Below are 230,686 nucleotides of genomic sequence, written 5' to 3'. Positions count from 1 at the left end.
ACTGAGATTATTCCAACCTCTAACAAAGAAATATCTCTCAAGAGGATAAGCACCTTAGCAGCAGGTTAAATTATGCAACGTTGCATAATTTGACCTGCCTTTTAATTTCCTTTTTCCCATAGTCAAAGTACTGTGCATAAGGCATGGCACTTTTCCACGGCAACAGAACACCCGTCAGGAAATTGCCGGCAGACCGGGGAGCAGGTTCCGTATACTTACTCAGGAGTATCCCCATAATACTCTTTATTAACTTTCCATTTTTTACTCATTATCCTTTCGAGTCTCTTAGTACCCTGCCAGAAAGCAAAGAATGTGTGTTATCGGCTTTTATTGTATATAACTGGAGGGCAACGAAAACAGAACGAGGAGGAGCTAACCGACTACCCAGCTAATACAATTTTTATATTTCCATAACTTTTAGATCATTACCAATTATTAATTCTGCTTCAGTTGCTATTTGAACTTCCTCTGTTGTTAGCCCGGGCGCAATTTCTTTCAGAACTAATCCACTCTTTGTCACCTCGATTACAGCCATATTGGTAATAATAAGATCTACTTGATTGCATGCAGTGAGAGGTAAATCACATTCCTTCAGAATTTTAGGGCTCCCATCCTTTGTTGTATGTTCCATAGCAATAATTACTTTTTTGGCACCTACAACAAGGTCCATGGCACCTCCCATCCCCGGTAAGAGTTTTCCGGGAATCATCCAATTCGCAAGATTACCGTACTGGTCTACCTGTAATGCACCTAAGACGGTTTTGTCAATATGCCCCCCCCGAATCATGGTAAAGGACATTGCACTGTCAAAAAAGGCTCCTCCCGAGATGATACTTGCCGGTTGGCCACCAGCATCTACCAAATTCCAGTTCTCTTCACCCGCTTTAGGTTTTGGCCCCATACCTAGTAAGCCATGTTCCGACTGAATGGTAACATTAACTCCTTCCGGTATATAATTTGTAGTCATAGTCGGCATGCCAATTCCCAAATTTACTATGTCGTTATTTTTGAACTCTTTAGCCACTCTCCGCGCAATTAATTCTTTAGACGTCATTAGCTCACACTCCTTGTACCACAGCATCTATGAAAATCCCTGGGAGCATGACTTCTTCAGGATCAATTTTTCCGACTTCCCTGCATTCCTCTACTTCGGCAATAACATAGTCTGCTGCTGTAGCCATGACTAAATTAAAATTCCTGCCTGATCCTCTGAACACAAGGTTTCCTGATATATCCCCTTTGTAAGCCTTCACTAACGCGAAATCCGCTCTTAATGGTGTCTCAAGCAAATAAGTTTTTTCGCAAACTATTATTTTTTGTTTACCATTTTCAATAATAGTTCCTATTCCAGTCGGTGTGAGAACACCACCTAACCCTGCACCGCCTGCTCGAATACGCTCTACCAAAGTACCTTGAGGATTGAGCTCTGCTTTTAACTCTCCAGTATTAATTCTTTTTCCAGTCTGCGGATTGGTTCCGATATGCGAAGCGATTAGCTTTGCAATTTGCCCCGTTGCAATTAGTTTCCCGACCCCAACTCCTTCGAAATCTGTATCATTGCTAATAACCAGAAGGTTTTGAACCCCGCTTTTTACTACTTCGTCTATAAGACTCTTTGGGCTTCCACATCCCATAAATCCACCAATCATAATGGAACTGTTATCTTTAATACCACTTATCGCTTCCGAGAGACTTTTCAGCTTATTCTCCTTCATTTTTTCCTCACCATTTTCCACATTTATAATTGCCAAGATTAAAGTGACACTTTGAATATTCTCTTATAGTTATTATTCTCAGACACACTGCACTTGTCTGGAGCTATGTCATAAAAACAGTAGCCTCTTAATTAACAAGATAGGACTGTCTTCTCCCCCATTTCAGTTCATTAAAGGGACGCCTTCTTATCTCTTAAGCCTTCCGAGATCACCATGCTTTTTCATAAATGTCCTTTGCATCTTCAATGGAAAGAATTCTAGGATTGGTCTGCAAAAGCCGGCTTCCCGACTTTACTGCTAATTCGGCCATATCGGATAATGATTCTCTGGAAACATTATAGTCACGTAACCTTGTTGAAACTCCAAGATCCGCTAGTATTTCCCTCATTGCACTTACTGCCTTTTTTGATGCCTCTACTAATGTTAGAGTGTCAACTTTTTCGCCCATTGCCTCAGCAATGACGCTAAATTTCGTCATAGTAGATGTTCTGTTAAACTCCAGTACGTGAGGAGCAATTACGGCGTTGGCTCTGCCATGCGTTAGCTGAAACAAAGATTCAAGGGGATAACATAGGCAATGTATCCCACCCAGACCAGCTGAACTGGATGCACCTGCAAAAAAGCTCCCCAACAACATGTCATAACGTGCCTTTATATTCCTGCCGTAGGCAAATGCTGTCCTTAAATTGCCAGCTATCAAACGAATAGATTCCAGGGCTGCTATATCTGTTGGAGGATTTGAGCCGAGTGAGATATAATGCTCAATCGAAGTAATTAAAGCGTCTAGACCACTGTCCACAGTAACTGTTCTTGGCATGGAAAGTGTTAGCAACGGGTCAAGAATTACTGTATCCGCCATTAAATATCTGCTATATGCTACCTTTTTAACCCCGTCAACCTCATCTTTCAACACGACAGCCTGGCTTGCTTCACTCCCCGATCCCGCCGTTGTAGGAATCAATATCTTAGGCAAACCGCGTTTAGGTATATTGTGAAGCCCCAAATAGTCATTAAAGTTTCCTGAATTCGTTCCAAGTATAGCAGTCGATTTGGTAACATCGATTGAACTGCCGCCACCCACCCCAACTAGGAGGTCAATCTTCTTTTCCCTGGCTTGTGCCGCACAAGTATTAACATCTTCTAAGCTCGGACTTTGTTTAAATTCGCTGTATAAATATACCTCAAGCCCACTTTCTTTTAATTGATCTTGAACTGTTTCAGCGATACCCACTGCAACAATGCCCTTGTCAGCTATCACCATGACCCGGTGGCCACCCAGCTCCACAGCCTCCTGTCCAAGTTTGCGGAGAGAATCAGATCCCATGTGTACCACCTGTGGATAGCGAACAGACGAAACCTCAAATGTGTTATTATTCTCCATTGTAATTACTCCTTGTTCCTTTGAATCTTACTTTTTTCGCTGCAATCTCTTCTACATTCAACTTGAATGCATCCTTGATGACGCCTACAGCAGAAACAGTGAAATACCGGACACCTAATTCGATTAAACAATCTAACCAGGACCAATCGGTTATGTGCACACCCACGACTTTACCTGCCCCCTGAATCTTTGGTACAACTTTGCGTATCAGATCCAGCACTCTAGTATCATTGGCTTTGTCATAACCTAGGTTGAGGGACAAATCTCCGGTTCCTATAAATATTACATCTATACCCGGAGTATCCAGAATTTCTGCCAAGTTCTCCATTCCATTTACAGATTCAATTTGGATTATAACCACCTTTTCCTGGGCAGCTTTTTCTATTGCCTCACTCCTGGACAAAAATCCATATTTAGCGTCACGGGTATTCGAACCATATCCTCTTACCCCTCTTGGTGGAAAATTACTATACTCTACGACTGCCTTTGCCTGGAGAGCATTATCAACTTGGGGTACCTGTATACCATCAGCCCCCATATCCAAGGCGGCCTGAACCATCTGAGAATCAAGCTTGGCAATACGTACTATACAAGGAATTCCTGCCGATGTTGCCGCCCTCAGACAATCTTCAATTCGTTCACTGTTAAATTCTCCATGTTCTGAATCAATGATACAGTAGTCATAACCAGCAATGCCAATAATCTCAACCAAGCTTGTTGACGGAATATTCAAAAAAGCGCCGAATAGAGGTTCATCACCAAAAAGCAGCCGTTGCTTAAAATTCATCTGTGCTCTCCTTTCTACTAAGAACTACGTCTGAATAAATTTTTTGCAATTTAAACTCGAAATTTCTCCATATTTCCTTAACTGGAGTAGTCTTTCAATCTGGTCAGCCGAAGCAATCCACTGGATCTTTCATGTCTAGTAGCCTCGGCATGACTCTCCACCGGAGAGTCATGCCTTTACTTTACCTTGTGCAACCCAACAGCTGTTTTAGGAGAATGCTATTCGAAGTCTCAAATATTTCCACCAAATGCATAGGTCATGTCCTTTATTTAAAGTTATCATATGTTGGAAGATTCACCTGCAGCAAGCAGTGAAATTCCGCGAGTTTCCCGGGTAAAGCACAGTCCTATAAGACCTAATACGGAGCCCAGTATGACAATAGCGCTGATGGACCAGGCAAAGCCAATAGTATTGTGAAGGAATGCTGCCAGCACCGTTCCAACAGGCCCACCCAGCGCAGCAAGATTGTGCACAAAGCCATGTCCTGCGGCCCGTAGTTCTGTTGGATAGTGTTCATTTTCATAGGCCGTCATTAGTCCGCCAAGTCCTCCTTGAATAAGCCCTTCGCAAGCCCCGGCAACGACAATAACGTTGATAGAATTAGTAAACATTGCAAAGATTACCGGAAATAGACCGACAATGTAAGCGATGCGGTATGTCCGTTTTCGACCGATATGATCAGATACCCATCCGGAAAGAACAGTACCTACCATATTGCCAATACCCATAACTGTCCCTGCCAAAGCGACACTTTCTATCGGAAAATGACGGACTGTTTTAAGATAGGTAGGCAATAGATTACCAAAGGGATATGAATTGAAAAATTCACCCAATTCAATTGCTATAAGCGCTAACGTAATCCCTAAAAATCCAGGCGCGAATAATTTCCATAACGGATTTGAATTCTTTTTTTCAATTTTTGGAGCATTTTTCGTCTTTTCCTTTTGAGCCAACCAGACAGATGATTCAGAACTTGTGAAATAGATATAAGGGATAAGCAAGAGGGAAAGACCTCCAAAAAGGAAGAGTCCTCTCCAACCCACACTGTTGTACAAAAGGTAATAAGTTAATGGAGCTACAGTAATTCCCAGACCAAAACCCAGCATAAATATTCCACTGACTAATCCCCGGCGACGACTAGATACGCTTTCGCTTACAAACGGCCCGGCCGCGGAATAAACTCCGCCCATTCCGATGCCAAAACATAATCGAATTAGAATTAACATCTGAAATGACTGTGCCTGCCCTGTCAGTATCGTAAAAATGCCTACAATACCGATAGCGACCATAAGACTGTTCTTGCGACCGATTCGATTTGCCAAACCTCCGATAAGAAGAGCGCCAAACCATCGTGTTAGGTAGGTAAACAGAAGAGTTGATGCCGCTACGGCAAGCGTTACATTAAAAGCCTTCGAAATATCGACTAAAACATAAGATAATAAATACATATCCCATGAATCAACAAACAATGACAGGGTACCAATAACCACAATATTCCAGGAAATCCTTTCTTGGACGGTCACCTCGTTCGTCATAATTAACCCCCTTTTCAATTTAAGAATAATCCGGATTAATTACCTATTGAATTTTCTTGAGTCGTTGTTTTATGCAAAGTGAAAAATCACGGACGGTGGTGATTGGCCAGCCATCACCGCCAATGTCACATCCTTCAATTGGAGCTCTTCCGGGGCCGCGGCTCTACGATATCTTTTTCCCAAGCGAGCCCTATCCCTTGATTCTGGGTATCACCCATCACCTCCCTTTCACGTCTCTTGCTTAAAAGTTAGCCAGCTATATTCACTCGGTGAAGTCGCGGTATCACCCCTTCAAGGGATCATAATAGTCGCTGCACCTAAAGGCGCTGTTTCGCCAGCCTTTTCACTGGCTACCCCTATTCCCCGACTTCTTTCCTGATTTTATTAAAAAATTTTTTTACAATATTTTGAGATAAATATGGTATAATAACTACAGTCCCAACTAGTATGGGATAACTGTCTGTATCTATGGGGGCCATCCTCCTTTGCTTGAGATTTGCTAGCGAAACCAATTCTCATTTTATAGCAAAGGAGGATTTTTAGATCATATCTCACGGAACTTTATGTTCAGTTCTCCCACGCATAGCATGGGCTTAATATTGAGCTACTGGTTGTTGCTTTCAGCTTTCGAAGATAGGACTGTGATATGGATTCCAGCAGATTACTTTCTTCGACATTCACTTATCAACATTACACTTGACATTTACTCTTCAGGGACTACATATCCTTCGGGCGCAATATAGGTTCCATTTCTCACCAATCTGTGAATGACCTTATACTGCTCATCAATTCTTTCTTTATAATCAAGCGGTCCCTTATCTAGAAAGAGGTTTTTCGGATACATGTCCCTGTTGTATATTTCTTTAAATGCATCCATTCTCATTTGGCTTACCCAGTGATGCTTCTGGTCCATTCTGCGATTTCTTAAACTTTCAACATCAATAACTCCGTAAGTGACTGTTTCGCCAGGATAGTTAGCATGAACTATAATTTCGCCATGGGGACCTACGATCATTGAGTTTCCAGGATAAGCATTAAGGGGGAAACGAGGAGCGGTAAGAGGTCCTGGTGCTGCTGCAACTACATACATAAGGTTATTCCAGGCTCCGACCTTGTTGGCGCTCATCCACATGTCCTGCGGCGGTGTACCTTCCGGTTCCTGCATACCGCTGGAACGGAGCATAACTTCGCAACCCTGAACGCCTACGGCCCGGAATGATTCAAAGGTGTAGCCATCGTTGCAAATAATATAGCCAAGTTTACCTATCTCTGTTTCAACTACCGGGTAGAAACAACTGAGGATGTCGCCCTTCTTACGTCCGTAGGTCCCATCCATTACTTCGATGTATTTGTCCCAGATATCTTGCGGACTAGCATCGTCACGACCGGATCTTACCAGGTAATTATGATGTTTGTGGTATTTTAAGATAACATCACCTTTAGGATCAATAATGAATCCGCAATTCAAGCCGAATTCCTCGCTGATTTCAGGTATTACTTCATGGGCTGTACCGGCAATGAAGATACCATATTCTCTTGCTTTTTGAGATAACATTTCGGTTTCCGGTCCAGGAATTCTGATTGCGATATCTTTGGCAACTTTTTCATTAACAGTTTTGTATTTTTCAGGATTCGGATACCAGCCCTGCATAAAAACTTCAGGAAATACGACCAGTTTGGTAGGTGCATAGTGGTCGTTGAAACCCATTCTAAATACGGAATAGTCAATAAGCTCAATAGCACGTTTGAGGTTTGTTTCGTAAATCTGATCTCTGTGTGATACGGTCGAGCGAGCACTTTGTGCTAGACATGCTGAAAAACGAATACCCATCTTTTTTATCCCCCTTAATAAATTTTTATTTTATAATATTAGTGTTTGTCCATCCGCAAAAAGTTGTGACACAATAACAAGTTCAGTAGATTGAAGACTATCTCAATCAGTAAATATGTCCTCTTATTAAGGGCAACCCTTATAATAAAATTCTACCCTGCCGCCATTTACCTCAATGTTGGCCCCGTTGATATATTCAGCTTGATTAGATGCCAAGAAAGCTACGGCATTCCCGATATCTTCAGCTGTGGCAAAGCGTCCGATTGGAATCTGTTCCTTGATGAAATCGAGATATTCATTTTTAATAGGTAATGCTGTAGTTACAACATAACCAGGAGCGACAGAATTTACGGTTATACCTTCCGGCCCAAATTCCTTTGCCGCCACCCTAGTAAACTGCGTAATCCCCGCCTTAGCGGCTCCGTAGGATGAAAAGCCATGCCTAGCCCCGGTTCTTGCATGTAATGAAGAGGTGTTTATGATCCTTCCCCAATTTTGTTTAATCATATATGGGGCTGCGAACTTAGTGCAAAGAAAGGTGCCTTTCAGGTGAACATCAATCATGGCATCCCAGCTCTCTTCAGGCATGTTCACAATATCATAGGTCACATGGCGCCCAACAATACCGGCATTGTTAACCAGAATATCAATACTGCCGAGTTCATTGTAAACAGTATTTACCATCTCTTTGACGGAATTCGAATTACTTACATCTACGGATACGGAAATTGCTTGACAGCCTTCTGCGCGAATCTCTTCTGCAGTTTTCTCTGCAGCCGTAACATCAATATCGGCAACTACTACAGCCAATCCCTGGCGCGCCAAAACCATCGCTTCACCCTTACCAATTCCCTTAGCACTACCAGTGACAATAGCCACTCTTCCATATGGGCCATAATCCATTTTCTTTTACCCCACTTCTTAGTTGATTTTTTGACACCATTATCAAGGATAAGCTATTATTACTAATAAATTTTATCGCCAAATTTAGTTAAGAGACTTAACCGGTATTTAAGGAATTAAACCTCCTAAAACATCTAAGAAAACTCAGGTTTTAAGGAAAAATTCAGGTTTAGTTGTTCCTATCTCTTCCAAGTAGTTTTTGTTTTGGTTTTTCACCACAAAAACTGGTTTCGCCTTCTCGAAACTGAGAGGGGGGAGCTATTTCCTGGCAAGGACGCTGTTTATCGTTTTTTTAAACAATTCGGGCTATGCTTGGCGTCGTTTCCTTACCGCCTTAAGTACGGAAGCGGTTAAAAAGTTTTGTTCATTAGCGTCCAGTCATCGAGTTACTATGGTTGGTTGGTTTATTAATTATTTTTTTAGTAAGTAATCTTCTCGTATTGGGCTGAAAATATCAATATTTAGCACTGTTTCATCCCCAATTACCTTTAGTCTATGAGGCACATTCGGTGGGATAAGAAGCAAATCTCCCTCTTCGAGATTCAACACTTCGTCACCCAGAACAAATTCTGCCTTACCTTTCATAATATAGCTGATCTGCTCATGGGGGTGGGAATGTAAAGCCGGGACAGCCCCTGGCATAATCTCGTTCAAGGTCATCATGCTGTTGTTACCACCAAATACCCGACGTGTAACCCCTTCGCGAGCCATAACCCTCTCTAGGTTTTCCCAATTTCCTCTTAATGCCATAAACTTACCTTCCTCTTCCTTTTGCTATATTTTTGATTGATACACTTATATCACGTGTAACCTGATTAGCTCTCCCCAAGTCATAATTACCTGTGCAATTTAATTCTCACTGTGAGCCACATGCTTCCAATCATGGCTGACCAGTTCCCACTTTCGCCGTAAAACGTCAGCAAGCACATTGGCCAATTGATTTTTATCCCATTCTTTTTTTAATCCCTCAAGTAATACTGGTAAAGCAATCTCAACTTCATCATGAGGACCCGGTAGGGCCACGAAAGTAGTCCAGTCCAGTTGACCAACGGCAATTCTGACACCATCTTTCCGGTGCCTTCCTTGCCCCTGATGATAATGTACTAAATACGGAGTAGCTGCCTCTTGATCCAGTTTCAATATAGCCTCCACCGTATGGTCCTTATCCTCAGCACCTACTCCCCCGGTTGTAATTACCAAACCAAACCCATTATCAACAGCTTCCTTTAAAGCCCCTGAGACTAAAATCAAATCATCTTCGAGAACCGGACCAGCGGTAGCTTTATAACCCGCTTCATTAAACTTCTTCACGAGGAAAGGTGTATTAGTGTCTTCAATATAATTCTTTATAATCTCCGTGCCAGTAGGAAAAACTTTCACCCGTTTACTGACTGAAAGTGCAATTTGTTTACCAATCTTCTCTACCCGGGAGACTAACTTTTCACTTTCATTCATTTCAAAACAGACCATACCAAGAATACCTTCGGAATGAATAAAGGTAGTCTGGTTAATGCGAATACCAGGTAACTGCCGCAAAGCTTCGAGAATGGCTCCTTCCTTTCCAATTATCTGTTCCAACTCCACATAAGGTCTAAGTATATCAAGGGTGAGAATCCCTTCGCGCACATCAACTACATTTACCTCATTACATTCTAAGCGAAGCACTTCAGCTACACACTTTGCCACACTGCCTAAATGAACATGTTCCAGTTCTATATTGTTGATAAAAAGTTCAGTTTTTTCTAATAAGTCAAGCTTCATTAGTTCACCCTTTCGTTCCTTAAATCACATCGTACCGGAAATCTAACATGGGAGCATCCAATATCGCCCGGCCAATATCTACAAATTCCAGATCCTCTGCTTGAAAATGAGGCAATTCTTCTAATTTGACCCCGCCACCGAATGCCAATTTTACCTTTTCCCTTAATCCTTCAGCTCTAAGAGCCATTGCACATTTTCTTAGGTCTTCAATGGATCCTGTATCTATCATTACAACCTTTGCGCCTAATTGTGCTGCATGGCAAGCCTCGTCATCTATAGCAGCAGTCTCACCTCGTAATTGGACAACAATACTTCTCCCAGGCAGAGTATGCCCAATATTTATTTCGGTCTCCAAAGAACCTAAAATACGCAAGTAATTCTTATCTAAATAGACGAATGGTTCAGGTAGCATACGTATAAAAACCCCACCGGCTATTAAGCCCTTCCTTACATATTCCTTCATTCCCGGCGGTACCTTCTTCCACCCGCCACTAACGACTTGTACTTTTCCGGCCGATGTAATTGCTTGCCTAGCTGCGGTTGCAATTCCTGATACTTTCGAGATAATCCCTAGTAAAGAGTCTTCCCCCCGTATAATTTGCATAGGATCTCCCAAGAATGAAGCGATCTGCTCTCCGGGGAAAACTTCATCTCCCGTCTTACTATTGATGTTAACTTCTAGGCCAAGAGCTAACGCTTGGTTCTCCATATCCTCTATTCCGGCCAAGATACCTCGACTGTTGCTAATAATACCGGCCCTGATTTTTCGGTTTAAACTATCCTTTAGAAGAAAACGTGGTACGTCTAATGTAATATCTCCTGGTTTAGTCATTTCCTGTTCCCACCTTTTATTCCGTTACCCAATTTTTAAAAACTTTTACCCTTTCAAACATCCTTTAGACATAATTCAAACCCTTTGCCCCATCCACGATATAAAAACCAGTTTCTTTAAACGTCAGATCTCGTTTTTTCTTCTTTTAGATTTCTTTGTGTTAACCAAGTATACATTAGCTCTTGATCCACTTGCTCAGTTATACTCGGCGCCAATTTTCTCAACTGATTAGCTAATGGCTCACTTACATTAAAACCACCTATCGCTCCATCGAAGGCTAGTATATGATCTGTTTGAGCAAAACGTTTGGAAAAGCCCAATGCTTTGGTCAGGTCTGGAACCTCAAGTGCATAATCCATAAAGGTAGTATTTTGTTCACACCCCCGAAGAAGGTCTGCCTGTGCACCTACTACTAAAGTTGGTAATTGCTGAGCAAAAAATGTGCCAGGATAGCCTTTAGAAGAATAATTGACGATTAAAGCCTTGATCGCAGGGTTAGGTGGTGGCAATTTTCCATTGTGGAGTGGACCTTCACTGGGATACAACATATCTGTGTAACGAGTAAAAGGCGTAAACGGAACATTTAAATTAAATTCATCCACATTTGCATTTAAAAAATTCCCAAACAATATACCTCCAGCTGTTGTATAAGGAATTGGACCAGGATAGTCAATAATCAAAATTACATCCTTAATATGACTTAGAAGTGTTACAATTTTTCCATACCACTTCAGATTTAAACGGGCAAATAGTTTGTCTTGTTCTACAAGATCATTATTAGCATCAACACCTATTACACCTGTTGGTGCGACTTGAAGTATAACGGAACATACAAACTTTTCTTGGACAAATTTTGACTCATAAATCATCCTAGCCAAAAAGTTTGCCGAACGCGGCCCCATACTTTGGTGAAAAGCCGATCTGGTTTCAATAGTGGCATAGGACATAGCAAATGGTTTAAACAACCTGCCAAGTTGCCTGTGATAGTGCAACTCCCGCACATCGTTGTTATGCGCATGGATAATCCACTTTGCTGAATAGGCGCGTTTAATTCCGAAAAGTACTCCAATCTCGGTCTCTATCGGGATTCCTTCATCAACCGGAGTTATACCCGCTGCTTTACCATTAAAATATTTGTCGAGTTCGAAACGTCTTATATATTCTTCTGTTTCTCGGAAACGTAATCCTACTCCTGCGAGGAGACGGATATCCTTTGTCTGGCATTGGCGTTCCACTTCATCCCGAATTGTTCTAATCATTTCGGCATAAGCTTCACCTCCATAAATACTGAAACCATGATGTGATGTTAATATATTGACTGAATCTCCAGGTTGAATTTTACTCAGATCTGTTTTTTTTAGTTCTTTTATTGTAAGTTCACGAATTTCTTTACGTATCCCTTCCGGCGAATCAGCTTTTATCGGTCCCGGAGCGTCGGGGAACAGATCTTCAATACGAAGTCCGGTCATCTCCGCTAAATCTGCAGCCCTCTGCCCCAATTTTTCCGGTGGAATATTATATGACGAAATTCGCGGCTTTGTTGGACTTAATGTCGATGCCACCATTATTCCGGTTCACCTCCTGGAAAAATCTTTTCGATGGCTTCTTTGTCCTCTTGAAGATAATATTCTGGATATTTGCTCATAACTTCCGGTGAGATATCCCAGATGGAAGCCCTTACTCCATACCACTGGTAACCTGGAGCTTTGCCCAACTGAATACCTGCTCCTCGTAATAAACGGATCACCCCTGTTATACAGAGAACTCCGCAACCTGTTCGTGCACCGGTTTTTTGTGCGACCTCTTCTGGCGACTTAGCTCCTTCCAGGATTGCTGCTACTATCTCCTTCGCTTGAACTCGATGACAATAGCATACTACCTGGTCCGGATACATATGGGCCAAACGACAAATTTCCACAACTTTTTCAGTTAGCTTCTGCTGAATTCCACCCCCTATCTCAAGGGGTATACTTCGCTGTATCATTTGTACAGCATGTTTAGGACAACGGGTGGCGCAAATCGTACAAGCTTGACACCCTTGCTCACTTACAAACGCCTTTTTTTGACCCTCTATTCTCTCTACTCTGATCGCCAAAACCGGGCAGACGTTACTACAAATACCGCACCCATTGCACCTATCAATGTCTACAAAAGCCATTTGATACACTGTTCTCACATTATCACCCCCTTTCATCTGACAGTTTAGATTTGATTGTGAATTATAATTGTTTAAATTTTTCTCAACAAAGATTTTACTTCCAGCCTAAACGAATGGAAATCTCCCTTGCTGTATCCACCGTTTTCTCTATTAAAATTTCCAACCCTTTATCCATAAACCGATGCTCTGGACCATGAGTACTGAGTGAGGCAATTACATGCTGCTCGTAATTGTAAATGGGAGCAGCAACTGCGGAAGTACCAGCGCTAACCTCACTATGGCTTAAGGCATAACCCCGTTGAGCAATTAATCGTAATTCATTTCGAAATGAATCAACATCAATTGATTTACCTAAGGCAGACTCTTGCAACCGCTTCGAAGAAATAATCCGCTCAAGATCACCCTCAGCATAAAAGGCTAAAAGTGCTTTGCCCGCAGCGGTAAAGTAAATCGGGTTGCGATATCCTATCGGAATAACATTTCTAATGGATTCCGGACTTTCCACTTTTTCAATGCAAACCCGCTCATCATTATCAGCAACATTAAGTGCGATTGTCTCTCTTGTTTCAGCGCATAATCTCTGCATATATGGTAATGCCACATCCCGTACTTCCAGTTTTGAAATAACTACTGTTCCTAAATCAAAAAACTTAAACCCGAGACGATATCTCTGGTTCTGTGAATTCTGAATTACATAACCATATTGTTCAAGTGTTTTTAAAACCCGGTAAACCGTGCTCCTGTAAATTCCCAATTGAGTGGCTATTTCAGAGATACCCAACTCCGGTTGGTTAATAGAAAAACAAGAAAGAATTTCGAGTGCTCGTGCTATGTTTTGAATCACAGTAACTGGTTTCTCTTTTGTCATACTTGATTTACCTCTCTCACTTTGAAATATCATCTTTGCATTATCGTTGTATTAAATTTACCCCAAGATTATTAAAATACATTTATTTACTAGATTATAGCTCCAAACTGTACTAGCTGTCAGCAAACCTAAGACTCCGTTAAAGTGTAATGTTGCTTTTTGTCAGTTAAACTCAGCTCATTATATTGAAATAAATAGAGGGCAATGATGTTACAAACTTTCTCCCGAACAATGCTCAGTCGGCATTACATTAATCTTCGTTGTTCCCACTGTGGGAACAACGTTGCAATTTTTGATTATAAAAATAGAAATACTGTTATTATTAAAATTTATTAATCTTTACATTTTTGTTCCTGTAGCAGGAACATTGTTGCAAAATAAATTATGTTATTTATATAATACTTCTGTCAATTATAAAAATCAATAGATTATTTAAAGTTTCTACCCCGAAAAATATATGAACTTAAAAAACTAACCTAATGGACAAAAACGCCCTCCTAAGCCCTTAAAATATTCTTTAGGTACCCCATTTGAGACACCTAGGATTTTTAAGAAACTACTTGAACATTTACCCCTAGATTTTCTGGCGATTTAAGATATCTTCTAATGGCTGCTTGCTTTTTGGAATAATCGATATAGTTGGCACCTAAATCTTTATACATTTGGCGTGTCTTTAGTAAATAGTAAATGGAAACCAAAATGGAATGTCCAACAGCTACGGCGGCACAGTTCTTACCTCTTCGGGCAGCAAGGCAGGTGTTTGGCAGCTAATAGGTATCTTTCGTATGCGATGCAGCATTGGCAGCTTCTACTAAAGCAGTTCGTAAAGCTTTGTTCCCTTTGTTTGCCTCTCCTGACTTTCATTTTCCTGCACTTCCATGATTACCTGGAGACATTCCTGGCACTAAAATTCCATCTATGCATTTAGACCTTCCCATAATGTACCAAACACAAGAATATTAAGCCGTTAAATAATACTGGAACAATATCTTAAGTTTCGAAATGCAGTTTATTCGTTCTATTCGGGTTCACCCTGCAAAAGTCCCGGTAATCAACGGCAAGGCTGACTGTCTTACCAGTACCCACTAATCCCTCAGACTCAGCGAGCAAAGATTTCCCTTTAAGCCACGGTTATCCCAATAATACCATTAACACCTTTATCAAGAGGGAGAACCGTATTTTTCAACCAAATCGGTTCAAACTAAAACATATATCGAACCTTGAAAATTAGCCATACGCCTAAGGCATGAAAGCAGGTCTCAGATTTCCAAACTCTTATTCTTCAAAGTTTCGATGTATTCATTGCCCCAAATTGCCAATTCGGCCAAGACCTTTTTAAACTTTATCCCGATATCGCTTAACGAGTATTCGACCTTGGGCGGGACCTGCGGATAAACCTTTCTTTCAATTAATCCGTTCTCCTCCAAAGCGCGTAACTGTTTGGTCAGGGTTGACTGGGTCAAATCAGGCAACTGCCGCTGCAATTCACCAAAGCGCATGGTCTTTTTCCCGAGATGGTAAAGAATAAGGATTGACCATTTACCGGAAAGAACCTTCTGAGCGGTTGTATAAGGACATTTCCCAAATAAATCGTTCTCCGCCTCCATAATTGCCTCCTTATAGTATCTATCTAGATACTATGTATAATAAATAATCGTACTTGTTATTTCAAGGCTTTTATTATAAATTTAGTGTATAAAATTTAAGGAGGTTTCCCATGCAAGAAGTTTTTGATTTTTTAAAAAAGTGCCAGACATATTACCTAGCAACCGTTGACGGAGATCAGCCGCGTGTTCGCCCTTTCGGAACCGTCAATATCTTTGAAGGTAAACTTTACATTCAGACCGGTAAATCAAAAAACGTTGCTCAACAAATGAAAGCAAATCCCAAAATTGAAATTTGCGCTTTCAATGGGCAAGAGTGGATTCGTGTTCAGGCCGTTGCCGTAGAAGATGACCGTGTTGAAGCAAAGCAAAGCTTGCTTGACAGTTATCCTTCCCTTCAGTCCCACTATTCCGCAACCGATGCCAACACTCTGGTCCTGTATTTGAAAGACGCAACAGCTACGATATCTTCCTTTGCCGGTGAACCTAAAATAATCAAGTTCTGATTGACGATTTAAGAGATCCGGGACATGACAAGCCGCCGTTTCGCAGCAGTCAGCTTTACGCTGGGCACTGCCGCTAACGGCGGCTTATTTTTTATTTTTAATCAATGGTTAAATCCGAACTGGATTCCGGTTATCTCTCAGCCCAATAACGGTGGCGGCAGGATTCAAAAGTCTTTTATATCGCAAACTAAATATGGTAACATAAGTAGCAAAAAGAAACTAACGAGCCGAAGGGAAATTCAAGATGACCAATCAAAATTCAGCGGACATTATTGCTCAATTTGACCAGGTTTACCCGGTATATTCCGACTTTACCAATGTCATCGAAAACTTGTTAAAAGGAATACTTCAGCTTAAGGGTGTCAACGTTCACTCCATTACTTCCCGCGTAAAGAGCCGGGAAAGCTTAAAGCGCAAGGTCAACCGGGAAGACGATAAATACACCAAACTGGAGGATATCACTGATTTAGCCGGAATTCGGATTATCACCTATTTTGCCGACCAAGTGGATCTTATCGCAGGTTTCGTGGAGGAGGAATTCGAGGTAGACCGGTCAAATTCCGTGGACAAGCGGGAATTGATTGACCCTGAGAAATTTGGCTACCTATCTCTGCATTACGTCGTCAAGCTCCCCTCCTTTAGACTTCAGCTTATTGAGTATCAACGCTTTAAGGATTGCAAAGTGGAAATTCAAATCCGCTCCATTTTGCAACATACCTGGGCTGAAATTGAACATGACTTAGGTTATAAAAATGAACACGCCGTTCCCCGCGAAATCCGGAGAAGCTTTTCGCGCTTAGCCGGATTACTGGAATTGGCGGATGAAGAATTTATCAAAATCCGTTCCAACCTGGCTAATTATGAAACTGAAGTTGAAGCTCAGATCGAAAAGACCCCCACTACGGTGCTGATCAATCAGGCCTCGCTGAAATCTTACGTTTTAAAATCCCCGCATATCCGCGGACTCGATCAGAAAATCAGTCATATCGTCAAGGCTGATTTGGAGTTGAAGGATCGTTTTTTTGGCTATCTCACCACAGTCTTTAGTTACCTGGGAGTGAAAACCATCGGGGAACTCGATGAAATCGTTCAGAACATCGGCGATGATCTCCTGAATTTTCCGCAAAACGGGCTCAAAAACAAGCAGGGTGAAAAAGTCAATTGGGGTACCTCTTTATTCTACTTAGCTTATGCCATCGTCGGCCGAAGCGGTTCCCCAAAGCAAGTATCCGATTATCTGGAGCACTTCAAAATCGAGACACCTGAAAGCCGGCAAGAGCTTATCCAGCAGATCCTTGCGGCTTATTCCGCCAAATCTTAAAGAAAGGTCATAGCAAACTCTGCTTGGCTAAAATCCTAAAGCTTGCCGTTCTGTTTTTATGTCCATGCTAATAGCCTCTTTGAGAAAGCAAAAGAAGGCCATTTGTGGTAAGCACTAATATGTCAATAAAAAGCCCACTCCCGCTTCAGTAAATCAGTACAGCCCGGAGACTTAGATCTCCGGGCTGACCGTTTAACGGGACCAAGACTATTAAGCTTTGTTGGGTTTAAATAAACAAATTAACGTTTGAATCCTCGGCTTCTCCCAAATAATAGCCAACTCCGCCAATTTTCACACCGTCCAGCAGTTCCTCCTGCTTTAAGCCCATGACATCCATGGACATTTGACAGGCCACTACCTCCACTCCATTTGCCATGGCGGCCGCGATGAGTTCTTCCAGGGAAGAAACATTTTTGTCCTTCATAACCTTTCGGATCATTTTTCCGCCTATACCGAGCATATTCATGTTCGATAATTTAAGGCGCTTGCTTCCCCTCGGCATCATCAGGCTGAACATCTTATCCATTAAGCCCTTTTGAGTCCTGACCTTTTCGTGTTTACGCAGGATGTTCAGGCCCCAAAAGGTGAAAAACATCGTAACTTTTTTTCCCATGGCCACTGCCCCATTAGCGATAATGAAGGAGGCTATGGCTTTGTCTAAATCCCCGCTAAAGACAACCATTGTTTTATTATCCTTTAAGACCGCTGCCGGTGGCTGCTGAATTGAGTTATTATGAGCTCCTTTTTGGATAAACGCCGTAATAATGCCTCCGGCTCTGGCAACGTCCAGCAGTTGATTATCGGTCCGTTTGCTCCAGGCTTTAATATCTTCATAAAAACCCGGGTCCGATGCCGAAATCCTGAGTATTTGTCCTTGCTTCAAAGTATCCATAGCGGCCTTAACCTGCATTAAGGGCCCGGGACAGCACAACCCGCAAGCATCAATACTTTTAGCAAAACTCCCCTGCGGAGCATTCGTCCCGCTTAATTCCGGAGCGGAAGACCGGCTTTCTGAACCGTGGTTTTGAGGCTGGAATTCCTGCAGGGAGATCGTTTTATAGCCGCCGGTAATGTTTAAGACACTATAGCCGTTTTGGGTCAGAATCCTGTCGGCTATATACCCTCTTAAACCAACCTGGCAATAGGCTATTACCGGTTTATTCCTGTCCAACTCGCCCATTCTGTCTCTTAAACTATCCAGAGGAATGTTCAGAGAGCCGGGTACATGGCCATTGTTGTATTCCTCTTCCGTCCGTACATCGAGAAGGGTTGAATCGCTCAGTTTGGCAGGCTCCATATCCTTCCAGGACGCCACATGAGTTCGGCCGGCCAGCACGTTTTGGGCTGTGAATCCGGCCATATTTACCGGGTCTTTAGCCGCTGAGAACGGCGGTGCATAGGCTAATTCCAATTCGGCTAAATCATCTACCGTGCCTTTTAAACGAATGACCGCGGCAATAACATCAATTCGTTTGTCAACACCATCGTACCCGATTCCCTGGGCTCCCAATACCTGGCCTTGATCATTAAAAATCAGTTTCAAGGTCAACGGTAAGGCGGCCGGGTAATAGGAGGCGTGAGCCACCGGATGGACGTAGATGGCCTGATAAGGCAGACGGGCTTTTTGCAGAGTGCGCTCATTAGCTCCCGTACTGGCGGCCGTTAAGCTGAAAACTTTGAGGATCGAGGTTCCTTGCGTCCCCTTATACCTGGAATCCAAGCCTGCAATATTATCGGCGGCGATTCTTCCCTGCTTATTTGCCGGCCCCGCCAAAGGAACGGCCGTCTTTTCTCCGGTAATAAAGTCGACAACCTCCACGGCATCCCCTACGGCGTAAATATCCATTATATTGGTTCGCATTCTTTCATCAACGATGATATGGCCTTTGGGCCCTAACTCTATTCCCGAGCCGTTTAAAAAAGCAGTTTCAGGTACTACCCCAATGGCCAGAATGACGAGATCAGCCGTCACAATCGTTTCACTGCCCAAGGTTACTTCGATTTGGCTGCCAGCCTCTTTAAAGGCTTTGACGCCGTCACCTAACATTAAATCCACGCCATTTTCAACTAACTCTTTTTCAGCCATTACCACCATGTCTGAGTCAAACGGCGCTAAAATATGCGGGGCGGCTTCGACTAAAGTAACCTTTAGACCTCTCTCAACCAGGTTTTCGGCCATTTCAACCCCGATAAAACCTCCGCCAATCACTATGGCGCTCTTAACACTCTTTTGATCAACATAGGCCTTGACTCTATCCGTGTCCGGAATGTTTCTCAAGGTAAAAATCCTGGAACTGTCTATCCCCGGGATATTGGGCCGCAGAGCTTTAGCTCCCGGCGATAACACCAGAGCGTCATAGGATTCTTCATACATTCCCTGATCCTTGCTTCTGACCGTCACTTTTTTCTTGTCCGTGTCGATGCCAATGACTTCACTGTTGGTCCTCACATCCATCTTAAACCTGGCTTTCATGTTCTCAGGAGTTTGGACGAGAAGTTTATCTCTTTCTTTGATCGTTTCACCGATATAATAGGGCAGGCCGCAGTTGGCGAAAGAAATATAGTCATCTCTTTCAAACAATAGGATTCGGGCTTCTTCATCAAGTCTTCTGAGGCGTGCGGCAGCAGAGGCTCCTCCGGCCACACCGCCAACTATGATTACCTTTTTGGTCATAGAAATATTCCTCCGTTAAATCTCAGTAAATTAAAGTTTGATGTTTAAATACAACTTAATTTCAACTTAAGTTTTGCTTACCATCCTTGATATCCTGGGTCATTATAATTATACCCCCCTAGGATATGGGGGTCAATATGAGGCAAGCCTTAAATTTTCGCCCACAAAAAAACTACCTCATTAGCTGAGATAGTCCAATACCGGCTGTAAAATATTATTATTTTGTTAAGGTACCTCTTTGCAAACCCGGGGCCATCCTGATGCCGACTTATTTGCTCCGGTAGCTCCTGAACTTCAATATTGTCTTACTAATCATAAAGGCCGCGATATAAGGAAAACACCCCGCCATAACAACAAAGTGAGCCAATTGGTATGGCGGCCGGCTCCATATATCATAGGTGTTGCCTTTGGAGATTAAGGTTCCAAAGAGAGACCTGATTTTATCCTCCGGCAGCACCTCTGCCATTGCAAAAAGAGCCAAAGAAAGTAATAGTACCATGGTGATCACGATGTACATCGACAATTCAACGCTTTTACACTCGCCATTCTTGGCCGGAAAAGCCCAAACACTTAAAAATGCAACCCCCGTCAACGCCATGACGGCTATATAACCCCAAAAATCAAGCAGACTGTAATTTATCTCGGCAACCATGATCATCATGCTTGCCAAAGGAAGTATTGTGAGCATCAAAACATAGCTCAAAATACTCAGACGGTTTTTCGATAAATACCCGGAAATAAATAGGATTACACCATCCAAGAAAAGCATTCCCCATACCCTCCCCGAGCACTCTTTAATCCAAATCATTCCCTAATAACAGGTGAATTCCTTCCTCCAGAACACAAAGATTCTTGTGTCAGTATCCGTTTTTCTTCATTCTCTGCCAAAGGCTTTCAAAGAAGCCTACAAAATCCAAACCAACAAAATCTATTGTATTCATAAGAATTTTCATAATCATGGTGCTTACTAATATAACAATAACAATCTTAAAACTATCATTCATACTCAGACCCCCCTAGCCTATACGCGCTAGATTGTACACAGCTTTTACTTTGTATTTCCCCGATTGTCCTTTTCGTTATTTTCAGATCATTCTTCAGCACTGAAAGTTCGCGCTTGAGTCCCAAAAGTCAACGGCCCCTTACACGTTCTAACTAAAATAACTTATTAACAAGCCAAGGGCTGCGAGTAACCCAAAAAACGTATTTGTTTGCGCCGTTGATTTCATGGCAGGCATCATGGCAATCGGTTCAGCTTTGCCCTTAAATCCTTTTGTCGCCTGAATGGCCTTGGGCAGACTGAGGAAGGCCAGAAGAATCCAGGGGGTTACGGTTCCGGCTGCGACAAGCCCCAGCAGCCACAGGTAGCTGAAGGCAAACATCATTCCCAGCAAACAAACAGCTTTCCGTGGACCGAGTACAATGGGCAGAGTCTTGCGGCCATTGGCTTTATCTCCGTCATGATCACGAAGATTATTGCCCAGATTAATCAAACCGACCAAAATACCGCTCGGTATGGCGACAAGAATTGCTGTCTCCGAAACATAGCCGGCTTGAATAAAGAAAGCAATCAAGATGATTAAGAAACCCATAAAAAACCCGGAAAAAAGCTCTCCGAAGGGCGTTGAGGAAATCGGCAGCGGACCGCCCGTATAAAGATAGCCAATGGCCATACAAAGTAACCCCACTAAAGCAAGCCACCAGGAGGACGAAGCACAGATATAGACTCCTAAGAACAGCGAGATTCCGTACAGAGAAAGGGCAAGTTTTATTATTAATCCCGGGGTCATGCCATGGCGGACAATCCCGCCGCCAATTCCAATCGATTTTTCCGTATCCAGGCCCCGTTTAAAATCATAGTATTCGTTAAAAAGATTGGTAGCGGCTTGAATGAGAATACTGGCAGCCATCATGGCGGCAAACAGCCCAAAGTTCATTTTTCCTTGCAAAAGAGCTAAAACCGTTCCCAGAAGAACAGGGACAAAAGCGGCCGTTAATGTATGCGGCCGTATTAATTCCCACCAAACCTTCCAGGCCCGTTTCTCATACGAAAGGGATTGTGAATTATATTGTATTTGCACGTTGTTTCTCCCCTGACCATTGACAATTAAGGAGCAGCTCAATTTAGCGGGCAATCTCCTTATTCCATTATACCATGCCATGATCCATTTTTTGCATTAGTACTGAGCTTCCGTCTCTTTAATCCGCCGGTAAAGCTCTGCATTGACAGGCGTTGAAACAGCGTGTTTTTTCCCAGCTCCAAGACCGTACCCGCAAACAAATCCACCTCACTGCGGCGCCGGACCTCCATATCCTGACGCATAGAGGGTTTGCCTTCGGGACTCAGGGTATCTAAAACAGCCGGCCAGTAGGCTAGATCCTCCTCCGCTAAACTGATGCCTTCCTTTTCGGACAGAGCCATAACCTCTCTCATGGCTGCGATCATCGTCTCTCTGGCCGCGCCCTTTTCTTGAATTCCGCCATAGTTGCTCCCGTAAACCGCTACCGTCTGGTTCACCCCTACAGTCTATTTTTCGCCTTCCCCGGGAGAGGGCACCATACTCTTCTTAACGTTGCGGACCCCGCCGCGTGGGTCAGGGACATCCCCCTGATAGCGGGGAATAACATGAACGTGAGCGTGAAAAACCGTTTGTCCCGCCGCAGCCCCTACATTGGCCCCGATATTGTAAGCGACGGGCTGAAAGCGGCGGTCTAACATTTCTTTAACTTCCTGAACCAAATTCCAGACACCCATCACTTCTTCTTCAGTGAGATCAAAAAGGCTTGAGACGTGCCTTTTCGGGACAAGGAGAACGTGCCCTTCGTTAACCGGAAATTTATCAAAAAAAGCTACAGCGATCTCATTCTCGACAAGGACATCCGACTTAGGCAATGAACAAAAAATACAGGCCTTCATATCCTTTAACCCTCTCTCCATCCGCTTCACAGCAAATAAGTTTTAATTGCTATTCTCCATGTTGCCTATAATCCCTGCCACGGTCAAAATTTTTTTGTTGCTTCAGATAACCAAGGGATTCCTTGACTGCAAACAAGTCATTCTGTTCCCGGACATAAACTCTGCCCCGAAACGGAGAAGAAAGGCCAGTTGCCGGTCCTCTGTCAGACAGAGGAAAATGCTGGTATAATAATCCCAGAGGGGTGAGCACTGAGCGTTACCTCTCTGCGGCTCTTTTACAGCCAACGAAAAGCTTCGTTAAGTATGTTGATCAAAGGAGGGTTTATCTTGAGCACAGTGGAAATTATCAATGCCAGCTATGAAGACTGTCATCAGGCTGTGGAAAAAGTATTCCGGCAATTCCCTTTGGATCTGGCAGGGAAAAAGGTCGTGATCAAGCCCAATGTCCTGCGCAGTGCAACTCCTGAAGAAGGGATAACCACCCACCCCTCGGTTTTAAAGGCGGTGATCCGGGAAGTCGTCAAACGCCGCCCCGCATCCCTGATTGTGGGAGATAATCCCGGGGTATTTTCTTACGGGATGAACGAACAAGCCTTCAAGGTCACAGGCTTAATGGAAGCAGCCGGTACCTATTACCGCAACCTAGGGGCTGAAACGATTCAGATGGAGATTAATTCTCCCTTCATAGAGTCCGCTTTGGTATCCCGGGCCATTATGGAGGCCGACGTCTACATCAGTCTGCCAAAGTTTAAGACCCACGGCCTTACGGGTCTGTCCTGCGCCATCAAAAACAATTTCGGGCTTTTAGCGGGCGGCTTGAAGGCCCAAACCCATAAAAAAGCGGGCAACCCTTTCAACTTTGCCGAGGCTTTAGTCGAAGTTTTTGCCCTTAAAGTTCCTGATTTAGTTATTGTTGACGGTATTTTAGCGATGGAAGGCAACGGGCCTGCCTCTAAAGACCTGGTCAATCTCGGGAAGATTCTGGCCGGTGATGACCCTGTAGCCATAGATACTGTTGTCGCCCATATGATGGGTTTTGCCGAACAGCCCCGCACGATTAAGCTGGCGGCGGCGAAAGGGTACGGAACTAACGAACTCTCCGACATCACTATTCACGGGCAACTTGAAGTTATTCCCGGCTTCAAGCTTCCGCAAGCGGAACCCCACGGCGGCGGTTCAATCATGGATTCAGTGACGGCACTGAGGCCAAAGGTAAATCATGACTTATGTACGCTTTGCGGGACCTGTGTCGAACATTGCCCCAATGAAGCCTTAACCATGGATGAATACCCTACCGTAGCCACAGAAAAGTGTATTACTTGTTATTGCTGTCAAGAGCTCTGCCCGCAAAAGGCGATTGAATTAAAAGGTTCAGGGAGCAAAAACTAACGGTTATTATATTTAAAAAAATCTGCTCATAATTGCTTGAATAAAATGTCTTTAAGGTTTTCCATGCAGATATTCCTCCTTAAGGGCTTGCTCGTAATCGCGGGTGAACACAGGAGAGTCTATTAGGATATTTCTCCTGAGCAGTCTATAATATTACCATGGAAATCTTAAAAAACTAAGGAGGTATTGCCCCATGTCACTGCCAATCTTTTTAAAATCTCTGGAAAACAATGATCCGGACTTTGCGCAAGCCATCGAAGGTGTCTTTTCCGCCGCTATGACTCCGGGCGCTCTGGACCGGAAGACTAAGCTTTTAATTGCTTTAGCTTTGGATGCGGCTCAGGGAGCCTGTCAGGGCGTGGCATCCATTGCCGGCCAGCTGAGAGCTCAGGGAACCAGCGACGCCGAAATTGCCGAGGCCTTACGGATCGCCTATTTTGCCTTTGGCAACTCCATTTTAGCGGCCTCGTCCTCTGCCTTCGCCCCTAAGGAACAGCCCTGAACATTAAGCAGACCGGCCTGAAAAATTCCCAGCGGCAGCCCTGATCCGCAGGCATCAGGGGCTGCCGCTGGGAATTTCTATTTGCATAAAGAGCTGACTTTAGGTTAGTATGAAGGGTATTGAACCAATGAGTGACGTACTCCCACCACCTAAGAGGTGGGGGCTTCTTGCCGCACGTAGGTAAATTTGAAAAGGAGGTTCAAAACGCTTGAAGAACTTTCTCAACACCATCCGGCAAAGGGTTTTATTATACGACGGCTCTAAAGGAGTTATGCTGCAGCGGAGAGGCCTGCAGGGACATGAAGCCTCCGAATCATGGAACCTGTCCCACCCGGAGGAAGTAAAAAACCTCTATGCCGCCTACCTGCAAGCCGGCTCAGACATGATTCAAACGAATACCTTCCCGGGCAACAGGCTTACCCTGAATCATCACGGCCTGGGAGACAAAACCTACGCTCTGAACTATGCCGGCGTAAAACTGGCGCAGGAAACGGCTCCGGAAAACACCTACATTGCCGCTTCCCTGGGGCCGACCGGCGCAATTCTGGAACCCTCCGGCGCTTTAAGTTTTGACGAAGCCTACGGCATTTTCCAGGAACCCTTAAAGGCCATTGCCGAGGCCGGTGCGGATTGCGTTCATTTTGAAACCTTCATTAATCTGGCCGAACTAAGAGCGGCTATATTAGCCGCCAAAGAAACGACGAATCTTCCTATTATCGCCTCGCTATCCTTTGACGCCAACTGCAGGACTACCTTTGGCAACTCAGCCGAAGCCTGTGCCATCGTCTGTCAGGCACTGGGCGCATCCATCGTGGGGGCCAATTGCTCCGGGGGCCCGGATAGTTTAATCGAGCCTATTAAAAGAATGTATTCCGTAGCCTCCGTTCCTCTCTGCGTTAAAGCCAACGCCGGTACACCCGAACTGGCGCAGGGAGAGGTGATTTATCACCAGACACCGGAGCAATTCAGTTTGTATACCCAGGAATTTGTCGGGAATGGCGTACGGCTTATCGGCGGATGTTGCGGAACTACTCCGGACTTTATCCGGGAACTTAAAAAGTCCCTGGCCCAAACAGCAACTCCGGAGCTGGAATTAAAATCCGTCCCTACCATTGCTTCTGCTTTTAATCATCTGGTTCTTTCCCCGGAGCAAGACTACTCTGTTAAGAAACCGGCGCCTGATGCTCTGGAGCAATTAATAAACGGTAATTTTTCCGGCTTAATGCGGGAGTGCCGCTCCGGTGCAATCGATTACCTTTTCCTGGATTTCGGCACGACCGCCCCATCCTTTGATGTCAAAAGCTTTGCCGGCCAGCTGGGGTTATTGATAAAAAAACCGCTAATGATTAAAGCGGACTCCCCGGAAATGCTCTCTGAATTCTTAAGATATTATCCCGGAAAAGCCGGTGTGGTTTTAACGGACAGGACCGGGCTCTCTCTTTCTCAAATCCGGCACTATGGAGCTTTGCCAGTCGATGAAACCTTAAAACCGCTAACCTAAAGCAAGAACAAAAATGCACCCAACTACGTATCATAAGAAAGTTGCGTTGTTTTTTACAAATAATTTACAATCAAGCGCCTTATCCCTTAACATTCCCTTGCTAAGATTAGAGAGGAAAAAAGCAAACTTTTTTGCTCAATATTTTTTATGATTATACTAAGGAGGGCCCTATGAGTTTTCATTTTAGTACGGAGCTGTCACAGCTGAGCCGTGAAATCAAACATTTTCCCTTTTACGATCTGAGTAGTACCAAGGACGAGGTAAAATTTAAGGACAGCAAAGAAAAAGTCTTAAGTATTCTCAAAGAAATGTACGGCGAAACGTCACGAGAATTCCGGGTTGTAGAATTAACCGCTTCCCCGGCTACCGTTGTCAAAGTGGTAGACCATATTCTTGGCAGAACCCACATGATTCCAGCCAACGCGAAGGTAGTTAATCTCTAAATCGGATCAAAACTTCCGGGTTCTTTTACTGAGCGAACCATTTTTACCCGGACTTTGCAGAAAAACCCAAAGACAAAACAAGATGGAAGATGAGAGATATTTAAGCCTCTCATCTTTCATCTTGTTTTTCATTTTAGTTAACCCTGAGGAACCCCCTCCTTTTGCCGCCCGTTTTGAAGATTGCGGAAATAATGAGCCGCCTCAGCCCAATAGATTGCCGGGGGACCCTCCGGCTATTCGCCGCCTCTTCTAAAATACTTATGAATTTTCCCCTGATAAAACAGCAGCACGGCGGGAACCAGTAGAAACAGCAGCCTGCCCACAATGGTGTTGGCAAAAAGAATCAAAGCCCCCAGCCAGCGGTTCCTGCCCCGGTACAAGCCGTGCACATCCTGTCGTGACACGGTTTTTTTCATGGCGCCGATTTGAGACATGGGGGGATAATTGTCAATATCCACCGTCAGCTGATTTCCGGTTTTGGCAATGATCCGCTCGACAAAAAGCACATTATTTTCTTCAAAAAGAATGATTTGCCCCTTCTCCAGAGGGTATTGAACATCAACTTTTTGAAAATAGGCCAGATCATTGTTCATAATCTCCGGCTCCATGGTACCGGTGCTGAAGACAAAGGGAATCACCCCGCGGATGGTGACCTCTTGACCCGGCGTGGAAGCGTTGATCAAGATAATAAAGACATTGAACGCTAAGGCGGCGCAGATAAAGGCAATCAGAAGTATCGTGGTCACCGTATCGACAATTCGGCCGCGCCAGCCCTCCTTGGCCCGGCCGATCAAGGTCCGTTTGCCTGTTTTGGAGTCAATTTCCATCAGCTCCACACCCGCCGGGGTGCTGATGGAATCGAACGGAAGGTTGTAGTATTTGGCCAGGTTCTTGCTCCGCCAAAAACAGATCAGGCAGCAGACGATCATGATGGCCGCCCCTACCGCCCAATATAAGGAAAGCTTTAGGTCGAACAGGATCAGGATGTTTTGCATGAGTACCCGGTTGGAAATAATTGCGTATTGTCCCAAGGTTATTTTGAGCACGAAAATAGCGGCGGCGGAAAAAAAGGTCCAGTACCGGCCGTTAATTACCGTCCTGGCGTAAAGGGAAAAGGTCATGGAAAGGATCGCCAGGAGGAGGAGGTCCGCCAGACCAACAAGATAGAGAGTCGGCAGATAGGAAACAATGAAGGTATATTTTAAAAAGAAGGTCAGGATAATCGTAGCCGCAAAGCCAACGGTATAAATCAGCAGCACAGAATACATAAGCGCGAAAAACTTAGCCAAAAACATAATCATCGGCTGGTAGCCCATTTGAATTAAAAGATACCAGGAGTTTTTCCGTATCTCCGAAAAAAAAAGATAGTCATAATAGACGATAAAATAGAGGATGTTAAATACGACGGCGATATGAATATAAAGGTAAACCGTAGAAAAATAGCTGGCCTGCATGATTTGGGGAGCAACGTCGGCGAGCACGCTCTTTTGCAGAGTCTGAAAAACAAAGTAAAGCGCAAAGGAAACCAGGCCCAGAAACAAAGCTGAAGCCAGTTTGCGGTTCGTGCTGATTTTATTTCCCATGTAGGCTTGACGAAGTTCCTTCTTAAAGTAACTATTTTTGTAGATCATGCTGCCCTATAAGCTCCTCATAGGCATTTTGCACTGTTTTGGGATTGATCGCGATGGACTCCGGCGCAAAACCTGCATCGACGATTGTTTTATAAATATGACCATAATCAATGACTTCGGAATCCTGGTGGCTGATCAGCAGACTATCGTTTTTCCGGACTAACCGGCAGCCGGGAAGCAACCCAGTGAGCTTCTCCAGCATAGCCTGGACGGCTCTGTCCCGAATAATCACTTCTATTTTGTCAAAAGTGCAGCGGAAATCGTCCACAGTACCGCTGTAAATAACCTGTCCATCCTTAATGATTGCCGTATGGGAACAGGCTTTCTCGATCAAAAGAGGATTCTGAGTCGCCAGAATCAGGGCTTTGCCCCGTTCTCTTATCAATCCGGCAATCTTAGCCACAGCATTGACGAGCACTTCATCCCACAGGTATTCGGGAAAATTGAAAACAATGATCGGACTTTCTGAGTAAGCGGCCGCAATTAAGGTAATGACCGCTTTTTCCTCTTTCGTCAGCATATAATTAGGGGTCAAAGACAGATGGCCCAGGCCCGCCTCGATAATTAATTCAAAAATCTGCTCCTGCAGCACGACTTTATTGATTTTGAATTTAGCCGTTGCAAACATTAAAAATTCCAGAACATTCATGTTGTTGTAAAGCATTGTGGAACTTCCTATATAAAATACGTGTTTGAGGATCACCCGCTTGCGCCTCATCATCCCTCGCTCAATCAAAACACATTTGCCTTTGTCATAAGGTCTGATGTTGGCCATGATTTCCAGCAGCAGCCTGATCTCCAGCCGTGAGGTCCCATTAATCCCCCAGGCTTCCGCCTTTCTGATCAACAAGCTGATATCATCCAGCACCCGCCGGAACATTTTTCCGCCAAACAGAAAATATTCGCTTGAAGCGACGCCCTCCATCAGCACAACCTGTTCCGGAACATGCTCCATGTCATTTCTCCCATTTAAATCTGCTTTATGTCCACGGTATTTTGACAAAAAATACTCCGATCACCCTATCCGGTGTGAGCAGATCCTGATCCGGTGAATTGATCGGGTTATCCCCTTTGGTGCGATAGGCTTTGCTGCCATTCTCATCAATAACCTCAATAATCCGGTGGGTGACGATAGCATTGGATAACGTTCGGAAGGTAACAATCTCGTTTACTTTAAGATGGGCGGGGTCTTTAGTTTTACGGCTGACAATCACCGCCCCGACCTTCAGCGTAGGTTCCATACTGCCGGACTCCACGGTAAAAACCTGAAAGCCCAGGATGTTGGGAATTTCCCCCTTGCCTTTGGTAATCTGAATAGAAATGATCGTCCACACAAGAAGCAGGCAGAGAGCTGCAAAGGCAACCCCGCTCACAAGCTTCCTGACTTTTCTTCCCCGGGACAGCCGATTTGCAGCCGGGCTTTTTCCCGGGGATACGCCTGCCAGCTTTTCTTTTTCCCGCAGGATTTCCTGACGCATCGCTTCGATCTGTTCCGGGGTCGTGTACCTCGTTGGCGCCATCAATTCAACCTTCTTTGGGAAATCAAATAGAGCTTAAACCATCGACATTCTTATTATGTCCTATGGCTATGTAAAAAATCAGCGCATTGCGGGATGCAGCCTATGCACGAAGTGAAACTTTCTGACTGTAAAACTAAAGCAGGGCGCCAGTCTCTGCTGCGCGCCCTGCTTTGCTATTGCTTCTTAAGTTTCCTACATTTGAGTACCGGTTACGGATACTTTGACATCTGTGCCAAAGTTCGCTCCCGCGTAGTTGATATCCGAACTGCTGTCGCCAGGCCAGTTCACGGATACCGTATAGGTTTTCTCTTGTCCTGTCGGACTTAGGGCAAACTGGTCGTTAAAAACTATCTTGCCGCTGGAGTTGACTGTACCGACAACATCGCCATTGGAGTTTTTAACCGTCACAACCAGCGGAGCGATAACGCTTTTGCCGTTTTCGGCTGCCACATCGACGGAGAAATTCAGACCCATTGCCGTTTCACTGACGACACTGCCGTCATAGTTTTTGACACTGAACTGCCAGCTCGTCGTTTCCGAGGGAGCGATTTTTACATCCTTCGTAAACGTATCGGTACCGCCTTTTACTAAGGTGAATTCTTTGGCAACCACACTGCCTTCGGCAACATTGTCAATCGTTGTCGTATACATGGCCAAGGTTCCTGCGATCACAGACGTAGAAAGAACCAGGACAAGGGCAATAATCGTCAGTATTTTTTTCATTATTTTTCCTCCAATTTCTAAATTCAATATTCAATGACTTGTTCCATGGATTATTTGTTAAGGCCTGATTCCGGTTCAATTCGTTTTCATCTTGTGCAAATCGGGGTAAATACTTGTACTGAAACTGGACGTACTTGTATAACTGGAAAGAGTGCCCACAGTTAAAGAAGCAAATACTATGGCGCTCAAAGCAAGAAGCAAGAGAAGCTTTTTTCTCATTTTCCCCCCTCCTCATCTCATCCTTATAATCCAGCCAGACCTTTAATTTAAGGAGGCCTCGCCAAATTTACAGCTTAAATCCACATTCGTGATATCGCTGGTATTGCTTCCGCCAACACTGATGCTTTGAATCGCCGTCGTGCCCATGCCCAAAGCCGGACCTCCGAAGGAGACGCTTTGCCCCGGCAAGATATTATCTGTCGTCTGATTGTTATAAGCAGGGTTCAGGAATTTGTAGTATCCCGGCGGCGAGGTGGAAACCAGTTTGGCGTTGCTCCAGACACCGCTCAGCGTATCTGTGGGAAGATAAAAGCCAAGGCTCCAATTGTTGATGGGCTGAGAGGTGTTATTGGTAATTGTCACTTTGTAATTATACTGATAAATGCCGCTTTGCCCATTCTGCCAGGGAGTTGTTGTTTCATAACGGACACTGACCTGTTTTCCCTGGGAAGGGGAGGTACTAAAAGGAAGCTGGGAAGCGACAGCATTGACATTGATCATCGTTCCATAATTGCCGCCGGCATAGTTGGCGTCGGAGGAACCATTATCCGGCCAATATATCTGCACAAAATAGTCCTGCTCCTGCCCGTTAACGGCCAGGGGAAATGAGCCCAGGACATCAAAGGTGCCTACTCCCGTCACACTGTTAAGCACATTGCCTTGCGCATCTTTGACAGTAACCTGTAAAGGATCTATGGCCTTTTTCCCTGCCAGAGCCTGCACATTAAAGGTAAGCTTGTAGTACATATCGGTCTCCGATACGGTATTGTTCTCATAGTTTTTAACCTTAAACTGCCACTGAGTGGTCTCAGAGGGCGCTATTTTCAAACCTTGCTGAAAGGAATCCGTGCCTTCCCCTACAAAGACAAATTCCTTGGCCACGACACTGCCCTCAGCAACGTTGTCAATAGAGACAGTATACATAGCCAGTGTTCCCGCCACTAACGAACTTAACATAACTAAAACCAAGGCTAAGACAAAGACAGCTTTTTTCATAGTTCACCTCAATACTTTAAGAATGATTAAGGTATGGAAAATTTTATTTAAAATTCAATTAGATTTTAGATTATTTTCTATTGCCAAGCTATAATAACATAGTAGATTACAACTGACAATTTGTATATTAAACCAATTTTAGCAATTGGCATTTAGTCATGGTTATTTTTCACAATTAATATTATCCATTAAGCTGATAAAGTATTTTAATTTAATAAAAAGAGGCCTTGAAGAGCATTTTGTTAAATTCATCTCAAAAATTTAGCAAAAAATGCTTATCAACCTTTATAACTTTTTACCTAGAAATGAATAAAACCCTTATAATACTTTGGTCAGTGTTCTCAAAAGCAGTTAAGAAAACTTAGCCGGTTCTCCAAAACACCGGTTTCACAGGGAAAGCACAGCGGAGAAGCCTCCGGCGGAACGGTCGGCTGCCTTTATGCAGTCAGAAAGTATTAAAGAAAGTGTACTTTTCTCCCTGAAAAATCTAAAGCCCCATAAGGAGGGCAGCTTCGGCCACAAAAGTAAACTCATTTCATGGAGAGGCGGTAACGCTCACAAAGGTTGGGAAGGGAGGCAAAGCCAGCGAGTGGGCGAGCCTCGGAATGTTGAGTGACGAAGAGATTGTCTGCGCACGAATTAGCTTTCTTGCAGGATGTGGGTGAAACTGCCCGAACCTAAGGTTCTATTTTTCATTGATCAGTGGTGCCGCTTCGCGGCAGGTATGTCTGACTGTCAAAAAAAGCACCTGCCTAAACAGATGCTTTTTTCGAACGTATTCAGTCTTCGCTGCCAGATCCGCCAGGGTTTTGCTTTAGCTTCTCAAGAGCAAATCAATCTTCTCTTTGATCTTTTCAGCCTCCCGAACAAATGACGCACTCAGGTCAAAAAGATTTTTACCATAGAAATCAGCCTCCACTACAAGCGGATCGTAAGGAAAATATCCTAAAAGCGGCAGGAAGTTAATCTCTTGTTCAAGGACTGCCAATTGCCCTGGATGCACTTTGTTGGCCACGGCCAAAACCTTTTGAACTCCCAGATCACGGGCCAGCTTTACGACCGACTGGGCTGTTTCAATACTGCGCCGCCCCGGTTCGACCACAACTATAAAAGCGTCAACCCCTCTGGCCGTCCCGCGTCCTAAATGCTCAAGCCCGGCTTCCATATCCACAATAACGATTTCATTTCGTTCCATCACAATGTGGTCCAGCAGGCTTTTAAGGAGGGTACTTTCCGGACAGGCGCAGCCGCTTCCTCCCTGGGTGACCGATCCCATCCGCAAAAGCTTTATTCCCCGATAGTCAGCCACATAGGTATCGGGTATATCCTCCACTCGCGGATTGAGACTGTAAATTGCTCCAATCGTCCCGGGTTCAGCCCCGGTACGTTCTTTGATGAGCTTGCGTTCTGCCGAAATCGGGGTTAGTTGAGCCAAGATTTCCCGAGGAAATCCAAGAGCCGTTCCCAAATTGGCATCAGGATCAGCATCTACAGCCAAAACTCTCTGTCCATCCCGGGCATAAAGATAGCACAATAGCGATGATAAAGTCGTCTTACCCACGCCACCTTTACCGGAGACGGCAATTTTAATGCTTCTGCTCATAATACTCACCCTGTTCTCCCTGTTCTTTAATTTGCGTTATTTTCAGGCTTCCGGACAGACAAGCCCCAAAGCCCTGCGTTTTTGGATAATCCGGTCAATAAGGGTCCGGGCGGCTCGGATCGGGTCTGCTTCGTAAATTAATTTTCCCCCAAAAAGTTCATCGGTAGTCACGGGAAACTCGCCTTTATTGGCCGTCAGCGCTTGTTCAACCAGCGGTGAACCGGTGATCGGGGCATTGACCCCAATGTGGACATCCACTCCCTGGGCAATAAAGAAGGTACCGATCGACAAGGCTTTGGGGCTATGATTTTCAGGGCTTGAGCCCGCCACGGGCAGGTCTCTCACGGCCACGCCCAGGCGGTCGGCCAAAGCAACCAGCAAATCGTCAATTCTGGAATTATCGACACAGCTGCCCATATGGAGGGCCGGCGGCAAGGCGGGTAAGCCATTTGCCTGTCCGACAGCTCTCAGGACATTAGCCAGCTTTTCACCGCAATATTGCAGTCCCTCAGGCGAGAGCAAGCCGTTTTTCCCCAGAGAATGGGCCGAACATCCCGACGCAACCACTAAAACATTATTCCGCATCAGTTCTTTAGCTACTTCCGTATTGGCCCAGTCTTGCTTCACTTTAGGATTTGTGCAGCCGACAATCGCCACGACGCCCAGGATATCGCCTTGGGCGATGGCATCAAGCAATGGAAGCAGGGGATCTTCCTTATTTAAAGCTGACAAAAGCTCGACAATCTGTTCGACGGAAAAACCGGCGTAAGCTTCTACCGTGCCCGACGGAATCCGGACCTTGACCCGGTCTCTTTCCGGATAACGGGCAAGAGCGCGCCGGACAATATCCTCTCCCATTTTATCCGCTTCTTCCGGAGTCCAATCAACATGACTTGCTCCTTCAAGCTTAATATTCGGCAAGGTGGATACAAGTTCTGTGTGATAGCATGCCGCCACCTGGGCTAAACCCGGCATAATGCATTGAGCGTCCGCCACCATGACCTCTAAAGCTCCCGTAATTATCGCCAATTCCTGGCTGGCATAGTTCGTGGCCACGGAGACCCCCTGGCGCATTAACAGTTCATTGGCGCTGCAGCAGATCCCTACGACGTTGATCCCCTCCGCCCCGAGTGCCTTAGCTTCATCATTCAGCCTCCGGCTCCACTCCAGCACTTTTTCAGACACCATAGGAATGTGGCCATGAACGGCAATGTTTACATAATCCTCTTTAATGACGCCCATTCTGTACTGTGTTTTGACAAGACGCGGCGTACCGAATAAAACATCCTGAAGGTCTGTCGAAAGATGCAGCCCGTCATACCCTTCAACCAGACCCATTTTCATAATTTCCAGCAACAGGCTGACCGGGTCGCTTTCGCAGCCCATTGCCGCTTTATTGATGGCATTGGCTATTTCCAGGTGAGCATTGGCAGGCAAAAGGTTTAATTTCTCCCAGGTTTCAACTGTTTTACCTTGGGCCCGCAAACGCAGCCAGTGGGATACGCCGCTTTGCTGCCGAAAATCCTGCAGAGCCTTTAAGGCAACCTCATGAGCTATCTGATTCAATTCCAGACCATCCACAGTCAAGCCCAGTTTTTTAGCAAGACTAAGCAGTTTTTCTTGGCCCTTTATTTCATAAGGGGCCTTTCCTTCAGCCGTTTCCAATAGGGTGTGCAGTACCTCCCGGGCGTGTTCTACATGGGGAGTTGTGCCTTCTACAATGAGCGACAGCAAATTGCGCGCTACAATCTGATCTGCCGTGGCTCCGCAAACTCCCCTTCTGGCGCCTTTATTGCCGTTAAAGGTAATACGGCAGGGACCTTGCAGGCAACGGCGGCAGCAAACTCCGGTCAGGCCAAACTTACAATGGGGTTCCTGCTCCTTCGCCCTGGCAAAGGCCGTAGTAATCCCTTCCTCTTCCGCCTTCACTAATAATTCCTGTACTCCGGTATCCAGTGTAAAATCCGTCACGACTAGTTGACTTGGCATCTTTAAGCCCCTCCCTGTCTTAATCATCTCCCTTTTCTGATAATTATCATAAGTCTGGGCCACTAAAAAAACCATCAGATATCTGACGGTTTTCTCACTTTTTCGACAACTACTGATTTATTCTGTTTTTCCTGCCAACTCTTGTAACTTGAGCATATCCGGCAAGAGCACCGATTTGCGGGTGCGTCTGATGACCCCGTCCCGCTCCCAGCGATTCAGAAGCATGGACGCAGTCTGCCGGGAACTCCCGACAGCCAGGGCAATGTCCTCAACCGTTAAACCCAAATTAACAAAAGTCCCCTCTTGCCTGACAATTCCTTTGTCCTTGGCAGCTTCCAGGAAAAAGCGGGCAAGGCGTTTATCAATATCAAGAAACGCCAGATTTTCAATGATGCGGAGAGTATTCCCCAGACTGTCGCCTAAAACCTTAACCATATTCAGGAGTATGGTTGGATTATTAAGCATCAAAAGATAAAAGCTCTCAGTTTGTACCGTCAGGATTTTGGCCGCTTCTCTCGCTTCGGCGAAGGTTCCGGAATGACTGCTGTAAATATCCCCCTGCTCCAGAAAGGCAATCGTAAATTCCTTTCCATCGGGATAAGCGAGATAAATACGCACTTTACCTTCCAGTAAAATCATGATGTAGTTGTCTTGATTATTAGGTTCAAAAATGCCGGCATGCTTTTTGAACTCCCTCAGCTGAGCAACCGGTTGCAGAATTTCCAGCTGCTCCTCGCTTAAAGCCCGCAAAAGCGGGACTTTTTTCAGTTCCTTTAAATTCATGATCACCAGAACTCCTAACAAACTTAGTCTTTTAGTCAACTCCTGCAGATGATATTGAATAAGACTTTTTTTACCCTTGATTATAGCATGACTTTTGATTATAGCATGTTAATCGTTCAGAAAATTAATACGGAATTTATTTTTACAGGCAAAGAATTTGCCGGTCCTGCCGTTCTGCTAAAAATACTATTCCAAGGGACCTCATCCGTACCTCAGGCCTCAGCTCAAACTTTGTCCTTTCAAGGACTGAACTAATAATCAATCGGCTTGGGAAATATCGAAGCCCCGCTCAGCTAAAGTTCTCTTAGCCCTGTACCGGGAAATGTTGAAAGACTGCCAGTCATTCTCCTTTGCCAGAGCTTGCTTTTTAGCGGCAAGCTCCTTCTCCAGCTGGCCGGCCAGCATTTGATCCGGCGTATTTTGGGCGAAATCCGCCAGCATAGGGACGACGTCGTAGGAAAGCCTTGTCAAATAGAGAATATCAATAGGATTTCCCTTATTGTAACGGTCAATATTATTTTTAACAATAATGCTGTCTACATTAACATAATTAAGCAGCGTATAGGCGGCTAAGGAGATGACGATGTAGAATTTAAGCAAAGGAACGGTTGGGCGCCATATTTTGCCCAAAGTAACCAGAAGCAGCAGAAACAGGTAGCCCATGAAAGCATGGGTTAACACTCTCAGATAGGTGAAACCGTATACCGCTTCGTACAAGGACATTCTGACATGAGCGGATAACAGGATGACGAAAGTGCTGACCACCAAAGCGCTGTTTAAAACGTTTACGACCTTATTCAGCCTGCTCCCCGACACTTTAACATACCTCATAGTTCCCAGCACAACGATCAGATTGATTAAGGTGATGACAACCAATTCGAAGAAACCTTTCCTGGCATATTGTGCATAGGTGAAATTTTGTGGAAGACCGTATTTCAAGCTGCCAAAGAGATAGGAAAACTGAATGGCTATAAAAAAGGCATAAAGCAAGTCAAGCAATACCAGCATGGTGGAGACAGTCAGCGGATCTAAAAAAGCCCTCCCGGCCGTCAGGCTGCCGGAGTTTGAAACCGCCTCCTTGGACTTTGTCCCGGCATTAAACAGGCTCCAAAGGTAGCTGAAGATCAGGCAGGTAACTGCAGCCACAATCAGCAGCCTTGGCACAAATTCCCCCAGGCTGATGCCCCTGAAAAGGTTCGGTATTCCCTCAACAAGCCGGCGAAAGATATCGTCTGCGGAGGCTAAGAGGGGAACGATGACAATAAGCAAAACTGCCGCAAACAGCAAACCTGCCAGCACCTTGCCCACCGCTCCCAACTTGCGCAGATTTAATCTGCTTTGGGCAAATTCGGCTATCACAGCAAAAGGCTTGAGGCAGTTCGCTAAAGGGCGGGCAACGACACCATGAATTATCTCCGCCAGAAATTGGGATTTGAACCACTCATGCCGATTATTGGCGGTCAGAAGCAGGGTATGGGCCACAAAGAGTATGGGAATGACCAGGAAATTCAAAACACTAAAAATCCAGTTGGAGTAAATCAGATAGGAAAAAGCCAGAGCGATAATCGGGATGCCCGGCAGCAGATTCCTCTTAAAGTGCCCTCGGTGATGATTGCGCATGTTCCAAAATAAAACGCCGTATAGGGCTATTATGTATAAGGGATAGGATAACCCCAGGGTTTTGCCATAGAACAAAACATTAAACAGGAGACCAAGCATTAAGGCGGAAACCAAGAGATAGCCCTGCTTCTTCCTGGCAAAACCCTCACCCTGGCCCTCCGCTGCCTGACTATTCATTTGATCCATCTTCCATCTCTCCTCCCTGCCCTTCCGGCATAAATTCTAAAATATCCCCAGGCTGACAATCTAAAGCGCGGCAAATCGCCTCCAAGGTCGTAAAGCGAATAGCTTTGGCCTTATTGTTTTTTAAAATCGAAAGATTCGCCAAAGTAATATCAACTTTGACTGCTAATTCCGAGAGACTAATTTTTCGTTTTGCCATCATGACATCCAGGTTGACAACTATAGCCATCTCCAGCATCCTTTCCTCATACTGTCAAATCATTTTCTTCCTTGACCGCTATAGCCTGTTGGAAAACTTCCGCCAGAACGATGGCAAAAAGCCCGGCAATGATGAAGACCATAGCAATGATCGCCGTTAACACCGAATTATAGAAAAAAATCTTAAGTATATAGGCGGCGGCAATCACAAGGCAAGACCCTCCGACGCGGTTCAGACTTTTAACATTGTCCGCCATAAATGGGTTTTTTCTGTTGAGAGTTTTAAATATCTTCCTCATCTCGTTAACCAGTCCCAGGCACACCAAGCCGGTTATGTAGAGGAATCCTAGCAAAAAGTAATAGTTTTCCGTGCTGGTGCGATAAATAGTATGCATATACCACTTCAATGCCAGCGGAAGAGCGAGATAGATTCCCAGTCCGCCCAGGAAAATAAAGTCCAAAATCCGTTTAACAACACCCGACAAACCTCTTTCTCCCAAGATAACCATGATACACGCTTCCTCCTTAATGACTCTCTTCTTCTTTCCTTTTAAACCAGTATAAAAGAAAACTCCATGCTTTTCAATAAATATTTATCAATAAACGATAAATATTTATTGAATTTAGTAACCACAAAAATACTCCCCTTTAAGATCAACAGATTTTCAGCAGTTAATCTGTCGCCTAAAGGGGAGCATATTAAAACGGTCTGACAGTTGTATGTCCAATTCAATCCAACACAAAACGAAAAAAGAAAGAGAGAACATCAACAAATCTATAGCCTTCAGGCTCTCAGCCCAATAACTACAAAATTGATTTTTGCCGGGCCTCCTTCAGCCAGTTTGGATACTCGCCCATCAATAAGTCATATAACTGATCGTCCGCTATTTGCGAAGGATCTTCGACGCTAAAGAAATTGGCATTATCAATATATCTTCCGCTCATAGTGTCCAATTCCTCCAGGAATCGAAAATCTCCGGCAGCGAGCTTGGCAAAAAATCCCCCGCCTTTCGCTATGACATCTTTTTTGGACTTTCCAATAGCCATGAACTGCCAGAATATCGGTTCGCTTGATGCTTCGATAAGCTGCTTTTTGGTATAGTCCTGATCAAAAGTTGCCCCATCGGTGACAAACATAACATAGACGGGAAGATTATTTTTTTTAAATCCGGGAGAGTAAAAATCCCGGATCATTTTTATGGCTTTCCCATAATAAGTTGATCCTTCTAAAGGAAATTTTTTTAAAGTTCTGCCTACAAATCCGCTAAAATTGTCGATTGACATGTCTCCTGCTTTATGGGCCTGCTTGCCGAAGAGGAACAAATCGATAGCGCCGTCATCGTCAAATCTGCAGCCTAAAGCAAGTATTTTCTCAGCAAAGGCCTGCATTTTACCACTGCTATATAGAGGACTCATAGAACCGGAAATATCCAGGCACAGAGCAACCTTAGCACAGTGGCTTTCCAGTCCGACCTTTTTGAGGGATATCGTTGCCTTTTTCGCCAAGGACAAAATAGTGGGGGCTTTTTGCTCCATTTTTTTCTCTAAGTTGATTTTCTTAGGTGTTGGGGCCACCTCCGCAGCAGGAAGTCCGGGGGCCTGTGTCTGATTCAAGGACGGTTCCTGGCTTTTCGCTTCCTCCCCTCCAAAATGCTTGAGGAGAGCGCTGAGTCCGCCGTCAAATCCACTGCCCACGGCACCGAGACGCCACAAGTCCTTAAAATATAGTTCAGATATAATGACGGCTCGTTCCATCTTAAAATTTGAAGGAGCAAAATCATATCTTAGCCCCTCGCCCTTCTCATCGCCAAAGGAAATAAATCCGCCGGATATTTGGGACATCAGGCCCTCGCCGTCGATCGCAGCCGTAAATACCAGACTTTTAATAAAACTTGGGACCTTATTTAAGTTAACTTTAAACCGCGCCTTGCCATTACCAGTTTCAAGCAATTGCATAGAACCCTCAGGGGCATTCATTTGATTGTAAAAGATCATATACCGATCATCTGCAAGCTGCTTTTTCTCATCAAGGCCAAAGCAGCTAATATCTATAGCCATTGACGAGTTGATTCCGACAACGATCTCGATTTCTTGTTCTGTTATGTAATCCGAAATTTTAACCTTTTGTCCTTGTATAAGACTTTTCATAAAAACCGAGCTTACCTCCGCTTCAAGCGCAAAAGTAATTGCTCTTGCTCCTTTCTACAGGCCAGTTAGCCTTCGTTTTTCCCTTGGATTCAGAAAACATTCGCTTCTTTACTGCAAGTGTTCTTCATGCTCAGCAATATTTCCTCCGGGCTGATACTCATTTCCGTAAAAAGAATAAAAAAGCAGGCCCATTCCGCCTCGATTCAGGCACACAGGAATGTCCTGACCTATTGTCTATTGCTTAAAGAAAAAAGGACAGCTAAGCTGCCCTCCTTGAGGTGCCCCTCCCTTGTTGACCGATCTTTATCTCAAAAGGTGCAGAAGCGGAAAGCTGGCCAGAAGCAATATTTCAAACAGCAAAAGCCTTCTCTCCGACTGTTTGCTGCCAAAACTCAAGTACTCTCCCGTTATGGAGTCCAAAATATCCATTTGATTTAATAAAACGGCATATCGTTCCTTAAGCTCAAAATACTCGCTCATTTTATCAAAGATTTGTCGCGATTCGATGGTCTTTTTAAACTCTGAGGGTCTGCCCAGAAGTCTTACGCTCTCCAGGCTCCTGTATTTAAAGCGGATACTTTGGGCCAGAGTTGCAGCCACCTTTTTGCTGTTTGCCCTCAAATATCCTTTATTCAGCCGAATGATAAACGTACCCGCTTCATCTAAAACCTCGGAAAGCTCGGTTTCAATCTTGTAAAGCTCGGTGGACTTTGCCAAAATCGTTGCCGCTATATCATCTACGTGCTGCCGGTAAGGAAACTTTTCCGCATCACCTTCCCACAGGTTTACATAACCATCCCTCGCAAGGATCATCTCATGGCTCTCATTAAATTTAGAAAGTGATTCATAATCCAAATCAATGAACAGCGTCCCCAAATAGTCACAAAAAATAGAGATCTCGTCTTGAGTGAAGTTCAAGAAGGTAATACAGCCGTATTTATATAGATACACCGCCTTGTCGGCTGAGGCATATTTCAGGATCTTCTCAACGTCCGCTCCTTCAAATTTAAGATACTCCCTCCGGCCTGCGTCCTTCCCGAGGTCAATAAATGAGGCGACCCGCGCCAGAGGCAACCTTGCTGAAACTTTATAGGTATTGAGCATTATTTTTTCCATACTGCCTGCACCCGTCTTTACTTGATTAAGTCAAGCACCATAAGCACCAATTCAATCACAATCAGCAGAACAATCACCCACTCAACAAACAATCCGCGTATGGAATGGCTTATGGATGCAAACCCGTCGATAATACTTTTGAGGATTTCAGTTTTGCTTTTTATCACCTCGTAGCGGTCATTCAGCTCGAAAAACTCTGACATCTTTTCGTAGAACTCTGCGGCATCACTGTTAATCCAGGTAATGTCGGGCTTGTCCAGAATCATGATATAGGCAATGGTATTGTATTCATGCCTGACAATCCTCGAAGTCGTTTTGGCAAGTTCTTTATTGCCGATATTTAATTTGCCTTTTTCCAGGTTGTCAATTTTGCTCTCAATATCATCAAGAATTTTGCCCAGTTGCTCTTCTATTCTTTCAAGGGCTACTGATTTGGCAATCACGATGGAAATAAGCTGCGGGTGAAACAAGGCCATATTAGGAATCTGAACGTAGCGATCAGTAAACTCGACGTCTTCGCCCTCAACCGGATGAAGTACATAGTCTTCCTGAAACCTTTCATAACGTCCGATTTCAATATCGGATTTTATATTTTTCAAATAACGCAGCAAAGCTTCAATATGCTGTTGGGCCGAGTTGATAAAAACAATACTGCCAAAGGAAAATACCAGGATCTTCTCATCGTCTCCCGGTTCTTCTCCGATAATTGTTCTAAGCACCTGCTCCTGAAGAAGAAGAGGCTCCTCCCAGGTATACTTTTTCCTGATGTTGCATTCTACGGCAATCTTATTAAGATCGATTTCATTAGTTACCGCAAAAGCCTTGAACTTTAAATCATTCATAGGGCTCCCTTAACTTTCTCTTTAATCTCAATGGCAATAAGAAGACAATTGTAGTATATACAATTAAGATGTTTTTCTACCGCTTGAATAATATCCTCAACACTTGTCTGTTTATCAAAGATTTCAAGCACTTTAGAAGGACATACCTCCGCACAGAGCAAACATTCTTTACACAATTGACGATCAATTGATATTTTGTTATTTTCAGTTTGATCTTACCTGATTGCTCCCATCATGAACCGAATAGTGTTGAATATTAAACACGTATCTATAGCTTTTTTTATCTAATAGCATTGTTTCTCCCATAGTTGCTTCTAAACTACAATGAATGTAAGTCCTGCTTAGGAAAGCAGGGCTTACATTCATTGTAGTTAGATTGCACTGTGCTCCGTTCTAGCGATGATATCATCTTGTAAATCCGGGGACAATTCGACGAAGTAAGCACTATATCCGGCAATCCGTACGATCAGGCCACGGTATTTTGCAGGGTCCTTTTTAGCGGCAAGCAGTGTTTCTCTGTTAACAATTAAATTGTATATGCTACAATTTTAAATCGCACCAAGCCCGGATAAAATTTAAATGATTAATATCCTATTGCTTGCCTCCTCAAATCATAGCGAACTGCAGGCGAGCAAAACTATCCTAGAACTAATTTACCTAATGGCCACTTTCGAGCTGCCAGTTAACGTTTGTTTCCCTTCTCTTCTTATTTTTGCCAATCCACCAGGCGGAAAGTGCACTGATCACACCTGCAAAAAGAACGTAGGCACACAGATATTTTGGACCCCCATTTCCATATTTCAATAATGCCGTGGCAACGATCGGGGTAATGCCACTCGCGAAGATTCCTGAGAACTGATAAACAAAGGAGACACCCGTATAACGTACTTTGGCTTCAAACAGTTCGGAGAACAGGGCTGCCTCTGGTCCATATACAGCTGCGTAAAAAATCCCAAAGGGAATGATAAGGGATAACCAGAGGATTGTATTACTCCCCCCGCCGTGCCCCATAAGCCAAAACGCTGGAAAGGCTACAATACCACAAAGAAAACTAGCAATCGTATAAACCTTTGTTCTGCCCATTCGATCAGAAATATGGCCGAAAAACGGAATAAAAAAGCACATTACAACAGCAGCTATCGTAACACTCAGCAAGGCCTGAGTGCGGTCGATCTTAATCGTTTGCGTCAGATACGTGATTGAGAAAACGCCAAAGATATTAAAGAAAACTCCATCAATGTACCTGGCACCCATACCTGCAAGAATGTTGCCAGTATGAGTGTGCCACATTTCCAAAAATGGAATCTTGGCCTCGCTTTTCTTCTCTTTTACCATTCGGAACTCCGGAGTCTCGACAATATGTGTACGGACCCACGATCCTACAGCGACCAGCACAATACTGATACCAAAGGCAACTCGCCATCCCCATACCATGAACTGAGCATCAGTCGAGAAAAAGGACAATAAGCCAACAACCCCTGAAGATAAGCAAAGTCCAATCGAGAGGCCGATTTGTGGCAAGCTTGCATAGAACCCCCGCTTGGATTCCGGCGCATACTCATAAACCATGAGCACTGAACCGCCCCATTCTCCACCCAAGCCAATCCCTTGTATTACCCTAAGTAACAACAGGGAAATCGGAGCCCAGAGTCCAATCTGAGCATAGGTTGGAATTATGGCAACCAGTACAGTAGAAAGACCCATAATGATCATTGTTAAGACAAGCATGCTTTTGCGGCCAATTTTATCTCCAAAGTGTCCAAAAAGAATACCCCCAATAGGACGTGCTACAAATCCCACAGCAAAGGTCACATAGGCAAGCATCGTAGAAACCATTAAGTCTCCTGTAGGAAAATACAGCCTGTTGAATACGAGTCCAGCGACAACACCATATAAAAAGAAATCATACCATTCAATGGTTGCACCAATGATACTAGAGAGCGCTACTCGCCTAATTGCAGCATTATTGTCACTCATATACTTACCTCCATTAAATTAACTCTTGTGATCACACGCACATTATCTTGCAAATTCACCCCCTGTTTTCTTGGCCTAACAACACCTGACTAGCTTTTGATCCTCTTGATATAGAAAAAGTTAATCGTATGTTTGTATCTTCCTATGGATGCAAAAACCATGCCAGGCTTGGAGAGGCTCAAATATCAATGAATTTTTCAAGATAGTAGAATATTTCAATTGCTCTCTGTGCAGTACTGCAACAGAGCAATCCAACTGAGTAGCTTAATATTTCTTTAAGGTAAAGTCTTTACAACGTTTACAGACGTTGCGATCACGCAACGCCTGTTGTCTAGCTGCAACGTACTTATAAAAGCGGCCAACACAATTATTAGTGATAAAGTTCTCTATGCCAGCGCCCACCCTTTTGTAGACTTCAAAGCAGCCCTAAAGAATTATGAAAAGCTTCCTTTCAAACCCTGATGTTCTCGAAAAAGTGATGTACAAGAATGCAGCCAAAGTATTGAACTTGCCTGAAGTTACGACTTCTACTGCTGCAAACACGGCAGGGAATCATTAAATCTAAAGCATTATTGCAATGAATTTAAAGAACTTGCTCAAAAGGAAATCAGACAAGCCATTGCCCTTATCCGGATAACCCGTAAGGCCTAGCCCTTCATTCCTTGATTTGCTGCAAGTCCTGTTTTTGGACAAAAAAATTCCCTCACAAGGAGGGGAGTATAGGAAGGACGACAGAAGAACAACGAATATGTTAACCGCCAATCAGCGGATAACTGTTGTTGTGAGAATGCCGATACGCCAAGCTTATCGTATTAAGTTATTGCCTTGTATTCATGATACTTTATATATGTTATCGTTTTATGAATTTAATATAAAGAATGCGTTAAACCTTATAATGGAAATACCAAGAGAGCAGACGAGGGAAGATTATACTTTCCGGCTGGTATAAAAAAATGTCTTGACAGGCATTTTTCCGGATAAAGCCCCTAAAATTATTTAGGGAGTAATTTTTAGATTATAGGGGAAGGTTCTTTTTTCTTAAGGATTTTTTGGACATGGGCAGCATAATTAAACACTAAGACAAAGGTCATGATTGCCAAGTAGCTGAGGAAATATGACATTAATTCTTACCTTACTGTAACTTTCCTACTATTTTCGACAATCCTATCACACTCAAACGGCTATTTCAATATACTCTTTTTCCTAATCTTTCTTGATAGGAAGCTAAGTCCCTGGATAAGTGCGGCTAAGATTCAGATGGAGTTAAAACTCCATCTGAATCAAGCCTTCTTTATAAGGTGAATTTCAGCGCTAGGAGACGAAAAGGAAGTGGGTTCTGTGCTGGGTGCTACACATATGATCGTAGGAGCAACCGTCTCTAAAAAAGTCTCCTACAAGATTGAAGGATATCTGCTGGCGTTCCTGTCCCATTTTTTCCTGGATGCTATCCCCCACTATGAGTTAAGCGTTTGGCTCAATTACGTGTTGGCACTACTGGCCGGAATATTTCTAATTATGCTCGCCTGGCACAGAAGAGATAAAAGAATCCTGATTGCCGCTTTCCTGGGAGCATTCCCGGATATCAACTGGATCTTAACATGGTCCGCCTCATTGGATAGAGTACACTCTATGTTCCATTCAAGCCTAAAGCCCCCGCCAATTTTTCTGGGTATTGAACTATTCATTATTATTGCCTCGGGGGTTTTTCTTCTTCAGGAGTCTCCGCACAAAGTATGAAGAAAACTTGGCGGGCAGCTGCCTAGCTGCCTTATGCCGTCAGAAAGTATTTAATGAAGTTATTCTTTTGACGGCAGAAAAAAGCGCCCCTTTCGGGACGCCTGTGGCGATACATTAACTCTTGGCAAAAATCAACCTTGAATAAAATGGTGCTGGGTATGGACTACAGGCTGAATCAATCCTTTTTCACGCCTTTTCCCAGTAAATCCGTCATCTCCGTCATATTGAAAGAGTTCGTTTTGTCGAGTTCCGGAAAACTAATGTCTACCGGAGCATTTATGCCGGTAACATCCGTGTTGAAATTGATTAACATATCCAAAGTACCCTCGGGCTCAACAGGAGAGCTTTGCTGACCATTTACTTTAAGTGCTTGCATAAATTGGCTCATTTTGGCTAAATCCAAATTAAGATTTATGACTCCGCTTTCTTTGATCAGATAGCCATTGTAGAGGTAATATTGAAGATCAAGGCCCTTATCCCCTAAAATCCTGACTCCTTGCAATTGGTCCATAACATTATTGAATCCTGCTAAAAAGTCCGCCTGTTTATCCTCATCAAATTGGGCAAAGGCTTGATCAAAGGCAGCTAAATTTTTCTCCTTATCCGGAGTTTGACTCATTTGCAGGGAAAAATCCATGAAATCTTTAACAAAAGCCAAAGCCTCTTTATTCTGTACAAAGTTGTTGACGGTATAGCGAATTAAATCTTTGAGTTGCTTGTCATCAAGCCTAATCTCATAACGACTGACTAACTTGCTGCCATCATCCGTTGTCAAATACTCGCTCGAACTGCTTACCGTGTCAAAATTCGGATTGAATTGTTTAGCATAACTCTCTAAGAAGCTGATTTCTTTAGTTCTGAGAGTTTTGCTGAATTCCAGGAATTTTGTCATGTCCAGGGTGTTACCCGTAGGATCCTTCATCGTCAATGGAGTCAACACCATGTAATCCTTGTTCTGAAACTGCTCAGGCAAAGATGCCTTAGCAATTTGCGGAAGTTTTATAATCTCAGTCAATTTCGGAGTGGTCTCCGTTAAATCGGAATCTACCCAAATCGGGACATTTAGGTTCATTTGCGGCGTAGCCACATTCATAATTACCTGGGCCTGAGCAACCGTTTTATCTTCATTGCCTTTAACTTTGGTATCAAAACTGAGAGTTGTGTTATTCAGCAGCATAAGAGCGTTATCCACTTGCTGCTGAGCATCCGAATTAAAACCGGAACCGCTCAAATGAAACGTCAGCTCAGTGTGCGCCTGTTTGGAATTTACATCCTGGGTTTTCAGAGCCGCATTGAAAATTTCCTGCTGATTCAGACTGCACCCCGTGAGAACAAATAACAAAACTACTGCCAAGGTAAGCCAAATAAATACTCTCTTCCTTCTTATAATTTCCCTCTCCTTCCTAAGTAACGGCGTTTTATCATTCTATGATTTATATCGGCAAATATATCTCGGTTCGCCATGGAAAATAGTGCCTTATGATTAAATTTGTGTCATTTTTAATATTTATCGGCGACTGTCTCAACGTCTTTTTCAGATAAGCCTGTTGCTTTGCTTACTTTTGATATCTCAACTCCCATGTCTAAGAGGTTCCTAGCCTTCTTAGTGAAATATAAAGGAATTGATCCCAATTTGTAGAATAGAGTACAAGAAATAAGAGGTTAAAATGAAGCCTAAAGTTGTTAGTTGCATCCTTTTACTAAGCACCGTGCTTTTAGGATGGCTGTATTTTCACGAGACTTCAAAAGCCAACGTGGAAATCGATTGATTATTTAACTTGGCTAATGGAACCAAATAATACCCCGCAAAACTAAGAGAGCCGCCCGAATTAGGAGGCTCTCCTATACGTCTCAACAAAGCCAAGGCCGACAAATTATGTATCAAGCGAATTATGGAACATGCCGTCCCAGCTATCACCGCCGGAGTCTATACCCCTAAAGACATTGGCGACCTACTTGAAGCTATTGACTTAAGCTGATATTTGTATATTGTGTGTTTATTGTTTGTATATTATATGTATATTACCGATTGAAGTAAGAGCATTTCATAGGATTTTAAAATCCATGAAAACCTTGAGAATAGAGTCTTTTCTTAATTTGCGGCTTTAATTTTTTAATCCAATTTTAATATTCGTCAAATTGTCCTTGAAGTTTTTTAGGTTAGAATTCAGTCATACTCAATTGCGGCCAGAGACAAGAAAACGAACTGCGCCAAAAGCATTCTAACAAAAAACAAGGAGGAATTTTTTAATGACCACTTTAGAACAAGTAGAAAAACTATGCGCCATGGCAAACATAAGCTACGAAGAGGCCAAAGCCGCTCTTGACGCTGCCAACGGCGATTTGCTCGAAGCCATTATCTATCTGGAAAAACAAGGAAAAGTAAGCACGCCAACGGGTGGCGGTTATTACAGCAGTGCCAAAACCAGCGACCCCAGTGCCGGAGCCTATCAGGAAAATCCCTGGGAAAAGCACCACCACCATCATCACTGTCATCATGGCAAAGGCTTTTTTTCCGTCTTGAAAAAGATCGGGGAATTTTGCTTGAAAATGCTGCGCAAAGGCAACACCAATGCTTTCGAAGTGCTTAAAAATGATGAAATCAAAGCCTCTTTTCCGGTCACTGTCCTGGGCTTGCTGCTGATCTTCGCTTTCTGGGTCACTATTCCCCTGCTCGTGATCGGAGTATTTTTTGGCTTGCGCTATCGCTTTAACGGACCTGATTTTAGCGGGAACATGGTCAACAACGCTATGAACAGCGCGGCTGAGGCTGCCGAAAACCTTAAAAAATCCGTCGACTTTTAACAAATAGCGGAAATGGTGGTTAGTTTCCATGAGTTCAAAAATTTTAATCATTGAGGATGAAGAAAAGATTGCCCGTTTCATCGAGCTGGAGCTTGGTTATGAGGGCTATTCCACGACAAAGGCCTTTGATGGCAGAACGGGGCTTGAACTCGCCGAAAGCGGCGAGTTCGACCTCGTTTTGCTGGATGTCATGCTGCCTAAATTAAGCGGGATGGAAGTTCTGCGCCGAATTCGCCGCACCTCCTCTGTGCCCGTTATTATGCTGACAGCCCGCGACAGCGTGGTGGATAAGGTCTCCGGACTGGACAGCGGAGCGAGCGATTACATTACGAAACCTTTTGCCATCGAAGAACTTTTAGCGCGCATCCGCACCGCTCTCAGAAAAACCCTGCCGGAAGACGCCGGTGTGCTATCTGCCTCGGGACTGCTTCTGGACACAGGCCGCCGCACGGTCACGATGCTGGGCAGGCCTATTGATTTAACCAAACGTGAATTTGATCTTCTCCATTTTTTACTTAAAAACAAAGGCATGGTCATTTCCCGGGAAGCACTGCTGGAAAATGTTTGGGGCTTTGATTTTACGGGGGAAACTAACGCCGTCGACGTTTACATCCGCTTCCTGCGCGGGAAAATCGACGAAGTGTTTAATATTAAATTAATTCACACCGTCAGAGGAGTGGGATATGTGATTAAAGATGAAAAATGAGCCGGCAAGCACTCCCCCGCGTAGTATCGGCACTAAAATACGCTTTTCTATTGTCTGGAAGCTCAACCTAAAACTTTTTTTCCGCACCCTGGGACTCTTTTTGGTCCTTGACCTGCTTCTGGGATTAGGGGCCGCGGCCGGGCTGATCATCCGGGCGGAACAGACCGTGACAGACGCGGCGGGGCTGCTGGCTCAAACCGGGCCACCCGCCGGAGAAGCGGAAGATTGGCTTGCTCTCAGCGGATGCAGCATTTCTCTGCAGACGGGAGCAGCCCGAGGATTTCATATCCCCACCTCCCTGCAAACTTATTTCTCCGCTCAAACTGCTGCCGATGCCAGAAGTATCGATCTGCCGGATGGAGAGGGTTTAAACGAATGGGGACGTTTAACGGCTCTTACCTATAACGTTACGGTAGAGGCTGCCGGCCATTCTTACCGCATCTCTTTCCGCCCTCAAGAAACCCTGCGGATTTTGGCGGGAATGTTCGCTCTGGTTTTGCTTCTGGAACTTTTATTGCTCTTCCGCAGCATTTTTACAGGCCTGGGCATGATCCGCAGCACCCTCCGGCCTATTCAGGAATTAGCTGAAACGGCACAAAACCTGAGCGCGGACGGCGTCTTTTCCCCGGCACAGCTGGAAGCTCTGGCAGGCAAATTAGATGATATCAATGCCACAAAACTGGATACAAGAATTTCCCTGGGCGACACGCAAAACGAGCTGAAAACTCTGGCTTCAGCCATCAACGGGATGCTGGACCGCATCAACGAATCTTACCGTTCTCAGATACGTTTTGTCTCAGACGCCTCTCATGAATTAAGGACGCCGATTTCCGTCATTCAGGGATATGCCAATCTGCTGGATCGCTGGGGAAAGAACGACGAGAAGACCTTACAGGAATCAATTGACGCTATCAAAGATGAAACAGCCAATATGAAGAGCCTGGTAGAACAGCTCCTCTTTCTGGCACGCGGCGACAACAACAGTATGGCCCTGCAAATAGAGAGCTTTGAGCTGTCCGGCCTGGCCGCCGAAGTCCTGCGTGAAACTCAGATGATCGACGGCGGGCACGAATACACTTCAAATCTGGCGACCGTATTTGTCAAAGCGGACAAAGGCCTCATCAAACAGGCAATGCGCATACTCATTGACAATGCCATGAAATATACGCCCGCAGGTAAAAGGATCACCCTTTCCGTCTCGGGTTCAGGCGGTTTGGCCCGTCTGACTGTCCAAGACGAAGGCATCGGCATCGCTCCCGAAGCCGTCCCCAAAATTTTTGACCGCTTCTTCCGCGCCGACGAATCCCGCGCCCGGACCACGGGCGGAACAGGACTGGGCTTATCCATTGCCAAGTGGATCACGGAACGGCATGGCGGACACATGGAAGTATTAAGCCGGCAGGATATCGGCACCAGAATTTCCATTGTCTTGCCGACTGTGCCCGAGAGCTAAGCCCCGACAGAACAAACAAGGGACAGATTTCTGTACACAGCAGAAAATCTGTCCCTTGTTTGTTCCGGCCTTATATTTAGAAAAGGAACTTAGTATTCCTTCATCATGATCCAATATCAAACAAACCAAAAAATCATTGACTTATAATTATATCAATGATAAACTGAAACTTACAAGTTATTATCTCATTCTTAAACATATCCAACTATATCATATCACATATTATCTTATTTGTCAAGGAGAAACGATTAAAACATTGAGGTGGGAAAATGGTCAATACCTTTACACTGATTCCTTCGCTCATCATTAACAAGCTGGCTATTACAGAGATTGTCGACTGTAATAAGACAACCTCCCGCTACGGACTGATTCTTTCCCGCTCCGAAGCCCAAGAACTTGTGACAACACGCTCAGAAGCCTTAAATAATTACGGACGCATCGAGTTCAGCGGCGGTGTTATCAGCAAACTGATCTTAAAATTCTCGGACTCCCCCTTCCTCACGAAACACAACTATGCTGCCACCTTAAACGAGTTACTAGAGACTTTCTATTACTTCAAAAACGAGACCCTTGACGAAATAAGCGACGATGAATTAATTGCGCTGATGAAACACTATTTTGATCAGCGCTGTCGCGGTTCTCTTGAACTGCTGCAAAACCGCGAATTGGAAATTCTGGCGCGCAATGTGCGATACGGCCTGCGCAATTATGCCGACCTTGAGGAAGACAGCGCGGACACTTCAGATGAGGGAGATTTTTGATGAATAATCTTGAGAAAAAGTCTTTACTGCCCAAAGAAACCCTTGACGAATCAGCTTATTTTCAGGCGATTTTAGAAAAAGCCCGCCGGCTAAGGCTCCTGACAGTTGCCGAATATGAGGCTATCCAAATTCAAAGCATTGAGCTCTTAACCAAACAACTGCGGCGCTACACCTTTGGGGAAAGCAGTTCGGTTAAAGTAGAAACGGCGCAGAGTACCATGCAGTCGATCTTTTATACCCTGGGAATCTGCCTCAAAAGTTTAGCGGACGCAGATATGAGCCTGGCGGCCCTTAAGCAAAAGCCCTTATCCGAGCTATATCAACAGGGCAAAACCTTGATCCGGGAACAAATAGCTCAAGCCAGACAGTTGCTGGCTGCAATTCAGGATGACGATTTCAGCACAGACAATCAAGCTTATAACGACACTATCCGGAGCGCGCTGCCCTCTTTTTTCTCTGACTATGATCCGGATTTTTCTGCCCACGACACTCCCGCCCCAATCGATTACCCTTTAAGCAGCGATAACGGGAATTTAGCCGGCATAGAATATATCCTTAATTATCTCCAAACCCTCCGGCTGGAAAATCAATTCCTGCACCGTTTTGGGCCGCCGGCCCTTAATAGCCTGCTGCGCAGCTTCAACAGCCATTATCAGGACTTGCTGATTAACATTTTTGAACTTACGGCCACAAATGCTCTGGGTTGTATCTTAGCCGGCAAAAATCCCCTGCTTCTGGATATACAACCAACAGACATCGCCTGCCTTAAGGCAAGACTGGACCCTTGGAAAATTGAAGAGAAACCAATACTGCCTGCAGCAGTAAGACACCTTTGCCAGAAACTGAATATCTCCGGCAGCCCCCTCCAAAAACACTTAGAAAAGCTTATCCCGGATTTATCCGTGAGATTAAAAAACGCTCTCCTCAATAACAGCCTGAATTCAATATTTATCAGTTTCCAGGCCAAGCCGTTAAAGCCTGCCTGGCAATTCGCAGAGGGGGTTAAAATGGAGGACGAACGGTTTCGCGCTATCGTCAACGAAATTAAAGACTGCCGCTACGTCTCAGATAAGCTGGCAATTATCCGGGAAGAAGTTCACAGCCTCACCGATTTTATGGACATTCTGGAAAGCTATTGTATCTTTGAGCACGAATTTAATGACCTTTTCCAGTCCCTCGGCGATATGGAACTGGCCATTCTTACGAAAAAATTGCCTGCAGACAAGCTTGCAGACTCCGCTCTCCACTTTACGGAAAACGAAAAAGAATGGCTGGTCAGTTTTATAAACTTCTTAGCCAACATGGATTCATCCCGTTTGAAAACTATTAAGGATCTAGCCGAAAATATCAGCCTTGGAAATAAATCTCCAGCTGTCCCCCCGGCCTAAATCCACTTCCAAGCCAACCGCCTGAATTCTTCGCTCAATACAATAGCGGCAGTCCTCCGGGTGATCGTCGCCGCAAATTTTGTTTTCATAGAGAGCATATTGTTTTCTTACAGATGTCGGAGTAATAATCGGCATCAGGACATTAGCCCCCGCTTTCAAGGCCAGCTCTCTGCCCAGGGGATGCAGGGTGCCCAACGCCGTCGTGGCGGGAATGAGGCTATCGGGAATAAGCAGCCGTGTCAGAGCCACCATCACTAAGGTATCTTCCAGAGTTCCGCCTTTTTCTGAGCCTAAGGGGGTCTGACTGTGGGGAATAAAGGGACCGATTCCAATCATGTCCGGATGGAGCTCTTGCAAAAAACAAAGGTCTTCCGCCAGATCGGCAGGGGTCTGCCCAGGCAGGCCGACCATAAACCCGGCTCCCACCTGATAGCCAATCTCCTGCAAAGTATTGAGACAAGCCCGGCGGTTTTCAAAGCGCATCGTCGGATGAAGGGTTTCATAAAGTTTGGGCACAGCAGTTTCGTGGCGCATCAGAAAGCGGTCCGCCCCGGAGACAAAGAGGCTTTGATACGTTTCCGCACTCCGCTCTCCGATGGATAAGGTAATGGCAACTTCAGGATAATACCGCCGCTTAATCTGGTGAATCAGAGCACTGAGCATTTCTTCCGTATACCAAAGGTCTTCTCCGCTTTGCAGAACAAAGGTGCGGTAGCCCAGTTCGTACCCTTGATCACAGCAAGCCAGAATTTCTCCCGGAGTTAAGCGGTAACGCTTCACCTTGGTGTTGGAAGCCCGGATGCCGCAGTAAAGACAATCCTGCCGGCAGATGTTGGAAAACTCGATCAGCCCCCGCAAATAAACTTTATTCCCGTAATAGGCCTGTTTCGTCTTCAGCGCCTTGCTGTAAAGGATCTCCCGTTCCTCAGGCGTTATGGTTTCCAGAAGAAAGGTAATCTCCGCTTTTGTCAGCTCATTCGTTTTATAAGCTTTCTCTAATAAAGTATGCCTCATTGTTAATCCCCCGTCCTCTCAGTCCCAAGTAACCAACCGGATGCCGCAACTGCTGTTAGCCAAGCTCTTTTTCCAGGATCATCCTGGCTAAAGGAAAGGGTTCCAGGGCTCTCGTCAACAATCCTTGAACGTAAGCAATGAGAATTCCATAATTGACGATGGGAACGTTCCAAGCTTTGGCCTCCGCCACTCTGCTGAGCATACCGCTTCTGTTCATCATGCAAGCCCCGCAGTGAACGATAAGGGCATATTTTTGCACATCCTCCGTAAAGGAAGTCCCGGCCGAGAATTCAAAATCTATCTCTTTACCCGTGCGCTGACGTATCCACCGGGGTATTTTCACACTGCCGATATCATCTGATTGCCGGTGGTGAGTGCACCCTTCGGCAATTAACACTTTATCTCCGTCTTTAAGCTGATCAATCGCTTTGGCCCCGCGGACGAATTCCGTCAAATCCCCTTTTTGTCGGGCAAACAAAATGGAAAAAGAGGTCATTAAGATGTCCTTAGGCGTATCCGCCGCTACTTTCAGAAACACCTGGGAATCCGTAATGACAAGTTTCGGTTTTTTAGCCAGGTTGCTTAAGGTTTCTCTCAATTCGTATTCCTTGGTGACAATGGCCATCGCGTCACTTTCCAGGATATCCCGAATTGTCTGCTGCTGCGGGAGAATCAGCCTTCCCTTGGGAGCCGCTTTATCAATAGGAGTAACCAGGACAACAAAGTCACCCGGGTTGATTAAATCCCCGATAATTTTAAACGTAGCTTCATTTTCCGGGATAGCGGCGATGATGGCGCTCTTTAATTCTTTGATTCCCTGTTTCTGAAGAGCAGAGATGGTCACCACCGGAGCATTCAGCTCTTCCTGGATCTGAGCCGCCATCTTGCCCGGATCACCGCTTTCCAGAGTATCCAGCTTATTTAAAACAATGATCAGCGGTTTTTTGTTATCCTTAAACTTAGCGCAGATGCTGCGGTCCTCTTCACCGATACCGGCCCGAATATCGACGATAAGCAGGGCAACATCTGTTTGCGCGAGAACCTCCAAGGTCTTTTTGACCCTAAGCTCTCCTAATTCGCCGACATCATCAAGTCCGGCCGTATCGATGATCACACAGGGTCCCAGCGGCAAAATCTCCATGGCTTTGAAAACAGGATCGGTCGTTGTCCCCTTGACCTCGGACACTATAGCCGTCTCCTGCCCTGTCAGCGCGTTAATCACGCTGGATTTTCCCGCATTTCTCTTCCCAAAAAGAGCTAAATGGACCCTCACCCCTCTTGGTGCCTCGTTCAGGCTCATCCCGATCCCTCCGCAAGATTATTTTCCCGATTTTCCCGGAATACCCGGTTTGGTGACTTCCAAGGGATTCAGGATCTCCTCGATCCTGGAATCCGCCAAGGTTGTTTCTTCTCTCACAACTTCTTTTATGGATTTCCCCGCGCTTAAAGCTTTAGCAGCCAGTTGGGCGGCTTGGTCATATCCCAGATGGTGAACGAGCGCCGCGGCAAGAACGGCGGACTTCTCCAGGGTTTCCCGGCATTTTTCCTTGCAGGCTTTAATCCCTGTTATACATTTTTCCCGAAAAAGAGTGACTCCCTGATTTAACAGCTCCAGGGATTCCAGGAAACTCTCCGCGATCAGGGGCAGAAAAGAATTCAGCTCCAGCTGCCCTCCGGAGGCTGCCATGGTTATGGCGTAATCGTTGGCCATGACCCGCATGGCGATCTGGCCAATCATCTCCGGGATGACAGGATTCACTTTTCCCGGCATGATTGTCGAACCGGCCTGCATCCGGGGAAGCTCAATTTCCCCCAGGCCCCCCTTGGGACCCGAAGCCAGCAGCCTTAAATCATTGGCTATCTTGAGCAAATTTGTACTGCAGGCTTTTAACAGTCCGGAAACTTCCACAAAGACATCATTATTTTGGGTTATGTCGATAGGATAATCGGACCTCGCCAACCCCAAACCGCTTAATTCCTGAATAGCGTCCGTAATCATAAAAATATATGCGGGAGAAGCATTGATCCCCGTACCGATGGCTGTCCCTCCCAGATTAATCTGTCTCAACCGCTCTTCCCCTTTATAAACTCTCCAGCGGTCTCTTTCTATACTTTTGGCGTAAGCGCCAAACTCCTGTCCCAGCATCATGGGCAAGGCATCCATCAGCTCAGTCCGGCCCAGCTTCAGAACATTGCTGAACTCATTTTCCTTGCTCTGGAGGGCTTCCTGAAGTTCCGCCAGGGAATGGCTTAAGGTTCTGAGCAGACGGATGGCCGCAATTCTTAAAGCCGTAGGATAAACATCATTCGTCGACTGAGACATATTGACATCGTTCAGGGGATGTACAAGGTCATAATTTCCTTTTCTCCCGCCCAAAATTTCAATGGCCCTGTTGGCGACGACTTCGTTGACATTCATATTCGTGGAAGTGCCTGCTCCCCCCTGGAAAGCGCTGACAACAAATTCCCGGTCCAATTTTCCGCCGCTAATTTCTTCGCAGGCTTTAATAATGGCTTGCGCCTTCTCCTCCGCCAGCTGCCCCAGACGGCAATTAACCAGGGCTGCGGCCTTCTTAATCAGGGCCATTTCATAAATCAAGCGCAAATTGACGCTTCTGCTGCCCAGATTAAAGTTTTCCGCAGCCCGCTGCGTGTTAATTCCATAATATTGAATTTCAGGTATCCGCCGCTCACCAAGGGCATCCTTTTCAATTCTCAAGCCCACCTTACACCCTCCACCGAGGCCCCCGGAACTTAAAATCTTAAGTCCCTCTCGCCGGCAACAATTCTTTTCAGCTTTTCTTCCGCCACTCTGCGGGCCGCCTCTTTGGGAATATCCCGCAGGCCTTGGGCAATGACCTTGCGTCCCAGTTCTTTCATCTCGTTATCCGCGTAGTCGATGAGGAATTCCTGAAAGGTGAGCAGGGCATTAGGCAGGCAGACATTATGAATTTGCCCGGCCTTAGCCAGAGCCATGAACCTGTCGCCCGTTCTGCCCTCCCGATAGCAGGCGGTGCAATAGCTCGGCATATAACCGCTTAAACACAAGCTTTTAATCACTTCCATGGGAGAGCGATGATCGGCCACCTCAAACTGAGGTTTTTCCTCGGTTTTATCAATTCCATGTTCTTTGGAATAGGCCCCTACTCCCGTACACGAGCCGGCACTGTACTGTGAGATCCCCAGAGCCAGTACTTCTTCCCGGAAACCCGCTTCTTCCCTGGTGGAGAGGATCATTCCGGTATAAGGCACGGCCAGTCTCAACACGGCAACAATCTTTTTGAAGTCATCGTCGGCCACCAGATACGGGAGATCCTGCAGATTGACTCCTTCGGCCGCTCTGAGCCTGGGGACCGAAATCGTGTGCGGTCCAACTCCAAAAGCCTCTTCCAAATGTTCCGCATGCATCAACATGGCTATGGTCTCGTATTTATAATCATAGAGGCCGTATAAAACGCCGATGCCGACATCCCCGATTCCGGCTGCCATGGCTCTGTCCATAGCCGTCGTATGATAATTGTAGTCATGCTTGGGGCCTGTGGGATGCAGCCTCTCATAAGCTTCCTGATTATAAGTCTCCTGGAACAGGGTATACGTTCCTATTTCAGCATCTTTTAAACGTTTATAATTCTCAACGGTCGTGGCCGCCACATTAATGTTGATTCTGCGGATACTTCCATTGGCAAATTTCAAAGAATAGATTTTTTTAATGACCTCAAGAATATAATCCAGGGAACAATTCACGGGATCTTCGCCGGCTTCGATCACAATCCGCTTATGCCCCAGGGATTCCAGGACCCGTATTTCCTCTTCCAGTTGTTCCATCGTCAATTTGCTTCGTTTCAGGTCTTTATTACAGGCTTGATAGCCGCAGTAGACACAGCCGTTGACGCAATAGCTGCTGATATAGAGCGGGGCAAAGAGAACAATTCTTTTGCCGTAAATCGTCTCCTTGATCTCTTTAGCCGTTTTGAACATTTCAGCCAGAACATTTTCATCCTTAATATTTAACAGCACCGCCGCTTCCTGGTGGGTTAAGCCGTGACAAGCCTTGGCCTTATCTAAAATTGCTCTTACTAAAGCCTTGTCTTCAGCTTTTACCGTCCCCTCGCTCAGCGAACTGCGTATTTCCTGATCTATAATAAACTCTTTGGCCAGATACTCTTTCAATGTTATTCCCCCAGCTTTCTGGTTAATGCCGATTTAACATTAACTCCTCTTATTTTCCCAAGCCTGCCCGTCATTGTGCTAATTTCATCCGTCGTTCCCTCGACAATCAAAGAAATAATGGCTATTCCTCTTTCTCTGCGCGGGATTCCCATTCTGCCGATGATAATGCCCGCCAGTTCATGCAAGGTTTCATTCACTTTGTTGGCGCTTTCAAACTCTTCGATTACAATCCCTACGACTCCAATTCTTTTGTCCATGCTTCATGTTTCCTCCAAAATAAAAAGCTTGGGACGGTGGCTTAGCAGCCAAGGATGAGGAGTATAAAAAAGCCTCCTCCAAAAGTGAGAAGGCTGTTCAACATCAAATTTAACCTTCTCCTCTTGCTCTGAATGATCTTCGCAATCAGATACATGTTTTGGTTTAAATCCGCTGTGCCGGAAACCTCCAGCACAACCGATAATTTTTTAAATATTTATGCAGCATAACTATTAAAAATACCGTCATTTTACGTATAGGCTCCGGCGGCCGTTCAGGCGGCAACGCGCATGGGCCTTAGGTCATCGCTAAATTTTCCGTCGTGCCGTGTAGTGGGTGTGCAGAAGCTGATGGGCTCTTTCTCCGTAAGGTTCGCCCAAGAAGTCTTTATACAGAGCGATAATAGCCAGATTTTCGTGGGATTTGCGCAAAGGTTTGGCCCGGTCTTCGCGGTAAATAGCGGCGGCACGGGATTTTAATATTTCCATGTTGCCATGATGATAAGGCTGTCCGCCGCCGCCAATACAGCCGCCCGGGCAAGCCATAATCTCGATCACATCGTAATTAATCTCTCCGGCCTGTATTTTTTCCAATACGGTGCGGGCATTGCCCAGGCCATTAATTACCGCGATGCGATAATCCCGCCCGGCGATGGGAATAACTGCTTCCTTGATTCCGTTCATTCCCCGCAGAGCCTCAAATTCCACTTTTTCCAGGGTTTCGCCCGTCAGAATTTCATAAGCTGTGCGGAGAGCCGCTTCGAGAACACCGCCGGTTGTTCCGAAAATAACGGCGGCACCTGTCGATTCTCCCAAAGGATGGTCAAACTCCTGCTCCTTAAGATGATCAAAATGTATGCTGGCTTCCCGGATCATACGGGCTAATTCACGAGTCGTGATGACAATGTCCACATCCATAGTCTCCGCGGTTTGAGCAAGCTCAGGCCGGGCCGCTTCGTATTTTTTAGCAACGCAGGGCATCACGGAAACCACGGTAATACATTTAGGGTCAATGCCCAGGGTTTTAGCATAATAGCTTTTAGTCAGAACTCCCAGCATTTGATGAGGAGATTTGCAGGTTGAAGGGATGTCCAAAAGATCCGGGAATTGATGCTCGAAGAATTTAACCCAGGCCGGGCAGCAGCTTGTCAGCAGCGGCAGGCGTCCGCCATGTTGTATGCGGTGAACAAGTTCGCTGGCTTCCTCCATAATGGTCAGGTCGGCCGCAAAATCCGTGTCGAAGACGCGGTTGAAGCCAAGCCGGCGCAGAGCGGCCGTCATCTTGCCGGTGACAACTGTCCCCGGTTCCAGTCCGAATTCCTCCCCTAGGGCAACCCGCACAGCCGGGGCTGTTTGCACAACGACGAACTGGTTAGGATCGTTAAGGGCTTTCCAGACTTTGTCGACCTGGTCCACTTCGGTCAGGGCGCCTGTCGGACATACCGCCAGGCATTGTCCGCAGAAAGTGCAGGCAGTTTGGCTGAGGGGCAAATCAAAGGCTGTCTTCATTACCGTCTCGAAGCCCCGGCCCGTGGCAGAGTAGACTCCCACCGTCTGTACTTCATTGCACATGGTCTCGCAGCGGCGGCAACGTATACACTTGTTGGGATCGCGCACAATGGAAGAGCTTGATTGGTCAATTTCAAATTCAGATTCTACCCCTTCATAGCTGATAGCACGCACGCCCAATTCCGCGGCAAGAGCCCTGAGGTCGCAATCCATATTTTTGGCGCAGGTTAAACACGATTTAGGGTGGTCGGAAAGCAAGAGCTCAACCATGGCCCGCCTGGCCTGAATGGCACGCAAGGAATCGGTCTTAACAACCATGCCGTTCATAACCGGTGTTGAACATGAGGAAGCTAAATTGCGCCGGCCTTCAATCTCAACGACGCAGACCCGGCAGGAAGCTATGCTATTGTTGTAATGCATTTCATGAAGTTTCATGTGACATAGGGTCGGAATGTCTATATTAATCTTGCGGGCTGCTTCTAAAATAGTCGTTCCTTCCGGAACAGTCAGGGATATGTCGTTGATGGTTAGCTGTATATCCATTGGGAGTCCTCCTTCACGGGTACCTTAATGACGGATGATGGCGCCAACAACGCGGCATTGTTCCATACAGGCCCCACACTTTAAGCAACGTTCTTGATCGATGACGTGGCGCTTCTTAGCTGAACCGGTGATACAGCGCGCGGGGCACTGTTTGGCACATCGTGTACATCCCACACACTTCTCGGTAATCTCATATTTCAGCAAGCTTTTGCATACGCCGGCAGGACAGGTTTTATCGACAATATGGGCAATGTATTCGTCACGGAAATACTTTATGGTGGAAAGGATCGGATTCGGAGCGCTTTGTCCCAGTCCGCACAGGGCCGTGTCCTTAATGATCAGGCACAGTTTCTCCAGATTTTCTAAATCCTCTAACGTCCCTCTGCCTTCCGTAATCTTTTCCAGAATCTCATGCAAACGTTTGGTTCCTACACGACAGGCGGTACAGCGGCCACAAGATTCATCCATGGTAAATTCCTGGAAAAACTTAGCGATATCCACCATGCAGTCATCTTCATCCAGAACAATAAGTCCGCCAGAGCCCATCATAGAACCGATGGCTGCCAAAGATTCGTAATCAATAGGAGAGTCCAAGTATTTGGTGGGAATGCAGCCGCCGGAAGGACCTCCGGTTTGAGCCGCTTTAAAGGTTTTATGGTGTTTAATTCCCCCGCCGATCCCGAAAATAATTTCTCGCAGGGTCGTTCCCATAGGGACTTCCACCAAACCGACATTGTTTACCTTTCCGGCTAAAGCAAAAACTTTTGTTCCTTTGCTTTTTTCCGTGCCGATAGAAGAGAACCATTCCGCTCCTTTTAAAATAATCGGGGGAATATTGGCCAAAGTTTCTACATTGTTGACACAAGTGGGTTTACCCCACAACCCTTTTTGAGCAGGGAACGGAGGTTTGACGGTAGGTTCTCCCCTGGACCCCTCTATAGAATGAATCAGGGCGGTTTCTTCGCCACAGACAAAGGCTCCGGCCCCGTATTTAAGTTCAATGTCAAAGCTGAAATCGCTGCCTAAGATGTTCTTGCCCAGCAAACCATACTCCCGGGCCTGCTCTATGGCAATTTTCAAACGGCGAATGGCCGCCGGATACTCTGCCCGAACATAGATATACCCCTCAGAAGCCCCAATTGTGGAACCCGCAATAAGCATGGCCTCCAGAACACTGTGAGGATCTCCTTCCAAGACGGAACGATCCATAAAGGCCCCCGGGTCTCCTTCGTCCGCATTGCAAATAATATAGCGCTGATCCGCTTCACTCTTGCGGGTAAATTCCCATTTTGACCCGGTCGGAAAACCTGCTCCGCCGCGTCCTCTCAGCCCGCTGACTTTAAGGACATCAATGACTTCAAGGGGAGTCATGCGGAAAAGAACTTTCGCTAAGGCCTGATAACCGTCGGCGGCAATATATTCTAAAATATTTTCCGGAGCAATATAGCCAACGTTGCGCAGAGCAATCCGCAGTTGGTTATCGTAAAAGGGAATATTGGTGGCAAAACGTTCTTTGGTATTGGGGTCCATGTAGAGAAGGCGTTCTACCTGCTTGCCTTCAATAAAATGTTCATTGACAATCACGGGAACGTCTTCGGCGGAAACTTCGCAATAGGTAGCGTTATCAGGATGAATCTCTATCATAGGACCTTTTTCACAAAAACCAAAACAACCCGGCTGAAATATTTTAACTTGTTCGGATAATCCCAGACGCTCTATTTCTTCCTCTAAAAGCTGGGCAATACGCGGGCTGCCTGAGGAGTGACAGCCGGGTCCGCCGCAGACCATAACGTGCCTGACCAGCCCCCGGGCATTCTTGGTGCTGACAGATTCGGCAACTCGGCGTGTCTCAATAAGCTTAAGACTTTGGGCCTTGAGGGCATTTAATTCATCGGTGTTCTTAAGTTTCATATGGTTTTCCCTTCCTTCGATGACACTTCTTCCATAGCCATCCACTTTGTATGCGTTGTTTTCCGGTTTAACTTTCCGGGCGATACTTAGCCAGAACCTCGTTAATTTCCTGAGGTTCGTGCATGCGTCCATGAACTTCGCCATCAACGATCATAACCGGGGCAAGTCCGCAAGCCCCGACACAGCGCAGGGTTTCTAAGGTGAAAAGATTATCCGGGGTCGTTTCACCGGCCTTTATTTTAAGCTGATTTTCCAGTTCAGTTTTTAATTTATCGGCACCACGGACAAAACAGGCGGTACCCATACAGACATTGACAACATGTTCCCCTCTGGGCTTCATCGTAAAATATGAATAAAAGCTTACAACTCCGTAGACCTTAGCGGAAGGTATATCTAGTTTCTGCGCGATATGCCACTGAACATTGTCCGGCAGGTATCCGTATATTTCCTGAGCTTGATGCAGGATTGCAATTAGATTTTCCTTTTTGTTAGGTAAACTGTCGATAAAGTTATCTAATTTTTGCACGAACTCATTCGGTGAAGAGCTGTTACACATGGAAATCCTCCTTTATGACTTAAAAATTTAAGTTGACCAGACAAACCTCCTTTTAACAGTTTTATTGGCTCATACCGTTTTCCCCCACTCTCTTGACTTACCAATACAATAAATTGACAATTTATTGAATAGTAGCTCAAGTCTATAAATTAGTTTAACGCCCGGGACGCAACTTGTCGCGGTTATTAACATAAATAAAGCATTTTATGAATAAATAAACTACTCTTAGAAAATACACTTAATTATTAAAATAGTTTTTGAATTATTAAACTATTATTAACTGTTAAAGATAGGAAAGATTTAGTCTTGTCTAAAAATACCATCTTCACAATTTGCCGGAAAGAGTAACACCGCCGGCTGCAGTTAAGCTGCAAAATTATTAAGCCGTCCATTTTGACAGCATAAATAGCCGCGACCTCTTAGTCAAGGGGGAATAAAACTATTCCCGTACTTTTTTGAAAACTTGCTGATGCCAAGTATCAACCTTGATAAAGCGTTTGCACCTCGGAACAGGCCGAAAAGGTATTTCTCCAGAAAAAACTGTCTCATCCTGAAAAGTTAAGGATGAGACAGCTATGATTAACTATTAAACAGCAAGTCCGCGGGACTTGAATTTTTAATATCTGAAACCAATTAAGCGGTCTCTCATAGTTAGACTAAACAAAAAATTGCCAGCCATATTTCTAAACTGCCTTGAGAAATTTCTCTCAAAGAGGGATAAATATTTTGACCGGCCGGCCTACCGTACCGCATTTTTGTTCGGATTTCAGCACCCCACACTGTTCTAGAAATTCGAGGTAGCGGCGTACTGTAACCCGGGTTAACTTGACTCCTTCAGCAACCTCTTCCGTAGAAATTGGCCGGTGGGTTGCCTGTAAATATTGAACAATCTGATCAAGAGTTGCTTTATTTAAACCCTTAGGCAGACTTTCAGCTCTATTCCACCAGGGATTTTCCATCTCCGGCAGCGGCTCGAAAGCGGCGGGAGCAGTATAAGCATAGGTTTGCTCACTCATTTGCTCATTAGCCTTGATTTGTTCGAAAACAGCATTGGCATTGCTTTTCAATAAAGCATTGTCTATATTGTTGTTAGTTGAGCGGCTAATTTCCCAGGTCAAGGCCTGAATTTGTTCAACCATTTGCATAAAAGCGTCTTCAATTTTTTCTGCTTCCCCAGAATCGAAAATACTGACTTTTTGATTGCCGTGTTCTGCCGCAACGTCCCGACTTCCCGCAAAAATCTCCTTGAGAGGATATCCGACCCACTTATATAAGAGAACCAAAGCAATAAGCCCGACTAAAATTGTTAAGGCTGCCACCAGTCCTGCCATAGTCGCCAGGGGTTTATTGACAAATTCCTGCTCGTAAACAGGGGAAATTCCAACATAAAACATGCCAATGATGGTGCCGTTTCCCGTGCGCAACGGAGTGTATGCCGTCTGGTAGCGCTGACCCACCACATCAGCCTCTCCGCTATAAGTCTGACCATTTTTCAATACTATTTGAGCAACATTTGCCGCAGCTTTGGTGCCAATTGCCCGTTCTCCATTTGAACCGCGTACTGTGGTGGCGGCTCTGGTATCGCCGAGAAATAGGGTAACAGTATCTCCGGTAAGCTGGGCTAAATGGTCTACAAGATCATTATTGAGGCTGATCTTAACCTCCCCTTTATACAGCTCTTCATTGCGCACTGACCAGGGGCCAGGGTATTTTGCATCAATAATTTCCTGACATGCCGCCAAGTCTTTTTGCGCTTTCATACTAACGGCAGCCAAATCGCGGTCTTTTATATACCAGTTGAGAAGCATAACAATGCTCGCCGCCAAAATTGCCAGCGAACCCAAAAGCAGGATTAACAGTTTATGTCTGAATGGACGCACGGGTGCACCTCTTTCGTCGAGCCTAAGCAGTCTAAAGCTTTAGATAATTTTATATATATTCACGAATTATGTTGAAAAAACCTCTTTTTTTAAAAAATAATTATCAAACGATTTATAAAAAATTGAATAAACAAGATTTATTATAGTTTATGTGAAAGTTAAAGAAAACTTGGCAATTGCCGGACTCCGGCGCTTTCAACCTCCTGGCTGCCCCTGTGCCGCTGAAATGTTAACAAAATTACACTTTTTCGACGGCATAAACAAAGGGACGGGCAGATTGCTGCAAAACATACAAACAATCTGCCCGTCCCTTGTTTCAAACAGTGGGCAAGTATGAACATTTCCAAATCTATTTAACTCCCTGATCAGGAAGGTTTTGCAGAACTTTTAAAACGTCTTCATCGTCTTCCATTCCAATAATATTTTTCATTATATACTGATATCCTTTGGGTAACTTGGAGTCACCTTCAGCTAAATCCGGCGCTTGATCTTCGGTAAATAGAGCTTCTATTGAAAAATCCGGCAATTCCTGCCCGATCTCTTCAGAACCCGCCGGCTCCGGATTCTTCCGGCTCTCTGAAGTTTCTTCGTCTAAGCCTTGCGACCCTAAGCGAGACAGATACCTTTCTCCTATGTTATAGCTTTGCAGCACCAACCGCAGGGCTTCTTTAATGAAAGCGCCCCTCAGCTCCGGTTCAATCTGCTGTAAAGCCCGCCAAAGCTCGAAATCAGCTTCATTAAATTCCAGGAGAACAGCGGAAGGCAGGGAGGGAATCATACCGGCGTATTTACCTTCTTGGTTATTGAATTGACCAAGGTCGAAGCCATAATTCTAAACCCCGAAGCATTGCCGAACTGCGGGTTTTCAATTAACTGTTTGTTTTCCAATTGAATATAGTCAAATACCTTTTCTCCGACGTTTCCCGCTACAAGAACTGTGTGCAATTTGCTGAGCATTGGCTTTAAGGTCTTCTTGACTTCCCGGGTAATATCCGTTCCCAGCTGGGAAAGCATCGTTTGCATAATCGGATTGAGGTTTAGCGATCCATGATTCCAGGGATATTTTCCGTCATTGACCCGAAAAATCTTATCAAGTTCCTGGTCATCCGTTTCAATGGGATTTCCATGATTGCTTGTCATTTCCTTGAGCTTTTCCGCCACTCCGATATAGGCCCATTTCAACCCCTTTTCCAGGCTGAAGGAGTTCGGCGGGTCAAGCATAACCCCATCATAAAAGGTGGCAATATCCGTCGTCCGAAATCCGACATCGACGACAACAACGTAACCGCCGAAAAGCTTATCATTCGCCGGCAGTCCATACTCATTAAGGGTTTCCTTGATAAACACACCATAACTCTGCGGAAGCACGCGTGAGCGCAAAATATTCAGATGACGCGTCACGCCCTCGAAAGGACCCGATAAAAACGTGACGGAAAACGATCCCTTCAGTTCGGCTTCATACTTTTCTTTTAAGCTGGAATAGTATTTCACGGGCACACCGGTGCCCAAATAAACGTTGACCTTAGGGGTTTTTTGGGCTAAAGCCAAAGCAACCACCAGCAAAGCGGTAGCCTCTTCGTCCGAAGACTTGTCTTCATCCCAGCAATAGTGTGCCTCATTGGGATTTAAACCTTCGGCTAAGCTGCCCATAAAATAATGCCGCTCCGCGCCTGTAGAATTATTTTTCACGATTACATCAAGCGAAGAGATCTGAGTTTCTATGTCTGAACCCTTACTGATTAAAAGATTACCCAAGGTTGAGAAAATCCGCTCGTTGCCTTTACAAATCACGGCGGGAAATAAGATCTTCGTATCCCGGGTCTCAAGTTTAATCGCGCCAAATCCTGGATCAGCTCCGGCTATGAGAATATCACTGTCAAGCACACCCGTTCCTCCTCGTCAAGATTCTCTTAAAATCTACACAAGCTTCAACCCCACTACTAATACTTACCATTATATACGAACAAGCTATGCTTGTAAAAATATGAGCAGCTCTATTCCTCGTAAACATTCCTCAGCAAAGCAATTTCTGTTGCATAACCGGAAAGGTCATTCGGGGTTTCCAGAAAGAAGGGCAGATGACGAAGCTTAGGGTGATTGATAAGGCGGGAGATGGCCGGCAAACCGATTGAACCTTCACCGATCTTGGCATGGCGGTCTTTACGGCTGCCCTTGGGGTTCATGCTGTCATTGAGATGAATCGCCAAAAGTCTGTCCAGACCAATAACTTGTTCAAACTTAGCCAGCACTCCGTCGAGATCGTCAACAATATCATAACCGGCATCATAGACATGGCAGGTATCTAAACAAACGCCTACTTTTTCCGCAAGGGTTACGCCGTCGATAATCCATCTGAGTTCTTCGAAAGTACCGCCAACCTCGGTACCTTTGCCTGCCATGGTTTCCAGCAATACGGTGGTGGTCTGCTCGGGTTTTAAGAGATTATTAAGCTGAGCAATAATTTGCCGGATGCCGATATCTGCGCCTTGACCTCCATGACTGCCGGGGTGGAAATTATAAAGGTTGTGCGGCAGATACTCCATGCGGGCAAGATCATCCAGCATGACCTGGGCGGCAAACTCCCTGGTTTTTTCGTCGGGGGAGCAGGCGTTAAGGGTATAAGGGGCATGAGCTAAAATGGGGGCAAATTGATTTTCCGCCATAATCTTGAGCAAAGCCTCAGTATCCTGAGGATTAATCTCTTTTGCTTTACTCCCTCGGGGATTGCGGGTAAAAAACTGAAACGTATTGGCATGTATTTTCAAGGCGTCAGTGCCAATAGCTTTAAATCCCTTAGAAATGGAGAGATGACAACCAATCTTTAACATCATTGTCCTTCTTTCTGTCTGACTTTCCTGTTTCTCTGGCTACGAAGATCTTTCAGACTTAAAAATTCCCGCGCAACAAATTTACTTGCGGCCTCTATAAACCGCTGTCCTCAACTCATTAATATATTCTTGCTTCTCCGGCATATCCGTCAATTCTGCCTGCTTAACCGCCAAAGCGATGTCATAGGGCAATCTGACAAGAGTTATTGAAAACGACCCTTTGTCTCTGGCATTTATTTTCCCCTCGATAATTCCGTAGGAGGCTTGAGGCATATCCAGCGGGTTGCCGACACTGCCAACATTAAAGATAGTTTTGCCCTGCAAATGATCAATATGGGCACCGTGTATATCCCCATATCCCACCACATCTGCTTCAAGATTGAGGGTTGGGGTTGGTTCAAATAACTTGAGGCGTTCACTTTGTTTGGTTGAGAGATAGACTCTATGAAACAGATCATTGGGAGAAGCATGACATAACCTTAGGAGTTTGCCGCTGATATAAAATTCCTTATAGATCGGCAGCGCTTTCATATAGTTTAGCCGTTCCGCTCCCAGTTTATTTTGATGCCAGATCAGCGTATCTCTTCCTTCCTGGTCTGCGAGATAATAATCCCAATTGCCTTTAATCACAACTTCACAGTGTTTTTGAATCATATCCACCGCTTCTGCCGAGCTCGGTCCTTTTCCCGCCAAATCGCCAAGGCAGAATATCCTTTGGATCTCTCTGCCTCTAATGTCGGCCAACACTGCCTCCAGCGCAGGCATATTTCCATGTATATCGGATATTATCGCTATTCTCCCCATAGTTTCTCCTTGTTTGCCGAGTATTTATTTATTATCAGGTCAGGCATTGTTTGTTCAGACTTCTCCGTGTTTTGAGGAATCCCTGCCGCAGGCTTAGAGTATTTCAATTTTTCAATAATATTTTCCTTTAAGTTCTGCTTTATCCGCTGACTAATCCGCTCTAAGACTCCCGCTTCGGCAAGCGGTGAGTTAAGAGCGGCTAAGTCCCTGGATAAGGCGACTAAGATTCAGATGGAGGTAAAACTCCACCTGAATCAAGTCTTCTTTATAAAGCCTTAGGACATAAAACGTTCTCCCACCTAGGAAGCACGTGACATTTAAAGCCGATTGAGTAGAGCGGATGATATCGGCACAGCAAAATCAGGATAAGATTTTGCAATTACCCCAGCATGTATATTAAAATATCTATAGTTAAAAAATAGTTTCGAGGTGACTAGCCATGAAAAAAATAACCATCTATTGTTTAATCGCCGTTCTGCTCTTAACTCTAACCGCCTGTAACGCCAAAACCCCCTCCGATACCGGTCAAACCACTGCCACTTATACAAAAGAGTTTTCATACCTGCCCGCTTATGGTAGTATGGAATATCAAAGTCTTACTCAAACTCCCCAAAAGCAAAGTACCGCGAGATACCTCATAAAAAATACAACCCCCGAGAAAGTTTTAAACGGCTATGCGGATATTTTAAAGAACGATGGGTGGACGATAAACTGGAGTTACACAAAGGACAAAAAACCTGCCAGCCTCGTTGCTCAAAAAGATAATCACATAGTTGCCATGTTGCCCCAGCAAACCGGAAATAATGTCTTATTAATTATTACCGGTTCGACCTAAGCCGATCCCAGCGATATCTTTCAAGCAACCAGCTTATTATTTTTGCAGTAATTTGCAGTTCCCTTAGCTAAATTCTGCCGGGAGGGGTTCTATGCTGAATAACGGAGACAAAGCGCCTGACTTTACCGCTGAGGCAAGTAATGGCCAAACGATTCGTTTATCCGAATTTCAAGCTAAAGGTCAAAAGGTTATCTTATATTTCTATCCCAAAGATATGACCTCCGGGTGTACCGCAGAGGCCTGTGACTTTGGCCGGCATTACCTTAACTTTACTGACGCCAACGCTATTATCATCGGTGTCAGCAAAGACCCAATGTCCAGCCATCACAAATTCATTGAAAAATTCGGACTCCCCTTTCTTTTAATCAGCGACCAAGACTTAGAAATTATCAAAATGTACGGCGTTTGGAAAGAAAAATCAATGTATGGAAAGAAATTCATGGGGGTTGAACGTACTACATTTCTCATTGACGAACAAGGGATAATCCGTAAGATCTACCCCAAAGTAAAAGTAGCGGGCCACGTTGCCCAGGTTCTTAGCGATCTGGCTGCGCTGTGACCATTTTCCGGAGCCCGCAGCCTGAGCATTGTTTATTATCTGAACCACCGGTTTTTCGCTCAGGCAAAGTCAAGATTTCTCCCCAATAGAATAAGGCCGGCTAAGAGGCAGCAGCATAAAACCTTACGTACTCTTAGGCGGTCTTTTTGCTACTGTCAGAATGCCGCAGAGGCAAGCTCTTCATTTTCCATAAAAATAGTATATAATGAAAAAAAAACCTTGATTTCAACTAATCATTGGTTTAAGTAAGGTGGGATCATTCATGAATCCAATAGACAAGTTAAACGTACAAACAGAACTGGCTAATTTTCTCAACCGCGAAGTTTACCTCCACCTTGAGACGACCAATGGAGCCTATGCCGCTCATAGGCAAGAGAGCCCCATGACTGTCGGTGCTTATATACGCAACGGCCGCATCTCTTTTGGACGAGGAATTATTACCGGAGAAGGCCCGTATCGCGTCGGACTTAAGATGGGAGACGGCTGGGTTTACGCCGAGGGACTGACCGACTTTGAAGTGGATCAAGAGGGCCGGCTTTTGCTTGCCGGCCATGACCATGAAGGACGACTGGCTGTCGCTCTGGAACTCAGCTTATTTCCCTTTGATTTATAACAAGCCTCAATTGCCTTCAAGGGCCATCTTAGGAAGCACCCTGAAAATTTGTATTTTATGTGGGAGGAATATTCTTTGGAACAACATGTTCTGGTAGTTTTACCACATCCGGACGATGAAACCTTTGGCTGCGGGGGAACCATAGCACTTTTTAGCCAAGCAGGGGTTCCGGTCACATATATTTGCGGCACTTTAGGTCAGATGGGACGAAACATGGGCAAACCCTTTTTTGCTACCCGGGAATCATTGCCTAAGGTTCGGGAAGCCGAGTTGGAGGAAGCCTGTAAGGCTATCGGTATTCAGCATCTAATTAAACTGGGTTTACGGGATAAGACCATTGAATTTGAAGACCCGGAACCTTTGATTGAGCGAATTGAGCAGATCGTCCGTGAGATCCGGCCTTCTCTGGTCCTCACCCACTATCCCGGTTTTTCAGTCCATCCTGATCACAATGCTCTGGGAGACTTGACAATTCGTGCCCTTTCACGTCTTTCCCCACAGGAACGCCCCACCGTCTACGCCCACGCTTTTGCGCGCGACTGTCAAAAAGTGATCGGGGCTCCGGACATCATCAACGATATTTCGCCTGTGGCGGAGGTGAAACTGGCGGCAATCCGCGCACACAAGTCGCAATCCCAATTGATTATCGCCGCTAATGCCCAAGGGCAAACCGGCAGCAAGCCGACCGCAAAAAACCAGTTTCGCAGTCAGTTCAGCCATATGCTTATGCGCGAGTCTTTTTGGACCTACCGTTTTTCGTGAGACTATCAAGTTTCCCGTGGATTTTTCAGGAATCTGCCGGAATTTTCAAGACTCAGCCGAATCCAGCGGCTGAGTCTCTCTATGACAAATCATTTTCTAAAATGCTCCTCATCCGTCGATACCCTACAGATAAGGCTTTTAGAGAGGAGACTTGGCCCCTGCATGAATATTCTTAAAAAATTTATTAAATATTATCAACCTCAGCAATTTCTCTTTTACACAGACCTGCTCTGCGCTGTGATCGTTTCTATGATTGATCTGGCTTTTCCACTGATTCTCAATGATCTTGCCAAAACTTTATTTACTAAAGACAAATCATCTATACTGCACGCTCTAGGTTTCATTGGTCTGGCTTTAGTAGCCATGTACCTCATAAAATATTTCTGCCAGTATTTTATTATTTCCTGGGGACATATTATGGGCGCCAGAATGGAAACAGAAATGCGCAACGATCTGTTCGATCATTATCAACGGCTGTCTTTTTCTTATTACGATCAGAACAATACCGGAGAAATGATGTCCAAATTAGTCGCAGATTTGTTCGATATCGCCGAGCTTGCCCATCACGGACCGGAAAACCTCTTTATCTCCGCTCTGAAAATTTTGGGTTCCTTTGTTATTTTGATGATGATCAATGCCCCCATGACCTTAATTTTGTTGTTTGTCACTCTTGTCATGGTATTCTACACGATTCACAAAAATATTAAAATGGCCCCTATATTTACAGACAACCGTGTCAAAATTGCCGACGTAAATTCCAGCGTGCAAGACAGCCTCTCAGGAATCAGAGTCGTTAAATCCTTCGCCAACGAAGATATGGAACGTGAAAAATTCAGCAAAAGCAACCGGGCATTTCTATTGTCAAAAATCGCGGCTTACAAAGCTATGGGAAGTTTCTACGCTTGGAACTCTTTCTTTGAAGGACTGCTCTACATCGTGGTCGTTGTTTCCGGAGGGTTCTTTATCGCTTTAGGCTCACTAAAAATTACTGATTTAGCGATCTATGTCCTCTACATCAACATCTTTATTAATCCCATCGACGTGCTGATCAACTTTACCGAGCAATTCCAGAAAGGGTACGCCGGTTTTAAACGCTTCGTTGAAGTATTGGACACCGAACCCCAAATCGTGGACAAAGCCCACGCCAAGCCGCTGTCAAAGGTTTTAGGAGAAATTGAATACAAGAATGTATCCTTTCGCTATAATGACGACTACAACGTTTTAAATGATGTAAACCTAACAATAGAGGCCGGAAAAACGATCGCTTTAGTCGGGCCCTCCGGCGGAGGGAAAACAACCTTCTGTTCCCTTTTGCCGAGATTTTACGATATTACGGCGGGAAGCATAACCATCGACGGCAAGGATATCCGCAATATTACCCTGAAGTCATTGAGAAATGCCATCGGGATTGTGCAGCAGGATGTCTATCTCTTTGAGGGATCAATCAAAAAAAATATCGCCTACGGCAAAGCGGACGCGACGGACGCTGAAATTATTGAAGCTGCGCAAAATGCCAATATTCATGATTTCATTATGTCTCTCGACGAAGGTTACGATACCTATGTGGGAGAACGCGGTGTCAGACTCTCCGGAGGCCAAAAGCAGCGCTTGTCAATTGCCCGGGTGTTTTTAAAAAATCCTCCGATTTTAATTTTAGACGAAGCTACTTCCGCTCTGGACAACGAAAGTGAACTCTTTATCCAAAAATCCCTGGAGAAACTCTCCCAAAACAGAACCACCATTGTCATTGCTCACAGATTAAGCACCATTAAAAATTCCGACGAGATCGTTGTCGTGACCAGTGAAGGCATTCAGGAAAAAGGGAATCACAAACAATTGCTCGCACAGGACGGAATTTATGCCCATTACTATAACATGCAGTTTGAAGGATTGGAGTAAATCCCCACAAACCACTGGCCTTGATTCTACTCGGAACATTTCAGGATTGACTAGGGGGATCTATAAATAACGTGTTAAATGAACGAAAAGCGAATCAAGTCAGCCGGAAATTAATAAAACCCAAATTAATACCTACTCCTCACCAATGGTCCGACCATAATGTTACAGTAGCCTGGCTAGGCCACGCCAGCTTTTTGCTCAACTTTTTCGGGACCAGAATTCTTATTGATCCCGCTCTGAACTCCCATATCGGCATTACACCCATAGGCAATTTGACCATCGGACCCAGCCGTTATATTGAATCCGCTTTAAAGTTCAGCCAGGTCGGTCCCCTTGATTTAATTCTCGTCTCCCACGCTCACACCGATCACTTTGACTACCCCACCTTGCGCAAGCTGCAATCAGCCCATACTATTGCCGTTACCGCCAAAAATACCCTGCCCCTGTGGAACGGTATGAAATTCCAAACTGTTGAAGAACTTCATTGGCAAGAAAGCAAGTCTTGGGCCGGGGTTACGGTCAGAGCTATCGAAGGCAGGCATTGGGGAGCCCGGATACCCTGGAAAAAAGGTATGGAGGCCAACAGCCTCCTGTTATCCAAAAACGGCATCAATCTCTTTTTCGGCGCCGATACCGGCTACACCGAGCTTATCCGGCAACAACTGAGCGGCATAACGATTGATTTAGCTATCATGGGGATTGGCGCTTACTCTCCTAAGTCTTTCGAGTCCAAACACGCGACACCGGAACAGGCCTGGAAAATGGGTGAGGAGATTTCGGCCAAATGGATTATTCCCATGCATTGGGGAACGTTCAAGTTATCCCAGGAACCCATGGACGAACCGATTGTCCGTTTCCGCCAAGCGGCCTCAGGTCATTTGGAAAAGATCGCTCTTCAGGAAATAGGAGCTACCTGGATACTCCCGCGTTGAATTACCTGAGCCAAAGTTTTCTAAAGCTCAGAAGTAAAGAAAACGTTAGGCTTTTCTCAGCCGGAGAAAAGCTTAACGTTTTTCTTTTTCAGTCCCGGTCCTTTATTATTCTTTTTTGAATTATAGAACATTTCCCGCGCTCAACAATTGAGCTGAGAAAGGGTGTATAATAAAAACGCAATTAATTGTGAAAGTAATTACAAGTTTTAACGAGGTGGCTTTTATGAGTATCTTTGAAATCATAATGTTGGTTTGTTTCGGCGCTGCTTGGCCCCTTTCCATTTACAAATCCTACACGTCCCGCTCCACTAAAGGGAAAAGTCTGTCGTTTCTCATCGTTATCCTTGTAGGGTATGTGGCTGGGATCTTGCATAAGGTTTTCAACCAATATGATGCGGTAGTGTACTTATACTTACTCAATTTCTTTATGGTATTGGCCGATCTCCTGATTTATTTACGCAACAGCCGGATTCACGCCGCCTCTTCCCCAACGTCTCCTTCGGCAGTATCCGCTAAATAAGGTTAAAGTACCAGTCCCAACCTTTTGGCAGCATTAGGGAATATGGTATCAAAAGGCGTGTTGGATATAACTATCCGGCAGGCCTTTTTGCTGCTATCTGGGTATCAGTTTAGTCCCCAGCCTTATTTAGATTATTGCCCTTCTCAGAAATTCAGAGCACTGACCCCTATACTCCTAAGTACCGGGGCCAGTGCTCTGCCGGGTGCCTCGCAAATAGTCTTCCGCCGCGGCTTTAGCGTGACCTTCGGCACCTGTTATTACCTCAATACCCTTTTCCCTGAATATTTCTCTCACGCCACCCATGCTGCCTGAAATCACAACATTTACTTCTAAGGCCTTTAAGACGTTATGTAGGAATCCGGTCTGAGCTCATCCGCAAAAGTCCGGCAAAGCTTTGGAAATTCCCGGATTGATTCAATCTATTGATCGTCTGGTCGAAAACGTCTTTAACCGCCCGTCCTGAAACGCAATCCAGGTCAACTATACTTTGCCCGCTATTGATTGCCTGGACAGCCTTGGGGTCAAAGGGTATCCTGCCAACGAAGGGTATTCCAAAGTCCTGGCAAAATGCTTCAATTTTTCTCGTGATATCAGGATTAGTGTCATATTTGTTGACGCAAACAGCGACTCTGGTTTGAAACTTTTCCGCCGTCTTGATAATGCGTTCCATATCACTGATGCCGGAAACCGATGGTTCGGCCACGATCAGAACAAGGTCAACACCGCTGATCGAAGCGATAACCGGGCACCCTATCCCCGGCGACCCGTCAATGACTGCCAGAGCAACGTCATTAACCGCAGACCTCATTAGCTTTTTTACCTCGGTTACCAACATTCCGGAATTACCGCTTCCCATGATTAGTTGAGCGGTAGCAAAGACCGCTTCACCCGCATACAACATTAGTTCTCCTGCTTGGACAGGTTGGAAAGCTACGGCTCCCGCCGGGCAAATGGCTTGACAAACTCCGCACCCTTCGCAGGCAAAGGGATTAATCACGTATACGGCCCCCGTTTGAATTGCCTCGAAGCGGCAATATTGCCTGCACAAGTCACATTTCAGACAGAGCTCCGGATTAATTACCGCCTTGGGCAGCCCATAGTAGTTTGACCGTTTGACCTCCGATGCCTGATTTATGATCAAGTGCAAGTTAGGGGCATCCACATCACAGTCCGCATAGGCTTTAGCCTCCGCCAGCTTGATAAACGCGCCGGCAATCGTTGTTTTGCCCGTACCGCCCTTGCCGCTAAGGATTAGCAACTGTTTCATGCCGAACCTCCTCAGTCACAATCTGAAGCAGGGAAGAGAACATGTCCCGATAGGCCTCATTCTCCCTGACCGAAATCAAGGCCTTGGAATTCAAGGTTCCCAGCTCGCTATCGAAAGGAATCCTGCCCAGGATGTTTAAACCTTTTTCATGACAAAACTTTTCGACAGGATTTTCTTCTTGCAAACACTTGTTAAGTACGACGCCATGAGGTTTGTTAAATAATTTCACCAGTTCATAAACCATATTAAGATTATGAACTCCAAATAAGGTAGGCTCGGCCACCAGAAGGCAATAATCGGCATCCTTGATGCTTTCCATGACGATACAGGCGCTTCCCGGCGGGCAATCCACAAAAGTCAGGTCCTCTTTTTTAGCCATATTATTTAATAGTTTCTTGATAATCGGAACACCCGATTCTTTCCCGGTATTTAAAATTCCTGTAATGACCGCAACATTTCCGGATATACCTCTTTGCACTTCGCCAAGGATATTCTCCTTTTCCGCCAAGGCCTTCTCCGGGCAAAACAACATACATCCTCCGCAAGAATGGCATACCTCAGCAAAAACCAGCAGCTTGTTGTTGATATAAGCTAAGGCATTAAATTTACAAAAATCAACGCATAGGCGGCAGCCGGTACAAAGGTTTTCATCCACAGCAGGAATGCCAACTGAGACTTTTTCCGAGGCGAAAACCCTTGGCCTAAAAAAAAGATGCCCATTAGGCTCTTCGACATCACAGTCAATATAGCTGGCCTCCTTTGCGGAAGCCGCCAGATTGACCGCCACCAGTGTTTTTCCTGTGCCCCCTTTACCACTTAGTACAGCAATCCTCATCTTATTTTCCTCCATGGCCATGAAACCCGGTATGGATTTCTGCCAATGGTGATAACTTACCTTCATTAAAGGCCTCAAGGTTGTCCTTAATAGAATCGTTAATCGTCTTAAACAGTTTTATATTCGCTGTTTTAAGGACTTCCGCCGCGTTTTCACCGCATCTTGGAGTGAGTAAGGCCTTTACTTTGCTGTCCACAAGAGTCTGGGCAGCCTTAATCCCCGCGCCGCCTTGGCTGGCCAGCGCACTATTGTCGAGAAAAACGCCTTCCCCTGATTCGGTATCATAAATTAAATAATAGGGGGTGCGGCCTAAGGTTTCAGACACACTTGCTTCCGTAGACTTGTCATTGACCGGAAGAGCAATTTTCATCGGGATACCTCCTTGATAAGTATTTCCGTTTGCCTTTTTGCTTCGTAATAGTTATTAATTGCCTTACGCAAGGCGCCTACTCCGAGGTTCGAACAATGCTGCTTCATGGGGGAGAGGCCATCAAGGGCCCTGATAACATCCTCTTCAGTAATCCTCAAGGCATCGTTTAAGTGTTCTCCCATCGCTAAAACAGTTGTCATGCTGGAGACGGCAATTAAGGCGCAGCAGCCAAAAGCCAGATAACTTATCTTTTCAATATAGTTATCCCGGACTTTTATAAACATAGTTAATGAGTCTCCGCAGGAAGGATCTCCCAAACTTCCCTCAGCATCGGCATCGAGCATGCGGTAGGCGTTTTGCGGAGATAGAAAATGTTTCATCACTTTTTCAGAGTACATATAAATCAATCACCTTTACTATTTTCCGGAAGGAGTCCGCCATATCTATGTCCCTGGCAACCACCGCAACGGCAGTATAGCGCCAGGCCGTTACAAAGTTTGAAATCTCCGCCCAGCAGCATCTCCGGATCACCTCTGACAGCACCCAATCCTTTAAGACATCTAATTCCTCCCTTCCCTCTTAGCACTTCAGGGCTAAAATCCTGCTTACGCTTATTGGCATATGCCTTTTTCAACTTTGATTATACCTCATTTTGAACATATGTCAATTACTGACCGCACACTCTTTCAGTACTCCATCCTTGGCAACCCTTGTTCTAATGCTTGTGCTCGTAGCCGGTCTGGTCATTGTGCCAATTATACTTTCATCCCTATTAAATATTAATTTGACAAGACGTTTAAGCACTTTAGCCGGAAAAGCGGTAACCGGCTTGAGGATAGCTTCCTGCCTACAAAAAATTAAAGCTATCCGTATGATTGGCGCTAAAACCAAATCAATCAGATAGCTTAAAGGAAGTCTATTGCATAGAGAGTAATGGTGATATTCAAAATAATCAACTGAGCTTGGAGGCAAGATAGGAACGTTGGGTATTGATTATCCGAGGGTCAAAAACCAACTCAAAGCGGCTGCTCTACAATTTTCCTCGATCCAGAAGGCCCAGATCTATTTAAACGTCCAGATGCTGCAAGTTATTGTATAGGGTAAGCTCCTTTACTATAAAGGTAATTGATAAGGTCCTCACCATGCTGTTCTTCTTCATTTTGAATCCGGACGCACATTTTTTCAGGAACTTTTTGGTCTTCAAATGGCTTAGTATTTTCTTGACTGCGCATCATGATGAACCACCCTTCTTAAGTAAAATTCTTAAAAACTATTTCTGCTTGATATCATTCCCCTCGCTTTTTTGAGCTATGCATGACCTCCAACGTCATTTTAAGCTGGTTCACGTCCCCAATTGAGCCAAAATTTCAGAGACAGCAGTTAAATCCCCCATTTAGGATTAATTGCTGTCCCTGAATTAAATTATTTCTTATTCACTTGCATATAACTTCGACTAGCTGCTCATCTCGTCAAGTTACTTCAGCCAAACTTAAAGCTCTTGCTGGACAGGATAAGCGCCTCTGCTGTGAAGGTAATTAAAAAGGTCCTCGCCATGCTGCTGTTCTTCTTTTTGAATATGGTTTAAGACCTGACGAATATTGTGGTCCTGTCCCTGGCTTTTTTTAAGCTACGCAGGATTTAAGCCGATCTCAGCGCGCTGCCAAAAATAGTCAAGAGTTTGTCCGGCAGATCAAGGCCGGTGCTTGGCCTCTAAACTCTGAAACGATAACCGGCCCCCCACACGGTTTCCACGTATTGCGGGTTTGAGGGATCATTTTCAATTTTTTCCCTTAGTCTGGCGATATGTACAGTGACGGTAGAAGAGTCTCCCAAAGCGTCTAAGCCCCAGACACGTTCAAACAGCTCCTCGCGTCCAAACACTCTGTTGGGATTTTGAGCCAAGTAGAGGAGCAAACCGAACTCCTTCTGAGCCAGGCTTACTTCCTGACCGAGAACAAAGACGCGATGGGATTCCCGGTCTATTTTCAGGCCGCGAATCGTCAGGACATTTTCCTTTCCGGCCCTTTCACGAAAGCGGTGTTTTAGCCGCTCGTAATTTTCCAAATGGGCCTTTACCCTTGCCACCAACTCCCCCGGGCTAAAGGGCTTTGTGATGTAATCATCGGCTCCCAGACTTAAGCCTTTGATCTTGTCAATTTCCTCCTTTTTGGCCGACACTAAAAGAACGGGAATATCCTTGTCTTCTTGCATGCTCCTCAGAATTTCCAAACCATCCATCCCGGGAAGCATGATATCCAAAATCAAGAGATCCATCTCGTTTTCCCGAAGCGTTTTTAAGCCTTCCAAGCCACCGGAGCAGACGATAACCTCAAAACCGGCCACTTCAAGGTAATCTCGCTGCAATTCCGCGATACTTGAGTCATCCTCGATAATTAAAATCTTCTTTCTCATCTAACGCCGCCCCCTATCATGATTTACTCAGAGAAATCATGATACTGGTCCCCTCCTCTCCCTGACTTACGGCCCATATTCTGCCATGATGGCCTGCGATGATTTGCTTGGCTATAGCTAAGCCCAAACCGCTCCCTTTGCTGCGGGCCGCGTCAGAGCGGTAGAAGCGGTCAAAAATATGCGGCAGATCCCCTTTAGGAATGCCGGAACCATTGTCACGCACTTCCACAATGACACTGGTTGGGGTGTCTCTGAGCAGAATCTCAATTTGGCCCTGCTCTTTGTTCATGTATTTGCAGGAATTATCCAGAATATTCATGATCACTCGTTTCATTCTTTCCCGGTCTAAAAAAACAGCCTGCTTCTGAGTCAGCTCATTGTGCAAAGAAACCTTGATCCCCTGACGTTCTAATTCCGCCTCACTCTCCAGCAGGCAGAGCTTCAGATACTCCTCGATATCTGTCCTGGCAAAATCAAAAGGAAGCTGGTTTAAATCAAGTTTAGCATAAAGAAGCAAATCATCAATCATTTGATCCACTTGATGGGCTTTCAGGGCAATAGTTTTTAAATAGCGTTCCGTTTTAGCGGGAGTATTGGCAATTCCGTCTAAAATCCCCTCAACATAGCCTTTGATGGAGGTCACAGGGGTTTTTAAATCATGAGAAATACTGGAAATAAGCATTTTGCGGTTATCTTCATACTTAAGCTGAGTATGAACCGAATCTTTCAGCTTGATGCGCATAAGCTCAAGATCCCGACATAATGCCCGGATCTCCTGGTCCCCTTCTTCAATAATGGTTTGATCGAGGTTTCCCCGGCTAATTTCCGCCGCCGCACTTTGCAGATTATGAAGAGGTTTCAGAATACTGCGGGAAAACTGGTAGGAGACCAGAAAGTTTGTCAGCATAAAGGCCAGGACGAAGGTTACGCCAATGACGATCAGAAATCTGGTCAGCGTCACTGCCGCTTGATCGAGGGGGGCGAGCATCAGAACACTCCCTTGAGTCCCATCCTTAAAATTAAGGGGAATTGTTTGAACACTATAAGAAACATCCCCGACAACAACAGGTTCCGCAGCTCTTGAGAGATTCCCGGCGGCCAGGCATTTGGCCAGATCAATTTTGCTCAGGTTAAGTGACTGAAAAATAACTTTTTCATCCTGGACAATAATCAGCTCGCCATTGATCGCTGCCAGCTGCTCCTGAAGATGCCTCTGAAAAGTCTCTTCCGCCACAATTTCAGGAGTTTGCCGCAAAATGCCCGTCTCAGTCTTGAGCAGTTCAAGCTTAATCTGGGACAGCCTTTGGTAGTTTTCCAAGGAAACATCATTTCCTAAGAGCCTGCCGGAAATAAAAAGAAAAGCCGCAGCAATAAAAACAGTGATCAGGATGGGAATGACAACTGTTGCAGCGTTGGCTAAGATCAGACGTTTTTTAAGGTTCATAAAGGTCACCCTATAATTCTTTTTTGTCAAATAAGTAGAATCCTGCTGTAAATAACATAATACCTGAGCCCAGCATAATCAAGAACTGACGCAGGATTTTCCCCAGCGGAAAAGAGTTTATCAAAAAAAGATTATACCAATCAAGCTGAGTCGTCATAAAAAGACTGGCATACTGGGAAAAGAATACCCCCAGGACTTTCAAACCGATAAACAGCAAAATGGAAACGAAAAAGACGGATATTCCGCTTTTAAAGAGATTGGTCAGCAGAGCTATCCCTAAAGCCAAAACAATCATCGGCAATAAGCTGACGATGTAAGAAAATACCGTCCTGGCCAAGGAACCCAGCGTCGCCGAGTTGGCGTTAAAAATAAAGCCGGCTAACAAGGAAAAAATGAGCAGCAGCAATAACGTCGCTAAAATAAAGACAACAATGGCCGTAATTTTGGCGGTAAAAACCTTAAACCGGCTTACCGGCCGGGTTAAGGTAAGGCGCATACTATTCTGGGAGAACTCCCCGGAGAAGCTGTCAATCGTGACCAAGGCCGTAAACAGCGGCAAAATCGAGTTCACAACCACGGAAAGTACGAGCATGGGAAATTCCATACTGCCCGTTCCTCTCAGGCCAAAGCCGCTTCTCACCCCAACAATCACCAATTGCCCGAAAACAATGACCACAAGCGAAAGAATAGCAGCTACCAGGGCCTTTTTCTTTTTATAGAGCTTCTCGATTTCATTAACAAGAGCTGCCTGAAACACGGCCATTTCGCTCCACCTCGCTTACAAAGTAATTCTCCAGTGTCGCATAGTTTCTCAGAATCGTTTGGGTGCTTTCGACATTAAGGATTTGCCCGTTGTAGATGACCCCAATCCGGTTGCAGGTTAGCTCTACGTCATGGATTAAATGACTGGAGATAAAAAACGTGGTCTGCTCCTGCTCCGCTAAATAATGGATCAGCTTGCGCATGTCAATCATGCCTTCGACATCGAGGCCATTCAAAGGTTCATCCAAAATAACCAGCTTGGGACGGGATAAAATAGCTGCCGCCAGGCCCAGACGCTGCTTCATTCCCAGCGAAAACTTTTTAGGTTTTTCGCGCTTATATTTAAGCATGCCTGTCAGCTCCAGAACCTCATCGATCCGTTGCTCATCCACATCCGGATAAAACCGGGCCGACTGCTTTAAGTTCTCAAAAGCACTCAAATAAGCATAAGCCTCGGCAATTTCAATGAGACAGCCTACTTTAGCCATCGCTTTCTCATACTCTGCCGTAACACTATAGCCAAAAAGTTTAACATCCCCAAACTCCGGCCGAATGAGTCCTGTCATAAGTTTCATGGCCGTTGTTTTCCCGGCTCCGTTCGGGCCCAGAAAGCCAAAAATATCCCCTTGAAAAATATCCAAGCTGATATCTTTGACCCCTCGCCCGTTCTCATATAACTTGGTCAAATTTTTAATCTCAATGATCTTTTCCATACCTGGCCTCCCCCAGGAGCTAAGAGAACTGCCGAGTTAACCCGGCAGTCTTTCTCAGCTCTGTTCATTACTTTCCTGAATGTCTAATCGAGATCCGGGCTGAAGGTTGAATCGTATAGCAAACCGCCCTTAGCCGCTGGGTTAAAAAATATTTTTCCCGCGTGTTCATCCAGGAAAAAGTTCCCCTTCTTCCCGGAATCCGTCGTGTAATCGTAATCCGAAGCGGGCGAATTCTTTCCACCAGACTTTTGGGCGGTAAAGCTAAAGTCTTGTTTTGAGGCGGCGTATTCTTCAAAGCCCGGTTTATAGACCTCGTAATAGTGTCCGGCAGCCGACTCATTGTTTATTTGGGTAATTTCCAGGATTCTCTCTCCGGCCTTGACGAATTTATCGTCTTGTTCAATTAAAATATCATTTTTAAACTTGCCGCTGAATTTTTCCGGATGCAGAATTTCCGGCCCGGAGTTTTCATAAGCCACAACATCTTTTTCTACTTTTTTACCGCTAAGATCCGGTTTCGTTACGCCGGTAGAATTAATATCTGTCAGCTTGCCCAGAACCTCCAGCGTCAAATCGTGAGCCGTTCCGTTCTCATCCTTTCCGGAGAGTACCGCGGAACCTAAGATGCTCTCCATCACGCCGTCTTTATTTATCTGAGCCGTACCCTCTATGCTCTTGACAAAAACATCTTTTGTCAGATGCGGCAAGTTCCCTTGTTGGTTATTATTAAAGTCTTGTTTCAATTTGAACGAAGCAAGAGCATTGATCAAGGACGGGATTTGCACTTCACTTAGTGAGCCGGAAAGCACTTTGGTGCCATCGGAATTTTCCGTGACCACTACATTGTCTTTGAGGTTTCCCACAAGAGCGTCCACAATTTTTTCAGCATCATCGGCACTCTTGTCCTTAAAGGGATCGGAAAAAAATTCTCCTTTTCGTCCCTTGGTATACTCAGTAACATAGTAAGTTGGATCACTATCAGACAAGCGAATCATAGTTGTCGTATCGGAGTAAATTAGGGAGCCGCTCTTATCCCCGTTCAAATTCAGATCCGAGGAAATTCGCTCCATGGCGCCTTTGCTTTTGTCGTACTTTGTAATTTCATTGGTGGTCATCAACGTTTTGCCATTATCCTTTAAGTCAAACGACACATCCATTGTGAAACTATTAAAGGTTTCGCTGCTCTTCTCGGCGGTAACTTTAAGAGCGTCTTTCAGTTGGTCATAGCCGCTTTTAGTCGTGATATCAGCCAGAACGGTAGTCGCCAGCAGCAATGTACCCAAGGTAAAGCTTAAAAGCATGGCCGTTTTTTTCGTTAATTTCATCAATCCAACTCCTCATCTCTTATTAGCGGAAGCTTCCCTTGTTTTATTCTAACAACCCGGTCTTGATTTTCTCTAAACGATTTATTAACAAATTATTAATAGTTATTTTCCGGCCAAAATTCTCAGGGGCAATCATAAAATGGGCAGGCTTGCGGAAAATTATATCATAGGTTGCAGTATATCAGTCTAAATAAATAATACCCGAGCACACTAAGGAGAACGGCATGGAGTCGAGTCCATCATTGAAGTTTCTAACCTCACTAAGAGGTATCAAACTAAAAAAGTCCTCACCAATATCAATCTTTCCCTCAAGCAAAATCAAACCTTAGGTCTCGTGGGCAGAAACGGCGCAGGCAAAACGACCCTGATTAAAATAATTCTGGGTTTTCTGCGGCCCACAGAGGGGGAGGTCAAACTATTCGGCCGCAAGGCCGCGGCTAATCACGGTTCGGTCGGCTATTTACCTGAACAGGCCAGTTATCATTTAGTGTTCAGCGGCCAAGAGTATTTAACCTTATTAGGTAAGATGTCGGGCTTAAGCGCTGTCGAGAACAGGGTATCTGAGGTTCTGGACTTAGTGGGAATGACCCGGGATGCCTCCCGCCGGATGAGCCGCTATTCTAAAGGCATGCTCCAACGGCTTGGAGTGGCCCAGGCCATTTTACTTGACCCGGCGCTGCTTATCCTGGACGAACCCTTAACAGGTCTTGACCCAGCCGGGCAGAAGGATTTAAGAGATATCATTATTGAAATGCAGCGGCAACATAAAAGCATTCTTCTTTGTTCGCACCTCCTCAATGAAGTAGAAAGAGTGTGCAGTCACTTCTCGATTATTCATAACTCTTCCATCATAGCCCAAGGCAGCCTCCAAAAAGAGCTGTTCTCAAGCAACGACTACAAAATCAAAGCTTCGGGCATCAGCGAAGAGATGTTCGCAAAGCTCCGGGAAATCTTTAATCTGAGCAAGTTGTCAGCTGATGACTATCTGTTTAAGGAAGAGACCGGAGGACAAAAAGAATCCTTATTGAGGTCCTTGCTTGACGGAGGGGCTACCATTGCTGAACTAGGCCCCGTCCAGAAATCACTCGAAGACTATTTTCTGCGCGCCACGGGAGGTCAGTATGAAGATCATTAATTTGGCAATCTTCACCTTGACGGATTACTTCCGCCGGACTTGGTTTTATGCGGAAATTATTTTGGTGGCAATTTTACTTTTTCTTTTCCGGGATACTTACCGGCTGCTTGGCAAAAACGATATCTATCCCGCTTTAGGTATGTTCTCCATCGTTTTGTCTGCAGTAACGGTCTGGCGAATTGCTTCCTTAGAGACAAACCCCAGGATTTATATTCTTTTAACCAAAGCTATCAGCAGAACAAGCTATCCGTCCGGCAAAATCTTAGCAGCCTTTAGCCTGAATGCGCTCATAGTGATTTTGCTCTTCATAGCGGGCTTTTTCTGCACCGCAGTCAAAGAACAGCTCTCCTTCCCCAACGGCCTGGCACGCCTCATTCCCCTCGGTTTTATTCTCTTAATGGCTAACCTTATCATGCTTTGCTGCTCGTCTTTGGTCTTCAGCAAGCTGTCCTTCTTCTGGGGGATTTTGCTCCTGATTTTAGGCACAGTCCAGCCTTTCTCAAGTACCGGCTATCTATTTCCTCCTATTCGTCAACTGATTGCCGGCAGCTATGCATCGTTTGACATTCATCTGATTTTCTCCTGTCTTTTGGCTTTAGGCTATATCGTGTTGTTCTATTTCTTAGCTCTCTATTTTTTCAAGAAGCGGGAACTAAATTATGAACAAAAATAATCAACCCTTAGCGGTGGTTTAATAACGGACTAAAGGCAGTTTACCGTGAGATGGGTTGAACTGCTTTGTTTAATTTTGTCCGCTGACTAATCCGCTCTAAGTCTCCCGCTTCGGCAAGCGGTGAGTTAAGAGCGGCTAAGTTCCTGGATAAGTGCGACTAAGATTAAGATGGAGTTAAAACTCTACCTTAATCAAGTCTACTTTATTTGTTTAATTTTACCACTCGCTGAGCAATTACCTTAGCTTGACAATACCATTGTATTAGTGTACTATCTAATTCATACACTGGTTGAGAGTTGGTGATTCCGAAATGAAAGAATTTAATAATAGCATTTCAATTTATGTTCAAATTATGGATGAAGTCAAACGCTGGATTATTTCAGGAAAACTTAAAGGAGGAGACAAATTGCCTGCCGTCAGAGAATTGGCTCTTGACTTTAAAGTAAACCCCAACACTGTTCAAAGAATGTACCAGGAACTTGAAGGCGAAGGAATTGTTTACTCGCAGAGAGGCATCGGGCGGTTTGTTACGGAGGATCAAGGAATGATTCAGGGCTTAAAACTATCAATCTCCCGTTCTCTGATCAAAACCTTTGTGGAGGAAATGCAAGCGCTGGGTTTTCAAGCTACGGAAATAGCCGCAGAGATTATGAACTATCTTCAGGAGGATCAAAACTAATGCACAAGCTATTGGAAGTCAGTCATCTGACTAAAAAATACGGCAAGAAAACTATTTTTGACGACGTCACCTTTTCCCTGGACTGCGGGAAGATCGTGGGCGTTCTGGGCCGCAATGCCAGCGGCAAGACAACCTTATTTAAAATACTGGCCGGGCTCACAAAACCCAGTGGCGGAGATGTTCGTATTCTGGGCCGGGAAATTGGCCTGGAAACCAAAAACCTCGTCTCTTTCATGCCTGACTCCGCAGATTTCGTTAAATGGGCCAGAATAAGCGATGCTAAAGAGTTTTACCGGGATTTTTACGCGGATTACGATGAAACTAAATTTCGGCAACTGCTGGAGTGGATGGAACTCCAGGAAGAGCAAAAAATCGGCAGCCTTTCCAAGGGCACAAAAGAAAGACTGCAGCTGGCCCTGGCCCTTTCCAGAAATGCCAAGCTTTACATCCTGGATGAGCCGGTCACTGGGGTTGACCCTGTCATCAGAGATAAGATTTTGGATGCTATTGTCCGCTTCTACAACGAAGACAGCACTATTCTAATCTCAACCCATTTCATCACGCAAATGGAACGGCTGTTTGACAGTCTTTTGCTTCTCAAGGAGAAAAAAATTATGGTTTATGACAATCCGGATATAATACGTGAGACATCCGGAAACTCCCTCGAAGAATGGGTGAAGGAGGAGATTTAAGAATGAAGCTCTTGAAGCAAGTTATTAAAAACCATTATTTTGATCTGATAGAATTTTACGGAATTATTCTGATCATGGTTGTTCCCTTTATGATCTGGCTTCTGCCCAAATGGAGTATGGGAGGAAGAATGCTCTATCTGGGTGTTCTGCAAATCTCCATTTTTATGGGGCTGCTCACCCGCTTCACAGGGGATTTGACGATCTTTAACACCAACGTTCAGTATTGTCTGGCGCCGATTAAACAAGGAGGAAAAATCCTCGCTCCTGTGGCATTTTTCGTGGTGAATTATCTTATTGCCGATGCCCTGGTCTTATTCTTCCTTAACATCACTCACGCTTTCAGCCTCGGCCCAGTCATTACAGGCTTTACCCAAATTTTTCTCTTGGCTTGTTATATCCTTATTATTGTCATTTTAGGTACGTTGCTCTCTCTGACGCTGTTCCCTAAACCTCACTTAGACATTCCCGCTTTAGCCCGTTATAAGATCAATGCTCAGCAAATCTACTCCTCTACCGGAGGAGCGTTGAATGCCGTCATCTGTATCGCGACCCTGCTCTTTTCTCAGGCCATCAGCAAGATCCTTTTCACGCCTTTTTTTACCGTTACCATTAAGGCCAGCGATTATGTTGCAACCAGTACGCGAGAGATTTCTGTCAATACTTTGCCTTACTTGCTCCTGGGTTTAGTTTACGTTTCTTTGATTTTCTTTTTAAGCGGCAAGAAAGTTTATTCAGAGTAGCCGCCGCCCATGCCGCTGCGCGGCACCGGCAGATGATGAAAATACCGGGGAGCTTCGCCAAAACGTCAATCTTACCCGAAAGGTTGTATCAACTGATGATTGAACTTAAAAACGTCAGAAAAAAATATGGGGACACATTAGCTTTAGATCAGGTAAACGTCACTATTAACGATGGGATTTGCTTTGGCTTAATCGGACCTAACGGTGCCGGCAAGTCAACCTTAATGAAAATCATTGCCGGCATCACGCAAAAATATGAGGGAGAAATCTCCTTTAATGAAAAGCCCCTTGAGAAGAACCGCTACGCAGTAAAACAAACTATCGGCTATGTTCCGCAAGACCTGGTCCTGGAAAATGTCCTTTCAGCCAGAGATAATCTCACGTTTTTCGGAGGGGTCTATGGAATCCCTAAAAACAAACTTGCGGACACGGTCAATAAGACCTTAGAGGATATTGGTTTAAGGGATCGGGCGGATGATCTGATAAAAAATTTCTCCGGCGGAATGAAACGAAGGCTAAATATCGGCTGCGGGATCATGCATAACCCTAAACTCGTGATCATGGATGAGCCTACGGTAGGCATTGATCCCCAATCCCGCAATTACATCTACACCATCATTGACAAGTTGAAGAAGGACGGCAAGACCATTATTTATTCCAGTCACTATATGGAAGAAGTCCAGAACTTATGTGAAGATATCGTGCTCATTGATCACGGCAAAATCCTGGAAGGCGGCAGCGTCAACAGCATCATTAAAAAGTATTCCAAGCCTGCCGTTTACCTGGAGGGGGAAGGAATTAAGCCGCAAGAGCTTAACCTATTCGGGGAGGTTGCAGAGCTGGGCAACGGCTACCGGATAGTCTGTGACAACGTCATGCAAACGATGGAGAAAATAAGCAGCTTTTTACTGGCTAACCGACAACAGGTCAGTCATTTGGAAATCTACCATATGAACTTAGAAGATATCTTTTTCTTGTTGACAGGCAAAAGTTTAAGGGATAAATAAGGAGGACGATCTTATGTGGTCGTTAGTCAGGAAAGAATTTAAACTGCGGCTCAAAGAACGCAAGACCTATATTTTTATGTTTCTGATGCCGATCATTATCATCTTGCTGATCGGCAGCACCGCTAAATCCAATAACTACGTTTTCGATATCCATTATACGGATCTGGACAAATCTCCGGCATCTCAGCAAATCCTGCAATCCTTTCAGGCTGTGAAGGGCTTTAAACTAACATCGGAAAGCGACGTAAACAACGCCCTCGCCCAAGTTAAAAGCAATAAACAGCCCGTTTATTTTGTAATTCCCCAAGGGTTTCAGCAAGACATTCTAGCCGGCAAACAGCCTGTGATCGACGTGCATTACGATCCCAACTCGACGACAAGCCAGGGGTTTCTCTCCGCCCTCGACAGCGTCTCCCAGTCAAGCCAACAGGCTCAGATTGAAAACTATGTGCAGAGCACGGCAGGGAACAATGCCGCTGCAATCTTGAAACGCCCCTTTTTGATCAAGAAAGAGCAAATCAACGTATCTCAGAATACGGGAATAGCCCAGATACTTCCCGGCTACACGGTGATGTTTGCCTTCTTTATCATCACAATTATGGCCCAATCTTTCTTTAAGGACAGAGAATCCGGTATGCTCGCCCGGCTCATGGGCACACCTCTGAGAAAATATGAATATATGATGGGGATGTGGATTCCCAATTTCATTGTTGTGCTTATTCAAGTAGCCGTTCTTTATACCTTCGGACTCACTTACTTCAAGATGTCCTTAGGCAATATTCCGGCCCTCGTTCTCGTCACACTGCTGCTGGCCTTTGTGGCTACGGCATTGGGTTTGCTGCTGACCTTTATCTCGCAAAATCAACAGATGGTTTTGTTCCTTGTCCAACTCACCGTCATGGGAGGAGCGGCCTTGGGCGGCTTGTGGTTCCCCATCGACATCCTGCCTTCGGGTGTGCGAAAAATCTCCGTCCTTTTCCCTCAATACTGGATACAAAAAAGCTACGTCTCCATTTTCGGGCAGGGAGGTACTTTAGGAGACATCGGGTTCAACATCACGATTCTATTGATTATGGGAGCCGTTTTCTCCCTTCTTGCTTATTTCCGCTATAACAGATTCTATGATCAAGCGATTAGTTAGATTTCGGCGTTGTTCATTGGCCCGCTTATTGGTAAACCCTGTTGTTGCATAATTCTATAATGTTACGGTATAATATGGTTAAGAAGAAACGCGAGATACTTCTAATATCCCGCGTTCCCGGCACAACGAACCGCAGTGTCTGCGGCCAGTTAATAGGTTTTAGCAGACTGAAAAAGTAGCTGCTTCTGAGGGCGGGCTACTTTTTCATTATGTCAAGGATGAATTTTAGTACCGCTATGAACAATGTTGCAATGGATACCGCGAATTTTAATGCACTTTGGTACTTATCCATCTTGCCTCACCCCCTTTCACTGGAGGTTTGGCCGCCCACCCTACGCCTATTCCGTTGTACTCGCCACATTATACCATAATTCGCATAATATTTGCATTATAAACGCGGTCTACTCACATTTTTGTGCTGTGGACCGCTTTTCTTTGCTTTTTGGCTGTTTTCTCCGCAACCGAAATAAAGCAACCCAAAGTGATTAAATTGTCATCCGCTTCACTGGCCGAGCCAAGCGGCGATGGTCCGTCTTTTAAGAGCAAATACGGGGATCAAAAGCAGTAAAGCAGCCGCTCCGCAGGCGGGAAATCCTGCGCCGCCGCTGAACCGTTCCATCATTGACCCCGCATAAAGGTTGCCGATGGGGGTTGAACCCGAGTTGAGAAAAGCATAGACGCTCATCACTCTGCCCCGGTACTCGCCGGAGGTGTTCACCTGAAACAGAGAATTGCAGAGGTTGAGAAAAGCCATGTTGATAAAACCTATGACTGCCACCATAAACAAAGCGAGAGCGTAATTCCTGGCCAAAATCATCAGTACCTGCATACAGGCGGTCGCAACGGCGCACAAGACAAACATATTCTTTTTGATCCCATACTTGGCAATGGTGGCCATCACGATGGCCGCAATAAAAGAACCGATGCCGGCCGCGGACATCAGGCCGGTATAGGTACCTGCCCCCTGATTCAGCACCGTTTTAGCAAAAACCGGAATAATGACATCGTTATTGAAAGCAAAGGTGCAGACCACCGCCATGACCAGGGAATTGATGACCAGAGTCTCATTACTTTTAATATATTGAAGGCCTTCTTTGATTTCCTGAACTACCTGTCGGCGCACTCTCTGCGGAGGGACATAGTCCATTCTAATCATGAAGAGCCCGCTTATAACTGCGATATAACTGACCGCATCGACCAGGAAGCAAAAAACAGCGCCAAATTTGACCATGACAATTCCGGAAATGGCCGGGCCTACGATCTTGGCAAGGTTGAAGACCGTTGAATTGAGGGAAATTCCGTTCATGATGTCCTTGGGACCGACCAGCTCGATGAAGAAAGACTGCCGGGCGGGCATGTCGACAGTTTGCGCAAAACCGAAGAGGGTTGTGATCACGAGAACATGCCAGTATTTTACGACACCCAGAAAAACCAAGAGGGTCATGGTGAAACCTAAGGTCATAAACACTGCCTGGGTCATAATCAGGATGTTCCTCTTGGGGAAACGATCGACGAAAACCCCCGCAAAGAGGGTAAACAGGAGCATCGGCATGAACTGACAGACCCCCAGCAGACCAACCAGCAGGGGAGACTTCGTGATTGTATACACAAGCCAGACCTGAGCTGTCCTTTGCATCCAGGTCCCCGTCATCGAGATACACTGTCCAAACCAAAAATAACGGAAGTTTTTATATTTCAGAGAGGCAAAAGTAGTTTTCAGCGCGCCGGAAATTTTAGCATTCATCAGCAATTTACAACACCTGTCTTAGTTTTTATTGGCTTTAAGCGGAGAGATCGATAGCTCCCTTGATTCCCTCCACCACCATGTCTTTATAATAGCCGCCTCTTTCCATTAGTTCCGCGTGACTGCCCGTTTCCGCAATTTCGCCTTTTTTCAGAACGATGATCTTATCGGCGTTGCGAATGGTGGAGAGGCGATGGGCAATAATTAAGGTGGTCCTGTTTTGGGCCATGTTCTCGATCGCTTTTTGCATCAGGACCTCAGTCTGGGTGTCAATATTGGCGGTGGCCTCATCCAAAATAATAACGGAAGGGTTATGGGCCACGGCCCGGGCAAAAGAAAGCAGTTGTCTCTGACCTGCGGAGAGGGTGCTCCCCCTTTCCCTAACCGGCTCGTTGCTTTTCCCCGGCAAGTTCTCAACAAACTCCGCGGCACAGGAGGTTTTCAAGGCCTCCTCGATAACAGCGCTGTCGATGTCGTCATTAAGCGAGACATTTTTGCCGATAGTCTCGGAGAACAAAAAGACATCCTGGAGCACCACGGCAATATTGCGTCTCAGATCACTTTTGCGGATATCCTTGATATTGACGCCGTCAATCAAGATCTCGCCTTTCTGAATCTCATAGAAACCGCTGACCAGGCTAATGATCGTAGTCTTGCCCGCCCCGGTCTGACCGACAAAGGCGGCCATCTGGCCTTTTTCGATGGTAAAGCTGATGCCTTTCAAAACCCAATCCTGATCGTTGTAAGCAAACCAAACGTTTTTAAATTCTATTTTTCCCTCGATCCTCTCCAGGGCACGCCCCGCCTCCAGATCCTCCAGATTGTCTTCCTGGTCCAGCAACTCAAAAATCCTGTCCGCTGAAACAAAGGCCGATTGAATCGAAGTGTAATTGTCAGCCAAGTCCGAGATGGGTGTAAAAAACTGCTTGATATAGGTAGTGAAAGCGTAAAGCACGCCGATTTTAAGGGTCTGGTTGCCGATTTTGTCCATGCCGTACCAGATCAGGATAGCCACGGCCAGGCTCTGAAAAACATCCGACATCGGCTTTAAAAAGCTGTTCATCCAGACCTGAAAGGAGGTGATTTTGTAATACTCTCCGTTTAGTTTCGTAAACTCTTCTTTCTTTTCTTTTTCCCCATGGAAAAGCTGGATCAGCTTCATGCCGGATATATTCTCGGCCATAAAACCGTTGATTTTCCCGATCAGGCTTTTCATGATCCGGAAATTCCGTTTGATTTTGGTCCGCAGGAGAAAAATAACCGTGAACATGACGGGAATCACCGCAAAGGAAACCAAAGCCAGCCGGGCATCCATGAGAAACATGGCGCCGATGATGCCCAGAATCAGAAAGATATCCTGAAAAAGACTGAGAAGCACGTCGGTATACAATTCGCTCAAGGCTTCCACATCATTGGTAGCCCTGGTGATCAAGCTGCCCGAGGATGTCTTGTCCAGATACCAAAGAGGCAGCAGCTGAATCGTCCTGAAGACGCGGCTGCGCAGGTTCCTCAGAATCTCCTGGCCGGCCTTATTGATCAGATTCACCTGGGCAATGGCCAGAAAGCCGCTCAAGGCTACGACCAAAAAATAAAGCAGGCCCATGGAGGTCAGGGAAAATAATCCCCTTTGCGCCAGATGCTTGGTCAGGAAGTCGTCAATCACAATTTTGAGAATATAAGGTTTGGCCAGCAGAGCACCGTTGACCAGTAAGACGCAGATTGACGCCAGCACAATCCTCTTCTTGTGCGGAAGGTTCAGCGACAACAGCCTTATAAAATTATGCTTTTTAGGAAGCTTGGTTTTCCGGCTTGTTTTCGCCTCTGAATTGAAAGTCATAGATTTCACGGTACAGCCCCCCTTTCTCAAGCAGTTCCGCATGGGTCCCTCTCTCGGAAATCCTGCCTTGATGGAGAACGATGATTTCATCGGCCGCCATGACCGCGGAGATTCTGCTGGCGATAATCAGGGTGGTTTTGTTTTTTCTCACTTGGCGGAGATTGAGCAGAATTTCCGCTTCCGTGACGGTATCCACCGCGGAAAGGGCGTCATCCAGCACTAGGATTTCAGGGTCTTTGATCAGCGCCCGGGCAATGGAAACTCTTTGCTTTTGCCCGCCAGAAAGGTTGACCCCCCGTTCTCCCAGAACCGTTGCAAACCCCTTGGGCAGCTCCAGGATGCTTTGAGCGATGCAGCTGTTCCTGGCGGCCCGTTCCACCTCAGCGCCGGAGTAGCTGTCTTTAAAAAAGCGAATGTTCTCGGAGATGGAGGCATTGAACAAAAAATTATCCTGGGGAACGAAGCCAAAGCCGCTTCTCAGGGCTTCCAGCCTGAAATCGTTAATATCCTTGCCGCCGATGAACAGCTTCCCTTCCCCGACGTTATACATTTTCAACAGCAAGCTGACAAGGGTGCTTTTGCCCGAACCTGTTTTCCCGATAATGCCTAAGGTGTGGCCCTGGGGAATTTCCAGACTGATATCGCTCAAGGCTTCTTTTTCAGCTCCGGGATAAGTAAACGCCAGAGAATTAACCGTTATGGAGCATTGCTCCGGGAATTCCGCCAGGGGACCGCCATCCTTTACCTCCGGCTCAACATTGAATATCTCATTCAAGCGGGCGAGAGACGCCATGCCCCTCTGAAAAACTGTAATCACTTGACCAATGGAGATGACAGGCGCCAGTATGATCGTCAGATACCCGTTAAAAGCGACAAAGTCTCCGAGAGAGATGCTGCCCTGCAAAACCATCCTGCCACCCCAAATCAGGTTGAAAACAAAACTGACAGTAAAGCACAATTCGATGGCAGGGGCCAGATAGGCGGAAATCCTCACCATGTCCATATTGGCCTCCACCATCTGATCGTTCAGCTTCTGAAACCTGGCGACCTCTTTCTCTTCCTGGACATAGGCCTTAATCACTCGAATACCGCTGATGTTCTCGTTGACCCGGTCGGAGATAGCGGCAAAGGTCTTCTGCACCTTTCGGAACCGCTTTTTCACGATCCTGCCGATATAAAGCATCATGAAAACAATCAAAGGGATCGGGAGCAGCGACACAAGAGTGAGCTGCCAGTCGATCGTCCCCGCCATGTCATAAACGGAAATCAGGCAGATCACAATGCCATTGATAGCCAGCGAGGCGGCAGGTCCGAAAGTTTGCCGCACGGCATTAATATCGTTAATCGCGTAGGCGATCAAATCGCCGGTTTTTCTCTGGCTGTAAAATTCGGGCGAGAGCCTTTGCAGCTGGTCGAAAAGCTTTTCCCTCAGAAAACATTCCAGGCTGCGCCCATTTCTGATGACAGAATTCCGCCAAACGTAAGTGCAGGCAAAGGTTCCGGCAGCAATAAGCAAAATGTAGACAATATTGACATACACGGCCTGCGGCTGAAATCCGCTCATTTTCAAAATATCCACCGTATTTCCCAGCATCTTGGGGAAAAGGGTTTGAATATAGGACGAAAGAAACATGAAAAGAATGCCGATGATATAGGAAAATTTATGGTCTTTTAAAAAACCGATGATTATATTTTTGCCCATCTGCCGCCTCCTTGATTAGTCCGGGACCGCTTACTCAACAGCCTTTACCGAGTCCCTTTCCACGAGGGTGCTGTTGATCCGAACCGTTTCATAAGGCTTATCTGGCTCCTCAATCCTTTTAAAAAGCAATTCAACGGCGGATTCACAGGCCTGATCAATGTGCAACTCCAAAGTAGTCAGGGCGGGGATGCTCAGGGAAGCCATCTCCGTATTGCCGCTTCCGATTACTGATAAATCCTCCGGTACTCTGATTCCTTTTTCATAGAGATATTTGATCAGCTTGATGGCCGTATAATCCCACTGGCAGATAAGCGCCGTGGGACCCTTGCCCTTACTGTCATGAATCAGTTCGCTGACTTTTTCCTCAAAGCTCCCCTCGGCATAAATGAAGAAATCATCCCTCACCGGCAAAGCATGGTCTTCCAAAGCCAGCTCAATCCCCAGCACCTTTTCTTTATTGGCATAGACGCTGCTGCCGCCTATAAAACCGATTCTTTCGTGCCCTTTTTGAATCAGGTATTCACACTGCTTATACCCGCTGTTATTGAAGTTATACCAGACACTGTCGCAATCCAGGACCGGGGAATAGCCCGTATAAAAGACCTGATTTTTTATTTTCGAGGCCATAAATCTTACATAAGGGTTTTCAAATCCTCCGATAAAAATAATTCCGTCAAAGCCGGAACCCTTCGCCACTTTATGAGGAAGGTACAATTTTTCCTGCCGGCTTTTATCGACAAATTCCACGTCATAGGCGCAGCCCACTGTCTGCAGTGCTTTTTCAATGCCCTGAATCATGTGACTGTAATTACTGCTGTCCTGAATAAAGGGTTTTTGATGAAGCACCAGTATTTTTTTATCGCCTGAGCTCTTGGCTCTTAAATATCCCATTTCACTTGCTTTGATTAAAATTTTGCTTCTCAGTTCTTCGCTGACTCCGTCCTGCCCTGATAGGGCTCTGCTCACTGAAATATTGGAAATGGCCAGGGCTTTGGCGATATCGGACATGGTTGTCTTCTCAGATTTCATAATCAATCCCCCTTAACGTAATATATTATAGCACATAACGTTAATTATATTACTTTTTTACCGTACTTTTTATCGTTTAATTATCGTTTGATTTTGATATGCATAACGTTATCATCTCCCGGTTTTAAAAACTGCTTACATAAAAATTCTTAATTACAAAAATGGTTCACAAAGGCTTGTGAATAATAACTTTTGAAGGGCTAAAAATCTTATGCTATGATTAATTCACTTGGTCTGATGGTCTGACCACTTTTTTGACCCCTTTCTGCCATAAACTTATCTTAGCTTATTTTAAGTCATAAACTTTATGGGAGGTTACGTCATGGAAATTCTCGTCTGTATTAAACAAGTTCCGGGAAGCTCGAAAATAGATGTTGATCCGCTCACCGGCGTCTTAAAACGAGACGGTGTGGATTCCAAAATGAATCCCTACGATCTGTTTGCTCTGGAGACCGCCTTAAGGCTTAAAGAACAAAAAAACGCAACGGTGAAGGTTATCAGCATGGGGCCGCCACAGGCCAAGGAAGTCATCAAGGAAGCTTTTATGATGGGAGTCGACGCGGGCGCTTTAGTCTCAGACCGGAAGTTTGCAGGCGCAGACGTTCTGGCCACGTCTTATACCATTTCTCAGGGAATCCGTCAGCTTGGCAATTTTGACCTCATTCTTTGCGGCAAGCAGACAACCGACGGAGATACTGCCCAGGTCGGCCCGGAAATGGCCGAATATTTGGGTATTCCTCACATTGCCAACGTTTTAAAAATTCTTGAACTTAAAGAAACCTCAATTATTGTGGAAATGGATATGGCTAATACCAGCGAGGTCGCAGAAGTTCAATTTCCCTGTCTTTTAACCGTAGAAAAGGATATCTACCAACCCAGGCTTCCATCCTACAAGAAAAAACTGAGTACAAAAGACCGTGCAATTAAAATAATTTCCTTCCAGGATTTTGAGGACAACGATGAAAACAGATATGGGCTCAGCGGTTCGCCCACCCAGGTCGAACGAATCTTTCCCCCCGCACTGAATATGGACAGGGAAACCTGGAGCGGTACTTCAGCGCAGCTTAGTTCGCAAATTGCCAATAAGCTTAAACAATTAAAGTTTGTTTAGAGGAGGTAGATTCATGAGCAAGTTAATTTGTCACCAGGAAAAGGTGAATGCATCCAACATTCAGGCCTTACTGGATGTTTGTCCATTTGGAGCTCTGCAAGCTGAGGATGGAAAGGTGGAGATCAGCGCAGGATGCAAAATGTGCCGGCTCTGTGTTAAAAAAGGGCCCCAGGGAGTTATGGAATTTATCGCGGAGGCAGCTCCGGCCGTTGATAAGAATTTATGGCAGGGCATCGCGGTCTATGTCGACCATGTCGCAGGTGAAATCCATCCTGTTACCCTGGAGTTGATCGGTAAAGCCAGAGAGCTTGCGGCCGTCGTCAGCTTCCCCATTTATTGCGTGTTTATAGGCCATAACATAAAAGCTAAGGCTCAGGAATTGCTGCATTACGGCGTCGACGAGGTCTTTGTCTATGACTGCGCGGAATTAAACCATTTCCGTATTGAACCTTATACGGCAGCCTGCGAGGACTTCATTCGAAAAATAAAACCTTCTTCTTTACTGGTTGGAGCCACAACCATCGGCCGGTCTTTGGCGCCCCGGGTAGCGGCAAGATTTCGCACCGGCTTAACCGCCGATTGCACAACTCTGGAAATGAAAGAGAATACCGACCTCGTCCAAATCAGACCTGCTTTTGGCGGCAACATTATGGCTCAGATCATTTGTCCCAACACCCGCCCTCAGATGGCAACGGTGCGCTATAAGGTTATGAATGCTCCCGCAAGGCAATCCGAACCCAGCGGCAAAATTACACTCTGCGAATTGGCTCCGGAAAAATTAGTGTCTGCCATCAAAGTCTTACAAGTAACACACAAGGAGATTGAGGAAAACATCTCGGACGCCGAAGTCATTATTGCAGTGGGAAGAGCCTTAAAATCTGAGAAAGACATGGTTATGATTGGAGAGTTAGCTCACTTATTAAAGGCCCGGATAGCGGGCACCCGCCCTCTCGTTGAAGCCGGTTGGCTTAAGGCCAGGCAGCAAATAGGTTTATCGGGTCGAACCGTGAAACCAAAATTAATCATCACCCTCGGAATTTCAGGAGCCGTTCAGTTTACAGCGGGTATGAACAGTTCCGAACAAATCTTTGCCATCAACCAAGACCCTCACGCCGCAATTTTTAATCTTGCCCATTATGGTATTATCGGCGATCTTTATGAAATCGTTCCTCAACTCATTGATAAGCTTAAAAACTCCAACACTCTGGCTTGTGCGCGCTAAACATCAGCGGCGGATTGAAAAACTGAGATAAATCGTGGAGGTAATTTCATGCATCACTATAAAACGCTGGACGCTAAAGACCGGGAGTTTTTAGTTTCACTGCTGGGAGAAGAACGTGTTTATACAGGTGAAGCAATCAGTGACGATTTTAGTCACGATGAATTGGGCGGGATTAGTAAACGACCCGATGTTTTAGTCGATGTTCTGGCAACTGCTGAAGTCTCGAAAATTATGAGCTATGCCTCTGAGAATAATATTCCGGTCGTGGCCCGGGGCTCAGGGACAGGACTTGTCGGAGCCTCCGTACCTATTTTCGGAGGGATCATGCTGAATATGAGCGGCATGAACAAAATCCTCGAACTCGATGAAGACAATCTGACCCTCACTCTGGAACCCGGAGTCCTTTTAATGGAAATCAGCAAATTTGTTGAAGACCATGATCTCTTCTACCCGCCGGACCCCGGCGAAAAATCTGCCACGATAGCTGGTAATATCAATACCAATGCCGGCGGGATGAGAGCCGTTAAATATGGGGTGACCAGAGATTACATTCGCGGACTTGAAATTGTTCTGCCCAACGGCAGTGTCATTAATGTCGGCGGGAAAGTGGTTAAAAATTCCTCCGGCTACAGCATTAAAGACCTGATCTGCGGTTCGGAAGGAACGCTGGGCATTATTACTAAAGCGGTTTTAAAGCTTATCCCTTTGCCCAAAAAGACAGTCTCACTGTTAATACCTTTTCCTGATCTGGATAAAGCGATCAGCACGGTCCCTAAAATTATCAAAGCGAAAGCTATCCCCACGGCCATTGAATTTATGCAAAGAGAGGTTATTCTGGCCGCCGAAGAATTTTTAGGCAAGAAATTTCCGGACAACTCCTCCGATGCCTACCTCTTGTTGACCTTTGACGGCAACAGCGCACAAGAATTGGAAAAAGACTATGAGAAAGTTGCCGACATCTGCCTCGAAGAAGGAGCGCTTGATGCTTTCATTATCGACACGGAGGAGCGCAAAGAAGCGGTTTGGTCTGCCCGAGGCGCTTTCTTGGAAGCAGTAAAAGCCTCAACTACCGACATGGACGAATGCGACGTTGTTGTTCCCCGCAATAAGGTCGCTGAATTTATTAAGTACACTCATCTCCTTCAGGAAGAGTTTAATCTTCGTATCCGAAGCTTCGGTCATGCCGGAGACGGCAATTTACATGTCTATGTGTTAAAGGACAAGCTTAGCGACGAAGCCTGGCAAAAGAAACTCGGCGAAGTATTTGAGGCTATGTATCGCAAATCACGGGAACTCCAAGGACTGGTGTCCGGAGAGCACGGTATCGGCTACGCTAAGAAAAGGTATCTGTTTGATCAGTACGAACCCGAGTATATTGAGCTTATGAAAGGCATCAAACTGGCCTTTGACCCTAAAAATATCCTTAATCCTGGCAAAGTTTGCGAGTAGAGCTGAGTTAATTGCTCAAGCCCGGGTTTATCCCGGGTTTTTTCTTGTACAGGTTTTTTTATTACCCGGGATTAGCTTGCTCGCGATTTGATCTCATTAGGATGCTGTACATAACGGGAACAAGTATTAAGGTTAAGACTGTCGAAAAGACAAGCCCGCCGATAACCACAATCCCTAAGCCCTGGGATATGAGACTTCCGTGGGAAAAACCCAGGGCCAGGGGAATTAAGGCCATGATTGTCGAGATGGCGGTCATAAGAATCGGCCTTATTCTTACGGAACCGGCTTCCAAAAGAGCCTCTCTCACCTTCATGCCTGATATTCTATTCGTCCTGACCCTGTCGAGAAGGACGATGGCATTAGTGACAACGATGCCGATGAGCATCAGCATCCCGATCATCCCCGAAACAGTCAGGGGCTGCCGGGCAATGAACAAAGCCACGATAGCTCCCACGGCCGCAAAAGGCAAGGAGAAGAGAATGGCAAAAGGGGTCAAGGGTTCGCCAAAGGTAATCACCATGACAATATAGACTAACACTATCGCTACAAACATAGCAAACCCCATTTGGGAGAAACCGCTTGTGATATCCTTGTTGCTTCCCTGCAGCTCATAGCTTACTCCCGGAGGAAGAGTGTTCCTGATACTATCAATTTCGGTCTGAGCATCTTTAGTAACCTTCGATGTGTCATTTCCTTTGATATCAGCTACGACGGAAGCATACTGTTTGCCGTCAAGCTCGGAAATTGTCGCCGGCCCGTCCTCTTGCTCAACCGAGGCAATATCCCCTATTTTAATGGGGCCTTCCGCACCCGGAATTTCCAAATTTTTGATACTGTCGATATTATTTAACAGGTTTGCCGGGTATCCGAGCAGGACATCCACTGCGGAACCATTATCCACAGTTGTTATCTTGCTGTAACCCAGATAATTTCTCACGATAGCCGCAACGACAGCCGGGTTCAAGCCCTGATCCGCCGCCTTGGCGGCATCAACGGCGACAGATATTTCCGGCTTCCTTGCCGAGATATTGTTGGTGAGATTATTTAGCTCCTCCATACCTCTTAACTTAGCCGTAATAATCCCCGCTGCCTTGGTGATATCCTCCAGGCTGCTTCCTTTGATAATTACTTCGACGTTTTCCGCTTTATTGCCGGTGATGCTCTGGGGGGTAAGCGTCATCACCTCTCCGCCCTGATTAAATTTCCTGGCTTCGGCAGTCAAATCATCTAAGGCTTGTGTCAAATCCGCCTTCTCTTTAACCACGACAATAAAACTGCCTTCATTGGCACCTTGATTGGACAGGACACTCCCGCCGCTGCTGCTCGTATCGCCAATAATACTAGTCACTTTATCGATATCCTTCCTGCCCTTTAAAAAGGATTCGAACTTCAGGGCTTCGGTATTCGTTTTATCAACCGCAGTTCCCGCCGGCATAGTCAAGGCCACATTAATGACATTGCTCGTTGAGGCAGGCATGAATTGGATGCCTATTTTACGGATCAGCCCCAGAGAAATAAGCAGAATTATTAAACTTGCCCCTATGACCAGCAAACGGTGGTTCAACACGGAGCCCAGTACCTTTTTATAAATCTCGGCCATCTTCCCTTGATTCTTCTCAGGCGCGGCAGATGGCCGGCTTTTTTTCCTGAAAAGCATAAACTTGCTCATAACGGGAACTACGGTCAAAGCTACGAGCAATGAAGCGGAAATACAAATTACAACCGTATAGGCAAAAGGGATGAATACTCTGCCGATAATCCCGGTAATAAAGCTTAAAGGCAAAAATACGCCTACTGTGGTAATGGTCGAGGCTGCAATGGCCGATCCTACTTCCTGACTAGCTTGGCGGATCAGATCAGTCCTGTCCTCTGCCTGATCCCTCGCCTGCTCAAGTCTTCTATAAATGTTTTCTATAACCACAATAGAATCGTCGACGATTCTCCCGACAGCAACGGCAATGCCTCCCAGGGACATAGTGTTCAGCGTAATGTTGAAACGGGGCAGTAAAATCAAGGCAATAAGCACGGACAACGGAATTGACACAACTGCAATCACAGTGGATTTAATATCTCTCAGGAACAAAGCAATGACAATCATAGCGAACAGTGCGCCGGTGATCCCCTCACTGATCATTCCGTTGACGGAATCCTTGACCATGGTTGAGGAGTCATTGATTTTATAAACCTGGATATCGCCGTTACCCTGGGTAACTTCCGAGATCTTCTGGTCTACATCGCGGGCCAGCTGCACCATATTGGCATCATCGGTCTTGTAAATATTAAGAACCATACCCTCCTTAAAGTTGGCCCTGGTAAAAAAACTGGTCGTTTGCGTTCCATAATCGATATTGGCAATATCCTTCAGAAAAACGACATGCAGCGTCGGTGCTGGAGATGCAGCGGAATTTAGGGAATTGGGATTGGGGTTAGGATTGGAATTGGAAACGCCTGGGTTAGACGAGGCTCCCTGACTCAATTCTTTTCCCTTTTGGGTTTGAGCACTCAAAACCTGCTGCAGGGAGGTTGCAGTACTTTGAATCACGGAGTTTGCCTGGGCAATGGCAGCCTGAGCCTGTACCTTATTTTGCGGAGTCGAATTAAAGTTGGCTAAGATTGCCTGCTGAGCGAGAATTATGCCTTCCTGCTGCTGTATGACGCTTAATAAAGCAATGGCTTGGGTATTATTCCCAATCATTTCGCCCATGGTTTTGCTTGTTGTCCCGACTTCCTGGCCCAGCTGCCCCACGGCTTGCCCCAGCTTATTCATACCCTCGCCGATTTGAGTCAGGCTATTTCCCATTAGTTTTGTAGTATTGGGCATTACAACAATTGGCACAGATTTTATGTCATCAAGATTGTTGAACTTTCTCGTCACTCTTATCGTGAGGTCCTTTTGATTAATCTCCGTACTCCCAACGGGGTAGGATATGTTATTAGCCGTAAGGGCGCTCTGAACATCCTGAAGGGTAATATTTTGATCCTTCATTTTTTGGTCATCGAGCTTAATATAAATATCATTAGTTTTCAGTCCGTTAACGTTGACATTGGCTACTCCGGTTACACCGCTCAGTTCCGGCTTCAGGGTTGAATTAACAAATTGGGTAAGCACATCAATGCTTTTACTGCTTTGAAGAGAATAGGTCATGACCGGAAAACTTCCCATAGTAACTTTGGAAATTGTCGGCTTTTGGGCATTGTCCGGAAAAGATACCGTATTGACGGCATCCTGAATATCCCGTTCGCCTTTGTCAATATCCGCCGAATAATCAAATTCCGCCACCACAATCGAAACATTTTCATTAGATATTCCTTTAATATCAGTTATACCCTCTATGCCTGACAAAGACTTCTGAATCGGCCTCGTAATACCGTCGGCAATGTCTTCGGGTGCAGCGCCGGGATACACGGTAAAGACCGTCACGACCGGTATATTTATGTTGGGCATTGCTTCTTCTTTAATGCCCTTTCCCGAATACAAACCGCCAACAAGAATGAGAACGCCTGCTAAGATAACAACAAACGTATTCTTCAGGGAGAATCCGGTAAAAAAATTCATTTCTGCTCCTCTCCTAACTTGAAATTACCTGTGTACTCCGCCAGGAACTTATTAAAAACAAATCACCCCGCTCCGAGCTCCGGCTGCCATTCTGGTCGAAGGTAGGCACCAAAATGTCTTGAGAACGACGGGGGGTGATGTTTTATTCAACAGCAAATCTTAACTTAGGACTGAGATTGGGATTTGCCCGCTGCTCTTTTCTAATCTAGTGTAAGAGAAAACGCCGAACATCTTCGAGGGCCTTTTTCAATTCCTCCAGAGATTGCTCATTCATTCTCCCCGAGCTGCGCATTCTTTGTATTAAATCTTCGGGTGTAATGCCCTGATTTTTCATGACTGTAATAATTTCTTTTTCATCCCTGGTTAAATCTTTCCATTCTCGCACAACCAAGCGCCTCCCTCTAACCTTGAAATTCTCCGCTTTGTTTTATAGGATTTGAAACGCAGTGATTTTCTATGCACCGATCCATGAAACTTAAGACGGAACATTAACAAATTCTTGATAAATTCTTGAAATGTTCTCCCCTTAAATTGGACATTCTAAGAAACGTTCCAGTTAAATAAAACTACAAGGAGGAGTGCAAATGTTAAAAAAGTTTGCAGTGAGTTTTCTGACCGTAGCCTTTCTGGCTTTAGGTGCCGGGACGTGCTTAGCTGCTCCCGATCCTGCTAAACTCGCTGAGCTTAAAGCGTTGAACCAACAAATGTTTACGCTGAAGAAGCAAATGGTGGATAAACAGTTGGAAGCCGGAATCCTGGACCAGGATAAAGCCGCCAAAATTAAAGCCGCCATCGAGAAGCGCCAAAAGCAGATTGAAGAAGATTTTGCTAACGGACAATACACTGGTTTGGGAAAAAAACACGGTCATGGTTTTGGCAAAGGGTGTAACCGCAATGCCCAGGACACCTCCAAAACGAACCCTTCTCCAAGTACTATGTAATCTTAAGCAATCTTAAGGATTCTTAACTGGAACAGCCCTCCAGGCTTAACGCTTTGGAGGGCTCTCTTTTTCATAGCCTTATGCCGATTATAATTTTAGGGAAAACAATTAATTGCTATACTATCCATACTCTCTGTATTATCTGTACATCTGTACTATCTAAACTATTCAGACCTTAAGGAAACTCTTTTGGCCGTAAGATAACCCGCTATGATTCCAAGGGGGAGCATTGCCAAAGTTTCTAACCATGACCCCGTTTGTATGGCCACTGCCACTCCGAGAATCAGCTGGCCCGGTAAGGCCATCAAAAACAGGGCTTTTCTCGCCGCAGCCACCTTGGTTTCCGGGAGCCAGGGAAATAAGCAAACAAAGGGCTCATTAATAACCTCTCTCCAGGACAGCCAAACCAGATTCGTCATCACCAGAGAAAAAACGAGCCAAAGGAGCCATTTATAATAGCTTGGAATAAGCAAAATCAGTCCTAAATCAAATCCCAGGAGCTGGAGGTAAAACATCACGTCCCCGTCATTGCGCAGCAGGGCTTTCAGACACACTTCCGTTAAAGCGTTGACAGGATTGCGTTTCTGAAAAAGCAAATTAGAATTTCTAAACATCAAAGGGCGTTTTCTCAGGGACCTTGGCTTTTTTACATAAGTCCCGGCTCTTTGGAGCATGAATTTAGCTAAACGTAATTTCGCTGTTTCTTCTCTTGAGACATCTTCAAAAAAAATCCCTTCCATAGTCAGCCTTTTATATAAAAGTAAGCCTAAAAGGAATAAAAGCCCCAAGATTAACGGATAAAACAATTCCCGGCGGCTTTGTAAATAAAACACGCTTTGCCGCATATACAAACCTGCTATGACAAAAATGACCGTTCTCACAAAGCGCTGGGACCAACCCTTAAAGCGAAATTCGAAAAGCTGTTTAGCTATCCCCATACAGTTTTTAAAGAGTGCCAGGAAAACCGTTAGCCACATAAGATTCAACCAGGAAAAACCGTAATGCAAAATCAGGAACGGGGCCAGCACCAACAACAATAAGACGGCAGCCACCAAATTATAGATTAGGGAATAACTCAGACTATACTTAAGCAGCCCATTAAACCAAGCGGCACGCTGCAAAAGGAAGAGCTGATCCGCGTCTTCGACAAAAATACGAATTGTTCCGGACCAGGCAAAGACGAGAACAACGAACAATAAGGCATTGAGAGGGACATAGTTCAGCCATCCCGGAGCTTTCCACCACCAAGAGCGATAAAAATTCAGGAAAATGGCGCTGAAAGGAATCACAATATACAGGGCCACAACCCAATCCACAGCCGTTTTCCAGACCTCATATTGATATTTCCACTCAGCAACAAGACGTTGAACAAATAGCCTCGCAACATTCATAATGTCCAGTTCTCCAATATCTGATCAAAACACTCAAACAGGGAACCCTCGGGCAATTGACATTGTTTTCTTATTTCCGTTAAATTGCCGGCGGCAACCACTGTCCCGCTGTTCATTAAAACGAAAGAATCACAGATTTTTTCCGCCGTATCCAGCACATGGGTAGACATTAACACCCCTGCGCCTTTGGCCCTGGCCTGATTTAAATGAGCCAGGAAATCCTTGGTGCCTCTTGGGTCCAACCCCAGAAAAGGCTCGTCCACCACATAAACCGCCGGTTCAAGCAGAAAGCCTAAGATAAGCATAACCTTTTGCTGCATGCCCTTAGAAAAAGTGCCCGGCAAATGATGCCTGACTTCAGAAAGACGAAAGAGTTGCAGCAGACTCTCAGCCCTGGCCAAAAAAGTCTTGCGTTCGATTTCATAGGCCGCGGCAGCCAACTCCAGATGCTCCCAGAGCGTTAATCTTTCGTACAGAACCGGCTGCTCCGGAATATAGGAATAGTTTTTACTCCCTCCGGCAAAGGTGATGCTGCCGTCCATAACCGGCAATAATCCCATAATTGCCTTAATCGTAGTGCTTTTGCCGGCTCCGTTGGGACCAATCAACCCTATAAGCTCCCCGGATTTTACCGAAAGAGCAACCTTCTTTATAACATCCGAGTTGCCGGAATATCCGGCCTGGTTAATAGCTACTCTAAGTAATTCCATCGCTTAATCACCTTTAATCTCAATGTTCTCATATTCTCCTAATTATACTCGCTCCTTTCAGTATTTCCCTAATTCCTTCCTATTAAAAAAAACGGCTGGCGGCCTGAACAGCGTCAGAACGGCCCTTTTTTTAACGTCATTATTTGAAGAAAAACATTAACCTTTGAGGAGATGACCGCATGAAAAAACGGTTTCCCCTGCTGCTTTGCTGCACATTAGCAGCAAGCCTGCTGGCAGGGTGTTCGGCTCAGACTGCTCAATCCGGCCAAAATAGCCCTATACCTAAGAACATGAATGCCGCCGGAGCGGATAGCTTCGCCAAAAATCAAATCAGCAAGGACGTTATAGCGGGAAATACGCGCTTCGCCTTCGCTCTTTTCAAGCAGTTGGACAAGGAAGACGGGAAACGGAATATTTTCATATCGCCCTTAAGCGTATCGACTGCCCTGACGATGACCTACCAGGGGGCCGCCACGTCAACGAAAGAAGCTATGGCCGAGGCTTTAGGGTATACCGGAATTGCCAATGAAAAACTCAGCGACAGCTACAAAAACCTGCTCCCCTATTTAAAAACCTTGGACGACAAGGTCGAGCTGAATATCAGCAATTCAGTCTGGGTAAGAGAAGGAGAGAATATCAAGCCGAATTTTTTAACGGCCAACAAGGATATTTTTCAGGCCGCGGTGACCCCCTTGGACTTTAGTAAAAATAACGCAGCCGCTCAAATCAACCAATGGATCTCTGACGCCACTCATAAAAAGATTGACAAGATGGTGGACGCCCCGATACCGTCCGATGTGATCATGTACCTCATCAATGCTATCTATTTCAAGGGAGATTGGTCCGAGCAATTTAATCCGCAGGCTACCTTTCCGACCCAATTCAAGACGGGGAACGGCGGCACGAACGATGTCATGATGATGAGCAGAACGGGGAAAGTCGAATACGGGCAGGGAGCTGATTTTCAGGCTGTCCGGCTGCCCTACGGAAGCGGCAAGGCGGCTATGTATTGCATCCTGCCGGGAAAAACCGCAAATATTAATGATTTTATCGCCTCGCTGGATGCCAACCGCTGGCAAGCGATCAGGAACAGTATCGCGGAGCGGGAGGAAGTCAGGCTGCAATTGCCGCGTTTTAAGCTGGAATACGGGATCAAGAATTTAAACAGCAGCCTGAGCGCCCTGGGGATGGGGGAAGCCTTTACGCAGAAAGCCAACTTTTCCGGGATCGGCGCTAATATTTACATCAGCCGGGTGCTTCACAAGGCGGTCATTGAAGTTAACGAAGAGGGCAGTGAGGCGGCGGCAGCAACTTCAGTGGAAATAAAGCAGGCGGAGGCCCCGGCCCAAATGCCGGCTTTCATCGCCGACCGGCCGTTTGTGTTCGTCATCGCCGATGATGAAACAGGAACGATTTTATTTATGGGTAAGCTGTACGAGGCGGGACAGGCTTAGCCGGTTCATACAGCAGAGATTGAAACGCAACAACACAGGGAATTCACGCAACGGCTACAATGCAGAAAAAATATTTACCCCAGAGTATAATATTCGCAGATTATACATACCATGTATTGACATTGTAAGTGAATATATGTACGATGTTAGTGCATAAAGGGGGAGATACTATGGCAACGACAAGCATTACTATTCGCATAGATGAAAACCTAAAAAAGCAAGCGGAAATACTTTTCGAGGATATGGGCTTAAATATGACCACAGCATTTACTATCTTTACAAAGGCGGTTGTCCGTCAAGGGAAAATCCCTTTTGAAATCACTGCCGACCCGTTTTACAGCGAAGCAAACCAAGCGCGGTTAATGAAGTCTATCACCCAGCTTGAAGCCGGTAAAGGTACGGTGCACGAGTTGATAGGGACGGACGATGAATAAGGTATGGACCGATGAAGCATGGGAAGATTACCTTTATAGGCAAACGCAGGACAAAAAGACGTTGAAGCGGATTAACCAGCTAATACAGGACATCGACCGCAATGGTAATAACGGTATAGGGAAGCCGGAAACCCTGTTCGGCAATCTTGAAGGTTTTTGGAGCCGGAGGATTGACGAAACAAACCGGCTGGTATATCGCATTAAAGGCGGACAAGTAGAAATAGCTCAATGCCGCAGCCATTACGGTAACAAGTAGCATAAATAAAAAAGCCGGGGCCGCAGTAAGAGCTCCGGTTTTTTTATTAAATAGTATTTGCTCCCTCCGGCAAAGGTGATGCTGCCATCCATAACCGGCAATAATCCATAATTGCCTTAATCGCAGTGCTTTTTCCTAGTCAATAACCGCTAGACTTGGTAAACTATAGGAAAAAGCAGGAAGAGGTGGTATCCATGGCGGAGAATAAACTTATGGCATTACCCCAGGAACTCTTAATCCTAGGCGCAGCAGTCAAAACCGGAATGGTCGAGGCTTTGCGCCGAAACACAACCTCCTCGGCTCTAGCCAAAGAACTAAATCTAAACCCCCGGGCTGTTTGGGTAGTACTCGAAGCTTTGGCCGATCTTGGTTACGTAACCAGACAAGGAGATACGGTGGTTCTCTCGGAAGAAACGCAAAAAATGATTTACGATCCCCAGGCGCCTAATTATTTAGGCTTCGCTTTTATGCACCGCTATAATTTGATACGGTCCTGGGTTCAGCTTCCTGAAGTTTTAAGCAACGGCCAGCTGACACGGGACCAGGACCCGGAAAACACCCGCTATTTTATGGAAGGCATGAGGCATGGGGCAGAAAAAGGTGCTCCGATCATCGCCGAGTTTCTGCTTGGGGATAGTGTCAAGGGAACCCGGGTATTGGATATTGGCGGCGGGCCTTTGATTTATGGAAGTGCTTTTACTGCTCTAGGCGCTAAAGTGACTGTGCTGGATCTTCCTCCGGTAGTGAAGCTGATGCAAGCAAAGGCCGATAAGGCGGGAATCACTTTAATCCCCGGAGATTTTAACCGGAGTTTACCCCCCGACCCCTTTGATCTGGCACATCTGGGGAACATCTGCCACATTTTCGGCGAGGCAGAAAACCGGGAATTGTTCCGCAAAGTCGGGAAGGCGCTGGTCCCCGGCGGGCGCATCGCCATCATCGATATGGTGCGCGGGACGAATTCCTTTGCGGCGGTTTTTGGCGTAAATATGCTGCTTAATACCGCCAACGGCGGCACCTGGACCTTGGAACAATATACGGATTGGCTGACCGGGGCTGATTTTGAGGATGTCAAATTACATGAAGCAGCCGGACGGCAAATAATCACGGCAACCTATAAAGGCGCCGGTCAAACACTCAATTCATAGCCCGGTAGCAGGGGCCTGCTTGGGAAGCTGACGAATTTTCGATATCAATTTCTCATAGAGTTTATGCATATGAAGCTCAGTGCTGTAAACCTTGATTTCCTCCATAGGAATCCATTGGACTCCACTGTTCTCATCTTCTTTAGCTCTAAGCAAATCGCGTTCATCCGCTTCAATTAAATAGGCAACCGATAGATGCAAATGGGGGGCTACATAGCGCCCTCTTTTTCTATGTCCAAAAACCGTTAACACATCCAGAGAAAAAACATCCTCCGATACCGGACGAATACTTTTTACTCCCGTCTCTTCTTTTAGTTCTTTCAGGGCAACCGCCAATAGGTCCTCTTCTCCGTCGGCATGCCCGCCGACCCAGGACCAGGAATTATAAATATTATGGTGAATCATAAGCACTTTATCCTTAGTCTTGTTCACTGTAAAGGCCGAACTTGTAATATGGGCGACCTCGTTGCTTCTCGTTAAGACATCTTGAAATGCCCCGATACAGTAAAGAAAGATTTCTTTATCCTTGGCCTCCTGCTCATTGTAAGGAAGGTAGTTTTTAATCGCCTCAAACATTTACCTACTCCCGCTTTCCTAATATCATTAGGACTATTTTAGCAGAACTTTTGCCGCTTCACTAACTTCAAAAAAACTTGCAGATTACCGCATTATATACTTTGGTTTACGCTGGGAAAATGAGCAAATCCAGCAATTGCTTTTTAAGCGAAATCGCTTCACTGGCCAGAAGAATGTCCGGGTCACGCGGCCTGGCAAAGGGAATAGGGATTTTCTTTAAGATGCGGGCGGGGCGCTGGCTTAGTACAACTACTTCGTCCGATAAGAGAATAGCTTCTTCAATATCATGGGTAATAAAGACAACCGTAGGGCGGCTTTGGCTCCAGACCTTGAGAAGCCATTCCTGCATTTCTCTCCGGGTTAAAGCATCCAGCGCTCCAAAAGGTTCATCTAAAATTAAAGTGTTCCGGCCAAACAGAAACGTACGCAAAAGCGCCGCTCTTTGCCGCATACCCCCGGACAATTGGTGGGGGTAATACTCCGCAAATTTTCCCAGGCCAAAACGTTCAAGCCAGTGACGGGCCGTCTCTCTGGACTCGCGTTTGTCCACGCGACGGATATCATTGCCCAAAACTACATTGTCCAGCAAAGTGCGCCAAGGCAAAAGTAAATCCTTTTGCGGCATATAGCCAACTTTGCCCGGCAAACCAAGAATTGAGCGTCCATCGAGCAGAATATCCCCCTGGAGTGGTTTTTCCACCCCGGCTATCAAATTGCAAATTGAACTCTTGCCGCAGCCGGAGGGACCAATAAACGTGACAAAAGTTCCCGTTTCCACCTCTAAATTGAGATTCGTCAATACCGCCATTGCCGCTGTCCCCTTTCCTTTATAAGACAGAGACAAATCCTTTAGTACCAGTGTCATGATCTTAATCCTTGGGCAAGAAGCTGTTGGTAAAGGCTTTGTCGGTATCGATCATTTTATCCAGCAGCTTATGATCAAACATCCATTGAGCATAGTCATGCCAGACGGAAGCTTTCTGAACGCCCCATTGCGAAGCATCTGCCTGATACTGAGGGCTGATCCAGGCCTGGCTCTTTTTAATAAGCTGCGGGTCAGCTTCAGGAGCATTCTTGATGAGGATATTGGCGGCGTCATCCGGGTTTTTAACAGCATATGCGTATCCCTCACTGACGGCCTGAGTGAAGCGGCGAAGAACATCCGCTTTTTCCTGAATCATTTTTTCACTGGTTATTATTACCGGAGTGTAATCGTCTAAAGCCGGATTGACATCTTTTAACCAGATCATATTGAGAGGAGTCCCGGCCAGTTCGGCTTGAATCCCTTCCCAGCCGTAGAAAATCCAGGTAAGATCGATTGAACCTTTGGACATGCTGGCTATAGGATCAGCGTCCCCAATGTTCGTCATTTTAACTTTATTAAAATCCGCCTGCTCTTTTTCCATGAGTGCCTTGATTGTCGCTGTTTCTGACGGCAGACCCCAGCCGCCGTAAGTCTTGCCTGCAAAATCTTTGGCTGTGTGAATATTCTTGCTTGCCAGCGAAGCAAAACCAGAGGTGTTGTGCTGCAATATCGTGGCGATGGAAACTAACGGTAATCCCTGTACGCGGGCATCTGTTACCTGTTCTTGCGCGCTGATTCCCAAATCCGCTTTACCGGCGGCCACCAATTGTTCAACCGTACCCTGGCTTGAAGGCGGAACAATCTCGACATCCAACCCCGCCTTGCTGAAGTATCCTTTATCTTGGGCCACATAAAGACCCGTATGATTCGTATTGGGTGTCCAATCCAACATAAGCGTCACTTTGTCGGGCTGAGCCGGCGCTGTCGCCTGAGTCGATGACGTGGAATTCTGGGTGCCTGAACAACCGCTCAGAAAAAGAAGAAGGCCTAAACTTGCCACAAGGGCGCCACTCAAGATTCTTTTGCCAAGCCCGGTCTGCTCTCTCCTTGTATGTATGGTTTTTTTCGTTAATAAATTAAACATATTCCAAACTCCTTCTTCAAAATACTTATCAAATAGTTCGAACAGCCTTTTCAATTTACTTTTGTCCGGTATTCAGCCAGGGCAGAGCCAGGCGCCTAAGACCCGCAATCAAGAGAAAATAGCCCAGACTGAGAACCGTGATCGCAAAAATGGCGGCAAATACTTGATCTGTCCGGAATGAATGGGAAGAACGTGTTAAATAAACCCCCAGCCCGGAGCTGGCGCCAAGCCATTCTCCAATTACCGCTCCCATGACACTGTAAGTTGCGGCAATCTTCAAGCCGGCAAAGAAAGACGGCAGGGCGTTCGGCCAGCGAATCATGTATAAAATTTGCCAAGGAGTTGCCCCCATACTCTTAAGAAGATTGAGCAAGTCACCATCGCTGAGTTCCAATCCCTCTATTAAACTCACGGTCACCGGGAAAAAACAGACTAAGATCACTGTAACGATCTTGGGCAGCAGGCCGTATCCCAGCCATAGGATCAAAAGCGGAGCTACGGCAATCAGCGGTATAGTCTGGGACACGATAAGCAGCGGATAGAACAAACGCTTCGCCAGCGGAGAAAGGACCATAACCACTCCCGCCGCCAAACTCAGGATTATTGCAAGCATAAACCCCGCGGTTGTTTCTAAAATGGTAGTCAGGGCATGCGCCCAAATCAGGGCTCTTGTGTGCCAAAAAGCCTTGGCTATGGCTGCGGGAGAAGGAAAAAGCCATAAGGGAACCTGAAAAAAGTCGACGGCAATCTGCCACACCACAAGGCAAACCAAGAGAAAGGTAACTGCCGGAAAATTATCCCGCCATTTCTTAGGGAAGCGCTCCGTCCTTACTGGCATCTCCTTATTTCTCCCGGTACTTTTTAATCTTTTCTTCAATGGTTGTTTTGCCGGGATTGTAATCCATCTTTATATACGTCAACACGCGGGAAGCCCCGGCTTTGATGCAGGCATCCTGAGCCTCGCGGATAATAGCCCACAATTGGTCGGGTTCACCTTCCATTGTCGTTTCCATCGGCCCCACTTCATAGGTTACACCGCTGGCGGCCACGACTGCGATAGCTTCGTCCACCACTTCAAACAGCCGCGAATCCTCAACTTTGGGCAGCACTTGAAATGCCATCATGATTTTTGCCATACTTTAACTCCTCCTTTTCAATTCCGCTAATTTTTTCAGCAAACAGACTGAAGTGTCTGAGACGGATAATCATAACAAGCATAAGTGATGGATGCCTCCAACCTTTGAAACACTTGTCATTTTGGGGGGGAAATTACAAAAACCACGCATAGCCATGCGCGGTTCCTAAGACCTCAATGTTTTTCCTCCGCTGGCATTATCCAGATCAGGTTCGGTCGGCGGTAACTCTAACCACCCTCTCAGCCTAATTTTTTTAAGCTCCCGTTCTATTCAGTTTGTGCTCCTCTTAAACTTAGCACAGGTGGGAAAATTGTGCAACCCCTGTCAAATTATCTTCTTACAGGAAATAAGAGAACCAGTATTCTGCCGATGAAAGGGATTTTTCCGATGTCTGCACGGCGGATTACCCGGAAATAAACCAAGATAAGGAGGTAAATAAGCACGGAAAAGATAATCGCCAGAATCGTTGTCAACCCTAATTGCAAGTCAGTATAATTCAGGTAAGTAACGATCAGTTTGCCGCCATACCCCATGATTATCCCTGCCAAGAGTATCTTGACGATCTCCGCGTAATGAAAATATAATCCAATCAGCTTATAAACGGCGAAAACATGCAAGAGCGTTTCCAGAATAACTCCTATACTTAAGGCTAACATGACTCCATAGATCCCCAACCCGAAATGAGCTGCCAAAGGATAAATAAAAACAAGAGTGGCGCCTTTGGCAATCATATTATTGAACATTGCCGTTTTCGCCCGTCCTAATCCTATTAGAGCGGATTGGAGAGGAGTTTGGAAATAATGCAGCAAAAAGAACGGAGCAATGAATTTCAAAAGTGGAGCGGCTTGAGGGGATTTATAGATCACTGTCATTAATTCAGGGGCAAATAGGTATAAGAGCATGGTACTTGGCACGCCAATGCTGAGAGCAACGCACAGCGCTTGAAATATTCTGCGGTGAATTAAGCGAACATTATCCTTGGCACTCGCTTCGCTTATAGCCGGAACCAGAGTAACCCCCAGGGATTGATTAATAAAACCGGGAAAAAACAACAAGGGCATGACAAAACCCGTTAACATACCATAATCTTTGGCAATCACAGCGGAACTAAGACCTGCCAGAGCTAAGCTTTTGGTGATAATCATTGGCTGAACAGCCTTGGAAAGAGAAAAAATCAATCCATTGCCCATGGTAGGAAGGGCTGTCTGCAATAATTCAAAGAAGATAACCTTGCCTTTGGATACCTTCCTCCAAAGAGAATTGGGAACATGAAATTTCCTGTGGTGGGATAATTTAAAGGCTGCTATTAAATAGGACAGGGAGACGGCTTCTCCAAGCACGGTGCTGAAAACAGCGCCTGCCGCCGCATATTCAATCCCGAGGGGAATCAACCAGCGGACCAGGAGATAAGTAGCGCTGATGCGTACGGTTTGCTCAATCACTTGGGATAAAGCAAGCGGATTCATCGTTTGCATTCCCCGGAAATAACCTTTGAGAATTCCGGAGACAGCAACAATGGGAACAATCGGAATTAAGGCCATAAAGGAATAATAAGAACGCTGATCCGTTAAAAAATAAGCGGAAAAAGCGTTGCCGCAGAAAATAGCCAAGGCAACTACCGCAACACTCAAACTTCCGGTAATGGTTGAGGAGACGATAAGTATCTTTTTAACCTTTGCTCCGTTTCCCTGGGCATCCGCTTCCGCCACCAGCCTGGATATAGCGACGGGAAGCCCCACCGTTGTCAGAGTGACCAGCAACCCCATTAACGGCATCACCATCATTTTTAGACCGATGCCTTCGGAACCAAGAACTCTTGCCTGAACCATCGAATTTACCAGAACTAATATTCTGGTTATAAAAGAGGCCAACGTGAGAACGAAGGCTCCTTTAAGCAAACTTTGTTTCTTCATTCGTAACCTTCCTGATATGGATTAGGTTACATGTATATGCAGATCCTGAATCATTAACACTTGTTCAGGTCTTATTTTTTCATCTCTTACTGCAAAAGGCCGGAGCCGAGTATAAAAAGCACTATGAACCGGCCTCAAGAACCCCTGAAGCAACCAAGAGAGCTTTACAAAAAACTTCGTCCATTTCAGAAGAATAACGTTGTTGCTTCATTTCCTCCCAATCCCTTCTTATAGATTTCCTTCTCTTTTTATCACCTCTCAATGCTCTTTGGTTCCAAATAACTTAAGCTTTTCCCGAACAGTCTGAGCTAATTTCTCCTCACCAACTTTAAAATGGCCTACCAAATCTTCCAGTACCTGATTTGAAGACAGTGAGCTTGACACCCCGCTCATAAAGGCCCGGCGCAGCTCCGTATCAACATTTATTTTTGTCATCCCTGCTTTAATTGCCTGCCTGACAGCACCATCCGGCAGGCCAGAGCCGCCATGCATAACCAACGGTATCCTGCCAGCTTTCCGGATAGCCTCAATACGCGGATAATCAAGCTTTGGAGTCTCACGATACCAACCATGGGCTGTGCCAATGGACACCGCTAACCAATCAGCTCCTGTCAACTCCGCAAATTCTTTTGCTTCTTCCGGTGTTGTCAAATACGCTTCGTTCTCACGAACTTGAACGTCATCCTCTACACCGGCAATCTTTCCTATTTCTGCTTCTACGGCCACATCTTTTGCTTGAGCCATAGCGACAACTTTTTTTGTATTGGCAATATTCTCTTCCCACGATAAGTGAGAGCCATCATACATCACGGAATCAAACCCTAAATTAACAGCCTTTTGGATTTGATCCAAGTTCCGGCTGTGATCAAGATGGAGATAAACCGGAATCTCATAAAGATCTTCATACGTTCTGGCAATGTTGATCAGGACTTCCATGTCGAGATGCTGAAGGGGCTTTTGGCCAAGCATCAAGAGCACCGGATCAGTTAGTTCCTTGGATACCTTGAGAACCGTTTTGATCATTTCGGCATTTTGAACAGTAAATGCTGCCAGCCCGTGACGTTTTTCACGCGCTTCCAGCAACACATTCCGAACATGTTTTTTCACACTAATTCCTCCCTGTTTTTTTAGCCAACAATAATCTGATAAATACATTTGAATTCTTCTTCAGGCTGCAAAAAAAGAATGCCTAGTGATTGTATCCCTGAGCGGAAGTGACAAAGCTTCATTCTATGCTACCGGCTTTATCGGTCCCTTGCGGGAACTTTCCCAGTTCCACCGCTCATGAATTACAACTGTGCCGCCGCAATCGACCATACCTGACGGGCGCTGGCGGCTTCTGCCAGAGGTTCTCCCATTTTATTCTGCAACCAGGCCGTAAAAGAGGGATCAATTCCGCTCTCCGTCAAATAACGAGAGTCGACGGGGCGCTCCAGCCCCGCAATACTTTTTAACTCAACCAATTGTACCTTCGGATCCTCAGCAGAATCGACAGGGTCTGAAGGCAAACCCAGCATGACCTTGCTTTTACCCTGATTTAAGACTTTGACAGCCTGTTTTCCCAGACTTATGGCTTCTTGGCGGTCACGCTCACACAAGGCCCAAGTATTAGCCCGCTGCAGAATACCTAAGACCTCGCTTCGGGAAGGGATTCCCCGACTGCGCAACTCGGAAGATAACAACTGAGCAGCCCCACCCGGCACCTTGCTCCCGCCTATCTCAAATTCGGCAATTGGGTTTCCGGATGCCGAGCGAAGTCCTTCACTGACAATCACCAACAGGCAGGAGTAATTATGCAAATGTTCATTTACTCTAATGAAAAAGTTCTCTAAATCAAAGGAATTCTCCGGCAGATAAAAATGGAATGGCGGGTAATCTGGCAAAGAATTTTGTGCCAGGCTCGCAGCTGCGGCTAACCAGCCAACATTCCGCCCCATTACTTCAACAACCCGTACACGTTCGAAATTACGCATTGCCCAGAGATCCAGAGCTAACGACCTAACGGCCTCCCCAATAAATTTGGCGGCACTCAGATAGCCTGGAGAATGATCTGTTCCCCAGAGATCGTTATCCACTGTTTTAGGGATTCCGACCACTTGAACATCCGGACAAGCGGCTGCAACTTGATCAGCAGCCCACATCGTCCCGTTGCCGCCGACTAAAACTAACTGACTAATACCTCGCAGCTGCAGATTGCTGCGTATCGTTGACAACCCTGAGGGAGTCAGCGGGTATCGCCCCGCTCCCAAAACCGCCCCGGGTTGAGATTTAAGCGCCCTTAATTGAGCTTCACCAAGTCCCTCTAAATGCATCACCCGATTCTTAATCAAACCTTCAAACCCGTTGCAAAAACCCACAACCTGATTATAGTGGTTTGAAGAAGTTGCAGCCTCCACAAAACCAGCCAGGCTTGAATTCAGCACAGAGGTGGGACCACCGGCCTGAACAATAGCTACATTTGCTTTCACTAAAAATAGTCACCTCCAAAAATATTGCCTAGTCCGATCTGTTTTTGGTCTTAGGTTAATAAGCCCGCGAGAGACTTTTGGGCATGAACCCGGCAAATAAGCGCAATTCCACTGCCTACAAGCAACATTCCTCCAATTTGAACAAAACTAATGGTTTCGTGCAGCCACCAAGAGCTGGTGACGATAGCAACAACCGGAGTAAACAGATGAACAACTCGAACCAGCCAGGTTGGCAGCCCCTTTATAGAGCGATAATAGGCCAGATACTGAACCACCTGCAGAAAAATACTTGTCAACACCAACAACCAAGTTTCCCTGTTGACTTCCGGCAAGGCTCTAAACGCTCCCGTCCAAGCAGTCCCGCAGAGGAAAACGGCAAAGCACATCCCGGAATTATAATAAGCCACCAAAATACCCTCGACTTCGCCAAGCCTATGTTTGATAATCTCAGCATTAACCGCTAACAAAAGGGCGCCGCCAAGGATTAAAAAGTCACCCATAGAACCAAAGTTGACTCGACTCCAAGAGATTTGCAGAACCAAGCTGACACCGACAAGCATGGCTCCCATCCCGGCCCACTCCAGACGACACAATTTCTGCTTCCAGATAACATATCCGATGATAAGACTAAAGAACAAATCCCCCCGGAGCAGAATGGCGACATTAGCCGGTGAACTAAGCTTTAACCCCCAGTTCTGCATCAGATTCAGAGCGGAAGCCAGCAAACCTACCAAATACAGTTCAGGATATCGTCTACCCGCCGCCCAAATCAATCCGCCCTTATGCCGTATTAACAACACTACAAGAAAAATAAAATGTGTTCCGCCAAACAGGACCATACTAAAGAAGACAACCGGCAAGTTAACAATACAAATCTTAGTCAGGCTGAGCAGGATTCCGATGAAAGCAGCAGAGAGAATACCATTGATCATCCCAATTTTCATAGCTTAATGACCGCCTTTATCCTTCATACTAGCCCTTTACTGCGCCCCCGGTTAGTCCTTCAACAAGATAGCGTTGTAAAAGAATGAAAATAACCAGTACCGGTAGAGTGGTTATGAAAGAGGCCGCCATCATCCCGCCCCAGTCACTTTTAAATTGGCCGGCGAAGGCCAGCACCATCCCAGCAGGCAGAGTCTTCATGGTAATCTCATTGGTAAGGGTTAAGGGAAAGAGTAGGTTATTCCAAGCATCGAGGAAAGCAAAAATACCTGTCGCCACAATTCCGGGGGTTATCAGGGGCAAGACAACAATCCGCATTGCCTGCATACGGCTGCATCCGTCAACCATGGCTGCTTGTTCAACTTCTACCGGCACAGAATCAATAAATCCTTTAATCATCCAGATTCCAAAAGGCAGGGCAAAGGAAGTGAAAGCGATGACCATGCCAAAGTAGGTGTTTAATAAATGAGCTTTCACATAAAGAAGATAAAGCGGGGCAAGCATGACAACTAAAGGAAACATTTGAGTTACTAGTACACTAATAAGTATTTGATCGCGAAAGCGGAATTTCAGCCGGGATAAAGCATACCCTGCAAAGGTAGCCAAGACAATCGTCAAAACAACCGTTAATAAAGCAGTAAAAAAACTATTAAAGAAGAACTGGGGAATTGGGTTGATACCTGAAGTCAGACCAATATAATTCTGCATGGTCGGATGCATTGGCCATATTTCCGGAGGATTCTTAAAGACATCCAGGTCCGTTTTCAAAGAAGTCGATACCATCCAAAAGATTGGGAATAGAGACCAAACCAAGAGAATGGCCACTGAGGCCCAGACAAATATTGCCCAGCCCGTTGAAAAGCGCCGTCGAAACATTCTTTAACCCCCTCTTAGGTTATTATCGTGTGATTACAAGGAATCCTGCTTAGAGAGCATTTTTACATAAAGGCTGGAAAGCACTAATAACACTAAACACCAGACAACACCAACCGCCGAGGCATAACCAATATTGAACTGTTCAAAAGCCAGGCGATAAATATAGATAACAAAGGTTGTCGTTGAGTAAACCGGACCACCGCCGGTCATGGTGTAAATAAGGGGAAAGTTATTAAAGTTGCGGATGATCATCAATAAGCTGGTGATGATAAGAATTCCGCGGAGGTGCGGCAATGTTATATGAAGGAATTCTTCCCAGCGGCCCGCCCCTTCTACAATAACGGCTTCTTTAATTTCCGCCGGAATTGCCTTGATGCCGGCCGTAAACATCAAAATATAAAACGGAATCTGATTCCAAATATTTGCGACTATTACGGCAATATTGGCTAACTTATCGTCCATCAACCAGGGTAAGAATTCTTTAATAATTCCAAGATGCTCTAAGATCATATTGACCGGTCCAACTTGAACGTCAAAAATCAACATAAACAAAAAGCCCACTATAACGCCAGGGATAAGCCAGGGAACCAATATTACTCCTCTTACCCCAGCCAAGCGTTGCGGCAGCTGATCAATAGTTATTGCTCCAATTAAGCCGACAATCAGGCTGATAACAACCGAAACACCCGTAAAGATGATGGTATTTTTCAGAGACAACCAAAATACGTCATCATGGATCATCTTGGTGTAGTTTTCAAGAACACTCAGCTTCGTCTGATCCGGCCTGGTTAACTCATAATGAAACACCGACAGTACTAAAGAACTAATCAAAGGATAAAGTATTACAATTCCAAGGACAAAAACCGCGGGAAAGATCAATTTCACATGAAGTGGTATCCGTATCCTTCCTATTCCTCGGGGTTTGTCCTGGCTTTCCGGCCAATTCGCCATTGCAGCTCCCCTCCTATGCTTGTCCGCAGATGCTTTTCTATCTAATGTATTTCACCATAAATTACTGTCGATGTGATGACCCTCTGTTCGCTTTGGGCATCAAACAAGTGAATATTCCCCTGGAACGGCTTTACTTTGACAATGGACCCTGCCTCTGGCGCTTCTTCAAACCCGTTTTGCTTGATGACAATTTCCTCTCCGGCCTTCAGCCGGGCATGAATAATTACTTCGGCTCCGATATGCTCCACAACCTCGACCTCACAAGAAATGACATTCTTTGTTTCATTTGAATCGGCTCGGGCAAAACCTTCCGGCCGAAGCCCCAGGATGACCACAGATTTATCGAGAGATGCCGTTACCTTGGGAAGAGGAAAAGCAATGGCAAAATCCGGCGCTTTAAAATAAAGTTTATTCCTGTCTACTTCCACTTCACCCGTGACAAAATTCATCGGGGGAGACCCGACAAAACCAGCAACAAATTTGTTGACTGGATAACCATAGATTTCCTTGGGAGAGCCGACTTGCTGGACTAATCCTTCCTTCATCACCACAAGGCGTGATCCCATAGTCATCGCTTCAATTTGGTCATGAGTTACGTAAATAACCGTAGCTCTAAGGTTTTGATGAAGTTTAATGAGTTCCGCTCTAGTCTGAACACGAAGCTTGGCATCAAGATTACTTAGAGGCTCATCCATTAGAAATACCTGAGGATGCCTGACAATAGCCCGCCCTAAAGCAACTCTTTGCCGCTGCCCCCCGGATAATTCTTTAGGGAAACGATGAAGGTACTTTGATATGCCCAGCATCTCAGCGGTCTCTCTAACTGCGGCGTCAATCTCCTGTTTGGGCCTTTTTCTGATGCGCAAGCCGAAAGCCATGTTGTCGTATACATTCTTGTGGGGATATAAAGCATAGCTCTGAAAAACCATGGCTATATCCCGATCCTTAGGTTCAAGCTTGGTAACATTGCGATCCCCGATAAAAATGTTTCCCTCGGACGGCATCTCCAGCCCGCAAATCATCCGCAACGTTGTCGTTTTTCCGCACCCGGAAGGTCCTACAAGGATCAGAAATTCTCCGTTTTCAATTTCCAGATCAGTCGGGTATACCGCCGTTGTAGTACCGTAAACCTTAGAAACACCTTGCAATTTAACTCCTGCCAATTATTTTCCCTCCCAAGTTAGTCTTCAATTTAAAATTTGGTCAGAAGGTTTGGGTTAATCAATTTGACCTAGAACTTATTGCATAACAAATACAAATTAGGTAATCACTTCTTTCGCGCACAGACAATCTGCTTTTCCTAAATATTGCAATATTGCAATATTTAAACACAGGCAAATTTCTACTTTTCAAGGATGAGAGGGCGCTGAAAATTCTTGTTGTTCACGTTCATCGTTGTAGTCGGCCAGGTGATGGGTACCGTCGTTAACAGCTTTAGTCCGCTTGGAGTAACCAGGCATGTATCCTCGCACTTGGTATTTTCAACCGTAGGATTCCAGGCCAGCATTTGATTCGCTTGAATGATCTCCGGCTTTCCTTCCCCTGCCCGATACTCGCGCGGTGCATACCCAATGGCGCCGCCCTGGTGATGACGCTTCCATTCCTCCCGATACCCCAAATCCGCGTAAGTCCTGATGCCCTGATCAAAGACCTGCTTACTGGCCGCTCCCATAACACTATTCTCCCAAAAAGACTTTTCCACTGCTAAACAGCTCTCGTAATTCTGCCGCAGAACCTCCGGAATCCTGCCGAAATAGACCGATCTCGTCAGAGCTATGTGCAAGCCGCCTTCTTCGCCAACCAAGCCGACAATAACGTACTTATTAACGTTATTTATCGAAGGCACCGGATGCCGGAATTTTGTTCGCTCATCCGCTCCCACCAAGAGCACATTGGCACGCACTCCTTGATTGAGCAGCCGGCTTGACAATTCGGCCTGAATGTTCCATTCCGAGCAGCCGGGAACAATTGCCAGGCAGACGGCAGACAACGCATCCGAACAGACCGCCGCCAGTTTCTCAGCCCGCTCCACCTCATGAACGGTCAGGCTGAAGCGGAGCCTTTTAAGCTCGGGCTCGATCACCGGCCAATTGCCCAGAGGAATATCCGAACCAATCTTTTTGTTCCCGACCAGCCTTTCGATTGCCTTCTGCCGGTCTTCATACCATTCATAAGTCCAAGGCTCAAAACCTGTATCGGCGGCCTGCTCCTGCATCAACCTCTCAATTTCATTTTTGGGAGCAACAAGGAACTTCCGGTTCTCAATAAGCACCAAGGCGGCAGCTCCTGTTTCCTGACTCCAAACAACCCTGTTGTTGCCCCCGGCCGTCAACCAGGCAAAATTAGCCGCTCGGGAGAGACAAATACCTTCAAGCTTATTTTCTTCTATCAGACTTAACAGCCGCTGTTCCTTAAGAGCAATTTCTTCTCGCTTTTTAGACATTTTAAGCCTCCGTTAGAAATTAATCATTCGTAAATTAAGAAGTTCAGCCAGCTCTCTGAATTCACAAGTGAAATCACCGTAAGTGACAATGTAATGATGTTCAACACCTTCGTACAAAATAGTGTCCAAGGTTTGCTGCACTGAGCCGGAAATCTGAACAGGCAAACTATTGCCGCTATAGAGAAGTTTGGTCTCGATACCCATACCCAATCCAAGCAAAAGCCGCAAATCTCCGTTACGATCACTGCTTAAACGGCTTATTGTCACCTGACCGCCTTTTAAGGGGAAATACAGGGCTAAAGGAATCTTCCGGTTCGGGTGGACACCTGCCAGCGGGATTGTATCCGGCGCAATCAGGGAGCGTGGCCCATTGCCGCAATGCCAAAAGATTAATTGGTTCTGTTCTTCCTCGGCACCGACTAAATCAGCAATAAAATTAGCTTGAGAAGACATGTAAGACCCTATAAGCATTGTCACCGCCGCATTAACATCTGCCTCACAGGCAGCCACAATCCCTTCATCATTCAGACGACTGAGGGCATAACATACGGCTCCGCCAAAGTTCGCCATAAATTCCGGCCAGCATTCTACAGCGACCGCATCAAGGGCCTTTCGGGAAACTATTTCTTTGAGCGCCAAATAGGCCTGAACTGATTTCCTGGTCGCGTTCATTTCCAAGTTTTCCGTCCCGCCTAAACCGGCGATAGCGTGTTGGATATCCTCGATTTGAATCTCTAGGGCCAGAGAAAATACTTCATTGAGGGATACGTACTCAACCGAAATTCCGAATTGCTGAAGCAGCAATATTTCATTGAAATTAGAGGGATAGTAACCTGAAGGCCGGTGCCCAAACAGCCCTATACGTTTTCCTCTCAGCCACTTGATTGCTCCGGCGGCCCGCGCAAAGGCCGCTACCTTCTTCACAGTCGAAGGGGAATCGGGGCTGCCATAAACACCTTTGAATTTAATACCGGCATTCACCAGCGCATGGGCCCCTAAATTGAGGCCGCAGAAGGAATTAAGGCGCAGCCTTTCACCGGTAGGTTCTTCCTTGGTCGCCCAGATCAGAAGAGGCAATTTGACGTTACCGGCTAGATTCAGGATTAAAGAAGCATCACAGAAGGTTCCCTGAACAATAATTAAAGCATGTAAATCCGGACGGTTATTGATCGATTCAGCCAAGGATAAGGCTTCGGCCCCCACGGCAATGGGCTGTTCAAAAACTTCCGTAGCAATACCCGCCCGTTCCAGAGCTGATTGGGCGTTGTGAAAAAAATCCTTAGCCAAATTCACATCAAACTGGGGTCTAACAAAAAAAACCAGGCCAACCTTTGAACTACTTTTTGACATATCTTACGCCTTCCATTCTTCTTGTTTTTAAAGTTCGGTGGCAAGTGGGTTGAACCCACTTGCCGTATTGACCCAAATTGTTCATCCAATTACTTATAGTTCTGGAGCTTAGTTTGTAAGGTATTAAGAATATCCGGAATCGGTTTGGTTGTGGTAATGACTTCTTGCATACTTGTCATGACATCCGTGGCATATTTACTATAGTCCGGACCCCAGGGAGCACGAACTTCAGTGGGGGCCACTGTTTCGGCAAAACTTTTAAGCGAGGGGTCGGTAAATTGTTGCGGGAAGCGCTGACTGGCACTCTTAACTACCGGTACGTATCCTGTAGGAAGCACATAATTTTTAAGAGCAAAGTCACTCCCTGCTAAAAACTCAGCAAATTTGGCAACCGCTGCCTGACTTTTCGAAGCTTTAAAAATGACTAGATTATGGTTTCCAGGAATACATTGTGATTTGCTGGTACCGTCGGGCAATTTTGTGACTGCCCATGTTTGATTAAAGGCATCATCCGTTAAACTTTTGTTCATACTTTGGACAATTCCTTTAAAGCATGGTTCATCTATCCCGAACAGCAGGTTGTTTTGAGCGGCCAGAGGCCTGAATTCACCAAATTTTTTCCCGGGCAAGGTATACCCTTTTTGAATAATTCCCCGCAGCCATTCGGCATAGGGGCCCATCTGACCGGCATTGACCTTGCCGTCCTTGATCGCCCCGAAAGACTCCATCAGCGGCCATTCCTGCTCCAGGCCAATAGTACGTATTGTTGTATCAACCTGCAGCATTACAACACTTTTGGGCAATTTTTGCTTAGCAATGTCCATGTCTTTGTTCAATTCATCCATAGTCTTGGGCGGGTTATTGGGATCCAAGCCCGCATCTTGCATCAGCTTTTTGTTATACCATAAACCCATCGGTTGTCCCGCCCAGGGAACGGCATAGTGCTGACTGTTCAGTACACCCAATTCGTAAGAAGCTTTATCCATGTCAGACAGGAATTGCTGCGACAGTAAATTGTCGGTTGGCGACAAAGCTCCCATGGAAGCTAAACTAATCACTGAAGCATTATCAACTTGGGCAATATCCGGGGCATTGCCAGCACTGTTCATAATCGTTAACTGATTTAAAATATCGCTGACAGGAATAGGCACGTTTTTGACTTTGATATTCGGATTTTGTTTCTCGAATTCGGCGATAGTATCCAGGGTCATTTGTTTGGTTGATTCTTCAGCAGTGGCCCAGTTCACAAACGAAATGGTTACAGGTTGACTATCACTTTGACCTGAAGCGGAAGTGGTATTGCTTGTACCGCAAGCAACAGTGCCGAAAACTAATAGCGAGCATATCAAGGGCAAGCTGAGTAACTTTTTCATTAACATACTCTAAACTCCTTCCGATCCCGAGTTTATCACTTCGTTTCCCCAATTCTAAACATTTCGATAATTAGTCACATCTTTTTACCAACTTTTATATACAGCTTCTTTGCTGATGTAGTTCCAATATCTTCCCTTCCAGATCCTTCTGCGCTGCAAATCAGCGCAGAATCCCCCAAGGTTATTTATATGTGATCGTTTTCACCAAGTGGGGTTCACTACGGAATTACTTTGTCGCAAAGAACGCATAGGAAACCCACAATCACCTCCCCCGAAGACAACTCTGTCTATTTGGTTTAAAGTTGAATTAGACTACTGCTCGATCCTCATCAACACCGTATGGCACGTGCAGCAACAGGGATGATTGTGAGGAAAGAGCAGGCAATAAGTGTTATATCCTGATCTAATCAAAATTAGACGATCATTTAACCAAGGGTTATTCACCATTTACATTTATAGGAAAAGACCTTCTATGTTTCTACTCGTGTGCTGCTGAAGTAAGACCTTATACTTGTATCTATCTGCCCGGTACGAGTTGAATGAGAGCTCTACAGGCTGTTCGCCACAATAGGCAATACGATTCATGGTAAGAATCGGAAAACCAATTTTAACTCCCAGATACTGTGCTACTTTTTTATGGGCAATCCCCGCACCGATCGTTTGCTCCGCCTTAGTTAAAACCATCCCCAATTCCTTAGCCGCGATATCGTACAAGCCAATTTTAGTTAAGTCAAAAGCAGCCATCCGAGAGCCATATTCATAAGGCCAATAGCTTTGCAAATAGGCAATGGGCTCATTATTTAGTTTCTGTACCTTTTCGATCAGAAACATCTTTTGATTGTTAAAGACAGATAACTCGGGGACTCTTTCCAATTCTTTAGCGGTTATTTCGACGGGACAAAGATTGATTAACTCGGCACTCGGTGAGAACCCACGGCCGATCATTTCTTGAAAGAAACCCGTCAATAGCCCCAGCGTTTCTTCTACAGGTTTATTCTTGACAAATGTTCCTTTACCCGCTTTGCGCTCGAGCAGTCCTTCCTGAACCAGTTGACCCACGGAGCGCCTTACGGTTGTACTGCTAACGCCATACTTTACCATTAAATCCTTGTCGGTGGGAAAAGCATCTCCCAGATTCCAGATACCGTCTCTAATAGCATCGCGCAGAGTGTTTGTTAATTGATAATGTAAAGGTATCGACTCCATTTTCTTCAATTCCACGTTTCCTTACTCCCTTACCCAACAATATTGCAATATTACACATTTATAATTAGATTATATCAAATAAAGTTTATCGTCAAGGAAGGAAATGAGATACAAATGCTCATGTGAACGCAGGAAATTTTCACTCTAAGTAAAGGTAAAAGAAGATGGTATCGCTCGCAATATTGCAATATTGTTTGTTTTTAAATATTGCAATATTGCATATTTACAAGGTAATTTTAGTATGGTAGTATTCTCTTGTCAAGAGGGAATTTTTAAGGAATTCTCATAATTCATACTAGTTAGGGGGTAATTCCATGCTAGAACCATCTATTCAGATACTCAACAAAGCTAAACAAGGACAATACGCTGTCCCAGCCTTTAATTTTCACAACTTAGAGATATTGCAGGCTATTATCGAAACTGCTGAAAAACGTCGTTCTCCGGTAATTCTCCAAATCACGCCAACCTATCTGGATAAAATCGGAGATGTTGCCGCAGCAGCTATGGCTCGAGGAGTCGCTAAGGCCGCTAAAATACCCGTGGCCCTACACCTGGATCACAGCAACAGCTTAGAGTGGATTCAGTGGGCTCTGGAACATGGTTTTACTTCCGTGATGATTGATGCTTCCGCACTACCCTTAAACGAAAATATTGCCCATGCCAGGAAAACAGTCGAGTTGGCTCGTATCTATGGGGCTACGACCGAGGCTGAATTAGGACATATCGGGGGAATTGAAGATTCACAGGAAACCGGCAATCCCGCCAGGGCCCTGGCCGACCCTTCAGGGGCTCTCAAGCTGGTAACCGAAAGCGGCATCGATACATTTGCTCCTGCTGTAGGTACCGCCCACGGTTTATATAAATTTCCGCCGAAAATCAATTTTTCCCTGATTGAGAAAATTGGCACACTTGTGAAGGTACCATTAGTTCTTCATGGCGGTTCAGGAATTCCTGCTGACATGATCCGCGAGGCCATCAGGAAAGGTATCGCCAAAGTTAATATTGGCACAGAATTAAAAGCCGCTTGGGCCAGGTCCATGGCAGAAACATTGATTACGGAACAAGAACCCTGGAAAGTCGTCCTCAAGGTACGTGAAGCTGTAGGACAAGTTGTTGCACATAAAATCGGCTTATGCGGGTCCGAAGGCAAGGCGTAATGAAAATAGCGGCTTTGCAAAGAGATATAGCTATAGAAATCGTTGCGAGGAAGCTTTCGTCCTTGTAGTTAGTTTGGTTCCCTATCTTTTTTAACTACAAGTTTCATAAATTCTAAATTTAAACCGGAGGGGAATAAACTTGGAACATAGAGTGTTAAACGTAGGATTGATTGGCTACGGAGTGGCAGGTCAGGTATTTCACGCTCCGTCGATTACTGCCGTTCCGGGCCTGCGGCTAACAAAGGTTGTTGAGCGTCACGGTAATAAGGCGAGCAGCCGATACCCGGGGGTTATGTCAGTCCCTTATGTCGAAGATGTTCTGGCTGATCCGGCTATTGATCTAGTGATTGTGGCGACTCCCAACGCTACTCATTTTGACTTAGCCCGTCAGGCTATTTTAGCCGGGAAACACGTGATTGTCGACAAACCTTTTGCCGTGACCTTTAACGAAACCCAGGAACTAATTAAGCTGGCAAAACAGAAACAAAATGTCTTAAGCGTTTACCAGAACAGGAGATGGGATGGCGATTTCCTTACCGTTAAGCGCGTTGCGGAAGCGGATTTTCTGGGAAAAATAGTGGAGTATGAAGCTCATTATGATCGCTTTGTTAACTATATCCGGCCCTCAACCTGGAAAGAAAAAGAGGGGCCGGGTTCTGGTATCCTTTATGACTTAGGATCACATTTGATTGACCAGGCATTGGTTTTATTCGGATTACCTGAGACCATTACTGCTGACATTAGAATTCAGAGAGAACATAGTGCAATAGAGGATAGTTTTGAACTAATTATGGGCTACGATCACTTAAAGGTTACCCTCAAAGGAGGGTTATTAGTCAGAGAGCCCGGGCCGCGCTATACCCTGCATGGTACCCAAGGCTCATTTATCAAGTTTGGCCTAGACCCTCAAGAAGAGGCTCTTAAGCAAGGAGCAACCCCTGGAGCCAGTCCCGCCTGGGGTATGGAGAGCCCGGAAACATGGGGAACCCTGAATGCTGATCTGAACGGTTTACATTTTGTTGGGAAAATCGAGACGATTCCCGGGAACTACCTGGCTTTCTATCAAAACATTTATGATGTTATTGTCAACGGCGCTGAACAAATGGTCGACCCGGAAGAAGCCGGCAATATTATCCGGATTATTGAAGCCGCCATAGACAGTCAAAAACGGAGGATGACCATAGAAATGAAAAGGGACTGCCGCGAATAATTTAATTCGTTAATACAGCAGCCTTACTTGCCTATGTTAATCCCATTCCTCCCCAACCTGAGCCACAGATTGAATAGCTTCTCTAACATTCGCTAAATGACTCAGCATTCTTTGATGGGCTAATTCCGGATCTCTTTGCTTGATTGCGTCAACAATGGAAGCATGATCCAGAACGGATAAACGCTGTCGCCCCGGAACCATCAGAGTTCGGGATCTATTTTCGCCGAGCAGATCCAACATATTGAGCATCAGTCTCATGAGGACAAGATTACCCGCTGCCTCCACAATCTTTAAGTGAAATTCAGCATCAAGTAACGCGAGTTTTGACTCACCCGCATCCCCTAATTCTTTTCCTTTGCAAACAATGTGCTCGAGTTGCTGAAGATCCTGCTCCGTTGCGTTCTGAGTACACCAAATCACCGCCTGGCTTTCCAGAACCTCCCGGACCTGATAGAGCTCTTCCACGGTCCCTCTTGAGATTTGGAGCAGGGAAGCCAGCCGAGAGACATCTTCTTTTTCATCCACCTCATTAATATAAGCCCCCATACCATGCCGGATCGTAACGACACCTAAACCGACCAACATTTTTAGAGCGTCCCGGATCACTGTCCGGCTCACAGAAAACATGGTGCACATTTCGCGTTCAGGAGGCAACTTATCACCCGGTTTAAGTTTGCCATTGTTAATTGCCTGCATAATCTGATTTTCAATGCCTTCGGATAGGTTGCCATAAAGCTTAACAGGCTCAAACATAATCTCCACCGACCTTAATCTTTTACAAAGGAGTATTAATGATAGGTATCATCGAAGATGCATAAGCCAAAACGGCTACCTTCGGAGAGGTATAATCGGGCAAAGCCAGATCCAATGCTTCCTGCAATGAGGACGTCACTTCGATCATCAGAGTTTTAGCCAATGCGGAGGAAATTTGGTCTGAAACAATAATTGTCCTTGCTTTTACTAAAGTCCTAGACCAAAGGTAAGCTTTATGAGGACCGATGACAAACTCTTTGGATACAAATGATTCCATCACTTCGCCAGGGGTCTTATACAACGACATTTCTTGTTCAAAACGTTTTTCCCCTGTCCCTTCTATGCATTGGGCAACTAAAATAATAGTGCCGCCTTCTTTAACAATCTGGGAAGCAGGTGTTAATGCCTTTTGAGCTTGGTAAACATTGATATCCTTGGGATATCCACCCGGCGAAGCAATCACTATTTCGGCGGGAGTCATAGGAACCCCAAAAACTCCCTTAGCAAATTCCACCCCTTGACGGTAGGCCTCCAACGGGTGTCCGGCAACTGCTTTTACCACCTGTTTCTTATCGTTAAGAACAACATTGACAATCATATCAATGCCTATTATTTTCCCGATATCTTCTAAGTCCAGACGAGCCGGATTATCCTCTAAGCGGCCTAATTCTGCCCCAGGGCTAAATAGCCGAGCATGATTTCCTGTGATAGTAGGACGTCCGCCTAAACCAATAACCGCTCCTTTGACTCCGGCTGTAAAACCCATAAACTGATGAGCATCAATCATCCCAGTTACAATACGGTAATCAGCCTGGACAAAATATTTATTAACGTATACGGGAGTTCCCTGAGCAGAAGTTCCTAGAAATACTGACATTCCCTCATCTTCCGCATCGTGAAGAACGACATTTTTAATCCGGTCTAAGATGTTTTCCCCTAATATATACTTTAAATCTTTAGGTGTCGCCGGACGGTGTAATCCTCCACCTACAAGAACAATTATCCGGTCTTCAGTTATACCCAAATGATTTAGCCAAAGGACAAGTTCTTCTAAAATCAATCGACTGGGTACCGGACGTGTAATATCACTGACAGCAATTGCAATTTTTCGAGCCTTTACTAATTTATCTTGCTTTATATCTCCGATCAAATCTTTTAGGGCGAAACGAATCTGTAGTGAAGGGTCCAGCTCAGGTTCAACCTGACGTAGTGTTCCATACATGCATTGTACCGATTCCGGTACATTACAATACTGATTCTCCCGTCCATAAGGAACCTTAATTTGCATATTTTTCTCCCTTCTAAAAACCCTGTGGTTCGGTATATATTTTATTTGTTTTTTAAGAGTATTGGCAGAGTGAACGGGGTTAAAGATTTTAATAATTATTCAATTAAATCTTTAACCCCCCAAGACTCAATCCGAGTATTTAAAGTCTTTAAATTTCCGTTGCCACATACTTGAAATCCATAAATTCTTCAAGCCCTGTTCTCGCGCCCTCCCGGCCTATGCCGCTTTGTTTTACCCCGCCCATCGGCGCATAGGCCACTGATGGCAAGGCATTATTAAGCCCAACAATGCCGAACTTGAGAGATTCTGTAACACGGATAGACCGGGATAAATCATTGGTATATACATAAGCCGCAAGTCCCATATCCGAACTATTTCCCTTTTCAATAACTTCCTTTTCATCTGCAAACTTGAATATCGGGGCAACAGGCGCAAACAATTCTTCACATGCGAGTGCCGCTCTTTCCGGTACATTTTCCATAATAACCGGAGAAACATAATAACCTTCAGCAGGCACTTCAGCTTTAGGCGCTATGGACCTTGCTCCCAGTGCTTCTGCTTCATTGATTAATTTCTCAATTCTATGTTTACTCTTTAAATCTATCATCGGCCCGAGATCAAGGTTCATTTCCTCCGTTGGATTGCCGATCTTCATCTGCGAGATCTTATTAGCAAAAAGAGCTGTAAATTTATCGTATACCTTTTCATGAACATAAAAACGATTGGCTCCTATGCAGGATTGCCCGTTATTCCTGAATTTCGCAATCATTGCACCCTCAACAGCTTTCTCAATATCCGCATCATCAAAGACAATAAAGGGAGCATTTCCACCTAATTCCAAAGCTAAACGTATTATCCCCTCTGCCGCTTGGTGCATTAAACTGCGTCCCACAGGAGTAGATCCTGTAAAACTAACGACACGTACCGCAGGATGTTTCATCATCGCGGCTGTTGTAACAGCGGCCGGCCCTTGAATTAAATTGGCAACTCCTTTCGGAATACCGGCAGCCTGCAAACATTTAAACAGCTCTATGACACTTAACGGAGCTACTTCTGAACCTCTGGCTACAACGGTGCAGCCTGCGGCTAAAGCAGGAGCTAACTTTCGCGCCTGAATAGAGACCGGGAAATTCCAGGGGGAAAGACACAGCGCGACTCCAGCCGGCTGTGTATAAACACTATGCCGCTTGTTAACCGCATCACTCGGAATATATTGCCCATAAGGTCTTCGCACTTCTTCCGCAAACCATTGGAAATATTCCGCAGAAAACCTCACTTCACCAACTGCTTGGGGAAAGGGTTTTCCTGATTCAGCAGCCAGAATTCGGCCGATGTGATCTGCTCTTTGCCGCAAAAGGTCTGCTGTCCGATTTAAACTATCGGCCCTTTCACGTACAGAGGTTGAAGACCATGCCGCAAAAGCACGCTCAGCGGCATCTACGGCGGATAAAGCGTCATCAACTCCGCCGTATCCAATTTCGCAGAAAACTTGGCCGGTTGCAGGGTTAACGACACCTTTGCTTTCCTTATTTATTGCCTCTTTCCATTCTCCAGCGATAAATAGCGACTCTTTGATCTCTGTTTCCATAATTATTAGCTCCTCCCCAAATTTTTTATATACATGCCTGTCGCTAGATGTATGTATAAATGCCGTGCAGTGAAGCTTAATTTTGTTAGTTTTTATCATTATAACCTTTTGCAATCGTTATTTAGAGACTTGTTTCGCCATTTTAGGCTGTAATAAAAATTAGAAAAGGGTTTAAGATTTAATACTTACTCCATTAAATCTTAAACCCCAAAGACTCAAGCAGTGAGCATTCAATCCGCTCAGGATAAATAAACCTCACTTTAAGAAAATTGCTTACGCACTCGGATAGAGGCGAGTCAGGACGAATTCGTGATGCCCTAAAGCCTCAGCATCGGTAAATCTGCCACGGGCTGTCTGGACCATACACTCCATGACTTTATCTGCAGCTGTTTGGAGATTTAATTCCCGTGTCAGCACACCGCTGATATCAACATCGATATGTTCAGCCATATACTTACATGTATTTGGGTTGGCGGAGATCTTGACCGTTGGAACTACAGGATTACCCACGATGTTCCCCTGCCCGGTGATAAACAGGTGCAGTGCCGCACCGGCTGCTCCCATAAGGGTTATAAATTCAGCTGCCGCTGAAGAGGAATCCATATAGTGCAGGCCTTTCCCTTTGGGAGGATACGCCAAACCTAAAACACTTTGAATGGGGCTTGTACCCGCTTTAGAAATGTTACCCAGAGCCTTTTCTTCGATAGTAGTCAGACCACCGGCAATATTGCCTTGTGTCGGTTGGGAACCAAGCAAATCAGCGCCGCTATTTTCAATGTTTTTCAGATAGTTGGCATGGACTCGTAAAAACTCATCCCCCAGCTCTTTGGTAGCAAAATGTCTGGCTAGAATATGTTCACCACCGGTAATTTCGGAAGTTTCACCGAAGATTACAGTACCGCCCATTTTTACCAAGCGATCACCGACTACCCCGGCGGTCGGGTTACCGGCTAAGCCGGACGTTGTATCCGATTCGCCACATTTAAAGCTTATCGTCAGTTCAGAAAGGTCAGCTTCTGCTTTTTGCAAGGAGGTGGCATATTGGACAAACTCTTGTGCTTTCCTGGAGGCCATCTCTACCGTCTTCAGTTCACCGTTTCCTTCAATCCCAAAATATGCCACCGGTTTACCGGTTTCGGCGATACCGTCGGCAATCTTTTTTGCCCAGTTGGGCTCAATACCTATGACGATGACAGCCGCCACATTCGGATTACACCCGGTGCCGATCAAAGTGCGGAAGTGCAAATCCAGGTCTTCGCCGAACTGTAGCCGTCCGTAAGGATGCGGAAGAGCCAACGTTCCTTTGATCGCGTTTTCTACTTTAAGTACAGAAGAATTGGACAAATCGTCAACCGGAATAATCAAAACCAAATTACGAATCCCGACGCTGCCGTTTTCCCGGCGATAACCATAAATCTTTGTATCCATTTTTACCACCTCGCGCTCTTTAGATTATGTGTATGCACCCAGTCCCCAACTTTGATGTCCCTTGTTGCTTTGCCGATCTTTTCACCGTATTTGATAATAAATTCGCCGGTCTTGGCATCTTTAAGCGCTATTTTGTGTCCCAGAGGGATATCGTGGTTGGACTTCACTGTGATTTCATGATCAGGGTCCATAATAATACCAACGACAGTTTCTCCCGCCTTGAAGTCCTCTACTGCTACGCCGACACTATCACCATCGGCATGTACCAAAAACTTGTGGCTGCTCATGATTGCTCCTCCTCGTTTTAAATTTGGCCTTCTAGGGTTTCAAAAGATTCGTGGAATTGCTTCCACCTCTCACGCATCGTTCTAGTCTGAATTTTAGCGATGCATAGGTGGTATGTTGTATGTGGTATGTGGTGTTACCACTTTTGTGATTACATATTAATCCCTTTTTTCACTTTTGTCAATCTGTTAAACAGAAAAAGATTTACTTTTCCCACCAAACCGATCGGATAAGTAAATCCTATTGTTAAATATCGTTTAATCTACTCCCATTCCTCAGGCACCTGGGCCACTGATCGAATCGCTTCTCTGACATCCGCTAAATGACTCAACATTCTCTGACGCGCTAATTCCGGATCTCTTTGTTTAATCGCTTCAACAATTGAAGCATGATCCATAACGGATAAACGCGGCCGTCCTGGAACCATTAGAGTTCTGGTTCTATTTTCACCAAGCAGATCTAACAGGTTAATCATTAATCTCATTAAGACTTTGTTACCTGCCGCTTCCACGATTTTCAAATGGAATTCGGCATCCAGTAAAGCGAGTTTGGACTCACCCGTATCCCCTAATTCTTTTCCTTTGCGAATAATATTCTCAAGTTGCTGAAGATCTTGCTCATTAGCGTTCTGGGTACACCAAACTACTGCTTGGCTTTCTAATACCTCCCGAACCTGAAACAGCTCTTCTACAGTCCCACGGGAGATTTGAAGCAGGGAAGCTAACCGGGAGACATCTTCTGCTTCATCCACTTCATTAATATAAGCCCCCATACCATGCCGAATCGTAACAACACCTAAACCGACCAGCATTTTTAGAGCGTCCCGAATCACTGTCCGACTCACAGAAAACATGGTGCACATTTCACGTTCAGGAGGCAATTTATCCCCTGGTTTAAGCTCCCCCTTTTTAATTACCTGCATAATTTGATTCACAACGCCCTCGGATAGGTTACCATAGAATTTAACTGGTTCAAACATAACACCCACCGACCTCATATGTTTTATAATTGAATTTCAAAGTAAAACTGATTATACGGCGATTGAGCCGACATAATGGTATTATATCATATAAGTTATTTAATGAGCACCTGCGTTCCCCGTTAGAATACACTTTTCTGTCTTCCCGAATTTATCCTTCTATAACAAACAGCATCCAGTTATAAAGTCCCATCAACTTTCAATATCATTGATGGAACTTTACAACTGGATGCTCTAAACTCCTCTGGAAAAGGTCTTTGCCCGCTAAGCATAAAAACTTATTTTAGGCGACCTCGAGAAGTTTACGAACCTTTTCTACCGCGGATGCGGCATCCGGAGCATAAGCGTCGGCACCAATCTGGTCAGCGAAATCCTGAGTAACCGGGGCCCCGCCAACTATTATTTTTAGCTGACCGCGATAATCCGCCAACCCTTCAATAATGTTCTTCATATAGGTTATTGTCGAGGTCAATAAGGCAGAAATTGCCACCACATCCGGCTTGTATTCTTCAACTGCCTCAACAAACTTTTCTACCGAGATATCAATTCCCAAATCTATGACTCTAAAACCGCCACTCTGCAACATTATACTAACCAGGTTTTTCCCAATATCGTGAAGGTCACCTTTTACTGTACCAATTAATATAGTCCCTTTTTCTTGAAGGGCAGCGCCAGTCAAATAGGGTTTAACTGTATCCATTCCAGTATGCATGGCTCTGGCGGCAATCAATACTTCGGGGACATAAACCTCATTGTTTCTAAACTTAACTCCGATAATATTCATAGCCGTTATAAATCCGTCATTGATAATCACAACTGGATCTAAACCTTCTTCAAGTGCTTTAGTGGTTCGTTTCCGAACTTCATTGGCATCGCCGCTCATCAGTGCTTCTTTAATTTGATTAAGGATTGGCATTTCCTCTACTCCCCTCTTTTTAAGCCCCTAACCCCGGCCTATCATCCGACCATATGTGCCATATTCTGCTGCTGTCCTATATAGGCTTGCGATGTTTTCGGGCGGAGTTTCCCCCTGAATGACATTGGCAGGGGCTACGATGTAACCACCGTTCTCCCCTAATTTATCAATGACTTGTTTAACTTCTTTTTGAACATCTTCAACTGTTCCAAATAGAGCATGCTGAATATCTACGCCGCCGTGAAATATGACTTCCGAACCAAATTCCTTCTTAATTTTAAGCGGGTCCATTCCCTTCGCCGTATGCTGGATGGGGTTTAGAATATCGATACCCGCTTCGATAAACAAAGGGATTAGAGGATAAACAGCCCCACAACTATGAAATATTATTTTACTCTGAGGTGCCTTCTTTTTAATAAAGGCAAAAAGCTCTTTATGAAACGGTTGTAACATTTCTTTATATAATGCGGGGGAAATAAATGGTGCATTCTGCATACCATAGTCTTCACAAAATGTTATCGTATGAAGATAAGGACCGGCTGCGTTTAGATACACCTCATGTAATCCCAAAAACAGATCAAGAATTTTTCCTAAGAGATGCCTGGCAAACCGCTTATTAATCATGAGGTCAACCAGAAAATCATCAAATCCCCTTAAAATCCAAGCAGTATCAAAAAAACCATAATTATGCGCAGCATGTGCGGCAACTGCATAATCCGTATTTTGATATAAGTCACGAGCTCGTTCAGCCACGCCCTCAGTACGCCCCGAGGCAAATGGATCAAGCCAGGGATACTTATCAAGGTCACTCTCATCCGCACCCTTTAAAGGATACTTTACGATAGCTCTTTCATTTCCCAATAATTTATAGACTACACCCCATTCATCGGAGAAAGTCCCATCGGGAAAGGTTTTATTTTGGTAACCCTCAGGGGGTTTAAGCCCAACGTGGCGAAAATCAATGTCCAAGGCTTGCAGCACACGCTCGTCATAATAGTTTGCTGTAAAATTCTTGCGAAACTGCTCAATATCACCTTTAATATTGAAATACTTTTTCAAGGCAAAATAGGCTGGGTCATTAATAAAGTTTGCAGAGTTACACAGATCCATTGGTACGCGATCCGGTACTTTCTTGTGCAAAACCGCCAATACCCTTTCACGATGGTTCATAGTTTTTTACTCCCTCCATTAATTTAAAAAGTAATTTATTTATTACAGCTTATAACCATACTCTTATAATTTGCTTTTCTGCTGTTCCTCGTATAAACCTGTCCTATGTGCTGTCAAGTAGTTCATACAATATGAATCTTGTCCCATTAAGGCTTGGGTAGCAAAAATTGTTCCCATCATTCCCCTGTCAGTAGGATTTAAAATATAACCGTCCATGCCCAATGTCATAGTTTGAGTCATGAATATGCGGTTCAATATTTTTCGGTTTGGTAGTCCATAGGATACATTACTCAACCCGCACATAAAGTGCACATCCGGATATTCTTCTTTTATAGCTTTAATAGTATCGAGAACCTCAATTCCGGCTGTCTCAATACTACTTACCGGCTTGACAAGCGGATCAAAATACATGTCATGATCTGGAACTCCGATTGCCCTTAGATTGGCATACAGGCTTTTAAGTACTCTCAGGCGGTCATCAGCTGTTTCCGGAACCCCCGCATCGTCCATGCAGAGTGCAACGATTTTAGCTTTATATTTGGATAACAGTGGACTAATTTTTTGAAAACGTTCCTTCTCATCAGTAATCGAGTTGATCATGGGCTGTCCGTACTTACATAGCGCCAAGCCGGCTTCCAAAACCTCAGGATTAGGGCTATCTATGCATAAGGGGGCTTGAACCGCCCCCTGAATTGTGTTGATGAGCCATTCCATCGTTTCCTTTTCTTGAAAGACCTTGGTCCCACAATTCACATCCAAATAATCCGCACCGGCTTCAACTTGTTCGATGGCTATTTTCTTAATATACTGTGCGTCACCAGCATCCACTGAATCATTGATAGCTTTTCGACTAGTATTAATAAGCTCGCCGACAATCAACATGTTCTTTCCTGCCTTTACTTTGGAGTGTACATCGAGCAGAGTATCTTAAGCTGTCTCAACTTGCATTAAGATAAAAAAACAAATAGAGAATTCTATGTCTTATTCGTTTCATACTTCATCTGCCTGAATTTATATCACAAAGGATAATTACATAATTTCAGCCCCTCTTTTCACATTATTCGGAGCCTTTTGGCACCGGCAAAAGCAATGTTCTAATCTTGCTGGATCTCAATTCATAGTATATACTGATTTTACAGCCCTTTCATTCCCTAAAGTTGCTATGGTATTTCGAAATCTTGCTATTAGTATTAGCCCAAGGAGGTTCAGTATGAAGGTTAAGGAAAGAGGGGTACTTGAAGAATCCGAATATTACTTTTTCACTCCCAGCAACCTGGCAAAATCCCTTTTCTTTCATTTAATGTGTACCGGTAAATTCTTCTGTGATCACAATTACTATGTTGAAAGGGACAAATACAACAGCTACCTTCTTATGTACATAGCAAAAGGTCAGGGAACGATATGTTATAATGACAAAACCTATACTGCCAAAGAAAATGATTTAGTGATTATCAACTGTTATGAACCCCATCGATATTCTACGAATACCGGATGGATGACATTATGGCTCCATTATGACGGTAACACCAGCAGGGAACTGTTTGACCTGATTTATGATCGTTTCGGATGCGTCATCCCTATGAGCAATTGTCCAATAATCCCCAAGTATATGAATATTATTTGGGAAAATGCAAGAAAATGCAGTCCCCTTTCCGAGCCTTTAATATCATGTTATATCCAGAGGATGCTTGTAGAATTGCTTATGCTTTCTAATGATTTCATTTTACAAAAAACTGATGAATTTGATCCGGTTCTGGAAGCTATGGCCTTTATAGAGACAAATTTTAAAGAAAAGCTTAATCTCAAAGTTATTGCCTCTAACGTGAATATTAGCCCTTTCCATTTTGCCAGAACCTTTAAAAAGGATACAGGCTATTCCCCCTATGAGTATGTAATGAAAATTCGGTTAAACCATGCAAAAATGCTGCTTAAAAAAACAAACCTTCAGATTAAGGAAATTGCTGCTGAATGCGGGTTTTCTACCGAATCAAATTTTTTGGTCAATTTTCATAATAATGTTGGAGTTACGCCACGCGAATTCAGAAACACACCATTTTAATCACGTTGCTGTAATTTGGTGAACTATGCGCCATCATTAAAGGATAACCAGGAACCGCTCGGATCGGATAGTTCTCCCATCTCCCTTCACTCAGCCAGATAGCGTAACAAAGGCACCGGTTTGTTAAACCGGTGCCTTTGTTACACTTGTACTTCTTAAATTAAGCTCCTGTATAAATAAGAACGGCATCTCTCAGGAAAGCCGCCGTACCCGGCTGTTTTTCATCGTAATAGACTGTGAAGCGTTCGTCATCGACATACATCTGAGTAACCCCAACATGCGCTTCCTTAGTGTAGCTGTCCCAATAAAAGGACAACCACTGACGATGCAAATCGGCCGCTTTTTGAGCTAATTCCCCGGCAGGATCGCCTGTTTGGAAAGCCGCGTAAAGGGTTTCTTTCAGTTCAGTACCCAGCCTTGTTATCTTATCATAGTCTTCCTGGGACATGCCTTTCACTTTTTGGTTAGACTTATTAACCGCTTCTTCCCCATACTTTTCACGTATTTCCCGGCCGTATTGAGCTTCATTATCAGCAATTAACTTTTGTTTAAAGCCTGCGAATTTCTCTTGGTCCATCATAGTGATCTTCCCCTCTTTTAAAGCAATTGATTTATCGACATTAGAAATCAGCAAATCCAATTGCCCCCGTTTTTCAAGAAGCTTCACACGGTGTTCCCTCAGGGCTTCGGCTCCATCAAAGGAAGGCGATGTCACAATCTCCTTAATTTTATCAAGGCTTAAATCCAACTCACGATAAAAGAGAATCTGTTGCAGCCGATCGACTTCAAACTGCCCGTAAATGCGGTACCCCGACGAGTTGATTCTTGCCGGCTTAAGAATTCCAATCTCATCGTAATACCTCAAAGTCCTGGTACTTACACCCGCGATTTGAGCCAGCCTCTGCACGGTATACTCCATGTTGCTCACCTCCTGACAAGATCACTATATACCTTTACGCAACGTCAATGTAAAGAGTATTGGCGAGGTTAATTTATCCAATGACTAATCCACTCTAAGACTCCCGCTTCTGCAAGCGGTAAGTTAAGAGCGGCTAAGATTCAGGTGGAGTTAAAACTCCACCCGAATCAAGTCTTCTTTATTCAGCTTTAATAACAAGCGTTATGTTCTCTCTGTCAGATTAATATAAGTTTGCCTGGGCGCGACACTTTTATAAGCCGGTCTGATAATTTTTCCGGCATTGACGATTTCCTCAATACGATGAGCACTCCAGCCTGCGATTCGGGCAATGGCAAACATAGGCGTAAACATTTCAACCGGTATATTCAGCATTCTGTAAACAAAACCGGAAAAGAAGTCGATGTTGGCGCTAACACCTTTATACATTTTATTGGACTGCGAAATCACTTGAGGAGCAAGCCTTTCGACTGCTGCGTATAGTTTAAATTCATCCTCAAGTCCCTTTTCCCGGGCCAGCTGAGCAACATAGTCTTTAAGAATAACCGCCCTTGGGTCGGAAATTGAGTAAACGGCATGACCAATTCCGTAAATCAAGCCTGAGCGGTCAAAGGCATCTTTCGTCAGAATCCGGCTCAGATAATTTTCTATTTCTTCGTCATCGTTCCAATCTTTTAATTGCTCTTTGATATCTTCAAACATCTGGACAACCTTAATATTGGCCCCCCCGTGCCGCGGCCCTTTGAGGGCGCCTATAGCCGCGGACATTGCTGAATAAGTGTCCGTGCCCGTCGAAGTCACGACGTGAGTCACGAAGGTCGAATTGTTGCCTCCTCCGTGTTCAGCATGAAGCACTAAGGCCAGATCAAGCAGCCTAGCCTCAAGCTTTGAGTATTTGCTGTCCGGCCTCAACATTGAGAGGATATTTTCCGCCGTACTTAATTCCGGCCGGGGGCTGTGAATATAGAGACTTTGATTTCCATGATAATGGGATAAGGCCTGATAGCCGTAGACCGCCAGCGACGGAAAACACGCTGTTAAACGCAAGCATTGTTTTAAAACGTTATTGATGGAAGTATCGTCCGCATTATCGTCAAAAGAGTATAAGGCCAAAACACTTCTTGCCAAAGTATTCATAATATCTTTGCTGGGAGCCTTAAGAATAACATCACGGGCAAAATCTTCAGGAAGCTTCTGGTAACCTGCCAGTAATTGTTCAAATTCTTTCAGAGCTTTCCCGTTAGGAAGATGTCCAAAGAGCAATAAATAGACACACTCTTCAAAGCCAAAACGGTCATCCTTCATAAAGCCTTTGACCAGATCCACAATATCATAACCCCGATAAATCAAGCGTCCCGGAACTTGGACGATCTCACCCTCATCAAGAATATAGGAATGCACCTCGCCGATTTCAGTTAAACCAACAAGTACGCCTCTCCCGTCTAAATCCCTAAGTCCTCGTTTTACTTGATATTTGCTGTATAATTCAGGGTTAACGTAACTGCTTTTTTTAGCAGCATTGCTTAAGTCGTCAAACATTTTCTCGTCAAACTGTTCAATTTGGTAAGTCTGCATAGTCCATTCCTCCCTCAAAAAAATAAAACCCCAGACAAATGTCTGGGATCAGCTAACGAAAAAGTCAAGAAATAACAAAGCAAGCTAAAGAGCAATGCTTGTTTTCCTCTCTTTCTACGCTTACGAAGTTAGCTGACGGATTCGGGTCGAAAGTAACCCTACTTTCACATAATTGACTGTGAAAGATTCACCCCAGAAAATGGTTCCCCCGCTTCTAAATAGAATTAAGCGATAGCCTATTAAATTAACCTCTTACCAATTCCATCGAAATGTCTATGGTAAATATCAATCATCTTATCACATCTCTTATTTCTGGTCAATTACATTTATTTTATAAGAGCCAATCTTATCTGTAGTAATTATGATTTTGAATGCTCAATTTTAAGAAATGGCCTTCTTTCGAGCGTTTGCTGCTGAAAAATAATATAACTATTTCCCCAAGAGGTATTTAGGCAAAAATGCAGAAAAAGTATACTTGATATTTTTCGAGCATCTTCGATTTTATTTGCAGCTAATCTTTTAAACCTTGAAAAGTTTAGCAAGGGATTGGACTTATAGGAATAATTGATGATTGATATTATCTTAACGGCACTTACAGCAATTGTACCGAGATGAACTTTCAGGATTCAAGCTCTGATCATTAGCGCAACTCACAAAGGTTAACCGGCATCTGTACGCACCAAGGAAATCCTAAAATGCCGCAGCGTTGTCACCCTCCTCGCTCTTTCAAGTTTGCCTCTAAAATTATGAAGCAAGAAAGAGGTTTTTGCAGGAATTTGTAGAAAGAACTCAGATAAATATAAAGCAGGGGCAGTTGATACAATGATGGGTGCCAAAAACGAGATTACATTTGCTAAAAGCATCAGAATTACTTCACAAGAAGAACTTAATATGCTAAAACGCGTTTTTAGCAATTTTGATTATGTATTTAGCATTAATTCTTTAGACGGAAGAATTCAGTACATCAACTCAGTTTTGCCTGCCCTCTTGGGTGATACCCAAGATAGTTTCATAGGTCAAACGGCTCAGGAGATTATCCGGCGCTATGTTCATCCGGATGATCTCGAACTTACCATGCAAGCAGTCAACGCTGTGATTAGCGGTCAGCGTATCCAGGGATTTGAAAATCGTTACCGGCTTCCCGATGGTTCCTATCAACGGTTTTCATGGATGCTGATACCTTTGGTTCAGGAGAATGTATTCTATGCCATTGCCGGTAAAATGGCAAAGAACGGAACAGGAACGCTAAAAGAAGACGACCCGGAAAAGCCGGATATCAAGCTTCACAACGTCTTTCATAATATTTCAGATTACTTTTATGTCTTAGATAACGAATGGAAGTTTATCTATGTTAACGCCTCATCCGCCCAACTTTTCTTTGAAGTTAAGAAACAGGAAACTCTGGGTAAATTCTATTGGGATGTATTCCCGGAGACTGATGACTTTTATTTTTTGAAGTTTTCGGAAGCAAAGTTCAGTCAAAAACACGTTTGCTTTGAGGCGTTCTCACTTCTAACCAGTGGATGGGTAAGGGTTAATGTCTATCCCTCTCCGGAAGGTCTTTCGATTTACTTCAGGGATATTTCAGAACAAAAAAAATTAGAAAAGTCTCTGGAAGATGAACAAAAACGGCTTTATGCTATTTTAAATGGACTTCCCGGTTTAGTTTATCTCCGCACCCATGAAGGAAAAGTCGTTTTTGCCAACCACACCTTTAGGGAAACCCATGGCGAGCCGGACAACCGAAAGTGTTTCGAAATACTCTTTAACAAAGAAGAGCCCTGCAGCTACTGTCAATTAAGCTTAGCTTCCAATATCTCCAATCAATGGCAATGTGTCATTAAAGACACAATTTATGAAGTATTTCAGCATCCTTTTGACGATCTCGATGGAACACCCTTATTTCTTATGCAGCTTCTGGATATAACGAAACGCAAGCTTGCTGAAGAGGAAATAGCCCACTTAGACAGACTAAATCTTGTCGGAGAATTGGCAGCAAGCATCGCCCATGAAGTGCGAAATCCGATGACAACAGTGCGTGGCTTTCTACAGATTTTGAAAAATAAAAACACGATCCCTGAAAATGCTGAGTACTATGATCTAATGATTAGTGAACTGGACCGGGCAAACAGTATCCTTACGGAATTCTTATCCGTCGCTAAAGCGAGCAATAAATTATTTACACAAGTAAAACTCCATAACCTGGTAGATTCTTTATACCCTCTGGTCATGGCAGATGCGACAAACCAAGACAAACAGGTGGTCCTGGAGACAAAAGAGGTTCCCGAATTATCCCTGAACGAACGGGAAATGAGACAACTTGTCCTCAACCTCACCAGAAACGGCCTTGAAGCAATGCAGCCCAAAGGAACATTGACTATAAAGACTTATCGGGATGCCGACAGCGTCGTGCTTGCCGTCCAAGATCAAGGCTCCGGAATCAGCCAAGAAATCCTGGAACGCATAGGCACCCCTTTTCTGACAACTAAGGAAGGGGGTACCGGTCTTGGCCTTTCAACCTGCTTCACTATTGCCGAAAGACACAACGCTAAAATTGAAGTCACCTCCTCGGCTTCCGGCACTAGATTTTTGGTTCGCTTTAAAGGCCCAGCCGCAGAAATCAGAACTTCCGAAAGCATCTAAAACTTTCCTCGTAAATGTTAAAGAATGAGTACTTATTCCTTATAAAGAAGACTCGATTCAGGTGGAGTTTTAACTCCATCCGAATCTTAGTCAGCGGATCAAAGGATAAACACTCATTCTTTTGGTTTTTGGTACACCCCTAAAATGTCCCAGTTAAACGGGTTTAAAGGCTTTCTTGCTGGCCCCGCATAAGGGACATCTCCAGGTATCGGGCAGCTCCTCAAAGGGAACACCTTTCGGTACTTTACTCTTTTTGCAGCCTTTTTCAGGATTGTAGATATATCCGCAGCTTTGCATTTGACATTGATACATCTGACTTTCTTCGCTCATCGTTCAGCCCACCTCCCAATTTGATTTTAGCAGTAAACAGTAAGCCTTTCAAACCTTTTGAGCAGGTTAATTGAAACGGCCCCTCAGCTAGCGGGATTAAGCCTTGGCTTAAACCTGACTGAAAAAGATAAAAGAGCTCGAACATCGCCCGAGCTCTCGTAAGGTCTCTATTAGCAACTGCCTCCGCAGCCACTGCAACAATCTCCGCCACAGCCTCCTCCATTGGCGGCCTTTGGCGTACGTATTTCAAAACCTCCGCCATTAGCAGACTCGATATAATCAATAGTGGCTCCTTCTAAATAGTTTGAGAGTTTTTTGTCTATGAGAATCGAAATACCATATTCCTCCTCAAGGATATCGTCCTCCGTTTTGGCATCATCCAAAGCCATCCCAAAATTCGGTCCCCCGCAACCTACCCCAACAAGATAAAGACGAAGTAGAGAATTCTCCTTATTCTGTTCCGCTAAAACTTCCTTGACTTTCCGGGCTGCGAGTTCAGTAATAGTTACCATCTATGTCTCTCCTTTTAAAACTTATTTCTCATATCATAATATCATAATTATTCTCAAATACACTTTTTGTTTCAGGCAATCTTTGTAAATTATAAAATAAGGCATCTTCTTTCCACTTAACATACGAAAGGAAGACGCTCTACAAGTATTACACCAACTTATGTTTTCTTAAAATTTTCCATTACCTCAACAGTTCTATGGTGCGCCACCCAGGATTCGAACCAGGGACCTGCCGATTAAGAGTCGGATGCTCTACCAGCTGAGCTAGTGGCGCGGAATTTGGTAGCCCCAACGGGATTCGAACCCGTGTTTCCGCCTTGAGAGGGCAGCGTCTTGGGCCTCTTGACTATGGGGCCAGGAATTGGCTCCGGGACTAGGATTCGAACCTAGGCTATGTGATTCAGAGTCACACGTGCTACCACTACACAATCCCGGAACGCGACTGCTTTATGATTCGTTGTCATCACTAAAACAGTATGTGTGACCATTTGATTTGAGTTATGTCACGTCCTCTATTATAGTCTATTTATAACTTATATGCTAGTCACTTTTAAAATTTTTTCTTAACCTATTAAGGGCTATCCATGAGTTCAAGCATCTCTTCGCCGCCGAATAACCGGATGTTCAGGAAAATATCTAAAGCACTACCTCGTTGTAAATAGTACCATGTTCATTTGCCGATACTTCATAGACAGCTGCAACGACTAGGTTATTCTCCTGCAAAAGCGCATTTGAGGCAATATAATCAGCTACTCGAAGCGCGATGCCGCATCCGGCTTTGATGCTGGACGGCAACGGCATTACCCCTACCTGATATCCAGCCTGCAAGAGCGCCTTTTCGGCAAAAATAGCCGCATGTGTGTTGGCAAACGTAAGAATATAAGACACAAAAAGCCCCCTAAATATTGATGAGTCTCTTCGCCTCAGCCATAGCCGTGACAATACCGTACATATTGGTGATCTCTCCAACCCCAAGCTTCTCCGTAATTTCGTAATAATTAGTACAGGTGCCGCAGGTCAGAATAACCGTTCCCGCCGCTTCCAGAGCGCGCAGGTCTTCCAAGCTATTAGAATCACTGCTGGTAAGGAATGAGCCCGAATTAAAAAACAAAACATGCGTGGGCGGCGGAGTAAGCTCTTTCAATGCATAGATGAAACCTTTGATCAGTATTTGACCCAGCTCCTGACTGCCCTCCCCCATGGTATTCCGGCCTATGGCGACGACGAGCCCGGAATCTTCACCTGTCGAGCAGCTGTCCACAGCACAACCTTCACCTGCAGCGATAGTAACCTCGATAATGCCGTTTTCTTTTTGCACATATTCACTTTGATAACCCAAACCTGTCGCCATCTTTTGCAGATTTTGCCGCGCAATGTCGTTATCTACTAAAACAGCCACCACGCCACCTGCTTCCCCCATCCCCTCCAGCGCTTTTTTCGCTCGTATGACCGGTATAGGGCAGACCTGTCCGGTACAATCAATGTTAAGCATAATTATTCCTCCTTATCGTAATAAGATTGGTAAACCTTGCGGCACGATTACTTCTCCCACTATTTTAGCCTGTGGTTCCACTTCCTGAATAGCATTTAACAACTCTTGGGCACAAGACTGCGGAGCACTGAGAAGCAATCCTCCGGAGGTCTGCGGGTCCAGCATCAATTCCTGCAAGGCAAACGGTGTGTCCCCAAACTCCACGAAGCCCTGCATATGATTGCGGTTGCGCTGTGCGGCCGCTGTTAACAGATAATCCCCGGCATAGGTATAAGCCTGAGGAATATACGGCAACTCCGAGCTATATACTACCAGCGATGTGGCATCCCCTGCCATTTCCCTTGCGTGGGCCAGCAGTCCGAAACCGGTGATATCTGTACAAGCGCTGATCGGAAAGCCGTGCATTTTCTCGGCCGCGTATTTATTAAGCCGCTGCATAGAAGAAATTGCTGCCTGAACAGCTTGCTCATCCGCTATTTCTCCGCGCAGCGCAGCCATGACAATACCAACACCAAGTGGTTTTGTAAGAATCAACCGGTCCCCCGGGTCCGGCGTATTATTGCGCCAGATTCGTTTCGGGTCGAGACGTCCGGTGACTGCCAGGCCATATTTTGGCTCTTTGTCATAGATGGAATGGCCGCCGCAAAGTACCGCCCCCGCCTCCTGGATCTTTTCCGCGCCGCCTGATAATATTTCAGCCAAAGCGTCTAATTCCATACTCTCGGGATAGCAAACAAGATTGAGGGCAAAAAGCGGCGCACCTCCCATGGCGTAAACATCGCTCAAGGCATTAGCTGCTGCAATGCGGCCAAATAAGCGGGCATCATTCACCATCGGCGAAAAAAAATCTATTGTTGAAACAATGGCAGTATTCTGATCAATTTGATAAACGGCAGCATCATCCGACGCATCAAAGCCAACCAACAGCTTTGGGTCACAAAAAGCAGGCATACCGGACAATACTTTGGATAACTCGCCCGGACCAATCTTGGCTCCGCAGCCACCCGACGTACAGTTCGACAATAAACTCATCATGAGAATCCCTTCCTTAACATAAGTATTTGCATTATACTTAATAAAACTATTACATGCAGATTGGAGAAAACAATGATTTATCTGGACAACGCCGCTACAACTCTCAAAAAGCCCGATTGCGTTAAAGAGGCTGTTTTGCGGGCTATGGATACGTTTGGCAACGCTTCACGCGGAACACACACGCCGGCACTTGACGCCCTCCGTATGTTGATGGAGGCACGGATAGCCCTGGCTTCGCTTTTTGGGCTTAGTGCCGACCCTATGCGCGTTGTATTCACCCTCAATGCCACTCTCGCCTTAAACATCGCCATTGCCGGAATCAAAGGCCATATCGTCACGACCTCCGTAGAACATAACTCTGTATTGCGGCCCGTATACAGGCATGGGAATTATACCATTGTTCCTTGTGACGCCTTAGGATGTGTTTCGACAGAAGCTATTTCTTCCGCCATCCAACCGGATACCGAGGCTGTGGTACTTACGCATGCTTCCAATGTCACAGGCAACGTATTCGATATACAGTCTGTCGGTAAACTATGTGCAGCTCAGGGCTTGCACTTCATTGTAGACGCCTCACAAAGCGCCGGACTTTTGCCTATCGATATGAAAAACATATCGGCACTATGCTTCACAGGTCATAAATCACTCTTCGGACCGCAAGGCACCGGCGGGCTCTGTTTAGGACCCGATTATATGCCCGAATCTCTCTATGTTGGAGGAAGCGGCCATCATTCTTTCGACCTCAAACATCCTCAGCAATTGCCCGATGCGCTGGAAGCCGGTACGCAAAATGCACACGGGATCGCCGGATTGCTGGCTGGCGTACAATATATACAATCTACCGGATTATCGGCAATCCACAATCAGGCCGATACCTTAGCACGCCTATTTGCACATTCCCTGGCAGATATTCCCGGCGTCACGCTCTATGGCGATTTGGCTGCACCCCTCCGTACACCTGTAGTCTCTCTCAATATCGAGGGGTATGATTCTGCTCAGGCCGCCGGTTTACTTTTTGAGAAGTATGGTATCGCAGTACGCGCGGGAACACATTGTGCACCATTGATCCATGATAGACTCAGCCTATCCGGCTCCATCCGGTTTTCTTTCTCGCATTTCAACACACGGGAAGAAACGCAACTAGCCATCGATGCTGTTTGCACTTTAGCTAATCGATGATGGAACAATTGCAGAATTTCTATGAGCAAACTTGCTTATATTGATTTCACGCACAACCATCACATAATATCCAGTAAAATAATTAGTATCTTACCATTTTTTACATTTCGTTTCAATTAATTTTATCAAGTCGCTAGACCCAGCATAAGTCCAAATCCCCAATTTTGAGCCCAATGCATTTTCTCTTTTGAACTTTCTAATCACTTTTTAATTTTTCATTAATAAATACAATAGCCTTATCTAAACGTTCTAAACATTTTTCTTTCCCTAATAGAGCCATTACCTCAAACAGGCCGGGGCTAACGGTACGACCGGTTAACGCCAACCTTGTAGGATGAATGATAATTCCGCCTTTAATTTTAAGTTCATCCATTAACTGACGATAGGCTCTTTCAACGTTTTCCACATCAAAGCAATCCAAAGCTATTAAGCATTCCCTGCCTTTGGAGAGCAAGGCTCCTACGCCTTCTTGTTTTATAAAGTATTTCTCAATACCCTTTTCTTCATAGTCCGCAACGTCTTGAAAAAAACAGCGGCTCGCTTCGGCCAATTCTTCCAAGGTTCTCACCTTTTCTTTGACCACATTTACCACATCACGAATGTACTCCCGCTTTTCTTTCGCTTCTAAAGCGTTGATTAAACCTGCTTTGATAAAAAACGGTAGAGCTCGTGATGTAAGGCTATCTGCATCAGCGGCTGTCATATATTGCCCATTCAACCAGATCAGCTTTTGAACATCATATACAGCAGCGGTTTTTGAGACCTTTTCGAGCGCAAAGGAAGGAATCGTTTGAACCGGAGAAATTAGTTCACCTTGTTCCCCTGACGGTGACCACCCCAGAAGAGTCAAATAGTTAACTAAGGCTTCAGGAAGACAACCCATTTCCTGGAATTCACCCACTGCGGTTGCACCGTGCCTCTTGCTTAACTTACTGCGGTCTGGTGCTAAAATCATGGATAAATGAGCAAATATTGGGATCTCGTAGCCCAGTGCCTGATAAATAAGCCACTGTTTGGGGGTATTGGATAAATGCTCCTCAGCTCGAATAACATGGCTTATTTCCATTGCCTTGTCATCAACGACACAAGCAAAATTATAGGCCGGAGTTCCATTGGATTTCATGATAATAAAATCATCGAATTGCCCGGCTTCAAAACTTACTGTTCCTCTGATAACATCTTCAATAACAACTTGACCCGCGGTCGGAACCTTCATTCGGATGACTGAGGGGACCCCTTGCTTAAGCCGGCTTTGAACTTCCTCCGGAGATAAGTCCCTGCATTTCCCTTGATAGCGAAAAGGTGTGCCCGCTTGTCGTTGCTTCCGGCGTTCTTGTTCGATTTCCTCGGCACTGCAAAAACAATGATATGCTTTGTTTTCTTGTATTAATCTTTGAGCAGCCTTAGTGTAAAATTCCTGCCGTTGAGACTGAAAATAAGGACCAAAATCACCGCCCTTTTCCGGTCCTTCATCCCAATCAATCCCTAACCATCTCAGGCTACTAAGGATTTGGCTCACAGAATCTTCTTTAAGTCGTTCCGTATCCGTGTCCTCAATACGGAGAATTAGTTTCCCATTTTGGTTCTTAGCAAACAACCAGTTAAACAGCGCTGTCCTTGCTCCTCCAATATGCAAATATCCCGTAGGACTCGGAGCAAATCTGACTCTGACCTTTTCCATTTTGTTAGCTCCTAAGTAGTATTTGGCTTTTGATAAACCATCACATATTATAACCTGATATCTATCCGCACTTAGCTTTTTTAACTACGGAATGCTCAGCCTTCAGACCTTCGAGGTAACGGCACAATTCCAGAAAATCTTCATATCGATTAATTCTAGCTAGATTTCTTAAATCCAGAATAATTCCAGAACACGAGTGTTTGATAAACTCCATATTTGATAATCTGGTTTCTTCAAATAAGCCGCTTTGCCAATTGTAGACACACGGGGTGAAATCCTCCCAATTCTGGTCAAAGTACTTAACCTTGGCATAGCAAAGCTTATAGATGTGAAAGATCATTCCCAAAGGCGATGCCTTTTTGGCAAATTTATGGCTGAAGTATTCCTGCACAGGATGGTGCTCATGGTGATGTTCCCAGTAAAGGTTGGCATTAGATTTTAACTGATACTTGTCCAATATTTCGCACTTATCCACTCCAAGTTCCTGTCTTAAATAGTCATCCCTGGTTTCTTGTGAGGCACTTTTCAATAATTGATAGTTCAATTCGATCCCCCCTCAAGATTAACTGCCTAAGATTATGGAATCGGACAATCACATAATAAATAAATTATGATTATTTATTATCTTATAATTATATATTAGTGCAAATCTATTTTTCAAGTCATTCCGCCCACACCTGGAAATAGAAACTATATCCATATAAACAGGTCCATTAAAACCGCAGCTGCGCCCGAAGTTATGGTCTTCGGTATTGACAGTCAGTGATTAAAGCCACCTTAATAGCACTGATTCCACGAAAGTATGTAACGCACAGTTGCCTTCAGGTCGGTATAGAAAAGCCAGAGCGTTAATTAAAACGTGCTGGCAGGCAATGCTTTCCATCATGTTCCCTCTGATGTTTGTCTATGAGTAATTCGAGTACTAGAATAGCACTTGCTAATGGAGCAAGTGCTATTCCCAACTTTATGCAAGTAAAGCGGCGCCTAAAGCTGCGGTTAATTCCGGTTCCGGAGGAATCACAACCTTCCCCTTTAATTCCTGTTCCAGGAAATGAACTAAAAGAGTATAATGGGCTCCGCCTCCGGTGAAGATTAACGATTCCGGATGTCCCACAGACTCCACAAAATTGGCAAGACGCTTGGCCGTGCTTTTGAATAGACCGGCTATCACTTCGGGCTTGGGAATCCCTTTAGCCAGCATTGTAATCACTTCTGATTCCGCAAACACCGTACACATGGAATTAATAGGCATCGGTTTAGCATCTGCTGCGGAAGCCAGCTCTTCTGCCGTTAGATCTAACCCCTTCAAAATAACATCTAAAAAGCGCCCGGTTCCCGCGGCACACTTGTCATTCATAATAAACTGAACGACCTTGCCGTCAGTATTTTTACGAATCACTTTCGCGTCTTGTCCCCCTAAGTCAAGAATAAAGGCTTGATTCGGGAAAAAAGCATGGCACCCTCTGCCCTGACAAGAGATTTCTGTAATAACCCTTCCTTCAGGAAAGTTCACCCGTCCATACCCGGTAACCACGAGTCTTTCAGGTTTTTCTCCATGTTTTTCGACATAGGACTTAAGCAGAGTAACCCCGGCTTGCACTGAATCAAAGCGAGAAGGTATGACCTGACTGTGTACCCGTTCTCCATTCTCTAAGATGACTAACTTTGTATTCACAGAGCCGAGATCTAGCCCAGCCTGCTTCATGCTCGAATCATCTCAATTAAAGCTTCGATCCGGGTTAAGAGTTGACCTTGATCTTCTTCGGAAAAATCACTTTCTAACCTCAAGAAAGGAATTGATTTCTTCTCCATTTCTTTGCCTACAAAATAGCTCTCTACACCGTAAGGCTGGCAGAACTGAAGGGAAAAATCAATCACGGCGTCGGCTTTCAAATTTTCAGCCATGTAAGTGATATCTTCCAGGCGCCCTTGGTTCGGCGTGAAACAGGCGCAATTCACCTTTAAGGGACGCTTGGCAATATTGGCAAGCATATCTGCTACATTGTCCGCGGGTTCCGTAACATCCTTATAGTAGCGCTCACCTGTACAGGTTTCCTCCCCGACAACAACCGCTCCAGTTTGTTCGATCAAAGCATGAAGCTTCCAAGCCGGAAGAGGCTGCGGGGTTCCCGTGATCAAAATCCTCGGGGCATCGGCAGGTACAACGCCAATTCCTGCTTTCACCCGCTCATCGAGCTCATCGCATAGAGCATTAACCTGAGCAGCAAAGCGGACCGGGTCATCGAAGAATGATAGTTGATTAATTAACAAAACATCCAAGCCGTGAATCGGCGCCGGGGAATGTTTTCTCAAATTTGCTAATCTTTGCAGCGCTTGACGTTTATTGTTGATCGTCTGAATTCCCTGAGCAAGATTCTCGGCAGTCAAATTCACCTGGGTCTCGCGTTCGATAAAGGAAGCAAATTCACGCACTTCATCCTCCCAGAGGCGAGCGTCTTTGACATCTTTCTTTTGGGGGAGCTCCATGACATAAGTCGGGATATATTCATTAAGAATTTCCCAAGCCTTTTTCTTGCCATCGCAAGTCGTCTCGCCGATGACCCAATCAGAAACTTGGAAATAGGGACAAATTCGATCTAATTTAAACCCCATCGTTGATTTAATCAAAGGACATAGGTTTCGGGGCAAGACTTTTTCCCCTGAAGAAACGGTATATTGAGCTCCGGCACATAAGCCGATACTCGCACTTCCTGTAGCAACAACGATTTCCTCCGGAACGTAGACGCAGAAGGTCGAAAACACCTTTGCGCCTGCTTGTTTCTTGGCATAAAGCTCGTGCACACGAATTCCATGAACATCTCCGACGACAGCATCAAAATATCCCATCGCTTTGGGACGATTAGGCCTATCTAAAAACAGACTCGTAAAAATTGCCGGTACAGGGGCTAAAAAATCATCATGTTTCTCCAAATCCATACCTAAAGCCGTCCATAGTTCTCTGTTATCCATTTATTTCTCCTCCTAATTAATGTACTGTATCTATTGAAAGCCCAAATCCAGATATGTATCAACTTTATGACTTGCATGTATAGCGGCGATAATTTCAGGCATCATAAAGCCGCCTCCGAAAGTTTTAGAAGAAACTGTTTATCAATCGTTTCCTCATTCCGAATCCTGATGACCAACAGTATCTATGCTGACAAAGTGGACACAAGGCGTTACATTCCTCCTTCCATCATTATCATCTCCTTATCCTATACTATCATCAAATGCATATGTACGAAAGAGCCATTTTAGAATTTACTGGTATATTAACCAGGGACAAAAGGCTACCCCATCATAACTAAAGCGTGGCCTATGTTTTGAAGTGCACAGAAAAAAGATAGCCCATAAAGCAGGCTTTTAGCTGTCTGCTTTACAGGCTATTTTGGAAAACTATGATTCAGCTTTTCACTGCCGCCTAATCTACGACATTTAATAATCGTTGTTTAATAAGCGCTCTAATCGTATCAACGAACCGAGTTCGGTAGGCAATATCCTCGAAAACCCGTTTTCTGAGGGCAAAGCTAATTTCCAGCTGAACCCCTTTACCCGTACGCCCACAATTGCAAATATTCGTTGTTCGTATGCCCTGATATCTTGGCTCACTTTGTTTAACACTAAATCCCTGCACTTGGAGAGCACTACTTAACTCTAAACCAAATGCCGAATCCAGTCCGCCAATCATGAGGAATTCTTCGCTGGAATCTTTCAGTCCGTGAACGGTCAAAACAATGCCAGCTTCTTTCAAACCGCGCAGCACAACGGGCTCATCAAAATTATGACTGGTAATATGGAGTTTTCGGTTACCTACACCATCTTTCAAACCCTCGAAAGAGTACCAGGCAAACTCTTCACCCGCAATCCATTTGGCGATTTCTGTCGTATAGGGCTCAATTCTCCCGCCATGCGGAGCGATGATTAAAACCGGCCGCCACTCTCCACTGAAGCTTATCCTATAATCTTGTCCTTCTTGTTCATGTGATTGTAACTCCTTGAAATTCGAGTAGCAATCAGGCATTATTGTCCTCCAATGTAATACTACTGAAAAAAGACTATCGCTATATCCTCTCAAAAATGGGTTGCAACACACTGTTACAACCCATTTTATTTCTGCAATGGTTCTCGGCTATAGCGGCATTCGGACATAAGTAGTTACTATTAAATACAAATTTAAATACAAATTTAAATACAAATTAACTTACCTTCGTCGTTTCCTTTGCCTGGCGATAGCTGATAATATCCTCAACCGTAAGCACAGGCATACCATGTTTTTCGGCAAAAGCCACAATTTCAGGCAGCCGCGCCATAGTACCGTCAGGGTTCGTCAATTCACATAATACGCCATAAGGCTTTAAACCCGCCAGCCGCATTAAATCAACATTGGCCTCCGTATGTCCCGGACGTTCCAGCACCCCTAAAGGCTTAGCCCTCAAGGGAAAAATGTGCCCCGGCAGGCGAAGATCTTCAGGGCAGGCCCCCTCAGCGATAGCAGCTTTCACGGTGGTAACGCGGTCAGCCGCCGATACGCCCGTCGTCACACCTCGCGCAGCTTCAATGGACACCGTAAAAGGAGTCTGATAACTGCTGGTATTGTTGGCCACCATCATGGGTAAACCCAAGGCTGAGACCCTTTCCTCCGTTAAGCACAAGCAGACAATCCCACTACATTCCCGGATAAGCATCGCCATTTGCTCCTTGGTCAAGGTTTCAGCGGCAAAAAAAATGTCTCCTTCGTTTTCTCTTTGCTCATCATCGGTGACTAAAACTCCCTGACCGTTGCGCAGCGCGGCAAGCGCATTTTCCACTCTCTCCAGCGGATTTCCAAATCGTGCAAGTAAATTCTGATTCATAAGTAGTATGCCCCCTAAAAAAATTAGTTGACTTACTTGAATCAGGGCAATGAGACAGACAGCCCTTTAATTATTAAAATCTTCAAACTCACCAGAGTTAGTCGCTAATTCTCCTGCTGACTGCCTTATCCTCTTTTATCCGGACTATACCGTCGGCACTGGCCTGGCACCAGTTCTGCTGACCTCTTCGCAACAGCGAAAAGCGCTCGCGGGCTCCCTAGATCAATCTAGGATACCGCCGGTGGGGACTCTCACCCCGCCCTGAGAATAAGTCACTTAAGCTTAAGTATACTCCTGCGTTACAGTTTGTCCAGTACTCTGATTTAACTCCTCAATTGTAATTTTTCCTAGTTCGCATGAAAATGTCAGCCCTGCCGAAAAACCGAATGCCGGTAGTATTGCTAAAGAACCTAGATAAGCATGTTGCTGTCCTTGGGAGGAGCTTTCATATCCAAATGCCTGATAACATCCGCTAAGGTATTAAGCGCAACGATTTCCAGGTTCCTGAACCTGGCGGGGTCCCGCACAGTGTTCTGCGCCACATAGACGCGCTTAAATCCCATGCGGTCGATTTCCCGCACCCTCGACTCTATGGAGGGGACTTTCTTAAGTTCCCCGGTAAGCCCCACGTCAGCCACAAATACGACATCATTAGGGATAGCTTTATCTCTGACAGAAGAAACAATGCACATAATAATGGCTAAGTTGACGGATTGTTCTTTAAGCTGCAGCCCGCCTGTCGTTTTAATGACCACATTTTTATCGTAAAGGCTGATCTTCCCCCGCTGTTCCAGAATCGAAATGAGGGTATTCAATTGATCGCGTTTTAAGCATTCCGCAATTCTGGAGGGATAGGGGGTAAAGGATTTCGAGACAAGGCTCTCCACTTCCACAATAATTGGCCGTGTTCCTTCCTTGATAACAGCCAAGGCGCTGCCGGAAACCGCCTGCCCCTCTCCCCTTTGCGTCATGAAGAACTCTGACGGATTATCTATGGACAACATTCCTTGTTCCGTCATAGAGAAAAAACCAATTTCTCCTGTGCTCCCGAAGCGGTTCTTCGAACACCAAGCCCCCCTCAATTCCTCGCCATTTTCCCCATTTAAAATCAAAACGGCATCCACAAGATGCTCCAAGGCCCGCAGCCCGGCTATCTCATCTTCTTTCGTCATCTGCCCTACCATGATCACTGCCCTGGGGCGGCTGTTGTTCTTGGCAACCTTCAGGAGTTCATTCGCACACCCCATTGTCTGAATAGGGGAACCGGGACGAGAATGATGTTCTTCCAGGGTGAAGGTTTGGATGCTGTCTATGATCATTAAATCCGGGTCCAATTCATTGACCGTCTGCAGGACATGGTCCATGCTCGTATCCGAATAAATCCAGATGTTATTGTGCTTTCCCTTTAGAATCCTGTCCGCTCTGTTCTTGATTTGGGTATCGCTTTCCTCCGCGGAAGCATAGAGGACCTTATAGCCCTGTGCGGCTACATCATCAGCCACCTGCAAAAGTAAGGTTGACTTTCCCGCCCCGGGTCTTGCTGTCAGAATGATCACGGAATCCTTAACAATTCCTCCGCCCAGAACACGGTTAAATTCCAGGATTTTCGTTACAATTCGGTCGCTATTGCCGGATAAAACCTCGGATAATCTCTTAGCCGAAGTCGTCCGTTTCGCGCTTGACGTTTCAGATACAGGCCGATTAACAACTTCCTCGAAGGTATTCCACTCTTCACAAGTCGGACATTTTCCCAGCCACTTTGGACTCTCGCCGCCACAATTCGAACAGCGATAGATGATCTTAACTTTCATACTAAACCCCATTTCTCCTGATCAGATCCGGCTAGGATACCTCCAGCCTGCTTGCTGTGGTCAGCCACTTCAAATTTGGATTTCAGGAATTTAAAAACCCCTAGTCTATTATAAAGCATTTTGCGGACAAAAAGCTTTCGGGAATAAACTTGTGCTACTTAACCACTAAATAATCTTAATATTCCTATGGCGGTAAAAAACACACGTAAAATGAGGCTGTAAGCAACCCTTACAACCTCATCTTGCTCTAGGAATTTTTAATTCCTCTTTCTCTTCAAGGAGTCTGATAATTGCTGATATTGTTGACCAGCATCATAGGTAACCCAAGACCGGGACCTTTTTTCCGTTATGCACAAGCAGACAATCCCACCATTCCCGAATAAGCATCGCCATTGCACCGGTTCCGCTGACCTCTTCACAACAGCGAAAAGCGCTCGCGGGCTCCCTGGACCAGACTAGGATACCGCCGGATTGAATAGCGGATTCTAAATTAATTACGAAGGTCCGCAATCTCCTTAAGCTGATTGAACGTTTCATCATCTAACTTCACGCCATCTAAAGCATAGTCTTTACCTAAGTAGGTGTATTTTTGCTGACCTAAACGATGATAGGGCAAAAGTTCATAGCGAACATTAGGGCGGCCTTTTATGAAATCAACGATAGCCTGTATATCCTCTTTCTTATCGTTGAACCCAGGAATCACAGGTGTGCGAATGAGCTTCGACAAGTTGGGAAATTCCTCACATAGATTTGCGAAGTTTTTCAAAATGAGTTCATTGGAAGCACCCGTAAACGCCTTGTGTTTTTCCGAGTCAATACACTTGATATCCATAATCAATGAATTAAGATGTTGACATACTTTGGCAAATTGCGGCCACTCCGCATAACCGCAAGTCTCTATCGCCGTATTGATCCTTCTGCGCCGAGCTACTTTTAAAACCTCAGTGATAAATTCAGCTTGCATTAGAGGTTCCCCACCACTAAAGGTTAAACCTCCGCCCGAGCGGGAATAAAAAGCACTGTCTTTCTCGACGGCTTGAATAATATCCTCGATACTTGTTTGTTTGCCAAAGACTTCGAGCGCTTTAGAGGGGCAGGCCTCTGTACAAAGCAAACATTCCTTGCAAAGTTGACGATCAATTAAAATTTTTTCATTTTCAGCTTGGTCTTGCTTAACTGCTCCATAGACACACACTTCAGCACATCTCAAGCAATTATTAATTCCTATACACTTGTTGGGGTTATATCCCAATTCCGGATGCGGCAGCTGAGATTCGGGGTTACTACACCACTTACACCTTAAAGGGCATCCCTTTAAGAAAACGATGGTTCTTATCCCCGGACCATCATGGACTGAATAGTGTTGGATATTAAACACATATCCATAGTTCTTCTTATCAAATAAAACTGTTTCCCCCATAGTTGCCTCCTAACTACGATGAATGTAAGTCCTGCTTAGGAAAGCAGGACTTACAAGGATTGAATTAGATCGCACTGTGCTCTGTTCTAGCGATAATATCATCTTGTAAATCAGGGGACAACTCGACAAAGTAGGCACTATATCCGGCGACCCGCACGATCAGGCCGCGGTATTTTGCAGGGTCCTTTTTAGCGGCAAGCAGTGTTTCTCTGTTAACAATGTTGAATTGTATATGCCACAATTTCAAATCGCACCAAGTCCGGATAAAGGAGACTAATTTCTCAGTTCCTTCTTCTCCGGCTACACAGGATGAGCTTAACTTGATGTTCAACAATCTAGCCGCCCGATCTCTGAAGTTATAGTTCTTGGAGTTGAAGTTGGACATGAGAACAGCCGTAGGTCCATTGATATCAGCACCGTGGGATGCGGAAGATCCATCGGAAAGAGGAGTCCACGCTTTTCTGCCATTCGGAGTAGCGCTGACAACTTTGCCGAAAGGAACGTGAGAAGTGAACGGCACAAGCCTTAGATCCAGATGAACTCCTATCTCCTTCGAGTATTTCTTGGTGAATTTTAGGGCTTCTCTGTCGACGTCTTTAGCGATTGTATCAGCGTAAAAATCATTGTTGCCATATTTAGGTGTATTCATGACCATTTCGCGAACTACTTCGTAGCTTTCAAAATTGCTCTTCATGGCTGCAATAAGTTGGGGCATGCTTAATTTTTTCTCCTCAAAGACCAGTTTTTTAATAGCCGCCAGAGAGTCGACTACTGTACCATACCCTATTAATTCGAAGTAACCCAGATCAATTCCGCCCTCAATTACCGGAGTATGCAGGTCTTTACAGTTCTCCATGCAAAGGTCATGCATCAAAGAACCGAGCGGAGTAGCAAAATGATTGGGCCGCATATTGATAATAATATGTTGTTGGATGAAAGCGTGTTTCAGGAAATTCGTTTGCTGAGCAAGATAGGCATTCCAGAACTCATCCCAAGTCTTGAAATTGCAGGGATCTCCAGTTTGAAGCCCAAGGATATCATCCCCAAATTTGAGCATTTTGCCATTGTAAAGAGTTAGCTCTACAGCCGCAGCAAAGTTCACATACGGGTTGCCGCTGGTGTAAGTATCGCGATTCGGCATCCTGCATTCTGCACAACCTGATACCGCATAGTCATAAGCTTCTTCAAAACCGGCGCCCTTAGCAAGTAAGAGCGGTACAACTTCTTCGTCGTTGATAAGTTTGGGGAAACCTGTCCCTTCTTTAATGGTTTCCGCCACTTCATAAAGATACCGTTCCGGAGCACGGGTGTGAATCCGGGCAGCGAGGTCGGGATAATTAAGAGGGAATTCTTGCTTGGATCTTAAGAAGATATACGTCAGATCATTGGTAGCATCTATACCATCCGGGGTTTGTCCGCCAACAGTTACGGCTTCCCAGTGGGCATACCCTTCATTGAAGGCGCCACCTGTTGGAGAAAGATAGAGATCGATGAACTGCGCCATAGCGACCCACATGCATTCGAGTAATTCGGTCGCTTGCTCTTCGTTGATCCGGCCTTCTTCAAGATCCTTCTTATAATAAGGATACAAATATTGGTCCATCCGACCGTTGGAAATAATCGTACCGGTTTTTTGCTCAATTCTGGAAAACATTTGGATAAACCACTGAGATTGAACCGCTTCACGGAAATCACGAGCAGGGTTTTCAGGAACATGTTCACATATTTGAGCAATTTCCTGTAATTCTTTTTTCCTTTGCGGGTCTGTTTCTTTTTGAGCCAGCGCAGCGGCTAACTTCCCATGTCTTTTAGCCCAGAGAACGATAGCGTCACAAGTGATAATGACCGCTTCTAGAAAAGGCTTTTTCTCCATGTTATCGACAGGACTCATCGGATCAAGGGCTTCAAGTTTTTGCTGAGCTTCTTCTTTGATTCCTTTAAACCCTCTTTTCAGTATCTTTTCGTAATCATGAACCCACTGAATAGAGGAACGGAAGGTCGCTGTCTCATTGACGAGGAATCTTGAATTCAAGGGGTTTTCCGGGTCATAAGTTAATTTAAAAGTATCTTTCGGAAGGGCTTTGGCCAAATTTTCATGGAAGGTCTTCCCTTTCCAGTACGGCGCAATTTCTTTAATAATAACCTGTGCATCTTCTGGGGTGACGTCAAAAGGAGACTCAACTCGTTTAGGAAGCTGTTCAATAGCCAGATCCAGGAAATCCCCGTCCAATTCAGGGAAAAGAATCCCATAGCGTCCTTGATAGCCCGCTCTTCCGACTAGAAGCTGATGATCATCAATGTAAACTGTGATGTTTTCAGCAATGTGTTTTAGGGCCTTGGCCCATCTTAGCACCAGAGGTTGACCTTCCGTCTCTATAAAGGATTGAGTGAAATATTTACCTCTTTCCACGTCAATTTTAGGGCGCAGGTTTTGGAAACTCGTCAGAATTTCAAAAACTCTTTCGCGGCCTGCGAAATTCTTCTTGCCCAATTGTTCCTCTTGAATTCGTTGTTCATGAGGGGATAAACAACAACACGTCGTAGTCATATTAGTTAGTTCCTCCTTTCAAATTCCGGAAACTTATCTTTATATGCTTGCTTGCCTTTGCGGATCAATTGGAAACTTAAGGGCAAGCAAAAAACAGCTTGAAATAATTTGCTTAGCGACCACTCCAAATTATTTTTCAACATTTACCTCACTCCCCTGCTTGCAAGAATGTTGCCAGTATAGGAGTGCTACATCTTCAAGAACGGCATTTTTGCCTCGCTTTCTTCTCCTTTACACTTGGAAACTCTGGAGCGTAAATAATCAAAAATTGTAATAGTATCCTATAAATCTTTATTAATTCACCTAGTCAAGTTTGGAAAAAGTAGTTTCGCAGCAAAACTACTGGCTTTTAAAAACTCACCCCCAGTTCAGCCGATATTAAAAGTAGTCGCTCTAATTCTCTTTCCTTAATAGTAAAAAGCTAATTTTACGTTTACATTTTGTATTGCAAAAGCCGTGCCAACATGATTATGCCTAGATTAGCAAGGATAGTGCAATATAGTGCAAGACAATATGGCCTTCAATGAATTCTAGTGCAATTTCGCAACAGAATTGCTTGTTTCATGCTTAATTTTCCATTTTTAGCCTAAAACAGGCGTTGCGGTTACGCAACGCCTGTTGTTCGATTGCAACAATTTATTCTAAAAGTGAGTACTTTTTAGCCTTTCGAAAGATTGTGGTCCGGTCCACTCTAAAAAACTTCGCAACCTTCGCTATTGATCCATAAGTATCCAAAGCCTGCTTGAGTAATTTTTTCTCGTAATCAGCCATCAACTCATCTAAGGATTTAGTTTCATTGTTTAAACTTAGGCGATCCATTTCGATAGCATCAAAATGCATATAAGGAGGCAAGTCCGAGGCATTGAGAACCTCCTTATCCCGGGTAACAATGAGGCTTTGAATAAAATTGTCCATCTCCCTCACGTTACCCGGCCATCTGTAATTCTGAAAAGCCTTGCAAACTTCTTGAGTATAAGTAACGTCTTTTCTGTATTTCGTATTATATTTTTCAAAAAAGTAGCTGGTTAAGGCTAGGATATCCTCTCGTCTTTCCCTTAAAGGGGGTATCTGTAGAACAGCAACCCGTAGCCGATAGAATAAATCACTCCGGAAACGGCCACTCTTAACCTCTTCTTCTAAATTTCGGTTAGTTGCTGCAATAAAACGAACATTAAATTTCCTGACTTTTGTTGACCCCACACGAATAATTTCCTGATCCTGAAGAGCGCGAAGTAATTTGGACTGCATCAACAAGGGGAGCTCTCCAATCTCATCCAAGAACAACGTCCCTTTATCAGCCATTTCAAGGAGTCCCGGTTTGCCTTTTGTATTAGCTCCTGAAAAAGCCCCCGCTTCATACCCAAACAGTTCCGATTCAATAAGATTTTCCGGAATCGTTGAACAATCTACTTTAAAAAAAGGCTCATTATGCCTTAAACTCCGTTCATGAATCAGCTTAGAGAAAACATCCTTACCCACTCCTGTTTCTCCAAGCAACAATACCGTGGCATCGGTTTTAGCTACCTTTTCCAACAAGTTAATTAATTCATTTATTTCTTTGCTTGCAAAAATAACGGTACCTTTTTGCATTTTTGTTTTATTTCGAATTTGGACTTCCCGAAATTTATCAATTATTTCTTGTTGGTTCGCAATTTGATCTTTAAGTTGAGTCAATAAGGTGATATCTCTGACAAACGTTACGACTAAGGCTACCTTACCAGATTCATCAAACACAGGACAGGCATTGAGGATCACCCGTCTTCCTTCTTTGGTCACTTGAACGGAGGTTTGCTTCTGGCCCGTTTTGACGACTTCCGGATTTAAGACCACATCAAAGTTTCCTTGATTTCGCAGATCAGTAACTAATTTGCCTGTTATTTCTTCTTTTTTTAACCCTGTAAGCTGCTCGTACATATGATTGACTGCCAGCGTCTTGCCCTTAGCATCACTAACATAAATTCCATCACTCAATACATCCAGAATTCCCTCGTGTAGCTTACCCACATCGGGTCTTTGGCTAAATTTATCCACTGCGCACTCCCCCATCACGACTGTTGCCCCATCGCAACAAAGTTTCCAATATGCAAAACGGCTATAAACCCCGAATTTTAGATAGTTTTGCTTTTGTTAGACCTCACACTTCTCTAAGTTGTTGCAATTCTACAACAACTCTAACATATTACTATAGAAAATATCAATAGTATGCATAGCTTTAATTGGTATGAATTTTGCAACTGCCTTAGTTTAACAAAAAATGCTATAAATCATAGTTTGATTTAGCAAAGGAGAATATTAATGAACATCATTGATTTTAGGTTTAGACCCAATACTGAAGACACATTATCCAGTATCGCTAACAACCCTGCGTTCAAGGGGCTTTGCGCTTCCATCGATTTTTCCAAAATGCTGCCCCAAACCGTTGCTGAAGTTGTTAAGGAGCTTGACAAGTATAACGTTGTTAAAGCCGTTATTACAGGCAGGGATTGCGAAACAACTTACGGTGCCAAATCAAACAACAAAAGTGTTATCGAATTTGTTAAAGAATTCCCCAATAAATTTATTGGTTTCGCCGGCCTCGATCCTCATAAGGGAATGAAGGCCATTGAAGAAATCAAAATCGCCATTAACGAACAAGGATTAAAAGGCGCGGCGATTGATCCTTATCTTGCTCAAATTTATGTTAACGATGCCAAATACTACCCCATCTATTCTAAGTGCTGTGAATTAAATATCCCAGTCGTTATTGCAACCGGACCTGGAACTTTAGTACCGAATGCCGTGATTGACCATGTCGCACCCCGGTATATCGACTTTGTGGCCAGAGATTTTCCGGAGTTGAAAATCATTATTAGTCACGGTGGCTATCCTTGGGTCAATGAGATGATTGCAATTGCCCAGCGCAATGCCAATGTGTACCTCGAATTATCCGAATACGAATTCTTTCCTCAAGCAGAAGCCTACGTTCAGGCGGCCAATACTATTATCAGCGATAAAGTCCTCTATGCGAGCGCCCATCCTTTTGTGGACTTCAAAGTGGCCCTAAAGAACTATAAAAAGCTGCCTTTCAAACCCGATGTGCTCGAAAAAGTTATGTACAAGAATGCAGCCAAAGTATTGAATTTATCCGAAGTTGCGCCTGCTAGCTCCATAAATGCTGAAAAAGCAGCAGAAAACGGCCAAATTCAAAGCATCGTCGAAAATGTGATTAAAGAACTCACTCAAAAAGGGATGTTAGCCGGCCGCTAGGAGATAGAAAATGATTAATTTAGAATCAGCCGATCAAATCATTCGAGAATTTAAAGAGAAAATCGATCATCCCCAACCTTATGAGAAGAAAAAGAAGCTTTTTACAGGCGTAGACCTTGGTACGGCTTATATTGTTCTGGCGGTTGTTGATGAGGACGGTAATCCTGTAGCTGGAGCTATGCGCTTCGCACAAGTTGTAAAAGATGGTCTCGTAGTCGATTACATCGGAGCAGTGAACATCGTAAGAGAGCTTAAAGAAAAAATCGAAAACGACCTCGGAGTAGAGCTTTTGACTGCTGGGATAGCCTATCCCCCGGGAACCTCAAAAGGGGATCGAAAATCAATCTGCCATGTTGCTGAAGCTGTCGGATTTGAAGTAGTCACAACTCTGGATGAACCCACCGCTGCGAATAACGTCCTAAAAGTGACCAATGGCGCAGTCGTAGATATCGGAGGGGGCACGACAGGTACTGCCATTCTGGAGGGTGGAAAAGTGACCTATGTTGCAGACGAACCAACCGGCGGGACGCACTTCAGCTTAGTGATATCCGGGGCTTATAAGATTCCTTTTGAAGAAGCGGAAAAGCTTAAGCTAGACATAACCAAACATCCGGAACTCTTGCCAGCCATCAAGCCTGTGATTCAAAAAGTAGCAAGTATTGTCAAATGCCATATTCAAGGTCGTAAGGTCGAAACGGTCTATTTGGTGGGTGGGACAAGCTGTTTTACGAACATTGATAAAATTATCGAAACCGAACTGGGCCTGCCTACCATAAAGCCTGAAAATCCCTTATTAGTAACTCCTTTAGGTATAGCGCTCGGCGTGAAGAAGGTGAAGGAATGAGAATTGGACAAGTCATCGACAGTATTTGGGCGACAAGAAAGGCCGAATCCCTGGTCGGGGTAAAATTAATGATTGTGCAGCTCTTAGACCGGCCTAATGCTGAAAAAGGGAAAATAATAGTTGCCGCGGATATCATCGGCGCAGGCATTGGAGAAAAAGTATTAATTACCGAAGGCAGCTCGGCCAGGAACATGGATCACTTGAATGATTCGCCTATTGATTCCATCATCATCGGAATCATCGACGAGAAGAACGATAAATCTAATGGGGTGCCTGATCATGCGTGAACAATTAATTCAAAAAGTTAAAGACGCTGGTGTCGTCGGTGCCGGGGGCGCAGGATTTCCAACTCATGTCAAAATTTCCTCTAATGCCCGTTCCGTGATTGTCAATGGAGCTGAGTGTGAGCCCCTTCTCCGAGTGGACCAACAACTTATGGATATTAAGGCCGCTAAAATGGTCCGAGGATTAGAGACCGTCATGAAAGCCACGGGAGCTAGTGAAGGAATCATAGCTCTGAAAAGCAAGTATAAACATGCCATCGCTTCGTTAGAAAAGGAGATTGCCGGAAAACCCATCCGCATTAACATCTTGGGGGACTTCTATCCGGCAGGAGATGAACACCTCACGGTCTATGAAGCGACCGGTCGCCTCGTTCCTCAAGGCGGAATCCCGCTTAAAGTCGATTGTATCGTAGACAACGTTGAGACTCTTATCAATATAGCTGCCGCCATAGAAGGAAAGCCTGTCACAGATACCTATCTCACCATTACAGGGGAAGTTCCTCACCCTCTAACTCTGAAGCTGCCAGTTGGTACTTCTGTCCAAGAGGCCTTAAAGATCGCCGGACAGACATCCTTAGACGGCATGAAAGTTATCGAAGGCGGCCCAATGATGGGAAAAATTATTGAAAATTTAAATCAGCCCATCACGAAAACGACCAAAGGCTTAATTGTCCTCTTCCTGGAACACCCACTAATTCAAAAAAGAATGTTGCCCCTAGAAAGGATTGCCAAACAAGCTCGGATTAGCTGCATCCAATGCCGGTTTTGTACCGATCTATGTCCACGTTATTTGCTAGGACATCATCTTGAGCCCCACAAAATCATGCGGACGATCAAACACCTTCAAGGACAGGAAGAAACGATGAAAATGGCTTTTGCCTGTTCCGAATGCGGAGTCTGTGAGCAATACGCCTGCATTATGGGCCTCTCGCCCCGAGCGGTAAACTCCATGCTCAAAAAAGAATTGTCTAAACTGGGAATCAAACCTGCTGAGCCTCCTGCACATCAAACCGCGGACACCATACAAGCGCACAGAAAGGTTCCCATTAAACGCCTGATTTCAAGACTGGGGTTAAAAAACTATGACGTAAGCGCTCCTTTAAGCGAAGAAGAACACTTGATTAATCAAGTCGAGATCAAATTGCGTCAACACGTTGGAGCTCCGAGTCAACCCATTGTCAAGGTTGGACAGCAGGTTCAAAAAGGTGATTTGATTGCGGTCATCCCTGAGAAGGCTTTAGGCGCCAATATTCATGCCAGTATCAGTGGAGTTGTCAAGGAGATATCCGACAGCATAGTAATCTCCTTAATGGAAGGGAGTGACAAATAGAGATGGAGTCCATTGGATTATTAGAACTTAACAGCATAGCCAGAGGAATAGAAGCCGCCGACGCTATGCTCAAAGCTGCTCAAGTCGATCTTCTTGAGGCCAAGCCCGTTTGTCCCGGAAAATATATTGTCATGATCTGCGGCGATGTTGCCGCCGTCCAAAGTGCTGTGGATGCGGGGAAGAATATCGGATCTGTTGCGGCAATTGATGATTTTATCCTTCCCAATGTACACCCACATGTCATCAAAGCAATTTCCTCCTCCACCGAAGTTTCTGAGCTCAAAGCTTTAGGGATTATTGAAACGTTCTCCATCGCTTCGCTAATCGTCGCTGCCGACACGGCGGCTAAAGCAGGTCAAGTAGATTTGATCGAGATTCGCATTGGTATGGGGATTGGAGGGAAATCCTTTGTTACCATGACAGGGGACGTCTCCTCCGTAACCTCATCGGTTGAAGCCGGAGTCGTCTTGGCTTCAGAACGTGGAATGCTCATCGAGAAAGTCGTGATTCCTTCCCCCCACTATCTTTTAAAGCAGCGTATTTGTTAGTTGAGATACTTATTTGTTCAAGGGTAAGGAGGTGACATACCCATTGAAGACTTTAATTACGGCAGCAGACGTGAAAAAGATGACTGAAAAGCATGAAACCACATTCTTGGTTCAAACGGACAGTATTATCACCCCGTTAGCCAAAGATACAGCCAGGGACCAAGGAATCCAGTTTATCGTGGACTCAGCGCCTTCGCTTGTTCAAAACGAACTAAATAGCCCTTGTAATCCAGTTGATCCAGTTGAGATACCCTCTTCTCCCCTTGATCCAGCAACAATCGCCAAAATTGTCGGAGAAGTGATGTTCAGACTTAACCCCTGGAAGCTGTCCTCTCAACTCGTTAAAGAAGTCGATTCCTGTGGCTTAAGGCTCGTCAAAGGAAACAGCGTTGTCTTGGAAAACTATGACACCGGTGATTCCTCAGGCAATGTAAAAATAAAAGAGCTGTTTAATTCCAGGGAAAGTTCAACTATCTCAGCAGGCTTTATGACGTTTGCAGCGTCGAGCTACTCCACTCTCATTAAACACGATGAGTTCAATTATATTATCGAGGGTACCTTGGCATGCAAGGTGAACGGCAAGACGTATCTCGGTGAGCCAGGGGATACGCTTTTCCTTCCTGCAGGCACCAACCCCACCTTCTCAACGTCAAGCAATGTCAAATTGCTCTATGTGTCATCTTTGGGTAAGTAAAAGCTTAATTCTATTTCAGGGAGGAACTAGTCATGAATAATGCCTTAGGCATGATAGAAACCAAAGGGCTGATTGGCTCGATCGAAGCGTCTGACGCTATGGTTAAAGCTGCTAACGTGACTTTAATTGGCAAAGTCCTCGTCGGTGGAGGCTTAGTCACCGTCATGGTTCGCGGAGATGTTGGAGCCGTTAAAGCAGCCACTGATGCTGGTGCCGCCGCTGCCCAACGAGTGGGCGAATTAATTTCCGTCCACGTTATTCCGAGGCCTCATAGTGAGGTCGAAATGATTCTTCCCAATGACAGCAAGAAATAAGGGGGATTTTTAAAATGCAACAAGATGCATTAGGTATGGTTGAAACTAAAGGTCTGATTGGCTCCATAGAAGCGGCTGATGCCATGGTTAAGGCGGCCAATGTTCGCTTAATCGGTAAAACTCTCGTCGGTGGTGGTTTAGTCACCGTCATGGTTCGTGGAGATGTCGGAGCCGTTAAAGCGGCTACAGATGCTGGCGCCGCTGCTGCTGACCGAGTTGGCGAATTGATTTCCATCCATGTTATTCCAAGACCTCATACTGAAGTTGAAACGATTCTTTCTGAATAAGTAATATTTCATTAATAAATAGTAAGGAGAGTTAGATTATGCAACAAGACGCATTAGGCATGGTTGAAACTAAAGGTCTGATCGGCTCGATCGAGGCGGCCGATGCAATGGTCAAGGCGGCTAATGTCCATCTGATTGGTAAAGTACTTGTCGGCGGCGGTTTAGTTACCGTCATGGTTCGTGGGGATGTAGGAGCTGTTAAAGCGGCTACAGATGCCGGAGGCGCTGCCGCTGAGCGTGTTGGCGAATTGAAATCTGTTCATGTTATCCCCAGACCGCATACCGATGTTGAAATGATTCTTCCTAATGATGGCGAGCAATCGGGAAAAAAGTAAGCAAAGGTTTGCGTGCCAAGAAGAAAACTACAAAGAAAAACACCTAACCAGAAAAACCGTCCACCATTTTCGAATTACTCGAAAGGAATGATTCTAAGTGTCTTTAGATTATGATTTAGCTTCTATTCAAGATGTTCGAGATTTAATTAAAAAGGCGAAGGCAGCCCAACAGGTTTTAGGCAATTTTAACGAAAAAGAAATTGACAATATCTTAGTAGCTATCGTGGAAGCCGTTGAAGAAAACGCAGAGTCCCTTGCTCAGATGGCTGTTGAAGAAACCAATTACGGAATCGTTGAGCACAAAAAAATCAAAAATCTATTTGCCTCAAGGGAAGTCTATGAAGCAACTAAAGATATCAAAACGGTAGGAATCATCAGTGAAGACCCTAAATTAAAAGTCATCAAAGCCGCCGTTCCTGTTGGCGTCATCGCAGGTATTACTCCAACCACAAACCCAACTTCGACCGTCATTCACAATGCACTCTGTGCAATTAAGGGACGCAATACGATCATTTTTTCTCCCCATCCCACCGCTGGGAAATGTAGTCTCGCCGCTGCCCAACTTGTTAATGAGGCGGCGGTAAAAGCCGGAGCTCCTGACGGAGTCGTAGGTTGTATCTCTAAATCCTCTATAAAGGCAACCGAGGAACTTATGCATCATGACGACGTTTCCGTCATTATCGCCACCGGGGGTTCAGCGATGGTGAAAGCTGCCTATAGTGCGGGTAAACCAGCCTTCGGAGTAGGACCGGGCAATGTCCCCGCCTTTATTGAACGAAGTGCAGATATCCAACAAGCCGTTTCTGACATTATCACCAGCAAATCCTTTGACAACGGAATGATCTGCGCTTCAGAGCAAGCGATCATCGCAGATATGCCCGTGAAAGACGAGATTATCGCAGAGTTAAAGAGTCAAGGGGCCTATTTCCTTTCTCCGGAAGAGGTTAAACAAGTTGGCAGCGTCGTGATAAATCCCAAAGGAGGAATGTATCCTGCTTTAGTCGGCCAAACTCCACAAACGATCGCCAAGAAAGCCGGATTCAGCGTCCCAGCAGACATTAAAATTCTGATCGCACCGCTCGATGGATACGGACCAGGTTATCCTCTGTCTTATGAGAAACTAACCACCGTTTTAGGCTTCTATACGGTCAATGATTGGCATGACGCCTGTCTTCTCAGTATCGAGCTTTTAAAACTGGGTGGCATCGGACACTCCTTCTCGATCCATTCTCAGAATGATCAAATCATTCGGGAGTTCCTTAGGAAGCCGGTAAACCGCATTCTGGTTAATACTCCCTCCGCCCTCGGCGGTATCGGATATTCCACAGGGCTGTTGCCTTCTTTAACTCTAGGCTGCGGAACATGGGGCGGAAGCAGCATTTCTGAAAACTTAGGACCTCAGCACTTGATCAATGTTAAAAGATTAACCTATGGTATTAAAAAAGTAGGTTTTGCTTCTAAGAATAATGCAAGTTCCTGTGATCTAAAATCCGATGACATTGCCGACGTTGTCAAGCAAGTCCTCAAGCAGCTCCAGCTCGCTTAATCTTTGCCGCGTTTAAAGGTGGGAATAAACTTGGATAAAAATCAGCTCGTTGCCCTGATCACAGAAATGGTTATAAAACAATTGTGCGCTAACTCCGGAACAAACAAAATTCCGGTGGCTATATCGAATCGCCATGTTCACCTTTCGCAAGAGGATATGAACAGGCTGTTCGGTGCCAATCATTCGTTTAAGATCTTTAAAAACCTGTCGCAGCCGGGGCAGTTTGCCTATGAAGAAAAGTTAACGCTCGTGGGGCCAAAAGGTATCTTTGAGAATGTTCGCATCCTTGGTCCGGCTCGTCCGAAAACCCAAGTGGAGATCTCCGTTTCAGATGGGATAAAACTGGGGGTCAAAGCTCCAATCCGGGATTCAGGCGATTTAGACCAATCAGCGAGTCTTACTTTGATGGGTCCATATGGATCAACCACCCTGCCGGAAGGTGCGATTATTGCAGCGCGTCACATTCACATGCATCCTAGCGATGCAGCTCGATTCGGCGTCAAGGATAAAGACCGGATTAGCGTCAAAGTACCCGGAGCTCGGGGCTTAGTCTATAACGAAATGCTCGTCCGCGTCAGCGATAACTACAAACTTGAGATGCATATCGATACTGATGAAGCGAACGCTGCCTATCTGAAAAATAATGACTCTGCAGAAATTGTATAGGGCGCGAAAATTAGGGGGGCTGCCGGTGAGCAGCCCCCCTAAAACTATACCCTCGCGAAAAGAGATCCGGAGCAGGTGAATCGTCGTCCCTTTACGGATTGCTTTGTTAAGACACTTATAATTTGTTTCGCCCTAGCTTAATACGAAATGCATACATATCTGAGCGAAAAATGCCTCTCAAGTACTCCACTAAATTACCATCATAATCACATGTCGAACGTTCAATGACCAATACACTCTCGCATTCCAGAATATCCAAAAGCTGGGCTTCTTCTTTCGTAGGCATAGTACTCGAGATAACCTGATCTGCTTCCCAGAGCTTTATCCCCAGTGAAGACTCTAATACTTCATAAAGAACGATTTCGTCTAAATTAAACTTTGATAGTTGCTTACCTATATTCACTGGATAATATTGTGTTTCAATAGCTATCGGTATATTATCCGCCAAACGCAATCTGTTAATAAGATACAACTCGTCCATCTGAGTTATATCCTTTAATTCTTGAGTCGAAGCCACAACGCCTTGAGACAATAATTTAGCACCCGGTTTCATCCCTAAATCATCAATCGTCTTATTATATGTAACTAGATTTCCAAGCCACTCTTCAAGAGGACGGTTATATATATACGTTCCACTGCCACGTCTACTCTCCAGGATACCTTCACTAATCAACGCCGCAATTGCTCTTCTTACTGTAGATCTGCTGACGGAATATAGTTCCATGAGTACTCTCTCCGGGGGTATTTTCTCTTTAATTGTTCCTTGCAGAATTTCCCCTTTTAGCAATTCCGAAAGTTGTATATGTAACGGTATTGAACTTTCAGCGTCCAGGGCCATAAGAATGTATACCTCCTTTCAATCTTAGAGTTCGTTAAGTTAAGGACAAATATCAGATTATCTAAATCCCCAAAATAAGTAAAATAATATCACATCTTCTAAATCTATTCAACTGTTTTGCTATCTCCATCCTCAGTCTAATATTCGTAGAGTTTCTCTCGCTTGCACTCTAGCAAATACGAATAAAACAACTACTTACAAGATCTTTAAAAGACGGCCACTCTCTTTCTACTTTTCAACTAAAAAATATCTGAATGTAACTTATTTAACAGTTTCATTAATCTCATAAAACTATTCTAACAGGTTTATTAATGCTGATTTACCTACACCTGTATAACCGGCAATAGCAAACAGCCGCCCGGATTTTACTTTAAGTGAACTTCTTCACAGTCCGGCCGTTAGTATACCCAAGGTATGCCGCCTTACAAAATCATCTAAAACTCTTATCTTGCAAAAAGTTAAAAATCGAGCTCCTCTAGTTTTTTAATTTTCATTAATTCTTCCTGGTAGTTATTCAAAACAATATCCAATATTTGACTCTCAGTTATGACCCCTATATCTTTTATCGATTTTCCTTTTTTAATTTCGACCATGCTTAGGTGCAATTCTTCGACTTGCTTTAATAGTTTTTCGATTTCACTCATATACAAATCCTCCCCATCAAGCTTAAGTACATTTTAATTTTAGTTCTTCACTTTTACTGTAATTTAAACATGTATTTCTCGAAAATTAAGCAAGTCATTTTTGATTTTACTTTTGCCAATTAATCAAACGGCAAGTGTGGTACCTAAGAAACATGGCGATGTTGGCAACGAGCATCCGCGAGTAGACTTTAAATCAACCGCAGTCAGTGGTCTGTAAAAGAAGTCAAAAGCCTTGAATTAATCATTAAATTGAAAAAGATACCTCTATGGAGTTGAAGTTAGTAAATTGCGGACTATCTTTTTAAGCTCTTCCAAATCGAAAGGCTTAGTCAGAATATCGTTTACGAATCCCTTCGCTATTACTTTTTCAACATTCTGTTGACTTATATATCCGGACATAACGACTATGTTAATATTTTTATTGATCTCCTTAAATTTTTGTCCTATTTCAAAACCATTAATCTTAGGCATCTTTAAGTCCAAAAGAACCAAATCCGGTAGCTTTTGCTGAAATTCTCTAAGAGAATCTTGACCGGATGCCGTTGTTGCAACGGTATAGCCTTCATAAGACAGCGTCTCATGTAATAGTTGGCATATATCAGGATTATCATCGACTATAAGTATAGACCAGTGATTCGCTTCCTTCAGAACACGGTCTATTGGCATAAGACTTAATCTCCTTTCATTGCCCCTTTTAATACTTTAAGTTTTCTTTATACTATTTAACCTGATTCGTTGCTAACTTATAATTGAAACGTACTAACTGCTACCTGAAGGTCTTGGGCAAGCTCGGCAAGGGCATGGCTGGCGGCAGCGATCTCTTCCATGGACGCCGATTGTTCCTCAGTTACGGCCGATACCGTCTGTGTTTCCTTGGCAGCTTTCTTACTCAGCTCGTCAATATGCTCCACCGACCCCACGATTTGCTGGCTACCGTTGACTATCAGATAGATAGCTTCCGAAATTTCACCAACCTGAGTAGATACTTTGGTTACTAGTTCTTCGATTTCCTGAAATGCTCCCCCTACACCAGCTACAACTTCCGTACCAAGTTTCACTTCCCGGGCACTAACTTCCATCTCTGTAACAGCTTGATCGGTATCTTTCTGAGTTTCTTCAATTAATTCCGCAATCTGCTTGGCGGCATTTTGTGACCCTTCCGCCAGCTTGCGAACCTCTTCCGCAACAACAGCAAATCCCTTGCCCTGCTCTCCTGCACGAGCAGCTTCAATAGCAGCATTCAACGCCAGAAGATTAGTCTGACCAGCGATATCCGAAATAGTATCCACAATCTGTCCTATTCTTTTCGACTGCTCTCCTACTTTTGTAATTGCTGCTGCAGCCGTCTGAGAAACCTTTTCAATATTGGCCATCTGCACAACAGCTTTGTCCACCGACTTACTACTATCTTTGGCTTTTTCGTCGACCTGGACCGATTGTCTTGCTACCTGGTTAGCATTAGCGGCAACCTGCTGGATTCTTACAGTCATTTGTTCCATAACAGCGGTGGTATCGTTGGTGGCAACTAATTGTTCCTTCGCACCTTTCGCTACGTCGGTGATAGATGCCGCTACCTGATTAGCTGCCATGGACCAGTGGTCAACGTTAGCAGAGAATTCTTGGCTTGCAGATGCTAATTGCTCGGAAGCATCTTTAACTTTTATAATCACTGCTTTCAAATTATTAGTCATTTTATTCAAAGCTTCGGCCAAGTGGCCAATTTCATCTTTACGGTTTGTGTACTTTCGAGCCATTGTAGCGGTAAAATTCCCATTGGCCATTCTATCGCATTGCTCAACAGCAACTTTTAAGGACTTTGAAATATTAGAAGATATAAACCACGTGGCAAAAATCATCAGCATTAAACCGATACCACAAACGAAAAAGATAATAAAATTAATGCGTGTGATATCCTGCCTGTACTCTTTATCTGTGATAACAACTCCTATGGACCAACCCGTACCGCTAAGAGGAGCATATCCGGCTTGATATTTTATCCCTTCAAAAGTATAGGCGCCTAGGCCAGTTTCACCTGCCATCATCCTTTGACTGAGACTCTTGTCTACATCCTTTATATTCAATTTTAATATTTTTTGAGGGTCAGGATGATATATAAAATCCCCGTTTTTACTCAGCAAAAAAGCATATCCCGAACTCCCGACTTTGACTTTTTTCATCATAACGGCAATCTGGTCTATTGTTACATCAACGGCAACCACACCCAACCTATTCCCACTGTTGTCAAAAATCGGTTTCATAACACTGATAACCATTTTTCCCGTCACCTTATCCACATAAGGATCGGTATAAACAACATCTTTTTGAGAGAAAACCTCGTTGTACCATGGCCTTGACTTAATATCCCAATCAGTAGGACAATCCCAGTTATCTTGTGTAACCAGATAACTGGCCTCATCTAAAGCAACCCATGTAAGAGCAATGTTTTTATTTTCATCAGTGTTTTGAATCTCCTGTAAAGTCTTGACAACCTCCTTATATAAAGGGTTTGTCCTAACTTCCTCCCTGCTCTGTATTTCACTCATGTAAGTCTTTAATTCCTGATTAGTAGCCATCTGCTTGACAAGTACGGAGTATCCTGATAATAATTCATTAAGCTGATTAGCTGTTGCCCTTGACTCCAATGAAAGTTTTTGGTTCGTCGCATCCAATATAATACTTTGGGAATAATTCATAAAAACAAAGCCTACAATTAAAAAAACAATAATTGCTATAGATGAGATTGCAACTATAATTTTTTGGTTAATACCGTTTATCCTTATTTTTCCCATAATATACACCTTCCTCTGATCCTTGTTTCTCAGTGGAGTTGTTGCCTATTGAGTTACTTAAGCCTTCCGCCAGAATCTTATCCGCCCTGAAAAGCAAGTCTATAATTTCATAAAGAAAGGACTCTCACAGAAATTCATTTAAATTTCCGTGACACCCCTTTTAGTCCTATTCAAATATGTAACTTATTGGTCAGCTGCCTGTCTACGACAGACAGATGTAGGCTTTTCTCATTTCCTACATCTGTCATTGAGTTTTAAAGCAGCAAAGCGGTTTCATTGGTGATCGTATTTCGCAACTTCAGAAATTCCAGTTCCGTGTATAACCTGGGTCTTGGAAGATTGACATCATAAATTGTTTTCATACGACCAGGCAGTTTTCCCTCTAATGAAATTATTCTATCGCCTAAAAAAATCGCCTCTTCAATATTGTTGGTTACAAATATGACCGTTCTTTTTTCTTTTTCCCAAATACGTACTGTTTCTTGTTCCATCAAAATGCGTGTTTGAGCATCGAGCTGGCCAAAAGGTTCGTCCAACAGCATTATTTTGGGGCGATTAGCATATGCTCTCGCAATCCCAACACGTTGCTTCATTCCACCGCTTAATTGGTGAGGATAAGATTTTTCAAATCCTTTTAAACCCACTAGGTCAATGTAATGCATTGCTATTTCAATTGCCTCTTTTTTAGAATGCCTACAAAGTTTAGGTCCCATTGCTACATTTCCCAAAACCGTCTTCCAGGGAAACAACGTGTATTTCTGGAAGACCAGACCCCGATCCGGCCCAGGCCCGGTGACCTCCTTGCCGTCCAAATAAACTTTTCCGGAAGTCGGTTTTTCCAAACCGGCTAAGATTTTTAAAAGTGTTGATTTACCAGATTGTCCGGGGCCAAGAACAACTAAAAACTCGTCCTCTTTCACTTCCAGATCGACGGAATCAAGAACGTGATTTCTCCTTGCCCCTTCACCGAAAATCTTGCTCACACCAACACATTGTAACTTTGGCATCTTTGCCTTACTTACTTCAGCGCGGTTTTCCAAGGACAGACCCACCTTTCCAGATAATTCATAACGCTAGAAATCAGAAAAGACGTTACAGCGATTATAGCCATCCCACCAATGATCATCGCTGAATCGGATAAATTCATCCCCTTGATAATAATAAAGCCCATTCCTTCTCTAGCCCCCACAAGTTCCGCCGCAACCACTGTGGACCAAGCCACACTTAACGAAATTTGCAATCCTGCGAAGATAGCGGGGAAAGAAGCTGGCAGTGTAACTTGCAGGATCTCATCCTTGCGACTTCCTCCTAAAGAACGTATAGCATCGTAGAGTTCAGGATCAATCAAGCGAATCCCATTAAATGAGTTAATTACAAGTGGCACAAAAGCGCCGATAATAATGATAAATATCTTTGATGTTTCCCCAATACCAAACCATAAAATCGAGAGTGAAATCCAGGCAATAGGCGGCATTGGTTTAAACAAATCAAATAAGGGTTTAATGATAGCATGAATGTATTTGTTAACAGCCATTAGTACCCCGATAGGTACACCGATGACCGCAGCAATAGCAAAAGCTATGAGTACACGTCTTAAACTAAACCAAAGATGTTCTAGGAGAGTTTTGCCGGCCAGCGGAACCGATAATAAGCTTCCTAATCTAGCAATGACATCATAGGGGCGCGGCAATAAATTCCCCTGTGATTTTACAGCGATTAAATCCCATACCAGAAAAAACAAGATAACTGAAACTACATATAAGACAGGCCTATTTGATATTATTTTTTTAATTGTGATACACTTCTTGGCTTTGTTTAAAAGTATATCGTTCTTCATGACAGAATCTTCCGTGCCAACTTGCAAGATAACTACCTCCTCAACCCTGCTTGAAGCTTTCTTTCAACCAGGTCAATTACTACCCCAATTAAATATCCTGTTAGGCCAATCATAACCATCCCCAGGAGAATCATGCTTGGATCAGCCAAGCGTTGACCCATTGTAATTAAGAAACCCAGACCTTTATTAGAAGCAATCATTTCGGCAGCGACTAAGGATGTCCAGGATGCCGCTAAAGCGAGTTGCAGACCTCCGAAAACCATGGGCAAAGCGGAAGGTATACAGATATTTTTAAACACTTGCCAGTCTGAAGCTCCATAAGTGCGTGCCATCCGAATAAATGTGGGATTTGTCATGCGTACGCCCACAAAGGAATTAATGACTGCCGGAACAATGCCAGAAATTAAAATGATATACACTTTACCCGTTAAACCAATCCCAAACCAAAAAATAGTCAGTGGAATCCAAGCAACGGGCGGGATCGGACGAATCATCTCAAATATCGGTCTGATAAACCCTTCTGCTAAAACAAACCAGCCCATTAAAAGCCCAAGGGGAATCCCTATGACCAATGCTAATGCATACCCAATGACTGCTTCTTCGAGGCTTGTAAGTACATGAACCCACAGAACCGCTCCGTCAGGATCAGCAGAGGTTAGTTTATAGACAAATAACTTAAAAATTTGGATCGGGGAAGCCAATAAGGTATTTGGCACGATATTCCAATTTACAATGAGTTGCCAGATCACTATAAAGGCTATGACACTTATGACTGAAATCAGTTTTAGACCCCGATTGCTATTCTCATTCATATTTTCACTCCTTGTATGACAAAAACATTTTTAATATTCTTTTTTCGTTAGTACTCATCAAGCTGTCATTGCGCTGGTAAAACTACCGTTGCGCTAGACAGCTTGATTGCGTTATAATGTTACTGAGTAATACCCTTTTCTTTTGCCAGCATTTTCAGGAATTTATCAGTAATATAGTTGTCTTTTTGAAGTTTTTGATTTTCGTCAGCCGTGAACTTGCCGCTTTTGGTAAAGAAATCAGCGACATTATTCATCCAGGTAGCAACTTGACTTGTTCCTTTTGAATTGTCGAATAAGGCAAGTTGTTCTTTGAGATTATAGATCGTGTGATTCTGAATATCTTTTGTTGCGTCATCTTTAGAGATATCTATGCCGCCCCAATCTTTCATGAACTTTTGATATTCATCGGCTAACTGCGTATTTTGGGACTTCATTCTATCTATTCCTTGGAAGTATACGTCCAGAAATTTCACCACTTGGTCCGGATGTTGATCAGCATAAGTTTTATCTACTAATACTGCAATCGGGGTATGAGCGCCAACTTGTGCACCGTTTGCCAAGCTCTTGCGTTGTGTTTTCCCCGTATAGGTAAACGGAGTCCATAACGTGACTGCATCCCCCACATTTGAGTCAAAAGCGGAAACTGCCTGAGCTTGTTCCATGTTAGAGATTTTAACATCACTTTCCTTAAGTCCGAGACTTTCTAAATACTTAACAAGTGTATACTCACCGCCAGAAACTGTTGTTACGAGAATGTTTTTCCCTTTAAGTTGATCCGCTGTGCCATAAGTCCCATTAGGATTTTGGGTTTGTAATAGGGGGCTATCGGTTCTGGTCATAACCATATTGCATAAAGATTCGTCATCGCCTACAGCAATCATATAAGCATCATAACGCACAGCCGCCATTAACATCGGTACACAACCGGTTGCTCCGATATCCCACGCTTTGCCCGGCAAGGCTGAAACTTGAGGCATACCGGAATCGAAATAGACGAGTTGGATTTTTATGCCTGCTTTTGTGTCGAGGCCTTTCTGCATTCCATCGTAAGTCATAAATGTTTCGAACTCTGGTTGGTGACTTACTCTAATAGTTTGAACAGAACCAGAAGAACTACTGGCTCCAGAACTACCGCATCCTACTAATGTCATAGATAGAACCAAACTAGCGGATAGTACACCAATTACACTTTTGGTGATTTTCGACTTTAGCGACTTCATATTTTCATCCTCCTTTTATTTTGAGAAATTGACTTACCACCATTTAATGAGTTCGGTCACTTCTTCTCTTATTCTAATAAACTCAGGATTAAGAAAATTTCGCGGTCTGGGTAAATCAACCTTAACCTCTGTTTTTACGGTCGTAGGTTTTGGACTAAGAATCAAAATACGTTCTGAAAGATATACGGCCTCTTCAATATTATGAGTTACAAAAACAACGGTAGTTTTTAATTCCTTCCAAAGCTTTATCAGCTCATCCTCCAAATAATAACGAAGTTTAATATCTAACTGACCATAGGGTTCATCCATTAATAAAAGATCTGGCTCTGTCACAAATGCCCTTGCGACTGCGACACGCTGTTCCATGCTGGCAGATATTTGGTTAGGATAAAGATCCTGACACCCTTTTAAACCAACGAGTTCAAGTATCCTGTCTAACCGTTCTTCAAGTTCCTTTTTGGGCACCTTCTTAATTTCCATCCCGTACGCGACATTATCTCTTACTGTTCTCCAAGGCATACTGGATGGTTCTTGAAAAACAAAGGCTAAACTATGCTTCTTGGGATCAGCTTCCTCACCGTCAATAAGAATATCGCCTTTGCATGCCGGGTGTAGTTTCGTTAATAAATTTAAGAACGTTGTCTTTCCGCACCCTGTAGGACCAACAATACTAAGAAATTCTCCCTCTTTAACATTAAAAGAAATGTTGTCTAAAACCAGCAGATCATCAAAGCTTTTAGTTAACCCTTGTACAGAAACTTTAGTTTCCTTTGCTTTCTCTAATGCATTTACCAATGTTTATCCCACCCTAATAGTTAATTGACTTGCTTTTACCTTAGCCCTATGATATAATTTTCTCCTCGGACAAATTTTTTTAGCATCAGAAAGATAGGGCAGAAGGTTAAAATTCTCCTATTTTATCATAAAACACCACCCTTCAACGTAATTAATATGTGTACCAGCAACTTTATCTCTCCTCTTTTACCCACAAGCTGTAAAAGAGTATAAAAAGACCCCATAAGCCGATTAGCAACTCATTAAATTATTGATACATGCTCTATTCCGACAAATAGTAATTTTTCAAGAATAGCATAACTAAACTAATGAGGTCAGATATTGCATACTTATAGGCTCTTTATGCTGTTTTTATGGCTTGCTATTTAGTCTTTTCTTAAAGAGGAGTTCTTACAACAGCGTATGCCATTAAAGCCGCTGTCCACTCCAGCAGTTTTAACCAGAACTTTATGTCCTTCATGCATCAAGGCATGACTACTACAGGGTTAAAGCAACCCACCAACTATCATTAAAACATCTCTTTCTAATTCTTCCTTGCCCAAACAATGATCTTGCGATATAATAATATAAGTAATTTCAACTTACTCTTGGAAGGTTTCTTTTTTAAAATTAGAATTTGATTTTTAAGTTGGTAGGTACCAATTCCCTTTGCGCTTATTATATGTTATTCTTATAGTAGATACAAGTATTTTTAATCGACTATTATTGAGAATATTTTAATTAGTTTTGCAAATAACAACATTATTCTTCATTTCCTGACATTTTTCGGACTGATTAAAATTGCTTAAATTGTCTATTTATATATCTAATGATAGGACCTCGGGCGTGCGTCCGAGGTATGAGTCGTAAGCCTCAGTCGCCTGATTCCCATAAGAAGCAAGTTTATATTTTCCTAGAGAATTGAGAATGGCATCGTAGAAATTATCAAATTTCTGCGATGCCATTTTTCAGCACTATCTATAACCACGACGGACCCTCTAATTTACCAACCCCGTTCTTGCATGCGCTGGGATTCAGCTAAGGTTGAAATTTCAATTCCGGACATAGGTTGTCCTAAATCCTCAGAAACCTCGGCAAGTAATTTTGCATCCTTATAGTGGGTTGTTGCTAAAACAATTGCTTTGGCACGCGCCTTAGGATCACCAGATTTGAAGATTCCAGACCCTACAAAAATACCATCGACTCCAAGTTGCATCATCAAAGCCGCATCAGCAGGCGTTGCTATACCTCCAGCAGCGAAATTAACGACGGGTAGCTTTCCATGCTCAGCAACATAAACAACCAATTCATAGGGAGCGCCCATATTCTTGGCTGCTGACATAAGCTCTTCTTTGGGCATTGATGTTAAAGCCCGCATATCATTCATGACAGTACGCATATGCCGAACAGCCTCTACAACATTCCCGGTTCCAGGTTCTCCTTTAGTACGTATCATGGCAGCCCCTTCACCGATTCGGCGCAAAGCTTCCCCTAAATTACGGCAACCACAAACAAAAGGTACTTTAAAGTTATGCTTATTTATATGATACGAGTCATCAGCAGGTGTCAGGACTTCTGACTCATCAATGTAATCTATATCTAAAGCTTCTAAGATTTGGGCTTCTACAAAATGACCGATACGCGCTTTAGCCATGACAGGAATCGATACTGCATCCATAATATTTTTAATAATTGCAGGATCAGCCATCCGTGCAACCCCACCTTCAGCTCGAATATCCGAAGGAACACGTTCCAGAGCCATGACGGCACACGCTCCGGCCTCTTCTGCAATCATAGCTTGTTCGGGGGTCGTCACATCCATGATGACACCACCTTTCAGCATTTCCGCAAGCCCTGTCTTTACTTTCAATGATCCAATATCAATCATAGGTATTCCTCCTCAATATTGCCTTAGCCACGGTCTATTTTATCCTTGATATTTTTCAAAAAATCGACCTGCGGTATGTGGCCCAACAGCCCTGTGACAATACTAAGAACAAGGAAGGTCAAGTTCCTTAGCTCTTAATTTTAGCAGCTAATTTTTCAAAAACCATCGTCACATCCTCTTCAGTAGGAATCCTAGGATTTGTCAATATACCGTTTCCTGCCAAGGCATTGCTTACCATTTCAGGTATCGCTTTACGGTAAGCCTCCAGATCCGTTATAAATTTATTTTTCGCCTCGTCCCAAATTCCAAAGGCATCATTATAACTATTCACAATGTCAATTGCTTGTCTGGCCAGTTCTCTTTGGGAAAGCTTTGGATCGGCACCTAGCGCTACCGCTACCCGTGCATAACGTTCTTCCGCGACCTCTAAGCCAAATTCCATAACAAAGGGCAGAAGTAACGCGACACTTAAGCCGTGGGGGATGTGAAAATAGGCACCTAAGGCTCGGCCGCCGGCATGGGCAAGATTAGTGGATGCATTGGAAAAAGCTAACCCTGCATAATAACTAGCTATCGCCATCTTTTGGCGTTCCTCTTCATTCTTCCCATTCGCAAAAACCTTAGGCAGGGCTTGTCCAATCATCTCCATTGCTTTATAGGCGTATAGATCGGTCATGCTGTTGGCTTTATTCGAGACAAATGCTTCCATAGCATGTGTCAAAGCATCCATTCCCGTAAAAGCGGTTAACGACGGGGGAAGCGTCATGACGAGTTGGGGATCAAGTATTACTATATCAGGCACTAACTCTGGATGTCCTGGATTCTCCTTGATGCCGGTCTTTGAATTATTAATGACCGATACCCTTGTGGCTTCAGAACCTGTACCTGACGTTGTCGGAATGGCAATTAGCGGTAAACGCCCTAGGCGAGCTTGTTTGGGAATCTCACTGAAAATCATATCAGGTTTTGCAGCTAAAGCAGCCACTGCCTTTGCCGCGTCTATTGAACTGCCGCCTCCTATCGCCACAATGCAGTCGCACTCCGATTCTTTGGCGGCATCCAGACCCTCTGTTATATTATCGGAATTAGGTTCATTCGCAATTCCGCTATAAATTGCCATAGGTATGCCCGCTTCAGACAAAATGTCGCTCACTTTTTTACCCAGACCAATCTGGGGGGAATTCAAAAAGGCATCCATGACTACGAGTACCTTGTTTCCACCAATCGCTTTCACGAGTTCTCCGATACGGCTGAAGCTATTGAACCCAACTTCGAGTCGTTTCGGACCACAAAAAGTCATCATGTCAAACTCTCCTCCATTGAGATTTTAACAAGTACACAAAGAGCCTATAAGCCGATTAGCAACTCACTGAATTATTGAAACATGCTCTATTCCGACAAATAGTAATTTTTAAAGAGATAGCATGACTAAACTAACGGAGTCGGATAATGCATACTCATAGGCTCTTTATACTGTTTCTTACTGATCTATTTAACCTTTTCTAAGGCGTTCTTGATAGCGTCTACAATCCTGTCAATTTCCGGTTTCGTGATAATCAATGCGGGTGCTATTTGAAGAACATTGTTAAATCCGGGTATACTCCGATTCATTTTGCCTAATAGCACACCTTGGGCCGTACAATTTCCCAAAATCTGCCCCATTACTTTTTCGCTTACAGGCGCTTTTGTCTTCTTATCCTCGACGAATTCAATCCCAACAAAGAGGCCCTTACCGCGTATATCACCCACTATGGGAAAGCTCTCCAGTTCTTTTAAACGACCTATTAAATAGTCACCCATCTCTTTGCTATTTTCGCATAACTTTTGTTGTTCGATGAGCTTAATGTTGGCATTAGCTCCGGCGCATGCCGCTGCACTCCCGCCAAAGGTACTAATATCCCGGAAATAGTGCATGGTGTCGCTCGGATCTGCTAAAAACCGGTCAAATAGTTTCTGCTTAATGACCGTAGCGGATATCGGCATGTAAGCACTTGCCAATCCCTTGGCCATCGTCACCATATCAGGGTCTACATTAAAGTGTTCGTGCCCAAACATTTTACCTGTTCTACCAAATCCACAGACGACTTCGTCCATAATGAGCAGCACATCATATTTTTGGCAAATCTCTTGGATCACTTCGAAATATCCATCGGGAGGAACAATGAGGCCACCGCCTGCTGTAATCGGTTCAAGAATAACCGCGGCTACAGTATCCGCACCTTCTTGATTAATCTTTGCTTCGAGGTCACCGGCACATTCCATATTACAACTCGGATAGGACTTACCGAAACTACACCTATAGCAGTAAGCTGGCGCAATGCCCATGAACCCGGGAACTAGAGGTTCATAGCCCATTTTTCTTTCTGGTTGACCCGTTGCGCTCAAAGCAGCTAACGTCGTGCCATGATAATCCCGCTCACGGAAAATAATCTTATACCGGTCTTGAGAGGGGTATTTCAGGCGGGAATATTGCCTGGACAACTTAAAGGCTTTTTCATTCGCTTCAGAACCACTGTTGGAGATATACACCTTGTCTAACTTCGGTAAAAGAGAGGTTAATTTCTCCGCTAGGGCCAAGAGTGCCGGATTCCCAGCCGAACCTGCATAATAAGGCAATACCTTTAATTGTTCATAGATCGCCTCGGCTATGGTATCTTGACCATATCCCACGTTGACACACCATACTCCACCGGATACACCGTCAAGAAACTCTTTCCCGTGAACATCCTTTACTATACAACCTTTTCCCTCAACCATAATGGTCGGCTCTTGAGTTTCAAAAACCTTATGTTGGGTTAAATGATGCCAATAATATTTTTTATCGAGTTCAACTAACTTATCAGCATTAAATTCTTCGCACTTCATAATATTAACTCCCTTCTTATGGCCATTTCATTTGGACATTTCTGCCTAATTTAAAGGGCTTCGTTTAAAGGAACATAAGCAAGGCCCAAGGCCTTGGCAACTTCTTCATAAGTTACGTGACCATTGATGACATTAACACCTTTTGCTAAGGCTGGATCTTCTAGTGCGGCCTTGATGCCCTTATTGGCTAACTTGATAGCATAGGGCAATGTAACATTGGTCAAGGATAACGTTGAGGTTCTGGCAAAAGCTCCTGGCATATTGGCAACGCTATAATGAACGACGCCATGTTTCTCAAAGATAGGATCATCGTGGGTTGTGGCATGATCAATGGTTTCGACACATCCACCTTGGTCAATAGCGACATCAACGATAGCAGAACCTTTACGCATCGAAGCGACCATTTTCTCAGTAACGACTTTTGGGGCTTTCGCGCCAGGCACAAGCACAGCACCAATCAGCAAGTCCGTATCAGCAATCGTCTCCGCAAGGGAATATGAAGTAGATACGACCGTTTTAATCCGGAAACCAAACATATCATCGATCATTCTTAAACGTTTGGGATTGATATCCATAATCGTGACATCCGCTCCCATTCCCAAAGCAATCTTGGCTGCGTTTGTACCGACGACACCTCCGCCGACAATCGTGACCTTAGCAGGAGCTACACCGGGTACACCACAGAGCAGGACACCTTTTCCGCCATTATATTTGGCGAGCAATTGTGATCCAACCATGGCAGACATTCTTCCCGCGACTTCACTCATAGGAGTTAAAAGTGGGAGGGAGCCATCTTCCGGCTGAATAGTTTCATAAGCAACCCCTGTGACCTTATTCTTTAGAAGGGCTTTTGTTTGGTTCATATCGGGTGCCAGATGCAAATAAGTGTACAGAATTTGTCCTTCTCTTAACAAGTCATATTCACTAGGTAACGGTTCTTTAACTTTTATAATCATATCCGCACTAGCAAAGACCTTTTCAGCAGAGCTAATAATTTCAGCACCGGCCGTAATATACTCGTCATCACTAAAACCACTGCCCACTCCGGCAGATGTTTCAACGATAACTTTATGTCCTTCATGCACTAAGGCATGAGCCCCTGCAGGGGTCAAAGCGACTCTATTTTCATTATTTTTAATTTCTTTTGGCAATCCAACAATCATTAAAAACACCTCTTCTTCCAATTTTCCTTGTACAAATAATGATTTTTAAGATACAATAAAGGTATACAGTTTCTTATTTACATTGAATAAGCCAAAATCTGCACAATTTTAGCTTATTTTTTAAATCCTCCTTTCCCAGAATTTAAACCAAAATTGGTAGGTACCAATTCTTCTTGCACCTATTATATGTTGTTCTTATAGCATATACAAGGACTTTTAATCGACTATTACCGAGAAAATCCTAATTGATTTTGCGATTTTCGATATTTTTTGTCCTTTTTAGACCTTTCTAAAAGAGTTACGTCATTTAATTTGTCTGTTTTTATCTAAATGATAGGAGCCTCAACTTGCGCCAAAGTATGCGGGGCAAGCTTTAGCTACCTGCCTCTTTAAAGAATAACATCCATATTTCCCCGGAAAATTAAAAGGGCGTCCCTGAAAATTTGCTTTAAATTTCCGGGACACCCTTTTTAGCATTATTTAAATATTCTACTGTGCCTCAAGACATCCTTCCGTGTTCCTTCTTTAGGCCCGTGAGAAGGCTATTTTGCCGTCTTCTGCCTGGGCGCGGATTTTGTCCCCTGCTTTGAACTCTCCTTCGAGGATCTTTTCAGAGAGGGCATCTTCGATCAGACGCTGCATCGCCCGACGCAATGGCCGAGCGCCAAAGGTTGGATCATTTCCCTCTTTAGCAATGAGCTCAATGGCACCGGGATCAACTTGAAGCTCAAGGCCGTGTTCCAGCAAACGTTTGTTCATTTGGAGCGCGAGAATTTCCGTAATCTTGGCCAAATGTTCCTTTTTCAGAGAGTGGAAAACTACAAGCTCATCAATACGATTCAGAAATTCCGGCCGGAAAGTACGCTTTAATTCCTCCATGACTTGACCGCGCATATTTTTGTATTCTGTTTTCTCATCACTCTGAGCGGCAAAGCCCATGGCTTCTTTGCGTAAAAACGAAGATCCGACATTAGAGGTCATGATGATCACGGTATTGCGGAAATCAACCGTTCTTCCCTTGGTATCCGTAAGCCGTCCATCTTCAAGTACCTGCAGCAGAATATTAAATACCTCTGGGTGCGCCTTTTCAATTTCATCCAATAAAACAACACTATAAGGTTTTCGCCGAACTGCTTCTGTAAGCTGCCCGCCTTCATCATGCCCGATATATCCGGGAGGTGCCCCCACCAGTCGGGAAACGGCATGTTTCTCCATGTATTCCGACATATCAATGCGGATTAAAGCCTTTTCATCTCCAAACATGGCTTCCGCCAAAGAGCGGCCCAGCTCAGTTTTGCCAACGCCGGTTGGCCCCAGAAAGACAAAAGAACCTATCGGACGTTTGGGATCTTTTAATCCCGCCCGTGCCCGGCGAACGGCCCGCGCTACGGCGGTAACGGCGTCCTCCTGACCGATTACCCGTTGATGGAGAATCTCTTCAAGCTTTAAAAGGCGTTCACTTTCTTCCTGTGCCAATTTCTTGACCGGAATTCCCGTCCAACTGGCCACAATTTGAGCAATATCATCCTCTGTCACCATGGCATTTTCTTTGCGCCGCTGACTCTCCCATTCCTCCCGTTGCTTGGAGAGTTCTTCCTTAAGTTTGTGTTCCTGGTCCCTGAACTGTGCAGCTTTTTCAAATTCCTGGCTGGAAACTGCCGCTTCTTTTTCTTTTTTCAGACCTTCGATTTCTCCTTCCAGCACTTTCAAGTCCGGGGGAGCCGTAAAGCTGGCCAGCCGAACCCGCGATGCTGCCTCATCCATAAGGTCTATGGCCTTATCCGGCAAGAAACGGTCTGAAACATAGCGGTCAGACAATCGGGCGGCAGCCTCCAGGGCCTCATCTGTGATTTTTACTCTATGGTGAGCTTCGTAGCGGTCCCGCAAGCCGTGAAGTATCAAGATGGCTTCCTCTACGGTCGGTTCGCTGACGGTAATAGGTTGAAAACGCCGCTCCAGCGCGGAATCCTTTTCAATGTATTTGCGATATTCTTCCAGCGTCGTTGCACCGATACACTGCAGCTCCCCGCGCGCCAAGGCGGGTTTCAAAATGTTTGCCGCGTCGATAGCTCCCTCAGCCGCACCGGCGCCGATGAGTGTATGCAATTCATCAATGAATAAAATAATGTTGCCGTCTGCCCGGATTTCATCCATCACCTTTTTTAAACGCTCTTCAAATTCGCCCCGGTACTTACTGCCTGCAACCATAGCCGAAAGGTCAAGAGTTATAACCCGTTTATTAATGAGAATCTCCGGAACCCGGCCACTGATGATGCCCTGGGCTAATCCCTCGGCGATGGCCGTTTTACCCACGCCCGGCTCTCCAATTAAGGCTGGATTATTTTTTGTGCGCCTGCTTAAAACCTGAATGACCCGTTCTATTTCTTTTTCCCGGCCAATAACCGGATCCAACCTGCCCTCGCGGGCTTGCTGCGTCAGGTCGCGTCCAAATTCATTCAGAGAAGGGGTATTTGCTGGCCCGGCATTTTTGGCCACGGGAACAGAATTAGCAGCCGGAATAGAGGATTCGTCTAATTCTCCGCCTAATAACTTGACCACTTGTTTCCAGACCCTTTCCGGGCTTACGTTAAGATTGGCCAGGATTCGGGCGGCAATTCCTTCCCCTTCCATGATCAGCCCTAACAAAATGTGTTCTGTACCGATATAATTGACATCTTGACGGTGAGCTTCCTCATTGGCCAACTCTAAGACCTTTTTTACACGCGGAGTCAGCTCAATAACTCCATTATTGGGTTGACCTACACCTGCGACTTCTTCTACAATGCCTCGAATTTTCTCAAGATCCAAGCCCAACCCTTTTAAGGCTTGAGCAGCTATCCCTTCCCCTTCCTGAATCAAACCCAGTAAAATGTGCTCAGTCCCTACAACCTGATGTCCCATTCGTTTCGCTTCACTCTGGGCAATCGTTAAAACTTTCTCGGCACGTTCCGTATATCGTCCTTTCATCTCTTTCATCCTTTCATTAATAACAACATGGCAAGATTTCTTTCCTTGTCGGACCACAATCCAAGATACTGAAAAGCTCAAAGCCAAAATTACGTGGTCCGCTCCCGAATCAGGCGAGCTCTTTCTTCATCTCTCTGGCTAGGGTCAAGTTCGCGGTCCAGGATGTATTGCAGGCATCCTGGTCGTGTAGCAACGAGCAAGGTGGCAAAACTGTCCTTATTCTTAGGCAATAAACCCATATCCACGCCTAAGCGGTCAAGGGATAATAATTGTATGGCATCTTCAGAAGTAAGCAAGCGGGCATTTTGCAGCGTTCCCCGAGCCCTCCAGACTTTGTCCTCCAGAAATACGGGCATCTGCCGGCGAAGATATTCCCGGGCCTGAAGTTCATGCTCCAGGATTTGTCCGGTTACCGCTTCCAAATGGGTGAGTATATCTTCTTCGCTTTTTCCGAGGGTTATTTGATTGGACACTTGAAACATATGCCCGTAGGCTTGAGACCCTTCGCCGTATAATCCCCGAATAGCCAATCCCAAATTAGTCAAGGCCCCCAGAACTTGCTGCACTTGTTTTGTCATCACCAAGCCGGGTAAATGGACCATGACCGAAGCCCGCAAACCTGTCCCGACGTTGGTCGGACAAGCTGTGAGGTATCCTTGGTTTTCGCGGTAAGCAAAATCAAGTTTCTCTTCCAGAGCATCATCACAAGCCGTAGCCAGGCGGTGGGTCTCCATCAGTTGCCTCCCGGGCAAGAGCACTTGAATTCTTAAATGATCCTCTTCATTAACCATAATGGCATATTTATGATCCGCAGCAAGTGCAACTCCGCTCGCGCCTGAGATTCCTCCCAGACTCGGACTGATTAAATGCTTTTCAACCAATACCTGATGTTCTACGCCGCTCAGTCCCGTGAGAGAAATATACTCCAAAGGGTCCTGGTCTATTTTCAGGTCCGAAAGGACCTGGGCCACTGTTTCTTCCACCTGCTTTGCCCCTTCGGCACTTAAAATGTGCGGGAAGGGGAAGTCTTCCAGGTTGCGGGCTAACCGCACCCGGCTGCTAATCACAACCGGCGAATCCGTTTCAGTCATCCAAGCGCTATTTCGTAAAAGAAGCTCTTTACGTGTCATGGTTTTCCCCTCCCTTCAGCTGTTCAATCTGCCGAATTTGATCTCGAACCACAGCAGCGCTTTCAAAATTCTCCTGTTGAATTAACAATTGAAGCTTTTCCTTAAGTTTTCGCACTTCCATTCTATTCTTTATGGCACTCCCGCGCCGGTGGGGAATCTTGCCCACATTTTGTCCTCCGCCGTGAACCCGGCGTAGCAACGGCTCTAATTGAGTCTCAAACGTTTCATAACAAGTGCTACAGCCCAATTTACCGGCTTGAGTAATCTTGGAAAAGGATATGCCGCATTTAGGGCAAACTTTTTCTGAAGGTTGTTCCGGCTGTTTAGGATTTAGTCCAAATAAAGCTTGCAAGAATTCAGGTACTATAATCGGATGAAATATAAAACTGACCTCCTGAGTTTGTTTGGCACAAACTTCACAGAGATATACTTCATGTGTTTGTCCGTTTTCTGTTTTTGATATCTGTACTTTCGCCTCTCTCTGCTGACAATGTTGGCATAGCATAACACAATCCCCCTTTAAAGCAAATCATCCCTGCTCAACGTAGTCAAAATAGCCTTCATTAACCGAGCGCGTAATTCATCCCAATCTCTAAATTCCCCCCGCAAAGCTTCACCCGCAAGGATTCCCCTGATCAAGGCCGCTTCGCGGACCGTCACCAGTTCCTCATCAAGCAGTCTGTCAACCAGCCCGTTGCAGCGCCCCCGAGAGAGCTGATCTCCGATTAATTGCCGCATAATTTGTTGATATTGACCTTCCAAACCCAACCCCAGGCGGACTATACGCAAATATCCCCCGCCTCCTCGGCGGCTCTCCACTAAATAACCACGTTCAACAGTAAAACGAGTATCCAACACATAGTTAATCTGAGAAGGAACGCAGTCAAATTCGCCCGCCAGCTCACTACGTTGTAATATAATATACCCCTCTGACGTTTGTTCCAGAATTCTTTTTAGATATTCTTCAATGCGATCCGCAAGATTTCCCATAGCTTGATGTACTCCTTGTTTAAATAATCTTCATCGTAACCAGCCCCAAACAAACATTGACCTTTCCTGACCTTCTGTCTATATGATACCCATTTTCCGCAAAATTTGCAAAGGTTTTTTAAAATAATTTTAGATATAGCTTAAAAAAATCTGGCTGGCGGCTGCCGGCCGCACCTTTTGCGGGAAGAAAGCAGTTGACCGAATATACTTTCCGGCTTAATAAAAAAGGACCCATCGTAAAATGGTCCTTTGTAAGGATTTGTTTAGAGCAAGTGAAGTATCATTTAGAAAACAAAACAAAATAGAACCATGATGACAACGTTAGAAGACCGATACCACCCAGAAGCCAGACAACAGGTTGCCCCTCTAAAGGCTTAGGCCCATTTTTCTCAAGTTGCTGAGGATCAAGCTGAACTGTTTCTTCAAAATCCGTTCTTGGTGGAGACGTCAATTCCGCTAGTCTTCGCATCCCTATTCGCGACGTAGTCGCGCGCGGCGCAATATCCAGCCAATTCAAGGACCCTTGCAGCATCTGTTGGAGTTCTTCAGGGCTAAGCCAAATAGTATGCTCTTTCATGAACGTTAAGCGATGTCTCCTCCCATTGATAGAAAGAACATCGCCAGCACCTCCAAATCGTAACGTAATTATGTCGGTCTCCTGTGCCTGAACCTCTGGGTTCTCTACTTGTGCTATTCGTGATCAAAAAAAATTTCCCTGCAAGTAATGCAAGGAGTTTTATCCTAATTGTCTCAAAAACCTTCCAAAATACTACCGGAAGTCTTTCCTGTTCGCTCAACGGATTTCGATTGCGACATTTTTTGCCCTGAAATCCCAGGATAAACTCCGCACTGTCTATTTAATAATAAGAACCGGACAGCTAGCTCTCTGCAACACTCTTTGACTCACGCTTCCCAAAACAGACCCTGTGATTGCGCCATAGCCGTGGCTCCCCATGACTATCAAATCAATGCCTTCTTTTTTAATTTCATCCAGGATCACCGTTACCGGGTGGCCGGATTCAACCTTCTGATTTATCAAAACCTTTGCAGAGTCAACGCCCGCTAGAGTGGCTTCCAAAGCCAGCTCTCCACTTTGATCGAGCTGATCTTGAGTTACGGTAATGCCATAGGAAATCGTGTATCCCCAAAAAGCCTGGGGAGTATAGCTAACATGGAGAAGCTCAATCTCAGCCTGAACAGTTTGGGCTAAATCTATGGCGGCTTTGAGAGCGCGTCGTGAAAATTCCGAGGCATCTGTAGGGACGAGAATTTTTTTAAACAATCCTGTCACTCCCTCCTAAAATATGGACTATCTCTCCTTATTATATCCTATTCCCACTATACCCATAACGATAGCTATTCAATACTCGTGCGCCGGGGAATCCTTGGCAAGGTTTGGCTCACCCTCTGGCTCAACTCAGTCATAAGTATTTTCACAGTCTATTTCCGGCTGTATAATCATTTTAACTGATTTTACAAGTTTTCTCAATTGTTTTCCAAGTAAGGCCATGGCGCAGAACCTTAGTCGCACTTATCCAGGGACTTAGCCGCTCTTAACTCACCGCTTCCAGAAGCGGGAGTCTTAGAGCGGATTAGTCAGCGGATAGAGGGTTTTATTATACGCATGTCGAAGTATTTATTTCCGAGTTTTTTAAAGGTGGTATTTAATTTGAGATTGAAACTCCCGGATATTCCCCGCGCCGTCACAATTCTCATCATAGGGGGATTCGTCCAATCTATTGGAAATTCTTTAATGTGGCCGTTAAACAGTCTTTTTATGCACAACATTCTGGGCCGAACCTTGACGGAGGCCGGTACTCTTCTGGCCCTTCAATCTGCTGCTTCTTTACTGGGACAGTTTTTGAGCGGCTTTATGGCGGATCGTTTTGGAGCCAAAAAGGTCATGATGGTCGGCCTTGTCGGTGCAGTCCTAACAGTTGGATCAATCGGGCTTTTTCCCGTCTGGAATGTTTACGCGCCGGGATTTATCTTATTTGGCTTAGCTCAAGCCTTTATCTTTGTCCCTTTGAACGCACTCCTGCATACCGTCTGGCCAGAGGGCGGCAGGCGGGGATTTAACCTTCTTTATGTTTCAAATAACGCAGGAGTCGCCATCGGTACAGCTATCGGAGGAATGATTGCCCAAGTCTCATTTCGCCTTACCTTTTCTTTGAATGCTATAGCCTTTATAATTTATTTTCTAATCGTGTCAGTTGGCATTTCCGAACAAAAACCTCTCCTCCGCGGCAGCTCCGCAAAACGACAGACTGAACATCTGATGAAAGACCGCAGCTTTAAAGTACTCCTCGCCTTGGGAGGCGGTATTTTCTTCGTCTGGGGCGCTTACATCCAGCTTGTGGCAATCTTACCCGTGGTTATGAATCAACTGGGTTTTTCACTCTTCTCTTATAGTGTGCTTTGGACGCTGAATGGCGTCTTTATCGTAACATTACAACCTTTGATTAACTGGGTGATTAGAACCTGGGCCCGCTCATTTCAGCGCCAATTTTACCTTTCCTCTATTCTTTTGGCGATCGGGTTTATCATTATTTGGGGCAAACTCCCCTATGTATCTTATATAATTGCCATGCTTATACTAACCCTCGGCGAAATGCTGATTTTGCCTGCCGTTCCCGCAGCTTCCGCCCAACTTGCTCCGCCGGGAAAAACAGGTGCCTACCAAGGAGTCGTGGGCGGATCATCCGCAGGAGGGCGAATGGTGGGACCCTTGCTCGGCGGCATCATTTATGACTGCGGCGGAGGCTCCAGTGTTTGGATACTTGCTCTAGCTTTCATGGCGGCCTCTTCAATTATGTTTTTTATCTACGGCAAGTGTATTTTGCCCCTGCGTCTCTCAGCGAAAAGTGAGCCGTCCTCTTCAGCCTAATTAGATTCTCCAGTACTAAGGAAAGGATCGTGAAAATTATGCCTTATAATTCAACACCCTACAACTATTGTCCGGTTTGCGGCCAAACTCTGCAAGAAACTGTGATTGACAATTACTTGCGCAAAACATGTCCGGTATGTTCATTTGTCCATTGGGGAGATTATTCCCTCGGAGTAGGCGGGGTTCTTTGGCACGAGGGCAAAGTTCTCTTAGTTCAACGCCGGCATAATCCCGGCAAAGGAATGTGGACTATACCCGGGGGCTATGTCAATCAAGACGAACCCATCGGTGACGCTGTCAAGCGCGAAATCTTTGAAGAAACGGGCATCCGGACCAAACCGCTGTCTCTTATCGCTCTCCATGACCGCCCGTCTGAGAAACACGATGCCTATATCATTTTTCTCATGGACTATCTTGGCGGAACCCTTCAAGGACAAGACGAGGAAGTTAGCAATCTCGGGTTTTTCACGTTAGAAGAGTGCCAAAATCTTGCCCTGCCTTCGGTAACTCTCCAGGCTCTCAAAGCCTCCCACTCTGCTACTCCAGGGCTCACCTTAAATTCAAAGGCGGAACTTTTGAGCCCATTATCAGCTATCTATCAGATTTTCTAAGCAGCCTCTATGACTTCTATCAATTTAAGACGGGATTTCCACGTACACTCCCCGGCAAAGAGGAATTTACTTCTTGGAGAACCTAAAACCATCTACTAAATGCCTGAGAGCCATTGCCGGATGAGAAAACACCATTTTAGGACCCGCATAGCGCATGACTTCCAGCATTCTTTGACGCATGTCAGGCTTATAACAATGTACCGGACATTTACCGCAGGTCGGTTTTTGCTCCCCAAATTTACAGTGAGCCAGGCGGGCCAGAGCATAATTCTCCAAATCCTGACATTCCTGACATAAACCCTTGCCTGTGTGGTGCTGATCCTTACAATATAGCCTGAGCATTGCTCGTACTGTTTGCTTTTCAAAGTCCAGTCTTTTAGCCATCTTCCTTTAAACTCCCTAGTTTAAACCATCGTTTGATTTGCCTTTAATAAGGACCGTTTGCCAGGTTTCTGGCTCAGAGGATCGTTAAATCGCAGGGGCTTTCATACCAAATTGGCTCCAGTCCTCTCGAGCCGGACCGTAAAGGCCTGGGACTTTCAATCCTGCTTGTCTCATCAGTACCGTCATTTGCCCCCGGTGATGAATCTGATGATCTACCAAAGCACTTAAGGTTTCTCCGATTGTCCATTGTTCCCCATACATATTCCGCTTTTCTAATAGTGTCTGGTCCTGCCACCGAGCACGGATTCCCGCGACCATAATTTTACTTACTTTTTGATAGTAATCTGAGATGCTTTGGGCTGAATTCGGAACCGGATCATCGTCTCGGCATCCTTCAAACACCAACCCGGTCTTAGACATCATCTCAGGAATCGTTGTTGCTACATGCCAAGCTATTCGACCTAAGCTGCGGTCCTCCTCCGAGACTTTCTGACTCAGAGAATCGTCTGTCAAAGCATTGAGAATGCGCAGTGTTGCTTCCTCCTCTTTTTCCCATGTCTCTAAAAATACGGCAATCGAAGTAACCATACGAGTCCCTCCATAATTTAAATTTTTACCATCTTATCAGTTAGTCCACTTCAGGTCAATATAGCGCCTTACTTATCTATAATATACGCTTTTCGCGAGATTCAACCGGGAGTAAAGAAGCAGGCATCTGCCTTGTTGCTTCTATGCGCCGGCCAAAACTAATCCTGCATCCCTATGTTAAAACGGGATGCTTACCTGCCGGTAAGCATCCCGTTTAATTCTTATCTCCACTCCAAGGCCAACACGTCATTGGCGGTGAGGCTGTTCAAACAGACTATTATTTACTCTCGTAATATTTACGCAAATTGGCAGCGACTTGCTCAGGATCAACATTGTGAGTCGCAACTCCCGTATCCATAGCCGCTTTGGCAACTGCTGCAGCGACGGCAGGTCCAACGCGCAGGTCAAAAGCTTTAGGTATTACATAGTCTGCACTAAGCTCTTCGCTGGATACGATACCGGCGATAGCGTAAGCTGCCGCAACTTTCATTTCCTCATTGATAACTTTTGCTCCGGCATCAATGGCACCGCGGAAAATTCCCGGGAAAGCTAAAACGTTGTTAACTTGGTTCGGATAGTCAGAGCGGCCTGTGCCGACAACAGCAGCCCCAGCTTCTTGGGCATCGGCGGGCCAAATCTCAGGAACCGGATTTGCTTGGGCAAAAACAATGGGATTTGGAGCCATTGATTTGACCATTTCTTTGGAAACGAGGTTCGCTCCGGAAACTCCGATAAAGACATCGGCGCCTTTTAAGGCATCCGCTAAATTACCCTTAAGCAATTCACGGTTTGTTTTTTGAGCAATTTCATCTTTGTATTTGTTCATGCCTTCTGGACGGCCTTCATAAATTGAACCTTTAGTATCGAGCATGATTACATTTTGAAGTCCCATACTCATTAAGAGTTTAACGATAGCCATTCCGGCGGCTCCCGCGCCGTTAACGACAATCTTAACATCTTTAAGCTCTTTCTTAACTACTTTTAAAGCGTTTACCAATCCGGCCATGGTGACAACCGCGGTTCCGTGTTGATCATCGTGGAAAATCGGCCCATCATAAACTTCTTTAAGTTTTTCTTCAATATAGAAGCACTCCGGAGCTTTAATATCTTCCAGATTAATGGAACCAAAGGTAGGTTCCAGAAGCTTAACAGTCTCAACGACTTTGTCACTGTCCTGAGTATTTAAGCAAATGGGAAAAGCATCTACATTTCCGAAAGTCTTGAAAAGAATTCCTTTACCTTCCATGACAGGCATAGCGGCACGAGCGCCGATATTGCCAAGCCCTAAAACCGCAGAACCTGTGGATACAACAGCCGTCAAATTTTCACGGTTTGTATAAACATTGACTAAAGCGGGATCTTTGGCAATTTCCAAGCAGGGTTCAGCTACTCCGGGAGAATAGGCAAGGCTTAAATCATCACCGTTGCGAACGGGTACTTTGCTGACAACAGCAATCTTACCTTTATTATTTTTATGGAGATTAAGGGCATCTTCACGAAGACCCATAGCTACACCAATCCTTTCTCATCACACTGTTTAATAGTTAATCTCGTACTCAGGCAAACATTCGCTCGGATTTATATTGTATAAAGTATACAAGAAAATCAAGCTTTTTTATAGCCTAAAGAAAATTGGGCCGGCATCCGAAGACACTGTCTTCTCAGGGGACAGCGGAGCGCAAGAGACCGCCCGTATTAAGAAAACCTGGCCACTTGAATAAGTGACCAGGTCTCACTTACTTTAGGCTTTTTGACTTGCTGCGTTTTTAGCATCAATTTCAGCTTGTGCAGCTAAGATATCTTTAGCATTGAGGTAAACCGGGGTGTCAACCATTTTGTTATTATAGGAAACGGAAGCTTTGCCCTTAGCAATTCCTTCCTCTTCAAAGACTTTAACAACTCCGCGTGCCCACTCAACATCGGCTGGATCGGGAGAATACATGCGGTTGGAAGGCTCGACTTGTCCCGGATGGATAATCATGCGGCCTTCATAACCCATTTGACGGCCTTCGGCAACATTTCTTTCAAAGGCTTCAATATTTTTGAAGTCAACGAAAGGAGCGTCAATGGCAACGATTCCGGCTGCGCGGCAGGCAACTGCAACATGGGAACGAGCGTATTGCTGTTCAACACTCTCGTTGGTCAATTTAACACGCATATCACGGCAATAGTCAACGGCACCAAAGATAGCGTTAACGTTACGTTTACTTGCTAAGCAGCATTCTGCAGCATTGATAACCCCTTTAGCAGTTTCCAGAAGCATGGAGATCTTAACACTTCCAACTTCCAAACCACGACGACGCTCAAGTTCTTCAAGCTTCCAATCCAAACGTTGTACGTCTGCGGCACAACCGGTTTTTGCTAAAGTAACTCCGGCAAGACCTTCATAAACGATAGCTTCTAAGTCGTCGTTGGTCAATTCGGTTTCCCAGTTGTTAATACGTACGAATACTTGGGCACCGCCGCCAGCCGCATATTTGAGGTTTTCAGCAACTATTTTACGAGCAGCTTCTTTCTCAGCCGGTGGAACGGAATCCTCAAGATCTAAGGTAACAATGTCAGCCGGGAACTCCGGAGCTTTAGCAACCATTTTAGGATTGTTACCAGGAATATACAAAATTGATCTCATAATAGTCATAATAATTTACCTCCCGCTTTTATTAAATTTAATTCCTAGGATTTCTAGGGAAAAATAACGAATTAGGCTTTGACTTTCTCCTTTAAGATAAGAGGAATATCTGTCGGCACTTCGGCGACATAGCCGCCGGCTTTGGTGATGGCTTCCATTTTGCTTTTAGCTGAGCCGCGGCCACGCTCCACAATATTAGAGGCGTGAGAGAATCTCTGACCTGCCGGAGCCCAGGCGCCTGCCACATAGACTACAAAAGGTTTGGTAAATTTACCGGAGGCAATAACTTCCGCGCATTCTTCCTCCTGTGAGCCGCCGATTTCCGCATAGACAGCCACGCCGGCTGTTTCCGGATCAGCCTCAAACATCGGAAGCAGATCTGCCATGGAAGTGCCAAGAACGGGCTCTGTACCGGTATGAATAACCGTACTGACTCCAAATCCCCCTTCCCTGAGCAGCCAAGGAATAGTTCCGGATTGTCCGCCGCTCCTTGAGAATACTCCGATATTGCCTTTAATAAAGAACTTATTGGCCCATTCTCTATTGCCGCCGAGCCAACCTACAACGGCTTCACCAGGCGTAATAATTCCGATTGAGCCCGGGCCAAGTACCCTGGATCCTTTGGACTCGGCATAAGCGATCATGTCCATGATATCGTGGATCGGGGTTCCTTCTACACAAGGAATAATGTTTTTAACACCCGAATCTGCCGCTTCATAAACTGCAGTCTTCAATCCACGCCCCGGAACAAAGATAACACTAAAGTCAATCTCGCCTTTTTCACGCACAATTTCTTTGACGGTATTATAGACCGGTATTTCATGTACTAGTTCACCGGCTTTTCCAGGGCTTGTTCCACCGATAACGTTGGTACCATATTCTTTCATATATTTTGTTCTGACTGAACCTTCCCGACCCGTTATCCCTTGAACAATTACTCTAGTTTGCTTATTGATTAAAATGCCCATTTATAAATCCCTCATTTAACAATTTGCTAGGTTCTTAATTTTATTCATACCTACTTTATTTCTTATTTTTGGCGTTTTGCGAGGTACTCATCTAAACCTTTGACAGGAATTTCAATCGTAATGGCATCGTTACCGCGGGTCTTACAAGCAAACTCACAAGCTAAGCACTCAGTACCCAGCCGCAAACACTCTTCTGCAGAGCGGTGTTCAACCGATGCTTTACCTTGGTCATTAATACCGAGTAACCCTCTGGCATATTTTTTGCACGCGTCAGCACATGCTTTCGTTTCGCATGTATCACACTTGCTGGTATCGATTTTTACCTTCAGACTTTTTTCTGCGAATTCCAGCACTGTTTTTCCCTACTTTCCTTGAGCTTCTTTCTCAGCTCGATATTCTTTACTGAGAGTTAAAAGTCTTTCGCCGATAAACTTGGTATCTGTTACATGCTCTTTCCCATAAATCTCAATTCTCCTACCCGGACCTTCCGGTGTCATTAGATCGGCAAGTCCCGTTCTGAGAATTTCAAGGGATTCGTCTTCTCTGTTGCCACAGAGCAGTAAGACACAAGGCAAACCTGGCTTTTGAGTAGGAAGGATTTCTCTAAGCGCTTTAACGATGGCATGAGCATGATGCCATTGTTCTTGGTTGGCCATCATGAATCCGCCGAGCAGATAGCCGTCAATATTAGGCTGGGAAAGAACGCATTTAGCGACCCGATAAATCTTCGAACCGACTGGATTACCACTGGTATCCGCATAGTTAGCAGGCTTTAATCCCACTTGATTTAAAGCATCCAGTCCCATCATTGCGGAACCGCCGCCAATGGGATGGTAACCTATATGACCCGGGCTTACTTCGTCATAGCCCATGTTCATCAGGAACCCGGTTCCCCGTGCATCGGTTTCCTCAATACTCCAGCCGATAAGATCCAGTTCTGTCGGAGCACCCGGCAGATCGCGGGCAATGGCAATACCGAATTCCGGATGACGACCGACGGAACTGTTGTCAATTTCCATCTTACAGTCGGCACAAACCAGATTTCCATCACCGGTCATAATAAAGGGGTTAATCTCCAGAGTCTGGCAATCATACTTTTTATACGTTTGCGACAGTTTCGTCAGGAAGCCGGCAAACTTACTAAGCTCTTGTGCGGGAATTCCAGCCCGGGCACACAAATCGACGGCATCATAAGGCTGTAAGCCGTGGATCGGATCGACATTGATTTTTAAAAGCAATTCTTCCGGTACGCTTTCAATGTCCATCCCCCCCTCAGTGCTAAACATCAGCATAGGGGAACGAGCTTCCCGGGCTCCGTTTATAACAAAAGAACAATAGAACTCTTTCTTAATATCCAATTTCTCTTCCACGAGAACTTGATGAATTGCCATACCTTTAACTGTTTTAGCGAGAATTTCTGCAGCAGCGGCGGCAGCCTCATCCGGCGTATTCACCAATTTAACGATTCCAGCTTTACCGCGTCCCCCAGCTTGAAGCTGGCCTTTTACGGCTACAGGCTTGCCAATTTCCTCGGCAATTTGACGTGCCTCCTCAGGACTAGCAGCTACTCTTCCCAGGGGTACGGGCATTCCAGCTTTCCTGAGCCATTCTTTTCCTTGATATTCGAGAAATTTTGCCATTCGTTATCACTTCCATAATGAAATTTTCTGTAACTACTTGGGTTCGAACCTGGAATAGCTACTCAATTACAATTAAAAGAAATTCCCTCCCTTCTACACAGTTGGATCACTGGCGTTAGGGCTTACTAAATCTTTAAAGCTGATAACTTATTCTTAAAGATTTTGTTTTACTATTTGAAACCCTGTTTCATTACTCCCTACTCCATTATCTTACGTATTTTTAGATTAGTCAACACTTTAATTGAAGGTCTTTGTCAACCTAACGATAAAATAAATTTATGGATTGAAACATCGTTTTATTTCTGCAATTTAACAGTATCCACAGGTGTAGGCCCGGCGATGCCGATAAAAACAAAACGATTTGAGCCGGTATTGCGCATACCATGAGTTTGTCCGGCTTTCGCCAAAATTGCCATGCCCTTTTTAATCTCAACCTCTTGTCCATCCCCAGCAAAATAGAGTCCGGACTCTCCTTCAAGGCATATCCAGACATCGTCCGCATTGGGATGCTGATGCAGAAATACTTCTTGGCCGGGTTCCAGACACCACATAACGCCTAAGGTTTTATCCGATTGGTAAACTACTACTTTTTGAGGAATATTCGCATCAAAGCGAGCCAATTTGTCCAAGGAAAAAACTCTTTCTTCCACGTAGCAGCCCCTCCAACTTTTTTAAAAGAAAGCAGGCGTCAGAATTATTTCACCAACTGCCTGCTATTCTTACAATTTATCATAACCACAGAATTGCCAATTATCCCTTGGAGAAAAATTTATAGAAGCGAGGATCGGGGAGATGCCTACAGGTCAATGACCTTCCCGGGGTTAAAGCGATTATCCGGGTCAAAGCTCCGTTTAATCTTTCTGAAGGCTTCCATAGCTTCGGGTTTAAACTCAGAGTCAAGATACTTCTTCTTGACAAGCCCAATGCCGTGCTCGCCGCTTATGGTGCCATCGAGACTAAGAGCCATCATACAGAGCGCCTGTTCAGCGGCATGGACGGTGTCAACTTCTTCTTTGTTTCTTTGATCAAAAAGAATCAATGGATGAAGATTTCCGTCACCGGCATGAGCCACAACTCCGATGGTCACACCATAATCCTTGGCAATTTTGAGAACTCCCTCAATCGCTTTAGGGAAATTACTCCGGGGAACCGTAATATCATTAACACCATAGGACGGTCTGACGCGGGCAACTGATCCGAAGGCACTGCGCCGGGAAGTCCAAACTTGATCCACTTCAATTGCCGATTGAGCGACTTTAAATTCCTTGGCAATTTTTTTGGCGATTTCACCAATTGTCTTAACTTGCCCGTCCATATCTTCCGGATAGCCGTCAACCTCAATAATGAGAACAGCTCCAGCATCACGAGGCAGCCCGGCATGGGTGAAATCCTCAGTCGTATTGATCAGCAAATTATCCATCAATTCCAGGGTGGTCGGAATAATGCCGGCGGCAACTATATCGGCAACCGTTTGCGATGCATCTTCGACTTTGTCGTAAATAGCCAGCATGGTTTTCTTGGCTCTGGGTATCGGAATGATACGGACGAAGACTTTGGTGACCAATCCCAAGGTGCCCTCCGCACCGACAATGATACGGGTCAAATCATACCCCGGCTCACTTTGGAAATTACGCCCTCCGGTTTGAATAACTTTGCCGTTCGGGAGAACGACTTCCAGACCTAAGATATAATCGCGGGTAACCCCATATTTAAAACATTTCGGTCCACCGGAGCATTCACCAACATTTCCTCCTATGGTTGAGGCCTTATAGGAGGACGGGTCGGGAGGAAAATAGAATTTTTTCTTTTCGAGTTCAACCTGCAGGTCAAAATTGATTACTCCGGGTTCGACGACTGCTACAAAGTTTTCAGTGTCTATCTCATGAATTTTTGTCATTTTAGAAAAGCTAATGACCACGGAATCTTGAGAAGGAATAGTTCCGCCGCTCTCATTCGTACCGGCGCCCCGAGGAACGAGTTTAATATTATGCTCGTTCATCAATTTGACGATTTCAACGACTTCTTCCGTTGTATGCGGAGAAACGACTCCTAAGGCTTCACCGGATAATAACGTGCCGTCATAACCATAAGTCAACAGGCCAACCTTGTCTGTAACGACGTTTTTCTCCCCAACAATTTCTTTCAACCGCTTAACAACCGTTTGGCTTAACATATTCAGACCTCCTTCTTCTTAAGCCTCTAGACTTACCCCAGGGCTGAGAATCCCTTTGGGGTCAAATTGCTGACGCAGTGCACGCAGCAAACTTATGGTTTGCTGCCACATTTCCGCATCATTGTAAACTTCAGCTTTGAGCTTATGACCTAAGAGGCCCTTCACGTTCCCGCCTAAGGACATCGCCAGTTTATTCACTTTTCCGGCTAAAGCAAGTTTATCGGTGCCCTCGGGCAGCGCTAAACAGACATATCCGAGAAGTCCTTCAACAACTACGCCAGGATAAGCCCCCAGATCCCCTATAAGCGTTTCAAGCTGAACCAGGGCTTGAGGCATTTTCATCGGGCCAACCGTAAACTCCACGGTCTGCTCCGGTTTAGCATTGATGGCGGCACGAACGTTAAGCCAACCATTGATCACTTGTTCATACTCGGCCCCGTCTTCAATAATCTTTACATCGGAGCCTCCGCCCAAGGTTAACACTGCGGCAATTTCATTAGCTACGTTTTTACCCGACTCTTTATATCCCTGCAAATCAATGATCACAAGCTGCCCTTCCGTTCCGGGTTTGGCAATTTTGGCCAGGGGGGCATTGATAAGATTCATCCGGGTCGGATGCACGTTGCGCTTAATCAAAGTATTAAAGGTTTCATTAGCCTTATGCACGGATGCGAAGGTTCCAATCACTGCTCTTTTAGCTTCCGGTACAGGTAAAAGCTTCACCAGAAGTTTGGTAAAAATCCCAAATGTTCCTTGGCTTCCGACAGCGAAATGGATGAAATCCAAACCGGAAACGTTCTTAATACATTTATTTCCGATATCCAGAATTTCCCCTGTCGGGAGAACCATTTCAAATCCTAAAAGAAACGTCCGGCTAGGGCCATATTCAAAGGATTTGGAATCGGTATCTCCAAGCGCAAAGCAGCCACCCATTGAACTGGTTTCGACTTCGTAGGGTTCCGGAGGAAAATTTAAAGCGGCTTCCGCAACCTTAAGAAGAAATTCCTTATGAAGAAGCCCTGGTTCAACGACCGCCACAAGGTTTTGATGATCCATTTCTAAAATCCGGTTCATCCGGGACATGACCATGGCAATCCCGCCCGCAATCCCCTGAGTATTGACGGCTGCCCCGCCTACCACTAATTTCACATTCTGCTCATTGGCCAGTTTAACAATGTTCGAAACTTCCAAGGTATTCCCGGGTAAGACGACGGCTGCAGGCTTACCTTGACCTTTTAGATATTTAGCCATTTCGGCAGGGGAATCGATGACATTGGCATCACCAACAATCCCCTTTAACTTACTGATATTGACGTTACTCATGACTACCCGCCCTTCCACTCATTTACTAGAACCTGCGGTCAGCATGTTCCGCAAAGGGAAATTTTCCTTTTTTGCCAGACCATAGTGAGCTGTAATGGTCAGACTATATACAAAGTTAAGGCAATTTTACACTCAATCAGTCTTCGTAAGCGTGGGCCATTAAATCGGCAACATGCATAACCTTTTGATTTTGACCGGCTTTGTTTATGCCGCCTTGAAGTCTCAGCATGCAAGCCGGGCAGCTTGTAGCCACCAAATCCGCATTGGTATCCTTGATGTTTTGTGTCTTCTGAACCGTAATATCCGTTGACACCTCATGATAAAAGGCTTGTATCAGACCGGCTGCCCCGCAGCAGCGATTGGCTTCAAACATTTCCACATAGTCAACCCGAGGAATCATTTGCAGCAATTGCCGGGGCTGCTTTGTTACCTTAAGCCCTCGAACCATGTGGCAAGGGTCATGATAGGTGACTGTCAAAGGACTTGAATTATGGAGTTTGCTCTGATCGACACCAATCTTGGCAATATATTCTGAAAACTCGACTACTTTTTCACAAAACAGTTTAACTTTAGGAAGATATGAGGGCTCATCGGCAAAGAGTTTAGGATAATCATGTTTAAGCATCGAAGCACAGGACGCACATGCGGAGAGAACAACTTCCGCATCTTTATACTTATCTAAAAAGGTATCAATAGTATGACGGGCATTTCTTTTCGCTGTTTCAAAGTCACCATAGCAATATTGCGGAAGGCCGCAGCACACCTGATCTTTGGGAATAATAACTTCACAGTCATTTTTCGTTAACACTTTGACAACGGAATGAGCGGTTTGGTCTAAGGAGTAATTGAGAAAACAGCCCACATAAAACCCGACTTTATGCTTTGGATGTTGCACCGTAATCTTTTCCGGAACCTGTTCCAAAAATGGCTTTTTTGCAGTAGGAAAGTTCCGGATGTCAATACCGCGAAAATAGTCCAGTCCATCAATTTTATTGAGGACACTTTTGCCCATTCCGCCGAAAAGACTGAATCCCCTGCCTAACCTCTTCGGATTTGCTAAAGTTTTTAAAGCAAAAGATTTAGCAAACGGCTTGATTCCTTTTCTTAGTTTGAGATCCCGACGCGCAGCCATGACGAGTTCATTACCATGTACACCATTTGGGCAAGTGACTGCACATTCTCCGCACAACAGACAGCTCATGATCGCATCTTCGTACTCTTGATTAGGTTCTAATTTCCCATCGGCGACAGCTTTGATGAGCTGGATTCTTCCACGTGTAGACATTTCCTCTGACCCAGTCAATTTATAGGTCTTACAAGCTGTATGGCAGCCACCACACTTGTTACACGTGTTTAACATTTCGTATACTTCTGTTAAAACCCCCACTTATATTTCCCCCTTCACTGCCAGATTGTCAGACCACCAGACGTATAGAACCCCTGTGGCACTACTTTGAGATTCTGGGACCTGCTGTTGAACTTGTCAACATGTTTCTGTAAGCGAAACTACGTTTCATTAAATAAAACAACGTTTACCCAGCCTCGCACAACGCTAGTTGCTGAGTTCTGGAACCCCCTTTATGAGGCTCGGTAAACCGTTTTTATAAATGAAACCATGTTTCACTATTTTCTGACTCTATTATCCACCCGAGCCCGTAAATCGTCAAGTGCAAATTTCTGAAAAATTAATTTAACCACCAAATCAGAAAAGTTTGTCATAGCTTTTGGAAATAGTTGAATCCTAGTTTTGAGGAAACTTCCTCTCCCGCTTTTTTCATTTCCTGCCCGATCCTCTCAAGGCCCTTTTCCTGGATCCTGCTTGCCGGACCAGAAACACTGATTGCTCCAATGGCCCGCCCGGAATAGTCAAAAACGGGAGTTCCCAAGCAGATAATTCCGATTTCATTTTCTTCTTTTTCTACGGAAATTTTGTTTTCTCTGATGCTTCGCAGCTCTTTTAAAAGCACTTCCGGATCAATGATCGTATTCGGCGTGTAGCGGGTCATTCCTTTCGTCTCTAAAATATGCCGAACCTCTTCTTCAGGCAGTGTAGAAAGAATAGCTTTTCCCACCGCGGTGCAATGCATAGGAGCCCTCCGCCCCACTTTAGAGTGCATACCGACAACATGAGAACTCTCGGCTCTGTCAATATAAACGATTTCACCGTCATCGGGGAGCACTAAATGAACTACTTCATTCAGTAATTTGGCTAAATCATTGAGAACAGGAGCTGCCACTTTGCGGATTTCAAGATCGTTAAAGAAGCGAATTCCCAGTTCCACAATTTTAATTCCTAATTGATAATGTTCGTTCTCTTTGGCCCTTTCAACATATCCGCGGTAACATAACGTCTGTAAAATCCGATGAACCGTACTTTTATGGAGCTGAATGCGGTTGCCGATTTCTGTTACTCCCAAGGGTTCTTCTGCATGAGCAAGAACCTCCAGGACATCCAGCGAACGTTCGAGTGTTTGCACATATTTTTCTGTCACTGTTGGTCCTCCTTCTGACCATTTTTTGCCATTTACCCTTTACAGGGACATCCATTGATTCCTCACCATTAAGATTTCAAAGAACCAACTTACCGCCTCATATCATTATTACCAGGACGTTTAGAAACTGGGGTTCCAATGTCCCTTACTTTGAATAGTATGACTTCTTTAAATTGTATAGTCAAGCATTAAATACTGGATAAAGAAGACTTGATTCAGGTGGAGTTTTAACTCCATCTGAATCTTAGTCGCACTATCCAGGGACTAATCCGCTCTTAACTCACCGCTTGCCGAAGCGGGAGTCTTAGAGCGGATTAGTCAGCGGATAACATGAATCTCTTAAGCCTATTTCTTAATTTTCAAAACCTTGTCAAAACCCTTTGGATTGACTAATTTTAAAGGCAAGCGGCAGGATTAAGCCATTTCCAAATTAACCCTGCTGCCGGCTCCGCCGGCCTGGGCCGGAGTGACAATCAAACGGCGGGCTAAACGGCTTCTAAGTTCCGGAACGTGGCTGATAATTCCAATGGTCACATTTTGCACGTGGAGTTTTTCCAGAGTGTTCATCACTGTCTCCAGGAGATTGGTATCCAAGGTTCCAAATCCTTCATCCAAAAAGAAGAATTCAAGGGGAGATTCTCCATGCAGCTGGATTTGAGTTGATAAAGCCAAGGCCAGTGCAAGAGCCGTCAGGAAAGTTTCTCCTCCGGATAAGCTATTTACCGGACGACGTACGCCACCATTGGCATCGTCCCGCATGATAAAGCCACCTTCACTGTCAACCTCAAGCTCATAGCGCTGATTTGTCAGCTGTTTCAAGCGTTCTGAAGCGGCACGGGAGACATTCACCAACTGTTCCTGAGCAAGAAACTCTACAAACCCATTTCCTTTGAAAACAGTTTGCAAGGTTTTAAACATGTCGAGACGATGACTGGATATTTGCCGTTCACCTTCCAGGTGCAGCCATTCTTCATGCTTTTCCCTGATTTCTTCCATCCTTTGTTGGGTGGCGCCGCGCTGTTCTACGGCCTCGGTATGCTCTTTTTCTTTCCCATGCAACCGTACCGGCCAAGCTAACCATTCCTCCGGGCGAAGACTCCGCCCTTGCAGCTGTTCTTCAAGTTCCCCTCTTTTCTGACGGAGAAGCAGGCCCTCCTGTTGGTAATTTGAAAGCTTCCGCTCCATACTCAAACGATCCGCCTGGTCACAAAGTGCATTTTGCGCCGCTTCCAAAGTCTGAAATTGGGACGCTTTAAGGCTCTGAGTTAATTTAAGCAAAAGTGATTCCTTGCTCTCTTGGGCTAACTCCAAAGCCTTAGCGTTTACTGCCAGGGTTTGCTCCGCTTTGGTCCATTCCTCCTTGGCCCGGTCGTATTCTTTCTTGCGCTGTTCCTCCTTCCCGCTAACTTGGGCTAACTCCTGTTTTACCACTGCGATTCGTTCCTGGGCGGATTTGCCTTCCGTTAAACTGTCACATTGAATTTTCAACTCGGCTAAAGTGCGAGCCGCTTCACTTCCCAGGGTTTTAAGATTCTGGAGCTCAAGTTCACAGGAGGTTTTCGCAAGTATAAGCCTTTGCTGATCTTCATCTGTTGTTCTTATGTTATTTTCCAGCTCTGTTAACTCTTGATTCAAGCTTCCCGCGGTTTGATCCCAATGAGCATATTGTCTTTGCAGCACCCGAATTTCAGACTGCGGAACAGTTCCGCGCAAATCGTCTAGACGCCCTTGGAGCTCTGATTGTTCCCACTGAAGTTGACTGAGGCGATTTTGCATCTCTGAGCCCACTCCTCCAACGGCGGCAATCTGGGCACGGAGTTTATGCCAGGCTTCCTCGTTTCCCATAAGCGTGTGTTGAGCCTGTTCTAAGTGAATTGCCGTCTCCTCTTGTCTTTGCTTCCAAGCATTCAATTGTTGACGACGGGACTCTAAAACCCCTTCTTGCTCCTGCAAGGATGCCATCAAAGCCGAAAGCCCCTGATTTTTAAGAGATTCCGGTAGCTCTTCCCTATACTTGGCAAGAGCCTTCTGCTTGTCCGCTAAAAGATTAAACTGCTTTTCCTCCTGCTCTCGTTTGGAAACCAACTGAGCCTGAGCTACGGCAAGCTTTGTCGCACCCTCCGCTTCCTGCTTTTCCAGTGTTTGAAGATGGTTAAGGGCTTGTTCGAGTTCCCGGGCCGCTTGCTTTGTAACAGTGTCGCCGCCAGACCTTTGCGCCGGCTGAGGATGATGGGGGGAACCACAGACCGGGCAGGGTTTCCCCTCCGCTAAGGCAGCGACAAGCACGCCCGCAAGGTCCCTCTGCTCCAGTTCTTGGACAGCGGCTTTCCTGTGTTCGACTAATTCCCCGGACTTTTGAATTTCCAGGGCCAGCAAGCTCTGGACCTGTTCTTTACGGTTTAAGTCGTCCTGTGACCCTTGACAATCCTGAGAAATACCTTGCAGGCGCTTGCGTTCTTCAAGCTCCTCTCCTTCAGCCCGTTCGATATTGGCAATTCGATGCCGCAAGCGCTCAAGGTCTTGAGCTTGTCTGCCCAAAATATCTTCCTGTAAAGAAGGATCTTGCTGCCTGACTGCAAGGGCAGTTTTCAAACTATCTACGGCCTCCTGAGCCGCTTTAACCTTTAGCGCCACATGGTTTTCCTGGGCTTGTACGGAATCCAGTTCGGCAACATTTTTCTCCCAATCTCTTTGCAGGTCACTCACCTGTTTGGAGACCATTTCATAAGTCTCCAAAGCTTGCGCCGAAGAGTTAATTTGGAGGCGCTGGGCAGGATCAATCGTTATCTGACCCAGCTTTGTTTTTACCTCTTGTAAGCGTTTTTCAAAGGTTTTTTTCTTTTCTGTAACTTCAAGCAGAGCTTGTTCCAACCCTTTACGCTTGCGGTCAAATTCGGCATACTGGCGCCGAGTGTCCAGCAAGCGCTGATTGCGTGTTTGGATATCTTCTTCCAAGCGTTTCGCCTGTTCCAGTTGCTCCAGCTGACGCAGACAGCGGGGTTCTTTTTCCAGGCGTTGTTGGTTGCTTATCAGCCATTCTTTCTCAGCGCTTTCCTTTTCCAGACTTGTTGCCTTGAGACTCTTTTGCGCTTCTTCGGCCTGCTTTTGCGCTTCTTGCAGCCGCTCTTGAGCGAACTCCAAATCTGCCAAAACCGAACGCAAAGGCTCTGCGCGTTCCGCAGAACTGAGGCGTTCCGCCATTTTGTTCATTTCAGCTTGCAAGGTCAGCCATTGAGATTCTTGGTTAGAGATATGCTGTAACTGTTCCTGTAAACTCCACAACTCTTTAGCTTGCTCGAACTGTTGTTTCAGATGATTCAAATCGCCGAGGGTCTGCTCCGAAGCAATCTTTGCCGCCTGATACTCTTCTTCAGCGATTCTAACTTGTTCTGCGGAAGCATCCCCTAAGCCCTGCAGCCGCTGTTCGATACCGTTAAGGTGAAATCGGGTGCTGTCAAGCTGCTCAGAGAGCCGGGCCGTAAGATCGCGTCCATAAGCTTCAAGCGAAAACAACCGTTCTAACATTAGGCGACGGTCTTTTGGTTTTATCGTCAAAAATTCGGCAAATTTTCCTTGGGGCAGGACAACCGCTCGGGTGAAGTCGTCCACCGTTAAACCTAGCATTTCTTCTATCTTTTTGGTCATCTCATCGGCCTTTGACGCCAAAACTGTTTCCGTATTTTCTTTGATTTCAACCAGCCGGCAAGTTGACGCTTTAACCGTCCGGTCCCCCGAGCGGCGATAAGAGCGTTCTGCGCGATACGTGATTCTTTGAGTTCCCACAGCTAACGAAAACATATACTCCACAGCAAGCTTTTCTTCACCATGGTTAAGTATTCCCTGGGTATTATTGACCGCCCGCTCCACTGTTCCGTAAAGAGCTAAGGTAATAGCGTCCAGAATCGTAGACTTCCCGCTCCCTGTGGATCCGAAAATTCCAAATACCCCTGTTTCACAGAGTTTGCTGAAATCTATTTCCTGCACTTCACGAAAACTATTCAAGCCGGCAATTTTCAAGCGCATAGGTTTCATGCCGTCTCCGCCTCCTCGTTAAATGTCTTCATCAATTCGGCAGTACTGCTTTGATCAGCGCAAGAATTCCCTTCGCTTCCCCTTTTATCCGGGTCAATCAACGTTAAAAATAAAGTGACCAACTCCTGATCCGGTTCCGCTCCACCGGTTTTCTCCTGGTAGAATTTGCGAAAAAGTTCGTCTAGGGGCAGTTGAGAACGCGCCTGCGACAAAATCATTTCTGTTTCAGGAAAAACCGGACGTATGTTAAGGAGCCGTTCCCGCTGGCGGCGCAGATTGTGTATATCTTGGGAATTGAGGGCATTGGTGACATGTATCTCTAAATCAATCCAGGCCTGAGGATCTCTCCCTTCGTCAAGCCAGCGCTGAACTTGGACCAAACCCTCTTTGGCCTGCCATTTTACTAAAGGATGGCCCGAGCTGAGAAAAATCTCCCGGACCTTTACCGGTTGCCTGGGAAATCCTTCAATTAAAACTACGGATTTGGCATACCCTGTCTCGGAAAAACTATAGGCTAAGGGGGAACCGGAATACCGAGTAAGTGCTGAAGTCCCTTTGACCGCCTGAGCCCGGTGCAAATGCCCTAGAGCCACATATTGAGCGCTTGAGGGCAGCGCTTCGACTTCAACTGTAGGAGCGCTGCCGAGTTGAATAGGACGCTCGGAATCGGATTGAATCCCGCCGCGCACAAAAATGTGGCTCATCGCCAGGTTTACCGCATCTGGCCGGAAAGAGCGGCTGAAGAGTGTGAATAATTCCTGCACACGTTTGGAATATTCCTGGCGCAGAATTTCCTCATCCAAGCTCTCACTCAAAACTTCATTGAGCCGGGCCTCCGAAGGATAGGGCAGCAAAGCTAGAATAGCCGGGTCCGGACAGCTGGGGATGTGTAATTCGACCCATCCTTGTCCCGCCGCAGCGGTAACTACTTTTCGCTGATTAGGCTGGACTAAAAAGTCGGGTTTTAATACATCCTTTGGCAAACCATATAACGTAATCCCATTCCTTACAGCAAGAGGGCTTGCCGCGCAAAGCCGCTCCGGGTTGTCGTGATTGCCTGCAATAGCCACCACAGCCCGCTTGCCGCCGGCAGACAAGCGGCTCAGGGCGTCGTAAAAAAGTTCTTCGGCAATGGCAGGCGGATTAACGGTATCAAAAACATCTCCCGCGATTAAAACAAGGTCCACGGCTTCATCTTCCACTAGCGCGCATAATTCATCAATAAACTGTATTTGTTCTTCAATTCGGCTTCGTCCTTCAAGCATTCGCCCAAGGTGCCAATCTGAAGTATGTAATATTCTCATGCTCACACTTCCTTTATGCTTCGTGCTGACAAAAATTTAGTTGCTGAAGAAAAGTTCAAACTTATCATAACTATTATAAAGCATGTCCGCGGCAGAAAACTGTCAAACTTTAAATTAATAATTTTTTCATTGATCGGTGGCGCCACTTCGCGTCATGCAGGCCTGACTGTACAAAAAATCTATCCTTTTGACAATTAAGTAAAGTTTTATTTGATTTTCTCAGGTTATTTTGTAACAATAGTTATGAGTTTAAGAGAAAGGGGTAAGTATTGTGGCTGTTCAAGCTGATTGGAAACGATTACTTGAGGATGAGATACAACAGGACTATTACCTGCAATTACTGGAATGGGTCAAAAATGAGTATCGGACAAAACGTATTTTTCCGAAAAAAGAAGACGTGTTCAATGCCTTAGTTTTTACTTCTTATGAAAACACCAAGGTCGTAATTCTCGGACAAGACCCTTACCCTAATATCGGGCAAGGAATGGGTCTCAGTTTTTCAGTAAATATTGGCGTGCCTCTGCCGAAGTCCCTTCAGAATATCTTTACTGAGCTCCATTCGGACCTAGGGTGTTCCGTGCCCCGTCACGGCTCGCTTCGCAAATGGGCGGAACAAGGAGTTTTGCTCCTTAACACAGCACTCACTGTCCAAGAGGGAAAACCCAATTCTCATCAAAACAAAGGCTGGGAACGATTCACAGACCGGGTTATCTCTTTAGTCAATGATAAAGCAGACCCCGTGGTCTTTATCCTTTGGGGCAACAATGCCCGTTCCAAGAAAAGGCTTATTACCAATCCCCGTCACTTAATCATCGAATCCGCCCATCCCAGCCCCCTGTCTGCCGACAGAGGATTCTTCGGCAGCAAACCCTTTTCCAAAACCAACGCCTTCCTGATTTCTCAGAACAGGACGCCGATTGACTGGCAAATTGATTAATCTCCCAGCGTTTATCAACTATTGTTATCTGTAAAAACAAAAAGGTCACATCTTTGAAAGCCGATAAGAAAAGCGTGCGAATTAATGTCTCGCACGCTTTTCTTATTTTTACCGGCCCGACTATGGAGGCAGAGAAGCTTAGAATAAAAGTATACCCACTATGGCTGTAGCGGCAATAAATGTAAAAGTACCCACTTTGACTTTTTTCTGATTTAAGACCAAATAGCCTAGCACTATCACGACAAGTGCTTTCAGCATTGTCAGCGACAGGAAGGTATGAGTTCCTTGGTATAAAGGCTTAACCCCTATAATATAGGCTGCGCTGATAAGCAGTCCGAGCACAGCCGGTCTAACACCAACTAAAAGCGCGTTAACATACTTGTTCTTTTTAAACTGGGTGTAGAATTTAGTGATAATAACCGCAGCTGTAAATGAAGGAATACAGAGAGCGGTGGTAGCAATAATGGCGCCAATAATGCCTGCGACCCTGAAACCAATATAAGACGAAGAGTCAACAGCAAAGGGGCCTGGCACCACCTGGGCGATAGCAATAACTTTAACGTAATCAGTCAAGGATACCCAGTTGTGGGATACCATTTCCGTTTCAAAAAACGGAATCATGGCGTAGCCGCCGCCAAAACTAACCGCTCCGATTTTCAAAAAGACAAGAAACAGTTCAATGAGATTCATTTTGCTTACCCCCCACCGTCAAAAAGTACAAATTTTTAGCAAAGCCCAGGGCCGCTAAAAACAACAGGACAAGGACGACGTTAATATTGGTAAAAAGCATTAGGCCGGCGGACAGTAAAGCCAAGATCACGTCCGTATAGTGTTTAACGGCTGTTTGCCAGGTTTTTTTGACGGAATTAATGATTAAAGCGGTAACACCCAGAAGAATTCCTGTAAAAGCTTTGTGAACTATGGGATTGTCCGTGAATCCCCAAATAACAAAGGTTAGAATCAGGATCAGCAAAAAAGTGGGCATGCAAGACGTTACTGTGGCCACACAGGCACCGAGAAGTCCCTTCTTTCGATAGCCGATCATCGTCGCCGAATTGACAAATATAATGCCCGGCAGAGTTTGAGAAATAGCCATAATATCTGTCAACTCATCATTAGTGACCCATTGTTTTATTTCTACAACTTCTTTTTGCAGTATGGCTATAACAGCATAGCCACCGCCAAAGGCCAGACAGCCGATTTTAAAAAACGTAATGAACATTTCGAAATAGATTCCCATGCCATCTCTCCTACCTTCTCTTATTTAATGTTGGCATTAGCTTAAACCATAGCATGAATTAACCTTTAGATATATGTTTTCCCTATATTTATTTTAATATTTTGGTATATCGTATACCAAAACAATTAAAAGGGTAGAATAAAGTACCGTAACAATTAGTTTTTATTAACCGCTAAAATTTTAAAAAGTCATTTCTAAGAAAGCTTTATTGGAATTTTCCACGTGTTTTTTAGCCGCGGCATCGGCTCGAGAGCTGTCATGATTGCGCAAGGCTTCAATAATCTCATTGTGTTCTTCCCACACCTCTTCGGGGCGGCCGGGTTTGGAATACGCCACTTGCGTAAATTTCGTGATATACTCCCGCAAAGTACTGAATAAGCTGTATAATCTCGGGCTATCAGCAGCTTTGTAAATGATCTCATGAAACGTATCATTTAACTGATTGGATTTTTTCAAATTTCCTTCGCTTTGCTCATCGGAAATCTGCCCGGCAAGCAAGGCTAAACGTTCAACTTCTTTGGGTTTTATTTTCGTTGCCGCAATACTGCATATAAGTGCTTCTAAAGATGCCCGAATAAGTAAAATCTCAATAATATCCTCCTTAGTAAAGCCCGAGACCACGACTCCTTTGCGTGGAATATGCGTGACCAGCCTCTCTAATTCGAGCTGTCGTATCGCTTCACGAACGGGAGTCCTGCTAACTCCCAGCTGCTCCGCAATGTTGCGTTCGACAAGCCTCTGCCCCGGCTCGAGTTTTTTCTCAAGAATCGCACTGCGCAGTGTGGCAAAGACTGAATCACGGATATGACCCATATCATTATATTTAATAGGTGAAAATCGATAGTCCATTGCTTTCTCCCCTTTAGAAATAATCTCCGTGACAGAATTAATTATAAATCAACCAACAGGATAATAGCAAGAGAAAAATGGTATACCGTATTCCAAAAAATATCTTAACAATGCCTGTCTTTCTATTGCTTATAGCAGCTTATAGCACTAAAAATTTTTAATGAGCAAGCACCGGATAAAGAAGACTTAATTCAGGTGGAGTTTTAACTCCATCTGAATCTTAGTCGCACTTATTCAGGGACTTAGCCGCTCTTGACTCACCGCTTACCGAAACGGGAGTCTTAGAGCGGAATAGTCAGCAGATAAATTTGGCTTGTTACATTCATAAAAACTCTGCTCTTGACTGTCAGGTATCCGCACGTTATCCTAGCTTTAATAACTAGTAATGAAAGGAGCGCCAAATATGTTCGCTTCCGTTAACTCTGACTGTACAGGATGTGCCTCCTGTGAAGCAATTTGTCCGGAAGTCTTCAGAATGAATAGTTTCGGGCTTGCCGAAGCTTACATAAATCCTGTTCCCCAAGGTGCCGAAAGGTTGACCAAAGACGCGGCTAATAGTTGTCCCGTAGCTGCAATTACTCTGGAATAATAGGAGAAAAACTAACCTATAAGCCCCCGGCAAAGCCGGGGGCTTATAGTACTTATTTAGGCTCAAGACCCAACTTAAATAAACTAAACTCTGAATGCCCTTAATTTCTAACAAAGTACTGCCTAATTTAGAGCCAGCCAGCCCTGTTTTTAAATTGCCTAGACTTTTCAAAGGCTTTTTGACTAATTTCCGGGTCAGCGCTAATATAATAGCTATATACTGTTAAAAGCAGTTTACTTGTGTAAACATCATACTTCTGTAAGCAGTATGTTTAGGTAAACCCTACCGCTAAAAAGTGAGGTGAATTCTGATGCCTAAAAAACATGGCCGACATACTCCGGCCTTTTTGCTCCTTTTCTTGGAAGACGCCCCTAGTTATGGAGCTCTGCTCTTAACACGGCTGCAAAACGAGCTCCCTTATTGTTTCAGTGACAGCGCCAACGTTTATCGCTGCTTGCAAGAGCTGGAGAAAAACGGTTCAGCAGAAACTCATTGGGAAACAAGGGAGAACGGCCAGCCCCGCAAGTGGTACACTATCACTGCGAAGGGCAGGCAAGAGCTAAGCGTATATGCCGAGGACATCCGCCAGCGCCGGGCCAATTTTGAGTTTTTTTTCTCTCATTATAAAGCTCTGGAACAAGACGGGGATTAGATTTAGTCAACTTGCAGGCGGATTGCTAATCCCCCATTGTTACCTCAACGGCAAAGAGCCAAAGCACTAACGAAACCATATCATAGATTAACGATGCTGCCGGTTACCACCCAGATGGAAATGAGACCGCTCATGAATTAAATTAACCTCTAGCAATAGTTCTCTATTGGAGAGTACCTGCAAGGGTATACCATCCGCCGCTATAGTGTGATCCTCACGAAAAACAATCACGCGCTGTGCCAGCTCTTCAACGATTGATAAATCATGAGTTGCCATGATAACCGTTTTGCCGGCCTTTTGCAGGGCACTTAGAAACTCAACCAACCAAAATTGAGTGCGGGGATCAAGTCCATTCGTCGGTTCATCCAAAAACAAAACCTCCGGGTTGACTGTCAGCACACAGGCTAAGGCTACTTTTTTCTTTTCCCCGCCGCTCAGCTTGTAGGGAGCACGGTCTAAGAAGCTTCGGATACCGACCAGCTCCGCTACATCATCCACTCTCCGGTTTACCTCGGCCTTGGTAAGCCCTGCCTGTAACGGTGCAAAAGCCAGCTCGTCCCACACAGTGGCGGAAAAAAGCTGAGCATCCGAGTTTTGAAATACAAAACCCACTCGTTGCCTGAAATCTTGCAGAAACTTAGAATCGCGCAAAGCGTCTTCGGTTAATTCCTGTCCAAAGGCATAGATTTGACCTGAATCGGGATGAATCAGACCGCAGAGCATTTTAAGCAAGGTGGATTTGCCGCTGCCATTCGCCCCTAAAATCACCAGGCCTTCTCCCTGGCGAATATTTAAGTTTATATCGGTGAGCACAGATTGCCCGGGCAAATACGAGTAGGATACGTTATGAATGTCAAAAATCATGTCCAAAGGGGGCTCTCCTTTCATCCTCCCAATACTTTGTTCGCGACAAACATGATAAGACCCGCCAGAACTACCAGCAACAAAATTAAAACATCCTGCCAACCGAGGCGGGAACGCTGCAAAAGGCGTATTTCTCCGGAATATCCCCGGGCAGTCATGGCCCAATAGACTTCCTCACTCATCTGCAATGACTTGCCAAATAAGCCGCCCACTGCCGAGCCTATAAATCTTCTTTGTTCTTTCGCAGCTGATTGCCCGGCGTCACGGGCCTTACGAGCCAGAAACATTTCCTCCATAGCTGAAATTAAAACAAATATATAGCGGTAAGTCATTTCAAGTGTTACTACAAAAATTTTCGGTACATAAAAGGAACGCAGAGCACGCAAAAAGTCCATCCAACGAGTGCTTAAAGTAAGAATTACAGCTAAAGAAACTGAGATACCCACCCTGCTGACCAGCATAGCGCCACCCCACAGCCCCTGTTTAGTCACTGCTAAAGTAGGCGGCAAAGATATAAAGCCAATGCGCAGAGAATGGTGAAAATTCGCTATAACCCAAAGCGGGTCACCTGGACGCACCCAGTTAAAGAGCGACGGCAGCACCATGATTCCAGTAAATAATGGGATAACCAGCCAAACCCGTAAGACCACTTGACGCAACGGCAAACGAGAGAACACCGCGATTATAAGCAGCACTAAGTAAAATCCCCATAACAAAGAAAGCTGTGAACATAGGTTAACGATGACCAAAAAGTACATCAGCATTACCACTTTGACTCGCGAATCCAAATCTTGCAGAAACCCTTGCCGCAGGGCGACTTCCTCGGCAAAAACAGCCTCGTGTATAATCTTAATAATGTCCCGCAGCGTCTTCTCGATAAAGTGCCCTTTCCGGCGACCACCGCAGCCACAACGACACAGGGCAGGACTCGTTTCGTTTAACCAACCGGGCAGTTCCATCCGGGTTGCCTCCTTTTATATCAGCCGCTATAGTCGTTGAACCGTTTTGTCTAGGGCACCCCTTTTAGCCTCGGCTATTTCTTCTAATACAATTCGATGGTTGAGCAGCGTCATGTCTTTAATTTGCGCCTTCACAAATTTTTGCCGGCCGAAAATATCCACGAGTTTTAAGCCGTCTTCATAAGGCTCGATAACATCCACCGACTCCATAAACAAAACTTCTTGGCCGTTGTTCTTAAAGTAAGCATTAGCTTCGCACATTGTTTTATCCTCCTTAAAATTAAAGTTAAAAAAGGCCATAGAGTGACCCTTTTTAGGTCAGACCTCCATGGCCTTTATTTTTTGATTTAATTGCTCGAATTCCTGATATTCTGAGTAAATCTTAAATTTTAACAGCAGAATCCATTAGTTTAACTCTTGATTTATGATTTTACTTTTACTAAAAAATTTATTCGACATACGAATTAGAAATTCCTTCTTTTGTATTGCTTAGTTTGAATATTATTAATTCGCTGTTCCTTTAAAGCCCTCAGCTCCTTTCAGCAAATTTTCAGGAACAGCTTAATAAACATTCAGCTAACTTTAAGCCTTAATTCAGGAACCAGGATTAAAGTATTTATCAGAGATACACTTATGGAAAACACTCCCAAAATCCACGCATAAAGAATCGTTTGGAGGTGACATGGCTCTTTCTGGAATTTTACAAGTCTAAGGTATTAAGCAATGCCTAGGTAATTTAACCTTTGAAAAAAACCTTTAAGGAGAGATTTCTGTGAATCAAAAAAAGAATAAACTACTACATAAGCCAAAAAAGATGGCAGCAGGTACCATAATTACTTTCTTAATAGCGTTTGGCATTGCCGGCTGTGGAACCCAGCAGGCTGCTTCTACTCAGCAAACACAAAGTCAATCTGCTCAAAACCAATCTGCTCAAACTCAAACTGACCAGGGGCAAAAAAATCCTGATCAGATGGCGGCAAATCCTGCTGTTAAAGCTGCCATGGACGTTCTTCAACTTCAACGCAGCCAACAAGTCGTTTTAACCAGCGAACAGTCCAACACCATTAAACCAATTTTGCAGGAACTGATCAGCACATCAAATCCAACAGACGATGTTCTGCAGACGAAAGCAGATGCAATCACCGGTGTATTTACGGATCAGCAAAAAAGCTTTCTGGCCCAAGGCCCCGGTGGCAACCGCCATAACGGCAACAATAATTCTGCCAATCCGGAGAGCAGTTCCAATACCTCAAACCCTTCTGACAACTCAAGCTCTTCCGCTAACTCAAGTTCCTCCGCTAATTCAAGTTCTTCCGGTGGAACAAATGCTTCTCCAAATGGAACCAAGCCTACAAATGGCACCCCGCCTGCAAACAACGACCACAGTTTTAATGCGCAAGATATTTACAAACAGGCTTTAGCGGCTTTGAAGTAAAAATGTTTGAGAGATGATATAAGCAATTGACCACTGCCTAAATCGCGGCCTTCTATAAGCATTAGCTTTATAGGGCCGCGTTTCTTAATTTCTTTGGAGTTCTATTTTAAGCTCGAAGGTTGATCCCACCCACGAACACTTAAATCCGGCGCACTTATTTAGTAACATTCAACGGTTAATGCTTAATTTAACTGAGACATATATTCAAAGGCGGTTGTTCCGTATATGCTTTTAAAATGTCTGTTTAAATGGGTTAAATCAACGAAATTGCATTCTGTCACAGCCGAATAAACATCCCGGTTTTTTTCTATTAACTGCTTGGCACGTTCTACTTTGTAATTTAAAAAATACTGATATGGCGAAATCCCCGTATTGGCTTTAAAGATCCTGATAAACTGAAATTTGGACATCCCGAACTCTTTAGAAATTTCAGCAAGGCTTAACATTTTGTCTAAGTTATAGTAAATCATCTCCTTTGCTTTTTTGATGAGAACGTTATTCTTTTGGTAAGTCATACTGATTTCCGACTGGGAAAAATTATCCGCTAAGGATAAAAGCAATTCATTGCACAGAGATTCATCATAATCGCTAAATATAGCGTCCGCCAAATCTAAAATGCCTTGCTCAAGTTCATAGTTATAAACAATAGGCGAAGAAAAACGAACTGTTTCTTTTTTCTCAAGTATCTCCATAAACAGCTCAGGCTTAATATAGAGCATAATATAATCAATGCCTGCCCTATCCTGTGACCTCCCGTCATGAGCCTGCTCGGGATTAAAGAGCATCACACCGTTTCGATAAGATGACTGTAAACAGCCGTCTAATACTAATTTGTGTTTAATATATTACATTTCTCATTTAGGTAAGACACTGTAACAAAGCTGTATGGCAGTCAAGAATTGTGAAATATCTAATCTTTTAGGCGCAAATTAGTATAAGTTATATTGCTGAACCCCCCGCAGCGTCACCCCTAAAGCATATTCCTCATGGCAATGCTTTTTATATTTGAAATCCGTAAAACTCGCTGAAAGCGCCGTAATTTCCACCGCTTTTTTATAAATAAACTTCTCCGTAATTAATCACCGCCTAAATAACCCAACAATTCCTGAAGCCACAAACGCTGAATAAACCAGAAACAGAGCCATTATAGTATTAGAAGCTCTTTGGTATTTCTGCAAAAATTCTTTAAAGATTGTACCAAAAAGCACCCATGTGATAAATGCTAAAAAACCGATCGCTGTTATCACTGCCGCAAAGACGAAAAGTGACCAGAATGAATTGTAATATGGGATAACAAAACTCGGAATAACCGTCATTGTAAACAAAATGACCTTAGGGTTTACAAACTGCATGAGCAAACCTGTTATAAAGCCGACAGGTTTACTTACGGTCGCCTCCGATACATCCATCTTAAAAATCTGGTAAGCCAAGTACAGTATATAAAAACTCCCGATTATTTGCATGATGCTTAAAACTTTCGGCACTACCGTTATCAGCGCGCTGTTTAATAGAGCTGAGACAGCAAGCAATATGCCAAAAGAAACTGTCGCCCCATATACATACTCCATCGTTTTCTTAACTCCAAAGTTCTGAACCGCGGACAGGATAACAATATTGGTCGGTCCCGGTGTAAAGGTAACAATGAGGCAATATAGCAAAAAAGATGTTATATTCATGATGCCGCTCCTTTATGAGTTTGCATGAATTGTACATCTTTCCAATTAACCGGGTATAGTATATTATTGCAAGAATCCTTTTATTAAAAAACTAACGTTTGCCGGCTCAAGCTTTAATATAGCTTGAGTTTCTTCTTCTGCAGACCATTTCGCAGAACCCGTCGCCATCGAGAGCATTTTTAAGGTGGACATAGTCGCTCTCGGGATGAAAAGCCTCATACTTAGCCTGATCAACGGCACAGTAAAGGCGTCCTATTTTTTCAAGGCCTTTTTCCTTCCAATACTCTGCTAAAGGACAATAGGTAATCTTTATATGAGTCTTGTTTTCCCCCGGCTCCACCTTCTCTACATCCCACCCTAAAGGAGGGAGATCCGCCAGTTCTACGTAATTCTCCGGTAGATGTTCGATTCCCGCTCTTAAGACATTTTCTTGATGTTGATACCCACGCTCGGAACCATAGGCTTTTATAGCTCGCTTTACAAGTTCGGTACCCCGCTCTTCACCAAGCTCGCTGATAACTTCCTTAGTCACATGATAGAATAAAGAAGCCATCATTCTTCCCATTTGCCTTACTTGTACAGCGGTATCTTCTTGCTTTATCGCACTGTCCTCAAGCAAAATTCTCTCCCCCTTTGTCAAATTTAAAATACTAAAAAATAGAAGCCAATAACCGTAATATTTCAGTTATTGGCTAAGAAGCGTTTTGGTTAGTCTAAGACAATTATTTGTTTTTCAATCGACTAATATAATATTTAGTGACAGAGTTATTATCAGTGAACAAAACTCAACCGCACTTCGAATAACCACAATGTGTGCAAACAACACAACCGCTTTCATGGTTAATCGGCATGCCACACTCCGGGCAAGCATTTTCGGGAGCCACGCCCACGCGAAGTTTCTTTTCGGCGGCTTTTTCTGTGCGCTTGGCAGCATTTGTCCGTTCGGCATTTAGAATAGCTTGCTGAGTGCCAGTCTGAATTTCAGTGACTTTAATTCCAACTTCGTTGTATTTTTTAATAACACGGGCAATGGCATCAGGGCAGGAAGTCACACTGACTCCTTCGCGCCGCATGCAGGCCGGGCAACGGATTCCTTTCACTTGCTCGATAATTGCGTCGACAGACAAACCCGAACGCAGCGCAATGGAAATCAAGCGAGCAGTAGCCTCAGATTGAGAAGAACAACCTCCGGCCCGGCCGGTATTTGTAAACACTTCACAAATTCCTTTTTCATCCGCGTTGACACTGACATAAAGATTGCCGCAGCCGATCTTGATCTTTTCTGTAACCCCGATGGTTGTCGTCGGTCTCGGACGGGGCATCACAGTGTTCACTTCAGGAACAAACGGTGTTCTGGGAACAATTGTCTGCTCTGAGCCTGTTTGAACCGGTGCCTTACCCGTTTCAGTTTGAGCAGGTGCGGCAGTGCCCGCCGGTAGGGATGTTCCGGTGGAAAGTACCTGCTCCTCCCGGCTTCCATCCCGATAAACCGTTAACCCTTTACAGTTCAGTTCATCGGCTAAACGGTAGGCTTCAGCAATGTCTTCCCGGGTTGCGGAGTTGGCAAAGTTAATCGTCTTGGACACCGCATTGTCGGTATACTTCTGGAAAGCGGCTTGAATTCGGATATGCCATTCCGGAGAGATCTCCTGTGCCGTAGTGAAGACTTCCTGCACCCAGTTGGGGACTTCCGGCAATCCCAGAACCGTTCCCACTTCAGCAATCTTGCGCATAAGTTCCGGGGAATAGAAACCGTAATCTTTCGCAAAAGATTCAAAGAGAGGGTTTACCTCAACCAGCGAGGTGCCATCCATAACGGTTTTTGTATAAGCCACCGCAAAAAGGGGTTCTACTCCGCTGGAGGCGGCACAAATCATGGATATAGTCCCTGTCGGAGCAATCGTTGTCAGCGTGGCATTGCGCAGCTTCATAACCCCGTCGTAAATGGAACCGTCATAATTCGGAAAAGCTCCCCGCTCTTCAGCCAAGCGCTGGGACTCGATACGAGCTTCGGTCTGAATAAAACTCATTACTTTTTCTGCGTATTCAATAGCCTCTTCGGTAGCGTAAGATGTTTGCAACAAGATCAACATATCTGCAAAACCCATTACTCCAAGACCAATCTTGCGGTTCCCTTTAACCACATCATCAATAATCTGTAATGGATACTGATTGGCATCAATAACATTATCCAGAAAACGCACTGACAACCGAGTAACATAACTCAGCCGCTCCCAATTTATCACCATCTTGCCGTTTTTCTCAGTCACCATTAGCTTGAGGTTAATAGAGCCCAGGTTGCAGGCTTCATTGGGAAGCAGGGGTTGTTCGCCGCAAGGATTTGTCGCTTCAATTTTTCCTTGCTGAGGCGTGGGATTGCCCTCATTCAAACGGTCAAGAAAAACAATCCCGGGCTCCCCATTCTGCCAGGCATGGTCAACAATTTTATTAAAAACTTCGGGTGCGGACAACTGACCGGCTTGGACACCCGTATGGGGATCGATGAGATCATAGTTGCGCCCTTCACGGACAGCCTGCATAAATTCTTCTGTGATCCCAACGGAAATATTGAAATTGGTAATCTCTTTATTGTCTTCTTTGCATTGAATAAAATCCAAAATATCCGGGTGGTCTACCCGAAGAATTCCCATGTTTGCTCCACGCCGGGTTCCGCCCTGTTTCACCGCTTCCGTGGCAGAATTAAACACCTTCATGAAGGAAACCGGGCCGGAGGCTACACCACCGGTTGAGCGAACCATGCTATTTTTGGGCCGCAAACGGGAAAAACTAAAGCCCGTTCCTCCACCTGATTTATGAATAATCGCCGCATTTTTTATCGCGTCGAAAATTTCCTCCATACTATCTTCAACCGGTAAAACGAAACACGCGCTCAGTTGTCCGAGATCTCGACCCGCATTCATCAATGTCGGTGAATTGGGCATAAACTCAAGGTTTGCCATGATCGTATAGAAATCCTTAACCAAGGCTTGAGTTTCTTTTTTGCCTTTTCCATACTTCTCTTCTTCCATGGAGGCAATCACACTGGCTACACGGTAAAACATATCCTCGGCCGTCTCGGCGACTTGTCCATTGACCTGTTTCAAATATCTCTTTTCCAAGACGACACGCGCATTAGGCGTTAGATTTGCCTTAGGCCAGTTTTTTGGTGCTTGTCCTTCGAAACTCAACTCGAATCCCCAACTTTCCTTCATATCTCTACTGTTTTTCTAACGCTCCTCGCTTCTCGATAAGTTCGTTCAACTCTTCCATAAAGCGTTGTATATCCTTAAACTGACGATAAACGGAGGCAAAACGTATGTAGGCAACTTCATCCAAACTAAACAACTGCTTTAAAACTGCTTCCCCGACTTCGGAACTGGTTACTTCTCGTTCGTGGGTGTTACGCAGGTCTTTTTCAATGCTATAGGCTGCTTCCTCAATTTGTTCCAGAGAAATCGGTCGTTTTTCACACGCTCTGAGCATACCCGCCATCATTTTAGAACGGGAAAAAACATCACGTCTCCCATCCTTTTTCACAACCACGAGTGGTGAGTCCTCAAACTTTTCGAAGGTAGTGAACCGACGCAAGCATCGATCGCATTCCCTGCGCCTTCGGACTGTTGTTCCTTCTTCAACCTGCCGAGAATCAAGAACCTTAGTGTCCTCATTTCCGCAGAATGGACAGCGCACTGCTTCACCCCCATATATAGTATGTTATAAATTTAATCATACTATATCTAGTATGTCAATCCAACTATTGGCCTATTATTTAGCCCAACTTGCTATCCCTCGCCAGTTTCTGCCGACTATCTCTTTATTGCTTGTTTTTTTATTACAGTAGTATTCCTCTTTAAAAAGGACAAAATAATCTTTGGAACAATTTAATTAAGACTCCCGAAAGGAAGTGACGATTCTTGATCAAAAAAATGCCGCCGGAAAAAAATCCAAACCCAAATACTATGCCCACACCTCATAATCATCAACCAAGCATGGATTCCAGAGATGGTCATGGTCTTTCCAAAGAGGAAGCCTTGCGGTCCAAGAAGTAAAGTTTCGTTTCGTATCTACTATTACTTGCTATCTATGGTTTTACCCCAGCAAAAAAGACCAGGAGCTGTGACAAAGTTGTTACAGCTCCCTTTTTCTATTAGCAAAAGTAAGTGCACTCAATCACTCTTTTCGAAAGGGGATGGTCCCCTGAGAAAATCACAGACTTTTGTTTTCTGGTTAATCCGTAATAAATGCAAGCCTTTAGGCAAAAGCTATTTAAATGTAAAAACAACTGAGAAGGTGGATTAATGTTTACTAAAATCATCAATAACAGCAAACGAAGAAAATGTCGCCGTCCTCCTGAGGCTCCTTCTCAAAATCCTCCTTCAAATGAGCAAATGTCTTTATCCAAGGATCTAAAAGAAAACCTTCAATCTATGCAAAAGGTTTTTGAAAATGCCAGTGATGTTGTTATTCGGGAGTTCAAGATTGGAGCGGAACAACCTGTTCGTGCCTTTACCGTGATGATCTTCGGTCTTTTTAACGAAGCCTCTGTTAATGAAAACCTGATTAAACCGCTAATGTCCTTAGACCAGAATATAGGCAAAGAATCCGCTGTAGATATCGTGAAAGAAAGCATCTTACCGGTTGCGAGTGTTCAGGAATACCTTACTCTTGAGGAGACAGTTACCGGAATTTTATCGGGAGATACGGCCTTATTCATTGATGGATCAAACAGGGTTCTTATGGCTTCCATTCGGGGCTGGGAAGCCCGAGGAGTTGAAGAACCCAGGACTGAGTCTGTTGTTCGGGGACCCCGGGAAGGGTTTGTCGAGTCCCTTGGTACTAATATATCTTTAATACGCCGAAAAATTAAAAATGCAAATTTGAAAGTCGAAATGATGACCGTGGGCAAACAAACAAAAACAGAGATTTCCCTTGTTTACCTTCATGGCATTGCTAACGAAAAGATAGTCCAAGAAGTTAAGGATAGAATATCCCGAATCGAAACGGATTCCGTTTTAGAATCAGGTTATATTGAATCCTTTATCGAAGATGCGCCCTATTCCTTATTTCCAACTGTAGGCAACAGCGAAAAGCCTGATATCACTTGTGCTAAGTTATTGGAGGGAAGAGTTGCTATTTTAACGGACGGAACTCCTTTCGTTTTAACAGTTCCCTATTTATTTGTTGAGGCTTTTCAAAACAGCGAGGACTATTACTCACGCCCTTATCTGGCTACGTGTATCCGCTGGCTGCGCTGGTTAGCCTTTTTTATCTCCACCTTTATACCAGCCTTATATGTGGCTATCACGACGTACCACCAAGAATTATTGCCGACATCTCTTTTAGTGAGCATTGCCAGCGCCAATGAAGGTTCCCCTTTTCCCACGATCGTCGAAGCGCTTCTCATGCAAATAGCTTATGAGATTTTGCGTGAAGCCGGCCTGCGCTTACCCAAGGCTGTTGGACAAGCCGTCAGTATTGTCGGCGCCTTAGTTATAGGAGACGCCGCTGTTTCCGCGGGGTTAGTCGGGGCGCCCATGGTAGTCGTGGTAGCTCTTACAGGAATCTCCTCTTTTGTCGTCCCAGCCTTGACGGACGTAACTACAGTGACTCGTTTCGTACTTCTCATCTTATCAAGCTTTTCCGGTATGTACGGGCTAATGCTTGGTTTCGCAGGATTTCTTACTCATCAGCTTTCGCTTCGATCTTTTGGCGTTCCTTACATGTCCCCTCTGGTACCCTTAAGTACCTCCGGGCTAAAAGATGTTATAATTCGCGCACCATGGTGGTCTATGGGTTTCAGACCCCGCAATTTAGGAAAAAACTCGACAAGACAGGCCGAGTCTTTAATTCCCCAGCCCCCCATGGATAGTCATAACAATAATTAGTATTACTCTCCCAAAAAGGAGATAGCTATGTTAGAAGATGCAAAAGTTACCTCAAAACAACTCATTTTTCTCGTAGTTATCAGTAGAATCGTCATCACCATTACCTTTTTTCCTGCTTTAAATGGTCCACCTGGAAACCAGGACGTATGGATGTCTGAACTCTTAAGTTTTCCCGCTTCCCTATTATTAACAACTCCGATCTATCTGTTATGGAAGCGGTTTCCTACCCAATCATTGATTGAATATTGCCAGACGATCCTTGGCAAAACAGGCATAATTATTGGATTCGTCTATGTACTATATTTTATTCACTCCCTTTCTGTGTTCTTATACCAGTGGAGCGCCTTTCTTACAACCGCAGTAATGCCGGAAACACCCGTTCTTTTTATACTGCTCCTCCTCTTTCCCTTCTGCGCTTATGCCGTATCAAAGGGCATTGAGGTTATTGCCCGACTTGCCGAATTTTTTGCCCCATTGGTTTTCGGTGGGCTCATTGTCATTTTTCTTTTCCTTTCTAAAGATATGGATTTAAAAGTTTTTACTCCATTCATGGAGAAGGGCATTCTGCCGATCATAATGGGCTCCTTTTTGATTGCGTCAAGAACTTCAGAGATCTTAATACTGGCTATGCTGCTCCCTTATTTAAATGCCAAAAAAAGAAACACTCAAATAGTGTTCCTCTCCAGTTTTAGTCTTATGGCTTTCTTCTGGGTAATTTCAACCGTAACAGTCCTGGCAACTCTCGGGCTGGATTTAACGCGGCTGTTACAGTTTGCCTATTTCACTGCTGTTCGCTTGGTAAACATCGGAGATTTCATTGAACGGATAGAATCAATCCATCTGGCTATTTGGATCTTAAGCGGATTTCTAAGAATTAGTTTGTATTACTATATCACTCTCATGGGCTTAAGCCAGGCTATTGGCTTAAAAAACTATAAAGCGATTATCCTTCCGACCCTTACCATACTTCTTCCCATATCATTGGCAATTCAGAGTAACATTGCAGATTTAAATGAATACTCCTATTCAATTGAGTCCTGGTTTAACATTGTCTTCATTTTTTTAATTCCCACGTTCCTCCTCTCCATTGCAATGCTTAGGAAGCAAGGTGAAAACAAAGTATGAAACGAGCGCTTTCCATAATCTCCTGCATCCTTTTGTTGCTTCTACTCCCAGGCTGCTGGAACAGAAGAGAACTAAATACCCTGGCTATTGTTCAAGCTGTAGGAGTCGATCTTACAGACGATGGACAAATCAGCATCTCTCTGCAGATTCTGAAGCCCAGTGCCATTAAATCATCAACCACCGAAAAAGGCAGCGGATCAAAAAGTGTTTGGGTCGTCACAAGCACAGGTGAAACGGTCTTTGATGCCATACGAAATGCTTCTATGCAAACAGATCGCAAAGCATATTTCTCCCATAACACAGTCTACGTACTTTCAGAAAAGTTAGCCAGGGAAGGCCTTAGCGATGAAATAGATCTCTTTGGCCGGGACTCTGAGTTTCGTCAATTACCTTATGTTTTTATCTCAAGAGGTAACGCAGAGGATATTATAAGAAGTAACTATGAACAGGAAAAAATTCCGGGTCAGGCCATTGAAAAGCTTGCTAAACTTACGTTTGCCTCCTCTAAACTTCCAAGGACCCAATTAATCGACTTACTCAAAAATTTTGCCAGCAAAACTAACGATTCAATCATTCCGGGTATTAACCTGATCCAAAGCAATGATAACGAATCAAACGAAAAGAGCCTCAAGCTTGAGGGGACGGCAATTCTAAAACGGGATAAAATGATTGGCTGGTTCGATTCAAAAGAGACCCGGGGAATTTTATGGATCTTGGGAGATGTAAAAAGTGGGATTATCGTTGTCCCAACTCCCGGCGACGAGACAAAAAAATCCGCCATTGAGATTATCAGGGTCAATAGTAGTGTCGTTCCGGAGCAAGTCGATGGCAATCTTGTAATAACCGTCAACGTCCATGCTGAGGGAAATCTCGGAGAACAAATGAACGCTATAGATTTAGTCAAGCCTGACTCCTTCACAGAACTTGAAAATAACATGACTGAGGTAATCAAAGCGGAAATTAATAGCGCGGTAGATAACGCTCAAAAATGGGACGTGGACATTTTCAAATTCGGCCCGGAAGTTCATAGACGGTTTCCCAAAGAATGGCCGGAATTAGAAAAAAACTGGCGTGAAGAATTTAAAAAAATTCAAGTCAATGTCGTTGTTGATTCTAAACTACATTGGTCAGGATATTTAAAAAAACCCATTCAATCTATTAACGATGAAGGAGCAGAGAGTAAATGAAGCTTTCTCTCTATATTTTAATTTTAGTTTTTGTCTTTGGTCTTTTGTCTTTTGCGGTGGTTCCTCCCCTTTTAAAGAAAAAGCAGCGAAAAGAGCTTATCGTCGTAATTAGTCTCTTTAGTATAGGGTTTACTTTAAATTTTTTGTTGATAATCGGCGTAAAACTACCAAATCCCCTTAAAATATTAATCGAAATTATTCAATCAGTTCTTTGAAATAATAATCACAGTCAAGTTCTCGCTGAGTTTGTCTCGGTAGAGCAGAAAACTACCCTAACGCAAAAAGACTACCATTTTGGTAGTCTTTTGCTTCTTACCTGGCGATGACCTGCTTTTCCAGGAGCTTGCGCCCCAAGTATCATCGGCCCTGGAGGTCTTAACTTCCGTGTTCGGGATGGGAACGGGTGGTACCCCTCCGGCATGATCACCAGATCTCTGAGATCCC

Annotated in this window: 218 protein-coding genes, 3 tRNA genes, 1 rRNA gene, 4 pseudogenes and 2 riboswitches; of the genes and pseudogenes, 61 read left to right on the top strand and 165 right to left on the bottom strand. The window is 44.8% G+C overall.

All coding sequences use genetic code 11. The features are described from left to right. Positions 1–400: 400 nt before the first annotated feature. From REC12_RS17485 to REC12_RS17420, 14 genes are all read right to left on the bottom strand, one after another. A complete protein-coding gene (locus tag REC12_RS17485; protein ID WP_308896671.1) occupies positions 401–1,054 on the bottom strand; it encodes a 3-oxoacid CoA-transferase subunit B in 654 nt (217 codons plus the stop codon). 4 nt (positions 1,055–1,058) lie between these two features. After that, positions 1,059–1,751, bottom strand: coding sequence for a CoA transferase subunit A (locus tag REC12_RS17480; protein WP_374214222.1), 693 nt, complete (start codon positions 1,749–1,751; stop codon positions 1,059–1,061). A gap of 172 nt (positions 1,752–1,923) precedes the next feature. After that, the gene (locus tag REC12_RS17475) at positions 1,924–3,096 is read right to left on the bottom strand and encodes an iron-containing alcohol dehydrogenase (RefSeq protein WP_308896669.1); all 1,173 of its coding nucleotides are present in this window, start codon (positions 3,094–3,096) and stop codon (positions 1,924–1,926) included. Further along, the gene (locus REC12_RS17470) at positions 3,086–3,883 is read right to left on the bottom strand and encodes an HpcH/HpaI aldolase family protein (protein ID WP_308896667.1); all 798 of its coding nucleotides are present in this window, start codon (positions 3,881–3,883) and stop codon (positions 3,086–3,088) included. The genes REC12_RS17475 and REC12_RS17470 overlap by 11 nt, the downstream gene beginning before the upstream one ends. Before the next feature lie 278 nt (positions 3,884–4,161). Further along, positions 4,162–5,418 (bottom strand): MFS transporter, encoded by a 1,257-nt coding sequence (locus REC12_RS17465; RefSeq protein ID WP_308896665.1) that lies wholly within the window; start codon positions 5,416–5,418, stop codon positions 4,162–4,164. 703 nt (positions 5,419–6,121) lie between these two features. After that, positions 6,122–7,249: a nitrilase-related carbon-nitrogen hydrolase gene (locus REC12_RS17460; protein WP_308896663.1), complete on the bottom strand. Its 1,128-nt coding sequence runs from the start codon at positions 7,247–7,249 to the stop codon at positions 6,122–6,124. Between the two features lie 126 nt (positions 7,250–7,375). Next, positions 7,376–8,152, bottom strand: a complete 777-nt coding sequence (locus REC12_RS17455; protein WP_308896661.1) for an SDR family NAD(P)-dependent oxidoreductase — start codon at positions 8,150–8,152, stop codon at positions 7,376–7,378. Between the two features lie 411 nt (positions 8,153–8,563). Continuing rightward, a complete protein-coding gene (locus REC12_RS17450; protein ID WP_308896660.1) occupies positions 8,564–8,902 on the bottom strand; it encodes a cupin domain-containing protein in 339 nt (112 codons plus the stop codon). Positions 8,903–9,001: 99 nt separating this feature from the next. Next, the gene (locus REC12_RS17445; RefSeq protein ID WP_308896658.1) at positions 9,002–9,913 is read right to left on the bottom strand and encodes a molybdopterin-binding protein; all 912 of its coding nucleotides are present in this window, start codon (positions 9,911–9,913) and stop codon (positions 9,002–9,004) included. 19 nt (positions 9,914–9,932) lie between these two features. Further along, positions 9,933–10,745 carry a beta/alpha barrel domain-containing protein gene (locus REC12_RS17440; RefSeq protein ID WP_308896657.1) on the bottom strand — a complete coding sequence of 271 codons (813 nt, stop codon included), beginning with the start codon at positions 10,743–10,745 and terminating at the stop codon, positions 9,933–9,935. Positions 10,746–10,861: 116 nt separating this feature from the next. After that, entirely contained in the window at positions 10,862–12,310 is a 1,449-nt protein-coding gene (locus REC12_RS17435; RefSeq protein WP_308896655.1) for a hypothetical protein, read from the bottom strand. Continuing rightward, entirely contained in the window at positions 12,310–12,921 is a 612-nt protein-coding gene (locus tag REC12_RS17430) for a (2Fe-2S)-binding protein (protein ID WP_308896654.1), read from the bottom strand. Before REC12_RS17430 ends, REC12_RS17435 begins: the two co-directional genes overlap by 1 nt. Before the next feature lie 76 nt (positions 12,922–12,997). Then, positions 12,998–13,771 (bottom strand): IclR family transcriptional regulator, encoded by a 774-nt coding sequence (locus REC12_RS17425; RefSeq protein ID WP_308896652.1) that lies wholly within the window; start codon positions 13,769–13,771, stop codon positions 12,998–13,000. Positions 13,772–15,030: 1,259 nt separating this feature from the next. Further along, positions 15,031–15,378 (bottom strand): winged helix-turn-helix transcriptional regulator, encoded by a 348-nt coding sequence (locus REC12_RS17420; protein ID WP_308896650.1) that lies wholly within the window; start codon positions 15,376–15,378, stop codon positions 15,031–15,033. A 110-nt stretch (positions 15,379–15,488) separates the two neighbouring features. Here REC12_RS17420 and REC12_RS17415 point away from each other — a divergent pair, with 110 nt between their 5' ends. The 3 genes from REC12_RS17415 to REC12_RS17405 are packed head-to-tail and all read left to right on the top strand — an operon-like array spanning position 15,489 to position 17,202. Next, positions 15,489–15,881, top strand: coding sequence for a pyridoxamine 5'-phosphate oxidase family protein (locus REC12_RS17415; RefSeq protein WP_308896648.1), 393 nt, complete (start codon positions 15,489–15,491; stop codon positions 15,879–15,881). Between the two features lie 24 nt (positions 15,882–15,905). Continuing rightward, positions 15,906–16,166 carry a hypothetical protein gene (locus REC12_RS17410; RefSeq protein WP_308896646.1) on the top strand — a complete coding sequence of 87 codons (261 nt, stop codon included), beginning with the start codon at positions 15,906–15,908 and terminating at the stop codon, positions 16,164–16,166. Further along, positions 16,126–17,202, top strand: a complete 1,077-nt coding sequence (locus REC12_RS17405) for a GTP pyrophosphokinase (RefSeq protein WP_308896644.1) — start codon at positions 16,126–16,128, stop codon at positions 17,200–17,202. The genes REC12_RS17410 and REC12_RS17405 overlap by 41 nt, the downstream gene beginning before the upstream one ends. Before the next feature lie 226 nt (positions 17,203–17,428). Here the strand turns inward: REC12_RS17405 and REC12_RS17400 are convergent, their stop codons facing one another. From REC12_RS17400 to REC12_RS17375, 6 genes and pseudogenes are all read right to left on the bottom strand, one after another. Next, entirely contained in the window at positions 17,429–19,876 is a 2,448-nt protein-coding gene (locus REC12_RS17400) for a DsrE/DsrF/DrsH-like family protein (RefSeq protein WP_308896643.1), read from the bottom strand. A gap of 268 nt (positions 19,877–20,144) precedes the next feature. Further along, a complete protein-coding gene (locus REC12_RS17395) occupies positions 20,145–20,645 on the bottom strand; it encodes a hypothetical protein (RefSeq protein WP_308896642.1) in 501 nt (166 codons plus the stop codon). A gap of 88 nt (positions 20,646–20,733) precedes the next feature. Next, on the bottom strand, positions 20,734–20,880 hold the full coding sequence (locus REC12_RS17390; RefSeq protein ID WP_308896640.1) for a hypothetical protein: 147 nt from the start codon (positions 20,878–20,880) through the stop codon (positions 20,734–20,736). Between the two features lie 147 nt (positions 20,881–21,027). Beyond that, a complete protein-coding gene (locus REC12_RS17385; protein ID WP_308896638.1) occupies positions 21,028–21,957 on the bottom strand; it encodes a 1,4-dihydroxy-2-naphthoate polyprenyltransferase in 930 nt (309 codons plus the stop codon). A gap of 96 nt (positions 21,958–22,053) precedes the next feature. Continuing rightward, a pseudogene (locus REC12_RS17380) lies at positions 22,054–22,400 on the bottom strand (ketopantoate reductase family protein); the annotation flags it as partial. 3 nt (positions 22,401–22,403) lie between these two features. Beyond that, positions 22,404–22,793, bottom strand: coding sequence for an HIT family protein (locus tag REC12_RS17375; protein WP_308896636.1), 390 nt, complete (start codon positions 22,791–22,793; stop codon positions 22,404–22,406). Positions 22,794–23,129: 336 nt separating this feature from the next. Here REC12_RS17375 and REC12_RS17370 point away from each other — a divergent pair, with 336 nt between their 5' ends. The 4 genes from REC12_RS17370 to REC12_RS17355 all read left to right on the top strand — a co-directional run bounded on the left by REC12_RS17370 (position 23,130) and on the right by REC12_RS17355 (position 26,628). Then, complete coding sequence (locus tag REC12_RS17370; protein ID WP_308896762.1) at positions 23,130–24,182, top strand: DUF362 domain-containing protein; 1,053 nt, start codon at positions 23,130–23,132, stop codon at positions 24,180–24,182. 193 nt (positions 24,183–24,375) lie between these two features. Next, positions 24,376–24,684 carry a carboxymuconolactone decarboxylase family protein gene (locus tag REC12_RS17365; RefSeq protein WP_308896634.1) on the top strand — a complete coding sequence of 103 codons (309 nt, stop codon included), beginning with the start codon at positions 24,376–24,378 and terminating at the stop codon, positions 24,682–24,684. Between the two features lie 208 nt (positions 24,685–24,892). After that, the gene (locus REC12_RS17360) at positions 24,893–26,185 is read left to right on the top strand and encodes a homocysteine S-methyltransferase family protein (RefSeq protein ID WP_308896632.1); all 1,293 of its coding nucleotides are present in this window, start codon (positions 24,893–24,895) and stop codon (positions 26,183–26,185) included. A gap of 170 nt (positions 26,186–26,355) precedes the next feature. Next, positions 26,356–26,628: a hypothetical protein gene (locus REC12_RS17355; protein ID WP_308896631.1), complete on the top strand. Its 273-nt coding sequence runs from the start codon at positions 26,356–26,358 to the stop codon at positions 26,626–26,628. A 233-nt stretch (positions 26,629–26,861) separates the two neighbouring features. Here REC12_RS17355 and REC12_RS17350 read toward each other — a convergent pair whose 3' ends face one another. The 18 genes and pseudogenes from REC12_RS17350 to REC12_RS17270 all read right to left on the bottom strand — a co-directional run bounded on the left by REC12_RS17350 (position 26,862) and on the right by REC12_RS17270 (position 44,176). Beyond that, a complete protein-coding gene (locus REC12_RS17350) occupies positions 26,862–28,259 on the bottom strand; it encodes a S26 family signal peptidase (protein WP_308896629.1) in 1,398 nt (465 codons plus the stop codon). Further along, positions 28,243–29,214, bottom strand: coding sequence for a P-loop NTPase family protein (locus REC12_RS17345; RefSeq protein WP_308896627.1), 972 nt, complete (start codon positions 29,212–29,214; stop codon positions 28,243–28,245). Before REC12_RS17345 ends, REC12_RS17350 begins: the two co-directional genes overlap by 17 nt. Before the next feature lie 25 nt (positions 29,215–29,239). Continuing rightward, on the bottom strand, positions 29,240–29,779 hold the full coding sequence (locus REC12_RS17340; RefSeq protein WP_308896625.1) for a signal peptidase I: 540 nt from the start codon (positions 29,777–29,779) through the stop codon (positions 29,240–29,242). Positions 29,780–29,971: 192 nt separating this feature from the next. Next, positions 29,972–30,502, bottom strand: coding sequence for a hypothetical protein (locus REC12_RS17335; RefSeq protein WP_308896623.1), 531 nt, complete (start codon positions 30,500–30,502; stop codon positions 29,972–29,974). A gap of 75 nt (positions 30,503–30,577) precedes the next feature. Further along, a complete protein-coding gene (locus tag REC12_RS17330; protein ID WP_308896622.1) occupies positions 30,578–30,721 on the bottom strand; it encodes a hypothetical protein in 144 nt (47 codons plus the stop codon). Positions 30,722–30,763: 42 nt separating this feature from the next. Then, positions 30,764–31,717 (bottom strand): cellulose binding domain-containing protein, encoded by a 954-nt coding sequence (locus REC12_RS17325; protein WP_308896620.1) that lies wholly within the window; start codon positions 31,715–31,717, stop codon positions 30,764–30,766. A gap of 814 nt (positions 31,718–32,531) precedes the next feature. Then, positions 32,532–33,320, bottom strand: coding sequence for an ATP-binding protein (locus REC12_RS17320; protein ID WP_374214221.1), 789 nt, complete (start codon positions 33,318–33,320; stop codon positions 32,532–32,534). Positions 33,321–33,362: 42 nt separating this feature from the next. Then, the gene (gene cooS, locus REC12_RS17315) at positions 33,363–35,309 is read right to left on the bottom strand and encodes an anaerobic carbon-monoxide dehydrogenase catalytic subunit (RefSeq protein ID WP_308896618.1); all 1,947 of its coding nucleotides are present in this window, start codon (positions 35,307–35,309) and stop codon (positions 33,363–33,365) included. 117 nt (positions 35,310–35,426) lie between these two features. Continuing rightward, positions 35,427–36,092, bottom strand: a complete 666-nt coding sequence (locus tag REC12_RS17310; protein WP_308896617.1) for a Crp/Fnr family transcriptional regulator — start codon at positions 36,090–36,092, stop codon at positions 35,427–35,429. A 258-nt stretch (positions 36,093–36,350) separates the two neighbouring features. After that, the gene (locus REC12_RS17305; protein WP_308896615.1) at positions 36,351–37,898 is read right to left on the bottom strand and encodes a DUF4153 domain-containing protein; all 1,548 of its coding nucleotides are present in this window, start codon (positions 37,896–37,898) and stop codon (positions 36,351–36,353) included. Continuing rightward, positions 37,882–38,124 carry a helix-turn-helix domain-containing protein gene (locus REC12_RS17300; RefSeq protein WP_308896613.1) on the bottom strand — a complete coding sequence of 81 codons (243 nt, stop codon included), beginning with the start codon at positions 38,122–38,124 and terminating at the stop codon, positions 37,882–37,884. Before REC12_RS17300 ends, REC12_RS17305 begins: the two co-directional genes overlap by 17 nt. Positions 38,125–38,140: 16 nt before the next feature. Then, a complete protein-coding gene (locus tag REC12_RS17295) occupies positions 38,141–38,602 on the bottom strand; it encodes a DUF2975 domain-containing protein (protein ID WP_308896611.1) in 462 nt (153 codons plus the stop codon). 295 nt (positions 38,603–38,897) lie between these two features. Then, the gene (locus REC12_RS17290) at positions 38,898–40,241 is read right to left on the bottom strand and encodes a VWA domain-containing protein (protein ID WP_308896609.1); all 1,344 of its coding nucleotides are present in this window, start codon (positions 40,239–40,241) and stop codon (positions 38,898–38,900) included. 303 nt (positions 40,242–40,544) lie between these two features. Further along, entirely contained in the window at positions 40,545–41,357 is an 813-nt protein-coding gene (locus REC12_RS17285) for an RMD1 family protein (RefSeq protein ID WP_308896608.1), read from the bottom strand. 17 nt (positions 41,358–41,374) lie between these two features. Further along, complete coding sequence (locus REC12_RS17280) at positions 41,375–42,199, bottom strand: RMD1 family protein (protein WP_308896606.1); 825 nt, start codon at positions 42,197–42,199, stop codon at positions 41,375–41,377. Continuing rightward, complete coding sequence (locus tag REC12_RS26530) at positions 42,196–42,387, bottom strand: 4Fe-4S binding protein (protein ID WP_374214226.1); 192 nt, start codon at positions 42,385–42,387, stop codon at positions 42,196–42,198. The genes REC12_RS17280 and REC12_RS26530 overlap by 4 nt, the downstream gene beginning before the upstream one ends. 183 nt (positions 42,388–42,570) lie before the next feature. Continuing rightward, positions 42,571–42,778, bottom strand: a pseudogene (locus REC12_RS17275) (glycine radical domain-containing protein); the annotation flags it as partial. Between the two features lie 78 nt (positions 42,779–42,856). Next, complete coding sequence (locus tag REC12_RS17270; protein ID WP_308896605.1) at positions 42,857–44,176, bottom strand: MFS transporter; 1,320 nt, start codon at positions 44,174–44,176, stop codon at positions 42,857–42,859. Between the two features lie 1,329 nt (positions 44,177–45,505). Between REC12_RS17270 and REC12_RS17265 the strand changes: the two genes are divergently transcribed. Next, positions 45,506–45,913: a hypothetical protein gene (locus tag REC12_RS17265; protein WP_308896603.1), complete on the top strand. Its 408-nt coding sequence runs from the start codon at positions 45,506–45,508 to the stop codon at positions 45,911–45,913. 175 nt (positions 45,914–46,088) lie between these two features. On the opposite strand, the gene REC12_RS17260 is transcribed toward REC12_RS17265, so the two are convergent. Together REC12_RS17260 and REC12_RS26645 are read right to left on the bottom strand one after the other, a co-directional pair. Next, entirely contained in the window at positions 46,089–47,255 is a 1,167-nt protein-coding gene (locus REC12_RS17260; RefSeq protein WP_308896602.1) for a hypothetical protein, read from the bottom strand. Positions 47,256–47,413: 158 nt separating this feature from the next. Then, positions 47,414–47,545 (bottom strand): Rpn/YhgA-type helix-turn-helix domain-containing protein, encoded by a 132-nt coding sequence (locus REC12_RS26645; protein ID WP_510167178.1) that lies wholly within the window; start codon positions 47,543–47,545, stop codon positions 47,414–47,416. A 618-nt stretch (positions 47,546–48,163) separates the two neighbouring features. Here REC12_RS26645 and REC12_RS17255 point away from each other — a divergent pair. From REC12_RS17255 to REC12_RS17235, 5 genes are all read left to right on the top strand, one after another. Next, positions 48,164–48,718, top strand: a complete 555-nt coding sequence (locus REC12_RS17255; protein ID WP_308896601.1) for a UBA domain-containing protein — start codon at positions 48,164–48,166, stop codon at positions 48,716–48,718. 28 nt (positions 48,719–48,746) lie between these two features. Then, positions 48,747–49,424, top strand: a complete 678-nt coding sequence (locus REC12_RS17250; RefSeq protein WP_308896600.1) for a response regulator transcription factor — start codon at positions 48,747–48,749, stop codon at positions 49,422–49,424. Beyond that, positions 49,414–50,877, top strand: coding sequence for a sensor histidine kinase (locus REC12_RS17245; protein WP_308896599.1), 1,464 nt, complete (start codon positions 49,414–49,416; stop codon positions 50,875–50,877). Before REC12_RS17250 ends, REC12_RS17245 begins: the two co-directional genes overlap by 11 nt. A 269-nt stretch (positions 50,878–51,146) precedes the next feature. Next, positions 51,147–51,638 carry a DUF6323 family protein gene (locus REC12_RS17240; protein ID WP_308896598.1) on the top strand — a complete coding sequence of 164 codons (492 nt, stop codon included), beginning with the start codon at positions 51,147–51,149 and terminating at the stop codon, positions 51,636–51,638. Next, on the top strand, positions 51,638–53,026 hold the full coding sequence (locus REC12_RS17235) for a DUF6179 domain-containing protein (protein WP_308896597.1): 1,389 nt from the start codon (positions 51,638–51,640) through the stop codon (positions 53,024–53,026). Before REC12_RS17240 ends, REC12_RS17235 begins: the two co-directional genes overlap by 1 nt. On the opposite strand, the gene hydE is transcribed toward REC12_RS17235, so the two are convergent. The 13 genes from hydE to REC12_RS17170 form a co-directional block, all read right to left on the bottom strand. Further along, a complete protein-coding gene (hydE, locus tag REC12_RS17230) occupies positions 52,973–54,040 on the bottom strand; it encodes a [FeFe] hydrogenase H-cluster radical SAM maturase HydE (RefSeq protein WP_308896596.1) in 1,068 nt (355 codons plus the stop codon). The genes REC12_RS17235 and hydE overlap by 54 nt on opposite strands. A 55-nt stretch (positions 54,041–54,095) precedes the next feature. Continuing rightward, on the bottom strand, positions 54,096–55,340 hold the full coding sequence (gene hydF, locus REC12_RS17225; protein WP_308896595.1) for a [FeFe] hydrogenase H-cluster maturation GTPase HydF: 1,245 nt from the start codon (positions 55,338–55,340) through the stop codon (positions 54,096–54,098). Positions 55,341–55,358: 18 nt separating this feature from the next. Next, positions 55,359–56,765 (bottom strand): aspartate ammonia-lyase, encoded by a 1,407-nt coding sequence (locus tag REC12_RS17220; protein WP_308896592.1) that lies wholly within the window; start codon positions 56,763–56,765, stop codon positions 55,359–55,361. 29 nt (positions 56,766–56,794) lie between these two features. Next, positions 56,795–58,210, bottom strand: coding sequence for a [FeFe] hydrogenase H-cluster radical SAM maturase HydG (hydG, locus tag REC12_RS17215; protein WP_308896591.1), 1,416 nt, complete (start codon positions 58,208–58,210; stop codon positions 56,795–56,797). A gap of 2 nt (positions 58,211–58,212) precedes the next feature. Continuing rightward, positions 58,213–58,467, bottom strand: coding sequence for a TM1266 family iron-only hydrogenase system putative regulator (locus tag REC12_RS17210; protein WP_308896589.1), 255 nt, complete (start codon positions 58,465–58,467; stop codon positions 58,213–58,215). 306 nt (positions 58,468–58,773) lie between these two features. Beyond that, a complete protein-coding gene (locus REC12_RS17205; protein WP_308896588.1) occupies positions 58,774–60,516 on the bottom strand; it encodes an NADH-dependent [FeFe] hydrogenase, group A6 in 1,743 nt (580 codons plus the stop codon). A gap of 24 nt (positions 60,517–60,540) precedes the next feature. After that, positions 60,541–62,427, bottom strand: coding sequence for an NADH-ubiquinone oxidoreductase-F iron-sulfur binding region domain-containing protein (locus REC12_RS17200; RefSeq protein WP_308896587.1), 1,887 nt, complete (start codon positions 62,425–62,427; stop codon positions 60,541–60,543). Positions 62,428–62,494: 67 nt separating this feature from the next. Next, positions 62,495–62,983: an NADH-quinone oxidoreductase subunit NuoE family protein gene (locus REC12_RS17195; protein ID WP_308896585.1), complete on the bottom strand. Its 489-nt coding sequence runs from the start codon at positions 62,981–62,983 to the stop codon at positions 62,495–62,497. A 707-nt stretch (positions 62,984–63,690) separates the two neighbouring features. Beyond that, complete coding sequence (locus REC12_RS17190) at positions 63,691–64,863, bottom strand: cache domain-containing protein (protein ID WP_308896584.1); 1,173 nt, start codon at positions 64,861–64,863, stop codon at positions 63,691–63,693. A gap of 349 nt (positions 64,864–65,212) precedes the next feature. Next, the gene (locus REC12_RS17185; protein WP_308896582.1) at positions 65,213–65,641 is read right to left on the bottom strand and encodes a hypothetical protein; all 429 of its coding nucleotides are present in this window, start codon (positions 65,639–65,641) and stop codon (positions 65,213–65,215) included. Next, positions 65,638–66,747 (bottom strand): ParM/StbA family protein, encoded by a 1,110-nt coding sequence (locus REC12_RS17180; RefSeq protein ID WP_308896581.1) that lies wholly within the window; start codon positions 66,745–66,747, stop codon positions 65,638–65,640. Before REC12_RS17180 ends, REC12_RS17185 begins: the two co-directional genes overlap by 4 nt. 110 nt (positions 66,748–66,857) lie before the next feature. Continuing rightward, positions 66,858–67,691 (bottom strand): deoxyribonuclease IV, encoded by an 834-nt coding sequence (locus tag REC12_RS17175; protein ID WP_308896756.1) that lies wholly within the window; start codon positions 67,689–67,691, stop codon positions 66,858–66,860. An 81-nt stretch (positions 67,692–67,772) separates the two neighbouring features. After that, on the bottom strand, positions 67,773–68,495 hold the full coding sequence (locus REC12_RS17170) for a metallophosphoesterase family protein (protein ID WP_308896578.1): 723 nt from the start codon (positions 68,493–68,495) through the stop codon (positions 67,773–67,775). A gap of 439 nt (positions 68,496–68,934) precedes the next feature. Between REC12_RS17170 and REC12_RS17165 the strand changes: the two genes are divergently transcribed. The 7 genes from REC12_RS17165 (at position 68,935) to REC12_RS17135 (ending at position 74,615) form a co-directional block, all read left to right on the top strand. After that, complete coding sequence (locus tag REC12_RS17165) at positions 68,935–69,330, top strand: hypothetical protein (RefSeq protein WP_308896577.1); 396 nt, start codon at positions 68,935–68,937, stop codon at positions 69,328–69,330. Between the two features lie 91 nt (positions 69,331–69,421). After that, entirely contained in the window at positions 69,422–69,889 is a 468-nt protein-coding gene (locus REC12_RS17160; protein ID WP_308896576.1) for a peroxiredoxin, read from the top strand. A gap of 262 nt (positions 69,890–70,151) precedes the next feature. Then, on the top strand, positions 70,152–70,502 hold the full coding sequence (locus REC12_RS17155) for a YojF family protein (protein WP_308896575.1): 351 nt from the start codon (positions 70,152–70,154) through the stop codon (positions 70,500–70,502). A 75-nt stretch (positions 70,503–70,577) separates the two neighbouring features. Beyond that, positions 70,578–71,264 carry a bacillithiol biosynthesis deacetylase BshB2 gene (gene bshB2, locus REC12_RS17150; RefSeq protein WP_308896574.1) on the top strand — a complete coding sequence of 229 codons (687 nt, stop codon included), beginning with the start codon at positions 70,578–70,580 and terminating at the stop codon, positions 71,262–71,264. Positions 71,265–71,426: 162 nt separating this feature from the next. Then, complete coding sequence (locus REC12_RS17145) at positions 71,427–73,163, top strand: ABC transporter ATP-binding protein (RefSeq protein ID WP_308896573.1); 1,737 nt, start codon at positions 71,427–71,429, stop codon at positions 73,161–73,163. 71 nt (positions 73,164–73,234) lie between these two features. After that, positions 73,235–74,095 carry an MBL fold metallo-hydrolase gene (locus tag REC12_RS17140; RefSeq protein ID WP_308896572.1) on the top strand — a complete coding sequence of 287 codons (861 nt, stop codon included), beginning with the start codon at positions 73,235–73,237 and terminating at the stop codon, positions 74,093–74,095. Between the two features lie 223 nt (positions 74,096–74,318). After that, on the top strand, positions 74,319–74,615 hold the full coding sequence (locus tag REC12_RS17135; RefSeq protein WP_308896570.1) for a hypothetical protein: 297 nt from the start codon (positions 74,319–74,321) through the stop codon (positions 74,613–74,615). A 174-nt stretch (positions 74,616–74,789) separates the two neighbouring features. On the opposite strand, the gene REC12_RS17130 is transcribed toward REC12_RS17135, so the two are convergent. The 13 genes and pseudogenes from REC12_RS17130 to REC12_RS17070 all read right to left on the bottom strand — a co-directional run bounded on the left by REC12_RS17130 (position 74,790) and on the right by REC12_RS17070 (position 83,743). Then, positions 74,790–74,933 carry a NifB/NifX family molybdenum-iron cluster-binding protein gene (locus tag REC12_RS17130; RefSeq protein WP_308896569.1) on the bottom strand — a complete coding sequence of 48 codons (144 nt, stop codon included), beginning with the start codon at positions 74,931–74,933 and terminating at the stop codon, positions 74,790–74,792. A 28-nt stretch (positions 74,934–74,961) separates the two neighbouring features. Then, positions 74,962–75,882, bottom strand: a complete 921-nt coding sequence (locus tag REC12_RS17125) for a nucleotide-binding protein (RefSeq protein ID WP_308896567.1) — start codon at positions 75,880–75,882, stop codon at positions 74,962–74,964. Beyond that, on the bottom strand, positions 75,860–76,717 hold the full coding sequence (locus REC12_RS17120) for a nucleotide-binding protein (protein WP_308896566.1): 858 nt from the start codon (positions 76,715–76,717) through the stop codon (positions 75,860–75,862). Before REC12_RS17120 ends, REC12_RS17125 begins: the two co-directional genes overlap by 23 nt. Before the next feature lies 1 nt (position 76,718). Continuing rightward, the gene (locus REC12_RS17115; protein WP_308896564.1) at positions 76,719–77,087 is read right to left on the bottom strand and encodes a NifB/NifX family molybdenum-iron cluster-binding protein; all 369 of its coding nucleotides are present in this window, start codon (positions 77,085–77,087) and stop codon (positions 76,719–76,721) included. Beyond that, positions 77,084–77,485 carry an iron-sulfur cluster assembly scaffold protein gene (locus tag REC12_RS17110; RefSeq protein WP_308896562.1) on the bottom strand — a complete coding sequence of 134 codons (402 nt, stop codon included), beginning with the start codon at positions 77,483–77,485 and terminating at the stop codon, positions 77,084–77,086. Before REC12_RS17110 ends, REC12_RS17115 begins: the two co-directional genes overlap by 4 nt. A 5-nt stretch (positions 77,486–77,490) precedes the next feature. Next, the gene (locus REC12_RS17105) at positions 77,491–77,721 is read right to left on the bottom strand and encodes a hypothetical protein (protein WP_308896560.1); all 231 of its coding nucleotides are present in this window, start codon (positions 77,719–77,721) and stop codon (positions 77,491–77,493) included. Positions 77,722–78,175: 454 nt separating this feature from the next. Beyond that, positions 78,176–78,322 (bottom strand): hypothetical protein, encoded by a 147-nt coding sequence (locus REC12_RS17100; protein ID WP_308896558.1) that lies wholly within the window; start codon positions 78,320–78,322, stop codon positions 78,176–78,178. Between the two features lie 254 nt (positions 78,323–78,576). Further along, positions 78,577–78,696, bottom strand: a pseudogene (locus REC12_RS17095) (spore coat protein); the annotation flags it as partial. 101 nt (positions 78,697–78,797) lie between these two features. Continuing rightward, positions 78,798–79,499, bottom strand: a complete 702-nt coding sequence (locus REC12_RS17090; RefSeq protein ID WP_308896556.1) for a response regulator transcription factor — start codon at positions 79,497–79,499, stop codon at positions 78,798–78,800. A 16-nt stretch (positions 79,500–79,515) separates the two neighbouring features. Beyond that, on the bottom strand, positions 79,516–80,943 hold the full coding sequence (locus REC12_RS17085; protein WP_308896554.1) for a sensor histidine kinase: 1,428 nt from the start codon (positions 80,941–80,943) through the stop codon (positions 79,516–79,518). A 10-nt stretch (positions 80,944–80,953) separates the two neighbouring features. Then, the gene (locus tag REC12_RS17080) at positions 80,954–81,706 is read right to left on the bottom strand and encodes a DUF2705 family protein (protein WP_308896553.1); all 753 of its coding nucleotides are present in this window, start codon (positions 81,704–81,706) and stop codon (positions 80,954–80,956) included. Continuing rightward, positions 81,678–82,418, bottom strand: a complete 741-nt coding sequence (locus REC12_RS17075; RefSeq protein WP_308896552.1) for an ABC transporter ATP-binding protein — start codon at positions 82,416–82,418, stop codon at positions 81,678–81,680. The genes REC12_RS17080 and REC12_RS17075 overlap by 29 nt, the downstream gene beginning before the upstream one ends. An 83-nt stretch (positions 82,419–82,501) precedes the next feature. Continuing rightward, complete coding sequence (locus REC12_RS17070) at positions 82,502–83,743, bottom strand: hypothetical protein (protein ID WP_308896550.1); 1,242 nt, start codon at positions 83,741–83,743, stop codon at positions 82,502–82,504. Positions 83,744–83,981: 238 nt separating this feature from the next. Here REC12_RS17070 and REC12_RS17065 point away from each other — a divergent pair, with 238 nt between their 5' ends. The 7 genes from REC12_RS17065 to REC12_RS17035 all read left to right on the top strand — a co-directional run bounded on the left by REC12_RS17065 (position 83,982) and on the right by REC12_RS17035 (position 89,810). Continuing rightward, complete coding sequence (locus REC12_RS17065; protein WP_308896753.1) at positions 83,982–84,878, top strand: ABC transporter ATP-binding protein; 897 nt, start codon at positions 83,982–83,984, stop codon at positions 84,876–84,878. Continuing rightward, on the top strand, positions 84,865–85,551 hold the full coding sequence (locus REC12_RS17060; RefSeq protein ID WP_308896548.1) for a hypothetical protein: 687 nt from the start codon (positions 84,865–84,867) through the stop codon (positions 85,549–85,551). Before REC12_RS17065 ends, REC12_RS17060 begins: the two co-directional genes overlap by 14 nt. A gap of 310 nt (positions 85,552–85,861) precedes the next feature. Next, positions 85,862–86,230 (top strand): GntR family transcriptional regulator, encoded by a 369-nt coding sequence (locus tag REC12_RS17055; RefSeq protein WP_308896546.1) that lies wholly within the window; start codon positions 85,862–85,864, stop codon positions 86,228–86,230. Then, a complete protein-coding gene (locus REC12_RS17050; protein ID WP_308896544.1) occupies positions 86,230–86,922 on the top strand; it encodes an ABC transporter ATP-binding protein in 693 nt (230 codons plus the stop codon). The genes REC12_RS17055 and REC12_RS17050 overlap by 1 nt, the downstream gene beginning before the upstream one ends. Positions 86,923–86,924: 2 nt before the next feature. Continuing rightward, the gene (locus REC12_RS17045) at positions 86,925–87,662 is read left to right on the top strand and encodes a hypothetical protein (protein WP_308896542.1); all 738 of its coding nucleotides are present in this window, start codon (positions 86,925–86,927) and stop codon (positions 87,660–87,662) included. Between the two features lie 32 nt (positions 87,663–87,694). Continuing rightward, a complete protein-coding gene (locus tag REC12_RS17040; protein WP_308896540.1) occupies positions 87,695–88,669 on the top strand; it encodes an ABC transporter ATP-binding protein in 975 nt (324 codons plus the stop codon). 13 nt (positions 88,670–88,682) lie between these two features. Beyond that, the gene (locus REC12_RS17035; protein ID WP_308896538.1) at positions 88,683–89,810 is read left to right on the top strand and encodes an ABC transporter permease; all 1,128 of its coding nucleotides are present in this window, start codon (positions 88,683–88,685) and stop codon (positions 89,808–89,810) included. Positions 89,811–90,312: 502 nt separating this feature from the next. On the opposite strand, the gene REC12_RS17030 is transcribed toward REC12_RS17035, so the two are convergent. The 4 genes from REC12_RS17030 to REC12_RS17015 are packed head-to-tail and all read right to left on the bottom strand — an operon-like array spanning position 90,313 to position 96,122. Next, positions 90,313–91,554 carry an MFS transporter gene (locus REC12_RS17030; protein WP_308896537.1) on the bottom strand — a complete coding sequence of 414 codons (1,242 nt, stop codon included), beginning with the start codon at positions 91,552–91,554 and terminating at the stop codon, positions 90,313–90,315. Positions 91,555–91,591: 37 nt separating this feature from the next. Next, positions 91,592–93,391, bottom strand: a complete 1,800-nt coding sequence (locus REC12_RS17025; RefSeq protein WP_308896752.1) for an ABC transporter ATP-binding protein — start codon at positions 93,389–93,391, stop codon at positions 91,592–91,594. Next, positions 93,342–95,093: an ABC transporter ATP-binding protein gene (locus tag REC12_RS17020; protein WP_308896535.1), complete on the bottom strand. Its 1,752-nt coding sequence runs from the start codon at positions 95,091–95,093 to the stop codon at positions 93,342–93,344. Before REC12_RS17020 ends, REC12_RS17025 begins: the two co-directional genes overlap by 50 nt. A gap of 30 nt (positions 95,094–95,123) precedes the next feature. Further along, a complete protein-coding gene (locus REC12_RS17015) occupies positions 95,124–96,122 on the bottom strand; it encodes a LacI family DNA-binding transcriptional regulator (protein ID WP_308896533.1) in 999 nt (332 codons plus the stop codon). Positions 96,123–96,444: 322 nt separating this feature from the next. On the opposite strand from REC12_RS17015, the gene REC12_RS17010 reads away from it, so the two are divergent. The 3 genes from REC12_RS17010 to REC12_RS17000 are packed head-to-tail and all read left to right on the top strand — an operon-like array spanning position 96,445 to position 99,904. After that, positions 96,445–97,233: an electron transfer flavoprotein subunit beta/FixA family protein gene (locus tag REC12_RS17010; RefSeq protein WP_308896531.1), complete on the top strand. Its 789-nt coding sequence runs from the start codon at positions 96,445–96,447 to the stop codon at positions 97,231–97,233. A gap of 13 nt (positions 97,234–97,246) precedes the next feature. Continuing rightward, positions 97,247–98,455 (top strand): electron transfer flavoprotein subunit alpha/FixB family protein, encoded by a 1,209-nt coding sequence (locus REC12_RS17005; protein WP_308896529.1) that lies wholly within the window; start codon positions 97,247–97,249, stop codon positions 98,453–98,455. Between the two features lie 48 nt (positions 98,456–98,503). Then, positions 98,504–99,904, top strand: coding sequence for an FAD-binding oxidoreductase (locus REC12_RS17000; protein WP_308896527.1), 1,401 nt, complete (start codon positions 98,504–98,506; stop codon positions 99,902–99,904). Positions 99,905–99,965: 61 nt separating this feature from the next. Here the strand turns inward: REC12_RS17000 and REC12_RS16995 are convergent, their stop codons facing one another. Further along, positions 99,966–103,460, bottom strand: coding sequence for an efflux RND transporter permease subunit (locus REC12_RS16995; RefSeq protein WP_308896525.1), 3,495 nt, complete (start codon positions 103,458–103,460; stop codon positions 99,966–99,968). Positions 103,461–103,665: 205 nt separating this feature from the next. Beyond that, positions 103,666–103,845, bottom strand: a complete 180-nt coding sequence (locus tag REC12_RS16990; RefSeq protein WP_308896523.1) for a hypothetical protein — start codon at positions 103,843–103,845, stop codon at positions 103,666–103,668. Positions 103,846–104,044: 199 nt separating this feature from the next. Here REC12_RS16990 and REC12_RS16985 point away from each other — a divergent pair, with 199 nt between their 5' ends. After that, positions 104,045–104,401 carry a DUF2680 domain-containing protein gene (locus REC12_RS16985; RefSeq protein WP_308896521.1) on the top strand — a complete coding sequence of 119 codons (357 nt, stop codon included), beginning with the start codon at positions 104,045–104,047 and terminating at the stop codon, positions 104,399–104,401. A 164-nt stretch (positions 104,402–104,565) separates the two neighbouring features. Here the strand turns inward: REC12_RS16985 and REC12_RS16980 are convergent, their stop codons facing one another. Further along, positions 104,566–105,792, bottom strand: coding sequence for an ABC transporter permease (locus REC12_RS16980; protein WP_308896520.1), 1,227 nt, complete (start codon positions 105,790–105,792; stop codon positions 104,566–104,568). After that, positions 105,789–106,502, bottom strand: coding sequence for an ABC transporter ATP-binding protein (locus tag REC12_RS16975; RefSeq protein WP_308896519.1), 714 nt, complete (start codon positions 106,500–106,502; stop codon positions 105,789–105,791). The genes REC12_RS16980 and REC12_RS16975 overlap by 4 nt, the downstream gene beginning before the upstream one ends. 179 nt (positions 106,503–106,681) lie before the next feature. Here REC12_RS16975 and REC12_RS16970 point away from each other — a divergent pair, with 179 nt between their 5' ends. From REC12_RS16970 to REC12_RS16955, 4 genes are all read left to right on the top strand, one after another. Beyond that, positions 106,682–107,956 (top strand): serpin family protein, encoded by a 1,275-nt coding sequence (locus REC12_RS16970; protein ID WP_308896518.1) that lies wholly within the window; start codon positions 106,682–106,684, stop codon positions 107,954–107,956. A gap of 170 nt (positions 107,957–108,126) precedes the next feature. Next, complete coding sequence (locus REC12_RS16965) at positions 108,127–108,390, top strand: type II toxin-antitoxin system RelB/DinJ family antitoxin (RefSeq protein WP_308896516.1); 264 nt, start codon at positions 108,127–108,129, stop codon at positions 108,388–108,390. Next, a complete protein-coding gene (locus tag REC12_RS16960; protein ID WP_308896515.1) occupies positions 108,383–108,646 on the top strand; it encodes a Txe/YoeB family addiction module toxin in 264 nt (87 codons plus the stop codon). Before REC12_RS16965 ends, REC12_RS16960 begins: the two co-directional genes overlap by 8 nt. A 194-nt stretch (positions 108,647–108,840) precedes the next feature. Then, complete coding sequence (locus tag REC12_RS16955; protein WP_308896513.1) at positions 108,841–109,794, top strand: SAM-dependent methyltransferase; 954 nt, start codon at positions 108,841–108,843, stop codon at positions 109,792–109,794. Here the strand turns inward: REC12_RS16955 and REC12_RS16950 are convergent. The 16 genes from REC12_RS16950 to REC12_RS16875 form a co-directional block, all read right to left on the bottom strand. Beyond that, positions 109,789–110,367: an NUDIX hydrolase gene (locus tag REC12_RS16950; RefSeq protein ID WP_308896512.1), complete on the bottom strand. Its 579-nt coding sequence runs from the start codon at positions 110,365–110,367 to the stop codon at positions 109,789–109,791. The two genes, REC12_RS16955 and REC12_RS16950, sit on opposite strands and share 6 nt — an antisense overlap. Positions 110,368–110,473: 106 nt before the next feature. Next, positions 110,474–111,232 (bottom strand): ABC transporter ATP-binding protein, encoded by a 759-nt coding sequence (locus REC12_RS16945; protein ID WP_308896510.1) that lies wholly within the window; start codon positions 111,230–111,232, stop codon positions 110,474–110,476. 4 nt (positions 111,233–111,236) lie between these two features. Continuing rightward, the gene (locus REC12_RS16940) at positions 111,237–112,316 is read right to left on the bottom strand and encodes an ABC transporter substrate-binding protein (RefSeq protein WP_308896509.1); all 1,080 of its coding nucleotides are present in this window, start codon (positions 112,314–112,316) and stop codon (positions 111,237–111,239) included. A 55-nt stretch (positions 112,317–112,371) separates the two neighbouring features. Beyond that, positions 112,372–113,154 (bottom strand): ABC transporter permease, encoded by a 783-nt coding sequence (locus tag REC12_RS16935; protein WP_308896507.1) that lies wholly within the window; start codon positions 113,152–113,154, stop codon positions 112,372–112,374. A gap of 4 nt (positions 113,155–113,158) precedes the next feature. Next, positions 113,159–113,452 (bottom strand): thiamine-binding protein, encoded by a 294-nt coding sequence (locus REC12_RS16930; protein WP_308896505.1) that lies wholly within the window; start codon positions 113,450–113,452, stop codon positions 113,159–113,161. A 329-nt stretch (positions 113,453–113,781) separates the two neighbouring features. Beyond that, on the bottom strand, positions 113,782–115,365 hold the full coding sequence (gene spoVB, locus REC12_RS16925) for a stage V sporulation protein B (protein WP_308896503.1): 1,584 nt from the start codon (positions 115,363–115,365) through the stop codon (positions 113,782–113,784). Between the two features lie 258 nt (positions 115,366–115,623). Then, a complete protein-coding gene (locus tag REC12_RS16920) occupies positions 115,624–116,472 on the bottom strand; it encodes a class II fructose-bisphosphate aldolase (protein WP_308896502.1) in 849 nt (282 codons plus the stop codon). Positions 116,473–116,654: 182 nt separating this feature from the next. Further along, positions 116,655–117,833 (bottom strand): diphosphate--fructose-6-phosphate 1-phosphotransferase, encoded by a 1,179-nt coding sequence (locus REC12_RS16915; RefSeq protein ID WP_308896500.1) that lies wholly within the window; start codon positions 117,831–117,833, stop codon positions 116,655–116,657. Positions 117,834–117,883: 50 nt separating this feature from the next. Continuing rightward, complete coding sequence (locus REC12_RS16910) at positions 117,884–118,777, bottom strand: DMT family transporter (RefSeq protein ID WP_308896498.1); 894 nt, start codon at positions 118,775–118,777, stop codon at positions 117,884–117,886. 28 nt (positions 118,778–118,805) lie between these two features. Then, positions 118,806–119,651: a carbohydrate ABC transporter permease gene (locus tag REC12_RS16905; RefSeq protein WP_308896497.1), complete on the bottom strand. Its 846-nt coding sequence runs from the start codon at positions 119,649–119,651 to the stop codon at positions 118,806–118,808. Positions 119,652–119,684: 33 nt separating this feature from the next. Next, positions 119,685–120,602, bottom strand: a complete 918-nt coding sequence (locus REC12_RS16900; protein ID WP_308896494.1) for a carbohydrate ABC transporter permease — start codon at positions 120,600–120,602, stop codon at positions 119,685–119,687. Between the two features lie 41 nt (positions 120,603–120,643). Continuing rightward, positions 120,644–121,765, bottom strand: a complete 1,122-nt coding sequence (locus REC12_RS16895; protein WP_308896493.1) for an ABC transporter ATP-binding protein — start codon at positions 121,763–121,765, stop codon at positions 120,644–120,646. 179 nt (positions 121,766–121,944) lie between these two features. Further along, positions 121,945–123,045: a M24 family metallopeptidase gene (locus REC12_RS16890; RefSeq protein WP_308896491.1), complete on the bottom strand. Its 1,101-nt coding sequence runs from the start codon at positions 123,043–123,045 to the stop codon at positions 121,945–121,947. A 12-nt stretch (positions 123,046–123,057) separates the two neighbouring features. Next, complete coding sequence (locus tag REC12_RS16885) at positions 123,058–124,395, bottom strand: L-fucose/L-arabinose isomerase family protein (protein WP_308896489.1); 1,338 nt, start codon at positions 124,393–124,395, stop codon at positions 123,058–123,060. 89 nt (positions 124,396–124,484) lie between these two features. Further along, positions 124,485–125,774, bottom strand: coding sequence for an ABC transporter substrate-binding protein (locus REC12_RS16880; protein ID WP_308896488.1), 1,290 nt, complete (start codon positions 125,772–125,774; stop codon positions 124,485–124,487). A gap of 447 nt (positions 125,775–126,221) precedes the next feature. Next, complete coding sequence (locus tag REC12_RS16875; RefSeq protein ID WP_308896486.1) at positions 126,222–126,989, bottom strand: GntR family transcriptional regulator; 768 nt, start codon at positions 126,987–126,989, stop codon at positions 126,222–126,224. 299 nt (positions 126,990–127,288) lie between these two features. Between REC12_RS16875 and REC12_RS16870 the strand changes: the two genes are divergently transcribed. Together REC12_RS16870 and REC12_RS16865 are read left to right on the top strand one after the other, a co-directional pair. Beyond that, positions 127,289–128,131 (top strand): class II fructose-bisphosphate aldolase, encoded by an 843-nt coding sequence (locus REC12_RS16870; RefSeq protein WP_308896483.1) that lies wholly within the window; start codon positions 127,289–127,291, stop codon positions 128,129–128,131. A 139-nt stretch (positions 128,132–128,270) separates the two neighbouring features. Further along, on the top strand, positions 128,271–129,341 hold the full coding sequence (locus REC12_RS16865) for an oxidoreductase (protein WP_308896481.1): 1,071 nt from the start codon (positions 128,271–128,273) through the stop codon (positions 129,339–129,341). A gap of 36 nt (positions 129,342–129,377) precedes the next feature. Here REC12_RS16865 and REC12_RS16860 read toward each other — a convergent pair whose 3' ends face one another. From REC12_RS16860 to REC12_RS16820, 9 genes are all read right to left on the bottom strand, one after another. Next, entirely contained in the window at positions 129,378–130,094 is a 717-nt protein-coding gene (locus REC12_RS16860; RefSeq protein WP_308896480.1) for a FadR/GntR family transcriptional regulator, read from the bottom strand. A 22-nt stretch (positions 130,095–130,116) separates the two neighbouring features. Continuing rightward, positions 130,117–131,382 (bottom strand): nickel-dependent malate racemase, LarAH5 family, encoded by a 1,266-nt coding sequence (larAH5, locus tag REC12_RS16855; protein WP_308896478.1) that lies wholly within the window; start codon positions 131,380–131,382, stop codon positions 130,117–130,119. Between the two features lie 148 nt (positions 131,383–131,530). Continuing rightward, positions 131,531–132,970, bottom strand: coding sequence for an NAD-dependent succinate-semialdehyde dehydrogenase (locus tag REC12_RS16850; protein WP_308896477.1), 1,440 nt, complete (start codon positions 132,968–132,970; stop codon positions 131,531–131,533). A gap of 273 nt (positions 132,971–133,243) precedes the next feature. Further along, the gene (locus REC12_RS16845; protein ID WP_308896476.1) at positions 133,244–134,398 is read right to left on the bottom strand and encodes a UxaA family hydrolase; all 1,155 of its coding nucleotides are present in this window, start codon (positions 134,396–134,398) and stop codon (positions 133,244–133,246) included. 2 nt (positions 134,399–134,400) lie between these two features. Beyond that, positions 134,401–134,685, bottom strand: a complete 285-nt coding sequence (locus REC12_RS16840; protein WP_308896474.1) for a UxaA family hydrolase — start codon at positions 134,683–134,685, stop codon at positions 134,401–134,403. 260 nt (positions 134,686–134,945) lie between these two features. Next, entirely contained in the window at positions 134,946–135,662 is a 717-nt protein-coding gene (locus tag REC12_RS16835; protein WP_308896472.1) for a FadR/GntR family transcriptional regulator, read from the bottom strand. Positions 135,663–135,945: 283 nt separating this feature from the next. Next, positions 135,946–136,578, bottom strand: coding sequence for a cobalamin B12-binding domain-containing protein (locus tag REC12_RS16830; RefSeq protein WP_308896470.1), 633 nt, complete (start codon positions 136,576–136,578; stop codon positions 135,946–135,948). 27 nt (positions 136,579–136,605) lie between these two features. Then, complete coding sequence (locus REC12_RS16825; RefSeq protein ID WP_308896468.1) at positions 136,606–137,748, bottom strand: uroporphyrinogen decarboxylase family protein; 1,143 nt, start codon at positions 137,746–137,748, stop codon at positions 136,606–136,608. Between the two features lie 63 nt (positions 137,749–137,811). Next, positions 137,812–138,630, bottom strand: coding sequence for a methyltetrahydrofolate cobalamin methyltransferase (locus tag REC12_RS16820; RefSeq protein WP_308896467.1), 819 nt, complete (start codon positions 138,628–138,630; stop codon positions 137,812–137,814). A gap of 328 nt (positions 138,631–138,958) precedes the next feature. On the opposite strand from REC12_RS16820, the gene REC12_RS16815 reads away from it, so the two are divergent. After that, positions 138,959–139,807, top strand: coding sequence for a helix-turn-helix domain-containing protein (locus REC12_RS16815; RefSeq protein ID WP_308896465.1), 849 nt, complete (start codon positions 138,959–138,961; stop codon positions 139,805–139,807). 160 nt (positions 139,808–139,967) lie between these two features. Here REC12_RS16815 and REC12_RS16810 read toward each other — a convergent pair whose 3' ends face one another. Next, on the bottom strand, positions 139,968–140,726 hold the full coding sequence (locus tag REC12_RS16810; RefSeq protein WP_308896463.1) for a MerR family transcriptional regulator: 759 nt from the start codon (positions 140,724–140,726) through the stop codon (positions 139,968–139,970). 201 nt (positions 140,727–140,927) lie between these two features. Next, on the bottom strand, positions 140,928–142,298 hold the full coding sequence (locus REC12_RS16805) for a citrate/2-methylcitrate synthase (protein WP_308896462.1): 1,371 nt from the start codon (positions 142,296–142,298) through the stop codon (positions 140,928–140,930). Between the two features lie 101 nt (positions 142,299–142,399). After that, positions 142,400–142,539, bottom strand: a riboswitch (cyclic di-AMP (ydaO/yuaA leader). A 581-nt stretch (positions 142,540–143,120) separates the two neighbouring features. Here REC12_RS16805 and REC12_RS16800 point away from each other — a divergent pair. Continuing rightward, positions 143,121–144,941, top strand: coding sequence for an ATP-binding protein (locus REC12_RS16800; protein WP_308896461.1), 1,821 nt, complete (start codon positions 143,121–143,123; stop codon positions 144,939–144,941). Positions 144,942–145,094: 153 nt separating this feature from the next. Here REC12_RS16800 and REC12_RS16795 read toward each other — a convergent pair whose 3' ends face one another. The 8 genes from REC12_RS16795 to selD all read right to left on the bottom strand — a co-directional run bounded on the left by REC12_RS16795 (position 145,095) and on the right by selD (position 148,310). Beyond that, positions 145,095–145,271 (bottom strand): rubredoxin, encoded by a 177-nt coding sequence (locus REC12_RS16795; protein ID WP_308896459.1) that lies wholly within the window; start codon positions 145,269–145,271, stop codon positions 145,095–145,097. Positions 145,272–145,441: 170 nt separating this feature from the next. After that, positions 145,442–145,783, bottom strand: coding sequence for a HesB/IscA family protein (locus tag REC12_RS16790; RefSeq protein WP_308896458.1), 342 nt, complete (start codon positions 145,781–145,783; stop codon positions 145,442–145,444). A 198-nt stretch (positions 145,784–145,981) separates the two neighbouring features. Beyond that, a tRNA-Lys gene (locus tag REC12_RS16785) sits at positions 145,982–146,057 on the bottom strand. Between the two features lie 6 nt (positions 146,058–146,063). Beyond that, positions 146,064–146,139 (bottom strand) — tRNA-Glu (locus REC12_RS16780). Positions 146,140–146,145: 6 nt separating this feature from the next. Further along, positions 146,146–146,219 (bottom strand) — tRNA-Gln (locus REC12_RS16775). Positions 146,220–146,419: 200 nt separating this feature from the next. Beyond that, positions 146,420–146,671, bottom strand: a complete 252-nt coding sequence (locus tag REC12_RS16770; protein ID WP_308896457.1) for a putative Se/S carrier protein — start codon at positions 146,669–146,671, stop codon at positions 146,420–146,422. A 10-nt stretch (positions 146,672–146,681) separates the two neighbouring features. Next, positions 146,682–147,275: a sulfurtransferase-like selenium metabolism protein YedF gene (yedF, locus tag REC12_RS16765; RefSeq protein WP_308896453.1), complete on the bottom strand. Its 594-nt coding sequence runs from the start codon at positions 147,273–147,275 to the stop codon at positions 146,682–146,684. A gap of 12 nt (positions 147,276–147,287) precedes the next feature. Continuing rightward, positions 147,288–148,310 carry a selenide, water dikinase SelD gene (gene selD / locus REC12_RS16760; protein ID WP_308896452.1) on the bottom strand — a complete coding sequence of 341 codons (1,023 nt, stop codon included), beginning with the start codon at positions 148,308–148,310 and terminating at the stop codon, positions 147,288–147,290. A gap of 72 nt (positions 148,311–148,382) precedes the next feature. Here selD and REC12_RS16755 point away from each other — a divergent pair, with 72 nt between their 5' ends. Further along, entirely contained in the window at positions 148,383–149,489 is a 1,107-nt protein-coding gene (locus REC12_RS16755; RefSeq protein ID WP_308896450.1) for an aminotransferase class V-fold PLP-dependent enzyme, read from the top strand. Positions 149,490–149,685: 196 nt separating this feature from the next. Here REC12_RS16755 and gltX read toward each other — a convergent pair whose 3' ends face one another. From gltX to REC12_RS16705, 10 genes are all read right to left on the bottom strand, one after another. Continuing rightward, positions 149,686–151,170, bottom strand: a complete 1,485-nt coding sequence (gene gltX / locus REC12_RS16750; protein ID WP_308896449.1) for a glutamate--tRNA ligase — start codon at positions 151,168–151,170, stop codon at positions 149,686–149,688. A gap of 61 nt (positions 151,171–151,231) precedes the next feature. Further along, a complete protein-coding gene (locus REC12_RS16745) occupies positions 151,232–151,714 on the bottom strand; it encodes a hypothetical protein (protein WP_308896447.1) in 483 nt (160 codons plus the stop codon). A 420-nt stretch (positions 151,715–152,134) separates the two neighbouring features. Then, positions 152,135–152,875, bottom strand: coding sequence for an acyl-CoA dehydratase activase (locus REC12_RS16740; RefSeq protein WP_308896445.1), 741 nt, complete (start codon positions 152,873–152,875; stop codon positions 152,135–152,137). Then, the gene (locus REC12_RS16735) at positions 152,872–154,140 is read right to left on the bottom strand and encodes a double-cubane-cluster-containing anaerobic reductase (RefSeq protein WP_308896443.1); all 1,269 of its coding nucleotides are present in this window, start codon (positions 154,138–154,140) and stop codon (positions 152,872–152,874) included. The genes REC12_RS16740 and REC12_RS16735 overlap by 4 nt, the downstream gene beginning before the upstream one ends. Before the next feature lie 451 nt (positions 154,141–154,591). Next, entirely contained in the window at positions 154,592–155,191 is a 600-nt protein-coding gene (locus REC12_RS16730) for a poly-gamma-glutamate hydrolase family protein (RefSeq protein ID WP_308896441.1), read from the bottom strand. 175 nt (positions 155,192–155,366) lie between these two features. Continuing rightward, a complete protein-coding gene (gene ribB / locus REC12_RS16725) occupies positions 155,367–156,023 on the bottom strand; it encodes a 3,4-dihydroxy-2-butanone-4-phosphate synthase (RefSeq protein ID WP_308896439.1) in 657 nt (218 codons plus the stop codon). A 123-nt stretch (positions 156,024–156,146) separates the two neighbouring features. Continuing rightward, positions 156,147–156,296: riboswitch (FMN riboswitch) on the bottom strand. 137 nt (positions 156,297–156,433) lie between these two features. Beyond that, positions 156,434–157,834 carry a DNA repair protein RadA gene (radA, locus tag REC12_RS16720; protein ID WP_308896438.1) on the bottom strand — a complete coding sequence of 467 codons (1,401 nt, stop codon included), beginning with the start codon at positions 157,832–157,834 and terminating at the stop codon, positions 156,434–156,436. A 490-nt stretch (positions 157,835–158,324) separates the two neighbouring features. Continuing rightward, a complete protein-coding gene (gene hpsH, locus REC12_RS16715; protein WP_308896436.1) occupies positions 158,325–159,254 on the bottom strand; it encodes a (2S)-3-sulfopropanediol dehydratase activating enzyme in 930 nt (309 codons plus the stop codon). A 64-nt stretch (positions 159,255–159,318) separates the two neighbouring features. After that, the gene (gene hpsG, locus REC12_RS16710; RefSeq protein ID WP_308896434.1) at positions 159,319–161,802 is read right to left on the bottom strand and encodes a (2S)-3-sulfopropanediol dehydratase; all 2,484 of its coding nucleotides are present in this window, start codon (positions 161,800–161,802) and stop codon (positions 159,319–159,321) included. Positions 161,803–162,438: 636 nt separating this feature from the next. Continuing rightward, the gene (locus REC12_RS16705; protein WP_308896433.1) at positions 162,439–163,833 is read right to left on the bottom strand and encodes a sigma-54 interaction domain-containing protein; all 1,395 of its coding nucleotides are present in this window, start codon (positions 163,831–163,833) and stop codon (positions 162,439–162,441) included. Positions 163,834–164,097: 264 nt separating this feature from the next. On the opposite strand from REC12_RS16705, the gene REC12_RS16700 reads away from it, so the two are divergent. The 11 genes from REC12_RS16700 to REC12_RS16650 all read left to right on the top strand — a co-directional run bounded on the left by REC12_RS16700 (position 164,098) and on the right by REC12_RS16650 (position 171,896). Further along, complete coding sequence (locus REC12_RS16700; protein ID WP_308896430.1) at positions 164,098–165,048, top strand: amidohydrolase family protein; 951 nt, start codon at positions 164,098–164,100, stop codon at positions 165,046–165,048. A 10-nt stretch (positions 165,049–165,058) separates the two neighbouring features. Beyond that, positions 165,059–165,892, top strand: coding sequence for an ethanolamine utilization protein EutJ (eutJ, locus tag REC12_RS16695; protein WP_308896428.1), 834 nt, complete (start codon positions 165,059–165,061; stop codon positions 165,890–165,892). Then, positions 165,889–166,179 carry a EutN/CcmL family microcompartment protein gene (locus REC12_RS16690; RefSeq protein ID WP_308896426.1) on the top strand — a complete coding sequence of 97 codons (291 nt, stop codon included), beginning with the start codon at positions 165,889–165,891 and terminating at the stop codon, positions 166,177–166,179. Before eutJ ends, REC12_RS16690 begins: the two co-directional genes overlap by 4 nt. Further along, positions 166,172–167,506, top strand: a complete 1,335-nt coding sequence (locus REC12_RS16685) for a 4Fe-4S dicluster domain-containing protein (protein ID WP_308896424.1) — start codon at positions 166,172–166,174, stop codon at positions 167,504–167,506. The genes REC12_RS16690 and REC12_RS16685 overlap by 8 nt, the downstream gene beginning before the upstream one ends. A 2-nt stretch (positions 167,507–167,508) precedes the next feature. After that, the gene (locus REC12_RS16680; protein ID WP_308896421.1) at positions 167,509–168,054 is read left to right on the top strand and encodes a BMC domain-containing protein; all 546 of its coding nucleotides are present in this window, start codon (positions 167,509–167,511) and stop codon (positions 168,052–168,054) included. 43 nt (positions 168,055–168,097) lie between these two features. Further along, complete coding sequence (locus REC12_RS16675; RefSeq protein WP_308896419.1) at positions 168,098–168,748, top strand: EutQ-related cupin domain-containing protein; 651 nt, start codon at positions 168,098–168,100, stop codon at positions 168,746–168,748. Between the two features lie 32 nt (positions 168,749–168,780). Then, on the top strand, positions 168,781–169,062 hold the full coding sequence (gene eutM / locus REC12_RS16670; protein WP_308896417.1) for an ethanolamine utilization microcompartment protein EutM: 282 nt from the start codon (positions 168,781–168,783) through the stop codon (positions 169,060–169,062). A gap of 14 nt (positions 169,063–169,076) precedes the next feature. After that, positions 169,077–169,349 (top strand): BMC domain-containing protein, encoded by a 273-nt coding sequence (locus tag REC12_RS16665; protein WP_308896415.1) that lies wholly within the window; start codon positions 169,077–169,079, stop codon positions 169,347–169,349. A gap of 38 nt (positions 169,350–169,387) precedes the next feature. Beyond that, on the top strand, positions 169,388–169,684 hold the full coding sequence (locus REC12_RS16660; RefSeq protein ID WP_308896413.1) for a BMC domain-containing protein: 297 nt from the start codon (positions 169,388–169,390) through the stop codon (positions 169,682–169,684). A 97-nt stretch (positions 169,685–169,781) separates the two neighbouring features. Further along, positions 169,782–171,230: an acetaldehyde dehydrogenase (acetylating) gene (locus REC12_RS16655; protein WP_308896412.1), complete on the top strand. Its 1,449-nt coding sequence runs from the start codon at positions 169,782–169,784 to the stop codon at positions 171,228–171,230. A 30-nt stretch (positions 171,231–171,260) separates the two neighbouring features. After that, positions 171,261–171,896, top strand: coding sequence for a phosphate propanoyltransferase (locus REC12_RS16650; protein ID WP_308896410.1), 636 nt, complete (start codon positions 171,261–171,263; stop codon positions 171,894–171,896). 115 nt (positions 171,897–172,011) lie between these two features. On the opposite strand, the gene REC12_RS16645 is transcribed toward REC12_RS16650, so the two are convergent. From REC12_RS16645 to REC12_RS16555, 19 genes are all read right to left on the bottom strand, one after another. After that, complete coding sequence (locus REC12_RS16645; protein WP_308896409.1) at positions 172,012–172,734, bottom strand: GntR family transcriptional regulator; 723 nt, start codon at positions 172,732–172,734, stop codon at positions 172,012–172,014. A gap of 458 nt (positions 172,735–173,192) precedes the next feature. After that, positions 173,193–173,378, bottom strand: coding sequence for a Spo0E family sporulation regulatory protein-aspartic acid phosphatase (locus REC12_RS16640; protein ID WP_308896407.1), 186 nt, complete (start codon positions 173,376–173,378; stop codon positions 173,193–173,195). A 264-nt stretch (positions 173,379–173,642) separates the two neighbouring features. Next, a complete protein-coding gene (locus REC12_RS16635; protein WP_308896405.1) occupies positions 173,643–174,044 on the bottom strand; it encodes a response regulator in 402 nt (133 codons plus the stop codon). Between the two features lie 77 nt (positions 174,045–174,121). Beyond that, on the bottom strand, positions 174,122–176,167 hold the full coding sequence (locus REC12_RS16630) for a methyl-accepting chemotaxis protein (RefSeq protein ID WP_308896403.1): 2,046 nt from the start codon (positions 176,165–176,167) through the stop codon (positions 174,122–174,124). A 254-nt stretch (positions 176,168–176,421) separates the two neighbouring features. Then, positions 176,422–177,207: an ABC transporter ATP-binding protein gene (locus REC12_RS16625; protein ID WP_374214220.1), complete on the bottom strand. Its 786-nt coding sequence runs from the start codon at positions 177,205–177,207 to the stop codon at positions 176,422–176,424. After that, entirely contained in the window at positions 177,186–178,031 is an 846-nt protein-coding gene (locus REC12_RS16620) for an ABC transporter permease (RefSeq protein ID WP_308896401.1), read from the bottom strand. Before REC12_RS16620 ends, REC12_RS16625 begins: the two co-directional genes overlap by 22 nt. Before the next feature lie 5 nt (positions 178,032–178,036). Beyond that, positions 178,037–178,816 carry an ABC transporter permease gene (locus tag REC12_RS16615; protein WP_308896399.1) on the bottom strand — a complete coding sequence of 260 codons (780 nt, stop codon included), beginning with the start codon at positions 178,814–178,816 and terminating at the stop codon, positions 178,037–178,039. A gap of 119 nt (positions 178,817–178,935) precedes the next feature. Next, positions 178,936–180,036: an ABC transporter substrate-binding protein gene (locus tag REC12_RS16610; protein WP_308896398.1), complete on the bottom strand. Its 1,101-nt coding sequence runs from the start codon at positions 180,034–180,036 to the stop codon at positions 178,936–178,938. Positions 180,037–180,069: 33 nt separating this feature from the next. Beyond that, complete coding sequence (locus tag REC12_RS16605) at positions 180,070–180,831, bottom strand: ABC transporter ATP-binding protein (RefSeq protein ID WP_308896396.1); 762 nt, start codon at positions 180,829–180,831, stop codon at positions 180,070–180,072. Between the two features lie 982 nt (positions 180,832–181,813). After that, complete coding sequence (pdxS, locus tag REC12_RS16600; RefSeq protein ID WP_308896394.1) at positions 181,814–182,698, bottom strand: pyridoxal 5'-phosphate synthase lyase subunit PdxS; 885 nt, start codon at positions 182,696–182,698, stop codon at positions 181,814–181,816. A 127-nt stretch (positions 182,699–182,825) separates the two neighbouring features. Further along, positions 182,826–184,001, bottom strand: coding sequence for an iron-containing alcohol dehydrogenase (locus REC12_RS16595; RefSeq protein ID WP_308896393.1), 1,176 nt, complete (start codon positions 183,999–184,001; stop codon positions 182,826–182,828). A gap of 185 nt (positions 184,002–184,186) precedes the next feature. Continuing rightward, positions 184,187–185,563 (bottom strand): aminotransferase, encoded by a 1,377-nt coding sequence (locus REC12_RS16590; protein WP_308896391.1) that lies wholly within the window; start codon positions 185,561–185,563, stop codon positions 184,187–184,189. A gap of 50 nt (positions 185,564–185,613) precedes the next feature. Further along, the gene (gene ald, locus REC12_RS16585) at positions 185,614–186,726 is read right to left on the bottom strand and encodes an alanine dehydrogenase (protein WP_308896388.1); all 1,113 of its coding nucleotides are present in this window, start codon (positions 186,724–186,726) and stop codon (positions 185,614–185,616) included. A gap of 525 nt (positions 186,727–187,251) precedes the next feature. Continuing rightward, entirely contained in the window at positions 187,252–189,693 is a 2,442-nt protein-coding gene (locus tag REC12_RS16580; RefSeq protein WP_308896386.1) for an ATP-dependent Clp protease ATP-binding subunit, read from the bottom strand. A gap of 89 nt (positions 189,694–189,782) precedes the next feature. Further along, positions 189,783–190,823, bottom strand: coding sequence for a protein arginine kinase (locus REC12_RS16575; RefSeq protein WP_308896384.1), 1,041 nt, complete (start codon positions 190,821–190,823; stop codon positions 189,783–189,785). Next, the gene (locus tag REC12_RS16570) at positions 190,813–191,328 is read right to left on the bottom strand and encodes a UvrB/UvrC motif-containing protein (protein WP_308896383.1); all 516 of its coding nucleotides are present in this window, start codon (positions 191,326–191,328) and stop codon (positions 190,813–190,815) included. The genes REC12_RS16575 and REC12_RS16570 overlap by 11 nt, the downstream gene beginning before the upstream one ends. A gap of 14 nt (positions 191,329–191,342) precedes the next feature. Continuing rightward, positions 191,343–191,813 carry a CtsR family transcriptional regulator gene (locus tag REC12_RS16565; RefSeq protein WP_308896382.1) on the bottom strand — a complete coding sequence of 157 codons (471 nt, stop codon included), beginning with the start codon at positions 191,811–191,813 and terminating at the stop codon, positions 191,343–191,345. A 280-nt stretch (positions 191,814–192,093) separates the two neighbouring features. Further along, complete coding sequence (locus tag REC12_RS16560) at positions 192,094–192,390, bottom strand: hypothetical protein (protein ID WP_308896380.1); 297 nt, start codon at positions 192,388–192,390, stop codon at positions 192,094–192,096. Between the two features lie 276 nt (positions 192,391–192,666). Next, entirely contained in the window at positions 192,667–193,095 is a 429-nt protein-coding gene (locus REC12_RS16555) for a universal stress protein (protein ID WP_308896378.1), read from the bottom strand. Positions 193,096–193,482: 387 nt separating this feature from the next. Here REC12_RS16555 and REC12_RS16550 point away from each other — a divergent pair, with 387 nt between their 5' ends. Together REC12_RS16550 and REC12_RS16545 are read left to right on the top strand one after the other, a co-directional pair. Then, positions 193,483–194,700, top strand: coding sequence for an MDR family MFS transporter (locus REC12_RS16550; RefSeq protein WP_308896376.1), 1,218 nt, complete (start codon positions 193,483–193,485; stop codon positions 194,698–194,700). Positions 194,701–194,738: 38 nt separating this feature from the next. After that, positions 194,739–195,311 (top strand): NUDIX hydrolase, encoded by a 573-nt coding sequence (locus REC12_RS16545; protein WP_308896375.1) that lies wholly within the window; start codon positions 194,739–194,741, stop codon positions 195,309–195,311. Positions 195,312–195,377: 66 nt separating this feature from the next. Here the strand turns inward: REC12_RS16545 and REC12_RS16540 are convergent, their stop codons facing one another. The 14 genes from REC12_RS16540 to REC12_RS16475 form a co-directional block, all read right to left on the bottom strand. Beyond that, on the bottom strand, positions 195,378–195,695 hold the full coding sequence (locus tag REC12_RS16540) for a nitrous oxide-stimulated promoter family protein (RefSeq protein WP_308896373.1): 318 nt from the start codon (positions 195,693–195,695) through the stop codon (positions 195,378–195,380). 84 nt (positions 195,696–195,779) lie between these two features. Beyond that, positions 195,780–196,283: a DinB family protein gene (locus REC12_RS16535; protein ID WP_308896371.1), complete on the bottom strand. Its 504-nt coding sequence runs from the start codon at positions 196,281–196,283 to the stop codon at positions 195,780–195,782. A gap of 277 nt (positions 196,284–196,560) precedes the next feature. Continuing rightward, positions 196,561–197,790, bottom strand: a complete 1,230-nt coding sequence (locus REC12_RS16530) for an NAD(P)-dependent malic enzyme (RefSeq protein ID WP_308896369.1) — start codon at positions 197,788–197,790, stop codon at positions 196,561–196,563. A 234-nt stretch (positions 197,791–198,024) separates the two neighbouring features. Further along, entirely contained in the window at positions 198,025–198,921 is an 897-nt protein-coding gene (locus REC12_RS16525) for an HpcH/HpaI aldolase/citrate lyase family protein (RefSeq protein ID WP_308896367.1), read from the bottom strand. Positions 198,922–198,983: 62 nt separating this feature from the next. After that, positions 198,984–199,880: a succinate--CoA ligase subunit alpha gene (locus REC12_RS16520; RefSeq protein ID WP_308896366.1), complete on the bottom strand. Its 897-nt coding sequence runs from the start codon at positions 199,878–199,880 to the stop codon at positions 198,984–198,986. A 62-nt stretch (positions 199,881–199,942) separates the two neighbouring features. Further along, the gene (locus REC12_RS16515) at positions 199,943–200,233 is read right to left on the bottom strand and encodes a hypothetical protein (protein WP_308896364.1); all 291 of its coding nucleotides are present in this window, start codon (positions 200,231–200,233) and stop codon (positions 199,943–199,945) included. A gap of 9 nt (positions 200,234–200,242) precedes the next feature. Further along, positions 200,243–201,520, bottom strand: coding sequence for an ATP-grasp domain-containing protein (locus REC12_RS16510; RefSeq protein WP_308896362.1), 1,278 nt, complete (start codon positions 201,518–201,520; stop codon positions 200,243–200,245). 296 nt (positions 201,521–201,816) lie between these two features. After that, on the bottom strand, positions 201,817–202,170 hold the full coding sequence (locus REC12_RS16505; protein ID WP_308896360.1) for a cupin domain-containing protein: 354 nt from the start codon (positions 202,168–202,170) through the stop codon (positions 201,817–201,819). Between the two features lie 146 nt (positions 202,171–202,316). Continuing rightward, entirely contained in the window at positions 202,317–203,693 is a 1,377-nt protein-coding gene (locus REC12_RS16500; protein WP_308896358.1) for an FAD-binding oxidoreductase, read from the bottom strand. Between the two features lie 18 nt (positions 203,694–203,711). Beyond that, entirely contained in the window at positions 203,712–205,016 is a 1,305-nt protein-coding gene (locus REC12_RS16495) for an FAD-binding oxidoreductase (protein ID WP_308896356.1), read from the bottom strand. A gap of 136 nt (positions 205,017–205,152) precedes the next feature. Further along, entirely contained in the window at positions 205,153–206,403 is a 1,251-nt protein-coding gene (locus REC12_RS16490; RefSeq protein WP_308896354.1) for a (Fe-S)-binding protein, read from the bottom strand. Between the two features lie 328 nt (positions 206,404–206,731). Next, on the bottom strand, positions 206,732–207,508 hold the full coding sequence (locus REC12_RS16485) for an IclR family transcriptional regulator (RefSeq protein ID WP_308896351.1): 777 nt from the start codon (positions 207,506–207,508) through the stop codon (positions 206,732–206,734). A gap of 414 nt (positions 207,509–207,922) precedes the next feature. Further along, positions 207,923–211,540: an AAA family ATPase gene (locus REC12_RS16480; protein WP_308896350.1), complete on the bottom strand. Its 3,618-nt coding sequence runs from the start codon at positions 211,538–211,540 to the stop codon at positions 207,923–207,925. Beyond that, positions 211,537–212,844, bottom strand: coding sequence for a metallophosphoesterase family protein (locus REC12_RS16475; RefSeq protein ID WP_308896348.1), 1,308 nt, complete (start codon positions 212,842–212,844; stop codon positions 211,537–211,539). Before REC12_RS16475 ends, REC12_RS16480 begins: the two co-directional genes overlap by 4 nt. A 271-nt stretch (positions 212,845–213,115) precedes the next feature. Between REC12_RS16475 and REC12_RS16470 the strand changes: the two genes are divergently transcribed. Beyond that, complete coding sequence (locus REC12_RS16470) at positions 213,116–213,781, top strand: uracil-DNA glycosylase (RefSeq protein WP_308896345.1); 666 nt, start codon at positions 213,116–213,118, stop codon at positions 213,779–213,781. A gap of 138 nt (positions 213,782–213,919) precedes the next feature. Here REC12_RS16470 and REC12_RS16465 read toward each other — a convergent pair whose 3' ends face one another. From REC12_RS16465 to REC12_RS16455, 3 genes are all read right to left on the bottom strand, one after another. Then, the gene (locus tag REC12_RS16465; RefSeq protein ID WP_308896344.1) at positions 213,920–214,471 is read right to left on the bottom strand and encodes a chromate transporter; all 552 of its coding nucleotides are present in this window, start codon (positions 214,469–214,471) and stop codon (positions 213,920–213,922) included. Further along, a complete protein-coding gene (locus REC12_RS16460; RefSeq protein ID WP_308896342.1) occupies positions 214,458–215,021 on the bottom strand; it encodes a chromate transporter in 564 nt (187 codons plus the stop codon). The genes REC12_RS16465 and REC12_RS16460 overlap by 14 nt, the downstream gene beginning before the upstream one ends. A 180-nt stretch (positions 215,022–215,201) precedes the next feature. Continuing rightward, the gene (locus REC12_RS16455) at positions 215,202–215,870 is read right to left on the bottom strand and encodes a GntR family transcriptional regulator (protein WP_308896340.1); all 669 of its coding nucleotides are present in this window, start codon (positions 215,868–215,870) and stop codon (positions 215,202–215,204) included. 403 nt (positions 215,871–216,273) lie between these two features. On the opposite strand from REC12_RS16455, the gene REC12_RS16450 reads away from it, so the two are divergent. Beyond that, complete coding sequence (locus tag REC12_RS16450; protein WP_308896338.1) at positions 216,274–216,459, top strand: ferredoxin; 186 nt, start codon at positions 216,274–216,276, stop codon at positions 216,457–216,459. Between the two features lie 310 nt (positions 216,460–216,769). Further along, positions 216,770–217,111 carry a PadR family transcriptional regulator gene (locus REC12_RS16445; protein ID WP_308896336.1) on the top strand — a complete coding sequence of 114 codons (342 nt, stop codon included), beginning with the start codon at positions 216,770–216,772 and terminating at the stop codon, positions 217,109–217,111. Between the two features lie 87 nt (positions 217,112–217,198). On the opposite strand, the gene REC12_RS16440 is transcribed toward REC12_RS16445, so the two are convergent. Genes REC12_RS16440 through REC12_RS16430 form a run of 3 tightly spaced genes read right to left on the bottom strand, consistent with a single transcriptional unit; the run spans position 217,199 to position 219,195 of the window. Beyond that, positions 217,199–217,999 carry an energy-coupling factor ABC transporter ATP-binding protein gene (locus tag REC12_RS16440; RefSeq protein WP_308896334.1) on the bottom strand — a complete coding sequence of 267 codons (801 nt, stop codon included), beginning with the start codon at positions 217,997–217,999 and terminating at the stop codon, positions 217,199–217,201. After that, the gene (gene cbiQ / locus REC12_RS16435) at positions 217,996–218,934 is read right to left on the bottom strand and encodes a cobalt ECF transporter T component CbiQ (RefSeq protein WP_308896332.1); all 939 of its coding nucleotides are present in this window, start codon (positions 218,932–218,934) and stop codon (positions 217,996–217,998) included. The genes REC12_RS16440 and cbiQ overlap by 4 nt, the downstream gene beginning before the upstream one ends. Positions 218,935–218,961: 27 nt before the next feature. Continuing rightward, positions 218,962–219,195 carry a CooT family nickel-binding protein gene (locus REC12_RS16430; protein WP_308896330.1) on the bottom strand — a complete coding sequence of 78 codons (234 nt, stop codon included), beginning with the start codon at positions 219,193–219,195 and terminating at the stop codon, positions 218,962–218,964. Positions 219,196–219,706: 511 nt separating this feature from the next. Between REC12_RS16430 and REC12_RS16425 the strand changes: the two genes are divergently transcribed. Continuing rightward, positions 219,707–220,369 (top strand): hypothetical protein, encoded by a 663-nt coding sequence (locus REC12_RS16425; RefSeq protein ID WP_308896328.1) that lies wholly within the window; start codon positions 219,707–219,709, stop codon positions 220,367–220,369. 182 nt (positions 220,370–220,551) lie between these two features. On the opposite strand, the gene REC12_RS16420 is transcribed toward REC12_RS16425, so the two are convergent. The 6 genes and pseudogenes from REC12_RS16420 to nrdR form a co-directional block, all read right to left on the bottom strand. After that, a complete protein-coding gene (locus REC12_RS16420; RefSeq protein ID WP_308896749.1) occupies positions 220,552–220,815 on the bottom strand; it encodes a helix-turn-helix domain-containing protein in 264 nt (87 codons plus the stop codon). Positions 220,816–220,926: 111 nt separating this feature from the next. Next, positions 220,927–221,415 (bottom strand): annotated as a pseudogene (locus REC12_RS16415) (AraC family ligand binding domain-containing protein); the annotation flags it as partial. A 33-nt stretch (positions 221,416–221,448) separates the two neighbouring features. Beyond that, on the bottom strand, positions 221,449–222,045 hold the full coding sequence (locus REC12_RS16410; RefSeq protein ID WP_308896327.1) for a LysE family translocator: 597 nt from the start codon (positions 222,043–222,045) through the stop codon (positions 221,449–221,451). A gap of 106 nt (positions 222,046–222,151) precedes the next feature. Beyond that, the gene (locus REC12_RS16405) at positions 222,152–222,664 is read right to left on the bottom strand and encodes an L-2-amino-thiazoline-4-carboxylic acid hydrolase (RefSeq protein WP_308896325.1); all 513 of its coding nucleotides are present in this window, start codon (positions 222,662–222,664) and stop codon (positions 222,152–222,154) included. A 166-nt stretch (positions 222,665–222,830) separates the two neighbouring features. Next, positions 222,831–225,257, bottom strand: a complete 2,427-nt coding sequence (locus tag REC12_RS16400; RefSeq protein ID WP_308896323.1) for a vitamin B12-dependent ribonucleotide reductase — start codon at positions 225,255–225,257, stop codon at positions 222,831–222,833. Positions 225,258–225,261: 4 nt separating this feature from the next. Further along, complete coding sequence (gene nrdR, locus REC12_RS16395; protein WP_308896322.1) at positions 225,262–225,735, bottom strand: transcriptional regulator NrdR; 474 nt, start codon at positions 225,733–225,735, stop codon at positions 225,262–225,264. Positions 225,736–226,343: 608 nt separating this feature from the next. Between nrdR and REC12_RS16390 the strand changes: the two genes are divergently transcribed. The 4 genes from REC12_RS16390 to REC12_RS16375 are packed head-to-tail and all read left to right on the top strand — an operon-like array spanning position 226,344 to position 230,457. Then, positions 226,344–227,930 (top strand): spore germination protein, encoded by a 1,587-nt coding sequence (locus REC12_RS16390; protein ID WP_308896320.1) that lies wholly within the window; start codon positions 226,344–226,346, stop codon positions 227,928–227,930. 27 nt (positions 227,931–227,957) lie between these two features. Next, a complete protein-coding gene (locus REC12_RS16385; protein ID WP_308896319.1) occupies positions 227,958–229,055 on the top strand; it encodes a GerAB/ArcD/ProY family transporter in 1,098 nt (365 codons plus the stop codon). Beyond that, positions 229,052–230,242 (top strand): Ger(x)C family spore germination protein, encoded by a 1,191-nt coding sequence (locus REC12_RS16380; protein WP_308896317.1) that lies wholly within the window; start codon positions 229,052–229,054, stop codon positions 230,240–230,242. The genes REC12_RS16385 and REC12_RS16380 overlap by 4 nt, the downstream gene beginning before the upstream one ends. Then, the gene (locus REC12_RS16375; RefSeq protein ID WP_308896315.1) at positions 230,239–230,457 is read left to right on the top strand and encodes a hypothetical protein; all 219 of its coding nucleotides are present in this window, start codon (positions 230,239–230,241) and stop codon (positions 230,455–230,457) included. Before REC12_RS16380 ends, REC12_RS16375 begins: the two co-directional genes overlap by 4 nt. Positions 230,458–230,556: 99 nt before the next feature. Here REC12_RS16375 and rrf read toward each other — a convergent pair. Beyond that, positions 230,557–230,673 (bottom strand): 5S ribosomal RNA (rrf, locus tag REC12_RS16370). Positions 230,674–230,686: the final 13 nt, after the last annotated feature.

It is taken from the genome of Candidatus Desulfosporosinus nitrosoreducens, assembly GCF_030954495.1.
Classification (GTDB): domain Bacteria; phylum Bacillota; class Desulfitobacteriia; order Desulfitobacteriales; family Desulfitobacteriaceae; genus Desulfosporosinus; species Desulfosporosinus nitrosoreducens.
This window is presented reverse-complemented; position numbering and strand designations above follow the sequence as displayed.

Coding starts and splice junctions, on each gene's coding strand:
- REC12_RS16665 (WP_308896415.1), top strand. CDS start 169,077: ATGCAACAAGATGCATTAGGTATGGTTGAAACTAAAGGTCTGATTGGC.
- REC12_RS17160 (WP_308896576.1), top strand. CDS start 69,422: ATGCTGAATAACGGAGACAAAGCGCCTGACTTTACCGCTGAGGCAAGT.
- REC12_RS16525 (WP_308896367.1), bottom strand. CDS start 198,921: ATGACTATTATGAGATCAATTTTGTATATTCCTGGTAACAATCCTAAA.
- REC12_RS17435 (WP_308896655.1), bottom strand. CDS start 12,310: ATGGTGGCATCGACATTAAGTCCAACAAAGCCGCGAATTTCGTCATAT.
- REC12_RS17310 (WP_308896617.1), bottom strand. CDS start 36,092: ATGAATTTAAAGGAACTGAAAAAAGTCCCGCTTTTGCGGGCTTTAAGC.
- REC12_RS16495 (WP_308896356.1), bottom strand. CDS start 205,016: ATGAGTAACGTCAATATCAGTAAGTTAAAGGGGATTGTTGGTGATGCC.
- REC12_RS17045 (WP_308896542.1), top strand. CDS start 86,925: ATGAAGCTCTTGAAGCAAGTTATTAAAAACCATTATTTTGATCTGATA.
- REC12_RS17395 (WP_308896642.1), bottom strand. CDS start 20,645: ATGCTTTTCTTGGATGGTGTAATCCTATTTATTTCCGGGTATTTATCG.
- REC12_RS16685 (WP_308896424.1), top strand. CDS start 166,172: ATGCGTGAACAATTAATTCAAAAAGTTAAAGACGCTGGTGTCGTCGGT.
- REC12_RS17355 (WP_308896631.1), top strand. CDS start 26,356: ATGAGTTTTCATTTTAGTACGGAGCTGTCACAGCTGAGCCGTGAAATC.
- REC12_RS17060 (WP_308896548.1), top strand. CDS start 84,865: ATGAAGATCATTAATTTGGCAATCTTCACCTTGACGGATTACTTCCGC.
- REC12_RS17145 (WP_308896573.1), top strand. CDS start 71,427: ATGAATATTCTTAAAAAATTTATTAAATATTATCAACCTCAGCAATTT.
- REC12_RS16910 (WP_308896498.1), bottom strand. CDS start 118,777: ATGAAAATTGGGATGATCAATGGTATTCTCTCTGCTGCTTTCATCGGA.
- REC12_RS16810 (WP_308896463.1), bottom strand. CDS start 140,726: ATGGAGTATACCGTGCAGAGGCTGGCTCAAATCGCGGGTGTAAGTACC.
- pdxS (WP_308896394.1), bottom strand. CDS start 182,698: ATGATTGATATTGGATCATTGAAAGTAAAGACAGGGCTTGCGGAAATG.
- cooS (WP_308896618.1), bottom strand. CDS start 35,309: ATGCCAAGTCAACTAGTCGTGACGGATTTTACACTGGATACCGGAGTA.
- REC12_RS16975 (WP_308896519.1), bottom strand. CDS start 106,502: ATGGAATTACTTAGAGTAGCTATTAACCAGGCCGGATATTCCGGCAAC.
- REC12_RS17025 (WP_308896752.1), bottom strand. CDS start 93,391: ATGACTTTCAATTCAGAGGCGAAAACAAGCCGGAAAACCAAGCTTCCT.
- REC12_RS16500 (WP_308896358.1), bottom strand. CDS start 203,693: ATGTTAAGCCAAACGGTTGTTAAGCGGTTGAAAGAAATTGTTGGGGAG.
- REC12_RS17470 (WP_308896667.1), bottom strand. CDS start 3,883: ATGAATTTTAAGCAACGGCTGCTTTTTGGTGATGAACCTCTATTCGGC.
- REC12_RS16885 (WP_308896489.1), bottom strand. CDS start 124,395: ATGTCAAAAAGTAGTTCAAAGGTTGGCCTGGTTTTTTTTGTTAGACCC.
- REC12_RS16480 (WP_308896350.1), bottom strand. CDS start 211,540: ATGAAACCTATGCGCTTGAAAATTGCCGGCTTGAATAGTTTTCGTGAA.
- REC12_RS16520 (WP_308896366.1), bottom strand. CDS start 199,880: ATGGGCATTTTAATCAATAAGCAAACTAGAGTAATTGTTCAAGGGATA.
- REC12_RS17135 (WP_308896570.1), top strand. CDS start 74,319: ATGAGTATCTTTGAAATCATAATGTTGGTTTGTTTCGGCGCTGCTTGG.
- REC12_RS17200 (WP_308896587.1), bottom strand. CDS start 62,427: ATGAAACTTAAGAACACCGATGAATTAAATGCCCTCAAGGCCCAAAGT.
- REC12_RS16545 (WP_308896375.1), top strand. CDS start 194,739: ATGCCTTATAATTCAACACCCTACAACTATTGTCCGGTTTGCGGCCAA.
- REC12_RS16640 (WP_308896407.1), bottom strand. CDS start 173,378: ATGAGTGAAATCGAAAAACTATTAAAGCAAGTCGAAGAATTGCACCTA.
- REC12_RS17165 (WP_308896577.1), top strand. CDS start 68,935: ATGAAAAAAATAACCATCTATTGTTTAATCGCCGTTCTGCTCTTAACT.
- REC12_RS17485 (WP_308896671.1), bottom strand. CDS start 1,054: ATGACGTCTAAAGAATTAATTGCGCGGAGAGTGGCTAAAGAGTTCAAA.
- REC12_RS16930 (WP_308896505.1), bottom strand. CDS start 113,452: ATGGCAAAAATCATGATGGCATTTCAAGTGCTGCCCAAAGTTGAGGAT.
- REC12_RS16845 (WP_308896476.1), bottom strand. CDS start 134,398: ATGGATACAAAGATTTATGGTTATCGCCGGGAAAACGGCAGCGTCGGG.
- REC12_RS17000 (WP_308896527.1), top strand. CDS start 98,504: ATGCATCACTATAAAACGCTGGACGCTAAAGACCGGGAGTTTTTAGTT.
- REC12_RS16835 (WP_308896472.1), bottom strand. CDS start 135,662: ATGTTTGAACCAGTTAAATTCTATGGTAACCTATCCGAGGGCGTTGTG.
- REC12_RS17350 (WP_308896629.1), bottom strand. CDS start 28,259: ATGATCTACAAAAATAGTTACTTTAAGAAGGAACTTCGTCAAGCCTAC.
- REC12_RS17055 (WP_308896546.1), top strand. CDS start 85,862: ATGAAAGAATTTAATAATAGCATTTCAATTTATGTTCAAATTATGGAT.
- REC12_RS16510 (WP_308896362.1), bottom strand. CDS start 201,520: ATGGCAAAATTTCTCGAATATCAAGGAAAAGAATGGCTCAGGAAAGCT.
- REC12_RS17415 (WP_308896648.1), top strand. CDS start 15,489: ATGCAAGAAGTTTTTGATTTTTTAAAAAAGTGCCAGACATATTACCTA.
- hydF (WP_308896595.1), bottom strand. CDS start 55,340: ATGAGCCTGAACGAGGCACCAAGAGGGGTGAGGGTCCATTTAGCTCTT.
- REC12_RS16445 (WP_308896336.1), top strand. CDS start 216,770: ATGCCTAAAAAACATGGCCGACATACTCCGGCCTTTTTGCTCCTTTTC.
- REC12_RS16950 (WP_308896512.1), bottom strand. CDS start 110,367: ATGTTTGAGGCGATTAAAAACTACCTTCCTTACAATGAGCAGGAGGCC.
- cbiQ (WP_308896332.1), bottom strand. CDS start 218,934: ATGGAACTGCCCGGTTGGTTAAACGAAACGAGTCCTGCCCTGTGTCGT.
- REC12_RS16645 (WP_308896409.1), bottom strand. CDS start 172,734: ATGGCCCTGGACGCTGAAAGTTCAATACCGTTACATATACAACTTTCG.
- REC12_RS16615 (WP_308896399.1), bottom strand. CDS start 178,816: ATGAATGAGAATAGCAATCGGGGTCTAAAACTGATTTCAGTCATAAGT.
- REC12_RS16960 (WP_308896515.1), top strand. CDS start 108,383: ATGAATAAGGTATGGACCGATGAAGCATGGGAAGATTACCTTTATAGG.
- REC12_RS16455 (WP_308896340.1), bottom strand. CDS start 215,870: ATGGACTATCGATTTTCACCTATTAAATATAATGATATGGGTCATATC.
- REC12_RS17020 (WP_308896535.1), bottom strand. CDS start 95,093: ATGGGCAAAAATATAATCATCGGTTTTTTAAAAGACCATAAATTTTCC.
- REC12_RS16460 (WP_308896342.1), bottom strand. CDS start 215,021: ATGGGAATCTATTTCGAAATGTTCATTACGTTTTTTAAAATCGGCTGT.
- hydE (WP_308896596.1), bottom strand. CDS start 54,040: ATGAGGCATACTTTATTAGAGAAAGCTTATAAAACGAATGAGCTGACA.
- REC12_RS17345 (WP_308896627.1), bottom strand. CDS start 29,214: ATGGAGCATGTTCCGGAACAGGTTGTGCTGATGGAGGGCGTCGCTTCA.
- REC12_RS16540 (WP_308896373.1), bottom strand. CDS start 195,695: ATGGCTAAAAGACTGGACTTTGAAAAGCAAACAGTACGAGCAATGCTC.
- REC12_RS17185 (WP_308896582.1), bottom strand. CDS start 65,641: ATGATTCCCTCCCTGCCTTCCGCTGTTCTCCTGGAATTTAATGAAGCT.
- REC12_RS16660 (WP_308896413.1), top strand. CDS start 169,388: ATGCAACAAGACGCATTAGGCATGGTTGAAACTAAAGGTCTGATCGGC.
- REC12_RS16850 (WP_308896477.1), bottom strand. CDS start 132,970: ATGGAAACAGAGATCAAAGAGTCGCTATTTATCGCTGGAGAATGGAAA.
- REC12_RS17080 (WP_308896553.1), bottom strand. CDS start 81,706: ATGGCCGTGTTTCAGGCAGCTCTTGTTAATGAAATCGAGAAGCTCTAT.
- REC12_RS16890 (WP_308896491.1), bottom strand. CDS start 123,045: ATGTCTAAAAAGCGAGAAGAAATTGCTCTTAAGGAACAGCGGCTGTTA.
- REC12_RS17290 (WP_308896609.1), bottom strand. CDS start 40,241: ATGAAAAGTCTTATACAAGGACAAAAGGTTAAAATTTCGGATTACATA.
- REC12_RS17090 (WP_308896556.1), bottom strand. CDS start 79,499: ATGAGAAAGAAGATTTTAATTATCGAGGATGACTCAAGTATCGCGGAA.
- REC12_RS17325 (WP_308896620.1), bottom strand. CDS start 31,717: ATGAAAAAAGCTGTCTTTGTCTTAGCCTTGGTTTTAGTTATGTTAAGT.
- REC12_RS16870 (WP_308896483.1), top strand. CDS start 127,289: ATGCTAGAACCATCTATTCAGATACTCAACAAAGCTAAACAAGGACAA.
- REC12_RS17280 (WP_308896606.1), bottom strand. CDS start 42,199: ATGAATGATTTAAAGTTCAAGGCTTTTGCGGTAACTAATGAAATCGAT.
- REC12_RS17175 (WP_308896756.1), bottom strand. CDS start 67,691: ATGTTAAAGATTGGTTGTCATCTCTCCATTTCTAAGGGATTTAAAGCT.
- REC12_RS17240 (WP_308896598.1), top strand. CDS start 51,147: ATGGTCAATACCTTTACACTGATTCCTTCGCTCATCATTAACAAGCTG.
- REC12_RS16815 (WP_308896465.1), top strand. CDS start 138,959: ATGAAGGTTAAGGAAAGAGGGGTACTTGAAGAATCCGAATATTACTTT.
- REC12_RS17410 (WP_308896646.1), top strand. CDS start 15,906: ATGACAAGCCGCCGTTTCGCAGCAGTCAGCTTTACGCTGGGCACTGCC.
- REC12_RS16795 (WP_308896459.1), bottom strand. CDS start 145,271: ATGAGCGAAGAAAGTCAGATGTATCAATGTCAAATGCAAAGCTGCGGA.
- REC12_RS17075 (WP_308896552.1), bottom strand. CDS start 82,418: ATGGAAAAGATCATTGAGATTAAAAATTTGACCAAGTTATATGAGAAC.
- REC12_RS16450 (WP_308896338.1), top strand. CDS start 216,274: ATGTTCGCTTCCGTTAACTCTGACTGTACAGGATGTGCCTCCTGTGAA.
- REC12_RS16995 (WP_308896525.1), bottom strand. CDS start 103,460: ATGAATTTTTTTACCGGATTCTCCCTGAAGAATACGTTTGTTGTTATC.
- REC12_RS17085 (WP_308896554.1), bottom strand. CDS start 80,943: ATGAACCTTAAAAAACGTCTGATCTTAGCCAACGCTGCAACAGTTGTC.
- REC12_RS17245 (WP_308896599.1), top strand. CDS start 49,414: ATGAAAAATGAGCCGGCAAGCACTCCCCCGCGTAGTATCGGCACTAAA.
- yedF (WP_308896453.1), bottom strand. CDS start 147,275: ATGCTTAACATTGATTGTACCGGACAGGTCTGCCCTATACCGGTCATA.
- REC12_RS17475 (WP_308896669.1), bottom strand. CDS start 3,096: ATGGAGAATAATAACACATTTGAGGTTTCGTCTGTTCGCTATCCACAG.
- REC12_RS17445 (WP_308896658.1), bottom strand. CDS start 9,913: ATGAAGCTTGACTTATTAGAAAAAACTGAACTTTTTATCAACAATATA.
- REC12_RS17295 (WP_308896611.1), bottom strand. CDS start 38,602: ATGGTTATCTTGGGAGAAAGAGGTTTGTCGGGTGTTGTTAAACGGATT.
- REC12_RS16570 (WP_308896383.1), bottom strand. CDS start 191,328: ATGCTATGCCAACATTGTCAGCAGAGAGAGGCGAAAGTACAGATATCA.
- eutJ (WP_308896428.1), top strand. CDS start 165,059: ATGATTAATTTAGAATCAGCCGATCAAATCATTCGAGAATTTAAAGAG.
- REC12_RS17340 (WP_308896625.1), bottom strand. CDS start 29,779: ATGGCGCCAACGAGGTACACGACCCCGGAACAGATCGAAGCGATGCGT.
- REC12_RS17210 (WP_308896589.1), bottom strand. CDS start 58,467: ATGGACAAAAGAATTGGAGTCGTAGGGATTGTAATCGAAGAGTTTGAA.
- REC12_RS17010 (WP_308896531.1), top strand. CDS start 96,445: ATGGAAATTCTCGTCTGTATTAAACAAGTTCCGGGAAGCTCGAAAATA.
- hpsG (WP_308896434.1), bottom strand. CDS start 161,802: ATGACTACGACGTGTTGTTGTTTATCCCCTCATGAACAACGAATTCAA.
- REC12_RS17110 (WP_308896562.1), bottom strand. CDS start 77,485: ATGTACTCTGAAAAAGTGATGAAACATTTTCTATCTCCGCAAAACGCC.
- REC12_RS17195 (WP_308896585.1), bottom strand. CDS start 62,983: ATGTGTAACAGCTCTTCACCGAATGAGTTCGTGCAAAAATTAGATAAC.
- REC12_RS17465 (WP_308896665.1), bottom strand. CDS start 5,418: ATGACGAACGAGGTGACCGTCCAAGAAAGGATTTCCTGGAATATTGTG.
- hpsH (WP_308896436.1), bottom strand. CDS start 159,254: ATGGGGGAAACAGTTTTATTTGATAAGAAGAACTATGGATATGTGTTT.
- REC12_RS16820 (WP_308896467.1), bottom strand. CDS start 138,630: ATGTTGATTGTCGGCGAGCTTATTAATACTAGTCGAAAAGCTATCAAT.
- REC12_RS16985 (WP_308896521.1), top strand. CDS start 104,045: ATGTTAAAAAAGTTTGCAGTGAGTTTTCTGACCGTAGCCTTTCTGGCT.
- REC12_RS17450 (WP_308896660.1), bottom strand. CDS start 8,902: ATGGCATTAAGAGGAAATTGGGAAAACCTAGAGAGGGTTATGGCTCGC.
- REC12_RS16575 (WP_308896384.1), bottom strand. CDS start 190,823: ATGACACGTAAAGAGCTTCTTTTACGAAATAGCGCTTGGATGACTGAA.
- REC12_RS16530 (WP_308896369.1), bottom strand. CDS start 197,790: ATGGGTCTTCGTGAAGATGCCCTTAATCTCCATAAAAATAATAAAGGT.
- REC12_RS16630 (WP_308896403.1), bottom strand. CDS start 176,167: ATGGGAAAAATAAGGATAAACGGTATTAACCAAAAAATTATAGTTGCA.
- REC12_RS16735 (WP_308896443.1), bottom strand. CDS start 154,140: ATGGATAACAGAGAACTATGGACGGCTTTAGGTATGGATTTGGAGAAA.
- radA (WP_308896438.1), bottom strand. CDS start 157,834: ATGAAAGTTAAGATCATCTATCGCTGTTCGAATTGTGGCGGCGAGAGT.
- REC12_RS16800 (WP_308896461.1), top strand. CDS start 143,121: ATGATGGGTGCCAAAAACGAGATTACATTTGCTAAAAGCATCAGAATT.
- larAH5 (WP_308896478.1), bottom strand. CDS start 131,382: ATGCAAATTAAGGTTCCTTATGGACGGGAGAATCAGTATTGTAATGTA.
- REC12_RS17400 (WP_308896643.1), bottom strand. CDS start 19,876: ATGACCAAAAAGGTAATCATAGTTGGCGGTGTGGCCGGAGGAGCCTCT.
- REC12_RS17330 (WP_308896622.1), bottom strand. CDS start 30,721: ATGAGAAAAAAGCTTCTCTTGCTTCTTGCTTTGAGCGCCATAGTATTT.
- REC12_RS16430 (WP_308896330.1), bottom strand. CDS start 219,195: ATGTGCGAAGCTAATGCTTACTTTAAGAACAACGGCCAAGAAGTTTTG.
- REC12_RS16935 (WP_308896507.1), bottom strand. CDS start 113,154: ATGCCAGTAAGGACGGAGCGCTTCCCTAAGAAATGGCGGGATAATTTT.
- REC12_RS16900 (WP_308896494.1), bottom strand. CDS start 120,602: ATGGCGAATTGGCCGGAAAGCCAGGACAAACCCCGAGGAATAGGAAGG.
- REC12_RS17030 (WP_308896537.1), bottom strand. CDS start 91,554: ATGAATGCTAAAATTTCCGGCGCGCTGAAAACTACTTTTGCCTCTCTG.
- REC12_RS16980 (WP_308896520.1), bottom strand. CDS start 105,792: ATGAATGTTGCGAGGCTATTTGTTCAACGTCTTGTTGCTGAGTGGAAA.
- REC12_RS17170 (WP_308896578.1), bottom strand. CDS start 68,495: ATGGGGAGAATAGCGATAATATCCGATATACATGGAAATATGCCTGCG.
- REC12_RS16535 (WP_308896371.1), bottom strand. CDS start 196,283: ATGGTTACTTCGATTGCCGTATTTTTAGAGACATGGGAAAAAGAGGAG.
- REC12_RS16385 (WP_308896319.1), top strand. CDS start 227,958: ATGTTAGAAGATGCAAAAGTTACCTCAAAACAACTCATTTTTCTCGTA.
- REC12_RS17155 (WP_308896575.1), top strand. CDS start 70,152: ATGAATCCAATAGACAAGTTAAACGTACAAACAGAACTGGCTAATTTT.
- REC12_RS17405 (WP_308896644.1), top strand. CDS start 16,126: ATGACCAATCAAAATTCAGCGGACATTATTGCTCAATTTGACCAGGTT.
- REC12_RS16805 (WP_308896462.1), bottom strand. CDS start 142,298: ATGCAGACTTACCAAATTGAACAGTTTGACGAGAAAATGTTTGACGAC.
- eutM (WP_308896417.1), top strand. CDS start 168,781: ATGAATAATGCCTTAGGCATGATAGAAACCAAAGGGCTGATTGGCTCG.
- REC12_RS16730 (WP_308896441.1), bottom strand. CDS start 155,191: ATGCCTGATTGCTACTCGAATTTCAAGGAGTTACAATCACATGAACAA.
- REC12_RS17365 (WP_308896634.1), top strand. CDS start 24,376: ATGTCACTGCCAATCTTTTTAAAATCTCTGGAAAACAATGATCCGGAC.
- REC12_RS17460 (WP_308896663.1), bottom strand. CDS start 7,249: ATGGGTATTCGTTTTTCAGCATGTCTAGCACAAAGTGCTCGCTCGACC.
- REC12_RS16390 (WP_308896320.1), top strand. CDS start 226,344: ATGTTTACTAAAATCATCAATAACAGCAAACGAAGAAAATGTCGCCGT.
- REC12_RS17270 (WP_308896605.1), bottom strand. CDS start 44,176: ATGAGTGACAATAATGCTGCAATTAGGCGAGTAGCGCTCTCTAGTATC.
- REC12_RS17250 (WP_308896600.1), top strand. CDS start 48,747: ATGAGTTCAAAAATTTTAATCATTGAGGATGAAGAAAAGATTGCCCGT.
- REC12_RS16375 (WP_308896315.1), top strand. CDS start 230,239: ATGAAGCTTTCTCTCTATATTTTAATTTTAGTTTTTGTCTTTGGTCTT.
- REC12_RS16610 (WP_308896398.1), bottom strand. CDS start 180,036: ATGAAGTCGCTAAAGTCGAAAATCACCAAAAGTGTAATTGGTGTACTA.
- REC12_RS17305 (WP_308896615.1), bottom strand. CDS start 37,898: ATGGATCAAATGAATAGTCAGGCAGCGGAGGGCCAGGGTGAGGGTTTT.
- REC12_RS17235 (WP_308896597.1), top strand. CDS start 51,638: ATGAATAATCTTGAGAAAAAGTCTTTACTGCCCAAAGAAACCCTTGAC.
- REC12_RS17390 (WP_308896640.1), bottom strand. CDS start 20,880: ATGAATGATAGTTTTAAGATTGTTATTGTTATATTAGTAAGCACCATG.
- REC12_RS16840 (WP_308896474.1), bottom strand. CDS start 134,685: ATGAGCAGCCACAAGTTTTTGGTACATGCCGATGGTGATAGTGTCGGC.
- REC12_RS17100 (WP_308896558.1), bottom strand. CDS start 78,322: ATGATGCGCAGTCAAGAAAATACTAAGCCATTTGAAGACCAAAAAGTT.
- REC12_RS17440 (WP_308896657.1), bottom strand. CDS start 10,745: ATGACTAAACCAGGAGATATTACATTAGACGTACCACGTTTTCTTCTA.
- REC12_RS16755 (WP_308896450.1), top strand. CDS start 148,383: ATGATTTATCTGGACAACGCCGCTACAACTCTCAAAAAGCCCGATTGC.
- REC12_RS16475 (WP_308896348.1), bottom strand. CDS start 212,844: ATGAGAATATTACATACTTCAGATTGGCACCTTGGGCGAATGCTTGAA.
- REC12_RS17285 (WP_308896608.1), bottom strand. CDS start 41,357: ATGGAAAAAATAATGCTCAATACCTATAAAGTTTCAGCAAGGTTGCCT.
- REC12_RS16635 (WP_308896405.1), bottom strand. CDS start 174,044: ATGCCAATAGACCGTGTTCTGAAGGAAGCGAATCACTGGTCTATACTT.
- REC12_RS16420 (WP_308896749.1), bottom strand. CDS start 220,815: ATGTTAAGCCTTGCTGAAATTTCTAAAGAGTTCGGGATGTCCAAATTT.
- REC12_RS16700 (WP_308896430.1), top strand. CDS start 164,098: ATGAACATCATTGATTTTAGGTTTAGACCCAATACTGAAGACACATTA.
- REC12_RS16590 (WP_308896391.1), bottom strand. CDS start 185,563: ATGAAGTGCGAAGAATTTAATGCTGATAAGTTAGTTGAACTCGATAAA.
- REC12_RS16945 (WP_308896510.1), bottom strand. CDS start 111,232: ATGACACTGGTACTAAAGGATTTGTCTCTGTCTTATAAAGGAAAGGGG.
- REC12_RS17425 (WP_308896652.1), bottom strand. CDS start 13,771: ATGACAAAAGAGAAACCAGTTACTGTGATTCAAAACATAGCACGAGCA.
- REC12_RS16580 (WP_308896386.1), bottom strand. CDS start 189,693: ATGAAAGGACGATATACGGAACGTGCCGAGAAAGTTTTAACGATTGCC.
- REC12_RS16595 (WP_308896393.1), bottom strand. CDS start 184,001: ATGATGACTTTTTGTGGTCCGAAACGACTCGAAGTTGGGTTCAATAGC.
- REC12_RS17125 (WP_308896567.1), bottom strand. CDS start 75,882: ATGAAACAGTTGCTAATCCTTAGCGGCAAGGGCGGTACGGGCAAAACA.
- REC12_RS16905 (WP_308896497.1), bottom strand. CDS start 119,651: ATGTTTCGACGGCGCTTTTCAACGGGCTGGGCAATATTTGTCTGGGCC.
- REC12_RS17300 (WP_308896613.1), bottom strand. CDS start 38,124: ATGGCTATAGTTGTCAACCTGGATGTCATGATGGCAAAACGAAAAATT.
- REC12_RS16380 (WP_308896317.1), top strand. CDS start 229,052: ATGAAACGAGCGCTTTCCATAATCTCCTGCATCCTTTTGTTGCTTCTA.
- REC12_RS16825 (WP_308896468.1), bottom strand. CDS start 137,748: ATGAACCATCGTGAAAGGGTATTGGCGGTTTTGCACAAGAAAGTACCG.
- REC12_RS16690 (WP_308896426.1), top strand. CDS start 165,889: ATGAGAATTGGACAAGTCATCGACAGTATTTGGGCGACAAGAAAGGCC.
- REC12_RS16560 (WP_308896380.1), bottom strand. CDS start 192,390: ATGAAAGAGCATACTATTTGGCTTAGCCCTGAAGAACTCCAACAGATG.
- ald (WP_308896388.1), bottom strand. CDS start 186,726: ATGATTGTTGGATTGCCAAAAGAAATTAAAAATAATGAAAATAGAGTC.
- REC12_RS17335 (WP_308896623.1), bottom strand. CDS start 30,502: ATGAAAAAAATACTGACGATTATTGCCCTTGTCCTGGTTCTTTCTACG.
- REC12_RS16465 (WP_308896344.1), bottom strand. CDS start 214,471: ATGAATCTCATTGAACTGTTTCTTGTCTTTTTGAAAATCGGAGCGGTT.
- REC12_RS17070 (WP_308896550.1), bottom strand. CDS start 83,743: ATGAAATTAACGAAAAAAACGGCCATGCTTTTAAGCTTTACCTTGGGT.
- REC12_RS16790 (WP_308896458.1), bottom strand. CDS start 145,783: ATGGTAACTATTACTGAACTCGCAGCCCGGAAAGTCAAGGAAGTTTTA.
- REC12_RS16955 (WP_308896513.1), top strand. CDS start 108,841: ATGGCGGAGAATAAACTTATGGCATTACCCCAGGAACTCTTAATCCTA.
- gltX (WP_308896449.1), bottom strand. CDS start 151,170: ATGGAAAAGGTCAGAGTCAGATTTGCTCCGAGTCCTACGGGATATTTG.
- REC12_RS16880 (WP_308896488.1), bottom strand. CDS start 125,774: ATGTTAATGAAAAAGTTACTCAGCTTGCCCTTGATATGCTCGCTATTA.
- REC12_RS17035 (WP_308896538.1), top strand. CDS start 88,683: ATGTGGTCGTTAGTCAGGAAAGAATTTAAACTGCGGCTCAAAGAACGC.
- REC12_RS16565 (WP_308896382.1), bottom strand. CDS start 191,813: ATGGGAAATCTTGCGGATCGCATTGAAGAATATCTAAAAAGAATTCTG.
- REC12_RS16680 (WP_308896421.1), top strand. CDS start 167,509: ATGGAGTCCATTGGATTATTAGAACTTAACAGCATAGCCAGAGGAATA.
- REC12_RS16830 (WP_308896470.1), bottom strand. CDS start 136,578: ATGCCAATCCTTAATCAAATTAAAGAAGCACTGATGAGCGGCGATGCC.
- REC12_RS16965 (WP_308896516.1), top strand. CDS start 108,127: ATGGCAACGACAAGCATTACTATTCGCATAGATGAAAACCTAAAAAAG.
- REC12_RS17120 (WP_308896566.1), bottom strand. CDS start 76,717: ATGAGGATTGCTGTACTAAGTGGTAAAGGGGGCACAGGAAAAACACTG.
- REC12_RS16410 (WP_308896327.1), bottom strand. CDS start 222,045: ATGAATATAACATCTTTTTTGCTATATTGCCTCATTGTTACCTTTACA.
- REC12_RS17255 (WP_308896601.1), top strand. CDS start 48,164: ATGACCACTTTAGAACAAGTAGAAAAACTATGCGCCATGGCAAACATA.
- REC12_RS17205 (WP_308896588.1), bottom strand. CDS start 60,516: ATGGATATACAGCTAACCATCAACGACATATCCCTGACTGTTCCGGAA.
- REC12_RS17115 (WP_308896564.1), bottom strand. CDS start 77,087: ATGAAAATTGCTCTTCCGGTCAATGACAAGTCTACGGAAGCAAGTGTG.
- REC12_RS16740 (WP_308896445.1), bottom strand. CDS start 152,875: ATGAAGCAGGCTGGGCTAGATCTCGGCTCTGTGAATACAAAGTTAGTC.
- REC12_RS17015 (WP_308896533.1), bottom strand. CDS start 96,122: ATGAAATCTGAGAAGACAACCATGTCCGATATCGCCAAAGCCCTGGCC.
- REC12_RS16860 (WP_308896480.1), bottom strand. CDS start 130,094: ATGTTTGAGCCTGTTAAGCTTTATGGCAACCTATCCGAAGGCATTGAA.
- REC12_RS17050 (WP_308896544.1), top strand. CDS start 86,230: ATGCACAAGCTATTGGAAGTCAGTCATCTGACTAAAAAATACGGCAAG.
- REC12_RS17320 (WP_374214221.1), bottom strand. CDS start 33,320: ATGAGCAGAAGCATTAAAATTGCCGTCTCCGGTAAAGGTGGCGTGGGT.
- ribB (WP_308896439.1), bottom strand. CDS start 156,023: ATGAATCAGAATTTACTTGCACGATTTGGAAATCCGCTGGAGAGAGTG.
- REC12_RS17040 (WP_308896540.1), top strand. CDS start 87,695: ATGATGAAAATACCGGGGAGCTTCGCCAAAACGTCAATCTTACCCGAA.
- REC12_RS16970 (WP_308896518.1), top strand. CDS start 106,682: ATGAAAAAACGGTTTCCCCTGCTGCTTTGCTGCACATTAGCAGCAAGC.
- REC12_RS16400 (WP_308896323.1), bottom strand. CDS start 225,257: ATGAAGGAAAGTTGGGGATTCGAGTTGAGTTTCGAAGGACAAGCACCA.
- REC12_RS17455 (WP_308896661.1), bottom strand. CDS start 8,152: ATGGATTATGGCCCATATGGAAGAGTGGCTATTGTCACTGGTAGTGCT.
- REC12_RS17420 (WP_308896650.1), bottom strand. CDS start 15,378: ATGGAGGCGGAGAACGATTTATTTGGGAAATGTCCTTATACAACCGCT.
- selD (WP_308896452.1), bottom strand. CDS start 148,310: ATGATGAGTTTATTGTCGAACTGTACGTCGGGTGGCTGCGGAGCCAAG.
- REC12_RS17375 (WP_308896636.1), bottom strand. CDS start 22,793: ATGAAGGCCTGTATTTTTTGTTCATTGCCTAAGTCGGATGTCCTTGTC.
- REC12_RS17005 (WP_308896529.1), top strand. CDS start 97,247: ATGAGCAAGTTAATTTGTCACCAGGAAAAGGTGAATGCATCCAACATT.
- REC12_RS16940 (WP_308896509.1), bottom strand. CDS start 112,316: ATGTTTAATTTATTAACGAAAAAAACCATACATACAAGGAGAGAGCAG.
- spoVB (WP_308896503.1), bottom strand. CDS start 115,365: ATGAAGAAACAAAGTTTGCTTAAAGGAGCCTTCGTTCTCACGTTGGCC.
- REC12_RS16440 (WP_308896334.1), bottom strand. CDS start 217,999: ATGAAAGGAGAGCCCCCTTTGGACATGATTTTTGACATTCATAACGTA.